Origin of the sequence: Synechococcus sp. CBW1006, assembly GCF_015840525.1 — a bacterium.
Classification (GTDB): Bacteria; Cyanobacteriota; Cyanobacteriia; order PCC-6307; family Cyanobiaceae; genus CBW1002.
The window spans coordinates 219,878-449,658 of the sequence record NZ_CP060396.1 but is presented as its reverse complement, the minus strand read 5'-3'; the positions used below and the strand labels follow the sequence as shown (position 1 = coordinate 449,658).

Below are 229,781 nucleotides of genomic sequence, written 5' to 3'. Positions count from 1 at the left end.
CTTCCAGCTGGTGCAACGGCGATCCTGCTCAACCAGGCCCATACCTGCTCTGATCTGATCCTCCCGATCGACAGCGACCAGGCCAGTTTGTTGGGCGCAATCGATGGGGAGCGAACCCTGGGCGAGATTGTGCAGACGGCGAAGATGGCTAGCGGTGAGAAGCGGGCCCTTCGTTTCTTCAGGCGCCTTTGGCAGTATGACCAGATTGTGTTCGATGGATCACCCAGCAAAGACGCCCCCAACTGAAGTGTCTGCCCCCCTTGGGGATGACTCAGCTCAGCGGGCTGTTTGTTCGGCGCGCCAACAGATTCAGGAGAATAGTGGAGAACACCAGGCTGATCAATGTGTACGACAGCACGGCAGGAATCAGCCCTTGAATGGTTGACCCATAAACCACGGAAGCTGAGCTGCCAGTCCCAGGTTCCTTGTGCTCGTCACCAAAGCGACAACTGGTCGTTCGTTCGGTCCAGGCCCGGCCAAGCCATAGCCGATGCCGAAGCTGATCACGACCATGGCGATCATGAAGACAAGGCCGAGACTATTCTTCGTCAGGAATGGAATCAGGTCGCCGCTTGTCATCACAAGTAACACCACGATCATCAGCACCAGCAGCGCCGTGGCCACTTTGTTGATGGTGCTGCTCCATCGCTCTGCCCATGCGGGTCTCCAGGTTTTCACCAGCAGCCCCGCTGCCAGCGGTATCAGTTGAACCCGGGTGACCTGCAGGGCGACTTCAACCGGGCTGATGTTCCACCCCGTCACCGGTTTGATCGCGGTGAACAGTTGCGCCAGCAAGGGAATTGTGATAATCGCCACTATGGCTGCCGATACCTGAATCCGGGCCGCCAGCTCGGCAGATCTGCTCTGCGCACTCGCCCGACGCAGTGCCAGAGGGGCGCTCGGGCAGATCACCATCAGAGCAATGGCGAACTTGGCCGCGGTGGAAAGATCTTCCGCCACAGGAAGCTCCAGCAGCAGAAGCCCTGTGAGGGGAACCAGCAGGCAGGTGCCGATCAGGATCCGGCTGAGCACACCGGGGTGATGCCGCGTCAAGGCGAATGAGGATCCGTGCAGCCCCAGCCCAAGGGCAAACATGACCGTAAAGATGGTGGCACTCACCAACCAGGTGATGATGGGAGGCATGGTGAATGATGCAGCAGAACTGAAGTGTTACGAGGCGGCCTGAGGTTTCAGCTCATCATCGGGAGACAGAGGCTCCGGAAATCAACAGGGCCAGGGCAACGATGCCGATCAGAGTCAGTGCGACAGCCGTGAAGATGGCGATCGATGTCTGATTGACATAAACGAAGTCGTCACGCATCAATCGTTTAAGCACGCGCAGGTGCTGGCGAGTTGCCGCTGCCATCGCCAGAATGCCTGTGAGTACGAATCCGATTGCCACCAATCGCACACTCATGCTGGCATGGGAGCTGCCTTCAAAGCGCGAGCGCTCGATGGCGCCGATGATCTTGTCGAGGCCGAACCCGAAACTGATCAGCGACAGGCAGGTGCGGATCCAGGCCATCATGGTGCGCTCGGCGGCTGCCCGGCTGCGCTCCTTGGCTAGTTCGTTGTTGAGATTGGCGGTCATTTTGATTCCTGGCCGAGAACCGTTGCCAGCTTTCTGGTGTTGTCTTCAAAAGTTTGCTCTGCTTCAAGTTCCCTCGCCAGAAAGATATTCAGGAAGGTTCTGATCACGGCAATGGTGGCTAATTGGATCAGGTTTTGCTTTGATGGTGTCGTGGTTGTAGCCACGATGTCGGCCCCCAGCTGAAATTCCAATGCTAAAGACAGCCAGCTGCCGAAGGTTAGACGAGCTCGATTTAATGATCTCTGGTCTTGGCGGCGCTTGACGCGATGGCGAAATCCCTGCGGCCAGAATCCCTGCAGCAACGTGATCACCAAGCCAGTGGCCACGCACAACACCGACAGAAACTCCAGGCATAGCCGCAGCGTTTCTGCGATCTGATTCATCCCCATCTTCATCAGGGTTGTCAGCGCCACTGATCAGCTCCGCACGATGCAGCGAAAGCCCATATGACACGTCGAGGTATCGATGCCCTGGGCCATGCGCGCCGCCGGTCGATAGCGGCGGCAATAACTGGGGGCGCAAAGGAACGAGCCCCCTTTGACCACCTTGCGGGGAATGCCCAGGTGCTGGGAGGTGGGGTCAATGCTGGCCTCGCGGGAGCCGCCCCTGGGGTTGGGGATGGTGCAGCAGCCCTCTTTCGGCTGTCGCTGATGGCGTTGGATCTCGGCATCGGCACCGTGGTGCTGATACCAATCCACGGTCCATTCCCAGACGTTGCCGATGCAGTCAGACAGGCCGTAGCCATTGGCGGGGAATGCCCCCACCGGGGAGGTGCGCTCGTAGCCGTCTTCGCGGGTGTTTTGGTGAGGAAACTCCCCTTGCCAGGTGTTGGCGAGCATGCGGCCGCCCGGATGGAGCTCGCTCCCCCAGGCGAACTCGACCTGATCCAACCCGCCGCGGGCGGCCCGCTCCCACTCGGCCTCGGTGGGAAGTTGTTTACCGATCCAGGTGGCGTAGGCCTGCGCGTCTTCATAGGCCACGTGCACCACAGGATGGTGTTCACGCCCCTTGATCGAGCTGCCCGGTCCTTCGGGATGGCGCCAGTTGGCGCCGGGCTGGTAGGTCCACCAGCGGTAGGGATCTCCTGTCCCCACAGGCCGATCTGGCGGTGCGAACACAATCGAGGACGGTTGCAGCATCGCCGGGTCGGCGCCGGGATAGTCGGCCGGATCGGCCGGCCGTTCGGCCAGGGTGATGTGGCCGGTGGCCTTCACGAACTTCTGGAACTGGGTGTTGGTGACCAGGGTTCGGTCGATCCAGAACCCCTCCACGGTCACCCGGTGGGCCGGAGCCTCCTCGGGGTAGTGATCATCGGAGCCCATCCAGAAGGCGCCCCCCGGAATCCACACCATGTCACGGGCCGGGGGGCGACCGGGTTGGTTTTTCCCGGGCTGCATGGTGCTGGTCTGGCGGGTGGTTCTGGCCAAGTGGAGCAATAAGAGAGGGGCGATGTGTCAGGGCCGTTGAAGCCGGAGTCGCTGATGACATGGCCGCTGAAGACAGGCCTGCTGTGAAGACAGTGGCCCAGGTGGAAACGGGCCCTGACGGCAATGGCCGGCCTCAGGAACTTCCGAGGGTGGAGGTGATCTTGTCCATTGCATCGCTCACCGTGAAGCTGGCCGCCTTCTGGCGGGGTGGGAAGGCCTTGAGGGTTTCCAGGGCCTCAGCCACCCTCGCCTGGGCGGGAATCAGCAGGAAGACATGGTCGAGCAGCCAGTCAAAATAGGTGTTGGAGGTGATGTCGGCCCGCTCATAGGGATCGGTGAGCAGATTGAAGATCTTGGGGATGCGCAACACGGTGAAAGGCTCCATCCAGATCTGCAGAGTGCCGGTGGCACGCTGCTCCATGAACACGATCTTCCAGTTGTCGTAGCGCATGGCCGTGAGATCACCGTCGTCGGAGAAGTAGAAGTATTCAATCCGAGGGCTGGTGTCCGTTTTTCCGGTCCAGTAGTCGAGCATGTTGTAGCCATCCAGGTGCACCTTGAAGGTCTTGTTGCCAACCTGGTAGCCCTCGAGGCACTTCTGCTTGATCTCCGGTTCGCCGGCGGCCGCCAGGATCGTGGGCAGCCAGTCGAGATGGCTGACGATGCCGGTCAGCAGGGTGCCGGCTTCAATGTGGCCGGGCCATCGCACCAGGCACGGCACCCGGTAGGCCCCTTCCCAGTTGGAATTCTTCTCGTTGCGGAAGGGGGTCATGCCGGCATCGGGCCAGCTGTTCATGTGGGGACCGTTGTCGGTGCTGTACATCACGATCGTGTCGTCGCTGATGCCCAGCTCATCGAGCAGATCGAGCATCTCGCCGATGCACTGATCGTGGTAGATCATCACGTCGTGATACTCCGACTGCCAGCGTCCTGAACGGCCGATGTCCTGAGGACGGGCATGGGTGCGGAAGTGCATGTGGGTGGTGTTGAACCACACGAAGAAGGGCTCGCCGGAGGCCACTGCATCCCTGATGAAGCGCTTGGCCTCCTTCATGAACTCTTCGTCGGCTGTCTCCATCCGCTTCCTGGTGAGCGGACCGGTGTTCGTATGCGTTCAGGGGTCGGGACGCCCCACCGCACGAATGCAAGCCTGATCGCTCACCGCTGAGCGATCAGAGACTCTTCCTTGTCCTTTCTTCTGCCTTCAGGGATCGCTCAGCAGTGACGGCATCACCCCATCGCGGTGATGGGCGATCCAGGCCTGCTCCAGGAACTCCCAGACATCCCGCCCCTGTTGCCTGAGGGTAGTGGTGACCGTGAGCAGGCGGCTCCGGCAGATCGCACCTTGGCGGGATTGGACTCCTTGACTGATCTTGCGCTGAATCACCGATTGGCGCAGGGCACGTTCTGCGGCGTTGTTGGTGGGCTCTATTCCCTCGTTCTCCAGGAAGGTCCACAACCCACCTGTCACCTTCTGGAGCTGCTGGCACGTGCGCACTGTGCTGGCCCAAGGCGTTCGCTCGCCGCGCTGGTAGCCGAGCTCTACTACCCGCTGCAGCGTGGTCTCAAAGGTCTGGCGGATCGGCCGGCAGCTTTGCTGCAAGGCGGGCCAGTCAATCTTTCCCTCCTTGTAGCGGTGCCAGTGGCCAAACAGCTGCTGCTGCAGGCCCAGCAGCTGGGCTCCGAATTCAGCGCTGGCGCCCGGGCGTTCGGCGATGGCCGTCAGGTCGCGGATCAGGTGCGCCCAGCACAGCTGGCGCTGCTTGGTGGGCAGGTGGTTGTAGGCCGAGAAGCGATCGCTCACCACAATCCCGCCAAAGGCGTTCCCCAGCAGCTCGATGGCAGCGGTCGTCGATCGACTCAGCCCTTGCACAAATACCGTCACCACGGCGGTGACCATGACCCACTGCCAGCCCCGCTTTCCAGTGGGATTGTTGCCGTCGGCATTGCCGGTGGGGGCGCCAGTTTCATCTACGTAGGCCACCGGCTGCACGCGGGCAAAAGCAAGGGCCTCCTGCATGGGCTGCTCCAGTGCTGCACTCAAGCGCTGGCGGACCCGTGCAATCGCGCCGCGGCTCATCTCCACTCCTACCAGCTGCTGGAGCAGGGCCTGGGTCTTGCTGAAACTCAACGGAAAGGCACTGCCCAGCAGGCCCACCAGTGCACTGAGCCTTGGGCCGTAGTGACTGGCCTCCACATCCGCCGGCAACGAGGCGCAGGTGCTGGTGGAACAGCAGGGGCAGACCAGGCGATGCAGCCGGTGCTCGATCACCAGCGGGGTAATCGGCGGGATCTCGATCACCTGATGGCGCAGGGGATCGAGATCCTCTCCCTGGAGCAAGGTGCCACAGCGGCGGCAGGCATCAGGGTGGTGATCCACCACCTGATCCACCCGCTCGATCGACAGCAGCTCTGGTCCGGATCCGGGATGGCCCTGCTGGCCGCCCCGCTTGCGGCCACTGCCCTTGCGCCGTTCTGGCGGCTTAAAACCCAGACCATCACTGGAGGGAGGTTTGGATGAGTTGCGAGAGCTGCGTCCGATCCGCTCACGCAGGTTTGCCAACTCGGTGGCCAAGGAGGTGAGTTGGCCGCGCAACAGCTCGATCTCCTGCTGCTGGGCGTTGATCAGCGCTCTGACGCTGGCGGGAGTTTCCAGCCAGTCGGCTTCTGGAATTCCAGCCGGATGTGCGGTCATCACAGGCGGGTCTCTACCTGAGATGCAACCGGAAATCAAGCTGTCGTCAAGGGTTCAGCAGGGCCGATGTTCGCCGCGAGCTGTCACGCCCCCTGAACGGATACCCGGTGTTCTCGATGCGCTGGGTGCCGTCGCCATTCGCCCAGCAGTGCAACACGCCGCGGGGGCCGAAGTTCTTGCGAAAGTTGGGATAATCCGATTCAGGGGGATAGTCGCGCAGCTCCGGCTCTTCTTCGGCATTGAGGTGATAGAGGTTGCCGAAGAATTCGTCGAAGCCGTGCATCGTGGGCAGGTATTCATCCCGATCCCCGAAGTGGTTCTTGCCGAACTGACCGGTGCGGTAGCCCTGGGGCTTGAGCAGCTCGGCGATGGTGGGATCTTCGTCCTGGTAGCCCACCTTGGCGCCGGGCAGACCCACCTTGCTGAGGCCGGTGCGGAGCACGCTCTGGCCGGAGATGAAGGCTGCCCGGCCGGCGGTGCAGCTCTGCTCGGCGTAGTAGTGGATGAAGCGGGCTCCCTCTTTGGCCACCCGGTCGATGTTGGGGGTCTGGTACCCCATCAGCCCATCGCTGTAGCAGCTGAGGTTGCTCTGGCGATGTCGTCGCCCCAGAGGATCAGGACGTTGGGCTTTCCGTTGGGCATGGCTGTCGCTCAGGGGCGCGGGAGAGGGCGTCTAAAACACCACTGACCCATGGTGCAGAGGGTGGCAAGCTTGGGGCACTCAAAAAGTGCAAGCCTTCATGGATCGGCCGCGTTCGTTCGACGGGGTTGAACAGCTGGCCGTTCATCTCTCAGAGGCCGGCCTGGATCTGCAGATCTGCCAGCTGTCTGATGGCCCCATGCGCGGACAGTTGGCCCTGAGGCGGCTCGGACCTCTGCGGCTGATGCGGTTACAGCTCAACCGCAGGCTCCATGTCGCTGGACCGAAGCCCGCTGATCAGCAGGTGCTGGCCCTCGATCTCACCCAGAGCCCTGGCCCCAGCCTTACTCCGCTGCGGGCGCATGGTGTGGCCGTGGGTCCCGACATGCTGTTCGGTCTCGATGTTCGCTCGGACGTTCACCTCTCCACGCCGGAAGTTCTGGATCTTGGTGTGATCCTGTTGCAGCCCAGTCGTTTGAAACGCTCCAGCACCGACCTCGGCTGGGCTGATATCGAAGCCACCGGTCTTGCGTCGAATTGCCTCGCGATCAGCCCCGAACGCCATCGTCGTCTGCGAGGGTTCCTGCTGGCCCTGCTGACCAGCCCCGTGCCGCCGCCCGAAGGGCTCAGCCGCGACCTGCTGCCCCTGGTGCTGGAGGCGATGGTTCAGGGCTCCAGCTGCCAGGCCAGCCTCCTCCCAGCTCCCACCAGGCTTGAGCTGGTCAAGCAGGCCCAGCAGTGGGTGCGGGAGCATCCCCAGGAGCCGATCACGCTCGATGCCCTCTGCCGCCAGCTTCATGCTGGCCGCCGCAGCCTGCTCCAGGGTTTCCAGGAGCATCTCGGCATGGGACCGATGGCTTACATCAAGTTGCATCGCCTGCATGGCATCCGGCGCGAGCTGCTGGAGGCCCATCCAGGGGCGGTGTCCATCGGTGGGCTGGCTGTGCGCTGGGGCTTTCTCAACGCGGGGCATTTCGCCCGCGACTACCGCCGCCTGTTCGGCGAGCTTCCCAGCCAGACCCTGGCTGGGGGCGGTTAGCGGCCATCAACTGTTCGCCTTCGCCTGGACTGGCTGACGGTTCAGCGTCTGCAGCAAGGGAATCGACAGCACCACGGTGACCAGCACGTAAACGAGGATGGCAATCTTGATGGCTGGCATCTCAGGGGCATAGGTGCCGGCAAACAGCAGGGCCAGACCCGGGTTGCGCATCGAGGTCACCAGCGAGACTGTGATCCGCTCGTGACGTGCGGCTCCCGCGAGGCCATAGCCCAGCCCCAGGCAAAGCGCCACCAGGGTTGCCATCAATCCCAGGGCGATCCAGTTGGCGGTCACGAAGGGAAGGAGCAGGGGGCCCGTGGTGACGAGTACCACGGCCAGCAGCAGAACCAGGAGGGCGTTGGCGAGCTTGTCGAGCGGCCCTTGCCACTGCTGCGCCAATTGCGGCCAGCGCTGGCGCAGCACCAACCCCAGCAGCAGAGGCAGCACCTGGGACAGGCCCACCTGCTGGGCCACTTCCTGGGGGCCCAGATCCCAGCTTTGAACCGCGAAGGCGGCCCGATACACATCCGCCAGAACGGGGATCGAGACGATCGCGGTCACGGCGGCGCCGACCTGCAGCACCGCAGCCAGTTCCCGGTCGCCCCCCTTCTTGCCAGCCTTGCGCAGGGTCAGAGGTGCGCTCGGGCAGATCGCCATCAAGGCGATGGCCAGGCGAGCCGGTGTGGAGAGGGCGGCGCTGATCGGCAGCAGCAGCAGCCCGAGGGCGATCAGGGGCACCACCACGCAGGAGCCCACCAGCACACGGGCGAACAGGACCGGTCGTTCAAGGATTGCCCCGAAGGCCTGGGGCTGCAGGCCCATTCCCAGTGCGAACATGATCGTGAACAGGGTGATGGTGGCGATCATTCAGCTTCAGCTGGGAAGGGCCGAGGGTGATCGGCATCGGCATCAACCTAAATTCCCCACCCTTTCCTGCAGAGTAGAGAGCATCGCGTCAGACTCCGGCCAGCGGTGATCCGTCGATGGCTTCGCTCCCCCGTTGGTCCGCCGAGTGCGTTCTGGACGCCCGCGCGCTGCTGGGTGAGGGGCCGACCTGGTGGGCCGAGGCCCATCGTCTGCTCTGGGTGGATATCGAGGCAGGTCGGGTTGGTCTGTTTGACGTGGAGACCCGGGACAATCGCTGGCTCGATCTCGGCACCATGGTCGGTTGTGTGGTCCCCACGGAGCGGGGAGATCTGCTGGTGGCCTGCGCCAACGGCTTCCACCGACTCGATCCCAGCTCCGGCCAGCTCACGGTGCTGCACGATCCGGAACTCCAGCAACCCCTGAACCGATTCAACGACGGCAAGTGCGACCCCTGGGGCCGCTTCTGGGCTGGCTCGATGGCCCTGGATTTCACCCCGGGGGCTGGCGCCTTGTGGTGCCTGGAGCCGTCGCTGCAGAGTCGGTGCCTGGTGCCCAACCTCAGCATTTCCAATGGTCTGTCCTGGGACCTGGAGGCGTCTTGTCTCTATCTGATCGATTCCCCCACCCTGCAGGTGGTGGCCTATCCCCTCACTCCAGATGGTGAGCTTGCCGGCCCTGCTCGAATCTGCCTGCAGATTCCCGCCGACTGGAACGCCCTGCCCGATGGCATGACCATCGATCAGGAGGGCATGCTCTGGGTCGCCCTGTACGGCGGTTCGGCCGTGACCCGCTGGAACCCCCGCAGCGGCGATTGCATCGGGATCGTCGATCTGCCCTGCAGCCAGGTCACCTCCTGCTGCTTTGGAGGCCCGTCCCTCGATCGTCTGTTCATCACCTCGGCGCGCCGTGGCCTCGGGGCCGGGGCCTGTGCCCAGCAGCCCTTGGCTGGAGGCCTGTTCTGCGTGGATGTGGGGGTGTGCGGCTCCGCGGCGGATCGCTTCGCCGGCTGATCGCTTTGCCGGCTGATGGATCGAATTGATCCAAGACCAAGACACAAAAAAGCCCTTCTCCTGAGGAGAAGGGCCCGAAAGGCGATCGATGATTCGAACGCCTGTTGAGTAGAGGCTTAGCCTCAGCCGATCGAAGGAGCCATCAGAGCCACGGGGGTGGCTTCGGCGGCGGCCAGATCGAGGGGGAAGTTGTGAGCGTTGCGCTCGTGCATCACTTCCATGCCCAGACCAGCGCGGTTCAGCACATCGGCCCAGGTGTTCACCACGCGGCCCTGGCCGTCGAGGATCGACTGGTTGAAGTTGAAACCGTTCAGGTTGAAGGCCATCGTGCTCACGCCCAGGGCAGTGAACCAGATGCCCACCACAGGCCAGGCAGCCAGGAAGAAGTGGAGGCTGCGGCTGTTGTTGAAGGAGGCGTATTGGAAGATCAGGCGACCGAAGTAACCGTGTGCAGCCACGATGTTGTAGGTCTCTTCTTCCTGGCCGAACTTGTAGCCGTAGTTCTGGCTCTCGCTCTCGGTGGTTTCACGCACCAGCGACGAGGTCACCAGGGAGCCGTGCATGGCGGAGAACAGGCTGCCGCCGAACACACCGGCCACACCCAGCATGTGGAAGGGGTGCATCAGGATGTTGTGCTCAGCCTGGAACACCAGCATGTAGTTGAAGGTGCCCGAGATGCCGAGGGGCATGCCGTCAGAGAAGGAACCCTGACCGAAGGGGTAGATCAGGAACACGGCGCTGGCAGCGGCCACGGGGGCGCTGTAGGCGACGCAGATCCAGGGGCGCATGCCGAGGCGGTAGGAGAGTTCCCACTCGCGGCCCATGTAGGCGAAGACGCCGATCAGGAAGTGGAACACCACCAGCTGGTAAGGACCGCCGTTGTACAGCCACTCGTCGAGGCTGGCGGCTTCCCAGATGGGGTAGAAGTGCAGGCCGATGGCGTTGCTGGAGGGAACGACAGCACCGGAGATGATGTTGTTGCCGTAGATCAGGCTGCCGGCAACGGGCTCACGGATGCCGTCGATGTCGACGGGGGGAGCGGCGATGAAGGCAACGATGAAACAGATGGTGGCGCTCAGCAGCGTCGGGATCATCAGCACACCGAACCAGCCCACATAGAGGCGGTTGTTGGTGGAGGTGACCCACTCGCAGAACTGATTCCACGCAGAAGCGCCTTGGCGCTGCTGGAGAGTGGTGGTCATGAGAACAGGGGTTGGTAATCCAGGGCCCGCAGGCTCCGGAAGAGGTATGGACGGATTTCCGTTGAGGGGAAACCCTCCACAGAGGCGATCCGCCTGTTCATGACCGTAAAGGAATGTTGCGGTTCTGTAAAGGGGGTTCATGAAGTTTCTGGGATGGGCGGCTTCCCCTCCCTCTGCCCCTGGGCTGGCCCCCTCGCCCTCCGGTCGTGCTTGTTAGCGTCCACCCCGGTCAACCATTGACCCCGCCGGAGCCGGATCGGAGTGAGCACCCTGCCTGATCGGAGCGCCCCGAGCCAGCACCGGGTGTTGCTGGTGCGACTGCCCTGCAACCCCATCTTCCCGATCGGGCCCATCTACCTGGCCGATCACCTGCACAAGGTTTTCCCGGGGCTGCCGCAGCGCATTCTTGATCTGGCGGCCTTGCCGGTGCTGGATGTGGAGCGGGTGCTGCTCCACACGATCGAGGCCTTCCGCCCCACCCTGCTGGTGTTCTCCTGGCGAGACATTCAGATCTATGCGCCGGTGGACGGCCGGGGCGGCAATCCGCTGCAGAATTCCTTTGAGGTGTTCTACGCCCGCAATCCCATGCGGAGGCTGCGCGGTGCCATGGGCGGCCTGCGGCTGATGGGTGCCTTCTACGGCGAGCTGTGGCGCAACCTGCGGCTGGTGCGTCGCGGGTTGCGGCGGGCGCGGCGCTTTGCGCCCGAGGCCCGTGCCGTGATCGGTGGCGGCGCTGTGAGTGTGTTTTACGAGCAGCTGGGCCGCAGCCTCCCCCGGGGCACGGTGGTGTCCGTGGGGGAGGGCGAGCCCCTGCTGGAGAAGCTGCTGCGGGGGGACTCCCTCAGCGGCGAGCGCTGTTATGTGGTGGGTGAGGCGCCAAGGCCTGGTCTGATTCACGAGCAGCCGCGGAGCTTGAGCAAGACCGCCTGCGACTACGCCTACATCGAAACGATCTGGCCCCAGCTGAACTGGTATCTGGAAGGGGGCGATTTCTACGTGGGGGTGCAGACCAAGCGCGGCTGTCCCCACAACTGCTGCTACTGCGTTTACACCGTGGTGGAAGGCAAGGCGGTGCGGGTGAACCCGGTGGAGGAGGTGGTGCGGGAGATGCGGCAGCTCTACGACCGCGGCGTGCGCGGTTTCTGGTTCACCGACGCCCAGTTCATCCCCGCCCGCCGCTACATCGAAGACGCCAAGCAGCTGCTGCGGGCGATCCAGGCCAATGGCATGACCGACATCCGCTGGGCCGCCTACATCCGTGCCGACAACATCGATGCCGAGCTGGCGGAGCTGATGGTGGCCACCGGCATGGACTACTTCGAGATCGGTATCACCTCCGGATCCCAGGAGTTGGTGCGCAAGATGCGCATGGGCTACAACCTGCGCACTGTTTTAGAGAACTGCCGTCTGCTGGCCCGGGCCGGCTTCCGCGAGCATGTATCGGTGAATTATTCGTTCAACGTGATCGATGAGCGGCCCGAGACGATCCGCCAGACCGTGGCTTACCACCGCGAACTGGAGCGGATCTTCGGCGCCGACAAGGTGGAGCCAGCCATCTTCTTCATCGGCCTGCAGCCCCACACCCATCTCGAGCAGTATGGCTTCGAGCAGGGCCTGATTCAGCCGGGCTACGACCCGATGAGCATGCTCCCCTGGACGGCCCGCAAGCTGCTCTGGAACCCCGAGCCGATGGGCAGCACGTTCGGCCGGATCTGTCTGGAGGCCTTTGAACGCAACCCCGCTGATTTCGGTCGCACCGTGATGGCCCTGCTGGAGCGCGACTACGGCACCGCTCCCCTGGAGGAGGCACTGCATGCGCCGGTGGAAGGGCGTCGGGCCATGGCCACCGCCACCCATTGATGCTGCCGTCGCCACAGCCTCAGGGCCTGGTTGACACCGTCTGTCTTTAGGCCACCTCGAATAATCAGCTATTCGCAAGGTCTCTGTGGACACGAAAAAGCCGCCGAAGAGGCGGCAGAGCATGAGAGCCTTATATCGTCTATTGACGAGATCTCCTGAACTATGGGAGCTTCTCTGGGAGATTCATGCAACAGTTGCTATATGGGAAGAGCGCTGGAGATAACGAAGGAAGTTGAAGGTCAGGTTCTTGAGGCCCCACCAAGCATCATTCCTTTCTAGCCCAATTTTTCTTGTCAGTTTTCCACCCATGGACATAGTCATGCAGCCGAAGACATGCTCCACACAAGCTCTGATTGACGACTTGACACGATTCAGTTCCTTGGCTTTGTCGCCGAGAGGATGATTGCGAGCACCTTTTTCATGGATCAGGCTTTCGAAGCCACCTAGACTCAGAAGATCCTCAAAGCATTCACCTGAATACGCTGAGTCTGCCCAAACAAAGTCATGTTCGTTTTCTGGATCCAGCAAGCGTGGGAGCAACTGGCTGTCGTGAATGTTGGCAGGAGTGACAGCATATCGGCGGATGAATCCATGGTCAACATCGATACAGATGCTGTTCTTGTAACCGTAGTAACTGATGCCGTTCTTTTTTGTCCAGCGAGCATCTAAATCCTTCTGCTGCAAGCGATCTGGGTTTTCATCCCAGCCCTCCGGCAGCCTCCCGGCTTTGATTTCTTTGTTCTCCTCGCGGGTATTGCGTTGCTTGGGAACCGGAACAAGAGTTGCATCGATGATCTGGCCACCGCGGGCTTGGAGGCCCTGGGAGCGGAGGTATGCCTCAAACATCTCGAAGAGCTCCTCGATAACTTCCGCCTTGCGCAGTCGCTCTCTGAAGAAGGCGACTGTGGTGGCATCAGGAATGCTGTTCATCACACCAAGCCCGACAAACTCCTCAAAGGAGCGCCTGTCATTCACCTGAAATTCAAGCTCTTCATCGCTGAGGTTGAAAAGCTGCTGGAGAACGAGCATCTTGAAAAGGATCAGCGGATCAATCCTCTTGCGCCCTGCATTAGTCTTGCGCTCATGGACATAGCCCTTGTCAAGCAGTGGGCGGAATGAATCCCAAGGGATCGATTCAGAAAGTCGCTGAAGAACCGGCTTCTTCTCCTTGAGCTTTGCGACTCTTTGCTGTTCGTCCCAGAAGCCTCTCTGACCCACTGCAGAATTAGAATGTCATCAATCTAATATTAGCTCAGATTAGGCATATTGCATTGGCTTGTTGATTTATCGAGGTGCCCTTTAGCTTGTTGCGCAGAGATGTCCTGCATCGTGCGCTACGACTGGGTTGAGCAGCATTCTGAGGAGGATTGCGGCGCTGCTTGCCTGGTAGCAGTAGCACGCCATCATGGCCGGCGGCTGGCCCTTTCGCGGGTCCGCGAACTTGTCGGTACGGGTGCCCGGGGGACCACTCTGCTGGGCCTGCGACGGGGGGCGGATGCCATCGGTTTTCATGCCCGTGCGGTGCGGGCCGATGCTGCTTTTCTCGAGCAGCTCGATGTCATTCCGCTGCCCGCGATCTGCCATTGGCATGGAGACCACTGGGTAGTTCTTTATGGGCAGCAGGGAAGAAAGCTGGTCATCGCCGATCCGGCTGCCGGCATCCGCAAGTTGTCACGAGAGGAGTTTCGAGAGGGTTGGGGGAACGGAGTACTGCTGCTGCTGGAGCCAGACCTCAACAGGCTGCTGCAACAGCCGGAGGAGAAGCGCGTGCCGTTCCTGCGCTTTCTGCGCTTGACCTGGCCCTATCGGATTTTGCTACTACAGGCCCTGAGCATCAATGTGGTCATCGGCCTGCTGGCCCTGGCTATGCCGCTGTTGATGCAGTTGCTCACAGATGACGTTTTGGTCCGTCGTGATAGTCAGCTGCTCACCAGCCTTGGCCTGGCGATGCTGTTTCTGTTTGTTTTTCGCAGTGTCATCAGCATGATCCAGGGCCACATGGTGGGTCATTTTGCCCAGCGACTTCAATTGGGGATGGTGCTGGAGTATGGCCACCGGCTACTGCAATTGCCGATGACTTACTTCGACAGCCATCGAAGTGGTGAGGTGGTGAGCCGGATTGGAGACATCAGTCGTATCAATGCACTGATCAGCGATCTTGTTCTTGGACTGCCGAGCGACCTCTTCATTGCCTCCATCTCTCTCGTGGTGATGCTGGTTTACAGCCCCGCTCTGACTGCTGTTTCCTTGTTGTCCTTTGGCATTCTGATTGGTTCAGGCCTGCTGTATTTACCTGCACAGTACGAGAAGAACCGCCGGCTAATTGTGGAATCCGCGGAGAACCAGGGTTTTCTGGTAGAGATCTTTCGTGGCGCCCAAGTGCTGAAAACCACCGAGGCTTCACCCCAGGCCTGGGAAGAGTACCAGCGGAACTTCGGCAGCGTGGCCCACCTCCGCTGGAATGCACTGCAGCTGAGTCTGTTCAGTGGCACCACAACAGGGCTGTTGTCTCGGGTGACCACCCTGGCTCTGCTCTGGTATGGAAGTGGTTTTGTCATTTCTGGTCAACTGTCCATTGGTCCAGGGCCGCCTGAAAGTCCGTCCAGCTTGCCCTTGGCGCCCCTGCCGCGGCCTGGTTTGCTCGCGGGACCAGCCCCTCAGCAATGCCCCAGACCGCTGCTCCCGCTGTTGATTTCAACGCCGATGCCGACCTGATCAGCTTCCTCAAGGCCATCCCCGATGGCCGTTACCGCCGCGGGGTGCGCTACCCGCAGTGGTACCTGCTGCTGGTGGCGGTGCTTGGGATCCTCAGCGACTGCCGCAGCTCCCGCGATCTGGAGGCGTTCGCCAGGCGGCACCGGGAGGTGTTGAACCAGGCCCTGGGGCTGAATTTCAAGCGCTGGCCTTCGGACGCCACCTTCCTCTACCTGTTCAACAAGGCGCACCTGCAGCAGTTCGGCGAGGTGCTCCAGGCCTGGATGATCAGCCATATCCCAGGCGGTACAACGGCTGTGGAGCAGTTGGTGTGCGATGGCAAGACCCTGAAGGGTTCAGCCATCGAGACCGATGACGGCAACCACCGCTTTGTCGCCCAGGTGACGGTCTACGCCCGAGCCCTCGGTGTCGCCTTGGCTCAGAAGGCCTACGACACCCATGAATCGAGCGAGCGAGCAGCGCTCAAAGAGCTGCTGAGCACGATGGATTTAGAGGGCAAGCTGATCCAGGCGGATGCCCTGCACACGACGCAGGCGTTTTTCGCTGGTGCCTCGAGCAGGGAGCCGACGTCGCCCTGACCGTCAAAACGAATCAGCCCAGGCTCCATCGGCAGATCAGCCGCCAGTTCGAGGGAAAACGTCGGATCCCTTTCACTGCAACGGATCAGGAGAAACGCCATGGGCGTGACACGCGCTGGGAGCTCAGGGCCAAGGAAGCCCCCGATCACATCAAGGAAGCCTGGCCGGGCAGCGCCTGGATCGTGGAGCTGATCACCACGACCACCAAGCGCAACGGCAAGCACAGTGTCACCAGGCACTTGTTCATCACGACCGTTCGCACAGCTCCAGAAGGCCTGCTGCGCCTGATCCGGCAACGCTGGAGCATTGAAAACGAATGGCACTGGGCCCGCGACACCCAGCTCGGTGAGGACGCCCACCGCTATACCCATCGCATCGGTGCACCGGTGTTTGCGTTCCTGCGGACCGTGGTCATGAACCTGCTGCGGCGCGGCGGCTACCGCTCGATCCGACGGGGGCTCCGGGAACTGGCTTACGACATCAGAGGGATGCTGGCGTTGGGCGGGGTTCAGCTCGCGGGAGCGAGGTTGGAGTGACTTTCAGGCAACCCTGTCCATTGGTCAACTCCTCGCTTTCAGCGGCATGAGCGGCAATGTGCTCGGCTTTCTGGAATCCTTGGTCGACTTCGCCGACGACTACCTCACAGCCAATGTAGTGATCAGGCGATTGTCAGAGGTGCTGGAGGGCAGCCTGGAGGATCCTCAGGCGATGGCAAAGCCATGGGTGACCCTGCCACAGTCGTGCGAGATCAACTGCCGGAATCTGGCGTTTCACCATGCTGGCAGGCTGGATCTGCTCAGTCAGTTCACAGTTACCTTTCCGGCTGGGTGCTGCACCGCGTTGATCGGTGAATCCGGCTGTGGCAAGAGCACGCTGGTCAAGTTGTTGGCCGGTCTTTATCCACCCCAGAGCGGCTCGATTCACTACGGTCCCTATGGACTTCATGACATCTCCCTGGAATGTCTGCGGCGGCAAGTGGTGCTGGTTCCCCAGGAGGCCCAGTTCTTCAATCGCACGATTCTCGAAAACTTTCGTTTTGCCTACCCAGATGTCTCGTTTGATCAGGTGGTGGCAGCCTGTGAACAAGCGCTTGCTGACGAGTTCATTCGCGAACTGCCTGATGGCTATCAGACAGTCCTGGGTGAATTCGGGGCCAATCTTTCTGGTGGACAACGCCAGCGACTGGCGATTGCCCGAGCACTGGTCACCTCCCCGCCTGTGCTGATTCTGGATGAGTCCACAGCGGCGTTGGATCCGGTGCTGGAGCGCCGGCTGATTGAGAATCTGTTGCAGGAGCGTCGGGGGGTGACCACGGTGATGATCAGTCACCGCCCCAGTGTCATTCATCGCTGTGATTGGCTGGTGTACCTGGAGCAGGGGAGGGTTGTATCCCAGGGACGACCGCAGGATCTGGGCAACAGTGAATCTCTGGCTCCCTACCTGCTGAAGGGATGACAGAACCACGCGTCATGGCTTTCCAGTGTTCCACGGGGTGCTTGGCCCCATCCCCCCCTGCACGAAGATAGCCCCCCTTCGAGTGGTGTAACTCAGGAGGTCCTGTGACCCTTTCAGGAGGGTGATCAGGAGCAGTCAGGGGATGACTGCTTGGGAGCTGATTGCGCAGCTCCATCGTTCCACTATGAACCCTGATCGCTGAATGTGCAACTCAGCGATCGAGGGGATTCGTGTAGATCGAGGAAGGAGTTGGTGCGTTTCAGCTCATGGCTACTGCCGCCCGCTTGGCCGGATCACCATCGGTGGGCTCCAACATTTCCTCGAGCTCGGGGATTTTTGCCATGGTGGCCTCGGAGAAGAAGCGGCGGCGCTCCAGCTGCCATTCCTCCTGCTGCTCCAGCAGCTGACTGCCCACCAACCGCACGATCGCGGCGTCATTGGGGAAGATGCCGACCACGTTGGTGCGGCGTTTGATCTCCTTGTTGAGGCGCTCGAGCGGGTTGGTGCTCCAGATCTTGCGCCAGTGCTCCTGGGGGAAGTGCAGGAAGGCCAGCACGTCGTCCCGGGCGGCTTCCATCACGGGCACGGCGCCGGGGAACTGCTTGCGCAGCATCTCGGTGACCTGCTGCCAGTGGGCTCTGACCTGCTCAGGCTTCTGGATCACGAACACCGCTTTCATCGCCGCCGCCACCATGTCCTGGCCAACCTTTGGGACATGACTCAGGAGGTTGCGCAGGAAGTGCACTCGGCACCGCTGCCAGCTGCTGCCCTGGAACATGCGCTTGATCGCGGCTGTCAGCCCCAGGTGGGCATCCGAAATCACCAGCCGCGTGCCAGTCAGGCCACGCTCTTTGAGTGAGCCCAGGAACTGGCGCCAGAAGCCCTCGGCCTCGCTGTCGCCCACGGCGATTCCCAGTACCTCGCGGTAGCCGAGGGCATTGATCCCGATCGCCACCACCACCGCCCGGGAGACCACCTGCAGGTTGCGGCCCAGACGGCCGTGAAGGTAGGTCGCGTCGAGGTAGACGTAGGGGAAGCTGGCATGCTCCAGTGGCCGGCCCAGAAAGGCTTTGACCTGCTCATCAAGGCCCTGGCAGATGCGACTCACCTCCGATTTGGAGATGCCGCTGTCGCCGCCCAGAGCCTCCACCAGGGCGTCGACTTTGCGGGTGGAGATGCCGCCGGTGTAGGCCTCCATCACCACGGCGTAGAGGGCCTTGTCGATCCGCCGTCGGGGCTCCAGCCAGTCGGGCAAGAAGCTGCCCTGCCTCAGCTTTGGGATGGCCAGGGTCAGGTCGCCCACCTGGGTGGTGAGCAGTCGCCTGCGGTAGCCGTTGCGGTGCGTAGAGCGCTGATCGGGGCAACGCTCGTGGAGTTGGGCTCCGGTGAGCGCGGAAACCTCGGCCTCCAGCAGGTCCTGAAAGCCCCGACGCACGATCTCCGGGATCAACGCGCCAGCGGTGGTGCCCTCCATGAGCTGTCTCAGCTCGGAGGCGCCACTATGGGAAAGGGTCATGGTCTGTGTTCGGTTTGGTGGTAGTGCTCCGAACAGGGTCACAGACCGGCCCACCCATTGCCATAACAGAGAACTGAGGGAGGCGAGCCGTCAGCCCCGGCTACGCCGGGGCTGCTCCTCCTGAGTTACACCACTCCACGGGACGCTGCTTGCACGAAATCGCAACGCTGGTTGTGAGACCGCTCCTTGACCGACTGCTGTTGAGTAGATGGCTTCCTTGCCGGTCATCCTGCGCAATCTCTTCAATGAACTGGCTACCGTCCGAGAACTGGCGCGCATGGCCCTCCGCGGTACGGAGTGGCTAGTTTTAGTTGCTGATCAAGGTCGTGGTCTTGTCCGCAGTGTTCGTCATTACGTCACTGCGACCTACGGTTGGGCCTGGATCTCGTGGCAGATATCACCACTGGTGTTGAGATCGTGCTGAAGTTCCTGTTGCGTGTTGCGCAAGACTGAGTTGCTGATGTGGCTGTGAATCTGAGTCGGTCTTCAGGAATTGACAGCCGCTGTTGTTGTTTCCTTCCCGCTGAGTCCGCTGAGTCCGCTGAGGTCGATGGCATGGTCGTGGTCGGACGACCAGTCCAAATCGGTCAGCGTGAGTCCCCTACCAAGGGAAACGATCCTGTCAGAGCCCGGCTAGAGATCTTGTGCTCACCCATCGATTGGTCTCAGCCACCCGTCGACCACTCATAGCAGTGCATCCCAGCCTGCCAACTGGAATGGTAAGAGTTTTCTTGCCGGTTTCCCGCCATTTTCTTGCCGTTCGCATTCTACTTTTGCTTCAGTCCAGTCAAACCGGCTGGACTGTCGGATGAGATGGTCATTGTAGCCGTCTTTCAAATGCCGATTTGGCAGCAACGCATCTTAACCACCACTCACACTGAATCTGGCGATACGCCAGAAGGAGGAACATCGCATGGACATTAAAGCCACAGAACATGTTGACTTGTTGGGGCTTGATCTGCTTTCTGGGGCCGATAGCCTCATTCACAATCTCAACCCCGAAGATGAGGCCTCTATCTCAGGAGGAAGAGGGGGCCGCAGCCGCAGCCGTATCAGCCGCAGCCGTATCAGCCGCAACAACAATCGCCGCAGCCGTCTCCGCAGTCGTCGTAGTCGCCTTCGTAGTCGTCGTCGTAGTCGTCGTCGCAATCGCCGCTAAGGGTATGCTCTACTTGGCAGATCAACACAGAGAAAGAAATCTTTTCTCTGTCAACCCGGTTACCCTGTAAGTGATGATTGAAGGCCTATGAGTTTCCCCAAGCATCAAGGATGTGCCCGGGCATTCTTGATGCTTTGCCGGCATGAGTTAATCCCGGCCCGTCGCCGATGGAATTTCAAGTGGTGGCTACCAACCCATGGTTTATCGATTGAATTCAGCAAGCATTCTTGATTATTTGGCTCGTCATAAGCTGTGTCATTCAGCCGATCGCCTTTTTAGGGTTGAAAAACGGCCTGGAAAGAATCTAAACTTGCATGTTCAGCTGTCGAGGAGTGGGAGGCGTAATGCAGCCATCAATCATCTGTTGGTCAAGCAAGGACCAATAAATTGCCAAGAGGTTCCGAAGGGTGACTTTGAAGACGAATGGCGAATCTACCAATTGCTGGCATCCCATGAGGAGCTGCATGATTTGCAGTCATTAATGCCTGAGGGCGTCCATTATGATCCAGTCAACGCAATTCAGGTTTTTCGATATTTGCAATCGTATTGTGATCTTGGCGAGTTCTATGCAGACACACAGCAGTTTTCCGCCACGATCGCAACCGCTCTAGGAGCCTCCCTCGCGACGCTTCATCCGGCAACCTTTCGCCGGCAGGATTACCGTCTTGAATTAGGGCCTCCTGAGAAAGGGCAAAGCGGCTGCGCCGCAGTGGATCCGAGCAGATTTCAACTGTAGAATGTGCTCAATTCGGCTCGATATCGCCGAAAAGCAGTCCAGAGTTTTCCACATGTATCGGCGCGAGCATCGTCATCAGCTCTCGTTTGAGGATTTCTTCTTGCCGTTTGGCGGCAAACTCTCTGGTGACAATCGCTGGATCAAGCTTGCTGAGCTCATTCCCTGGGATGAGCTGGAGGACGACTACGCGTCGCAGTTCTGCAAAGGCTTTGGGGCACCTGCCAAGCCATTTCGAATGGCATTGGGTGCCCTGATCATCAAAGCTCGCATGGCGATCACAGACGAGGAGCTGGTTGAGCAACTCAAGGAAAATCCGTACCTGCAATTCTTCATTGGATTAGAAGCGTTCCAGTTCTCAGCACCGTTCGATCCATCGATGATGGTCTATTTCCGGAAGCGCCTGCCGGAGTCAGTGATCAACGACTGCAACGAACGGATCGTGCGCCATGGGCTGAATGTGATCCAGGCCGCAGATGCCGACGATGATCAAGGTGCAGACAAAGGTGGCGGTTCTTCCACGGGGCATGGCAGCAATGATCACACGTCTATGCCATCGGCCAACCAAGGCACACTCTTGATTGACGCCACATGCGCACCGGTTGACATCCGCTATCCGACTGATTTATCTCTGCTCAATGAAGCCAGAGAAGTTACAGAAAAACTGATTGATGCGATGCATCCGCCGATCAGAGAGGCGTTTGGCCAGAAGCCACGTACGCATCGAAAGAAAGCCCGTCAGCAGTTTTTGGCAGTGGCAAAGAAGAAGCGCCCTCGCATCAGCAAGATTCGAAGAGCGATTAAGCAGCAGCTCGGCCATCTTCAACGGAATCTTGGCAGTATTGATGCCCTGATCGCTTGCGGTGCCTGCCTTTTGGCTGCAGGAAGACACTGGTATCACAAACTCTTGGTGGTCAGCGAGCTGGTTCGCCAGCAGAAGATTCTCTACCACTCAGACAGCAGAAGCATCCCCAATCGGATCGTGAGCCTCTTCCAAGCTCACATCAGGCCCATAGTTCGTGGCAAAGCCAGATGTAATGTCGAATTCGGAGCCAAGATCTCAATTTCAGTTACGGGTGATGGATTCACCTACCTAGACCGCCTGAGCTACGACCCCTACAACGAAGGAGAAGATCTAAAGGCTCAGGCAAGAGCCTATCGCCGTCGTCATGGTCATTATCCAGAAGTGATCTGTGCCGATCAGATCTATCGGACTCGAGCGAACCGCGCTTTCTGTCAGCGTCATGGGATTCGCCTGAGTGGACCTCGCCTTGGTCGGCCCAAGAGCGATCCTGAGCTTGTGGCAGAAGAGAAGAGACAGTTTCTTGATGATCAACGGCAACGTAACGCGGTAGAAGGCAAAATCGGACAGGGGAAGCGGCGATTTGGATTGGGTCTGATTCGTGAGAAGCTCGCTGCCACCCAAGGATCAGCCATTGCATTGGCTGTACTGGTGATGAACCTCGAGAAGCTGCTGGAGCTTCTTTTTGTCCTTTTTGCCTTCTTGTTTCAGCTCCTGATCGGCACTGAATCCATCCGAAGAGGCGAGGAGCGACTCCTGAGCAATCAACCGGCTGCAGCCTGAGCAACACTCAGAGGTCAGCCGGCCCTCCCCATATTGTTGCCCTGGGGGTGGTTCTTACCTTCTCAGGAGGCCCGAATTAGATCCGGAAAGCAGTTGGCGGCCTCCTGAAGGAGCTGGCGTCCCAAGGCTTGGTGTAAATCCCCCGGCACCCCCACCCCGGCGTAGCCGGGGTGGGCCGCGCACCTCAGGTGGCTGGCCCAGCGGCTGGCGTTGCAAGGGGTGGGCAGGCCCGTTTCCCTGGTTCGAGAACCACCTCAACCAGACGAACCATGTCGAGTCACCCCGGGGAACTTCCCCCCGAGGTGCTCACAGAACCGTACGTGACACTCTCGCGTCATACGGCTCCCATCATCCACATGCCACTTCACTGACTCGACGCCAGTGCGCGAACAGATCACGATGTCCAGACCTGATCCTGGCAAGTACTCGCCAGCTTTGGAGCCGACGACCCCGCAGCCTTTTGTACTTCTGCCGTAACCAGGCTGCAATTCTGTCATCCAGGTAGCGATACAACTTCCTGATCAGTTCTGTCCTATAGAAACGACCGTAGTACTGAATCCAGCCACGAATCACTGGATTCAGCACTTTAGCGATCTCCTCAAGCGACAGATACACGAGCGATGGAAGCCCTATCGACCTAATCCTCTCCCGCATACGCTGGAGAGCCTGCGGACTCACTGCCGGCAAAAAGCCTGTGTAGATGACTCCGCGAGAATTGCGAGACACACGTGGCCGAAACGCGAAACCAAGAAACGTGAACGTGACATCAGCAAACGGTGCCCGGCGGTTGCTATCCCTGCAGTAGACCACCTGGGTCTTCTGGGGATGAAGCTGGAGGCCACAGGACGCAAAGCGATCCTGCAATGCCTCCAGCAACCGCCGAGCTTCCTTCTCGCTGTGGCAATGACAGATCACATCATCTGCATAGCGCTCAAAGGCAATGGCCGGGTGGCTCCGGCGCATCCACACATCAAACGCATAGTGCAGGAACAGATTGGCCAGCAGTGGACTGATGACACCACCTTGCGGTGTGCCCCGGTCCCTGGGATGGAGCGTGCCATCCGGCAACAGAACCGGTGCCTGCAGCCATCGTTGCAGGTAGAGCACCACCCAGCGCTCGGAGGTATGGGCCTTGATCGCGCGCATCAACAGGTCGTGATCGATAGCATCGAAAAACCCCTTGATGTCGAGATCGAGAACCCAGTTGGACCTCCAGCAGCGCTGACGGCAGACCTCTACTGCCTGATGCGCTGACTTGCCCGGTCTGTAGCCGTAGGAATCCTGATCAAAGATCAGCTCCAGCTCTGGCTCCAGCACCTGCTTGACCACCATCTGTGCGATGCGATCAGCAACCGTCGGGATACCCAGCGGCCTGACGCCTCCACCGGATTTGGGAATCTCCACACGCCGAACTGGTGGCGGAAGATAACTTCCTGATGCCATCCGATTCCAGAGTTTGTAGAGATTATTCTCCAGATCCTTGTTGAAGTCGTCCAGGCTTTGGCCATCCACACCGGCCGCCTGTCCGTTCCGTTTCACCTGTTGATAGGCCTTCCAGACCATCACCTTGGTAATCGGTAGCGGCTTGTCTGTTGTCATCCCATTCCTCCTGCCGTAGGCAGTTGATGGGAGACTCCAAACGGGATGATGCAACCCCTTGGCTCCGAGTCCGTTACAGACCCATCATCGCTACTACGGGTTGCTCCGCCCCTGCCACAGACATCGGTATTGACCCTCATGGTGGTGACCACTTGGGATGTTCCCTTGGCATTCCATGGCAGGTTCTCACGTTCCGCATCAGGGCCTGCGATGAGCTCGTGCCGTCTATACGCCGGCTGCCGTGTGGTCCATAGACAGGCTCTGTCCACACTGATCCAGGAGATTTGGGCCGCCTCCCGTTTTGGCAGCGTCTGAAATAGATATCGGCGCGTCATCAACGGTTCGCTTGCGCTCACCTTCTCGTCGCACACCTGACGGATCCAGTCCGCCGTTTCCCCGTCGCTCACCACCACGTCTTTTGAACGCAGCAGCACGGGGTGGTTTGGTACCAGCCCCTGCAGGCCGATCCCGGGAGGCCACACTCCCATCCCCGATGCAGTTTCATCAGCCTTGGCTTTCACCTGCTGACTCGTGACACACGCCCAAGACTTACTGTGCCGCACCCGACCTCGCGCCGCTACTGGATGGCAGCACTGCCGGTGAGTTGATCCCCGAGCTGGCCCGTTACGGCCTGCAGCAGCTGATCGAGCTGGAGGTCGCTGCCGTGCTGGGTGCCGACCGCCACGAGCGCACCGAGGAGCGGCTCGGCTATCGCAACGGTTACCGGCCCCGCAGTCTGACCACCCAGGTAGGCGACATCGACCTGCTGATCCCCAAACTGCGGGCTGGCAGCTTCCTGCCCTCGATCCTCGAGCCCCGTCGCCGGGTGGAGCAGGCCCTCTACGGCGTGATCATGGAGGCCTACATCTGTGGGGTCTCCACCCGCAAGGTGGATGCCCTGGTCGCCGCCCTGGGATCCCAGAGCGGTATCTCCAAATCCCAGGTCAGTCGCATCTGCCAGGACATCGACGAGCAGGTTCAGGCGTTTCTGAACCGGCCCCTGCAGGAGTCCGGCTACGCCTACGTCTACCTGGATGCCACCTACCTCCACGGCCGGCTGGGCAAGGCCCTGCAGGTCTGCTCAAGGGCCGTCGTCGTCGCCATGGGGGTCAACGCCGATGGTCGCCGTGAGCTGCTGGGCCTCAAGGTGGGCGACAGCGAGAGCGAGGGCTTCTGGAGTGAGTTCCTCGCCTCGCTCAAAGAGCGCGGCCTGACTGGCGTCAAGCTGGTGATCTCCGACGCCCACGTGGGCCTCACCAAGGCCATCAGGCGCCAGCTGCAGGGCTGTGTGTGGCAGCGCTGCCGCGTCCACTTCGCCCGCAACCTTCTCCAGCGCGTCCCCAAAGCCCACCAGGGCATGGTCACCGCCGCCCTGCGCTCGGTGTTCGCTCAGGAGGATGCCGGAGAGATCCTCAGCCGCTGGGATGACCTGGCCGCCTCGCTGGCGGAGCGCTTCCCCAAGGCCACCGAGCTCATGAACGAGGCCAGAGAGGACGTGCTGGCCTTCCGTCACTTCCCGCAGCCTCACTGGAAGAAGGTCTGGAGCACCAACCTGCTGGAGCGGGTCAACGAGGAGATCAAGCGCCGCACCCGCGTCGTCGGCATCTTCCCCAACGACGCGTCGATCACCCGCCTGGTGGGCGCGGTGCTGCTGGAGCAGCACGAGCATTGGCAGCTGGAAGGCCGCCGCATGTTCTCCGCCGAAAGCATGGCTGCCATCCCGGAGCTGGAGGATCTGCCGGCCCTGCTCAGCGCCGCCGCCGCAGAGGTGCAAGACGCAGGCCCCAGGTGATTGAGGTGGCAGCGCCCCCACAGGGCGCAGCGGCCTCGATCGCCGCCCGGGGGCCGGCGCTGTAACCCCTGGGCTGCATAGAAGACTCCTGCCGCTCACAACACAGCCGCGATCAGACGAGAGACTTGACAAGTCAATCGTCTCGTTTCATCGTGGAAGAACGAGGTGCATCTGCACCTCAGGAATGACAGCCCGTCATTCCACCCTGTTCACCCTCTGAGTCAGGGCATTCGGGCCTCGGGTTTTACACCACGCAAAGGGACGCGGCCCTGAAGGAGGTGACGATATGCCCGACTTCCTTGGTGACCTCGAGGATCTGTCACCAGATATATTTACACGGGTATCTGCGGATGGCTTGGATTTCTATAAACTTTATAATCGCTCGCAAGGTCTGTCCAAGGCCATTGCCCAGCTTGAAGAGGATTATCAGGCATGCTGCTTGATCCATAACGATCTGAGGTTTAACAATGTCTTGCTTCACCATGATTGGCCCCTCTGGCAATCTCAACGCTTGCCCACGTCTGCGGCTGCGTTGAATCTGAATGAAGCTCAGGGAGTCATCCGACTGATTGATTGGGAGCAATGGGCATGGGGTGATCCTGCCCTGGATGTGGGAGCAATTGTGGCTGAATACCTACGGGTATGGTTGAAGAGTCTCATGCTCAGCCGAGATATTGATCTGGAGGTGGCACTGCGGTTGGCTGCGGTGCCCTTGGAGAGGCTGCAGCCATCATTGGTCGCCTTCTTGCAGGCCTATCTGGCACAGTTTCCCAAGATCTTTGACGTCTTTTCTGACTTTCCAGAACGGGTCCTACGGTTTTCTGGCTTAGGTTTGATTGGGTCGATCCAGGATCGGCTGCATTATCGAGAACCCTTTGGTAATTTGGAAATCTCGATGCTGCAGGTGGCCAAGTCGTTATTGTGCCAGCCTAGAGCCGCGATGGTGACAATCTTTGGATGTACCGAGTTTTCTCCATCTGACTTTGCTTCCCACACTGTTGTGGATACTGGTGAGACGGCTTTAATCCAATCCATTCAGGATAAGGATGACTTTCTATCTGATGCGCCACTACCCTATTGGGTTCAGCATTACTCTCTCGACGATGCGCTCGCCGACTTGATCGCGAATATTCGCATTGAACCCCCGCTGATTCAACACCCGGCCTATGCTCCCCTCGACTTGACACACCCCGGAGATGATAAGGCCTCTGATCAAAATCGCAAACGCTATAGTGCTCTACCCGATCAGCTGAAGCAGGCTTATAAACTGCGTCAGGTCAGGAATTATTTGTTTGACATTTATTTCAGTGGTGAGCAAGAGAGTCGCAGTCTGACTCGCCCCCGCGAGAAATCTTTTCAAAACAATACAGCTGCCGGTCTTGATATCGATTTTCTTAGGCAGATTCAGTCAGCCAATCGTGGCAGGGGGTTCTCTGATCCGAGCTGGATCGTGATCCGATTGGAAGCGGATCGTATCCAGGTTGAGAAGGATGGCCTACGTCTTTGGGTTGATCCATCTTCTGATCTTGCGATTGATCGAGTCTCCATGCCACAGCTCTCCAAGTCAGAGATGCTGTCATTCCTGTCTGTCGGCATGGCCGTGTCCTTGCTCCTGCCCAATGCTTGTCTTGATGGAGACTTTTATGTGGCAATTGGAAACGAGGGTGAACCTTCTGTCGATCAGGCTCGCATCAATATCTACTTTCATGTCACTTCGGATGGAGCAATTGTATTACTGGATGTCTTCACCACCGCTTTCAATCGTATGGCCTGCCCGTACAGCTTGAGCGTTCTCAATGATCCTTCATTGTATGGAAGATATAATGCTGCGGTTTTGGAGCTGAAGGCTGATGATTATATCCATTTGCGTTCTGCGTTGCAGGAAAACTATGCTGGGCTTCGATCCCATCTGAAAGATCCGATCCCGCTATTTACCCAATCCATTGCCCCTGGGATTGGATTGGCTGAATCCCTGCAAGATAAAGAAGACGTATGCGTTCAGGGGTCGGGACGCCCCACCGCACGAATGCAAGCCTGATCGCTCACCGCTGAGCGATCAGAGACTCTTCCTTGTCCTTTCTTCTGCCTTCAGGGATCGCTCAGCAGTGACGGCATCACCCCATCGCGGTGATGGGCGATCCAGGCCTGCTCCAGGAACTCCCAGACATCCCGCCCCTGTTGCCTGAGGGTAGTGGTGACCGTGAGCAGGCGGCTCCGGCAGATCGCACCTTGGCGGGATTGGACTCCTTGACTGATCTTGCGCTGAATCACCGATTGGCGCAGGGCACGTTCTGCGGCGTTGTTGGTGGGCTCTATTCCCTCGTTCTCCAGGAAGGTCCACAACCCACCTGTCACCTTCTGGAGCTGCTGGCACGTGCGCACTGTGCTGGCCCAAGGCGTTCGCTCGCCGCGCTGGTAGCCGAGCTCTACTACCCGCTGCAGCGTGGTCTCAAAGGTCTGGCGGATCGGCCGGCAGCTTTGCTGCAAGGCGGGCCAGTCAATCTTTCCCTCCTTGTAGGGTCTCCTGAAAAATCCAGATCCATTGCGCCGCAGCTGGTCTCAAGCATGAGAAACCGCTAAAGTAGCCGTGAATCAGGCAATCCGTGATTGCCTTTACTCCTGATCGCTCAATATGTACCGGAGGCACAATAACGGTCAGATCTCAATCAAGGAGTTCCACCTGCCATTTGGCGGCACACTTGATCCCGAGAATCGCTGGGTTCAACTGGAGGGGCTGATCCCATGGGATGAGCTGGAAGAAACCTATGCCCCTCAATTCAGCGCCACAATTGGCGCTCCAGCCAAATCAGTGAGAATGGCCTTTGGTGCTCTCTACATCAAACAGAAGTTAGGGCTCACCGACGAAGAGACAGTCCATCAGATCAGAGAGAACGCCTATATTCAGTTCTTTCTCGGCTTTGCGGGCTACACAGCCAAGGCACCGTTTGATGCCTCGATGATGGTGCACTTTCGCAAGCGTTTCTCTGACGAGGATCTGCGCCTTATCAACGAGCTGGTGGTGCAGCGCGGCAAAGAGATCCTTCTGGAAGCACTTGCTCAGGCAGCAGACGATGACGACCATGATGATCGTGATTCCAGTGGAGGAGGCGCTCAGCTAGAACTTGATGCGTTGATCAAGCCTGCTGACTGGCCAGAAGGAAAGAATTGGGGCACTCTCACGATTGATGCCAGTTGCACTCCAGCCGACATCACCTATCCCAGAGACCTCAAGCTCCTCAACGAGGCTCGCACAACGACCGAGCGAGTCATTGATGATCTGTGCAGTCAGTCATCGGGATTCAGGAGACATCGACCTCGCTACGACCGTGGCCTTGCTCGTGCTCATTTCCTGAGAGTGGCGAAGCAAAAACGACCACGTCGCCGCAAAGTGAAGGCTGCCATTAAACATCAGCTTGGCTATGTGCGGCAGAATCTCAAGGCCATTGATGCTCTGATCGGCTGCGGGGCAAGGCTTTCCGAGCTTAAGAGGCATTGGTGGCAGAAGTTGTTGGCCTGCAGCGAGTTGGAGCGGCAACAGGGCCTTCTGCTCGCCTCTCAGACCAACAGCATTCCAGACCGCCTGGTGAATCTTGTGCAGACCCATATCCGCCCAATGGTGCGAGGCAAAGCACGTGCTGCGGTGGAGTTTGGAGCCAAAATCAGTGTTTCGGTTCAAAATGGCTTTCCGTTCTTGCACCGCATAAGCTGGAACCCCTACAACGAAGGAGAAGACCTTATCGCTCAGGCGGAAAAATACAAGCTGGATACAGGATCTTACCCAGAGCGAATCTGCGCCGACCGGATTTATATCACGGCCAAGAATAGGCATTTCTGCACGAGGAACGGTATTCGCCTCTCCGGCAAGCGATTGGGTCGCCCGCCCAAGGATCCTGATGTCACCACTGCACACAAGCACCAGCTCCGATCTGATCAAGCTCGACGCAATGAAGTGGAAGGCGTCTTTGGCTCTGGAAAGCGCAAGTATTCCCTGGATCTGATCATGGCTCGTCTACCAGCTGGTGCCGAATCCTCCATCTCGATGGCCTTTGTCGTGATGTGCGCGGAAAAGGTCTTGAGGCTGCTGCGCCTCTTTTTTGTCCTTCTTTTTGGGTGGATCTACAGCTTTTTTATGGCCTGGTCAGCGATCAGAGCGCCTGAGGGCATCTGCAAGCCATGCTTTTGAGATCTGGCCGACTTGATGTCACCGCGCTTGCCAGCCTGATTAACGCGAAGCAAACGGACGAATCCGGCGCCGATGGGCCGAGAATCTTTTTCAGGAGTCCCCTTGTAGCGGTGCCAGTGGCCAAACAGCTGCTGCTGCAGGCCCAGCAGCTGGGCTCCGAATTCAGCGCTGGCGCCCGGGCGTTCGGCGATGGCCGTCAGGTCGCGGATCAGGTGCGCCCAGCACAGCTGGCGCTGCTTGGTGGGCAGGTGGTTGTAGGCCGAGAAGCGATCGCTCACCACAATCCCGCCAAAGGCGTTCCCCAGCAGCTCGATGGCAGCGGTCGTCGATCGACTCAGCCCTTGCACAAATACCGTCACCACGGCGGTGACCATGACCCACTGCCAGCCCCGCTTTCCAGTGGGATTGTTGCCGTCGGCATTGCCGGTGGGGGCGCCAGTTTCATCTACGTAGGCCACCGGCTGCACGCGGGCAAAAGCAAGGGCCTCCTGCATGGGCTGCTCCAGTGCTGCACTCAAGCGCTGGCGGACCCGTGCAATCGCGCCGCGGCTCATCTCCACTCCTACCAGCTGCTGGAGCAGGGCCTGGGTCTTGCTGAAACTCAACGGAAAGGCACTGCCCAGCAGGCCCACCAGTGCACTGAGCCTTGGGCCGTAGTGACTGGCCTCCACATCCGCCGGCAACGAGGCGCAGGTGCTGGTGGAACAGCAGGGGCAGACCAGGCGATGCAGCCGGTGCTCGATCACCAGCGGGGTAATCGGCGGGATCTCGATCACCTGATGGCGCAGGGGATCGAGATCCTCTCCCTGGAGCAAGGTGCCACAGCGGCGGCAGGCATCAGGGTGGTGATCCACCACCTGATCCACCCGCTCGATCGACAGCAGCTCTGGTCCGGATCCGGGATGGCCCTGCTGGCCGCCCCGCTTGCGGCCACTGCCCTTGCGCCGTTCTGGCGGCTTAAAACCCAGACCATCACTGGAGGGAGGTTTGGATGAGTTGCGAGAGCTGCGTCCGATCCGCTCACGCAGGTTTGCCAACTCGGTGGCCAAGGAGGTGAGTTGGCCGCGCAACAGCTCGATCTCCTGCTGCTGGGCGTTGATCAGCGCTCTGACGCTGGCGGGAGTTTCCAGCCAGTCGGCTTCTGGAATTCCAGCCGGATGTGCGGTCATCACAGGCGGGTCTCTACCTGAGATGCAACCGGAAATCAAGCTGTCGTCAAGGGTTCAGCAGGGCCGATGTTCGCCGCGAGCTGTCACGCCCCCTGAACGGATACAAGAAGACTTTGGCTTGTCCCGATGCCAGATACTTGCTCAGTAACTGATGGAATCCGTACCTAGGGTCTCCTGAAAAATCCAGATCCATTGCGCCGCAACTGGTCTCAAGCATGAGAAACCGCTAAAGTAGCCGTGAATCAGGCAATCCGTGATTGCCTTTACTCCTGATCGCTCAATATGTACCGGAGGCACAATAACGGTCAGATCTCAATCAAGGAGTTCCACCTGCCATTTGGCGGCACACTTGATCCCGAGAATCGCTGGGTTCAACTGGAGGGGCTGATCCCATGGGATGAGCTGGAAGAAACCTATGCCCCTCAATTCAGCGCCACAATTGGCGCTCCAGCCAAATCAGTGAGAATGGCCTTTGGTGCTCTCTACATCAAACAGAAGTTAGGGCTCACCGACGAAGAGACAGTCCATCAGATCAGAGAGAACGCCTATATTCAGTTCTTTCTCGGCTTTGCGGGCTACACAGCCAAGGCACCGTTTGATGCCTCGATGATGGTGCACTTTCGCAAGCGTTTCTCTGACGAGGATCTGCGCCTTATCAACGAGCTGGTGGTGCAGCGCGGCAAAGAGATCCTTCTGGAAGCACTTGCTCAGGCAGCAGACGATGACGACCATGATGATCGTGATTCCAGTGGAGGAGGCGCTCAGCTAGAACTTGATGCGTTGATCAAGCCTGCTGACTGGCCAGAAGGAAAGAATTGGGGCACTCTCACGATTGATGCCAGTTGCACTCCAGCCGACATCACCTATCCCAGAGACCTCAAGCTCCTCAACGAGGCTCGCACAACGACCGAGCGAGTCATTGATGATCTGTGCAGTCAGTCATCGGGATTCAGGAGACATCGACCTCGCTACGACCGTGGCCTTGCTCGTGCTCATTTCCTGAGAGTGGCGAAGCAAAAACGACCACGTCGCCGCAAAGTGAAGGCTGCCATTAAACATCAGCTTGGCTATGTGCGGCAGAATCTCAAGGCCATTGATGCTCTGATCGGCTGCGGGGCAAGGCTTTCCGAGCTTAAGAGGCATTGGTGGCAGAAGTTGTTGGCCTGCAGCGAGTTGGAGCGGCAACAGGGCCTTCTGCTCGCCTCTCAGACCACCAGCATTCCAGACCGCCTAGTGAATCTTGTGCAGACCCATATCCGCCCAATGGTGCGAGGCAAAGCACGTGCTGCGGTGGAGTTTGGAGCCAAAGTCAGTGTTTCGGTTCAAAACGGCTTTCCGTTCCTGCACCGCATAAGCTGGAACCCCTACAACGAAGGAGAAGACCTGATCGCTCAGGCGGAAAAATACAAGCTGGATACAGGATCTTACCCAGAGCGCATCTGCGCCGACCGGATTTATATCACGGCCAAGAATAGGCATTTCTGCACGAGGAACGGTATTCGCCTCTCCGGCAAGCGATTGGGTCGCCCGCCCAAGGATCCTGATGTCACCACTGCACACAAGCACCAGCTCCGATCTGATCAAGCTCGACGCAATGAAGTGGAAGGCGTCTTTGGCTCTGGAAAGCGCAAGTATTCCCTGGATCTGATCATGGCTCGTCTACCAGCTGGTGCCGAATCCTCCATCTCGATGGCCTTTGTCGTGATGTGCGCGGAAAAGGTCTTGAGGCTGCTGCGCCGCCTTTTTGTCCTTCTTTTTGGGTGGATCTACAGCTTTTTTATGGCCTGGTCAGCGATCAGAGCGCCTGAGGGCATCTGCAGGCCAGGCTTTTGAGATCTGGCCGACTTGATGTCACCGCGCTTGCCAGCCTGATTAACGCGAAGCAAACGGACGAATCCGGCGCCGATGGGCCGAGAATCTTTTTCAGGAGTCCCTAGGTAGGGACTCCTGAAAAATCCAGATCCATTGCGCCGCAGCTTGTCTCAAGCATGAGAAACCGCTAAAGTGGCCGTGAATCAGGCAATCCGTGATTGCCTTTACTCCTGATCGTTCCAAATGTACCGGAGGCACAATAACGGTCAGATCTCAATCAAGGAGTTCCACCTGCCATTTGGCGGCACACTTGATCCCGAGAACCGCTGGGTTCAACTGGAGGGGCTGATCCCATGGGATGAGCTGGAAGAAACCTATGCCACTCAATTCAGCTCCACAATTGGCGCTCCAGCCAATTCAGTGAGGATGGCCTTTGGTGCTCTCTACATCAAGCAGAAGTTAGGGCTCACCGACGAGGAGACTGTCCATCAGATCAGAGAGAACGCCTATGTGCGTGTGCCACGAGGCATAGATTCTTCATGAACTATGTCGTAACTGTATCGAGGATGGGAGTGTGGCCTCCCGATGTCTGCCTGCAGGGGCTGGCTTCAAACCACCCCATGCTGCTGCGGTCAAAAGCCGTGGTGGTGAGCGATGGGGAAAAGGCGGAGTTGATCCGTCAGGTGAGTGATGAGAAGGTGAGCGCAAGCGAACCGTCGATGACACATCGAAATGCGTTCCAGTTGCTGTCAAAACGAGCTGAGGCATGTACAGCTCGGATCAGTGTGGGCGACACCTGTATACGGACCACATGGCAGCCGGTGTATAGACGGCACGAGCTCATCACAGGCCTCGATACGGAACGTGGGAACCTGACATGGGATGCCAAGGGAAAAGATCAAGTGGCTACAATCATGAGTCTGAATACCAATGACCTTGTCAGGGGCGGAGCAGTTCGTAGTAGCGATGAAGAGGCTGTAATCGCCTTGGACCGAAGGAACTGCGTCATCCAGTCTGATAAATCAGATCAACCAGGTTGCCTGGGAGGAATCAGATGAACACAGACAAGCCTTTGCCAATTACCAAGAAGATGGTGTGGCAAGCCTATCAGGCTATCTCCAGGAACGGAAAGGCTGCTGGCGTGGATGGTCAGAGCCTCGATGATTTCTCCAAGGACTTAAAGAACAACCTCTACAGGATCTGGAATCGTTTGGCATCAGGGAGTTACTTCCCGCCTCCGGTCCGCCGTGTAGAGATTCCTAAGTCCAAAGGGGGAGGCATGAGGCCACTGAGCATTCCAACAGTTTCCGATCGCATCGCACAGATGGTGGTCAGACAGATCATCGAACCCAGATTGGAGCCAATCTTTGATTCGGATTCATTTGGATATCGACCCGGTCGATCTGCTCATCAAGCCGTGGAATTGTGTCGCAAGCGTTGCTGGCAACGAGACTGGGTATTGGACCTTGATATCAAGGGATTTTTCGACTCGATCGATCATGATCTCTTGTTCAAGGCTCTCCAGGCTCACATCCAAGAGCGCTGGGTGCTGCTTTATCTGCGGCGTTGGCTTGAAGCACCTGTTCAACTGCCCAATGGAGAACTACAGGCCAAGGCCTGCGGGACACCCCAAGGCGGTGTGATTAGTCCACTTCTTGCCAACTTGTTTCTGCATTACGCCTTTGATATCTGGATGCGTAGGAATCATCCTGGCATCCAGTTTGAGCGCTACGCAGACGATGTGATTTGCCATTGCTCTAGCCAGCGTGAAGCACAGGCCCTGAAGGAGAGCCTTGAGGCTCGATGCATAGCCTGCCATCTAACGCTGCACCCTGAGAAGACCCAAATGGTCTACTGCAGGGACTCTAATAGACAGGGCTCGTTTGCGAAGATTCAGTTTGAGTTCTTAGGCTTTGCTTTCCGTCCTCGCTGTGCGAAGAACCGCTTGGGCAAGTTGTTCACAACCTTTGCGCCAGCAGTAAGCCCCTTATCCTTGAGAAAGATGAGGGATCGTATTCGAGGATGGAGACTTCGCCATCATTCTCATCTGCCATTGGACGATGTTGCCAGAATGCTGAATCCGGTCCTGCGGGGCTGGTGGCAGTATTTTGGGCGCTTTTATCCGACGGAGATGTGGAACAAGTTGTTCCGTTATTTCGACGAACGGCTTGGCTCCTGGCTGCGTCAGAAGCATAAGCCTCTGCGCGGTCACCGTGGACGAAGCCTGCGGCTGCTGAACAAAACTGCTCAGCAGAATCCACAGTTGTTTGTTCATTGGCAGATTCTTGGTCACGCAACGGTTGGGTGACAAGAGCCGGATGACGCGAGAGTGTCACGTCCGGTTCTGTGAGCGCCTGCGGGGGAAGTTCCTGTGGGCGACTCGACAGTTCTTTCTCGGCTTTGCGGGCTACACAGCCAAAGCACCGTTTGATGCCTCGATGATGGTGCACTTTCGCAAACGCTTTTCTGATGAGGATCTGCGCCGTATCAATGAGCTGGTAGTGCAGCGCGGCAAAGAGATCCTTCTGGAAGCACTTGCTCAGGCAGCAGACGATGACGACCATGATGATCGTGATTCGAGTGGAGGAGGCGCTCAGCTAGAACTTGATGCGTTGATCAAGCCTGCTGACTGGCCAGAAGGAAAGAATTGGGGCACTCTCACGATTGATGCCAGTTGCACTCCTGCCGACATCACCTATCCCAGAGACCTCAAGCTCCTCAACGAGGCTCGCACAACGACCGAGCGAGTCATTGATAATCTGTGCAGTCAGTCATCGGGATTCAGGAGACATCGACCGCGCTACGACCGTGGCCTTGCTCGTGCTCATTTCCTCAGAGTCGCGAAGCAGAAACGGCCACGCCGACGCAAGGTGAAGGCTTCCATTAAACATCAGCTTGGCTATGTGCGCCAGAATCTCAAGGCTATTGACGCTCTGATCGACTGTGGGGCAAGGCTTTCCGAGCTCAAGAGGCATTGGTGGCTGAAGTTACTGGCCTGCAGCGAGCTGGAGCGGCAGCAGAGCCTTCTGCTCGACTCTCGGACCAACAGCATTCCAGATCGCCTGGTGAATCTTGTGCAGACCCATATCCGCCCAATGGTGCGAGGCAAGGCACGTGCTGCGGTGGAGTTTGGTGCCAAGATCAGTGTTTCGGTTCAAAACGGCTTTCCGTTCTTGCACCGCATCAGCTGGAACCCCTACAACGATGGAGAAGACCTGATCGCTCAGGCGGAAAAATACAAGCTGGATACAGGATCATACCCAGAGCGCATCTGCGCCGACCGGATTTACATCACGGCCAAGAATAGGCATTTCTGCACGAGGAACGGCATTCGCCTCTCCGGCAAGCGATTGGGCCGCCCGCCCAAGGATCCTGATGTCACTACTACACACAAGCAGCAGCTCCGATCTGATCAAGCACGACGCAATGAAGTGGAAGGCGTCTTTGGCTCTGGAAAGCGCAAGTATTCGCTGGATCTGATCAAGGCTCGTCTACCAGCTGGTGCCGAATCCTCCATCTCGATGGCCTTTGTCGTGATGTGCGCGGAGAAGGTCTTGAGGCTGCTGCGCCTCTTTTTTGTCGTTCTTTTTGGGTGGATCTACAGCTTTCTTATGGCCTGGTCAGCGATCAGAGCGCCTGAGGGCATCTGCAAGCCAGCCTTTTGAGATCTGGCCCACTTGATGTCACCGCGCTTGCCGGCCTGATTAACGCGAAGCAAACGGACGAATCCGGCGCCGATGGGCCGAGAATCTTTTTCAGGAGTCCCCGTGTAGAGATTCCTAAGTCCAAAGGGGGAGGCATGAGGCCACTGAGCATTCCAACAGTTTCCGATCGCATCGCACAGATGGTGGTCAGACAGATCATCGAACCCAGATTGGAGCCAATCTTTGATTCGGATTCATTTGGATATCGACCCGGTCGATCTGCTCATCAAGCCGTGGAATTGTGTCGCAAGCGTTGCTGGCAACGAGACTGGGTATTGGACCTTGATATCAAGGGATTTTTCGACTCGATCGATCATGATCTCTTGTTCAAGGCTCTCCAGGCTCACATCCAAGAGCGCTGGGTGCTGCTTTATCTGCGGCGTTGGCTTGAAGCACCTGTTCAACTGCCCAATGGAGAACTACAGGCCAAGGCCTGCGGGACACCCCAAGGCGGTGTGATTAGTCCACTTCTTGCCAACTTGTTTCTGCATTACGCCTTTGATATCTGGATGCGTAGGAATCATCCTGGCATCCAGTTTGAGCGCTACGCAGACGATGTGATTTGCCATTGCTCTAGCCAGCGTGAAGCACAGGCCCTGAAGGAGAGCCTTGAGGCTCGATGCATAGCCTGCCATCTAACGCTGCACCCTGAGAAGACCCAAATGGTCTACTGCAGGGACTCTAATAGACAGGGCTCGTTTGCGAAGATTCAGTTTGAGTTCTTAGGCTTTGCTTTCCGTCCTCGCTGTGCGAAGAACCGCTGGGGCAAGTTGTTCACAACCTTTGCGCCAGCAGTAAGCCCCTTATCCTTGAGAAAGATGAGGGATCGTATTCGAGGATGGAGACTTCGCCATCATTCTCATCTGCCATTGGACGATGTTGCCAGAATGCTGAATCCGGTCCTGCGGGGCTGGTGGCAGTATTTTGGGCGCTTTTATCCGACGGAGATGTGGAACAAGTTGTTCCGTTATTTCGACGAACGGCTTGGCTCCTGGCTGCGTCAGAAGCATAAGCCTCTGCGCGGTCACCGTGGACGAAGCCTGCGGCTGCTGAACAAAACTGCTCAGCAGAATCCACAGTTGTTTGTTCATTGGCAGATTCTTGGTCACGCAACGGTTGGGTGACAAGAGCCGGATGACGCGAGAGTGTCACGTCCGGTTCTGTGAGCGCCTGCGGGGGAAGTTCCTGTGGGCGACTCGACAGTTCTTTCTCGGCTTTGCGGGCTACACAGCCAAAGCACCGTTTGATGCCTCGATGATGGTGCACTTTCGCAAACGCTTTTCTGATGAGGATCTGCGCCGTATCAATGAGCTGGTAGTGCAGCGCGGCAAAGAGATCCTTCTGGAAGCACTTGCTCAGGCAGCAGACGATGACGACCATGATGATCGTGATTCGAGTGGAGGAGGCGCTCAGCTAGAACTTGATGCGTTGATCAAGCCTGCTGACTGGCCAGAAGGAAAGAATTGGGGCACTCTCACGATTGATGCCAGTTGCACTCCTGCCGACATCACCTATCCCAGAGACCTCAAGCTCCTCAACGAGGCTCGCACAACGACCGAGCGAGTCATTGATAATCTGTGCAGTCAGTCATCGGGATTCAGGAGACATCGACCGCGCTACGACCGTGGCCTTGCTCGTGCTCATTTCCTCAGAGTCGCGAAGCAGAAACGGCCACGCCGACGCAAGGTGAAGGCTTCCATTAAACATCAGCTTGGCTATGTGCGCCAGAATCTCAAGGCTATTGACGCTCTGATCGACTGTGGGGCAAGGCTTTCCGAGCTCAAGAGGCATTGGTGGCAGAAGTTACTGGCCTGCAGCGAGCTGGAGCGGCAGCAGAGCCTTCTGCTCGACTCTCGGACCAACAGCATTCCAGATCGCCTGGTGAATCTTGTGCAGACCCATATCCGCCCAATGGTGCGAGGCAAGGCACGTGCTGCGGTGGAGTTTGGTGCCAAGATCAGCGTTTCGGTTCAAAACGGCTTTCCGTTCTTGCACCGCATCAGCTGGAACCCCTACAACGAAGGAGAAGACCTGATCGCTCAGGCGGAAAAATACAAGCTGGATACAGGATCATACCCAGAGCGCATCTGCGCCGACCGGATTTACATCACGGCCAAGAATAGGCATTTCTGCACGAGGAACGGCATTCGCCTCTCCGGCAAGCGATTGGGCCGCCCGCCCAAGGATCCTGATGTCACTACTACACACAAGCAGCAGCTCCGATCCGATCAAGCACGACGCAATGAAGTGGAAGGCGTCTTTGGCTCTGGAAAGCGCAAGTATTCGCTGGATCTGATCAAGGCTCGTCTACCAGCTGGTGCCGAATCCTCCATCTCGATGGCCTTTGTCGTGATGTGCGCGGAGAAGGTCTTGAGGCTGCTGCGCCTCTTTTTTGTCGTTCTTTTTGGGTGGATCTACAGCTTTCTTATGGCCTGGTCAGCGATCAGAGCGCCTGAGGGCATCTGCAAGCCAGCCTTTTGAGATCTGGCCCACTTGATGTCACCGCGCTTGCCGGCCTGATTAACGCGAAGCAAACGGACGAATCCGGCGCCGATGGGCCGAGAATCTTTTTCAGGAGTCCCTACGAAGGAGGTTGTGGCAGCGGATGGCCAAAGATCTGGATGGTTGATGGTTGCTCAGTCTCTCCAGTCGGCTGATGCTACCTTGCACGCACTGTTTAAGCGAAATCTCCTAAAGCTTCCCGTCCTTCTTGGTATGGTTGGAATGGGCGGCTTATTCTTGGCCAACCGCGCACTCAAGCCAGTTGGTGAAATCACTCGAATGACAGAAAAGGTCAGGATCAGTGGTGACCTCACTCAGCGGATCCGCTATCACGGCACTACCGACGATGAGCTGGCGCGGCTGGCCACGTTGTTCGATGAGATGCTGGATTCTCTCGAAGCGACGTTTGAGCATGAACGACGGTTTACGGCCGATGCATCGCATGAACTCAGAACTCCCCTGACGGCCTTGAAAGGGCGCTTGCAGGTGACGTTGAGTCAATCCCGTGTCGCAGAGACGTATGTGGAAACTCTCCAGGCGATTGAACAGGAAGTCGATCGCCTGATTCGTCTCAGCAATGACCTGTTGCTCCTCTCACGCCTCGATCAGAATCACGACAAAGGTGGTTTTGAACTGATTGATCTGAAGGATCTGTTGGCAGCGACTGCTGCTCAGATTCAGCCGTTGGCAGATCTTCGTCGAATTCAATTGATCACTGATCTGGCCCCTGATCTCCAGATTCAGGGAAGTCCAGATCATCTGATTCGATTGTTTTTGAATCTGCTGGATAATGCTGTGAAACACACCCCCGCTTCGGGAACTGTCACCGTGACAGCTGTTGCTCAGCGGGGCTCCGTTCAGGTCAGCGTGAGTGATACCGGGCCTGGCATCTCTTCAGAGCATCTGCCCCATTTATTTCAACGCTTTTACCGCGTTGAAAAGTCGCGTTCCCGCGCGATGGGAGGCACAGGTCTGGGTTTGGCGATTGCCCAGGAAATCGTCCATCGTCATCATGGAACCATTGCAGCCCAGAGCCAGCCCGGGGAGGGCACAACCTTGAGGGTCAGCTTTCCCAGGTAAGTCCATCAGTCAGGGGCGCGCCTGATGGGCCCACCAGCGCCGCCGCACCCAGAGCAGTGCCCCCAGGCCGAGCCATCCCACCAGCCCACCGATCGGGTTGGGTGCCACCTCCCCCGGACCCACCAGCCAGGCCGGGGCCTGGCTGGATAGTTGCAGCAGGCTGCCCTGCAGCAGAAACCAGCCCCCCACCAGGCCGCCGTGCAGCCCGATGGCGCCCCAGAGCAGGCCCCCATCGGCGCGGCGCTGCAGGCCCAGCACCAGACCCAGCAGCCCCAGTCCCCCCAGCAGGGCCAGCAGCGCCGCCGGCCCCAGGTTGAAACGGGTGTGCACCAGGCTGAACAGAACCGCCTGGGCCAGCAGGGCCCTCTGGCCTGCCCAGCGGCTGCCCCCCAGCAGCTGGGTGAGTTCCCCCCAGAGCCAGCCGCGGAACACCAGTTCCTCGGCGAAGCCCACCCCAAGCATCAGCAGCAGGGCGTTGATCCATTCACTCAGTGCCACGCCTCCCTGCCAGTGGGCCCAGCCGCCCAGCACCAGGGCCAGGCTGAGGACCAGCAGCAGCAGCAGGGCCTTCAACAGGCCGCGCAGCAACGCCCGCAGTACAGCTGGTGCGGGGCCGAGCACCCCCAGCGTCGTCCAGGGGGCCGGCTGCCGCCACATCCGACCCACCCAGAGGGGCAGGCTGAGCAGGAACAGGGCCAGGGTGAAGGCGGTGCCGACCAAGGGGCGATCCGCCGGCGCCAGAGGCAGGGGCAGAGCCAGGAGCCATCCCGCTCCGTAGAGCAGGGGCACGTAGAGCAGCCCCGCCAGCCAGCGCCAGGGGCCGGCGGCACCGGCCAGGCTCATGTCTCCGGTTCGATCGTGCTGGTGAGCCCCTTGCCTTTGAGGGTTTCGCAGTAGAACTCCGCAGGCTCCAGATCGCAGACGATCACAAGACCCACGCCGGTGTTGTGGGCCTCCAGCATCACGGCAATCGCGTCTTGCTCGCTGAGCGAGGGCACCACCTGGCGCAGGGTCGTCACCACGTATTCCATGGAATTGACCGGATCGTTGTGCAGCAGCACCTTGTACCGGGGAGAGGGCTTGCGCACTCGCTCCGTCGTCTTTTCCATCACAGCCGCTCCGCCGGGGGAACGGCTGGGTGTGGCGGTGGCGTGCCAGTGGGCGCCGGCGGCAGCATCCAACGCGTGGATCCTGGAGGCATCGGCCATAGGCAGCACCAGGGAAGGAGGCGTCATGAGGGACTCCAGCATGACCTGGGCCAACTGTATCGATTCGCCCTGGCCTTGCGGTCGCAGGACCGAATTGGAGATCAGCTGACTCACAGGGCCCGCACCCGGCGCATCGCTTCCTCCACGTTGGCGCGGCTGTTGAAGGCCGAGAGGCGGAAGTAGCCCTCGCCGGCGGCACCGAAGCCGCTGCCGGGGGTGCCCACCACATGGGCCTGGCTCAACAGTCGATCGAAGAAGCCCCAGGAATCCACGCCCTCGGGGGTCTTCAGCCAGACGTAGGGGGCCTGCTCGCCGCCGTAAACCTGCAGTCCCGCGGCGCTGAGTTCGCGGCGGATGATCGCGGCGTTCTCCATGTAGAAGTCGATCAGGTCCTTCACCTGGGTCTGCCCTTCGGGTGAATACACGGCCTCGGCACCCCGTTGCACGATGTAGCTCACCCCGTTGAACTTGGTGCACTGGCGCCGGTTCCACAGGCCCCACAGCTCCACCTTCTCACCATTGGCGGCGGTGCCCATCAGACCGCGGGGCACCACGGTGAGGGCGCAGCGGGTGCCGGTGAAGCCGGCGCTCTTGGAGAAGGAGCGGAACTCGATCGCACACTCCCGTGCCCCCTCGATCTCGTAGATCGAGTGGGGCAGAGAGGGGTCCTGGATGAAGGCCTCGTAGGCGGCATCAAACAGGATCAGGGCGTCATTGGCGCGGGCGTAGTCGACCCAGTCCTTGAGCTGCTTCCTGGTGGCCACCGCGCCGGTGGGGTTGTTGGGAAAGCAGAGGTAGATCAGATCCACCGTTTCGCTGGGGATCTGAGCAGTGAAGCCGTTCTCGGCATTGATCGGCAGGTAGGTGAGCCCGCCGTACTGACCCGCGGCATCGGCGTCGCCGGTGCGGCCGGCCATCACGTTGCTGTCCACGTACACCGGATACACCGGATCGGTCACGGCGATGCGGTTGCCCTCGCCGAGGATGTCGAGGATGTTGCTGCTGTCGCACTTGGAGCCGTCGGAGACGAAGATCTCCTCGGCCGTGATCGCGCAGCCGCGGGCCTGGAAGTCGGTGGCGGCGATCTTCTCCCGTAGCCAGAGGTAGCCCTGCTCCGGGCCATAGCCGTGGAAGCCCTCGCGGGTGCCCATCGCGTCGATCGCGGCCTTCATGGCAATGCGGCAGGCCTCGGGCAGCGGTTCGGTCACATCGCCGATGCCCAGGCGGATGATGGCGGCTTCGGGGTTGGCCTCGCTGAAGGCCTTGACCCGTCGGGCGATCTCGGGGAACAGATAGCCCGCCTTGAGCTTGAGGTAGTTGCCGTTGACCTGAACCATGGCAAAAGAGGGCTGCGCCGCAGCTGGAGTCGCTGGCGGGATTGTCCTACGGCAGTGGCCGATCGCAGCAGGGCAGCTCTCCTCAGGCTTGCGCCAGGGGGCGTTGGCAGAGCACCGGCTCTGGTGCCGTCTGCGGCGCTGCATAGCATCAAGCTCTGCCAAGCCGTGCCCGCCGTGCCTTCCACCGCTTCCTCCGCCACGGCTGTTGCTGACGACGCAGTGCCTGCCCGAGCTGTCTCTGTCGACCCTGGCTCTGCCCCGATCGATTTCGATGCCCTGGTCGATCTGGGTATCAGCAAGCCTGCCCGTTACCTGGGCAACGAGCTGGGGGTGATGCCGCGCGACTGGGAGCGCGACTGGCGAGCGGCTGGGGTGCGCTGGGCCCTCACCTATCCCGAGGTCTACGAGGTGGGGGCGAGCAACACCGGCCACATCATTCTCTATTCGATTCTCAATTCCCTTCCCGCTCAGCTCTGTGACCGGGCCTACCTGCCTGCCCCCGATCTGGCCGACCGGCTGCGGCAGCGGCGGCAGCCCCTGTTCGCGGTGGAGAGCCGCCGCCCCCTGGCGGCCTTTGACATCCTTGGCTTCAGCCTCAGCTACGAACTGGGCGGCACCAACATCCTCACGATGCTGGAGCTGGCCGGCATCCCGATCCGCGCCGTCGATCGGGGAGATCTGCCTCTGGATGATCCCGCTGCGCCGCCCCTGATCTTCGCCGGTGGTCCCACGGCCACCAGCAACCCCGAGCCCTATGCCGCCTTCTTCGATTTCGTCGCCCTCGGCGATGGCGAGGAGCTGCTGCCGGAGATCGGCTTGGTGGTGGCGGAGGCCCGTGCCGCCGGCCTCAGCCGCCGCGCCCTGCTGCGCGATCTGGCCCAGGTGCCGGGTGTCTACGTGCCGGCTCTCTACGGCCCAGCTGCCGATGGGGTGAGCCTGCAGCCCCTGGAGCCAGGGCTGCCGCGACGGATCCAGCGCCGCACCGCCACGCCGATGCCCCACTACGCCATGGGGCTGGTGCCCCACATCGAAACGGTGCACGACCGCCTCACGGTGGAGATCCGGCGCGGCTGCACCCGTGGTTGCCGCTTCTGCCAGCCGGGCATGCTTACCCGTCCGGCCCGCGATGTCGAACCCGAGGCGGTGATCGAGGCGGTGGAGGAGGGGATGCGCCGCACCGGCTACAGCGATTTCTCGTTGCTCTCGCTCAGTTGCAGCGATTACCTGGCCCTGCCCGCGGTGGGTGTGGAACTGCGCAACCGGCTGGCCGAGCGCAATGTGAGCCTCACCCTGCCCAGCCAGCGGGTGGATCGCTTTGACGAGAACATCGCCCATATCCTCGGCGGCACCCGCAAGGGGGGGCTCACCTTTGCGCCGGAGGCCGGGACCCAGCGCCTGCGCGACATCGTCAACAAGGGCCTCACCGACGCGGAGCTGCTGCGGGGCATTCGCACGGCGATGCAGAGCGGTTACCGCAAGGTGAAGCTCTATTTCATGATCGGTCTGCCGGGTGAAACCGATGCCGATGTGCTCGGCATCGCCGATACCTGCCGCGCCCTGCAACGCGACTGCGCCGATCTGGGCCGGCTGGAGCTGAACCTCACGATCAGCAACTTCACGCCCAAGCCCCACACGCCCTTCCAGTGGCACAGCGTCTCCACCGCGGAGTTCGTGCGGCGTCAGCAGCTGTTGCGCTCCGCCCTGCGCCAGCTGCGCGGCATCAAGACCAATTTCACCGATGTGCGCCTCTCGGCGATCGAGGATTTCGTTGGCCGCGGCGATCGACGCCTGGCGCCTGTGCTCGAGGCGGCCTGGCGGGCCGGCGCCGGCCTCGATGCCTGGTTCGAGTCGGCCGATCGCACCCATGCCGCCTGGACCGCCGCCATCGAGGCGGCCGGCCTGGAGGGCCGCTACAGGGCCCTGGAGATGGGGGCCTGGAGCAGCGCCGAGGCCCTCTCGGTCGAGGACCTGGAGGCGTTCTGCGCCCAGCCCCTGCCCTGGGATCACATCGATGCGGGGCTGGAGAAGCGCTGGCTGGCCGAGGATCTGCAACGGGCCCTGGCGGCCCTGGTGGTGCCGGATTGTTCCTTCGCCGGTTGCAGCAGCTGCGGTGTCTGCGGGCCGGAACTGGGTCATAACGTGGTGATCGCGCCGCCGCCGATTCCCCCCCTGGAGGCACAGCGCGCCCCGGCCAGCGAGCGGGTGTTCCGGCTGCGCTTCGGGTTCGCCAAGATCGGCTCCCTGGCCCTGATCAGCCATCTCGACACGGTGCGGCTGCTGGAGAGGGCCCTGCGGCGCAGCGGTCTGCCGGTGAGTTTCACCGGTGGGTTTCACCCCCTGCCCCGGCTGCAGTTCGCGCTCTCGTTGCCGCTGGGGGTGGAAGGACTGGGGGAATGGATGGATCTGGAGTTCACCGAGGCTTGCGATCCGGCGGCGGTGCGCCAGGCGCTGCAGGTTGAGCTGCCTGCGGAGTTCCTCCTGCTCTCGGTAGGGGAGGTGCCGGTGTTCGGCCCCAGCCTGTCCCAGGAGGTCGAAGCGGCCCTGTGGCGGTTCACGGCCAGCCCCGTGGAGCCGGAGCCGGTGCCATGGCAGCGCTGGCAGGAGGCTGTGGCGGCGCTGCTGGAGGCCGATGCGCTCCTCTGGGAGGACACCGATAAAAAAGGCCGACCACGGCAGCGGGACTGCCGGCCCTATCTGTTCGACCTCGCCGTGGACACCAGCGCTGACGCCGGCCTGAATGCCGCTGAAGCGGTCGTGACTGTCCGGGCCTGGGTGGATTCCCAGGGGCGCAGTCTGCGGCCGGAGCAGGTGATCCACTGGCTTGGCGAGGCTTTGGGCTGTCGACTGCGGGCCTCCAGAACCCAGCGGCAGGGGCTGATCTTGCGAGCGTGCTAATTTGCCTGCAGGACGGCAGAAAAGTTCGCCGGTCTCCCCAACGACGGTCGGATCGAGCATCCCCTTCCAGAACGTTTCTTCGAACAAGTCGCTCCCTTGCGACCCACTTCCCCGGACGTTCCTCCGCGGCTCGCCTGACGCAGCGCGTCTGCGTCTTCAATTTCTTCCGGATGGGCTGTCGCTGGCTTGCCGTTCCGCTGACAGTCCCACCGGCGTGCTGACGCACGCGCCATCGCCTCGCAGGGTCCTCTGAGGGGCGGGTCGATTCACCCTTGGCGGCGCTCTTTCGAGCCCAGAATTTTTCCATGCCCCAGCAGATCGTCATTGCCGAGCACCTGCGGATCGCCGCGGTTCTCAACGACGAGCGTGTTGATGAACTGGTCGTGGCCCAGGGCCGCTACCAGATTGGTGACGTCTATCTCGGCACCGTCGAAAACGTGTTGCCCGGGATCGACGCTGCTTTCGTCAACATCGGCGAGAGCGAAAAGAACGGTTTCATTCACGTCACCGATCTCGGTCCACTCCGGCTCCGCAAGGGGGCTGCCGGCATCACCGAGCTGCTGGCGCCGCGCCAGACCGTGCTGGTGCAGGTGATGAAGGAACCCACCGGCACCAAGGGCCCACGCCTGACCGGCAACCTCACGCTGCCGGGGCGTTTTCTGGTGCTCCAGCCCCACGGCCAGGGGGTGAACATCTCCCGCCGGATCAATGGCGAAAACGAGCGCAACCGCCTGCGGGCACTCGGCGTCCTGATCAAGCCCCCCGGCGCTGGCCTGCTGATCCGCACCGAAGCCGAGGGCGTCAGCGAAGATCTGCTGATCGACGACCTCGAATCCCTGCTGCGCCAGTGGGAAGGCATCCAGCAGGCCGCCGAGACCGCCAGTCCGCCCACCCTGCTCAACCGGGATGAGGATTTCGTCCATCGGGTGCTGCGCGATCTCTACACGCCTGAGGTGGTGCGGGTGGTGGTCGACACCCACGAAGCGGTGGAGCGGGTCAATGCCTTCCTGGGCGCGGATCAGGCCAATCTCCTGGTCGAATTTCACCAGGAGCCCGGCGAGATCCTGGAGCACTTCCGCGTCAATGCGGCGATCCGCGATGCGCTCAAGCCCCGGGTCGATCTGCCCTCGGGCGGCTACGTGATCATCGAGCCCACCGAGGCGCTCACTGTGATCGATGTGAACTCCGGTTCCTTCACCCGTTCCGCCAACGCCCGGGAAACGGTGCTGTGGACCAATTGTGAGGCGGCGGTTGAAATTGCCCGCCAGCTGAAGCTGCGCAACATCGGTGGGGTCGTGATCATCGACTTCATCGACATGGACTCGCGCCGCGATCAACTGCAGTTGCTCGAGTACTTCACCGATGCGGTGCGCCACGATGCGGCCCGTCCCCAGATTGCCCAACTCACCGAGCTGGGCCTGGTGGAGCTCACCCGCAAACGGCAGGGCCAGAATCTTTACGAGCTGTTCGGCCGCGCCTGCCCCAGCTGTGGCGGTCTTGGCCACGTGGCGGTGCTGCCCGGCCAGGACACGCTCCAGCCCCTGGCCACGATGACCGGTCTGGTGCGTTCGGCGGCATCGGCCCGGGCAGAGGTGGCCAGTCCCGGAGCCGCGGAGGCCGGTGGCAGTGGCCGGAGGCGGCGTGGAGGCCGGGGCGGTCGTGCGGCTTCCGGCAGTGAGCTGCCTGAGTTGACCACCTTTCCCAGCGCCATCGAGGACAGCTCCGAGGGCGCGGCTCCGGTCGAGGTTCCGGCTGCCATCCCGTCTTCGGCGACAGAGTCCGGCCCGCGGCGCCAGGAGCCCCAGGTGGTGGTGGTGCCGATGGAGCCGGATCAGGAGCTGGTGTACGGCTGGATGGGCCTCAATCCCTCCCTGCTGCTGGATTCGCCCCCTGCTTCCGACAACGTTGTGGTGCGGATCGCCCGTCCAGGTGTTGATCCCGAACTGGTGTTGGAGGAGGCCCGCCAGCAGATGGCGGCCTCCGGCCCGCGCCGTCGCCGCCGTGGTCGAGGCGGTGACGCCAGCGGCAACGGCCGCAGCCATGGGGATGCCGCTCCGCTGGCGACCCAGGTCGGTGCCGGTTCGATCGTCAGCGAGTCCTCCCCGATCGGACCGGCCTCGGTGGCGATTACGCCCCTGCCCGTTGATCAGGGTCCCGAAGACGTGGTCACGGTGACCGTGCCCAGCCATTCCGTCTCCAGCCATCCAGCCCCTCGCCGCAGTCGCAGCCGTTCGTCAGCGGCCGTTGCTGAGCCCGTGGCCGTGGCGATTCCCGTGGCGGTTGCCGCCGAAGCCGCTGCGGAACCCGAGGACAATGGCGAGCCCCGCCGCCGCCGCCGCCGCTCCTCTGCCAGCGGTTGAGTTCGGTGCCATTGTGCCGCAGCGGCCGGAGTCCTGGCAGGATCGCGATCCGCTCGTCTGTGCTGGCGTGGACGAGGTGGGACGCGGCTGCCTGTTCGGCCCGGTGTTCGCCTCGGCGGTGATCCTGCCGGCCCAGGCATTCCAGACTCTGGTCTCTGCGGGGCTCACCGACAGCAAGAAGCTCACGGCCCGCCGCCGCGCTGCCTTGGTGCCGCTGATCGAGGCCGAGGCGTTCGCCTGGGCACTCGGTCAGGCCAGTGCTGCCGAGATCGATCGGTATGGCATCCGGCCGGCCACGGAGCGGGCGATGCACCGCGCTCTGCAACGCCTGCCCAGGCGGCCCCAGCTCGTGCTCGTGGATGGCAACCTGCCCCTGCGGGGCTGGTCCGGTGAGCAGCGCGCTTTGGTGGGCGGCGATGCCAGCTGCCCGGCCATTTCGGCGGCGAGCGTGCTCGCCAAGCAGTGCCGCGATGCCCTGCTCGAACGGCTGGCCCTGCAGTTCCCCGGCTATGGCCTCGAACGGCACCGGGGCTATGGCACTGCGCAGCATCGCGCGGCCCTGCAGCGGCTGGGCCCCACCGCGCTGCACCGCCGCAGTTTTCTCAAGCCTGCGTGCACCAGTCGCGGAAGTCCCCCAGCAGCTGCTGCCCCACCCGGGTTCTGATGCCCAGCAGGATGCGGCTGAGCACCGAGTGACCAGTGGCTTCCAGCACCTTGGTGGGAATCAGCTTCAGCAGCGGCGGCTGGCTCACGGTCACCGCCAGGGTGGCCTCCCCCTCCAGACCGGTGTCCGCAGCCTCCAGCCACGACTGCAGGGTGAGCTGGAAGTCGTCGATCAGGCCCAGCCCCTCCAGCTCACAGTCGATAGCGTTGAGTTCGATCCTGCCAGGCTGGCGCCGCACCTGCAGGACCACCACCGGCTGAATCTGCAGTTGGAACACCTGCAGCCGAGTGACGGCGTAGCGGTAGCGACCCGCCTCCAATCGTTCCAGTTGACTGGGATCGAGCAAGGCGCCGATGACGCGCTCCTCATCGTCGAGATAGGGGGGCAGCAGCCCGACCCGATCGCAGTCCTCGGCGGGCAGGGACAGTTTCAGCGACTGGCTGGCGCTGAAGGCCACGGACATGGCCGGCAGGCCGACGCGGCATGATCTTATCGGTCCACCGTGAGCAGTCCCGAGCCCATGCGCCTTGCCTTCCTTGGTCCGACGGGCACCTACGGCGAACAGGCGGCCGGGCATCTGGCGCGCCTGGAGGGCATCGCCGATCCTGAGCTGGTGCCGCAGCGGGAGATCCGTGCTGTGATCCGGGCCCTGGCCGATGGGGACTGTGAGGCGGCGGTGGTGCCGGTGGAAAACTCGGTGGAAGGTGGTGTCACCACCTGCCTGGATGCGCTGTGGGAACATCCCGATCTCACCATTGCCCGGGCGCTGGTGCTGCCCATCCGCCACGCGCTGATGGGCAGCGGCAGCCTGGCCGACATCAGCGAAGTGCTCTCCCACCCCCAGGCCCTGGCCCAGTGCGGCCAGTGGCTCGCGGCCCAGCTGCCGGCAGCTGTGCAGTTGCCGACCAGCTCAACCGCCGAGGCGGCCCGGCTGGTGGCCGGCAGTCGCTTCCGCGGAGCCATTGCGTCGCGCGAAGCCGCCGCCGAGCACGGTCTGGAGGTGCTGGCCTATCCGATCAACGATGTGCCGGGCAACTGCACCCGCTTTCTGCTGTTGCGCCGCGGTCCCCGCGCCCGGACTGGTGCGCTGGCCAGCCTCGCCTTCTCGTTGCAGGCCAATCGCCCCGGCGCGCTGTTGGAGGCCCTGCAGTGCTTCGCCGCCGAGGGTCTCAACATGAGCCGGATCGAATCGCGCCCATCCAAACGGGAGATGGGGGAATACATCTTCTTTGTCGATCTGGAGTTCATCGCGTCGGATCCCACCGACGCCACTGCCCGGCTGGAGCGTGCTCTGGACCGCCTGCGGCCCCTGTGTGAGCACGTCATGCTGTTCGGGGCCTATCCGATCACCAGCCTCGCCGAAGCGGACTCAGCGGATACTGCTGCAGCGGCGACTCCCGCCAACGCAGAGGCCGCCTAGCTGCCTTTCCGGCCGCGGAACACTCCGAACTGCATCATTCCGGTGCGGAAGGCCCAGTCCATCAGCAGCAGGGTCGGCGTTTCCCTCAGGCCCTGCAGGGCGGCGCCTGGGCCAAGGCCCAGCACTGCCCCCGGCCGGCGCACACCCTCGAGGATCGATTCGATCCAGGAGGGTTGCGTCTGGCGGCTCCAGTCGCCGGTGGTGATCTGGATGCCGCCGCCCCAGGGGCTGGTTTCCAGGTTGTGCTGCAGCGACCGGATGCTGGCGAACTCCGGGTGGGCCCATTGCTCGAGCAGCTGGCGCATCACCCACCGCTCCACGCGGTTCAGGTGTCCATCGGTCGGGTCGCGCCGGTTCCAGTCGGCCACCGCCAGCAGGCCCGCCGGTTTCAGCACCCGCAACAGTTCATCGGCATAGCGCTGCTTGTCCGGCATGTGGGGACCGGCCTCCACGCTCCACACGGCATCGAAGCTGGCGGGCTCCAGATCGAGGGCCAGGGCGTCCATCACCGCAAAGCGGCAGGTGAGTTCTGCTGGCGTGAGGGCCTGGGCACGAGCGATCTGGGCGGGGCTGATGCTGATGCCCAGCACGTTGAAGCCATAGTCGCGGGCCAGGATGCGGGCGCTGCCTCCGATGCCGCAGCCCACGTCGAGCACCCGACTGCCCGGCGGCAGCTGGTCGAGTCCGCTCCAGCGCACCAGCTCATGTACGAAGCTGGCCTTGGCGGCGCGGAAGTCGCACCGGCGCGGCGGATTGCCGTAGTGGCCCAGGTGCACGTGCTCGCCCCAGAGCCGCTCCAGCAGTTGGTCTTCGGTCCAGCGGTCGTAGGCCGCCGCCACGCTGGCGGTGCTGGAGAAGCTGCGCCGTTGGCGCTGCCAGAGCCAGAACGCTCCGACCAGCCCCCCGGCCAGCAGGGCTGTCCCCACGAGGGGCAGGGTCAGATTCGCCATGTTCAGCCCTGGCCGCCAGGCTCGGAGTCTCCTGCTGGATCACCATCGGAGTCCGCGTCGGGCTCACTGTCCCCAAGATCGCGGAAGGTGTCCATCAGAACGGTGCGGGCGGCGAGCTGGCGGCGTGTCTGGTCGAGAAGCTCGTATTCCTGCCGCAGGCGGTCGCCGGTGTCGGTGAGTTCCAGCAGGGCCTGCTGCTCATCGGCCACGGGGCCACCCAGATGGGAACCGATCCAGAACGACAGTTCCCGGGGCAGATCCGGCAGGTCGTTGGGCAGGTGAGCGGGCTTGCCCACCAGCTTGCCGGTCAGTTCGACCACATCCTGCAGGGCCTGGGTCACAGCGGCGGTGAGCGTCTGCAGGTCGTCGTGGCTGCTTGAGACTTCATCCTCGATCCAGCTGACCAGGCCCACCCGGAACGGGGCTTCGCGCACGATTTCCAGCACCCGGAAGCGTTGCTGGCCCATGGTCACGATGTTGCTGCGATCGTCCGGCTGGGTCTGGCAGTGCAGGATTTCGGCGCAGCACCCCACGGACGCCATGCGCTGCTCCTGAGGATCCCAGCGCACCACCCCGAAGCGTCGATCCTCAGCCATCACCGTGCTGAGCAGCATCCGGTAACGCGGCTCGAAGATGTGCAGCGGCAGCACTTCCTGCGGGAACAGCACCACATCGGGCAGCGGGAACAAGGGCAGTTCCCGGATGGTCGGGGTGCTGGTCATGCCGTGATTCCTGCCCAGGTGAAGGGTCGCCCCGCTCCAGCTGGACGGCTGCTGGATGCGCTGGTGCAGCAGGGGCTCGGGACAGGCGGAAAGGCGTGCAACGGGGTGGTCAAGAATGGTTGATCCTAGAAAGAACACCCCCGCCACCGGACGGACCGGCAACGGGGGTGGGTCATCCAGCGGCTGAGAACGCGACAGATTCAGAGCTTGACTTCAATGTCGACGCCACTGGGGAGATCCAGTTTCATCAAGGCGTCGATGGTTTTGGAGGTGGGGCTGTAGATATCGATGATGCGGCGGTGGGTGCGGGTTTCGAAGTGCTCGCGGGAATCCTTGTCCACGTGGGGGGAGCGCAGCACGCAGTAGATCTTGCGCTTGGTTGGCAGGGGAATCGGGCCGATGGCCGTGGCAGCGGTGTGATCGGCTGTTTCGATGATTTTTTCGCAGGAGAGATCCAGCATGCGGCGGTCAAAGGCCTTCAGACGGATGCGGATCTTCTGCTGGGCGATGGCAGTGGACATGGAGGGGCGCGCAGGAAACCCGACCTGACAGGGTCGGCGGGAGGGGTGAGTTGTCGAGGTGCACAAAAAGGGGCGGGGTTTTGGGCCCCGACCCCTTCAACCTAGATCAGAAGCGGCGGCAAGCCGGTTCAGGCGACGATCTTGGAGACCACGCCGGCACCGATGGTGCGACCACCTTCGCGGATGGCGAAGCGCATGCCCTGCTCAATGGCAACCGGGCAGATCAGCTCGGCACTCATCTTGATGCGGTCGCCGGGCATGACCATTTCCACGTTCTCACCTTCATCGGAGGTGAAGGCGGTGATCTGACCGGTCACATCCGTGGTGCGGATGTAGAACTGCGGGCGATAACCGGCGAAGAAGGGGGTGTGACGGCCGCCTTCTTCCTTCTTCAGCACATACACCTCGCCCTCGAACTTGGTGTGGGGCTTGATCGAGTTGGGCTTGACGAGCACCATGCCGCGCTCGATGTCTTCCTTCTGGATGCCACGCAGCAACAGGCCGACGTTGTCGCCTGCCATGCCCTCGTCGAGCAGCTTGCGGAACATTTCGACCCCGGTCACGGTGGTCTCGCGGGTGTCGCGGATGCCCACGATCTGGACTGTCTCACCCACTTTGACCTTGCCGCGCTCAATCCGGCCGGTGGCGACGGTGCCGCGACCGGTGATCGAGAACACGTCTTCGATCGCCATCAGGAACGGCTTGTCGATCTCGCGCTCGGGCTCGGGGATGGCCTCGTCAACGGCATCCATCAGGTCGAGGATCTTGTCGACCCACTCGTCTTCACCACGCACGGCCTTCTTGCCGCCCTGGATGTACTCCAGGGCTTTGAGGGCGGAGCCAGCAACAATCGGGATGTCATCGCCGGGGAAGTCGTAGCTGCTCAGCAGCTCACGCATCTCCAGTTCGACGAGTTCGAGGATTTCCTCGTCGTCGACCATGTCCTTCTTGTTGAGGAAGACCACCAGGGCGGGCACACCCACCTGCTTGGCCAGCAGGATGTGCTCCTTGGTCTGGGCCATCGGGCCGTCGGTGGCGGCCACCACCAGGATGGCGCCGTCCATCTGGGCGGCACCGGTGATCATGTTCTTCACATAATCGGCGTGGCCCGGGCAGTCGACGTGGGCATAGTGCCGCTTGTCGGTTTCGTACTCGACGTGGGCGGTATTGATCGTGATGCCCCGCTCTTTCTCTTCGGGAGCGCCGTCGATTTCGTCGTAGGCCTGGGCCTTGGCCATGCCCTGGGACGCCAGCACGTTGGTGATGGCAGCCGTCAGGGTGGTTTTGCCGTGGTCAACATGGCCGATGGTGCCGATGTTGACGTGAGGCTTGTTCCTTTCGAACTTCTCGCGAGCCATGGAAGGGAAGAATCGGGGGGGTTAGTGAGTAGAGAAAAGATCAGGAATTGCCCTGATTCTTGGAGATGATGGCCTCGGCCACGTTGCGAGGAACTTCCTCGTAATGGCTGAATTCCATCGAGAAGATACCCCGACCCTGGGTCATGGATCGGAGCTGGGTGGCGTAGCCGAACATCTCGGCCAACGGTACCTTGGCCTGCACCTTGGACTGTCCGTCATCGACGGACTGCCCCTCCACCTGGCCGCGGCGGGAGGAGAGGTCACCGATGATCGAACCGAGGAAATCCTCGGGAACTTCGACCTCGACCTTCATCATCGGTTCAAGCAGTACAGGATTGCACTTCTTGACGCCGTCTTTGAAGGCCAGCGACCCGGCGATCTTGAAGGCCATTTCCGACGAGTCCACATCATGGTAGGACCCGTCGACCATGGTGACCCGCACATCGATCATCGGGAAGCCCGCGATCACGCCTGACTGGCAGGTCTCCTTCATGCCCTGTTCGGCAGGGCCGATGTACTCCTTCGGCACGATGCCGCCAACAATCTTGTTGACGAACTCGAAGCCGGAACCCGGCTCTCCAGGCTCCATTTCGATTACCACGTGGCCATACTGGCCCTTGCCTCCGGTCTGGCGGGCAAATTTGCCCTCACCTTTGGAGCTGGCGCGAATGGTTTCCCGATAGGAGACCTGAGGGGCGCCGATGTTGGCCTCCACCTTGAATTCGCGCAGCATCCGGTCCACAAGGATTTCCAGATGGAGTTCGCCCATGCCGGCGATCACGGTCTGGTTGGTTTCCGGATCGGTGCGGACCCGGAAGGTGGGATCTTCTTCTGAAAGCGACTGCAAGGCTTTGGAGAGCTTCTCCATATCGCCCTTGGTCTTGGGCTCCACAGCCACCGAGATCACAGGCTCGGGAATGTAGAGAGATTCCAGGATGATCGGATCGTTTTCCACACAGAGTGTATCTCCGGTGGTGGTGTCCTTCAGGCCAAGAACGGCGCCAAGATCGCCGGCACGAAGTTCGTCAACTTCCTCACGATCATCGGCCTTGAGAATGATCAGGCGGGAGATGCGCTCTTTTTTGTCCTTGGTGGAATTGAGTACGTAACTGCCTTTCTGTAGAACACCCGAATACATGCGGATGAACGTCAGTTTGCCGAAGGGATCGGCCATCACCTTGAAGGCAAGGGCGCTGAAGGGAGCGCTGTCGTCCGAGGGCCGCAGGGCCTCGGTGCCATCGGGCAGCAGGCCTTGAATGGGGGGAACGTCAATCGGCGCGGGCAGGTAATCCACCACGGCGTCGAGCAGCAGCTGAACCCCTTTATTCTTGAACGCTGAACCACAGAGCATCGGCACGAGGCCGTGCTTGAGAACGCCTTCGCGAATCCCTTTGTGCAGCTGGGCTTCAGTCAGCTCGCCTGTCTCGAGGAAGACTTCAAGAAGCTCCTCATCGTTTTCGGCGACTGATTCCATCAGCTTTTCACGCCAAGTCGCGACTTCATCGGCCATGGAGGCGGGGATATCAGCCTCCTCAATATCCTTGCCGAGGTCATCTTTATAGATATAAGCCTTGTTCTTCACCAGGTCGACGATGCCGCTCAGTTCGCCTTCAGCGCCGATCGGCAGCTGGATCGGGGCGGCATTGGCCTTGAGGCGATCCTTGATCTGGCCATAGACCTTGAGGAAATCAGCGCCGGTGCGGTCCATCTTGTTGACGAACACCATGCGGGGAACTTTGTAGCGGTCCGCCTGACGCCACACTGTTTCCGACTGGGGCTGAACGCCACCGACCGCGCAGAAGACCGCAATCACGCCATCCAGCACTCGCATGGAGCGCTCCACCTCAATGGTGAAGTCCACGTGACCGGGGGTGTCAATGATGTTGATGCGGTGGTCTTTCCAGCTGGTGGAAATGGCCGCCGCGGTGATCGTGATGCCCCGCTCCCGCTCCTGGGCCATCCAGTCGGTGACAGCAGCGCCGTCGTGCACCTCGCCCATCTTGTGGACGACGCCCGAATAAAACAGGATCCGTTCGGTCGTTGTGGTCTTGCCCGCGTCGATATGGGCAGCGATACCAATATTTCTGACGCGTTCCAGGGGGTAGGCGCGGGCCACGGGGACTGTCTCCGAAGGGGGGCGTGAAAAATGCGGGACTTACTTTACAAAGCGGCCGAACGGTCAGGCGCAGGCCGATCCGATGGGGCACACGTGTCATCCCAGAGATCCGGCCGCAACAGGATCTCTGCGTGGGGTCGCCTCAGTAGCGGTAGTGGGCGAAAGCCTTGTTGGCCTCGGCCATCTTGTGGGTTTCTTCGCGCTTGCGTACGGCGCTGCCGGCCTCATTGGCGGCATCCATCAGTTCACCGGCCAGTTTCTGAGCCATGCTGCGGCCGTTGCGGGCCCTGGAATAATTGACCAGCCAGCGCAGGGCCATGGCGGTGCCCCGCTCCTGACGCACTTCCATGGGGACCTGATAGGTGGCACCACCGACCCGGCGGGCCCGCACCTCCACCAGGGGAGTGGCATTGCGCACGGCGGTTTCGAACAGTTCCAGCGGATCAGTGCCGGTGCGCTCGTTGATCAGCGTGAAGGCGTCGGAAAGAATCCGCTGAGCGGTCGACTTCTTGCCGTGCTTCATCAGGCGCGCCACGATCATCGAGGCGAGGCGGCTGTTGAACTGGGGATCGGGAAGAACCGGGCGCTTCTCGGCGGCGTTACGGCGGGACATGGACCTGGGTTAGGGGCGGGGGGCAGGAGATGAGGAGGGTCTGAGAACGATCAGCCCTTCGGGGTCTTGGCGCCGTATTTCGAACGGCTCTGGCGACGATCCTTCACGCCTGCGGTATCGAGGGTGCCGCGGATGATGTGGTAACGAACGCCTGGCAGATCTTTGACACGGCCGCCGCGGATCAGCACGACGGAGTGCTCCTGCAGGTTGTGGCCGATGCCGGGGATGTAAGCGGTCACCTCAAAGCCCGAGGTGAGCCGCACGCGAGCCACCTTGCGCAGAGCTGAGTTGGGCTTCTTGGGGGTGGAGGTGTACACGCGGGTGCACACACCACGCCGCTCGGGGCAGGCGCGCAGGGCCGGAGACTTGGTCTTGCGGGTCAAGCGCTGCCGTTCGGTGCGGATCAGCTGCTGAATGGTGGGCATCGAGGGCCTTAGTGCTTCTCGGGGAGGACTGGTCGGACGTCCGACCGATTTCGACAATCCGCCACATTACTGGGTCGTCGGACGCTCCTCTGACGAACGGCTGAAGGCGGCCCCACAGGCGCAGGCACGGATGCTGCCAACGGGTCGGATCAGAAAGCCTCCGCCACTGAGGTCGCCGCGGTAATCCAGGCTGAGGCCTGTCAGCAGCCCTTGCTGGTCGGCGGGTGCGAACAGGGTGATGCCATCGGCCCGGGCGATCGGCGTGCCCGCCAGATGGCCCGGGCGCAGGCGGATCGCCCAGCGCTCGCAGCTGCCGTCGATCAGATCCAGATGCATCATCCCGGGGGTGCCGGCGACGGCGGCCTGGCGTCCCAGTTCTGCCGCCGCCGCCGCCGTCAGGCGCAGGCTGTGACCCTTGGGCATGGGCGGAGATGCGACAGGCTAAGCGTGGATCCAGTGTGCCAGTTGCCCACGCCCGAGTTCAGGGTGCTGCGGTCTCGATCCGGGCCATGGGGCGACCTCCGGGCACCAGGCCGAGGCCGTTGTGCACCGAGCCCGCCACGCCCCGGCCCTTGACCGTGTGCTGCCCGCCCATGACCAGCCCGGTGGAGCTGCCTCCATCGAGATTGAGCGCATCGCGCAGGCCCATCTGCTGGAGCACCCAGGCGGTTTCGCTGAGGGTGGGCCCGGCCTGATCCACCCCCTCCAGGGTGACCAGCCAGAGTCGTCGACCGTCGCTGCCGACCACGGTGCGGGGGGCTCCCTGGCGCAGGAAGGCATCGCCGAAGCCCTCGGCGGTTCCGTTCAGCACCACCCGGCCGTTCTGCAGCAGCAACGGCCCGCCTCCCATGACAGAGCCGGCCTGCCCAAGGGTGGAACTGGGCCGGCTGTCGATCTGCAGACGCTCCCCCGGACTCCAGGGAAGGGGCGCTCCGGCGCGGGCCACCAGCAGGGAACTGCCCTCGGGCAGGGGGATGCTGCGTGCCAGAGCCGTGCCGTCGAAGAGTTGGGTCACGACACCGTTCTGAATCAGGGCCCCTGACTCAGAGCCGCTCAGAGCCTGGTAAGCGGCTCCCCAGTCGGCGGTGTAGCGGCTCAGGCCGCGCTGCACATAGCCGCTGTTGAGCACCGTCAGGGGTGTGCGCCTGCCGTTGGCGTCGATCACCCATTCCTGCAGTTGCAGCCGGCCGAACTGGGGCAGCTGCTGGCCGCTCCAGGCCATCACACCGCGGTTGAGAATCGGCCCCGACAGCCAGCGGCCACCCTCCTTGAGGGCCCCGAGCGGCAGGCGGCGCACCCGATTGAAGTAGCCACCGTTGATCGCCACCAGGGCGTCCTGCTGGCGTGCCAGATCCGACAGGGAGCTGAGTCCCTGCATGCCGTCACTGCGGGTGAGGGTCCGCAGCTGCAGTGAGCTGGCCGCCGGATCCATCACGACACTGTTGATCCGCAGATTGCGGCCGGCCACCGTGCGGGTCTGGCGATCCCAGCGGAGGTCGCGGCCCAGCAGCGCCTGAAGCCGTGGATCGATCGGTGCAGGCTTGGCGGCAGGGGCACCCGAGGAGCTGGCAGCGGCGCCATCGCCGGCCAGATCGACCACCAGGCGGTGTGGGGTGCCGAGGGTGAAGAGTTTGCTCAGGCGGGTGCCTGCGCTGACGCCCAGCTCGACGCCGCCTCTGCGAGCACGGGGTTGAAGGCCCAGGGCGGCGAGCTGGCGGAGCTGGTCGGGGGACCCTTCGAGCGCCACAAAGAGCCGGCTTCCCTCCTGCCGGACCAGGGCAGGCGCGTTGAGATCGAGAACGACCCGGCGTGTGCCGTCTGGGGTGGAGCTGCGCAGACCGAGGAGGGCCGCCGGCGGTAATTCCAGGTGGAGAGCGTCTCCCACGACGCGCGTCTGAACCCCAACCGCGTTCAGCAGGGGCAGCACGTTCACGGCGACCTCGTCGTCGAGGCTGCGCTGGTCCACCGCCGGCACCACCAAGGGGCGGCCGTACCACTCCAGATCGAGGGTGCCGCCGTCGATGGTGCGGCTGCTCACACCGAGTTGCCCCTGGAGAACCTCCAGCGGCAGCCACAGTTCCGAGCTGCCGGCAGGCGATTGCCGCGATTCCCATCGGGCCTGCTGACGCTGGCCGTTGATCACCACGGCCGTACCTGTGCTGGCGCGCTGGGCTACGGATCGGATCTGCCCCAACCACGGCTGAGCCGAGCGGCTGGGGGTGGGCGGAGCGTCCGGAAGTCGCGTGGATTCAGCAGTCAGGACCGGTGGCGCCGGTAGCGAGGCCAGCGGCTGGGGCAAGGCCGCCACGGAATCGGCGGCGAGCAGGAGCAGCAACGGGGCCAGGACCATGGCGGGCTGCGGCAGAGGGCGGAAACCTAACCCTGATGGATGGGGTGTGCCGCACTGCAAGGATCCGTGAGCGTGCAGGACGTCCCTGGTGGAACCAGCCGCGACAACGGGTGCCTCGGCGGAACCGGTGGGTCGCGATTGGAACGGCGTCAGGGGTGCAACTTCGGTAGTGTCAGTCCCTACGATGGATCGTTCTGCGTATCGCCGGGGCCATACCGCCATCGGTCTTAGCAGTCGCACGTCGTGTCCGCAGGTCCCGTCCAGCGTTATGCCCCGTTACACCCAGCCCGTTTGGCCCCATTGCGACAGCCCGGCGCCGGCGGCCGTGGCCGGGGAGAAGGATGCCTGCGGTGTCGGTTTTCTGGCGCACCTCAATGGTGAGCCGAGCCACTGGGTCCTGCAGCAGGCCCTGCGAGGGCTCGAATGCATGGAACACCGCGGTGGCTGTGGCGGTGACAGTGATTCCGGCGACGGCGCCGGGCTGCTGTGTGGCATTCCCTGGGGTTATCTCGAGGCCGTCTGGCCCGAGGCGGCAGCGGCGGAGGGGAGTGTGCGCGGACTGGGCATGGTGTTCATGCCGGCAGATGCAGGCCTGCGGGATCAGGCCCGTCACTTCTGCGAGCAGGAGGCTGAGCGGCTGGATCTGCGCTCGCTTGGCTGGCGCAAGGTGCCTGTTGCTCCTGAGGTGCTGGGGGTTCTGGCGCGCCAGACTGCACCGGCCATCGAGCAGTGGCTGCTCGCGTCCGAGCAGGATGGTGACGCCCTTGAGGCCCTGCTGTTTCGCCTGCGCCGCCGCATCGGCGACCGGGCTCGCGAAGCCTGGGGCCCCGGCCCGAACGACCTTTATTTCGCCTCCCTCAGTGGTCGCACCGTTGTTTACAAAGGTATGGTGCGTTCCGCCGTGCTGGCCGCCTTCTACGGCGACCTGCGGGATCCGCGCTTCGCGGTGAGCTTCGCGGTCTATCACCGCCGCTTCAGCACCAACACCTTGCCCCGCTGGCCCCTGGCGCAGCCGATGCGGCTGCTGGGCCATAACGGCGAGATCAACACTCTGCTGGGAAATCTCAACTGGGCCCGGGCTGCTGAAGCCCACCTCGAGGACGCATGGGGTGACAGCGCCGCGGACATCCGGCCGGTGGTCAACGCCGCCTTCAGCGATTCGGCCAACCTCGATGCCACCCTTGAGCTGATGGTGCGCAGCGGTCGGCCGATCACCGACAGCCTGCTGACCCTGGTGCCGGAAGCCTTCCTCAACCAGCCCGAGCTGGAGAGCCGCCCGGCCATCCAGGCGATGTATGAATTCAACTCCTGTCTGCAGGAGCCCTGGGACGGTCCTGCCCTGCTTGTCTTCACCGATGGTCGCAGTGTCGGCGCCACTCTCGACCGCAACGGCCTGCGGCCGGCCCGCTACTGCATCACCACCGATGGCTATGTGGTGATGGGCTCGGAGACCGGTGTGGTGGATCTGGAGGAGAGCCGCATCCTGGAGAAAGGGCGGCTCGGCCCCGGCCAGATGCTGGCGGTGGATCTCGAGAACGGCCGCCTCCTCCACAACTGGGAGGTGAAGGAGGAAGCGGCGGCCCGTCACCCCTATGGCGCCTGGCTGGCTGAGCACCGTCGCAGCCTGTTGCCGCAGCCCTGGGAGCAGGAGCAGCGTCTCGGGGATCTGGACCTGCTGCAGCACCAGACCGCCTTCGGTTTCAGCGCCGAAGACCTGGACCTGGTGATCGAGGACATGGCCGGAGCGGCGAAGGAGCCCACCTACTGCATGGGTGACGACATCCCGCTGGCCGTGCTCTCCAGTAAGCCCCACCTGTTGTTCGACTATTTCAAGCAACGTTTCGCCCAGGTCACCAACCCGCCGATCGACCCGCTGCGGGAAAAGCTGGTGATGAGCCTCGAGATGTTTCTGGGGCGGCGGGGGTCCGCCCTGAAGCCCGAGCCGCAGGCGGCCTCCGGGCTCCATCTCGAGACCCCCGTCCTCAATGAGGCCGAACTCGCTGACCTGGGTGCTCATCACATCCCTCTGGGCACCCTCTCCACCCTCTATGCCGTGACCGCTGGCCCCGCTGGCCTTGAGGTGGCCGTGCGGCGCCTGAGGGATGCCGCTGCCGAAGCGGTGCGGAACGGCTGCCAGATCCTGGTGCTCTCCGATCGGCAGGGTCCTGAGGGTGGATCCGCGGGGATTGGGTCGACGATCACCTACATCCCCCCTCTGCTGGCGGTGGGCGCGGTACACCATCACTTGCTCAACCTCGGGCTGCGGCTGCGCTGTTCCCTGGTGGTCGACACGGCCCAGTGCTGGACGACTCACCACCTCGCCTGCCTGATCGGCTATGGCGCCAGTGCTGTCTGCCCCTGGCTTGCGTTTGAAACCACCCGCCACTGGCTGGCCCACCCCAAGACCCAGTCGCTGATCGAGCGCGGCAAGCTGCCCGCCCTCAGCGTGGACCAGGCCCAGGCGAACGTGCGCAAGGCTCTCGAAGATGGCCTGCGCAAGATCCTCTCCAAGATCGGCATCTCCCTGCTGGCCAGCTATCACGGCGCCCAGATCTTCGAGGCGATCGGCATCGGCGCCGATCTGATCGAGCTGGCCTTCAAGGGCACCACCAGCCGCGTCGCCGGTCTGAGCCTCACCGATCTGGCCTGCGAGACCCTGGCCTTCCACGCCAAGGCCTATCCCGAACTCAACCGCACCAAGCTGGAGTTCATGGGCTTTGTGCAGTACCGCACTGGCGGCGAGTTCCATCTCAACAGCCCGGAGATGGCCAAGGCCTTGCACGCCGCTGTGAAGCAAGGTCCTGGGTACGACCATTTCTCCACCTACAAGACCCTGCTGGAGAATCGTCCGGTCACAGCCCTGAGGGATCTGCTCCAGTTGCGACCGGCTCCTGAACCCCTGCCCCTGGATCAGGTGGAGAGCGTCGAGAGCATCTGCAGCCGCTTCTGCACCGGTGGCATGAGCCTGGGGGCCCTCTCGCGGGAGGCCCACGAGGTGCTGGCGATCGCGATGAACCGCATCGGCGGCAAGAGCAACAGTGGCGAGGGCGGTGAGGATCCTGCCCGCTTCCGGCCCCTCGCCGATGTGGACGATCAGGGCCACTCGGCCACTCTCTCCACCATCCGCGGCCTTCGCCGCGGAGACTCGGCCAATTCGGCGATCAAGCAGATCGCTTCGGGGCGCTTCGGTGTGACTCCCGAGTATCTCCGCAGCGGCAGCCAGCTGGAAATCAAGGTGGCCCAGGGCGCGAAGCCCGGCGAGGGTGGTCAGTTGCCGGGGCCCAAGGTGGACCCCTACATCGCCTGGCTTCGCAACAGCAAGCCCGGCGTGGCCTTGATCTCGCCGCCGCCTCACCACGACATCTATTCGATCGAGGATCTGGCCCAGCTGATTCACGACCTTCACCAGGTACATCCCGCCGCCAAGGTGAGCGTCAAGCTGGTGTCTGAGATTGGAATCGGCACCATTGCTGCCGGCGTGGCCAAGGCCAACGCCGACGTGATTCAGATCTCCGGCCACGATGGCGGCACCGGAGCCTCACCGCTGAGCTCGATCAAACATGCCGGCAGCCCCTGGGAGCTGGGGCTCACTGAAGTGCACCGCAGCCTGCTGGAGAACGGCCTGCGCGATCGGGTTCTGCTGCGCGCCGATGGAGGCCTCAAGACCGGCTGGGATGTGCTGATCGCCGCCCTGCTTGGCGCCGAGGAATACGGATTCGGCTCGGTGGCGATGATCGCCGAGGGCTGCATCATGGCCCGCGTCTGCCACACCAACAACTGTCCGGTGGGGGTGGCAACCCAGAAGGAGGCCCTGCGTCAACGCTTCACCGGTCTGCCCGAGCATGTGGTGAGCTTCTTCCTGTTTATCGCTGAAGAAGTGCGCCAGTTGCTCAGCGTGCTCGGAGTGGCTCGCCTGGAGCACCTGATCGGCCGGACCGATCTGCTCGAGATGCGCGACGTGGCACTGGCCAAGACCGGATCGCTGGATCTCTCCTGTCTGCTGGCTCCGATTGAGGCTGCTGCTGACCGCATCTGGCTTCGCCATGACGGCCAGGCCCACGCCAACGGTCCGGTGCTGGAAGACCAGCTGCTGGCTGACCCCGCCGTGATGGCGGCCATCGACGGCCATGGTGCGGTGGTTCGCACCCTGCCGATCGTGAACACTGATCGCAGTGTGGGTGCCCGCCTCTCCGGCGAGATTGCCGCCCGCTACGGCAACACGAGCTTTGGTGGTCGTGTTGATCTCAGTTTCGACGGTGCCGCCGGCCAGAGCTTCGGCGCTTTCCTGCTGAAGGGCATGACACTGCGGCTGGTGGGCGAGGCCAACGATTACGTCGGCAAGGGCATCAACGGCGGTCGCATCACCGTGGTGCCCCCAGCTGGGGTGCATGACCCTGGCAGCCAGGTGATCCTCGGCAACACCTGCCTCTATGGGGCCACCGGTGGCGAGCTGTTCGCCCTGGGCCGCGCCGGTGAGCGCTTCGCCGTGCGCAACAGCGGTGCCGCCACCGTGGTGGAGGGTGCCGGTGACCACTGCTGCGAATACATGACCGGTGGCGTGGTGGTGGTGCTGGGCAGCACTGGCCGCAATGTGGCTGCCGGCATGACCGGCGGTGTGGCGTTCCTGCTGGACGAAGACGACGCCTTGCGCGATCGTCTCAATCCGGAGATCGTCGCCCTCTGCGACCTCACCACCCCTGAGCAGGAGGCCCTGCTGCGGCCCTTGCTGGAGGCCCATCTGGAGGCAACCGGCAGCAGCCGGGCGGCCCAGATCCTGGCCGATTGGCCCAGCTGGAAGCCCCGCTTCAAGGTGCTGGTGCCCCCCAGCGAGAAGGCCAACCTTGGCCTGACCGAACGGGAGGCAGTGGCCGCCTGAGTGGCTGTGTCCACTGCGGTCACGACATGGATTCACTCTCCCCGGATGGATTCACTCTCCCGGGAGGGACAGTTGCTTCCTGTCCACTGACCATCCTGCTGCCACTCCGGTGATGGACCAGCGCGGGCTCCCTGGTGCTCAGCGGGGGAATTCCCGCATCAACCGCTGCACCTCCCCGGCGTGGTAGCTACTTCGGGTCAGAGGGGAGCTCACCACCTGCAGGAAGCCCAGATGGTCCTCTCCATGGAGGCGGAAGCCCTCGAACTGAGCGGGTGTCACGAAGCGCTGCACAGGCAGATGCTTGGGGCCGGGGGAGAGGTACTGGCCGATGGTCACGATGTCTACCGCGTGGGCGCGCAGATCGCGGAGCACGCCGTCCACCTCGGCGTCGTGTTCGCCCAGTCCCACCATCAGGCCTGATTTGGTGTAGGTGCGGGGCCAGCTTTCGTGCACCCTCTGCAGCAGCTCCAGGGAGCGTTCGTAGATCCCCTGGGGCCGCACCTGGCGATAAAGACGCGGCACGGTCTCGATGTTGTGGTTCAGCACCTCGGGCGCGGCCGCCATCACCGCAGCCAGGGCCTCCCAGTTGCCGCAGAAGTCGGGGATCAGCAACTCGATCGTGGTGAGGGGCGAGCGGCGGCGCACCGCTTCGATGCAGGCCACGAACTGGCTGGCACCGCCGTCGGAAAGGTCGTCGCGGTTCACCGAGGTGATCACCACGTGGCTGAGCCCCATCCGGCTCACCGCTTCCCCCAGCCGCTCCGGTTCGCTGGGATCGAGGCTGCGCACGCTCTTGTCGAAGTCGATGTCGCAGTAGGGGCAGGCCCGTGTGCAGCCGGGCCCCATGATCAGAAAGGTGGCCGTGCCTCCGGCGAAACACTCGCCGATGTTGGGGCAGCTGGCCTCCTGGCAGACCGTGTTGAGCTTCAGGTCTACCAGCAGATCGGCCACGGCTCCGATCCGCTCCCGCTGGGGCGCCTTCACCCGGAGCCACTCGGGTTTGGTGGGGGTGGGCTGGCTGGTCACCATGGCCGGGCGCAATGCACGACTCTAGAAACCGGTCTCGGCCAGCCGGCTGGGGCGATCCCTTACACTCCGGAAATCGGGATGTGGCGCAGCTTGGTAGCGCACTTCGTTCGGGACGAAGGGGCCGCAGGTTCGAATCCTGTCATCCCGACTCTTCTCCTCGCTTCCCCGCCAGGAGTTTGCTAGCTGGAAGAGCAGCTCCCTGTCAGGACAGGTCTCGCGGACCTCTGCTCCATGCAGATCAACCGGGTGGGCATGACCGGTGGCGTTCAGGCCGGGATCGCCACCACCTGGTTACGGCCTCGCTCCTTCGCGGCGTACATCGCGCCATCGGCCCAGGCGATCAGGTCATCCATCGATTCGCCGGGGCGCGCCAGAGCCACCCCCACACTCACCGTGATCTGCGCCTCCCCCTCGGGGATCGGCACCGGTTCACTCGCCAGGCGCCGCAGCTTCTCCCCGATGGCGATCGCATCCTCCAGGCCCTGCACTCCGGGGAGCACCACCATCAGCTCATCACCGCCGATCCGGGCGGCCAGGTCCGAGGCGCGCAGGCAGGAGCGGAGCCGCTCGGCCATGGCCTGCAGCACCGCATCGCCGGCTTGGTGGCCGTAGGTGTCGTTCACCTCCTTGAAGCGGTCAAGGTCGCAGAACAGCACCGCCAGCTCCCCTCCCCGGCGCTGGTCGCGGCCCATGAGCCGCTCGATCTGCGTGAAGACCTCCTCCCGGTTCAGCAAGGTGGTGAGGCTGTCAGTGGCGGCCCGCAGTTCCAGCGCCTTCTTGATGGCGATCCGCTCCGTCACATCGCGCCAGATGACGCTGAGTTCGTCTCCCACCTTCACCACACGGATGTCGAATTGCCGTATGCCGCCATGCACCTCATGCTGGTGGTACTCGAACTCATCAAGCACCAGCGGTTCTCCGGTGGCCAGCACCTGCAGATAACGATCGAACAGTCCGTTCTCAACATGACCCGGCCAGAACTGCCGCAGGGTGCTCCCCACGAACTCGTCGAGGGGCATGTGGTTGTAAGCAGCGGCGGCGGGGTTGGCCCGCAGGATGCGCAGATCCGTGATCCGCCCCTCCTCGTCCCGCACCGGCCCGAGCAGTAGATGGGGATCGAGCAGGGAATCGAGGGTGATGCTCAGCCGCTGCTGCTCGGCCTTGAGCTGCTGCTGGGCCTGCACCAGCTCCGTGACGTCGTAATTCACGCCCATGATCCGCACCACCTTGCCCGCGTCATCGAAGAACCGGCGCGACGCGGCCTGGATGTAACGCACCCCTCCATCGGGCCAGACCACCCGAAAACGGAGGGCGTACTCGCGCTCGCCGCGCACGGCCGCCGCCAGTTCGCTCAGAGCGAACTGGCGGTCCTCGGGATGGACCGTCTGCGACCACGCCTCCACCGCACCGGAGAACTTCTCCGGATCCACACCGTAGATCTGGTACATGACCGAATCCCAGGTGAGCACGTCGTTCACCGGATCCCAGTCCCAGATCCCCACCACGCCGGCGGCGGCAGCTGTCAGGAGGTATTCCGCCTGGGCCACGATCTCGGTGATCTCGTCGAGCTCCAGCAGCACATGCTCCACCGCACCATGGGCATCGCGGAGGTTGCTGAGCTGCAGATTCCCCCAGCCCCTCAGCCCGTCCGCCCGCCGGAACCTCACCCGCACGCCGTAGCCGTCGATTTCACCGCGCAGCACGCTCGCTAGCGCGGCAGGGTCCATCGGTGTTCCGGCCTGTGGATCCTCCACGGACACAAGCTCCAGGGCGGCAAACACCTGCTTCAGGCTTCCCCGGGCCAGCACGGCCGGGCCCAGCCCCAGCAGGGAGCTGAGCTGCCCATTGGCCTGCAGGATGGTCCCCGTATCCGGGGCGCACAGCGCCAGGCCCACACTGCATTGTTCCAGGGTGCGGTGCAGCAGCTGCTCGGTCCTGTTCAGGGCCCCCTCGGCCTCAACCTGGAGCGTGATGTCGATGAACTGGCCGATCAGAAACTCCACATCTCCGCTCGGGTTCCGGGAGCAGGACACGCAGAGATCGATCCAGACGGGTCGTTCCCTGTCCGAACCAGTGCGCACCTTGATTCGATAGCTGGAGCGCCGGTTGGCCAGGATCTCCTCCACGAGAACCTGCTCGCGCTTGACGTCGTCCGGATGGGTGATGTCTTGCCAGTGCAGGGAGTGGGTGGATTGGGGGTCGCAGCCAAGGATCTCGCAGAAGGCCGGGTTCGTCAGGAAAAAGCGACCGCTGGCATCGGTCAGGCCCACGCCGGCGGCGGAATTGTCGATCGTGGTCCTGAAGAGCTCCTCACTGCGGCGTCGCTGTGCTGACTCCCGTGAACGCTGGGCCGCGAGATGCACGGCCACAGCCACCACACCGGAGAGTGCCAGCAGGCGCGTGAGGTAGTCGGTCGAGGGAAAGAAGCCCCAGTAGAGCCCCGACGCGATCGCCAGTGCATAGGCCTGCACAATCAGGGGGATCATCCGGCGTGGCGTCACGACGCTCGCCGAGAGCACCACCACCAGGAAGTAATAGGGCAGCAGCGGGACGTTGCGCGGCAGGGCCAGATCGAGAAGGAACAGCCCGACCATCGCCAGATGTAAAATGAGCAATTGGCGGCGGATGTCGGCAGGCTCCGTGGGTGTCTGGAAAGAGCCCTGATGACTCATGGATTGATTGGCCCTCGGTCTGTTCTACTAAGTGGAATCAGTCTGAGGGGTCCCCGATCCCGGCAGCAGGACGGACACAAGCGATGACACAGGGTTGGGCCTGGTCACCCTGGCGGAGGGATCCACGCAACCCGTCGGGGGAATGGTCACGACCAGGTCACGACCCTGTGCTGCCTGTCCCCGTCGATGGCTTCATCCGCCCGCGCCATCAGGTCGTCGATCGATGCCCCTTTTCTCGACCAGGGACTCGGGTTCGCTCGCCACTCGCCGCCAGTGAGGGCCACCAGAAGCGCATCGCCGCCGATTCGGGCCACCAGATCTGAAGCCCGCAGGCAGGACGCACCAGATCCGCCCTGCCCCGGAGCACAGCGTCCCCGGTCTGGTGACCGAAGGTGTCATGACCCGTCCTGAAGCGGTCCAGGGCGCAGGCCGAGAGCACCACCACCAGGTCGAAGCTCAACAGTGGGGTTCCTTCCTTGCGGGAGAACCGGATTCGCCCAGACGATCAAGGCCAGAACCAGGCCCAGGATCCAGAGCAGGCGGCGATGACCTGCGGAACCCGCTGATCACAAGGCGGCCCAATCCTGTTATCCCGATTCTTCTTTTTAAGCTCTGGTGGGGTCAGCTGAGCTCAGCGCCTGGATACCCCCGCGGAGTCACCATCCGCCCATCGCAGACGTAGCTGCTGCTGTTACCCACCAGCACCAGGGTGAGCATGTCGACCTGCTCCACCGGCAGATCCCCCAGGGTGTGCAGGGTCACGGCCTCTTCCGCCCGGCCCAGCTGACGGGCCAGGGCCACAGGTGTTGTCTTGGGGCGCCCTTGCAGCAGCAGCTCCCGGGTCCGATCCAGCTGCCAGTCCCGGCCCCGCGAGCGGGGGTTGTAGAGCGCCACCACGAAATCACCGGCGGCGGCCGCTTCCAGCCGGCGTTCGATCACTGCCCAGGGGGTGAGCCGGTCGCTGAGGCTGATGGTGCAGAAGTCGTGCATCAGGGGGGCGCCGCAGCGGGCCGCCGCCAGTTGCAGCGCCGAGATGCCGGGATGCACCGCGAACGCCGGTCGCTGATCGCTGGGCAGTTGGCCCCAGAGCTCCAGGGCCAGGCCAGCCATGCCGTAGATGCCGCTGTCTCCGGAGGAGATCAGGGCGACGGGCAGGCCGGCCCCGGCCAGCTCCAGGGCGGTGGCGCAGCGCTGACGCTCCTCGGTGAGTTTCCCGTAAATGCGCTGTTGATCCGGCCGGCGCAGGGGTTCCAGCAGATCGAGATAGAGCCCATAGCCCACCCAGATGGTGGCCTCCGCCAGGGCACGGCGGGCATCGGGGGTGAGCAGATCGAGGCTGCCCGGTCCGCTGCCGACCAGATCCAGCCGGCCCCGGGCCGGCGCCGATTGCCGCGGACTGAAGGCGATCGCCAGGGTGGCGGCTCCGGATTCCCCGGGGCCGGCCTTCTCGATCGTCTTGGTCAGCAGCAGACGGGGGCTGGGGACGGTCCCATGGGCAGAGGAGGTGATGCCCCAGGGCGTGATCGCCTCGGCGGCGAGCAAGGCCGACGCTTCCGCCACGCTGGCGGTGCCCATCTCACCGGCCACCACCTGTGACGGGTTGGGCACGGCCATGGCATCCAGAGCGTTGGCCTCGAAGAGCCGCAGCGGCCAGCCATGGCGCTCCGCCAGCTCCAGTAGCGCCGGCTCGTCGCCCTTGCGGTCGATGCTGCCCAGGCCGGCGACGGCTTCACGGGCCAGTCCGGTGCTGCTGAGGCCGCGTGCCACCAGGCGTTCCAGCAGGCTGGAACTGGTGTTCCGCTCGCAGCCGATGCCGAGCCAGAGGGTTGGGGGATGCCAGCGGCAGCCACGGCCTTGGTAAGCGGTGATCCAGAGATCGCCCGATGGTTCAGCCGTGGTCTGCTGGCGAGGAGTCTGGCTTCCCTGTACCTGAAGCCCCAGAGCCTGGCTGGCTTCCAGGGCGGTCCACCCCGTTTCGCCACAGTCCTGCCGCACAAGCAGGGGAGAGCCTGGAGAAGGGAGGAGGTCGCCGGCCGTCGGGGAGGCTCGCTGCATCAGCCGGGTCCAGTCGCCGCTGCCCCGGCGCCAGCCCCAGGCTGTGCCGAAGCTGTCGAGCGCCAGTCGGCCCTGGCCTGAGCTGGCGCCGGTGACGACAGCCTGCCCGCCCAGCAGGGCCGCCAGTCGATGGCTGAGTGCTTCGCCGCCGCCAGCATGGCCGCCAAGCAGTGGAATGACGAAGCGTCCCTGCGGGTCGAGCACCACCACGGCTGGGTCGCTGGACTTGTCTTGCAGCAGTGGCGCCACCAGGCGGATCACCAGACCGCAGGCTCCCACCGCCACCACGGCGCTGGCCCCGTCCCAGTGGTGCCGCAGCCAGCTGGCCGGGTCGGATGCGTCATCCGCCGCGCTGACCCCGGCGCCTGGCTCAAGCCCTGGCCTCGACGCCGTGCCAGGCAGTCGCACGCGATCCACTAGGCCGGCCTGCTGCAGCTGGGCCAGCAGGGCCCGCGCGGCTTCGCTGAAGCCCAGGCCCAGCACCGGCCCTTTGCGTTCCAGGCTCATGCTTCCTCCTGGATGACGAGCGGCGTGGTCACATCGGCTGGTGGGGAGGGCATCGTGTCGGTCTTCAGAGTCGGTGCGGCCTCGATCGGCTCGGGTCCTGATTCCTTGTCCTCGTTGCTGCTGCCAGCGTTGGTGTCTGCGCCCTGTGGCTTGAGCTCCTGTTGCACAGATTCCTGCGGCTCAGGCGCCTGAGCGGCGCCATCCGGAAGCTCGGTATCCACAGGTTCGCGACTGACCGGACTCTGCTCCAGCTGTTTTGCCTGGTCCTGATCGTTGCCTAGGTCTGCCTGGGGCGACCGGGGGGAGTCCTCTTCAAGGGCCGGTGAGGCTTCAGGTGATGGCTCCAGCGCCGGCGGGATCGTCGGAACGAATGCCTCGACGGCCTCGACGGTCTCAGCGACCTCGGGTTGCGGTGGCGGAGCTTCCCCTAGCAGCTGGGCCACGGTCAGGGCATCGAGGCGGCCTCCCTGCCAGATCGGCCTGGGCCCGGGTTCAAGCCGCACCTCCTGCACCAGGCTGTTGAACGGCGCATTCAGGGGTTCGCCCTGGCCATCGACCAGCTCCAGCACAAGGGCGTTGGAGCCCGGACGCCAGCCCTGCAGCCAGAGGGGGTCGTTGCGATCCACCAGGAAGCTGTCGCCGTTCAGGGTGACGCGCAGGCGCCAGCTGTCGTCGTTCGGCCGCAGATGTTGCAGCGGCGCATCCAGAAGCAGCCAGTCGAGCAGCACCGGTTGGGCGGAAACGGTGAGGGCTGGACTGGCCACGATCAGCTGGGGGGATCCGACCGCCGGCACTCCGAGGGGGTTGGCGGCCACACGGTGCACCACGATCTGGGCCTGGGCGCCAGGGCTCTTGACGGCCTCACCCCAGGGCCTGGCGGCATAGGCGGTGATCCGGTGGCTGCCGGGCGACAGGGGCGGCAAGTTCAGCGCCAGCTGATCGGCGTCGTGCAGGCGGATCGGGGGATCCCCATCGATTTGCACCACCAGATGGGGGCCCAGTCCCAGGGGACCGGCGTCCACCAGGGGCCAGTCCCGCACGGCCAGCTGCAGGATCCAGTCACCCTCAGCCTGGGTGGATCCGTTGCGGGGGCTAAGGATTTCCACCCTGGGCTGATGCTCCCCCAGGGCGCCCATCAGTTGCTGGACTCCTGGGGGTGGCGCCACCTCCCGCAGGGCGGAAGGGGTCGGCCGGCTCAGGATGCCGGCCCCGCCCTCCTGACGTTGCTTGGGTCCGAAGCCCACTCGGGCCGCCACCGCGCTACAACCTGAGGCCCCAACCACCAGGCCCACCAGCACGATCCAGCTGAACAGCCGTGTCATCAGCCGTCCGGCGGGCCTCGCCAAGGCCGGTCTCTGGTCCCCGGCCGTGCCGCTGATCCAGCTCAGAACCGGTCGGGGGATCCACCTCCATCCCATGCGCCCCCATCCAGATTCCCAGACTCGCCCGAATGCCCGCTGGCTCTGACGTTGCGACCCTTTCGTGCCCTGCAGGTCTGATCGCACGTCCGATTCATCGTCGTCTGCGGGCATTCTGCTCACCGATCGCCAAGGCAGGCAGCTGTCTATAGCTCTGGTAGCAAGTCTTTCGCGTCTGGTGCTAGTGCAGACTCTGGATTTTGGGGTCTCTCGATGTGACTCGCTCCCTGTCAAACCCCTTGCCAGGCCTGGAAAGCGCGGGGATTGAACCTTTGTAACTGGCGGGGGGATCCGATTGAAACTGACCCCTATACTTTCGCCAGCGGTCCCCTTTCAGGGGCCCCTCGCACCAGTCGTAGCAAGCGTTTTCGCCCTTTTGGGCAGAGCCTTGTTCGCCTGGCGCCCATGGGCAGGACGCTCGTCTTTCTGTTCATAGGGCCCGTCACTCGCCGTGGCGGCGCCGGCGTTCCGCGCCGAATTCGCCACAGCGGGTGTAAGGGGTGGACCTCCACCTCGACCCCGTCCCTCGAGGAACGTCTCGATGACCATCAGCCCACCAGAGCGTGGGAAAACGGCGAAAGCCCAGGTCGATCGGAACCCGGTTCCGGCGACCTTCGAACTGTTCGGCAAACCCGGGCATTTCGATCGCTCCCTCGCCAAGGGTCCCAAAACCACCACCTGGGTTTGGAACCTCCACGCCAACGCTCACGACTTCGACAGCCACACGAGTGATCTTGAAGAGGTTTCTCGCAAGATCTTCTCGGCTCATTTCGGCCATCTGGCCGTCATCTTCATCTGGTTGAGCGGTGCCTTCTTCCATGGTGCCCGCTTCTCCAACTACACCGGCTGGCTGGCCGACCCCCTGCACGTCAAGCCTTCGGCTCAGGTGGTTTGGCCGATCTTTGGCCAGGAAATTCTCAACGGTGATGTGGGTGCCGGATTCCACGGCATTCAGATCACTTCAGGCCTGTTCCACGTCTGGCGGGCCTGGGGTTTCACTTCTGAAACCCAACTGATGGCCACCGCCATCGGTGCCTTGGTGATGGCCGGCCTGATGCTCAATGCCGGCGTCTTCCATTACCACAAGGCGGCTCCCAAGCTCGAGTGGTTCCAGAACGTTGAGTCCATGCTCAACCACCATCTGGCTGGCCTGCTCGGCCTGGGTTCCCTGTCCTGGACGGGGCACCTGCTGCATGTGTCCCTGCCCACCACCCAGTTGATGGATGCCATCGACGCCGGCTCACCGCTGGTGCTGAACGGCAAGACCATCGCTTCGGTGGCGGACATCCCCCTTCCCCATGAATTCCTCAACCAGGAGCTGCTGACTCAGTTGTTCCCCGGTTTTGGTGCCGGCATCTCGGCGTTCTTCAGCGGGAACTGGGCTGCCTACAGTGATTTCCTCACCTTCAAGGGTGGTCTGAATCCTGTCACCGGCAGTCTGTGGATGACAGACATCGCCCATCACCACCTGGCGATTGCGGTCCTGTTCATTGTTGCCGGTCACATGTACCGGACCAACTGGGGCATTGGCCACAGCATCAAGGAAATCCTTGAGGGCCAGAAGGGCGATCCTCTGCTCTTCCCAGCTCCCAAAGGTCATGACGGACTTTTCGAGTTCATGACCACTTCGTGGCACGCCCAGCTTGGCGTGAACCTTGCATTGATGGGTTCGCTGAGCATCATTGTGGCGCACCACATGTACTCGATGCCTCCATATCCCTATATCGGCATCGACTACCCCACCCAGCTTTCGATCTTCACCCACCACATGTGGATCGGTGGCTTCCTGATCGTCGGTGCCGGTGCCCACGCCGCCATCGCGATGGTGCGTGACTATGACCCCGCCAAGCACATCGACAACGTGCTCGACCGGGTGCTCAAGGCACGTGACGCCCTGATCAGTCACCTCAATTGGGTGTGCATCTGGCTGGGCTTCCACAGCTTCGGTCTGTATATCCACAACGACACCATGCGTGCCCTGGGACGTCCCCAGGACATGTTCAGTGACTCCGCCATCGCGCTGAAGCCGATCTTCGCGCAGTGGATTCAGGGTCTTCACGCCGCAGCAGCCGGCACCACCGCTCCCAACGCCCTGGCGGGTGTGAGCGAGGTGTTCAACGGCGCTGTCGTGGCCGTGGGTGGCAAGGTTGCTGCCGCGCCGATTCCCCTGGGAACGGCAGATTTCATGGTGCACCACATTCACGCCTTCACCATCCACGTGACGGTGTTGATCCTGCTGAAAGGTGTGCTGTACAGCCGCAGTTCCCGTCTTGTCCCTGACAAGGCCAACCTCGGCTTCCGCTTCCCCTGCGACGGCCCCGGCCGTGGCGGTACCTGCCAGGTTTCGGCTTGGGACCATGTGTTCCTGGGTCTGTTCTGGATGTACAACTCCCTCTCGATCGTCATCTTCCACTTCAGTTGGAAAATGCAGAGCGATGTCTGGGGAACCGTGAATGCAGACGGCAGCGTCTCGCATATCACCAACGGGAACTTCGCTGAGAGTGCCATCACCATCAATGGCTGGCTCCGCGATTTCCTCTGGGCTCAGGCCGCACAGGTGATCAACAGCTACGGCTCGTCCTCCAGTGCATACGGTCTGATGTTCCTGGGTGCCCACTTCATCTGGGCGTTCAGCCTGATGTTCCTGTTCAGTGGCCGCGGCTACTGGCAAGAGCTGATTGAGTCCATCGTCTGGGCTCATAACAAGCTGAAAGTTGCCCCCGCCATTCAGCCGCGGGCGCTCTCGATCACCCAAGGCCGTGCCGTTGGTGTCGCCCATTACCTGCTGGGCGGTATCGCGACCACCTGGTCCTTCTTCCTGGCCCGCATCATTGCGGTCGGCTGACCTTTCCTGACCTTTCCCAATGGCAACGAAATTTCCTTCGTTCAGCCAGGGTCTGGCACAGGACCCGACAACCCGCCGTATTTGGTACGGCATTGCCACGGCTCACGACTTCGAGAGTCACGACGGCATGACCGAGGAGCGGCTTTACCAAAAGCTGTTCTCCACCCACTTCGGTCACCTGGCCATCATTGGCCTCTGGGTTTCGGGCAACCTGTTCCATATCGCCTGGCAGGGCAACTTTGAGCAGTGGGTCGCCGATCCTCTGCACGTCCGTCCCATCGCGCATGCGATCTGGGATCCCCACTTCGGTCAAGGCGCGATTGCCGCCTTCACCCAGGCGGGCGCTTCCTCTCCGGTGAACATCGCGTATTCAGGTCTGTACCACTGGTGGTACACGATCGGTATGCGCACCAACGCCGAGCTGTATCAGGGCTCCATCTTCATGATGATCCTGTCGGCTTGGGCTCTGTTCGCCGGCTGGCTCCACCTTCAGCCCAAGTTCCGGCCTTCCCTGGCCTGGTTCAAGAATGCTGAGTCCCGTCTGAACCACCACCTGGCTGTTCTGTTCGGCTTCAGCTCCATCGCCTGGACCGGTCACCTCGTTCACGTCGCCATCCCTGAGGCCCGCGGTCAGCACGTCGGTTGGGACAACTTCCTTTCGGTGCTGCCCCACCCCGCTGGTCTGGCTCCGTTCTTCACCGGTAACTGGGGCGTCTATGCCCAGAATCCCGATGGTCTGAATCAGGTCTTCGGCACCGCCGAAGGCTCGGGTACCGCGATCCTGACCTTCCTGGGCGGCTTCCACCCCCAGACCGAAGCCCTCTGGCTCACGGATATCGCCCATCACCATCTGGCGATTGGTGTGATCTTCGTGATCGCGGGTCACATGTACCGCACCAACTTCGGTATCGGTCACTCCATCCGCGAGATCCTCGAAGCCCACAACCCGCCCAAGGGCACCCCTGGTGACCTCGGAGCTGGCCACAAGGGTCTCTACGACACCATCAACAACTCGCTCCACTTCCAGCTGGGTCTGGCGCTGGCCAGCCTCGGTGTGGTGACGAGCCTGGTGGCTCAGCACATGTATGCGATGCCGTCTTACGCGTTCATCGCGAAGGACTACACAACGCAGGCTGCGCTGTACACGCACCACCAGTACATCGCCATCTTCCTGATGTGCGGTGCTTTCGCCCATGGTGCGATCTTCTTCATCCGCGACTACGACCCGGAAGCCAACAAGAACAACGTTCTTGCCCGGATGCTCGACCACAAGGAAGCCATCATCAGCCACCTCAGCTGGGTTTCCCTGTTCCTCGGCTTCCACACTCTGGGTCTCTACGTCCACAACGACGTGGTCGTGGCTTTCGGAACTCCCGAGAAGCAGATCCTCGTCGAGCCCGTCTTCGCCCAGTTCGTCCAGGCCGCTTCCGGCAAGGCGATGTACGGCATGGACGTGCTGCTCTCCAATCCTGGTAGTGCCGCCTCCCTGGCTTCGGCCAACATCCCTGGCGATCACTACTGGCTGGATGCCATCAATGGCAATACCGATCTGTTCCTGCCGATCGGGCCTGGTGATTTCCTTGTGCACCACGCCATTGCGCTGGGTCTGCACACCACGACCTTGATCCTGGTGAAGGGCGCCCTGGATGCCCGGGGTTCCAAGCTGATGCCCGATAAAAAGGACTTCGGCTACTCTTTCCCCTGCGATGGCCCTGGCCGTGGCGGTACCTGCGACATCTCTGCCTGGGACGCCTTCTATCTGGCAGTCTTCTGGGCTCTGAACACCGTGGGTTGGGTCACCTTCTACTGGCATTGGAAGCACCTCGCCATCTGGCAGGGCAACGTGGCTCAGTTCAACGAATCCAGTACCTATCTGATGGGCTGGTTCCGTGATTACCTCTGGCTGAACAGCTCCCAGCTGATCAACGGTTACAACCCGTTTGGCTCGAACAACCTGGCCGTCTGGTCCTGGATGTTCCTGTTCGGTCACCTGGTATGGGCCACTGGCTTCATGTTCCTGATCTCCTGGAGGGGTTACTGGCAGGAACTGATCGAGACGATTGTCTGGGCGCATCAGCGCACTCCGCTTGCCAACCTGGTGGGCTGGCGCGATAAGCCTGTAGCTCTCTCGATCGTTCAGGCCCGTGTGGTTGGTCTGGCTCACTTCACAGTGGGTTACATCCTGACCTACGCTGCCTTCCTGATCGCTTCCACCTCGGGCAAGTTCGGCTGAGGTTTTGCGGGGCCACGCGTTGGCTCGGCTCGATAACCTTCACTCGACCTGCCTTCACTCGAGGGACGATGACACCCCTGGCCTTGTGCCGGGGGTTTTTCGTTGGTGTGCTGGTGAAGAGTGTTTGATGTTTCGACCAAGAAGACGTTTGCCGATTGGCTATACCGTGGGGTTCTTGGGTCCTTGGTCATCGCGTTCAGGGAGGCTAGGTGCCAGTGAAGATGTCTATAGCAACGGGTTCTTGCTCATCTGATCGGTTGCGACTCGTTGATGATGAAGCAACGGTTCTGCATTGTTTCTGCTTAATCTTTGCCCTTTTGCTTTTGCCATTCCGGTCTCGCGTTTACAGCTTCTGAACCCGCTGCAGCAGGTATGTGAGCCATGCCACTTGAGGCGCATGGTGTGAGCCTCGATCAATCGCCAATCGCCAATTGTCAATTTGCAAGCGCCTGTGGCCTTTTTCTTGGTGACTCCGAGAGCTCGGGGAAGATAGAGGGCTAGGGGCTGCAAGCTGGGACATCGCAGTTCAGGACGATGGCGTAGGTTGCTTCCGATTGCAGGGACTCTCTATGTCTGGTTGCGGCGTGATTGTCGGCCTCTGCCTTTGGTTGGCGTTGTGGTGATCCTCGCCCTTGCCCGTCTTCAGCTTTAGGGCGATCGAGTCTGGGCCGTAACGCTTCTGTTTGCTGGTCAGGAATAGGAATCAGGCAAGTCTTCAGTAGCAGTAGATGTTGCTGAGCTTCGTCAAGCCCATTGGCGGCCGCTGGCTAATCTTATTGCCTGCAGATCGTCGGTGGATCTGTCGCCACCTGTTTCCAGGCTTGTCTCTTGCGGCGTGGCAGTGTCGTCTCAAGGCCTAGTCTCTTTAGGCCGATTTCTATGGTCTTCTTTCATCAGCCTGCTATCTTTCTCTGCCTCTGCCTCTGCCTCTGCCTCTGCCTCTGCCTCTGCCTCTGCCTCTGCCTCTGCCTCTGCCTCTGCCTCTGCCTCCCTCTCAGCAGTGTCGCCTGATTCCAGGCTCGCTGATGTCCATGAAGTGAGTGTAATCCTTCGGCCAATCGCGCTGAAAGAATGATTCAATATGAATGATTCAATCCCAGTAGCTTCCAGCTAGATTCTTTCGCAGAAAAAGCCCCGCCAAGGCGGGGCTTTTTGGTTCGCTCTTGGGCGGGGGATTGCTTGGAAAGAAGTACGAAGACTGTCCAGGCAGGTTGTGTTGATGCTGAAGCCGAGTCAGAGGCTCAGCTCACACTCCAGACGCCACCGGCGATGTTCACCAGCGGAGCCACAACGGCAGTGCCTGTGAGGAACCAGGCGAAGGCGGCGCCGCCGCAGCCACCCAGCCAGAAGCCGCTGGCGAATTCGGCCCAGCCTGCCTTGGTGAACAGGTCGGCGGGCGGATTGTCGATGGTGGCGTCAGGGGGTTGGACGTTCGGGCCGGAGCCGGCAGTGCCATAGATCGACAGGCACACCGTGAGAATCGACACCAGACCAATGGTGGCCAGAAGACCGGCGGTGCTGGCGTAGTCGGTGAGGCGCAGCGGTCCGCAGATCGCAAAGGGGCCGTAGAGGAAGAAGCCATGGGCCATGCCCACTTCCAGGCCGCGACGGTTGGGAGACAGGGCAGGGCGATAGGCGGGCAGCGCGTTCAGGAAGGCCTTGGTGAAGTAGCTGCTGTTGACGGGAGTGGCCAGATTGCCGACGGTCGGGTCGGCCACGGGGGTCACGGTCATGGTGGCGGAATGAGGGGAACGGGATCGGGTAGACCCGGAGGCGATCGCGACGGCTCAGTCGGTCGCTTCGATCACGTTGAACAACAGGGCCATGGCCACGGCTGGGCCCAGGATTCCCACAAGGGGAACGAACACCGAGGGCAACCAGGCCGCTGCAAATTCTCCAGTCATGGCATAGGCCAATAGGAATCGTCGATACTGTACGGAGAGGTCTGAAAGGGACCCCTGGCGCTGTTGAGGGGCGACATAAAAGTTCAATCCCCGCCTGCGGCCTCTCACTCCTTCCAGTGCCGCTGTTGCCATCTCCTCGAGACCTCCCTCCAGTGGCCGTTCGCAAGATGCCGTCCCAGTGGCCTTGCCCACCGCCATCTGCTGGCGGCGCCCATGAAGGCTTGGTGCCGAGGCTGAAATCCGGGATCACCCGCTGGCACTGCCGCGCAAGGTGGCGCGCACGCGGTAGATCGGTCGTCCCTGGCTCTCGTGATACGTCCGCATTTGCAGTTCCGACAGCAGGCCGAAGCAGAACAGCTGAACCCCGGTGAGAAAGCAGAGCAGGGCCATCAGCAGCAGGGGGCGGTCGCCGATGTTGGCGCCCTGCAGCTTCTCCACCAGCAGCCAGGCGCCGATCAGCAGTCCCAGGCCCATCCCCACCAGGCCTCCCAGGCCGAAAACATGCATCGGCCTGGTGAGGAAGCGCTTCATGAACCACACCGTGAGCAGATCCATCAGCACCCGGAATGTACGGTCGATCCCGTATTTGCTGGTGCCGAACCGGCGAGGGTGATGGCTCACCTTCACTTCGGTGATCCTGGCCCCTTCGATGAAGGCCAGCGCCGGCAGGAAGCGGTGCAGCTCTCCGTAGAGGTTCATGTCCTCGACCACCTCGCGCCGGTAGGCCTTGAGTGAGCAGCCGTAGTCGTGCAGCTTCACGCCGGTGACCCGGGCGATCAGGCGGTTCGCCAGCAGGGAGGGCAGCAGGCGGCTCACGGCCGCATCCTGCCGCTGGTAGCGCCAGCCGCTCACCAGGTCATAGCCCTGGTCCAGGGTGTCCAGCAGCAGGGGGATGTCGGCCGGATCGTTCTGCAGATCGCCGTCGAGGGTCACGATCACGGGGCCGCGGCTGGCATCGAAGCCCGCCGCCATGGCCGGGGTCTGGCCGTAGTTGCGTCGCAGCAGCACCGCTACCAGTTCCGGGATCGTGCCCGCCAGCTCCTGCAGCAGAATCGGGGTGCGATCGCGCGAGCCGTCGTCCACCAGCACCAGCTCGAAGGGGATCCCCAGGGGCCGCAGCTGAGCCAGCAGCTGCTCCACCAAGGGTCTGAGACTGTCCTCTTCGTTGTAGAGCGGCACCACCACCGAAAGAGTGGGCAGGGTGGGGGCCGGCATGGCGGCGGATCCGGAGGCGAGCCGAACCCTAAACGGAGACTGGCATCAGTCTCCGCAGGCGCTGCCGTCGTGGCAATGCATCACCCGGCCGGCGCCGCGCAGTTCCAACCGGTAGTGGCGTGCCACGGGATCCGGATTGTGGGGCGAGAGGTCGTCGATGCCGATGCCATTGCGGCCGTGTGCGACCCCCGAGCTGTGCAGGTAGCGGCCGCCTGTGAGGTGCAGGCCCACATGGGTGCAGCGCCGCGGTGTGCCGAAGAAGATCAGATCGCCTGGTCGCAGCAGCGCCGTCGCTCCCGGGCGGACGGCCACCGGCTGGCAGAAACGTTCCTGCAGGTAGGCATCGCGTGGCAGCCAGATGCCCTGGCTGGCAAACAGGGTCTGAACCAGGCCGGAGCAGTCGAAATCAGGCCCGAGCGATCCGCCCCACAGGTAGGTGTTGGGCTGGAGCATGGCGGCTTTTGCCGCCGCCAGCACCGCCGGCAGGCGGGCTTCGATCTGGGGGCGTTGCAGGCGTTGGCTGCGGGGTCGACTGCCGCTCACGGCGTGGCCCAGCAGGTGGTTCGGCTCGATCCAGCCGGGGTAGCCGTCCTCCAGCAGTCGGACCCTCAGACGCGCCGCTTCCCCTGGTGCGCCCGCTCTGGTGCCATCGCGCAACTGCAGCACCCGCCCCGCCGCCGCCTGGGTGGCCAGGCCGGCTCCGTGGGCCCGGCTGTAGAGGTTGAGTGGCGCGGTGAGCTGCCAGAGGCTGCCCGCTTCCAGCAGCTCGCGGGCCGCCGGGCTGCCGGTCGGCAGAGTGCTTAATGTCGCCATCACGCTGCTCGGCGGAGATGGTGTTCTACAACCCGGATCCGGGCATGGCCGAGCGCCTCGCCGATCTGGTGGCGGCTCTGGAGCTGGAGGGGCGGGAAGGGCTGGGTCAGCGGCTGTCGATCACCTGGTTGCGTTACCCCGAGTCCCTGCGACATCAGGCCCATGACCTGGATCCGACCAGCTTCTGGCAGCGACCGCTGACCGGTGCTGCCTGGGCCGGTGATCGCCTCCGCTATCCCGCCAGTGTGGTGAAGTTGATCTATCTGGTTGCCGCCGAGGCCTGGCTGCAGCGCCAGCTGATTGGCGATGGTCCGGAGCTGCGCCGGGCCCTGGCCGACATGATCCGCGACTCCAGCAATGACGCCACGGCACTGGTGATGGATCTGCTCAGCGGCACCACCAGTGGCCCTGAGCTGCCGCCGCATCGTTACAGCTCCTGGTGCCACCAGCGCGGCATCGTCAACCGCTGGCTGACCGAGCTCGCCTGGCCTGAGCTGGAGGGCTGCAATGCCTGCCAGAAGACCTGGGGCGATGGCCCCTACGGCCGTGAACGTCAGTTCTACGGGCCTGATCTGCAGAATCGCAACCGCCTCAGCACCGATGCCGTGGCCCGGGTTCTGCATGGGGTGATGGCAGGCGCGATGGTGTCGCCGCCGGCGTGCCGGCGCATGCAGGACCTGCTGGCCCGCTCGCTCGATCCCCTGGAACGGCAGGCCGATCCGGAGAATCAGGTGGATGGCTTCATCGGCGAAGCCCTGCCGCTGCAGACACCCTTCTGGAGCAAGGCCGGCTGGATGAGCCAGGCGCGCCATGACGCCGCCTATGCGGAACCCGAGAACGGTCTGCCGTTCCTGCTGGTGATCTTCAGCGAAGGGCAGGCGTGTGCTGATGATCCGGCCCTGTTGCCGGCGATCACCACCGAATTGCTGCGCTACAGCGGCCCGGTCTGAGCCACTCCGGGCCGGGTGCCGCAGGCCCGATCGACAACCCCGACATTCCGTCTGAGCGGAAGTCGGGGAGTCTGTGCTTTGGAAACGGAGAGGGAGGGATTCGAACCCTCGACAGAAGTTGCCTCCTGTAACTCCTTAGCAGGGAGCCGCTTTCAACCACTCAGCCACCTCTCCAGTGGCTCCGTGAGCTTATCAGTGGGCCGGCAGCCTCAGCCCTCGCCGCCGCCGCTCACGGCCAGCCGCGGCAGCCGGTGCTTGAAGCCGCAGAGGATCTCCCAGGGGATGGTGTGGCAGCGCTCACTCCAGTCGGTCGGGCCGATGCTGCGGTCGCTCTGCTGCCCGAGCAAGGTCACCACCGATCCCACCTCCAGCTCGGAGGTGTCGGTGGCATCGAGCACCAGCTGATCCATGGTGATCGCGCCCACCTGCGGCAGGCTCTGCCCTCGGAACAGCACCTCCAGCTGGTTCGAGAGCTGGCGGGGGACGCCATCGGCGTAGCCGATGCCCACCACCGCCAGTCGGCTGGGGCGGCTGGTACGGAAGCGATGGCCATAGCTCACCCCCACCCCCGCCGGCACCTCCCGGATCAGGGAGACGCGGGCGTGTAGCTGCATCGCTGGTTGCAGCGGCACCCGGCCGGCCAGATGCGGGGCTGGCTCCTGGCCATAGAGGGCCAGCCCGACCCGCACCAGGTCGTAGTGGATGGCGTGATCCCGCAGGGTGCCGGCCGAGTTGGCCAGGTGGCGGTGCCCGCAGCTCAGCCTCTGCTGGCGGAGGCTGTCCAGCACACTCTCGTAGCGGCGTTGCTGCTCGCGCGTCAGGCCGTCGTCCTCGTCGGGGCAGGCATCGGCGTGGGCGAGGTGGGAATAGAGCCCCACCAGCTCCACAGCATCGAGGTCCTGCAGGGCCGCCACCAGGCGGGGGCCGTCCTGCCAGTCGGCGCCGAGCCGGGCCATGCCGGTGTCGAGCTTGAGCTGCAGCGGCATCGAACGACCGCTGCCGCTGGCCAGGTTCTGGCAGAGCAGGGCTTCCCGCATGCTGCTGATCGTTGGCATCAGCTGCCAGCGCAGACAGCTGCGCAGTTCCTCCACCTGGGTGAGGTTGCCCAGCACCAGAATCGGCGCCCGGATCCCGGCGGTGCGCAGTTCCACTCCCTCGGCAAGGGTGGCCACCCCGAAGCAGCTGGCGCCGCCGGCGAGGGCGGCCTCGGCGACCAGCACCGCACCGTGGCCGTAGCCATCCGCCTTGACCACGGCCATCAGCTCGGTGAGCGGACCGATGAAGCGGCGCAGGGCGCGGGCGTTGGCGCGGATGGCGCCGGCATTCACTTCCACCCAGGCCCGTTGCCTGGACTGGCCGGTCTCATGGGGTGCCAGGGGTGTGCTGAGCGGCGAGGAGGACATCAGCGCCTCTCCACGGCAGCCAGGAGCCGCCGCGCGTCGCTGCCGGTGCCGTCGAAGGAGGCGTGGAACACAGTCGCGCGCGGAGAACGCCTCTAGCATGGCCTGCAATCAGAGGGGCTGGCATGGGCCACGTTCTCGTTCTGAATGCGTCCTACGAGCCGCTCAATATCACCCACTGGCGTCGCGCCATGGTGATGCTGCTCAAGGGAAAGGCCGAAGGCCTGGAGCACGACTCCAGCCGCGTCATCCGGCCGGATCTGCTGCTGCCCACCGTGATCCGTCTGCGTCAGTTCGTGCGGGTGCCCTACAAGCCCCTGCCCCTGACCCGCCGCAATCTGTTTCAGCGCGACAACCACCGCTGCCAGTACTGCGCCAGCACCACCCAACCGCTCTCGATCGATCACATCGTGCCCCGCAGCCGTGGCGGCGCCGATGCCTGGGAGAACGTCACCACCGCCTGCCTGGGCTGCAATGTGCGCAAGGGCAATCGCACGCCTCGCGAAGCCGGCATGCCGCTGCTGCAGGAGCCCCATCGTCCCCACAGCGGGCTCAATTTCGAGGCCAGCCGTCAGATCCGGGCCGGTCGCCACGCGGAGTGGGCCAAATATCTGATCGGTGCCGCCTGATCCGGTTGATGCTCACGGCCTTGAAAACCGCTGGTTCTGAAGCTCCAGCCTGGGTTCAGACCCCGCTCGCCTGGCGGGCCAGCTCTTCCAGTTGCCGGCTCTGCTCGGCGGCGATCGAGGCCCCGATCAGCTCGCCCAGCTGGCCCGCCAGCACGGGTTCGAGCGCGAAATTGCGTCCCAGGCGGTGGTCGGTGGTGCGGTTGTCTTTGTAGTTGTAGGTGCGGATCTTTTCGCTGCGATCGCCGCTGCCCACCTGAGCCCGACGGGTTGAACTCTCCGCGGCGGCGGCGGCGGCGAGTTCCCGCTCCAACAGCTTGGCCCGCAGGATCTCCATGGCCCGTTCCCGGTTCTGCAGCTGGGAGCGTTCCTGGGTGCAGAACACGCGGATACCGGTGGGCTTGTGCAGCAGATCCACTGCCGTTTCCACCTTGTTCACGTTCTGGCCGCCGGCGCCGCCGGAGCGGGCTGTGCTGATCTCCAGCTCGCCTGGATCGATCTGCACCTCCACCGGATCTGCTTCCGGCATCACCGCCACCGTGGCCGTGGAGGTATGCACCCGCCCCTGGGATTCGGTGGCAGGCACCCGCTGGACGCGGTGCACCCCCGCCTCGAACTTGAGCTGGCTGTAGACCCCGTCGCCGCGGATCGCCAGGATGAGTTCCTTGTAGCCGCCCAGTTCCGCTTCCGAGGCACTCACCGGCTGGACCTGCCAGCCCTGGCCCTGGGCGTAGCGGTCGTACATGCGGGCCAGATCTCCCGCCCAGAGCCCGGCTTCGTCGCCACCAGCACCGGCACGGATCTCGAGCATGACGCTGCGCTCGTCGCGGGGGTCGTGGGGCAGCAGCGCCAGGGTCAGCCGTTGCTGCAGCTGATCGATCGTGGCCCCCAGCCGCTCCAGCTCCTCAGCGGCCAGCTCCTCCATGGCCGGGTCACCGCGATGCTCCTTGAGCAGTTGCACCGCTTCCTGCCGTTCGCGCTCGCATTTCTGCAGGTCGGCATAGTCGCGCACAAGCGGCTCGAGCCGGGCGCGTTCCCGTGCGATCGTCTGCAGCTGGGCCGGATCGGCCGTGACCGCCGGATCGGCCAGCTGACGCTCCAGGGCCGCGAAGGTGGTGCAGGCGGTGGCCAGGCGTTCGTGCAGCAGAGCTTGATCGATCACAGCGATGCAGGAACTGAGGGGACGGGAGGGAGGCGCGGGATGGGGCGCAGCCATCAAAAAGCCGGATGCCCAGGGGCATCCGGCTGAGTGGAGCAGATTGAAGGAAAGCCTCAGGCCTGGGCTGCATCCTTCTTGGAGACATCGGCCTTAGCCGTGTCGGTGGAGCCCATGCCGTATTTGCGCATGAAGCGATCAACGCGGCCCTCGGTGTCGAGGATCTTCTGGGTACCGGTGTAGAAGGGGTGGTTGCCACTCCACACGTCGACGTGCAGTTCGGGCTGGGTGGAGCCAGTGGTCATCACCACCTCTCCATTGCAGATCACCTTGGCATCGGGATACCAGGTGGGGTGGATGTCGGCCTTGGGCATGGCTGCGAACAGAGCAGTGCGAACAGAAAAGATCAGCGCTTGGAGAACTGGGGAGCCTTGCGGGCTTTCTTGAGGCCGTACTTGCGGCGCTCCTTGGCGCGGGGGTCGCGGCTGAGGTGGCCTTCCGTCTTGAGGGGCTTGCGGTTGTCCGGCGACAGGTCGCAGAGGGCACGGGCGGCACCCTGCTTGATGGCGTCGGCCTGGCCGGTGAGGCCACCACCGCGCACGTTCACAAGGACGTCGTAATCGGATTCAAGACCCAGCGTCTGCAGGGGAGCCTTGACGGCCGCCAGGTAGACGGGGTTGTAGTTGAGGTAGTTATCGCCGGGGCGGCCATTGATCGTGACGCTGCCGGTGCCGGGAACAATGCGCACCCGTGCAACGGCGGTCTTGCGGCGACCAGTGCCCCAGTAGACGACGGAATTGCTGCTCATTGGGCGGAAGTGGCGGGGTCGAGGGCGAGAGCCTGGGGCTGCTGGGCGGCGTGGGGATGATCGATGCCCTTGTAGACCTTCAGCTTGCGGAACAGCTGGCGGCCCAGGGCGTTGTGGGGCAGCATGCCCTTGATCGCCTTCTCCACGATCCGCTCGGGGATCCGGCCCTGCAGGTGGGCGAAGGTTTCGGTCTTCATGCCACCGGGGCGACCGGAGTGGCGGCGATACAGCTTCTGGGTGGGCTTGTTGCCGCTCACCTTCACCTTCTCGGCATTGATGACGATCACGAAATCGCCGGTGTCGAGGTGGGGGGTGTAGCAGGGCTTGTTCTTGCCCCGCAGCACCTGAGCCACTTCGCTGGCGAGACGGCCAAGAGTCTGATTCTCAGCGTCGACGACGTACCACTGGCGATCCAGGGAATCGATGGAAGGAAGGGATGTCTTGTTCATCGCACCGGCAGGCCGGATGGGTTGGGCCCATCGCGGCGGATGGGGCAGGACAGTTCAACAGTCAACCTACCGCGTCACCGATATTGACCCTGATGGGGTCAGGCACGGCTGCGCGCAGCGGCGGCTGCAGAGAAGGCGGGGCTGGATGATCGCCTGCTGATCCCCCCAATCCCAGTCGATCAGGCTGATCGACTGGGGTCAGGGCGAATCGGGGATCGCCAAGGCAAACCGCGGTTGACCATCGTACCAGGCACTCTTTACAAAGACCTCCTCCGGATATCCCACCCGCAGCAGGCAGAGCCCCTGGGGCGGCGCTGCTTCCTTCACCTGTTCGCGCGCCTGCTGGCGCCAGCGCCGCGAGAAGCCATCCACGCTCAGCTGACCCTCGCCCACGGCCACCAGCTGCCCCATCACCAGGCGCACCATGCCGTAGAGGAAGCCAGTGGCCTGCATCTCCACCACCACCAGGTCTCCCTGCCGATCCACCATCACCTCCTGCAGGGTTGTGCGGGCATGGGGGCGGCTGCTGCCGGCCCGCTGGAAGGCGGAGAAGTCGTGGTCGCCGAGCATGCCCGCCAGGGCGTCGGCCATGGCCTGCTCGTCGAGCCGCTGCTGGTAGCGGTGCCAGGTCCAGGGGGCCAGGAAGAGGTTGGGGGTGCGCCCGTTATGGATCGTGTACCGGTAGCGCCGGTAGGTGGCGCTGAAGCAGGCATGCCAGGTCAGCGGCACCTCGGCGGCGGCCACCACCCGAATGGAGGCCGGCAGGCGGCCATTCAGGGCCTTGGGCCAGCGCTGAGCCGGGATGGGGCCGCTGGTTTCGAAGTGCGCCACCTGGCCGGCGGCATGGACGCCACTGTCGGTTCGGCCCGCTGCCATGGTTCGCACCGGTCGCTGTGCATCCAGGCTGGGTGGATCCAGGCTGGCGATGGCCTCCTCCAGGGTCTGCTGAACGCTGGGGTGTCGCGGCTGGAGTTGCCAGCCGCAGAAGGCCGCTCCGTCGTATTGCAGGCAGAGGGCGATCCGGCGGCGGTGTTCGCCGCTGGTGGCTTCGCTGTTGGTCGCTTCGCGGTTGGCGGATCCGGTGTCAGTCTGATCGGCCGTGCTGGCGGAAGCACTGGGTGGTGCGCTCGACTTCAAGCCGGTCATCAGCGGCTCCGCTGGACAGAATCAGGCCATCAAAAAACCGCGGAGGCCTTCAGGCGTCCGCGGCCAAGGGGCAACGCAGCATTGGGCTGGGGGCGCGTCGGCACCACCGCCAGGCTCAGACCAGTTCGATGATCGCCATCTCGGCGTTGTCACCGCGGCGGGGAACCGTCCGGATGATGCGGGTGTAGCCGCCGTTGCGGTCGCCGTAGCGATCCTGGGCCTTGTCGAACAGGGCGTGGACCAGCTGCTTGTCGTAGATGTAGCCGATCGCCCGACGGCGGGCCGCCAGGGTGCCGTCCTTGGCCAGGGTGATCATGCGCTCGGCTTCGTCACGCAGGGCCTTGGCACGGGCCTTGGTGGTGGTGACGCGACCTTCGCGGATCAGCTGGGTGGTGAGGCCGCGGAGCAGCGCCTTGCGCTGGTCTGCGGGACGGCCCAGCATGGGCACTCGGCACTGGTGTCTCATGACGGAAAAGCTCGGACAGGGACGGAACGGGGTGGGATGCCGCGGCTCAGGCGGTGGTGCGGCTCTGGGGCAGGGAGATGCCGATGCGCTCCAGGGCTTCGATCACTTCATCGGCAGACTTGGAGCCGAAGTTCTTGATCTCCAGCAGATCTTCGTAGCTGAAGCCCATCAGGTCGGACACGGAGTTGACCTGGGCCCGCTTGAGGCAGTTGTAGGCCCGCACGGAGAGATTGAGTTCCTCGAGCGGAATCTGGGCTTCGGCTGAAGGCTCGATCTCCGGACCGGGTTCCTCCGCCATGGTGAGGCTGGCCAGAGGCTGGAACAGGGCGATCAGCTGGTTGGCAGCCTGGGCCATGGCGTCATCCGGCGTGATGCTGCCATTGGTCTCGATTTCGATGCGGAGCCGCTCCCGGGCGGAACCGCCTTCGCCCACGGCGGTCTCATCGACCGTGTAGTTGACACGCTTGACCGGCATGAAGACGGCATCGATCTGGAGCAGATCGATGGCGCTGGTGTCTTCGCTGTGGCGATCGACGGGCCGATAGCCGACGCCGCGCTCGACATGCACTTCCATCTCAAGGCTGTGGCCTTCGGCCACGGTGGCGATCGGCCGCTGGCCGTCGATCACCTGCACCTGGGAGGAGAACTGCAGGTCGGAGGCGGTCACGGTGGCGGGGCCGTTCATGACAAGACGGCCGATCTCAAGCTCGCGGCTGCGGCTGCTGATCGGGATCTCCTTGCAATTGAGCAGGATGTCGAGAACGTCTTCACGGACGCCTGGAACCGTGGCGTATTCGTGGTTGACGGAGGCGATCCGCACGGCAGTGATGGCACTGCCCTCAAGGCTGCCGATCAGGACGCGGCGCAGGGCGTTCCCGAGGGTGGTGGCCTGACCCCGATCCAACGGGCCGATCAGGAACACCCCCGTCTGGGAACGGTCGTCAGCGATCTGATGCTCGATCCGATCGATCTGGTAGTGGAGCACGGTCTGAAGGGTCGGGAGTGGGAACGGACGCCGCGAGCGGCTGGGCTAACGACGGGTCAGACGCGGCGGCGCTTGGAACGACGGCAACCGTTGTGGGGCAGGGGGGTCACGTCACGGATCAGGGTGATTTCCAGACCGGCCACCTGCAGGGCGCGGATCGCGGTTTCACGGCCGGAGCCTGGGCCACGCACCAGCACTTCGATCTGGCGCATGCCCTGCTCGAGGGCCCGGCGTGCGGCGGCTTCAGCGGCGGTCTGGGCAGCGAACGGCGTGCCTTTACGGGCGCCCTTGAAGCCACTGGCCCCGGCGGACGACCAGGAGATCACCTCACCGGCCGTGTCGGTGATCGATACGATCGTGTTGTTGAAGGTGCTTTGAATGTGCGCGACGCCGTTGGGGACGTTGCGCTTCGTTTTCTTGGCGCCGGATTTCTTGGCTGGCTTGGCCATGGCAGAGGCCCTGCGGTTTCAGGGAGGTGATCGGGGGACTGAACGGAACACCCTGGTGACGCCCGAAGAAACGATCCGGTAGCCAGGCGACCTGGCTGGAGCGATTCGGGTTGCCGTTGCGGCCGAAGCAGCAGCAGCGATGGGCGGCAGGGTGGGGAGATGGAAGAGAAGCGAGCGGAGCCGCAGATGCGGCGTCGCGTCTTACTTCTTCTTGCCGGCCACGGTTTTACGGGCACCGCGGCGGGTGCGGGCGTTGGTGCGGGTGCGCTGGCCGCGCACCGGCAGACCGGCGCGATGGCGGCGGCCCCGCAGGCAGCCGATGTCCTGCAGACGCTTGAGGGCCATGCCCTCCTGGCGGCGCAGGTCACCCTCAAGGGTGTAACCCTCGGCGGCGCCCCGAAGCTTCTGAACATCGGCGTCGCTGAGGTCCTTGACACGGGTGTCAGGGTCAACGCCGGTCTTGGCGAGGATCTGCTGGGCCCGCGTCAGCCCGACCCCATAGACGTAGGTGAGAGCAATCTCGACCCTCTTGTCGCGAGGGATATCGACACCGGCAATCCGAGCCACAGATGAAACGTTCGAATGGGCAAAGGACCCGATGGGGTGCAGTGAGCACGGCCATGGTCGGGTCGGGGAGGAAAGGATGGATCAGCGCAGGGGCGGATCCGCAGAGCTCGTGAATGAGGGAGGAGCCGGATGGCTCAACCCTGGCGCTGCTTGTGCTTGGGATTGGTGCAGATCACCATCACCCGGCCGTGGCGGCGGATCACCCGGCACTTCTCGCACATTTTCTTGACTGAGGCACGCACCTTCATGGGCGGTGGGCTCTCCGAATTTGCAAACGAGCACCCTACCACAAGGGTCAACCCACCAAGGCTTCGATCCGCTCTGCGATCTCCTCCACCGTTCCCGAGGCTTCCACGGATTCCAGCAGTCCCAGGTTGCGGTAATGGTCGATCAGCGGGGCCGTCTGGGCCTGATACACCTCGAGGCGATGGCGGATCACCGTCTCGTTGTCGTCCACGCGGCCACGGGAGAGCAGCCGCTGCAGCAGCAGGTCGTCATCGAGCTCCATCAGCACCACCAGTTCGATCTGCTGCTGCAGTTCCTCGAGCAGCTCACCGAGCGCCGCTGCCTGCGCCGTGTTGCGGGGAAAGCCATCCAGCAGCCACCCGGCCGTGTGCTCCTGAAGACGGTTGCGCACGATCGCCAGCACCAGGGCATCGCTCACCAGCTCGCCCCGGGCCATCACTGCCTCCGCTTCGCGGCCGAGTTCACTGCCCGCCGCCACTTCGCTGCGCAGCAGGTCGCCGGTGGAGAGATGCAGCAGCTCGCGGCGTGCTGCCAGCTGCTGCGCCTGGGTGCCTTTGCCCACACCCGGAGGACCGAGGAAGAGGAGACGTTGCTTCATGGCGGATCGTCAGATGGCGAACCCCGTCGCTGGAGCGGCGGGCGGAACGGAACACACAAGGGGGGCAGGTCGGCCTGGCCTGCTGCAGCTACTGCCGCACCAGACCTTCGTAGCGCTGGGAGATCACGTAGGTCTGCACCTGTTTGGCGGTGTCGATCGCCACACCCACCAGGATCAGCAGTGAGGTGGCACCCAGCCCCTGGAAGGTCCGCACCTGGGTGGCGCCTTCCACGGCGGAGGGAATGATCGCCACGGCCCCCAGAAAGAGGCCGCCCAGCAGGGTGAGTCGATTCTGGACACCACTGAGATACAGCGCCGTGGCAGACCCGGGGCGTACGCCGGGAATCGCCACGCCGCTGCGCTTGAGGTTGCTGGCGATGTCGACGGGATTGACCGTGAGAGAGGCGTAGAAGAAGGAAAAGCCGCAGATCAGGGCGAAAAACAGCAGGGCATACAGCCAGGGGGTGCTGCTGTTGGGGTTGAGATAGCCGGCGATGCGGATCAGCCAGGCATTGCGGGTCACGTTGGCGATCGTGAGCGGCAGGAAGACCACGGCCGAGGCGAAGATGATCGGCATCACGCCACCGGCATTGAGTTTGAGCGGCAGATAGCTCTGGCGGGCGGCCAGCAGATTGGCTCCTCCCACCTGGCGTTTGGCGCTCACGATCGGGATGCGGCGGCTGCCCTCCTGCACGAAGATGATGCCCACGATCGTGACGAGAAACACCAGCACCAGCACCACGATGCCGCCCACGGTGGAACGGTCGCCGCTCTGAGCCAGTTCGATCGTCGATCCGAGCGCCCGGGGCAGGGTGGCGACGATGTTCACGAAGATCACCAGGGAGGCCCCCTGGCCGATGCCGCGCTCGGTGATCACCTCGCTGATCCACATCACCACCATCGAGCCCGTCACCAGCGCCAGGGAGGTCTGGATCACGAACACCGGCTCGCTGATCCCAGGCAGGGCGTATTGCCGCAGGATCAGGGCAAAGACCGTGCTCTGGAGAATGCCCCAGCCCAGCGCCACGTAACGGGTGATCTGGGCGATCTTGCGGCGCCCGGCCTCACCTTCGTTCTTCTGAAGATCCTCCAGCTGCGGCAGGGCTGCGGTCAGCAACTGCAGGATGATCGAAGCGTTGATGAAGGGCAGGATCCCGAGGGCAAAGACCCCGAGGGTGGAAAGACCGCCGCCGGTGAAGATGTCCAGAAAGCCGATCAGCTGTCCGCCCCGCTGCAGGAACTCCTGGAAAGCGACCCGGTCGATGCCCGGTACGGGGATGTAGATCCCGAGACGCACGAGCAACAGCAGGCCCAGGGTGATCAGCACCCGGTCCCGCAGACCTTTGGCCTGCACCAACTGGCTGAGGATTTCTCCGGCACTGGGGTTGCGGCCCCGGCTGACGAGCATGGCGAGGAAGGGGAAAGGGGGGGGGAAGGTCCAGGGTGTCAGGGAAACCCTGGCGTTGGCCGGACAAAGCAAAAGCCGTCTGTCGGGCCGTAAGGCACTGACAGACGGCTCTGACCCTAAGGGTTGCGGATGCGGCTGGTCAGTCGACCAGCTCGCAGCTGCCGCCGGCGGCTTCGATCTTCTGGCGGGCACTGGCGGTGAAGCCGGCGGCCTGGACGGTGAGCTTCACGGTGAGCTCGCCGTTGCCCAGGATCTTGAGGGGATGCTTGGGGCTGGTCACGATGCCCGCTTCCGTAAGGGAGTCGAGCGTCACGACGCTGCCGGCGGCGAGATCGGCGAGGCGGGACACATTCACCACGGTGAAGAACTTGGGGTTCACCAGCGGGAAGTGCTTCAGCTTCGGCACCCGGCGGTACAGGGGCATCTGACCGCCCTCGAAGCCAGGGCGGGTGGGACGACCCGAGCGTGACTTCTGACCACGCATGCCGAAGCCGCAGCTGGCGCCCTGGCCGGCGGCGATGCCGCGGCCCTTGCGGAGCTTGCGACGGCGGGAGCCGGCCTGGGGCTTGAGAGATTGGAGATTGAGCGACATGGATGGCCTCAGGAGTAGATCTGCTCGAGGGAGATGCCACGCTCCTTGGCGGTCTCCTTGTGGGTGCGCAGCTCTTGCAGGGCCACCATGGCGGCACGGGCGTTGTTGAGCGGCGTCTTGGAGCCCAGGCGCTTGGCCAGCACATTCTTGATGCCGGCGAGTTCCAGCACCGTGCGGATCGAGCCGCCTGCGATCACCCCGGTACCGGGAGCGGCGGGGCGGATCAGCACGCTGGCAGCGCCGTCGCGGCCGTTGCTGAGGGTGGGGATCGAGCTGTGGCGGGTGAGGGGCACCTTGACCAGGTGCTTCTTGCCATCGGCAACGCCCTTGCGCACGGCACCGATCACGTCGCCGGCCTTGCCGACACCCACGCCCACCTGGCCGCGCTCGTTGCCGACCACGACGATGGCCCGGAAGCTCATCTTCTTGCCGCCCTTGACGGTCTTGGAGACCCGGCGGATCTGAACGACGCGCTCCTGCCACTCGGAGTCGCGCTCCTGGCCACGACGGTTGTCGCGACCCCGGCCCCCTTTGCGGTCGCCCCGGTTGTCACTGCGGCCGCCGCGGCGCTGTTCCTGCTGCTGGCCTTCGGCCGCAGCGGGAACATCAGCTGCGCCCGGGATGGCGTTGGATTGAACTTGATCGTTGGTTTCGGTCATGGTGAGAGCAGGGATCAGAACTGAAGGCCCGCTTCCCGGGCGGCGTCAGCCAGGGCCTTGACCCGGCCGTGGTACAGGTTGCCGCCGCGATCGAAGACCACCTGCTGGATGCCCTTGGCGAGGGCACGCTTGGCGACCAGCTGACCGACGACGACGGAAGCTTCGCAGGTGCCGGCGGCCGTGATGCTGGTACGAAGGTCTTTATCGAGGGTTGAAGCCGCACAGAGGGTGTTCTGGGCGGAGTCGTCGATGACCTGGGCGTAGATGTGATTGTTGGAGCGGAACACGGCCAGGCGCGGACGCTCGGCGGTGCCAGTGAGATTGCGACGCAGACGGCGATGGCGCTTCTGGGTCTGCTGTTTGCGGGAGACGGTGGACATGGAAGTACGGGGTAACGACGCTCAGGCAGACCTCATTTCTTGCCGGTCTTACCGGCTTTGCGCAGGATGCGCTCGCCCTCGTATTTGATGCCCTTGCCCTTGTAGGGCTCCGGCGGACGAATGGCGCGCACCTTGGCGGCTTCGTTGCCCACCACTTCCTTGTCAGCACCGGAGACCAGCACCGTGGTGTTGTTCTCCACGGTGAAGCTGATGCCGTCGGGGGGCACCATCTCGACCTGGTGGCTGTAGCCGGCGCTCACCACCAGCTTCTTGCCCTGAAGGGCGGCGCGGTAGCCCACGCCGACGATCTCGAGCTTGCGGGTGAAGCCCTGGCTGACCCCTTCCACCATGTTGGCGACGAGGGTGCGGCTGAGGCCATGGCGCTCACGGGAGCGGCGGCTCTCGTTGACGGGACTCACCAGAAGAGTGTTGCCGTCCTGGGCGATGCTGACGCCCTCCGGCAGGGTGCGGCTCAGTTCTCCCTTGGGACCCTTCACGGTCACGGTGAGCCCCTCAAGGCTCACGGCGACTTTGTCGGGAACGGGGATGGGCGCTTTACCAATACGTGACATGAATCGAACTCCCGGATCAGTAGACGTAGCAGAGCACTTCGCCGCCGACGCCCTGCTTGCGGGCGTCACGGTCGCTCATCACACCCTTGGAGGTGGAGATGATCGCCACACCCAGGCCGCCCAGCACCTTGGGAAGCTGGCGGGTGTTCTTGTAGATGCGCAGGCCGGGCTTGCTCACCCGCTGCACGGAGCGGATCGTGGGCTGGCGGTGCTTACCGCTGTACTTGAGTTCGAGCACGAGATGGCTCTCAACGCCTTCACCCGCTTCGGAGATCTCGGCGATGAAACCTTCCTGCTGCAGCACCTTGGCGATGCTGCGCGCCATGCGGGAGGCGGGAATCTTGGTGCTTTGGTGACGCTTCTCACTCGCATTGCGAATGCGGGTGAGCATGTCGGAAATCGGGTCGTGATTGGCCATGGTCGTGTCCGGAAGAGGGCTCAGTTGCTACGGAACGGCATCCCCATCTCGCGGAGGAGGGCCCGGCCCTCTTCGTCGTTACGGGCGGTAGTCACGATCGTGACGTCCATGCCCCGGATGGCGTCGATCTTGTCGTAGGAAATTTCGGGGAAGATGATCTGTTCCCGGATCCCCAGGGTGTAATTCCCCCGGCCGTCGAAACTCTTGGGGCTGACGCCGCGGAAGTCGCGAATCCGGGGAAGGGCCAGGTTCAACAGACGCTCAAGGAAGGCGTACATGCGCTCACCCCGGAGGGTGACGGCCACGCCGATCGGCATGCCCTGACGGATCTTGAAGCCGGCGATGGCCTTCTTGGCGCGAGTCACCACCACCTTCTGACCGGTGATCGTGGCCAGCTCGGCGATCGAGGCCTCCAGGGCCTTGGCGTTCTGGGCGGCTTCACCGAGGCCCCGGTTGACGGTGACTTTCACCACCTTGGGAACTTCGTGAATGTTGGACAGGTTCAGATCCTTGAGCAGCTTGGGCTGGATCGTCTCCCGGTAGCGCTGTTTGAGTGACATGACGGGGGGAGGGGAATGCACTTCTGGTCGGGGTCAGAAGGCGGAAGGGATCGGGAAGATGGAGTGGAGTGTGAAGCGTTAGCTGTAAAGGCTTCCAGCCAGAGGTGTGGCCTTGGCTGCAGGCGGCGCAGGTCAGTCGAGAACTTCGCCGGTCTTCTTGAGGCGGCGCTTTTTGGTGCCGTCGGGCTCCACCACGATTTCAACGCGGCTAGCCACCTTTTTGTCGGTGGAATAGAGCATCACGTTGGAGGCATGCAGCGAAGCTTCCTCGGTGATGATGCGGCCGGTTTCGCCCTCCTGGGTGGGCTTGACGTGGCGGGTGCGCAGGTTGATGCCTTGCACGATGACGCGGTTCTCGATCGGCAGGGTGCGCAGCACCTCGCCGGTCTTGCCCTTGTCCTTGCCGGAGATCACCTGCACGGTGTCGCCCTTCTTGATGCGCATCTTGATGCGCGTCTGGGGCTTGACTTTGGGGGTGGCAGTGGCCATCTCAGATCACCTCCGGAGCGAGGGACACGATCTTGGTGAAGTTCCGCTCCCGCAGTTCGCGGGCCACGGGGCCAAACACGCGGGTTCCCTTGGGATTGTTGTCAGTCCCCAGGATCACGGCGGCGTTGTCGTCGAAGCGGATGGCGTTGCCGGTTTCGCGGCGCAGGGTGGCGCGGGTGCGAACCACCACGGCCTTGACGACATCCGACTTCTTGACGCCCATGTTGGGCATGGCGTCCTTGACGGCGGCAACGATCACATCACCCACGTGGGCGTAGCGACGGTTGGTGCCCAGCACACGGATGCACTGGATGCGCTTGGCGCCGCTGTTATCAGCGACGTTGAGGAAAGTTTCCTGTTGAATCATCGGGATGTCCTGCTCAGTTGCTGCCGGGGGCCGGGGCGGCACCGGTGGTGGACAGGACCTCGGCCACCATCCAGCGCTTGGTGCGGCTGAGAGGGCGGGTTTCGGTGATGCGGACCCGATCGCCGACGCGGCAGGCGTTGCCTTCGTCGTGAGCTTTGTAGCGGGTGGTGCGGCTGACCGTCTTTTGATAGATGGGATGGGGGAAGCGGTTTTCCACCGCGACCACCACCGTTTTATCCATCTTGTCGCTGACGACGGTGCCGACCCGTTCCTTGAGTGCCATGGGAATGGGGGAGGAAATCAGGAGGCGCTGGAGCGCTGACGCTCGCTCTGCACCGTGAGCAGGTGAGCCAACTTGATGCGGGCTTCCTTGAAGCGATGCGGATGTTCCAAGCGGCGGGTGGCCTGCTGGAAACGCAGATCAAACAGGGAACGCCGGGTGGCGTCGATCTGTTCGGTGATCTCGCCCTCGGTGAGCTTGCGCACCTCGGCGATGTCGGGAAGGGCCATGATCAGGACTCCACTGCGATGGCGGCCTGGTCTTGGTCTGCAGGTTCCTGATCGGCCAGGCTCAGAAACTTGGTTTTGACGGGCAGTTTGTACTGCGCCAGCCGCATGGCCTCCCGGGCAATGGTTTCGGTGATCTCAGGACCACCCATCTCAAAGAGGATGCGGCCGGGTTTGATCACCGCCACCCAGAATTCCGGGTTGCCTTTACCGGAACCCATCCGGGTTTCAGCGGGGCGCATGGTGACCGGTTTGTCGGGGAAGATCCGGATCCAGATCTTGCCGCCCCGCTTGACGTAGCGGGTCATCGCTCGGCGGCTGGCTTCGATCTGGCGGGAGGTGATCCAGCCACATTCCTGGGCCTGCAGGGCGAATTGCCCGAAAGCGATGGTGTTGCCGCGGGTGGCGGTGCCGCGCATGCGGCCCCGCTGCTGTTTGCGGAATTTGACGCGTCGTGGACTCAGCATGGTTCAGGCCTCCTGATCACTCTTGGTTCGAACGGTCTTCGAACTGTTGGGGCCGACGGCTGGCCCGGCGCTTCGGGGCTGCCCCCACGGGGAGCTTCTCCTGCTGGCCCGGAAGCACTTCGCCCTTGAACACCCACACCTTGATGCCAAGCACGCCGTAGGTGGTGGTGGCCACCTTTGTGGCGTAGTCGATGTCGGCACGCAGGGTGTGCAGGGGCACACGACCTTCACGGGTCCATTCCGTCCGGGCGATCTCGGCGCCGTTGAGGCGTCCGCTCACCTGGATCTTCAGGCCCAGCACGCCGGCGCGCTGGGCGCGCTGGACAGCCATGCGCATCACGCGGCGGAACGCGACACGCTTCTCCAGCTGCTGGGCGATGTATTCAGCCAGCAGAAAGGCGTCGGCATCGACCCGCTCGACTTCGACCACGTTGATGCGGACCTGACGGCTCGTATCTCCGAGGGTCTTCTGGATGCCGCTGCGCAGATCCTCGATACCGCTTCCCTGGCGGCCAACCAGCACGCCGGGGCGTGCGGTCTTGAGTTCCACTTCGAGCTGGTCGGCCTTGCGCGAGATCAGCACATCGCTGATGCCGGCAGAGCCGTATTTCTTGTGGATGAACTTGCGGATGCGGTCGTCCTCCTGCAGGAGGGTGGGATAGGTACGACTGGGGGCGTACCAGCGGGACCGGTGCTCCTGGGTGATCCCCAGGCGCAGTCCGGTTGGATGGATCTTGTGTCCCATCGTTCGGTGTCCTCGGGGGTCAGGTGGTGGGAGCAGCCACAGCAATGCTGATGTGGCAGGTCTGTTTCTTGATCGCGTAGGCGCGACCCTGGGCGCGGGGCCGGAAGCGCTTCATGGAGGGACCCATGTCGGCGCTGGCCTGGCAGACCACCAGGGTGGCCGGATCGAGACCGAGATTGTGCTCGGCATTCGCCACCGCGGAGCGCAGCACCTTGGTGATCGGGCCGGTGGAGCGGTAAGGCATGAACTCGAGCATGATCAGCGCCTCGCGGTAGGTGCGGCCGCGGATCTGATCGAGCACCCGACGGACCTTGGAGACGGAACCGCGGATGTAGCGGCCGTGAGCCAGGGCTGGGCTGTTGGGGGTGATGTTGGCCATGGCGTCAGCGACCTCCTTTCTTGTCCTTGATGTGGCCCCGGAAGGTGCGGGTGGGGGCGAATTCCCCCAGCTTGTGACCGACCATCTGCTCGGTCACGTAGACCGGCACATGGCTCTTGCCGTTGTGAACGGCAATGGTGTGGCCGATCATCATCGGCAGGATGGTGGAAGCGCGTGACCAGGTCTTGATCACGGACTTGTCGTCGGCGGCGTTCTGCTTTTCGACCTTCCGCAGAAGGCTGTCGGCAATGAACGGACCTTTCTTGAGTGAACGTCCCATAGCGGTTTAAGCGGAGAGCAAAGCGGTGGGTTACATCAGGAATCGCGTCCGCCACGGCTCCGCTTGGAGGTGCGGCGACGTTTCCGGAGCACAAACCGATTGCTGGGTTTGTTCCGCTTACGGGTTTTGAGGCCCAGGGCCGGTTTGCCCCAGGGGGTGACAGGGCCGGAGCGGCCGATCGGGGCACGGCCCTCACCACCACCATGGGGGTGGTCGCAGGGGTTCATGACCGAGCCACGCACCTCAGGACGACGACCGAGCCAGCGCTTGCGGCCGGCCTTGCCGAGGCTGGTGTTGCGCATCTCGGAGTTGCCGACCTCGCCGAGGGTGGCGTAGCACTCACGCCGCACCAGGCGCACTTCAGTGGACGGCAGCTTCAGGGCGACATAGTCGCCTTCCTTGGCCACCACCTGGGCGCTGGCACCGGCGGTGCGCACCATCTGGCCGCCACGACCGGCGTACAACTCGACGTTGTGGACGTTGGAGCCCAGCGGGATCGACGACAGGGGCAGGGCGTTGCCGGTCTCGATCGGGGACTCGGGTCCGGAGACCACCTGCTGACCGATCTGGATGCCGGCCGGCGCCAGGATGTAGCGCTTCTCACCATCGGTGTAGAAGAGCAGCGCCAGACGGGCGTTGCGGTGGGGGTCGTAGTGGATCGCCGCCACTTTCGCCACCACGCCGTGCTTGTCGCGACGGAAGTCGACGAGGCGATAGAGACGTTTGTGACCGCCGCCGCGGTGGCGGCAGGTGATCACACCGCGGTTGTTGCGGCCCTTGCGGCGGTGCTTGGCCACCACCAGACCCCGTTCACGGCCGCGACCGGTGACTTCAGCGAAGTCGGTCGCGACGCGGGTACGGGTGCCGGGAGAGGTGGGACGGTAATTACGGATTGCCATGGTGTTTCAGACCCCTCAGGACTCAGGGAACAGCTGGATGGCATTGCCTTCGGCCAGGCGCACCACCGCTTTCTTCACCTGGGCGCGCTTGCCGGCGAATCGGCCCACCCGCCGGGTGCGGCGTGGTGGATTCATCGTGCTCACACCCACCACCTTGACGTCGAACAGGGATTCGACCGCCGCCTTGATGTCGGGCTTGGCGGCCCGGTGATCCACCTCAAAGGTGTACTGATTCAGCTCGAGGGCCCGGGTGGCCTTCTCGGTGATCAGCGGCCGGCGGATCACATCCGCGAGCCGGCCTGCAAATCGTTCAGCCATCGCCGTAGACCTCCTGAATCTTCTCGAGTGCTTCCTCGCCAACCACCAATTTCTTGGCATTGAGCAGATCGAACACGTTGAGCTGATCAGCGGCGATCAGCTTCACTTTTTCGAGGTTGCGCACCGACAGGCGCACCGCCTCGTTGGCTCCATCCAGCACCAGCAGCACCTTCTGGCCAGCCTCGATGCCGAGACGGCCCAGGGCGGCGGTGACCTCACGGGTCTTGGGGGCCTCAAGCTCGGCACCGAAGCCCTTCACCACGATGAGGTCATCGAGACGGCTCATCAGGGCGGTACGCAGGGCCAGGCGACGTTCCTTGCGGTTCATCGCCAGGTTGTAGCTGCGCGGCTTGGGGCCGAAAATCACACCACCGCCGGGGCGGAGGGGTGTACGGATCGAACCCTGACGGGCGCGGCCAGTGCCCTTCTGCTTGTAGGGCTTGCGGCCACCACCGGCCACTTCGGCCCGGGTCAGGGTGCTGGCCGTGCCCTGCCGGGCATGGGCCAGTTGCCGCACGACGGCGCGATGCACCAGATCGGCGGCAGACGTTTCCTTGGCGACTTTGAGCTCAAGTGAAGCCTTGCCGGCTTCCTTGCCCTGCCAATCGCGAACAACACATTCAGCCATGGTTCTCCTCCTCAGGTCGCGGCCTTGGCGCCCACCCGTTTGGCCGGGCGGATGTTGAGCAGGGCGCCGGGCTTGCCGGGCACCGAACCCTTGACCACCAGCAGGTTGCGCTCGGCATCCACCTTGAGGATGGTGAGGCCACGGGTGGTGATCTGTTTGCCGCCGTAGCGGCCTGCCATGCGCTTGCCGGGGTAGACACGGCCCGGCGTGGTGCCGGCACCGGTGGAGCCGGGTTCGCGGTGGTTCTTGGAACCGTGGGTCATGGGGCCGCGGCTGAAGCCGTGGCGCTTCTGATAGCCGGAGAAGCCACGACCCATGGTGTCGCCACTCACATCGACCTTCTGGCCCGCCTCGAAATCGGAGACGGTGATGGGGTTGCCCAACTCAAGTCCGTCGAGGTTGTCGACGCGGTATTCGCGCAGGTGGCGAACGGGTTGGTCACCGGATTTGATCTGGTGGCCCTTGGCGGGCTTGTTGACGAGCTTCTCGCGAATCTCGCCGAAACCGACCTGCACGGCGGTGTAACCGTCGGTGCCGTCGCTTTTGAGTTGGGTGATGCGGCAGGGACCAGCCTCGATCACGGTGACCGGGATGGATCTGCCCTCTTCGTCGAAGAACTGGGACATGCCCAGTTTCTTCCCAAGAATGCCGATGGACATAGGAAGGGGAACGACGCCAGCAGGACCACCGCAGCCCCCGTGCCGCAAGGCACCGGTGAAGCGGTGAAGCTGAATTCGGGATGTCGCAGAAACGGCCGGAGGCCGGGGCTAGCGAAGCGAATCAGCGGGCTGGGACTTGCGGCGGGAGTGGTCCGGCTCTGAACAGAGCCGCTCCTGTCAGCAGTTTCCCGGCGGATCGCACAGCGAGAATCGCTGCTGGAGCCGCACTGGCCGGGAAGCTCACCTCCACGGGCGAGCTTTGTGCAGAGCTCTGGAGGCCCGGCTAGCGGACGGGCACAGATCTGCAGCACAAGAAATCAATGTAGCATTTGGTTGAGATGACCCTGTTGAGCTCTGCCTGGATCTGGCGCAGCGGCCTCCCGGATCCTCTGCCGCTTGCCTCCAGGGCTGTCAGACTGGTGTCTGCCACCGTTCCTCCCGCTCCGATGCCCCTGCTGCTCACCGGCCGCGGTTTCCGACAGGACCTGGAGAACGCCGGCGCCCTGGCCTTGTTCGTGCCCCTGGAAGGTGGTTCCGAAACCCGCTTGCTGCGGCGTCTGCGGGCGGCCGGCTACCGGGCTCAGCTCACCACGGCCCGCGGCCTCGGAGATCCCGAGGCCTACCTCTTCCAACTGCATGGTGTGCGCCCGCCCCATCTCGGTCACCAGAGCGTTGGCCGCGGCGCGGCGGTTGGCGAGGTGCAGCGGGTGATGCCCCAGCTGGGAAGCCTGCTGGAAGGCGAGGCACCCATCCTGCTCTGGTTGCTGGAGGGGGCCGTGCTCTCCAAGGCCGAACTGGCCTCCCTGGTGGCGCTCAGCCGGCGCGAGCCGCGCTTCAAGGTCGTGGTGGAGATGGGCGGTGCCAGGTCGTTGCGCTGGCAGCCCCTGGCCGAGCTGGCGGATGGCTGAGCTCCAGCCATCTTCCCTGCGGGGCTGAGGGTGCGGCTGGACCCCCTGGCCCTTCCTGATCGTGCCCTGGCCGGCGGGTACTGGGTCAAGTGGATCGGCGGTGCCAGCAATCAGGATCTTGGCGCCCTTGAGGATCTGGCCGGCATCTACACCCTCGCCGGGGTGCATTGCCTGGATCTGGCGGCGGATGCCGCCGTGGTGTCGGCCGCACGGCGTGGGATCGCCTGGGCCCGTGAGCGCGGTGCCGCGCAGCCCTGGCTGATGGTGAGCCTCAGTGATGGGAACGATCCCCATTTCCGCAAGGCCTGGTTCGATCCGGTGCGCTGTCCTGCGGACTGCCCGCGGCCCTGCGAACGCGTCTGTCCCGCCCTTGCCATCGGGTCCTCCGGCGGCGTCATCGCCTGCCGCTGTTACGGCTGCGGCCGCTGCCTGCCGGCCTGTCCGCTTGGGTTGATCGAGGAGAGGGCGCAAACGGTGGAGGGTGCCCTGGTGCCCGCCTTGCTCGCCCAGCTGCAACCCGATGCCGTGGAGATTCACACCCAGGCCGGCCGCGGCGAGGCGTTTCGGCAGCGTCTGGCCGAGGTGCAGCGCAGTGGTGTGCCCCTGCGGCGCCTGGCGGTGAGCTGTGGCCTGGAGCGGGGTGCAGGCGTGCTCAGCGGGGCAGGGGGCGCGGGGGACTGTCCACCTCCTGCGCCGCCTGGGGCCGAGCCATTGGCGGCTGAGCTCTGGCAGCGCCATGCGGCACTGCGGTCCTGTGGTTTTCGGCCTCTCTGGCAGCTGGATGGCCGTCCGATGAGCGGGGATGTGGGCGCTGGCACCGCCCATGTCGCCGTGCGCCTGCTCGAAGACCTGACCCCCCTCGCTCCTCCCGGGCCGTTGCAGCTGGCCGGCGGCACGAATGGCGGCACCCTGCCGCGACTGGAGGCCCTGGGTCGGCGCCTGGGCCGCCGCCGCGCTGGCGCCGCCGGTGTGGCCTTCGGCAGTGTGGCCCGCCGTCTGCTGCAACCGCTGCTGCAGGAGGCGGCCAGCCGGCAGCGACCGCTGCTGGGGGAGGGCGATCTCTGGCCACAGGCCCTGACACTTGCCGACGCGCTGGTGCGTCCCTGGTTGTTGCCAGCCCTCTGATCCGCAGATCCGCCGGCGGACGCCGGACCGGAACCGCTGGCTAGAACGGGCATCGAGGTCTGCCGTCCGTCCCTACCAGCCGGCCTCCCTGCCCAAGTGGCCGATCCGACCCTGCTCCGGCGCACCACCGACGATCTTGACCGGTTGCTGGAGGTGCTGCCGCCGGTGGTCCAGGAATCCCTGCTGGCGATCGAGGGCCATGAGCAGCTCCTGGAAGTGGTGCTCGATCTGGGTCGGGTGCCTGAGGCCCGCTATCCCGGCCGGGCGCTGGACCTGGGCAGCCGGGCGATCAGCCGCGGCGATCTGGCGGCCGTGCTGGACAAGCTCGGCCCCTTCGGTGGCGACAACCGGGCCGGCATCGAGCGCACCCTGCACCGCATCAGCGCTATCCGCAACCGCAGTGGCGATGTGGTGGGGCTCACCTGCCGGGTGGGCCGCGCCGTCTTCGGCACCGTGGCGATGGTGCGGGATCTGCTCGATTCTGGAGAGTCGTTGCTGTTGATGGGCCGGCCCGGCGTGGGCAAGACCACCGCCCTGCGGGAGATTGCCCGGGTGCTGGCCGATGAGCTGGCCAAGCGGGTGGTGGTGATCGACACCAGTAACGAGATCGCCGGTGACGGCGACATCCCCCATCCCGCCATCGGTCGGGCGCGGCGCATGCAGGTGGCCCGGCCGGAACTGCAGCACCAGGTGATGATCGAGGCGGTGGAAAACCACATGCCGGAGGTCATCGTGATCGATGAGATCGGCACCGAACTCGAGGCCCAGGCCGCCCGCACCATCGCCGAGCGGGGTGTGATGCTCGTGGCCACCGCCCACGGCAACGCCCTGGCCAACCTGATCAAGAACCCCACCCTTTCCGACCTGGTGGGGGGAATCCAGTCGGTGACGCTCGGCGACGAGGAGGCCCGCCGCCGCCGCAGCCAGAAGACGGTGCTGGAGCGGGCGGCGGAGCCCACCTTCCCCCTGGCGGTGGAGATGCACAGCCGCAGCCGCTGGCTGATCCACCGGGATGTGGCCGGCACGGTGGATCTGATGCTGCGGGGCCAGAGCGCCCGCCCCCAGATCCGTGAGCTGGGCAGTGATGGACAGGTGCACTGGCAGGAGTCAGCCCCCGCGCCAGCCCGGGGACCCGTGGCGCCCCATCGTCCGAAGGCAGCGGCTCTTGCTCCGGTGCCGCTGCCCGATCCCCGCCAACCGGTTCTGCATCGTCGCTCTGCGGCCGTCTCGCCGAACCCCGACGAGTTTGCTGACCCGGAATCGGAGCTCGACCCGCAGTCGGTGGCGCGGGTACAGGCGCCGTTGCGGCTGCTGCCGATCGGCATCAGCCGCCACCTGCTGGAGCAATTGCAGCGCAGCCGCCGCTGGACGCTGCAGCTGGTGGAGGGCCCCGAGCAGGCCGATGTGGTGCTGAGCGTGCGTCAGCAGCTCGGCCGCGATCCGGAGGGACGCCGTGAGGCCCAGCGACTGGGGCTGCCGATCCTGGTGATCAAGTCCGACACCCTCGCCCAGGTGCAGCGTGGTGTCGAGCGCCTGCTGGAGCGCCACCGGCGCGGCCCGCTTCACGCGCCGGTCGGTGAGGTGCAAGGGCCACGATCGAGGCTGGGGCACGGCAGCGCCGCTCACGACGATGCCCTGGCGGCCCTGGAGGAATGCCGCCTGGCGGTGGAGCAGGTGGTGCTTCCCCATGGCCGCCCCGTGGAGCTGTTGCCCCGCAGCGAGACGGTGCGGCAGATGCAGGTCGAGCTGGTGGGTCGCTATCGCCTGCGCAGCGCTGTGTTCGGCCGCGGCCTGGAGCAGCGGTTGCGGGTGTTCCCGGCTTGATCGGAGTGCGGCCTGGCCGGGTGCTGCTGCCGGGAGATTGACGAAGGACCGGGCGCTGTGGGTAACTATCTGAGCACCGGCTCAAGGCCGGAGCCGACCGACGATTGCCGCTCCGGAGCCCCTGCTCCCGAACTGCCTCGCTCGAGCGCTTTGGGCCGTCGCCAAGTGGTAAGGCAGCGGGTTTTGGTCCCGCCATTCCTAGGTTCGAATCCTAGCGGCCCAGTTTTTTCAGCCTGTTGTGGCGATTTCGCCTTCCCCGACCCCGTTACTCGTCTTCGATTTCGACGGCGTGCTGGTGGATGGCATGGCCGAGTACTGGTGGTCATCCCGCCGGGCCGCCCTGCGGCTGGATCCTTCTCTCTGTCTTCCTGAGCAGGCCCCTGCCGGCTTTCTGCAGCTGCGGCCTCTGATCCACAAGGGCTGGGAGATGGTGCTGGTGGCCGCCGAGCTCGGCCGTCCGGACCTGGATCTGGCAGCCTTGCTTCAGGACTATGCCGCGTCTCTGCCGCCGACCCTTGAGCGGCGGGGCTGGAGGGCGCCGCAACTGCAGCAGGCGCTCGAACAGGTCCGCAGCGAGGCGATTGCCAACGATCGGCAGGCCTGGCTGGCTCTGCATCGTTTTTACCCCGGGGTGCCGGAGCGGTTGCGCCGGCTGGCATTGGAGGGGGCTGACTGGGCCGTGCTCACCACCAAGGGCGGGGCCTTCGCCGCCGAGCTGCTGGCCGCTGCCGCTCTCGAACCCTGCGCCGTCTACGGCCATGAACAGGGCAGCAAGCCGGATGTGCTGCTGCGCCTGAGGGCTGAGGTGGCCTCGATCGGATTTCTGGAGGATCGGCGTCCAACCCTGGAACAGGTGCGAGCCACGCCCGGTCTTGAGGCGGTGGTCTGCCTGTTGGTGAGCTGGGGCTATCTCGGCCCCGACGACGCCTGCGCACTGCCCCAGGGCATCGACCTGCTGACCCCGGAGTCCTTCGCCGCACCGCTGGCGCGCTGGCCCGGATTCGCTACAGTACGCCCGTACTAGGTTGGAGGCTGGGCTTGGGCGTGTTGGCGCAGTGGTTGGAGTTGTGCAGTGGGTGCAGCGATCGCGGTGTCGCTGACGCATCGGCCGTGATACACCGGCCGTTTCAGGTGGCACTGATGGTCTGGAGCCGACTCTGTCGTTCTAGCTCTGCCACTGCCCTTGGCTCTGGCACTGCCCCTGGCGTTGCTTCTGCCACTGCCGTGGCGTCTGCCGCTGTCATCGTCTCTGGATCCGCGACTGTCTGTCTGGGTCACTGTGTGTACCCGCCACGCTCTCTGATGCTCGCCTTGCCCTGGCGCTGACCCTGCTCCTGGCGTTGCCGCCTTCTCTGTCGCACGTTGTGCGGCGCCCCGTCTCCGTTCCGATCGCACCGGCCTGTTCTCGCCGCTTTTTCCATGACCCCTGACTCCAAGGCCGTGTCCGCCGCCTCCCGCAGCCTCGAGGCCCGCTCCGCCAGCGAGCGTGACAAGGCGCTGGGCCTGGTGCTGAACCAGATCGAGCGCAACTTCGGCAAGGGCTCGATCATGCGACTGGGCGACGCCTCCCGCATGCGGGTGGAAACCGTCTCCACCGGCGCCCTGACCCTGGATCTGGCTCTGGGGGGCGGCTATCCCAAGGGCCGGGTGGTGGAGGTCTATGGCCCTGAAAGTTCCGGCAAGACCACCCTCACGCTCCATGCCATCGCCGAGGTGCAACGCCGCGGTGGCGTTGCGGCCTTCGTTGATGCCGAGCACGCGCTCGACCCGGTCTACGCCGCGGCCCTCGGAGTGGATATCGAGAACCTGCTGGTCTCCCAGCCGGATACCGGTGAGATGGCCCTGGAGATCGTCGACCAGCTGGTGCGCTCAGCCGCCGTCGACATCGTCGTGATCGATTCGGTGGCGGCGTTGACGCCCCGGGCCGAAATTGAGGGAGAGATGGGCGATCTGGCGGTGGGCAGCCAGGCCCGCCTGATGAGTCAGGCGATGCGCAAGATCACCGGCAACATCGGCAAGTCCGGCTGCACGGTGATCTTCCTCAACCAGCTGCGGCAAAAGATCGGTGTCACCTATGGCAATCCCGAAACCACCACCGGTGGGAATGCGCTGAAGTTCTACGCCTCGGTGCGGCTCGACATCCGCCGGATCCAGACGCTCAAGCGCGGCACCGAGGAATACGGCATTCGCGCCAAGGTGAAGGTGGCCAAGAACAAGGTGGCTCCACCCTTCCGCATCGCCGAGTTCGACATCCTGTTCGGCCGGGGCATCAGCACCCTCGGTTGCCTGCTGGATCTGGCCGAGGAAATCGGGGTGGTGACGCGTAAGGGATCCTGGTACAGCTACGAGGGCGACAACATCGGCCAGGGCCGTGATAACACCATCATCTGGCTGGAGCAGAACCCCGAGCAGAAGGAGCGGATCGAGGCGATCACCCGCCAGAAACTCACGGAAGGATCGGAGGTGACGGCCAACTCGTTGCGGCCCCTGGCGGCGGCAGCCAAGCTGAGCGCTGACCTGTCCGATGATCCGGCCCGCGCCCTGGTCGAGGATCTTGGCGCTGCACCGCTTGAGTTGAATGCTCCTGCGGCGGCCGGGTCCCCTGCAGGTGCCACGGCTGGAACCCGATCTTCCTCGCGCAGCACAGCTCCTGCGGCCACCGACGGCTGACGCGCCGGGGCGCCAGGGGCCACCTGGCCAGCCTTACCTTCAGCCGTTGCGATTCAGGCGGCCGTTTCGATCGGCTCGCTGGCGGCCCGCGAGCCGCGATGACGAGGACCGCCGGACTTCAGAATGGAGTGAATCGGAGTGGGCTCAGGCTGCTGCAGGATCTGGGTGACACGCTGCAGCTCCTGAATGGCTTCGGCACCTTCCAGCTTCACCAGTTCGTGCCCGTCGCGGGATTCGACCCAGGTGATGCCGAAGTCAGACACGAGAAAACGCACTGTGTGGTTGTCGCCCAGGTCGGCCACGAACGAGGCTCCATGACCATCCCTGCCATCGCCACACACGTAGCAGGTGGCGACACAACCCCGGTCCTGGAGGCTGCGGGCTAGCGCCTGCAGGCTCATCACCAGGTCGCGGACGAGGGTCCGGTATTGCTCAGCCAGACGCGGGAACATGACGGGCCAGCGGGTCGGTGGCGCAATCCTAATGTTTTCTTCAGTTTTTCGCGGGCGCCGTCGGTTTTGATCAGCGTCCGCTGGCAATCGCTGCTGTCGCTCAGGTGGCTCCTGCCTGCTGGGCTCCGCCTCTGCCGCGCAGGAGTCAGCCGTCCGACAGGGTCCACCAGCCTGCGGCGGGGCCGATGAAGCGCACCGTGACCCAGAACAGCACCAGCGCGCCGATACCGAACCAGGCCCCACGGGTGGTGATCGCCACGAAGCGGTTGGCCTGGTCCTTGCTCAAGGGCAGCCACGGCGCGACACGTTCCGGGCTCGTGCCGCTGCCTGCGGATGGCTTGGGCCCCCGCGGTGGCAGGCCCTGGGTGGAACGACGCTTGGCTTCCCCCATCCGCGCAGCAGTGGCAACTGCTGGCAACGCTAGTTGGGCAGCAGGCGGCTCAGGCTCGCCCAGGGTTCCAGGGCCCGCAGCACCGTGGCGCCCCAGCTGCGGCTGCGCAAGCGTCCGTCCAGCACGGCCAGGCGTCCGCCACCGCGGCGCAGGCCTGCCACGGACCGTTGCAGCCGGTTCACGGCCTCGGGCAGCAGCAGCTCCCGGAACCAGTCGAGGCCCTGCTGACGCAGGGCGGCGACCCGGGCGGCGGTGAGGGGATCCTCCAGGCTGGCGATCGGCAAGGTGGCCGCCAGGATCTGACCCGGTAGCGGCAGCCGCTCCTGCTGCTCCAGCCACCAGCTCCAGCGGGCGCAGAGAATCCCATTCGCATCGGGAGTGGTGGATTCGTGTTCCACCCGACGGCCGAATTCCGCCGCCATCGCACTGGCCAGGCTGAGCCGCAGGCCTTCGTCGTCGCAGAGGATCACGCTCAGCCGAGCCTGCCCCAGCACCAGCCGGCGACTCTGCTCCAGCAGGTGCTGGGCGAAGACGGGGCTATTGGGCAGCGGTTGGCGCAGGGGTGCGAACAGCGGCAGCGGATCGGCCAGGGGAGGATCCCCCAGGTCGACCACCACCTCGGGCGTCAGGCCGAGGACGGCCTCGGGGGCTGCGCCATGCGCCTGGGTGCTCCGGCGGACAGCAATCGGGCTGGCCAGCTGGCCCAGCAGCACGGCTCCACGGCCCCTGAGCAGGCCCGCCAGGGCATGCAGGGGCTCCAGGGGCTGGCGGTGCAGGGTCCACTGCAACAGCCGCATGTCCACCTCGGCCCAGCTGCTCCAGCCATCTCCCCCCTGCTCCAGCCACTGGTCCCAGGGGGGCGGCAGGGGGCCGAGCAGGGCGAGCAGCTGGCGCAGCGGTGCTTCCTCTTCCGCAGCGATGGCCACCAGGCCGCTGGGCTGACGCGGCGGTTCCAGAACCCGGCGGCTCAACCGGTCGTGCAGGGCCATCAGGCTGGTTTCGGCCGCCGGCTGGCTGCGCAGCAACCGGTTCCAGTCATCGGCAGTGATCCGCACCGCCAGCGAACGACGCAGCTTCGGCTCGAGGGTTTCGGCTTCCGGGATCACCAGCTGGTGCTCCCCCAGCTGGCCATTCCGCCAGGCCTCCATCAGCTCGGCGTGGTCCAGCAGCCAGATCCGATGGGGTGGGCAAGGGCCAGACCCTTCCCAGAGGGGGAGGGCAAGGTTCACGGCCCGCAGCCTCGGCAACTCCATCTGCAGGAGGCGCTGGCGTAGATCCTGGCTCAGCACCAGAGCCAGGGGGGCGTCGCTGAGGGCCAGCGGCACCAGCAGGCTGATCCACCAGTCGGGGCCGGTGCCGGGGGTGAGCCGGATCAAGGTGTGATCGCTTCGCCGCAGGCTGCGGGCCACGAGCCGGCTGAGGCTGAGGTGATGCGGCCACTCGGCTGCTCCCTCCTGGCGCAGCAGGGCTTTCAGCTGTTGATGGGCCAGGGCTTCCAGCATGGGCGAATCGTAGGAAGCTGGTCCGACCCGGCTGCAGCGACGATGACCAACCCCGCCGAGCCCCGGCCTGCCTGGCGCCATGGCCCGGTGGGTGTGGTGGGTCTCGGGTTGATCGGCGGATCGCTCGGCCTCGACCTGCAGACGGCCGGAGCCGAGGTGCGGGCCCTGGTGCGCCGTGAGGCCACCGCCACCAGGGCCCGAGACCGGGGGTTGGCTTCGGTGGTGAGCACCGATCCCTCGGTCTTGGCAGGCTGCGATCTGGTGGTGCTGGCGCTGCCCCTGGATCAGCTGCTGGCGCCGCCGCCAGACCTGCTGCAGGCTCTGCCCCCCGAGGCGGTGCTGACCGATGTGGGCTCGGTCAAGGGGCCGTTGCTGCCGGTGTGGTCGGCGGCGTTGCGGCGGCTGGGCGGGGAGCGGCAGGCCCGCCGCTTCGTGCCCAGCCATCCCATGGCCGGCACCGCCGAGGCCGGCGTGGAGGCCGGTGTGTGCGACCTGTTCGTTGCCCGTCCCTGGGTGGTCACCCCTGCTGACGACACCGACCCCGAGGCGCTCGCCCTGGTGGCTGACCTGGCTGCGACCCTCGGAGCCCGCTGGGTGTGCTGCGAGGCCAGGGCCCACGACGCTGCGGTGGCCCTGATCTCCCATCTGCCGGTGCTGGTGAGTGCGGCACTCCTCCAGACCGCTGATCGGAGCAGTGCTGGCGAGGGCCAGCCAGCATTGAGCCCGTCATCCCAGAGCCAGTCTTCGTTCATGAGTTCGCTGCCGAGCCTGGTGCGGACCCTGGCTTCCAGCGGCTTCGCCGACACCACCCGGGTGGGGGGCGGCAACCCCGAGCTGGGCACCCTGATGGCCCGTGGCAACCGGGAGGCGGTGCTGCAGGCTCTGGCCGGTTACCGCCACAGCCTTGATCAGCTCGAGCAGCTGGTGCGCCAGGAAGACTGGGCGGAGCTGCAGCAGCTGCTGACCGACTGCCGCGACTTGCGCCCCCAGTTCGTCTGACCCGTTCGGTTCAGATCCGCAGGGGCTCGCCGCGCTCCGCCAGCAGCTGGCGGCAGAGCATCAGCGAGGAGAGGCTCACGCCGGCGGTGCCCTCGCCGGGATGGATGGAATCGCCGCCGAGCCAGAACCCCGGCAGTGGTGTGCGGCTGGCCAGCCCGAAGGGCCCGAAGCGGCTGGGGTGCTGGCCCAGCCCCCCCACATAGCCCCAGGGCCGTCCGGTCCAGCCGGCGAAGCCGCGGGGTGTGGCCAGCTCCCGGTGCAGCCAGTCGGCCGATCCGATCCCGAGCAGCTGCTCCAGGCCGGCCGCCATGGCGGTGCCGGCCTGGGCTTTGCGCGCCTGGTACTCGGTCTCGTCCAGGCCGAACCAGGGGCGGGCCGGCGTGAACACGCTGGCGATCACGGTGGCCTGCCCCTGGGGCGCCCGTCCATCGCCCTCCTGGCTCACCGACACGAACAGTGGGCCCGGAGATGGCCAGTCGAGCTGGAGGTGGCTGGGGGTGTGGGGCGGCAGCACCGAGCGCGGCACGGCCCCATAGAGCACCAGGGCGCCGGAGGGGTCGTGCAGGTGCTGCAGGCGCTGCCGGTAGCCCGCTGGCAGCGCCTCGCCCAGCAGATCGCTCAGGCACTGGGGGGGCAGGGTGCAGACCACCGCCTCACAGGCCAGGGCAAAGGGGGTGTTGCCGCCTTTCTCTCCCCGCACGATCCAGCCGCCATCGCGGCGCTCCAGCTGACGCGCCCGGTGCCGCAGTCGCAGGCGGCCGCCCCAGCGGGCCAGGCTGTCCTCCAGCGCCCGGCTGAGCTCCTGCATCGAACCCTCGAGGTGCCAGAGCCCCTGTGGCTCCTGCGCCACGGCCAGGGCGGTGGCGCCGTAGAGGGCGGCGGTGCGATCGGCTGGTTCCTGGGAGTAGAGCTTCAGTTGCAGGTCGAGGTAGCGCCGCAGGCGCTGGTCGTGGCCGCAGCCGCAGAGGGTCAGCAGATCGGCCACCGTGGTGCCCGTGGCCAGGGCACTGATCAGGGTGGCTGGCCGCAGGGCGCCGCAGAGCTGGCCCAGATCCCAGAGCGATCGCGGTGGCAGCACCGGATCCCGCAGCGCGAAGGCCCAGTTGGTGCGATGCAGCCAGGCGCAGAGTTGCCAGAACCGTTCGCTGCCGGGGAACTGGCTCTGCCGTTCCGCTTGCCAGCGCAGCGGATCGCGCCAGATCTGCACCGGCGGCTGGCTGTCGTGGAGATCCACCACGCAGGCCGGATCCAGCGGTGTGGCCGCCGGCGGGGTCTGGTGCAGATGGGCGAACAGCCGCGCGTGAATGCCACCTGCCTCCAGGCCGGCCACCTGGGTGGCGCCCACATCAAACACGTAGGGGCCGCGCCGGAAGGTGCCGGCGCAGCCGCCGCTCTGGTGGTGGGCCTCGAGCAGATCCACCTTGAGGCCGGCACGGGCCAGCAGGGCCGCCGCCGTGAGGCCGGCGATTCCGGCCCCCAGCACCGCCACTGGGCCGTGGGCCTCGGTGCCCTCAGATCCCGTGCCCTGCGACTGCGTGCCGTGCGCCTCCGTCATCCCGGCATGCTGGCAGCGTTCCCTTGGCCGGTGCGAGCCATGCTCCCGTCCCAGCTGGGTCTCTGGGCCCGGGATCACTGCGGTGAGGCGCCGGCCTCGGTGGAGCCGGTCGGCGGAGGCTGCACGGGCCGCGCCTGGCGCCTGCGGTTTTCCGCACACCACAGCCTGTTCGCCAAGAGCCTGAAGCCAGCCGATCTGCCGCTGCTGCAGGCCGAGGCCGATGGGTTAGGCGCCCTGGCTGCCGCGGCACCCCCTGAGCTGGCGGTGCCCCAGCCTCTGTTTGTGGGGTTGGCGGCAGAAGCTGCCCTGCTGGTGACCGACTGGCTGCCCTTTTGTCCGTCGGGCGGCAGCCAGGCGACCGCCAACAGCTCAGCCAGTCAGCGTGGCGATGCTGCAGCACGGCGCCAGCTGGGTTGGCAGCAGCTGGGCCGTTCCCTGGCTCTGTTGCACCGGCGCAGCCTGGATGGCGTCGATGCCCGCTACGGCTGGCCGCAGGACAACTGGATCGGGGCCGCCCCCCAGGTCAACGGCTGGTGCGACAGCTGGGTGGAGTTCTTCCGAGACCGTCGCCTGCTTCCCCAGCTGGAGTGGGTCGCACGCGGCGGCGCGCCGCTGCGCCAGGCGACCACCCTGCTGGAGCGTCTGCCCCAGTGGCTGGAGGGGCACCAGCCTGAGCCCGTGCTGGTGCACGGCGACCTGTGGGGCGGCAATGCCGCCCTGCTCGACGACGGTCGGGGCGCGATCTTCGATCCTGCCGTGTATCGCGGCGATCGGGAAGTGGATCTGGCGATGGCCCACCTCTTCGGTGGTTTCCCACCGGCCTTCTTTGCCGGCTACGAGGCCGGGTGGCCCCTCTCCCCGGGGCACCGGGTGCGGGTGGAGCTCTACAACCTCTACCACCTGCTCAACCACGCCAATCTTTTCGGGGGCTCCTACCGGCAACAGGCCCAGGCGAGCCTGGATGGCCTGCTGCGGCTGGGCTGAATCCTGATGTCAGGCCGCCCCACGAACCACCCAGCCCATGATGGCCGCTCAGCCCAGATATTCCTTGCGAAGGCCCTGGATCTGGGCGATAACGGCGTTGCGCTTCTCGCTGGTGGTGAGGTTCTGCCAGCTCCACTGGCCCACCACGACAAGGCCAAGGAGCTCCAGAAGCCCGGGAACCACCGGCAGCAGATTGATGGTGTCCAGCACCCCCTTGATCAGGATCTGCGCCACGATCACGGCCAGGAACACACCGGTGCCCTTGGCGATCCGACCCATCAAGGACCAGTCCACCTGGTCGAGAGTGGTGTTCACCTTGGTCAGGATGTCGCCGTAGCGCTCGGCGAAATTCACGGTGGCGTCGCCCACACCGGAGCCGAACGGGCTGCTCGAGGTGCTGGTCTCGCCTGCGTCGCTGCCGGCTTCCTTCAGGTCGGGCTCATTCAAGGTGGTGGTATCGCTCATGAATGGAGCCGCACAATTTGAAACGATCGAGGGCCAAGGTATCGGTGTGAGCTCCATTTGGCCAGCGCGGATCGGCTTCCGTCGGCGGGGGCTGACCTGCCTGGATGCCCTGCTGGCCGCCGCCAGCCCTGCCGAAGGCTGTGCCCTGCTGCTGGGCTGCCGCCGGGAGGCCCATTGGCAGGTGGAGCGGATCTGGCCCTGTCTGAATGGGTGGCAGCCGATGGGGGAGCGGGGCCGCCGCTTCGCGATCGATCCGCGGGAGCAGCTGCTGGCCCAGAAGTGGGGACGGGCCCGTGCCCTGACGGTCCTGGGGGCGGCCCACAGCCATCCCGCCAGTGCGCCCCTGCCCTCGGCCACCGACCGGCGCCTCGCCTTTCCCCCTGCCCTGCTGGTGATCGCGGGCCCGCCTGGCGGCGATGGCGACCCTCGCGGCAGCACCCGTGCAGACCTGCCCCGCACGGGCTGGGCCCTGCGCTGCTGGTGGCTGACCGAGGAGGACACCCAGCCGTTGCCGCTGGCGTGGACAATGGTGGATTGACCGGTCGCGCTTCTCCGATGCTTCCTCCCGACACCACCGGGGTGCAGCTCAGCCCCGACGAGGTGGCCCGCTTCGCCCGCCACCTGATCCTGCCGGAGGTGGGCATGGAGGGCCAGAAGCGTCTCAAGGCCTCCTCGGTGCTGTGTGTGGGCACCGGCGGCCTCGGTTCGCCGCTGCTGCTGTATCTGGCCGCCGCGGGCGTGGGCCGGATCGGCATCGTCGATTTCGACGTGGTGGATCACTCCAACCTCCAGCGGCAGGTGATCCACGGCACCAGCTGGGTGGGCAAGCCCAAGATCGAATCCGCCAAGGCCCGGATCCTCGAGATCAACCCCCACTGCCAGGTGGATCTCTACGAGACCGCCCTGACCAGTGAGAACGCTCTGGCGATCATTGAGCCCTACGACATCGTCTGCGACGGCACCGACAACTTCCCCACCCGCTATCTCGTCAACGACGCCTGCGTGCTGCTGGGCAAGCCCAACGTCTACGGCTCGATCTTCCGCTTCGAAGGCCAGGCCACGGTGTTCAACCTCGATGCCGAAAGCCCCAACTACCGCGATCTGTTTCCCGAGCCGCCGCCGCCGGGCATGGTGCCCTCCTGCGCCGAGGGCGGCGTGGTGGGCGTGCTGCCCGGCATCATCGGCGTGATCCAGGCCACCGAGGCGGTGAAGATCATCACCGGCATCGGCACCACCCTCAGCGGCCGCCTGCTGCTGTTTGATGCATTGGGCATGAAGTTCCGCGAGCTGAAGCTGCGGCCCAACCCGGAGCGGCCGGTGATCAACGAACTGATTGATTACCAGGAGTTCTGCGGCGTGGGTGGCAGCGCCCCCGGCCAGGAGGAGGCGGGCAGTGTGCCCAGCATCACCGTCGCCGAGCTCAAGACGATCATCGACGGCGAGCTGGAGGACATCCTGCTGGTCGATGTGCGCAATCCCCCTGAGGCCGACATTGCCGTGATCCCTGGTGCCCTGCTGGTGCCGCTCGATCGGATTGAGAGTGGCGAGGCGATTGACGATGTGCGCCGGCTGGCTCAGGGCAAGAAGCTCTACGTGCACTGCAAACTCGGCGGCCGCAGTGCCAAGGCCCTGATTGCCCTGGGCCGTCATGGGATTGAGGGCACCAACGTGGCCGGCGGCATCGACGCCTGGAGCCAGGAGGTGGATCCATCGGTGCCCCGTTACTGAGGCGGTGGCTGCGGGTCCGCTTCGCGGGCCCAACCGATGATCATGGGCCCGCCGTGTCTCAGCGCCGGCTGATCGCCCTGGAGGGCCAGTTTCCGGCCTTTCTGGCGGCCTCGATCATGCCGGTGCTGCTGATGCCCCTGGCGAATGAGGTGGGGCCCTTCCCGCAGCCCCTGGTGGCGCCGATCGTCTTCGATCTGCTGATTCTGCAGTCGGTTCGGACACTGCCGGTGCTGCTGCCCACGTTCAGAGGACGTTGCATCGGTGCGCTCTACCAGTGGCTCGGGCTCGTCACCGGGCTGCTCATCTGGGTTCCTTCCCTGTTTCGGGGCTGGCCATCAGGCCACCTGCAGGTGGCCACTCTGCTCCTGGTGGCGATTTTCTTCATCACCACCTCCGTGCGGCTGGTGAGGCTCCTGGCACGGGTGCCGAGGGTGAACCTGTCCGTGCTGGCCGGCGCTGCTGGCGGTTATGTGCATCTTGGCCTCACCGGCGGCATGGTGGCCACCGCCATTGAGGTGGTGCACCCGGGTTCCTTTCTGCTGGGGGCCGTGGGCAGCCATGAGGCCCTCAGGGACAGGCTCCTTTACTACAGCTTCGTGACAGTGGCCGGTCTGGGTTATGGCGATGTGCTTCCCGGTAACCCAGTGGGTGAGCGCTTCGCCATCCTGCTGAGTGTGAGCAGTACCCTCTACATATCCCTGTTGGTGGGCCTGCTGCTCGGGCGCTTCATCGCCCACGAAGCGGCGGAGCTGGAGGAGCATTGGCAGGAGCACAAGACCCTGGCGTCGTCTCCGCCGGATCGGCTGCCGATGGACGATCAGTAATCCACGCCGCGCTTGAGGTCGACACCGCGTTCGGCGTAGTGCTTGTGGCACACCATCTCGGAGTGGACGCTGGCCAGGGCGAAGTAGGCCGGCAGGTTCTTGCAGCGACCCGTGAGGATCACCTCGGTTTCGGCGGGCTTGCGCAGCAGGGTCTGCACGATCGGCTCCACCGGCAGCAACTCCAGATCGACCGTGGGGTTGATCTCGTCGAGAATCACGGTTTTGTAGAGCCCACTGGCGATGGCGGCGCGGGCGATCTCCCAGGCCCGCTCGGCCTCCACGTAGTCGATCGGCTGCTGCTGGCCCCGCCAGACAATTGCGTCACGGCCGGAGCGAAGGTGATCCACCAGGTGGGGATAGCTCTCGCGCAGCGCCGCGATCGCGGCGTCTTCGGTGTAGCCGCTGCCCCCCTTGAGCCACTGCAGGATCAGCACCCGGTGGCTCTTGTCCTGGCTGATGCCCCGGCCGATCGCCTGCAGGGCTTTGCCCAGGGCACTGGTGGATTTGCCCTTGCCCTCCCCGGTGTAGATCTCGATGCCTTCGAGGCCCTGGGCCTGACCCGGCTCCCCATCGGCGTCATCGGGGCGGCGATGGGCGCGCATCTCGGAATGGAGGTCAGCCAGCTGCACCAGGGCGCCGGGTGCTCCCCGCCCGGTGGCGATCACCTCCATGCCAGCCGGTTTGGCCGACAGGGTCCGCACCACCTCGTCGGTGTCGAGCAGGCCCAGGTCCAGGACCGGATTGAGTTCGTCCAGCACCACCACCGAATAGAGGTTGCTGGCGATCGCACCTCTGGCGATGTCCCAGCCCCGCTGGGCTTCCTGGCGATCGAAGCGGGTCGCTTCCTCTGCAGTGAAGAATTCGCCGCGGCCGGTGCGCACCTGGTCGATCAGATGGGGAAAGCCCTGCTGGAGCGCCTCGATGGCGGAATCCTCGTCGTAGGCCCGACCCGGACCCTTGAGAAAACGGAGCAGCAACACCCGGGTGCGCTTCTGCTCACAGATGCCCAGCCCGATCGTGCGCAGCACCACGCCCAGGGCCGCCTGGCTCTTGCCTTTGCCATCGCCGTCGTAGACGTGCAGCTGGCCATGGGCGCGTTCGTCACTGCCGGCCGCCGTACGGATGCCGATGCCGCGGCCGGTGCCCCGTTGCGGCGTCTGGGTGCTGCTGGCGGGGGGAGACATCGCAGGAGCGGCGGCAGATCGATGCTAACGACGGACCGCCCCAGCGCTTGCCAGGATTGCCGCCATGGCCCATCCCCGGATCGAGCATCTGCCGGAGCCTCTGGAGCGAGGCCTGGAACGGCTGCGGCAGCACCTGGCCGGATTCGAGTCGGTGGTGGTGGCGTATTCCGGTGGTGTGGACAGCACCCTGGTGGCGGCGATCGCGGCAGAGCAACTGGGCGAGGGCGCCCTGGCAATCACCGGTGTCTCGCCGGCCCTGGCGCCCCATCTGCGCGAGGAGGCCCGGCTGCAGGCGGCCTGGCTGGGCCTGCGGCACCGGGAGATTCCCACCGCCGAGCTGAACGATCCTGCCTACAGCAGCAATCCGGAACGGCGCTGCTACGCCTGCAAACGCGAGCTGCACAGCCTGCTGGCGCCGTTGGCCGCCGCTGCCGGCGGGGCGCCCGTGCTCGATGGCGTGAACCTCGACGATCTCGGCGACCACCGCCCCGGCATCGACGCGGCCCGTGAGCACGGGGTGGGTTCTCCCCTGGCCGATCTCGGCCTCGACAAGCAGGCGGTGCGTCGCATCTCCCGCGCGCTTGGGTTCCCGTGGTGGGACAAGCCGGCCCAGCCCTGTCTGGCGTCGCGGTTTCCCTATGGCGAGCCGATCACGACCACACGGTTGCAGCGGGTGGCCGCGGCCGAGGACTGGTTACGCCAGCGGGGGCTGCGGGATCTGCGGGTACGCAGCCAGGGCGAAACGGCGCGGATCGAGCTGCCCGCCGCCCAACTGCCGGAGCTGCTGGCGCGGCTGGCCGATGGTGGTAGTTCCGCTGGTTTCCGACAGGAGCTGGTGGAGGCTCTGCTGGGCCTGGGCTTCACGGCGGTGAGCCTGGACCTGGAAGGCTTGGTCAGCGGCAAGCTCAACCGAGGACTCGATCACGACGTCAACAGCTGCCCCTGACGGCCGGGCTGGCGATTGGCGATCACCCCTGAGCATGTGGCGATGGCTGCGTTGGTCCTGAGGGCTCAATGAGCAAGGACTGTTGCGTTTTGGGGAGCATAAAAAAGCACCCAGCAGGGTGCTTCAAGCGCTCGCGGCGCGCTAACTGGGCTGGCGCCTGGAGATCCAAACGCTGATCCAGATCCAACCGCTGAGTCAGCGGTGGTGTGCAGGGGTCAGGCGGCCGCCAGGATCGGATCCCGATCTGCCCCGGCGATGCACTCCGGCGTTTCGCGTCGAAAGCTGGTGAGCTTGTGCGTTCGGGCCTCCAGTTCTTCACAGAGCACCGCACAGGCCAGCTCGGGCATGGTGTGGTCACCGCAGGTGAACACATCCACGGCCGCGTACCCGGATTCGGGCCAGGTGTGAATCGAGATGTGCGATTCGGCCAGCAGGGCAAGCCCGGTGACCCCCTGGGGATCGAAATGATGGGTGATCAGATTGAGCAGGGTGGCGCCAGCACGTTTCGCTGCTGTGGTGATGGCGGTCCTGAGAAAGGCTTCGTCGTTGAGCTTGGCAGACGTGCAGTCGTAGAGCTCAAGGATGCAGTGTTTACCCACCGTATCGGTGGTACTGGTCCCACTCACGCTCTGCAGGGTGGTGGGGGTGGTGGAGTGAGCACCAGTCCATCCCGGGTTGGGGTGGAGGCAGGGCAGGCTCTGGTTCATTGAATCCAGACAAACAGGGACCACCATACGCCCCAAAGTCGTTGGCTGGTGCAGGAAGTGGCGCAATCCAGCCTCTGACGCGCCGATCAGGGCCTGGATTCCGCCCCCAGCGAGTCCGCGTCCCGCTTGTCCGCCGTCAACGCCTTCGGTTCAGGCCCGAGGCTGCCGCCGCGCAGGCGCACCAGCTGGGCGGCCTGCCGCCAGCCCTCGCCAAAGCCGTCGACATGGGTGGCGCTGACGAGGCACTGGTGGCCCTCCCCCACCGCCTCCAGCAGCAGGCGCTGGCGCTGCGGATCGAGCTCGGCCAGCACATCGTCGAGCAGCAGCAGGGGGGGGGCGCCCACCACCTCTTCCACCAGGGCCAGTTCCGCCAGTTTCAGGGCCAGCACCAGGGTGCGTTGCTGGCCGGCTGAGCCGTAGCGCCGCGCCGGTTGCTCCCCCAGCAGCAGGGCGATTTCATCCCGCTGCGGACCCACCAGGCATTGGCCCAGCCGCAGCTCCTCGCTGCGCTGCAGCAGCAGCTGGGCCACCATCGCCTCCCGCCAGGGTGCCTCGGCGTCCTCCCCCTCCAGCAGCGTGCCGCTTCGGTACTCGAGCCGCAGCTGGTCCCGGCCGCCGCTGAGGCGCTCCTGCCAGGCCGCCGCCAGGGGTTCGAGCCGCCGCAGGGCCCGCCAGCGCCGCCGGTGCAGCCGAGTGCCGATCGCCGCCATCTGCAGATCGAAGGCATCCAGCAGGTCCTCCCGCTGGCTTACGGGGCCGCCGCGGCGCAACAGCTGGCTGCGCTGCCGCAGCAGGCGGCCGTAACGGCTGAGCAGGTCGCCGTAGACGGGCTCAAGCTGAAGCACCACCCGATCGAGCCACTGGCGCCGCAGGGCGGGCTCCCCCCGCACCAGGTCGAGGTCGAGGGCGCTGAAGGTGACGCAGCGCAGCCGCCCTGGCAGGTCCAGCTGCCGCTCGAGCACCTTGCCGTTGCGACTGGCGATCCGTCCCCCCCGCTGCCTCAGCTCCAGCTGCAACTGGTCGCCGTCGGAGCACATCGCCTGCAGCTGGCTGAGGCTGTGACCGTGGCGGATCAGGTCGCGGTCGCTGCCGGTGCGGTGGGAGCGAAGGCTGCAGAGCAGCTCCACCGCCTCCAGCAGGTTCGACTTGCCTTCGCCGTTGGGCCCCACCACCAGCAGGCGCGGCTCGTGTAGCTCCAGCCGGAGGTGCTCGATGTTGCGGAACTGGCGCAGCTCCAGGCGATGCAGCCGGATGGCTCAGGTGCGGCGTGCGGTTAAGGTAGCCCTGCCGGCAGCGGGGCTTTGACACCTCGAGGTCTGCCTTGAGCAGCACATCCGCAGGACCCCTTCTCCGGACATCGCTGTTTCAGGGTCGGTTCGGGTCCGGCCGTCAGCTTCGGCTCGACGCAGGCGCCTCACCGCAGGGGCATGTAGCTCAGTTGGATAGAGCATCAGATTCCGGTTCTGAGGGTCGGGGGTTCGAGTCCCTCCATGCTCGTGGTCAGCCTTGACGATCTCAGCCCTGCCGATCTGAACGGCAGGGCTTTTTCATGGCATGCCCGCCCCGTTGGTCCGATTCCGCCCTGCAGCGAATACGGCCTGTCGCGCCTCTGGCCTTCAACTCAGCGGTTTCCCCCGGGAGAGCCCAGCGACAGGCCCATGGCGCGGATCCCGCCGGGATCGACCAGAAACCCCAGCGCTTCCAGCGGCAGGATCGCCTCAGGAGGGGCGGACAGGGACACGCTGCAGCCGCCCAGTTCCCGCCGCAGGCGCGTCAGGGCCCCATGCAGCAGCGCCGCCAGGATCTCGGTCGGGTCGGGGTCCTGGGGATCGGCCAGCAGATCCCAGAGATTGGCATTGAGGGCCTGATCACTGGTGGAGCGCACGAATCCCACCAACCGTCCATCGGGTCCGCGCACAGCCAGGTGCCAGGCGCTGCGTTCGATCGCCTGCAGCCAGCGTTGGCTGGCCCGGGGCTGCTCGCCGCAGGCGCCCATCAACCGATTCAGTTCTTCCGGCGAGGGGATCGGATCCTGCAGCAGGCGGTAGCCCTCCCGAAGCCGGGGTGCGGCGGGTTGACTGCGGAACGGAATCAACAGGGAGTCCAGCACGGTCAACCGGTGTTGCGCATGCCGGCGGCAATGCCGTTGATCGTGAGCAGGGCGCCGCGCAGCAGCTCGCTGCGGCTGTAGGTCCGCCCGTCCTGGCCGGCGGCCGTGGCTTCGCTCATCGGTGGTTGACGATTCTGATCCCGCAGGCGCCGCAGCAGGGCCACCTGCAGGTATCCGAGCGGCACGATCGTGCGATTGCGCAGATCCACCGACAGCTGCAGGGCCGGATCACTGTCGAGCAGGCGCTCCTGCCCGGCGATGCGCAGCACCAGGTCACGGGTGCGCTGAAACTCGGCGGCGATCGTCTGGAAGATGCGCTCGAAGGCGTCGCGGTTTTCCTCCCGCCCCAGGGCCTGCACGTAGTGGTGGGCGAGATCGATGTCCACCTTGGAGAGGGTCATCTCCACCTTGGAGATCAGCATGCGGAAGAACGGCCAGCGCTGGTGCAGCAGCCGCAGCAGTTCCAGTTGGCCGGGATCCCGGTGCAACTCCTCCTCCAGGGCTGCACCCACGCCGAACCAGCTGGGCAGCAGGAAGCGGCTCTGGGTCCAGCCGAACACCCAGGGAATGGCCCGCAGGCTGGAGAGGTCCTTGGCGCCGCTCTTGCGCCGGGCCGGCCGGCTGGAGATCTGCAGCTTGCTGATTTCCTCGATCGGGGTGACCTGCTGGAAGAAGGCCACCAGATCGGGGTTGTCGTGAACCAGGGCGCGGTAGTGATCGCGGGAGCGGGCGGCGAGCCGCGCCATCAGCTCATTCCAGCTGGGGGTGTCATCCACCGGTGCACTGACCAGGCTGTTCTGCAGCACAGCCGTGGTCATGGTTTCGAGGTTGTAGAGGGCCAGCTCCGGCAGCGAGTACTTGGAGGCGAGCACTTCCCCCTGTTCGGTGATCTTGATCCGGCCCTTCAAGGTGCCACTGGGCTGGGCCAGGATCGCCTGATAGGCCGGTCCGCCACCGCGACCCACCGATCCACCGCGGCCGTGGAACAGGCGCAGCGCCACCCCGTGCTGGCTGGCCAGCTCTTCCAGGGCGATCTGGGCCTTGTGGATTTCCCAGTTGCTGGACAGGAAACCGGAATCCTTGTTGCTGTCGGAATAGCCCAGCATCACTTCCTGAAGCGGTGGGCCGCCCTCTTCCCCCGAGGCGATCAGGGCCCGGTAGAAGGGTTCGCAGAACAGGCGCTCCATCACCGCCGGAGCCCGCTGCAGGTCTTCCACCGTTTCGAACAGGGGCACCACCAGCAGCGAAGAGTGGGGCGCCAGCGGATCCACCAGGCCCGCTTCCTTGGCCAGCAGCAGCACCTCCAGCACATCCGACACCGTGTGGCTCATCGAGATCACGTAGGTGCGACAGATGCGGGCGCCGAATTCCTGCTGCAGGCGCTGCAGCATCCGGAAGACCGCCAGAGTCTCGTGGGTGGCATCGCTCCAGCGCACCGCCGGAGACACCAGCGGCCGACGGGTCTTGAGTTCGGTCAGCAGCCAGCTCACCCGCTGCTCCTCATCCATCTCGCCGTAGGGCACGGGCAGCTGCAGATAGCGGCTGACCTCGTCGAGCGCATCGCTGTGACGGGTGCTCTCCTGGCGGATGTCCAGGCTGGCCAGGCAGAAGGCGAAGATGTGCACCTGGCTGAGCAGGCTCTCCAGGGCTTCGCAACCCAGTCCGGTGCTCTCGAGGCTGTCGCGCACCAGTTCAAGGTCAGCCCGGAATTCGTCGACCGAGCCGTAGTGCAGTTCCGGTGGCGGCGGGGAGGCGAGGTTGCCGACCCCGCTGCCATCACCGATAAAGGCCGACGGCAGGCCCGAGTGGCCGTCACAGGGGGATTCCCAGCCGGCATCCACCAGCTGCTGGTTGCGCTGACGGGTGAGCTGGAGACGCTCCAGCGTGTAGCTCAGCTTCAGTCGGTAGGGCTCCAGCCGGTAGCGTGCCGCCCGCTCCTCATAGATCTCCGGGAAACGCAGCCGATCCATTTCCAGGGATTCCAGCAGGGCTGGGCTCACCTGACTCCACTGCATCGAAATGCTCAGCTGATCGCGCAGCTTGCCCACGGAGTGGATATAGCGCTCCAGCATCAGCTGACGCTGATAACAGGCTGTGCGCCAGGTGATCTCCGGTGTCACCGAAGGATTGCCGTCCCGATCGGAGCCCACCCAGGAGCCGAAGCTGCAGAAGGCATCGCGGGGCGAAAGCACGTCGGGGTAGCTGCCGCTCAGGGCCGTCCGCAGGCGCTGGCGCAGCTGGGGCATGGCATCGAACAGCACCTGCTGGAAGTAATGCAGGGCGTAATCCACCTCATCGAGAACCGAGGGTTTGAACTGGTGCAGTTCGTCGGTACGCCACCACAGCCGGATCTCTTCTTCCAGCTGCAGGCGGATGCGCTGGTCATCTTCGATGTTGGCCAGGCTGCTGCGCTGCAGTTGCTGGATCAAGGCCGCGACCTTCCGCTGCTTATGGCGCACGGTGTGGCGCACGATCTCGGTGGGGTGGGCCGTGAACACCAGGCGAATATCCAGCTCCCGCAGCAGGTTCTCGATCTGGGCCGGCGGAACGTTGAGGTTGCGCAGGCGTTGGAACAGCTCCCGGAAGGTGGCCGGTTCGGTCTGGCTGGCCAGAGGCGGCAGAAACGGATCGGTGCTGGGCGGTTCGGGCTGAAGCTTGAGGCTCTCGAGATAACTGTCTTCCTCGATGTGCTGCTCGAGGATGTTCACCAGCTGGAAGTACAGCGAGAAGGCTCTCGCGGCCGCGATCGCCTCGGAGAGATCCATGCTGCGGATCAGCTGCACGATCGCGTCGGTCGAGGTGGCGTTCGGCAGGATTGTGGCGCCGCCTTCGAGAGGATCGGTGGCACTGAGCTGTTTCAGCTGCACCAGCCGATCTGCCTGCTCCGGTGGACATTCGCTGCGGAGCACCGTTTCCCACAGGTCCTCCACCAGCTCCAGTCGTTCGCCGAGCAGCTGGCTCACCAGAGGCTTGGGCTCGGTGCTGGTGGCAAGCGACTCCCGCATCGGGATGAACGGCATGGCGGAACGGGTCATGATCATCCCAAAGGGGGGGGGCTGTCTGTCTCGTTGGGCTCCGCGCCCCGGACCTCCTGCTGTTCCATCACCTGGGCCTCGCAGGCGATGATCTCTGCGATGGTGCTGCCCGATCGCTGCCGCTCCACCCAGCGCATCGCCTGATTGCCCTGGTCGATCACCCGCTGCACCGGGGCCAGCACGCTGGTGAGCCCGAGGTCGTTCGCCAACGGGGCCATCGTCTCCAGGCTCTCGCGGATCCAGTCGGCCGCCATGATCGTGCGGCCCGTGCGCCAGTGGGTCAGGGGGGCCAGCAGGCTGGAGCGGGCTGCGGACTGATCATTGGCATCGGCCAGCTGGGCCAGGGCCTGGGCGTCCAGAGGGCTGGCCCGCAGGGGATCGTGGGCTGCCGGGTCTGCCAGCAGCTGGTGCAGGCGCAGTTCGGCGAAGGCGGTCACCGCTAGCAGCAGCAGCGGATCGGTGATCAGATCGCAGATGCGGATCTCGATCCGGTTGAGCTGGTGGGGCCTGGCGTCCCCGTTGGGCCGCACCGAGGTCCAGAGGTGGCGCACGTTCTGCATCGATCCAGCTGCCAGCTGCTCCGCCATCCACTCCACATAGTGGGCGTGATCGCGAAACAGCGGCACCTGCGCAGGAGTGAGCGGGAATTGCAGCCAGCGTTGCGAGTGGGCGCCCATCACCGCGCCATCGAGAAACGGGGAGCTGGCGCTCAGGGCCAGCAGCAGGGCTGCCTCACAGCGCAGCAGCCGCAGCCCGGCGAACAGGGCCGGCATGTCGCTGAGGCCCAGGTTGATGTGCACGCTGGCGGTGACCACCAAGGTGCCGTACGTGGACTCGATGTACCCGTGATAGGGGTTGTCCGGATCCGACCGCTCGAAATGACGGCTGTCCCCCAGGCTCAGGGTGCTGCCCGGCAGCAGGGTGAGCTGCCGCTCCGTCAGCCAGGGCCGCAGCCGTTGCCGCGGTTCCAGCAACAGCTCCAGCTGGCGCTGGTAACTGGCCTCCGGCGGGGTGGTGTACTCAAGGTTGCGACGATCCGGCTCGGTCACGAAATCGGGGAACCGGCGAGCCACTTCGGCGGAGCAGCCCACCACCGTGCCGTCGGCCCGGCCGGTGAACAGTTCCACTTCAAATCCCTTCGGCAGCAGAGGGCGGCTCATGCCCGGACCCCATCACCGAACGGGTGCCGCGCTGGAGTCTGCACACAGGCCAGGGCCTTGAGCATGCCGCGCGCCTTGTTGAGGGTTTCCTGGTATTCGGCGGTGGGCTGGGAATCGGCGACCAGTCCGGCGCCGGCCTGCACCTGTACCCGCCAGCCGCCGTCGGCGGCGGGAAGCACCACCATCGTTCGGATTGTGATGGCCGTGTTCAGGGCCCCTGCCAGATCCACCGCGCCATACACCCCCGAGTAGGGCCCGCGGGCGTTGGGTTCCAGCGCATGGATCAGCTGCATGGCCCGGATCTTGGGGGCACCGCTGACGGTGCCAGCCGGAAAGGAGGCCATCAGCAGATCCCAGACGTCCCGATCCGCCGTCAGCAGACCCTCCACCTGGCTGACGATGTGCATCACGTGGGAATAGCGCTCGATCACCATCAGATCGGTGACCTTGACCGTGCCTGGCCTGCAGACCCGGCCCAGATCATTGCGGCCCAGGTCCACCAGCATCACGTGCTCGGCCCGCTCCTTCGGATCGGCCAGCAGCTCAGCCTCCAGGGCCCTGTCCTCGGTGTCATTGTCACCGCGGTGACGGGTGCCGGCGATCGGCCGCAGGGAGGCCTTGATGGCGCCACTGCCATCGCTGGCAGGTTCCGCCTTCACCATCACTTCTGGACTGGAACCGATCAGGTACCAGCCGCCGAAGTTGAAGAAGGCCATGTACGGCGAGGGGTTGACCATCCGCAGGCTGCGGTAGAGGTCAAACGGGTCCCGCATGACGTGGCTTTCGAGGCGTTGGCTCAGCACCAGCTGAAAGACGTCGCCGGCGGCGATGTGGGCGCGGGCCTGACGCACGGCATCCTCGAAGTCGGCCTGGCTGCGGTTGCTGCTGGGTGGCTCGGCCAGTTCGGCGCGATCGTTCCAGGCCAGGGTCGTCAGGCCGGAGGGCAGGGGAGCCTGCATGCGGGCCTCCAGGGCTTCGATCCGTGCGAACGCCTCCTGCCAGGCCTGGGCCGGATCGGCGCCACCGCTGAGATCGGCGTAGGACACCGCCGTGATCTGGCGTTTCACCTGGTCGAACACCAGCAGGCTGTCGGCCAGCATCCAGCAGCCATCCGGTGGCCCCAGGGGGTCGGTGGGATGGATCGGGACGGTGGGCTCGATCCAATGGATCAGCTCATAGCCCCAGAAGCCGAACAGTTGCCCCACCGGCGGCAGGCCCGGCACCGGTGCCGGGCAGACCGGCTCCAGGGCCTGGCGCAGCTGCGTGAAGGGATTGCCGTGCAGGCTTTCGCGCCGACCGTCGCGCCAGCAGCGCTCCCCCTCTTCGCCGCGCACCGTCAGCGTCCAGAGCGGATCGCTCACCACAAAGCTCCAGCGCCCCAGGCGTTCGCCCCCTTCGACCGACTCCAGCAGCACCCCATGGTGGCTGGCCTGGCCCACCTTCAGCCAGGTGGTGAGGGGCGTCTCCAGGTCGGCGGGCCAGCGTTTCCACAGCGGCAGGAAGCTGAGGCCTGCCGCCGCCTGGGCGTGGAAGGCCTCATCGAACCACCCTCCGTCCAGGACATCCCCGTCGAGACCGGTGGTGCGCTGGCTGGGGCGCTCGGAAGGGACCATTGCAGCGGCAGGCGGGCAAAAAAAACGGGGCGCCTAGCCCCGCTGTTATAGGTCTTGGCCAGTACGGCTCAGGCGTCGAAGGTGTTCTTACCGCTGAACTTGAGAGCCGAGGGATTGGGGTTGTCGCCGATGCGACGGGGGGTGTGACCCACCATCGAGCGCCCCTCATTCACCTTCTCGGGGAAGACACCATCTTTGGGGTGCAGATATTCGGTGTCACCGCCTGGAAAGATGCGGTAGATCTTGTAATCCTCGATTCTAGGCTTGAACTTGGTGCGCAGTTGGGTGCCCAGGGCCAGGCACTGCTCCTTGCGGGCGAAGTACATCACGTTTTCGCCTTCGTTCATCTCAGCTGCACCACCGGTGGGCAGCTCAAAGGCCTGGGCCTTGCTGCTGGTCCAGGTGATCGCGTATTTCTCTTCGGTCTCGGCGGAGTTCAGGAGGCCGCCGGTGCTGCCGATGTACTTCGGGAGTTGACCGCTCAGCGCCGTTGCTGTCATAGCTGTTCCTGGATGGGGAGTCGGCAGACCGTTTCAGGCGGAAACTAGCACCGTGATTTTCGAGGTTCCGCCACCCTCTCGGCAGTCTTCACACCCGTCAACAAACCGTCCGATCGCCAGGGCGCCCGAGACCCGCCCGTTCAGCAGACGGGGAAGAAGACCGTGATATCGCTGCCGGAGCGCTCCGCCAGCCGTCCGCCCAGCCGATGGAACAGCCGCTGGGTGGCCTGCCGGCTGAGCTGCAGGCTGCCGGTTTCGGGGTCCCAGCTCAGCACGGGTCCCACCCGTCGATGGTCTTCGGGGCGCTGGGGGCGGGTTCCTTCGCTGCAGATCTGCAACTTGAGCCGATTGCCGGCAGGCTGGAGGCTGAGGCGCACGCGGCTGCCGCCGCTGAAGCCGCGGCTGAAGCGGTCCACCAGGCCGCCCAGCATCGTTTCCAGCCGGCTCGGATCGCTCAGCACCGGTGGCAGCTCGTCGGCCACCTGCAGCTCGAACTGCAGGCCGCGCCGTTCCAGCTGGCGCTGCCACAGAGGTTCCAGCTGGCGCAGCAGCGCACTCAGATCGGTGCGGGCCAGCCGTTCCCGTTCGCCATGGCCGCTCTCGTCGCTCTCGGGCTGGCGCTGCAGCTCAGCGGCATGAAAGATCAGGCCGAAGCGATCGATCTGCTCGTTGCATTCGCCGTCGATCTGTTCGAGGCGCTCGCGCACCACGGCGGAGAGATCGCTGCGGCGCAGCAGCGAGCGGATCAGGGTCCGGATCGTGGCCAGGGGGGTCCGCACCTCATGGGTGAGCGCCTCCAGCAGGGCCAGTTCGCTGCTCACCGCCCGTGGGGTCTCGGCCCGGTTGCCGCCATGCACCAGCGGCTGCAGGGTGAGGCTGGGGGCGATCGTTCCAAGCCGCTCCGCCATCCTCGGCCAGAACTGCAGGGCGACATCTTCGGCATTGGCCAGGGGGCCCAGTTCCCGCAGGGCGCGGCGCAGCTCTGCGGCGGCGCTGGGGCGCTGCTGCTGCAGGCGCCGATCCAGCAGCGACAGGGCGGCCGAAAGGCCGGCTGGATCGAAGCGGGCCACCAGTCGCCGCTCCCGGGGTGGACCATCCAGGCAGAGGGCCACCTGCAGGCGTGGCGTGATCAGCAACAGCAGGGGATCGCTGCCGTCGTCGTCGCTGAGCTGCAGCCGCTCGAACCCGGGAAGTTGTCCAGGCGCTGGCGTGCCCCTTGACCCGGCGGCGCCGGGCAGCAGGGGAGCGACGGAGCCCCGCAGCCGCTCGAGGCTGTCCGGTGCCCACACCCAGCCCTTGAGGTGGAGCAGCAGCTCCGGCTCGTAGAGGGCGGGCAGGGGTGCCGCCAGCCAGAGGCCCCGCAACGGGAGCTGCGGCAGCAGGAAATCCTCCTGAAGGGTGGCCAGGGCCGCCCACCACTGGCGGCGCACACCGTCTTCGTCGCTGTGGCCCGCCGGTACGGCGGCGGACAGGCTCTGGCGTAATGCCGACAATGTCGTGGAGCCGTGCTCCATCACCAGCGCCCGCGGCTGGCACGGGACTGGCGGTTCACCGAGGCGCACAGGCCGAGGGCCATGAAGTTCACCAACATGGCGAATCGCCCGTAACTCAGCCACGGCAGGGGAATGCCGGTGATCGGTCCGAGGCCGATGGTCATGTTGATGTTCACCACCACCTGGAACATCAGCATCGCCCCGACTCCCACCACCACAAGGGATTCGAAATCACTGGTGGCTTTGCCGGCGATCTGCAGCAACCGCCACATGAGCAGGGCAAAGCCCGCCACTACAAGCATGGATCCCAGAAATCCGGTCTCCTCGCCCAGGGCGCTGAAGATGAAATCGGTGTGCTGTTCAGGGATGAAGCGCAGCTTGGTGAGGTTGCCCTGCATCAATCCGGTGCCCCAGAGTCCACCGGAGCCAATGCCCACCTTGCTCTGAAGCAGGTGATAGCCGCCGCCGAGAGGATCCTTGGACGGGTCGAGGAACATCACCAACCGATCCTGTTGGTGGGGCTTGAGGCCGTGGCTCCACAGCCATGGGGTGGCAACGGCAAACAGGCCCTGCACGGCCAGCACCACCGTGAGGGCCAGCCGCTTCCAGGGCAGGGAGCGCCAGGCGATCACCCCCATCAGCGGGATCCAGCCGGTCAGGGCCCAGGGCAGGGTGCCCGACAGGATGGCTGTGAACAGAGGGGAGAGCAGCAGCAGCACCCAGGCCAGGGGCATGCCGGCCCAGAACAGCATGGTGAGCAGCACGGCACCGAACACCAGCGAGGTGCCCAGGTCCGGCTGGATGAACACCAGAATCCAGGGCAGGCCGATCACCATCGTCGGGCGCAGCAGATCGACCGGCCGCTCCACCGGGTAGCGCGACAGCACGCCGGCCAGCAGCAGGATCGCCGCCAGCTTGGCGAATTCAGAGGGTTGAACGTAGAAGCCACCGATGTTGATCCAGCTCTGGGCCCCCAGGGCGGAGGTGCCGATCACGCGAACGGCGATCAGGCTGGCCACGGTGAGGCCGTAGATCGGCCACTGCAGGCTTTGCAGGCGCCTCAGCGGAACCCGGGCGAGCAGGAGGGCCAGACCCATTCCCACCGCTGCTGTGATCCAGTGCTGATACCACTCGGCGTAGGCGGCCTGGCGCTGGGTGCTGGCGATCAGAATTCCCGACACCAGGGTCATCGCCAGGGGAATACCCCAGAGGATCAGGTCCACGTCCTGCAGGGGGCGACGGCGCCAGGCCCGCCGCTTCGAGAACAGGCCGCGGCGGCCCGCCGCGCTGGAGCGGGCCAGGGCGCTGACCATGGATCAGGCCGCCGCCGGAGTGAGCGCCATCATCCGATCGGCCAGGGCCATGAAGGCCTGGGCCGTCGCCGATTCAGGGGCGCTGATCACAACAGGCAGGCCGCTGTCACCGCCCTCGCGCACGCTCATTTCCAGGGGCAGTTCCGCCAGCAGGGGCACACCGGCTTCATCGGCGAGGCGCTGGCCGCCACCGCTGCCGAACAGGGCGTAGTGCTTGTCCGGCGCATCGGGGGGGATGAAGGCACTCATGTTCTCCACCACGCCGAGCACGGTCACGCCCATCTGCAGGAACATCGCCAGGCCGCGGCGGGCATCCTGCAGCGACACCTGCTGGGGCGTGGTGACAATCACCACCCCGGCCATCGGCACGGCCTGGGCCAGGCTCAACTGGGCATCTCCGGTGCCGGGGGGCAGGTCCACCACCAGAACGTCGCGTTCGCCCCAGTCGGCCTGATAGAGGAACTGGCGGATGATGCCGTTGAGCATCGGCCCCCGCCAGATCACCGGCTGATTCTCCTGAATCAGCAGGCCCATCGACACCATGCCGATGCCACAGCTCTCGATCGGCACCAGAATCTGGCTGTCGCCGCTGCTGCGCACCTCGGGGGTGCGGTCGGCCACGCCGAGCATGGTGGGGGCGTTGGGGCCGTAGATGTCCGCATCCAGCAGGCCCACCCGCAGGCCTCGGCGGGCCAGGGCGCAGGCCAGGTTCACGGCCACGGTGCTCTTGCCCACGCCCCCCTTGCCGCTGCTGACGGCGATCACCTGGCGCACGCCGGGGATGGACTGCCGCTCAGGCAGCTGGCCCGGCCCATGGCCGGCGCCGCCGATCGGGGCGCCCTGCTGCACCGGCTGGGCCAGTTCGATCTGCACGTCGTCGATCCCGTCGAGGGCCAGCAGGGCGGCACGGGCTTCGGCGACGATCCGCTCCCGCTGACCGTTGGCATACCCCGGCAGCGCCAGCCTGAACACGGCGCGCCGTTCCTGCAGCCGCACCTGCTGGATCCACTCCAGCTCGATCAGGCCGCGGCCGCTGCCGGCATCCTGAAGGGCTTGGAGGGCGGCGTGCGCCTGGTCCGGGGTGGCCATGCCGGCGGGTCACTGGTGGCTGGATCCTAAGGAGGGCGATGGCGGCTGCTGTCCGGCCGGGTCCGTCACCCCTGGTGAACCAGCACACGAACCCGTGACAGACGCTCTCGAAGCCTTGTCTGGGGACCCGGCGGGCTGGAATGGTGAAACCACCTTCCCAGCCCCAGCGGTGCCCACCTTCATGGAGATGCCCCCCGCCGACTCCCGTGCCCGTGCCAAGGCCCTGCTGATGGGGCTGCAGGATTCGATCTGCGCCGGCCTGGAGCAGCTCGATGGCGAGGGCCGCTTTCAGGAAGAGAGCTGGGAGCGGCCCGAAGGCGGCGGTGGCCGCTCGCGGGTGATGAAGAACGGTCGGGTGTTCGAGCAGGGGGGCGTCAACTTCTCCGAGGTGGAGGGTGACCAGCTGCCGCCTTCGATCCTCAGCCAGCGCCCCGAGGCAGCGGGCCAGCGTTGGTTCGCGACCGGCACCTCGATGGTGCTGCATCCGCGCAATCCCTACATCCCCACGGTTCACCTCAACTACCGCTACTTCGAGGCGGGGCCGGTGTGGTGGTTCGGCGGCGGTGCCGACCTCACCCCGTATTACCCCTTCCTGGAGGATGCCCAGCACTTCCATCAGACACTCAAGACCGCCTGCGATTCGGTGAATCCGGCCTACTACACGGTGTTCAAGCCCTGGTGCGACGAGTATTTCTTCCTGCGCCACCGGGCTGAGACCCGCGGCGTCGGCGGCATCTTCTACGACTATCAGGATCCCGGTGGCCTGCTCTATAAGGGCCAGGATCCAGGCGGCCTGGCGGCGGCGGCCGCAACGGCGATTGGTCCGCTCCCCCAGACCTGGGAGCAGCTGTTTTCCCTGGCGAGCGCCTGTGGCAATGCCTTCCTGCCCAGTTACGTGCCGATCGCCGAGAAACGCCACGACACCCCCTACGGCGAGAGGGAGCGCGACTTCCAGCTCTACCGTCGCGGCCGCTACGTGGAATTCAATCTGGTCTTCGACCGGGGCACCATCTTCGGGCTGCAGACCAATGGCCGCACCGAATCGATCCTGATGTCCCTGCCGCCGCTGGTGCGCTGGGAATATGGCTACACGCCTGAGGCGGGCAGCCGCGAGGCGCTGCTCACCGAGGTGTTCACCAGGCCGCAGAACTGGCTCGAGGACTCGACCCTGGTGGAGCGCTGCCAACCCCATCAGGCGGTGGGCTGAACGGGCTCGCCACTCCGGCTCGGAGGGCCTCCACCACCCGGCCGGCGATCGCCTCGATCGTGGCCTGGCGGCGCTGGGGATCCCGCAGGCTGTCCTCCAGCGGACCTTCCAGCTTGCCGATTTCAAGGATGGCGATGCCGCGCCGCGGTGCCCCCAGTCCGCCCCGATAGCCGAGGGGATAGGGGCCGAAGGCCGCGGCCAGGCTTTCATCCACTCGCGAGCGGCTCCAGGGTCTCAGCGGTGGAATCAGCCCGGACCCCACACCATCGGGCCCGTAGGCGTCGTAGTGGATCTCGAGGGCATAGCCGCCCTGGGCCACGTGGTTCCGCCCCACGCTCCAGTTGGTGCGCGGATCATCCGCCTCGGCGATCGTGCGGGCCGGCGGCTCATAGAAGGCGATGTTGAGGCCGCTGCGGCGGCCCAGCTCCACCACCGCCCTGGCGGTGAGCAGGTTCCAGTAGAGCTCGTCCCGCATGCTGGGATCCATTGGTGCGGCACCGCCCAGATCCACGGCAGCGCCGCTGGTGCCGGATCCGTCCATCGCCTGAGAATCGGCATGGCCTGCCAACACCAGGATCGGGATGGAGGGTGTCACGGGGCGGATCCCCTGCCAGTCCTTGGCCAGGCTGGAGCGCGGGCCCGTGAGGGGATCGCTGCCAGGCAGAAGGGGGGTGCGGGCTCCGGCCGCGCTCAGCAGCGGCGCCAGCAGCAGGGCCGTGAGCAGGGACAGGCGCAGAACCCGCATGGGGGGCAAAGGGGGAGAAGGGAAACCGTGATGGTTCGAGGGGGATGGAGTCTTTGAACGCAGGCTTGAGATCGGCGACCAGATCAGATGGGGGACCAGATCAGATCGGTGAACTGAGCAGGGCGCCGTCGCTGGCCAGCTCCAATTGCGCACCCAGCTCCACTTCCAGGGCGATCAGCTCGTCGCGGTGGGCGCGCAGGCGCAAGGTGCTGCCGCTGGCCGATTCCTCATTGATCAGGCGCAACTCGACGCTCTCGGCCCGCTCGGCTCGGCGCCGGTAGACCAACCCCGCCGCCGGGCCAAGCAGGGCCAGCAACAGTGGCCACCAGCCCAGGACGGGCAGCAACTGGCGCAGCACCAGGCCGAGGCAGGCGGCGCCGATGCCGCCCAGCAGCGACAGCAGCAGCGTCAGGGCGGTGCTGGAGCCCACCTGTCCCTGGAAGCGCAGCAGCCGGAGATCCGGATCGCCGCCAGCCGATTGCCAGCCCCGCGCCGTGAGCCAGTCACTCAGGCCTTGCAACACTTCCACCGGAGGCCGCGGCGAATGCACCTCCACCACGGTGGTGCGGTCTTTGCTGGCGGCCCGCAGGAAGAACACCAGCCCGATGGCCAGCAGCAGGGTGAGCAGAAAGGTGGAACCCAGGGTGGGCATGGCGGGGCAAGGGAGCGTGCCGCCTGGCGGACGCGGTGTGAAGGCTCTCCATTGTGGACGGTGTGGCCAGCCCGTGGATTCCGCCGGGCAGGGCCCTCCATCACCATGGGGGAAGTCGTCTGTCGATGCCATGGCCCCAGCCCCCGGTTCCGCCCCCGCCCGTTTCGCCGTGTTCGACGGGGATCTCGATGCCGAGTGGCAGGCGCTCTACGCCGGAGCCCGGGCCCTGGCGGTCGATACGGAGGCGATGGGACTGATTCACGGCCGCGACCGGCTCTGCCTGGTGCAGATCTGCGACGACCACGACAACGTCTGCTGCATTCGCCTGGCCCGAGGCCAGGACGCGGCGCCGCGACTCCAGGCCCTGATGGAGAACCCGGCGATCGAAAAGGTGTTCCACTTCGCCCGCTTCGATGTGGCGGCCCTGGCCGAGAACCTCGCCATCGCGGTGGATCCGATCTTCTGCACCAAGGTGGCCAGCCGCCTGGGCCGCACCTATAGCCCCAAGCACGGTCTCAAGGATGTGGTGCAGGAGCTCGTGGGGGTGGAGCTCGACAAGCAGGCCCAGAGTTCTGACTGGGGCCGGGTCGAAGACCTCAGCGAGGCCCAGCTGGCCTATGCCGCCGGTGATGTGCGCTACCTGCTGCCTGCCCGCGATCAGCTTGAGACCATGCTGAAGCGGGAAGACCGCTGGGATCTGGCGCTGCGTTGCTTTGCTTGCCTGCCGGTGTTCGCCGAGCTGGATCGCAATCGCTTTCCGCTCCTGTTCGAGCACTCCAGCGGCGGCAACCGATGATCCGCCGGTTCTGCAGCCAGCGTCCGCCTGATCTCAGACGGTTGTCCTGGAAGGCCGTCCACTTCCCGGTTCAGTCTTCATCGAGGAAGTACTCCTCACTGCTCACCGCCCCCAGCAGCGAGGAGAGCAGAGCCTCGTTGTCGACTCCACTGGCGATCACCTCCTCCAGCATCCGTTCGGCCAGCGCCACTTTGGAGGCCACGTCCCGCAGGCCTTCCTGACTGGCCCGCACGTCCACCTTGCGCCGGGCTGAAGCGAGGCTCACTCCCAGCCGGCTGGCCAGCCGGCCGCAGGCGGCGTTGTAGGTACGGTCGGGGATGGCAACCATGGGCAGAGTCTGAGGCTCCGCTCATCATCCGCCGCAGCGGCGGGGTGTCAGGGCCGGTGCTCACGCCAGCAGGTGCTGCGTGATCAGCTTCGCCAGTCGCTGGCTGCCGCCGGCGGGTCCCATACGGCGGCGGCCCATGGTTCCCAGCCGCTGCCTCAGCTCCGCGTCGTCCAGCCAGCGCGTCGCTGTGCGGGCCAGTTCGGCGGCGGTATGGCAGGGCAGCACGGCCCCACCCAGCAGGCGGGACTGGCGGCGGGCGAACCCCGGCTTGAACTGTGGCCCGGGGCCCGGCAGGGAGAGGGCCGGCACCCCCAGCCCCACCAGCTGCTCGGTGGCGGTGCCGGCGGTGGCGAGCCCCAGCTCGCACCAGGCTGCCCAGCGGCCGAAGCAGCCCGGACCCACGTGCAGTTCGATGGTGCCGGCCCGCCAGCTGTCCCGCGCTCCGATCGCGCCCTGCTCCGCGCTCAGGCAGGTGCTGCTGAAGCCAGCCCGGCTCAGCAGCGGAGCCAGCTCCGCGCTGGTGGGCTGGTTGCCGCAGGCCAGCAGCAGGTGGAGGGGCCCGTTGACCCGCACCTGCAGCGCGGCCTCGAGCAGACGCTCCAGATTGCCGAGTGCTTCCGGCAGGCGGCTGCCGGGCAGCAGCAAGAGCCGCCGACCGTGGCGCAGGCCGATGGGCACGGCCTCGGTCTGGAATCCGTCCATCATCGGGTTGCCCGGGGCGAGGGCGGCAACGCCGTGGTTCCGCAGGCCGCGGGCTGTGAGTCGGTCGCGCACGGCCACCAGACGGCAGGGATCGGCGCGCATCAGCGCCCATTCCCACGGATCCCATTCACTGCCCTTGCAGCGGTGATAGCGGTCATCAAGGCCGGGCCGACCCCAGCCCGGTGGCGGTGGTGTGGCCCAGGTGGCGTCGCTCTTGGGGGTGCCCACGAAGCCGTAGGGGCCGCCACCGCTCCAGGCCAGCAGCAGGGGCAGCAGATCCCCCACCGCCAGTACCGGATGGCCTGCACGGCCCCAGTGCCGCACCCAGCGCCACTGCCGTAGGGAGAGCAGGGGCAGGCCGGCCCGCAGGTCGCGCAGCAGGCCCCGCAGGCTCTGGTTACTGAAGCCACCGCTGGGCAGGCAGCGGCGGGGGCCCACCACCTGCAGCCAGCCGGCGGCCTCGGCCGCCGCGTAGGTCTGGCCGAGGCCCACCAGGGCCATCACCGTCAGCTGGCAGTCCGGTTGCTGCTCCCGCAGGGCCTCAAGGATGCGCAGGGCGATCAGATCCTCGCCGTGGCCGTTGCTCAGGACCAGCAGACGGGAGGGCATGCCATGGCTGATACGATCCGCTGCAGGGAGTTTGCTCCCCGGCCGGCGGCATGGCCAAGTGGTAAGGCAGAGGATTGCAAATCCTTTACCCCCAGTTCGAATCTGGGTGCCGCCTCTAATTTTCGAGACATTGGGATCGCCACATCTGGTGCCCAATCTGCGGATTCCAGCATCTGCGCACCACTTCTGGTGTTTTCTGCCATTGGAACCTGGGAATCCCCGCCGCCGATAGACGGAAGGTGAGCGGAAGGTGACAAGGGGTGTCCCTGGGGTCTTGGAGGGGATTCCCAGGATTCTCCTTCCCAGTGCCTCTTGCTGGTCGCCATTTGCCCCACCTACCCCGAGATGCTCAGAGGCGCCACGTAGCGTCTCCAAGACGACCACAACCCCTCCTGAACCCCTGCGGTGCCTCCCAGACCACCGCAGCACCTGGCGCCCCTCCCACCATTGCTGCGGCGCCTCAGCACCCCCTGAGCAATCACCTGGATCACGGGACGCCAGGACACCAGTGCTCCCTGAAGGAACGCTGAGAGCACCGAGTCGGCGTTGGAGCAGGACCCCCTGAACCTCTGGTGGGTGAGTAGCAGAAACGACAAGAAGACGCGGCGACGAAGAGTGGCGATATAATTTTGCCCCCCCGAAAAGCAGATGGCGGCAGCATCAGCACCATCCATTACCAATAATACTTCGCCAAGTAAAAGCAAATACAGACCAGAAATTGACGGTCTGCGGGCATTTGCGGTGGTTGCCGTGATAATCAACCACTTCAATAAGGATCTGCTGCCAAGCGGGTATTTGGGTGTTGATATTTTCTTTGTAATTTCTGGTTATGTGATCACTTCGTCGCTGGCGGGCAGGGAGTCCAAGAACTTCCTGGATTTCCTGACGGGGTTTTATGAGCGGCGGATCAAGCGCTTGGTGCCTGCGCTGGTTGTGTTTGTCCTGATCACCAGTGTGCTGATCTCGCTTTTCAATCCAGAACCTGGAGTTGCTCTGGGTCTGGGGTGGAGATCGCTGTTTGGAGTTTCCAACATAAGTCTCTACAGGTCTTCAACTGACTACTTTGCTGATTCCACCGAACTGAATCCCTTCACGCACACCTGGTCACTCGGCGTTGAAGAGCAGTTTTATCTGCTGTTCCCATTCCTGATCTGGTTCTCAGGGTTCGGACAGCAGAAGGTCAGAGGAGCAAGGAACTTATTCTTGTGGGTTGGGGCACTGACGGTTGCGTCACTCATCAGTTTTATCTACTTGTATCAGGTCAATCAACCTGCCGCCTACTTCCTGATGCCGCCTCGGTTTTGGGAGATGGCAGTAGGATGCCTGGTTTTTATTGGTTTTCAGAAACGCGCAAAGATTGAACAATCACTGGAGCGCGTTCCACCCCTTCTGGCGGTGGCGGCGATGGTCGGCGTGATGTTCCTGCCAACTGAAGCAGCAGTGCCTGCGACCATCGCCATTGTGGCGCTGTCAGCAGTTCTGATCGCCTGCCTCAAAAAAGGCACTGCGGCATATGACTTTTTCACTCTTGAGAAGGTCGTTTATGTGGGTCTGATCTCATACTCGCTTTATCTGTGGCATTGGAGTGTGCTGTCTATAAGTCGTTGGACGATTGGAATCCATTGGTGGTCAGTACCTATCCAAGCAGGATTAATGCTTCTGCTGGCGATAGGATCTTACAGATGGATTGAAACTCCTGCTAGGCATTCGTCACGAACAAAAAGCAAACGATGGAGCATCGGCGGGGGCACATTGATCGCGATCGTTACGGCGACAGCAATATTTACGCTTGCCAAGTCAGAAAATCCGTTGTATGCGGGAAATAAGGAAATAAGCGAACCCTTGAAATATCGATTGTCATCAAAGTTGTGCGAAAGTGGCAATCAACGTATCCGTTCAGGGGCCGTGACGCAGCCGCGCAGCATTCACCGCCCTTGATCGCTGATCACCAAGCGACCACAGACACCACGATCGATGACGGCCGGCTCAGGGATTCGGCAACAGCGATGGCATCTCACCGCCGCGATGATGGGCGATCAAGGCCTGCTCCAGGAACTGCCAGATATCACGGCCCTGTTGCCGCAGGCTGGTGGTGACCGTGAGCAACCTGCTGCGGCAGATTGCACCCTGGCGGGATTGGACGCCATGGCTGATCTTGCGCTGAATCACCGAATGGCGCAGGGCACGCTCGGCTGCGTTGTTGGTGGGCTCGATCCCTTCAATCTCCAGGAAGGTCCAGAGGCCATCGCTCACTTGCAGCAACTGATGGCAGGTACGCACCGTCTTGGCCCACGGCGTTCGCTCGCCGCGCTGGCAGCCCAGCTCCACAACCCGCTGCAGCGTGCCCACAAACGCCTGGCGGATCGGCCGACAGCCCTGCTGCAACGTGGACCAGTCGATCGTTCCGTCTTTGTAGCGGTGCCACTGGGCAAACAGCTGCTGCTGCAGGCCCAGCAGCTCCGCTCCAATCTCACCGCTGGCGCCCTGACGGTCAGCGATGGCGGTGAGATCGCGGATCACGTGCGCCCAGCACAGCTGGCGCTGCTCCAGCGGGAGATGGTTGTAGGCGGAGAAGCGATCGCTCACCACAATTCCGCCAAAGGCATTCCCGAGCAGGTCGATCGCGGCGGCAGCCGAGCGGCTCAGGCTCTGCAAGAACACTGTCACCCCCATGGCGGTCACCATGACCCACTCCCAGCCGCGCCGGCCATCGGGGTTGCCCCCATCGGCATTACCGGTGGGGGCACCGGTTTCATCGACATAGACCACCGACTGCTGACGGGCAAACGCAAGGGCCTCCTGCATGGGCTGCTCCAGTGCTGCACTCAAGCGCTGGCGGATAGTGGCCATCGCTCCCCGGCTGATCTGTACCCCCAGCAGCTGATCCAGCAGCGCCTGGGTCTTGCTGAAACTCAACGGGAAGGCACTACCCAGCAGACCCACCAGAGCACTGAGCCGGGGACCGTAATGGCTTACTTCCACCTCCGCCGGTAACGAGGCACAGGTGCTGGTGGAACAGCAGGGGCAGACCAGGCGGTGCAGCCGGTGCTCGATCACCAGAGGCGTGATCGGTGGAATCTCGATCACCTGGTGCCTCAAGGGCTCGGGATCCTGACCCTGTAGCAACGTGCCGCAGCGGCGGCAGGCCTGGGGGTGGTGCTCGACCACCTCATCCACCCGCTCGATCGGCAGCAGCTCCGGCCCAGATCCGGGATGGCCCGGCTGGCCGCCGCGCTTGCGGCCACTGCCCTTGCGTCGTTCGGGCGGCCTAAACCCCTGGCCATCACTGGAGGGAGGCTTGGAAGAATTGCGGGAGCTGCGGCCGATCCGCTCGCGCAGATGGGCCAGTTCGGTCGCCAGGGCGGTGAGCTGGACGCGGAGCTGCACCATCTCCTCCTGTTGAGCCAGGATGAACTCCCTGGCACCAGCTGGCCACGACAACCAGTCCACCTCGGAAATGCCAGCAGGAGGGGCGCCCATCTCAAGCAGTCTCTGCCTGAGATGCAAACGGGAATCAGGACGCCGTCAAGGGTTCAGCAGAGACGATGTTCGCCGCGTGCTGTCCCGACCCCTGAATGCTTACCAATCAACTAACCGATGACCAACTTTTATCAAGGTGCTCATTAGGGTCGAGAAGCGGCGTATCTGTAATTTCAATTGGAGACAGTCAGACTGGGCATTTACTTCCAATGCTCAACCTCCTTAATGAGCGACTCGGATTAGGTGTAATGTATTACTCGACGGATGGGATTAATTTCCCTTCGCTGATCGAGGAGCGATCTACGGGCGATTTCCCGTCTGACTTTATGGAGAAACATCAGAAGATGCTGCAGGTATTTGATTATTACACGAATAGATCTAAACCCAATGACATCTTGCTCCTATCTTCCAGGTATGAGTTAAGGTGGGGGGAGTATCCAATCCCTCAATCGCAAAGGCAACTAAAATTTACATATTACGACGACAAAGGATCGAAGATCGCCACAAAGGATGCTCTTGGCAAATGGGAAAATGCTTTCAATACCTTAATAGAGAGAGCGCTGAGCAAAGGGTTGCGCGTTGTTATTTTTAATCCAATTCCGACTTTTCAATATCCATTGCCTCCTTCTCCTCAGTGGTTCAACAAACTGGCATATGCGAGATCAAGTCAGCAATATTTTACCAGGAGTGAACTGATAAATCATTACCAGAAAGTTTCCGATGTGCTTAAGTCTCTCCAGGAAAGGCACTCCAATGTCTTCGTCTTCGATGCTTTTGGGGTATTGTGCCCGCCTCCAGACTCCAGGCAATGCCTCCCTGACTCCTACAGAGATCAGGTGCACCTGTCCACCACAGGAGCGGAGAAAATGTATCCAGCATTTAGTTCGTTCTTGTTAAATAATTTCCCAGGCATAGACAAACCCTGATCGCTACATTGTAATTGGCACCCATTAAATTGTAGACCACAAATCCTCAGTGATTGAGAGTTGCCACTTCTCAAATGAGAGGTAGAGGGGGGATTGCCACCAAAAGCGTTCCAAAAACCGAAGGGTTGCCAGGACGCTTTGAAATGCCGCACGCCAGTCGGTTTGCCCGTATCAGAAACTATGTACGGTTCCTTTGTTCGCAAACGCCAAGGGTTCTGACTGATGACCCGTTCCATCGGGTACGCACGCTGTTCCACCACGCACCAGGACACCGACGCTCAGGTCACTGAACTGCGGTCTGCTGGATGCCAGGAGGTCTATGCCGAGAAGGTGTCCTCCCGTGCACCCCTGGAGAAACGACCCCAGTTGCGTCGGTGCCTGGAGTCACTGCAGGAGGGGGATGAACTGGTGGTCTCCAAACTCGATCGACTGGGACGGTCACAGGTGGAGGTGATCAACCGTCTCTCTGATCTCCAGACCAAGGGGATCTACGTCCGCACCCTGGATGGTCTGATCAACACCAGGGGACTGGGAAAACTCGCACCACTCGTGATCGGACTGCTGACGGGTCTCGCTGAGGTGGAACGATCCCTGATCCAGGAACGCACCAAGGAGTCGGTTGAACACCGCAGACGCACTGGAGGGAACCTCGGTGGTCGCCCCAAGACATCAGACAAGAAGGAACGACTGGTGATCCGCCTGCGTGATGAGGGTGAGTCCTACAGATCGATCCGAGATCAGACGGGACTATCCCTCGCCACCATCCAACGGATTCTCAAAGACCACACCGACACCACTGCTCCTTGATGCCATGACCAAGATCGACATCCAGTATCAAGACCAGTTCGGGAAATGGAGACACCTCCAGACGAAACACAACGAAGGAGATGCATACCGCACCGCTGCCAACCGTGCTCGGTCTACGGGGAAACGTCATCGACTGGTGGATCAAGACGGACACCTTTTGGACTTGATTGATCCCTGAAATGAAAATCAAATAGTTAATCTATAGAGACTGCATAGGGATCCTATTTGTCGAAATCGCTTTTAAAAACGCGATTGAGTTCGATGCCTCTCGCGATCTGACCGTGCATACTCCCGAAATGCCTTGACTAGAAATTAGAATGCCTATATAATTGCCGATCACAAAGACAAAGATATTTAGGGCCTCCTGAGAAAGGGCAAAGCGGCTGCGCCGCAGTGGATCCGAGCAGATTTCAACTGTAGAATGTGCTCAATTCGGCTCGATATCGCCGAAAAGCAGTCCAGAGTTTTCCACATGTATCGGCGCGAGCATCGTCATCAGCTCTCGTTTGAGGATTTCTTCTTGCCGTTTGGCGGCAAACTCTCTGGTGACAATCGCTGGATCAAGCTTGCTGAGCTCATTCCCTGGGATGAGCTGGAGGACGACTACGCGTCGCAGTTCTGCAAAGGCTTTGGGGCACCTGCCAAGCCATTTCGAATGGCATTGGGTGCCCTGATCATCAAAGCTCGCATGGCGATCACAGACGAGGAGCTGGTTGAGCAACTCAAGGAAAATCCGTACCTGCAATTCTTCATTGGATTAGAAGCGTTCCAGTTCTCAGCACCGTTCGATCCATCGATGATGGTCTATTTCCGGAAGCGCCTGCCGGAGTCAGTGATCAACGACTGCAACGAACGGATCGTGCGCCATGGGCTGAATGTGATCCAGGCCGCAGATGCCGACGATGATCAAGGTGCAGACAAAGGTGGCGGTTCTTCCACGGGGCATGGCAGCAATGATCACACGTCTATGCCATCGGCCAACCAAGGCACACTCTTGATTGACGCCACATGCGCACCGGTTGACATCCGCTATCCGACTGATTTATCTCTGCTCAATGAAGCCAGAGAAGTTACAGAAAAACTGATTGATGCGATGCATCCGCCGATCAGAGAGGCGTTTGGCCAGAAGCCACGTACGCATCGAAAGAAAGCCCGTCAGCAGTTTTTGGCAGTGGCAAAGAAGAAGCGCCCTCGCATCAGCAAGATTCGAAGAGCGATTAAGCAGCAGCTCGGCCATCTTCAACGGAATCTTGGCAGTATTGATGCCCTGATCGCTTGCGGTGCCTGCCTTTTGGCTGCAGGAAGACACTGGTATCACAAACTCTTGGTGGTCAGCGAGCTGGTTCGCCAGCAGAAGATTCTCTACCACTCAGACAGCAGAAGCATCCCCAATCGGATCGTGAGCCTCTTCCAAGCTCACATCAGGCCCATAGTTCGTGGCAAAGCCAGATGTAATGTCGAATTCGGAGCCAAGATCTCAATTTCAGTTACGGGTGATGGATTCACCTACCTAGACCGCCTGAGCTACGACCCCTACAACGAAGGAGAAGATCTAAAGGCTCAGGCAAGAGCCTATCGCCGTCGTCATGGTCATTATCCAGAAGTGATCTGTGCCGATCAGATCTATCGGACTCGAGCGAACCGCGCTTTCTGTCAGCGTCATGGGATTCGCCTGAGTGGACCTCGCCTTGGTCGGCCCAAGAGCGATCCTGAGCTTGTGGCAGAAGAGAAGAGACAGTTTCTTGATGATCAACGGCAACGTAACGCGGTAGAAGGCAAAATCGGACAGGGGAAGCGGCGATTTGGATTGGGTCTGATTCGTGAGAAGCTCGCTGCCACCCAAGGATCAGCCATTGCATTGGCTGTACTGGTGATGAACCTCGAGAAGCTGCTGGAGCTTCTTTTTGTCCTTTTTGCCTTCTTGTTTCAGCTCCTGATCGGCACTGAATCCATCCGAAGAGGCGAGGAGCGACTCCTGAGCAATCAACCGGCTGCAGCCTGAGCAACACTCAGAGGTCAGCCGGCCCTCCCCATATTGTTGCCCTGGGGGTGGTTCTTACCTTCTCAGGAGGCCCTATTTAGACCCTTTACAGAGGTAGAGACCGTCGAACTTTGCTTTCACAGTCCTTGGAATCCAGTGGTTCCCCAAGGGACACGGTGTGCCTCAAAATAACTCAGAAAATACTCAGAACACCAGTGATGCCAATGACTTTAACCAATTCAACCAAAAATCAACACCAGATACGAACCAACCAACGGGAGGTGCATTCACGACCGAAGGGAGTGAATCAGTCAAGATCCACAAGGACGCTACTGAACCACAGACTCCAACGGATCCATCAAGAGACAGGATCTCATCCAAAGGTGCTCCAGGAACTCATCAGAGATCAATGGGTGAATGCCCGATGTCAACTACGTAGGCGGGTCGCGTCAATTACGTAGGCGGGTTACCCCGGGTCCTCCCCCTGCCATGGCAGGGGGAGGCGACAGCGAAAAGTGAGCCACCCTGGCCCGGTCCTCTGCCATGGAGCCGGGATCTTCTGATCGGCCCCAGGCGTCAAGCCCGTTGGCCGGTGCTCTTGCTGCTGTCCCGCCTGAGCGCTGCAGCGGAGCGCACGAGCCGGCGGACCCCACGGTCCGACGGCAGCGCGGAGCTCATCACCGGCACCTGGCGCCAGGGGTTGGCTTGTGGTTGGCGGGTAATTGACGCCTGGTCGCGGCGACGAATCAGCCTGCGCTGGAGCGGTCAATCCGCCGTGCCCGTTTGCGGCGGTAGCTCTCGCCATTGATCTGAATCAGCGTGCTGTGGTCCACCAGCCGGTCCACCGCTGCCACGGTCATGGCGCTGGTGGAGAAGACGTTCTCCCACTCGCTGAACGGCTGGTTACTGGTCACCAACAGGGATCTGCGCTCGTAGCGGTGCATCACCAGCTCGAACAGCACCGAGGTCTCGGCCTCGTCCTTGCGGACGTAGCCGATGTCATCGATCACCAGCAGGGCAAAGCGATCCAGTCGGGTCAGGGCCTTAGCCAGGGCGTAATCGGCTTTGGCGCGCTGCAGCTCCTGCACCAGCGTGGTGGCGGAGAAAAACCGCGCCGTGCGGTCCAGGGCGATCAGGCTGCGGCAGATGCCTGCTGCCAGGTGGGTTTTGCCCACACCGCTGGGACCGAATAGCAGCAGGTTCTCGGCCCGATCCAGCCAGCCGGTGTCGTGGGCGAGCTGCTCGATCTGAGGACGCTCAAGATCCGGGATGGCGTTCCAGTCGTAGTCCGCCAGGGTCTTGGGGACCGGCAGCTGGGCCTCATGCAACAGCCGCCGTTGACGGGCTTGATGCCGCTGCTGGTGTTCCTGCTCTGCCAGCACATAGAGGTAGCTGGCTGGACTCCAGCCAGCGGCTGTGGCCTGCTGCTCGGCCGCCTGCCACTGGCTGCGGAACTGGGGCAGTTTCAACTGTTTCAACACCGATGGCAGAGCCGTTTCCAGTGCCGGCCTGCTCGGGGGTTCCAACCAGGAGTTCGTCATAGCTGCTGAGGGTGTGTTCGGGGATGTCGAGCTGGGGCATGGCCGCCAGGCCCCGGGGGGGCCGCAGGCCGTAGTGATCGCGCAGGGCCGTGAGGTTCAGCTCACCGCGGCGGAGCTGACGCCGCAGATACCGCTCCACACCGGCCAGATCGTCCGTCCGGGCAGCGACATGGAGGGCGTCCACCATGACCTTGGCGGCCTCATCCGGCGGCAGGGCCGCCAAAAGCAAGCGCCACAACTGACGCCAGGTCTCTCCGGGGAGCAGGTCGGACTGCAGCTGGGCACGCAGCAGCGCCCGGGGTTTGCGGCGCAGACTCTCGATCACGTGGCGGAAATCGATCCGCCGCAACGGCCCGCTTTCTCCCGCTCGCCGATGCAACCGTGGCAGGGTCTCCACGAACTTGCTGCGCAGGAACAGATCCAGCCGGTCATGGCGCAAGTGCACCGTCAGCTGCTGGCCGATCAGCCGCGAGGGGACGCTGTAGGTGACCGAGCGCACCTCGATCGTGCTGGTGCTCCGCACCCGCGCCACCACCGGCTCGTAGTCGGCAAAGCGCTCCACCGGCAGGGGCTGGAGATGCAGCTGCTCAATCTCCAGGTTCCCCTGCACCTGGTAGCGGCTGTTGAGCGTGTTGGTGACCTGGGCGACGAGCTGCCGGTAGTCGGCCTCGGTGGCGAAATCACGGCTGCCGCGCTGGATCAGCTGCTGCTCCAGCCGATGTTTCCAGTGCCGGTGCGGGCCCTCGATCGCGCCGTTCTCGTGGGCAACGCCGCGGTTGTTGCGGGTGGCGATCACCCCCAGGTGGGCGCACAGCTCGCGGTAACGGCTCGTGTAATCGCCGGCGTAGCTGCCGTCGCGGTTGCGGAAGCAAGCACTCAGGCTGTCGGTGCGGTGCTCCGCCGGCACCCCACCGCAAAGAGCGAGAGCGTTTTGCAGGGCCTCGGATAGGGCGACAAAGCTTTCGCCGCCGTGGATCACCGCCACATGGCACCAGCCCGAATAGGGCAGGCGGAAGTGGAACAGCCGGTGCTCCAGCACCTCCCCCGCCACGGTGATCGGCTCACCTTTGAGCAACGTGAAATCCGAGATCCCCAGTACACCGGCCCGGTGCTGCTGCAGGAACATCACCTCCTGGGCCGGGCCGTGCAGGGCCCGCCACTGCTCGACGCGGCGCTGCAGGGTCCGCTTGCGCCGGTACCACTCCTCGCCAGGCCTGAGCTGTTCCAGGTGAAGCAGCAGGGTCTGGGGTTCCAGTTGCGGCGCCTTCTCAAGCATCGGCACCAGCACGCTCTCCCAGACCTCGGCCAGGGGATCGGCTCGGGTGCGCCAATGGCGACCCCGCTGCTGCTGTTGCCCCTCGGGCTGCAGCTCACCCCGATCGATCCGTTGCGCGCTGCGCACCGAAATCCCCGCCGCATCAGCCGCCACCTGTTGGCTGAGCCCATTGGCCCGTTTTGCCATGTACCGCTCCTTGATCCGCAACGACAGAGGGGCGGGCATGGCAGGGCTCCAGACCGGAATCGGAACCCTGTTGTCGCGTCCTGAGACCCGCCTATGTAGTTGCGCGGACCCGCCTACCTAATCGTCGCCGGACAGCTGAACAACACTCCGAAGATGAAGCCCAGGGTGGCTCCGCCGATGGCATAGTTCACACGGCTGGGTGCTGCGTCGTCGCGGTCCAGCAGCAGGGCTGCGAGCATCGGCGAAAAGGTGAGGGCGTTGAAGGTGGAAATGGCGATCGCCGCCATGATCGTGACGCCGAACTGTTTGTAGATCGTTCCGGTCGCACCGGGAAAGAACAGCACCGGCACAAACACGGCGATCAGCACCAGCGAGGTGGCGAGGATCGCGCCGAACAGCTCGTTCATGGCGGCCTGCGCGGCTGCAAGGGCATTCAGGCCCGAGCGCTTCTTGCTCACGGTGTCTTCGATCACCACAATGGCGTCATCCACTACCAGTCCGGTCGCCAGTACCAGTCCGAACAGGGTCAGCTGGTTGAGCGACACGCCCACCAACTTGGCCACGGCGAAGGTGCCGATCAGCGACACGGGAATGGCGATCGTGGGCACCAGCGTGGCCTTCCAGTCCTGCAGAAACAGGAACAGGATCAATACCACCAGCACAATCGCGTCCCGCAGGGCTGCCACCACCCCTTCGATCGAGGCGTTGATGAAATCGCTGTTGTCGTAGACCTTCTCCATCGTCACCCCCACCGGCAGGGTGCCTGCAAAGCCATCGAGCACCTTTTTGACGCCGGTGGACACCTCAAGTGCGTTGCTGCCACTCAGCTGATACACCGCCATCCCCACCGACGGAACACCCTGCAGATCCGTGCTGCTCACGTCATAGCTTTCGCCTCCCAGGGAGACCCGGCCCACGTCCTTGAGGCGCACCAGACCGCCATTGGCGGTGCGGCGCACCACCATGGTCTCAAACTCCTCCACGGAGGTGAGCCGACCCTGCAATTCAACGCTGAAGGTGTAGGCCTGATCGGATGCCGCCGGTGCACCGCCGATCTGGCCGGCCGGCACCAGACGGTTCTTGCTCGTCAGGGCATCCACCACATCGGTGGCCGTCAGGCCATTGACGGCCAGACTGACCGGGTTGAGCCAGACGCGGATGGCGAGCTGGCGGTTGCCGAAGTAGGTCACATCGCCGACCCCCGGCACCCGCTTGATCTCATCGGTGAGGCCCTGGTCCAGCAGGCCACTGATCGTCTCAACGCTATAGGGCTTCCTGGCATCGGCGCTGCCGAAGATATAAACGAGCAAAATCGAGGTGGAAGCTTTGTTCACCGTGACGCCAGACTGGCGCACCTCCTCCGGCAGCTGGGGTTCCGCCAGCCCCACCCGGTTCTGGACGTTCACCTGGTTGATGTTCTTGTCGCTGTCGTTGGCGAAGACCACCGTGATGGTGCTGCTGCCATCGGAGGCACTGCTCGAGGTGATGTAGTCCATCCCCTCGACACCGTTGATCTGCTGTTCCAGCACGGCGGTGACGCCCTGCTCGACACTGACCGCATCGGCACCGGTGTAGCTGGCCGACACGCTCACGGTGGGCGGTGCGATGTCCGGCAGGTTCTCGACGGGCAGCAGCGGGATTGAGATCAGTCCAGCGATCACGATCAGCAGGCTGAAGACCGCCGTGAGCACCGGTCGCCGGATGAACTGGTTCGAGAGCGACATGGGGCAGCTGGCGGTTCAGGGCCTGGGCTTGATCGGCAGGCCGTGGCGGAGGTTGATCAGGTTCGAGGTGATCACGGCCTCGCCGGGGCTCAGGCCGCTGAGTACCGGAAAGCGGTCGTTCTGCAGTGGCCCGAGAACCACAGGACGCTGCAGGGCGACGCGCGTGGTGGCCGGCAACTGGGCGAGAGCGGCCAGGTCGGCCCTGTCGGGATTGGCGCGCAGCTGGGCAAGGCTGCCGGGGATGAACACAAAGCTCTGGCCGGCGAGCTGCTGCACGGCCTTGAAAGGTACCGAGAGTTGCTGGCTCTGCTCCAGCACCAATTGGGTGCGGACCTTGACGCCGTTGCGTAATCGGCCTCCCCGATTGTCGAACTCGGCCTTGGCCAGCAGTGTTTGGCTGTCGCCGACGACCGGATCGATCGATTCCACCTGGCCACTGGCCAGGGGCCGGTCGGTGGCCGGATCGGTCAGCAGCACGCTCTGGCCGATCCGCACCCGCTCCGCGTAGACCGATGGCACCTCGATCCTGACCATCAACCGGTCGTTGCTCACGATTTTTGTGAAGGGGTCACCGCTCTCGATCACGTCACCCTGCTTCACCTGCAGGTCGGCGACGATGCCGCTGATCGGGGCGCGGATGTTGCGGTAGCGGCGATCGGCCTCCCTGGCGTTGAGGGCCTCCCTGGAGGCGATCGCCTCCTGGCGAAACTGGTCCCGCTGGATCTGGCTGGCGGCCCCTTGGCGGACGAGCGATTCGTAGCGCTCGTAGTTGAGCTGGTCCGTCGCGGCCTTGGCCCGCAGGTTGACCACATCGGCCTTCTGTTGCTCCTGATCCAGCACCAGCAGCAGGTCACCCTGTTGCACCTGGCTGCCCTGGCTCACCAGGATGTTCACGATCCTGCCGTCCTCCTGGGCGGAAAGCTGGACCAGATCCAGAGCCTCGAGGCTGCTCACCGTCTCAACGCTGGTTCTGAAGGTTGCCAGCTGGGCCGGTTCTGTCTGCACCGGCAGCGGGCCGCCCTGTTGCGCTCGTGGCGGTTCAGAACAGCTGGTGAGCGAGAGCGCCATCAGCCCCATCGCCAGCGGAACACGCAACCGGCGCGGTGCCGGAACGCGCAAGTGACATGCACGCAGCGGCATGGAGAGTGGGCATTGGCTTGCTCCACATCTTGGCGGAAGAGAAGCCCACCCTGTTGTGAGGGATTCGCGGGCCCATGATTCATGGTGGGCTCCAGCAACCGTTGGTGTTGAGCGGATTCGCTCCAGTGGCTCATCTGTGGTGCCACAGCCCGATGCCCCTCAAGTGACTTCCAACCGGGAGCAGCTGGGTCGTGCCTGTCTGCAGTCCCTGGGCATTCTGCCGGGACCCCATGGGAAACCCCACTGAAACCCCGGCCCCAGCTGCCAGCGTCTGCAGCTCCGCCCACAATCCAAGACTCTCAGATCGAACGATCACGGCAGAGCCGACAAACCCCCGGGGGCCAAGCTCCGGGCTTCTGTTGTATTCACCTTGCCCCAGCCTCTCCAGCAGGGGGCGTATCTCCGAGTAGATCCTGCATCACCTCCAACAGCCCATCGGCCAGCGGGCGGCGGCTGCCAAGACGGGCGCTCCAGATCGATCCCGACAGCAGCTCCTCTGCTGTCACCTGCGCCATGTCCTGGCCCTCCTGTAGGTGCAGCTGTTGCAACGGCACTGACAGCTCGGCATGAAAGACATGGGCTGTGCGCCGACGGTTGCGGTGCTCCATGGCGTCATGCAAGACCTGGGGTTGCCAGCTGATCTCCTCCAGCAGCAGGGCGCCACGATGCCGGGGCTCTCGTCGCGCAGCTGCATCAGCCAGCGCTCCTGTTGCTGCAGCATCGCGAGGGCGCCTTCAATGCTCATGGCGATGGATCGTGTCGCCGCCGGCCAGCAGAGCCATGCCACCGTTGACGGCCATGAGCTCCTTCTCTGGATCAGCCAACGGAAGTTGCCCAGCGCCGAGAAGACGGTGATGCGGACCGTCAGTCGTCGCGTTCTTTCTTGAGGATCTGTCCGGTGGTGGCGTCCACATAGATCTCGAAGCGGCCCGTTGAGCTCTCCACCAGGGCCTCCCAGATCACGCGGCCCTTCTCCCGGTCGAGGTCGATCTCGATCACCCGTCCCCCGGGGACGGCCGCAGTGGCTGTGTTGATGGCCTGCTGCATCGTGATGGCAGGTGCGGGGGCCTGGGCTACGACCCGTGCCGGATCCGGGGTGGTGTCCGCACGGGTCGGGGCCGGTAGCCCGAGGGCCGTCGCCAGAGCGATGGTGGCCAGGGAGGAAACGCTTGCCAGAACCCTGATTGGGTGTTTGGTCAGAGGATCCGGGGAGCAAGAGGAGCCCATCGCCAGGAAACCGATAGGGGGATCGTAGGAAGTCTGATCGCTTGGGTGGCGAGGGAGAACGGGCCCGAGGATGGGGGGCCATGGACGAGAACCCCGGTGGATGGGATCTCCCTGCTGCTGCTGCTGGATCTGGTGGTGTTCGGGCTGCTGCTGCCCTCCCTGCTGATCCGCACCGTGCTGGCCCGGCGCCATCCGGAGGTGGTGTTCTGCGGAGCGGCGGATCGCAGGCGATTGGCCCTCACCATCGAGCGGGCCGCTCTGCCGGAACGGCTCACCTGGCGCTGGTGCCGCCCCGGACAGGGATGGTTTCACCGGCCGATGGTGGAGTGGCTGCGCGGCCACCGCTGGGTTTCATGCGCTGGTTCGTGCGGATCAATGCCCATCCCGGCGGAATCCTGGTGCTGCACGACACGCCGGCCTTGAGTGGGCGAACCCTCCGAGCCCTGCGCCGGATCATTCCCGACCTGCAACGGCTCGGCTACACGTTCGTACCGCTGGCCGAGCTGCTCGATGCGGAGTAACCGCGGCGTCAGGAGGGCACAGCCCAGAGCCTGAATCCTGCGCAGATGCTCATCGATGCGCGAGTGCCCGCACGATTGCGTCCGCTCGAGATCTTTGATCCGTCTGGGAAGCAAGACCCCGATCCCATTCTCGATCAGCATGCCGGCGTAGGGAGACGCCAGTGTCCTTCCGAGGCTGTGGCCCCTCACCAACTTGTCAAGGTTCATGATCTGGGCTCTCGCAGCTCTTTATCTCATCATCGAGGGTCGCGAGATCACACAACTGCGCCAGCTCACTACCTTCAGCACATTTGCGGTGCTGTTTGTGGTGGGCAGCTTTCAGGTCAATGTGGCCCGCTTGCTGCTCAGCGTCAACACAGCCTCCCGCATCGGTGCCGCCGCCGCATACCGAGCTTCCATCCTGATGTTTCTGGCCTCAGTCTTTGCCGTTCTCGATGGCTGCCTGGATCTCGCCATCGCCCGGATGTCACCAGACACGCTGCCGATTCTCCCTCTTCTCATCGTGTTCGGCTGGCTGATCAACCTGGCCTCGGTTGGCATGGCTTTGTGGTCGATGGAGATTGTTCTGCGCGTGATCACACCAGCCCTCCTGCTCAAACGTGACGACTGGAACAACGAAGAAGCCCGGAAATGAATCCAGAACAGTATGGCTGTAGCGCTGTTGTCCAGGGGCGGGACTGGTCTTGTATTTGCCCGATCGTCAGGTGAGCCTGCCGACTCGGCGGCTCTGTCGCACGTCTCTATCCGGCGAGCTTGGTGCGTTGCTGAAGCTCGAGGATGGCGTTCTGCAGTTGATGAAGTCGTTGCTCTGCTGGTCCAACCAGCTCGATCAATATTGGAGCCTGTTGGGTCGGCATGACATTGAAGCGCCCCTCGCGATAGATCTGCTTGAAGATGGCATCAACATCATCACGGTAGGCATGATCCACCGGTCGGATGCCATCTTCTTCCATCGCCACAGGCCAGGCGTCAGACTTCGGTACGAATGCAAGAATGTCGAGGTGGTCCAGAGACTCCCTTGCGGGAGGAATCATTGAGGCGACAAATTCATCGTCAATGTCGGTAGTTTGCTGGTTTGCGGTGTATTGTGAGTAGGCTAGGTAGTCGACGGGTGCGCGATCGAATATGACGTTATCCGAAGGGCTTGAGTAGCGGTGGATTCGGGAGATGTTGTAGTACATCTGAATTCCATTTTGCAGTCGTGTTGAGTTCTCGCGAAACAGTATCTCGTAGGGGCCGTGCAGTCCCAGTGCTCGGTATGGTTCTTCTTCCTTGTGAAAGGATGGATGGGTGGCGGCCCAGTCGCTGACCACGGTGGATTTCCCCAGTGAGTGGGAGCCTGAAATGGCGATGCGCATGGTAGAAACGATGCCGGGAGGATGCTGTCAGAAATTATTGTAAGCACAGATTCTAAAGTTGTAGTTCAAGCGTTCAGCTTGCTTGGGTCAGCGTGCAGCTGATTAAAGTGCAACTGGTTAAAGTGAAGCTGATCATGTGGCCTTCTGACTTGGGATGGGATTGTGTCCCTCAAGTCGTCGATCCAATCCGGCAGACCTTGTCTATCCTTCCCTGATCCAGGTTTGGTGCGTGTTCACGCAACCTGTTCAGGCCTCCTGCAGTACTGCGGAGAATGCAGCGGTGGGCTGAGGCGGGGCAGCGTGTGGAGCGAAGGCTCCCGGCAGGCTCGGCAGGGGAGGTGGCAAAGGCAGGGGTCTCGCCGGCAATGCATTGCCTGGGCCTGCTGTTCCGGGAACTGGTGTGACTGGAGGTGGTGTTCCAGGTTGGTTCGGGAGGCTTGCCGGGGCTGCCGGCTGCGAAAGCGGCGACGAGCGGGCCCGTCGCTGTCGCGGAGCTGGGGTGGGGAAGAGCTGCCGCAGGCCCTCCAGCCGTGCCTCCCGCGGTTCGCCGCTTTGCTCCCAGAGGCTTTCGAGGTAAAAGAAGGCAACCCCCAGCTGCCGTTCCCTGGCGGCCAGCACCTGGGACTGGATCAAGTCCATCGGTGCGGGTCTGGTGCGCTGACCGCTCATGATGCCGATGCCGGTGGGGATCTTCTGCAGGGTTTCCTGTACCTCCACCCGGCTGAGATGGGGTAGAAAGCTTTCGACATCGGGGCGATAGATCTGGATCAGGATCTCGTCTGCGATGTCGCGTCTCACCCAGGTGAGCCAGTCCTGCAGCTGCAGCTTGTAGGCAAAGTCGTAGTAATTCGGCGACACAGAGAAGATTGCCCCTGGTCGGCGAGCCTCCACCGCCTTCCGCAGCTGGCCCATGAAAGCCGTGATCTTGTCCGCCCGCCATTTCAGCCAGGCAGGATCCTGTGGAGTGGGAGGTGCTGATGCCGTGGAGGGTGCCTTTGAGTTCGGCTTCCTGGTCTCCTTTTCGTACAGCGCCAGCGTGAAGGGGTCGTAGCCGAAGTCCCTCGGCAGGCTCATGTGGTCGTCGAACTGGATGCCGTCCGCGTCGTACTGGCCCATGATTTCCAGCACCAGATCGGTGATCAGCTCCTGCACCTCGGGGCGGAAGGGATTGAGCCAGGACACTTTTCCGGCGGCGCTGATCGAGGTGAGGCCGCCGTCCTGTGTGCGGGTCAGCCAGCCGGGATGCCGCCGGGCCAGGAGTGAATCGGGTGGTGTCATGAAGCCGAACTCGAACCAGGGCACCACCAGAAGGCCATGGGAGTGGGCGGTCTCGATCAACTCGGCGAGGATGTCCTGGCCCTGCAGCCCGCGGTAGGTGAAGGTCTGCAGGCCGCGATCCTCCGAGACGCGGCTGGGGTAATAGGCGAAGCCGGAGTTCCAGACCACCGGATAGAGGGTGTTGAAGTTCAGCTCCGCCAGCTGGGCCACCGTCTGTCGCATCCGCTCCCGGTCCCGCATCACTCCCATGTCGTTGGCGGTGATCCAGACCCCCCGGATCTCGGTGGGACCGCCTGCGGTGGACGGCTGGGCGGCAAGCCGGGCTGGGAAGTGCAGGAGCAGCACCAGTCCCAAGGTCGCCAGCAACAGCAGCACCCAGAGTTGGCGGCCCATGTCGGAGAGTGGGCTGAGGTCAACGAACCCTAAGGCTTTGCTCTGTTGCTGGACTCAGACGGCCGCCAGCTTTTGGGAGCAAGATCGAATCCGCCATCGGCTGGGCCCCGGAGTCCCCTCCATCGCCCTGCCACCACCGCGCACAGCCCCTTGAGCCGACCGTCCATGCCCCTGATGCCGGGTTGATGGTGTCCTTCTCCCTGCTCGTTGAAATTCTGCCCCTTGCGGTGGGGGCGGCAGTGAGCCCATTGGTGCTGATCCTGCAGGTGATGCTCCTGGGCCGAAGCACGCAAGGCCTGGGCCCCAGCTGGGGTTTCGCTGTTGGCGCCACCCTGGTGGTGGCTGGCTGGACCCTGGCCGGATTATTGCTGGGCCATGCCCTGCCGCCCCGCACGCCCGGGCCTGACCCCGTGGCTGCGGTGGTGCACCTCGTGCTGGCGCTGCTGTTGTTGACCCTGGGCCTCGCCATTCAGCAGGGACGCCTCGTCCATTCCTCTGAGGCTGCTGGGCAGCCGGCCCCCACCAGCTTCAGCCGAGGTCTGCTGATCGGAACCGGCAGCATGGCCACCAACCTCACCTCGCTGGTGTTGTTTCTGCCAGCACTGCAGGATCTGGCCCGCGCCCAGCCGCCACTCCCGACCGAAGTGTTGCTGGTGAGTCTGATGGCCCTGATCACCCTGCTGCCCGCCCTGGCTCCACCGGCTCTGGTGTGGCTCTGGGGCGCCCGTGGCCGCCGAGCCCTCGATCGAATGGCGCCCTGGATGGCGCAGCGTCAGCGCCAGATCCAGGCGGTTCTGTGTTTTGGCTTTGCAGGATTCCTGGGGTTGAAGGGCGTCAGCGGCCTCTGAGGTTCCTCAACGGCCGTAGCCGCTCCACAGCTTCAATTGCTCGATCGTCTGCACGCCCTCAAGCCGCTTGCCAGCCATCTCCCAGGTGGGGAAGGCACGGATCTTGGCGTTGATGCAGCGCTGACGGCCGGCATCGTCTTTGTCGCACTCCACATAGGGCAGGCGATTGCCGGCTTCCTTGCCGAAGAGGCTCTTCTGTTTGAAGCAGGCCGGACACCACCAGGCGCCGTAGAACAGAACGCCCTTGGCACGCAGGTGTTCGGTGAGGGCCTTCTGTTCGGCGGTCGAAGCGTAAAGGGCCTCGCCAAGGCTGGGGGTGGTGCTGGCCTTGCCGGAGGGAGCGCTGCCGGCACTGGCCATGCCCACCAGCACGGTGCTGAGGCCGACCAGCAGTCCGGAGCGCAGGGTGCCGCGAGAAAACATGGACGAAACCTGGGCTTGCACGAGCTTAGGAACGGTGGCCTCCCATGCACAGGACTCGCGTTCGGCCTTCCGCCCACCCAGAGGCCGCACAGCATGGGCTGTGGCTGAGACACTGGGGCCGGCCGTTGTTCCGACTTGCCTGCGCTGCGATGAATGCCAACGGCTACCGCGACTACTTCAAGGTTCTGGGCGTGGAGCGCGGTGCCGATGCCGACACCATCAAGAAGGCCTTTCGGCGGCTGGCACGGCAGTACCACCCGGATGTGAATCCCGGAGACAAGAGCGCAGAGGCTCGCTTCAAGGAGGTGAGTGAGGCCTATGAAGTGCTCTCCGATCCCGACAAGCGGCGGCGCTACGAGCAGTTCGGTCAGTACTGGAGCCAGGTGGGAGGGCCCGCAGGGGGCGGTGGGCCCGGCATGGATGTCGACTTCGGCCGTTACGGCAATTTCGACGACTTCATCAACGATCTGCTCGGTCGCTTTGGCGGTTCCGGCGGGGCGCCGGGAGGTTTCGGGTTCGGCTCCGGTTTCCCCGGAGGCTTCGGGGGTGGCTTTCCTGGCCCCGGTGCTGCCACGGCCCGGGGCGGCGCCGCCAATCTCGATGCTGAAGCCAGCCTCAATCTCACCTACAGCGAGGCCTTTCGCGGCTGCGAACGCACCCTCGCGGTGAACGAGGAGCGGGTCCAGGTGCGTATTCCTGCCGGTGTGAAGGCCGGTAGCCGGCTGCGCCTCAAGGGCAAGGGCAATCTCCAGCCCGGCACGGGGCGCCGCGGCGATCTCTACCTGCAGCTCCAGCTGCAGGAGCATCCCGTCTGGAAACTGGATGGGGATCAGTTGCGGGCCGAGCTGCCCCTCAGCCTCGATGAGTTGGCCCTCGGCGGTGAGGTGCGCGTGGCCACGCCCGATGGCGAGGCTGCCGTCCAGGTGCCACCCGGCATGACCCTGGGCCGCAGCCTCCGCCTCAAGGGCAAGGGCTGGCCGGTGAAGGGGGGGCGCGGTGACCTGCTGCTCACACCCGTACTCAAGCTTCCTGAGGCGCTCAGCCCCGAGGAGCGCAGCTTGCTGGAGCAGTTGCGGCAGGCCCGCAGTGCCGATCCCCGCAGCGGCTGGATCCAGTCGGCGAAGCTCTGAGGGTTCCACCACGGCAGTGGTGCAGATCCCTGATCCGTAGGATCCGGCCAGCCCGTTTCCGTCCATGGAGCTCTCCTACCGCCCCCGCCGGCTGCGCCGCACCCCTGCGCTGCGGGCCCTGGTGCGTGAGCACCATCTGGCAGCGGCTGATTTCATCTATCCCCTGTTCGTGCATGAGGGGGCGACCAACGAGCCGATCGGCGCCATGCCCGGCTGCCAGCGTTGGAGCCTGGAGGGTCTGGTGCAGGAGGTGGGCCGCGCCTGGGATCTGGGCATCCGCTGCGTGGTGCTCTTCCCCAAGGTGGCCGATGGCCTCAAGACCGAGGACGGCGCCGAGTGCTTCAACGAGCACGGCCTGATCCCTCGCGCCATCCGCCGGCTGAAGGAGGTGCACCCCGGCATGACGATCATGACGGACGTGGCCCTCGATCCCTATTCCTGCGACGGCCATGACGGCATCGTCAGCGCCGAGGGGGTGGTGCTCAACGACGAGACCGTCTCGATCCTCTGCCGCCAGGCCGTGGCCCAGGCCCGCGCCGGCGCCGACCTGATCGGCCCCAGCGACATGATGGACGGCCGCGTGGGTGCGATCCGCGAGGCCCTCGATGAGGAGGGCTTCGAGCATGTGGGGATCATCAGCTACACCGCCAAGTACGCCTCCGCCTACTACGGCCCCTTCCGCGAGGCGCTCGATTCGGCGCCCCGCGCCACCAACAGCAAGCCGATTCCCAAGGATAAAAGCACCTATCAGATGGACCCGGCCAATGGCCGTGAATCCCTCACCGAAGCCCTGCTTGATGAGCAGGAAGGCGCCGACATCCTCATGGTGAAGCCCGGCCTGGCCTATTTGGACATCATCCATCGGCTGCGGGGCGAAACCGAACTGCCGATCGCCGCTTACAACGTGAGCGGCGAATACGCCATGGTCAAGGCGGCGGCGGATCGGGGCTGGATCGACGAGCGGGCCGTGGTGCTGGAAACCCTGCTCTGCTTCAAGCGGGCCGGTGCCGATCTGATCCTCACCTATCACGCCTGTGATGCGGCGGCCTGGCTGCGCTGACCCAGCACCCCACGGCACAGTCCACCCTGGCAAGGCCGAGAATGAAGCCAGCAACAGTTCCGGCAGGTTCCATGGCTCAGTCGGCGACCCACCGCCTCGGTCACGTGGCCCTGCGGGTGCAGGACATGGACCGTGCCACGGCGTTCTATGGCTCGCTTGGTTTTCGGCTCACCTGGGAGGCCGACGACTGGGCCTATCTCCAGAACCCCCGCAATGGCGACGGCATTGCCCTGCTGAGCCCCAGCTACAAGGCGGCCGGTCCCCACGTCGCCTTCCACTTCTGTGAGCGCTGCGAGGTGGAGGAGGCCCATGCCCGCCTGGCGGCGGCCGGTCATCCGGTGGGGCCGGTGCATGACCACCGCGACGGCACGGCGTCCTTCTACTTTCAGGATTCCGAGGGCAACTGGCTGGAGATGCTCTACGAGCCAGCCGCCGGCATCCCCTCCAACGTGCCGGGCCAGGCCCCGATTCCCGTGCCGCCGCTGGCGGCTGAGCGCAGTTGATCCAGTCCCCCAGTGCGCCCCAGTCGGCGGTGCAGCACGACACGCTGGAGCTGCTGGAGTGGCCGCGCCTGGCCGGCCATGTCGCCAGCTTCGCCAGCACGGCGGCCGGCCGCAGCCATTGCCTCGATCTGCCCCTGGCGCCGAGCTGCGCCGCCAGTCAGAGTCTGCTGGCAGAAACCACCGAGTTGCTCGGCCTCGATGGTCTTGTGGAGGGTGGGCTCAGTTTTCAGGGGGTTGGTGACATCGCCGCCACCGTGCTGCTCTGCGCCAAGGAGGGCACCGCCGATGGCGAATCCCTGCTGCTGGTGGCCTCCACCCTGGCGGCGGCCAGGCGCCTGCGGCGGCAGATCGAGGATCCGGAGCTGCGGCCCACCAGCTCGGCTCTGGTGGCGGGGCTGCGCACCCTGCCCGAGCTGGAGCAGCGCCTGCATTTCTGCCTGGAGGAGGGTGGCCGGGTGGCGGATCGGGCCAGTCCCCCCCTGACCGGTCTGCGACGCCAGCTGCAGGGAGTGCGTGGCGAGCGGCGCGAGCGACTTCAGGATCTGCTGCGGCGCCATGCCGCTCTCCTGCAGGACACGGTGATCAGCGAGCGCAACGGTCGGCCCGTGCTGGCCGTGAAGGCCGGTGCGGCCAGCCAGTTGCCCGGCCTGGTGCATGACAGCTCCGCCTCGGGTCAGACGGTGTTCCTGGAACCCCAGGCCGTGGTGGCCCTCGGCAACCGCATCCGCGAGCTGGAGGGTCAGGAACGGGACCTGGAGCGGGAGGTGTTGCGGCAGCTCAGCGCAGCGGTGGCCGAGGAAGCTGCGGCGTTGCAGCACCTCCAGGCGGTGCTCGTCCAGCTGGATGCCGCCCTGGCCCGCGCCCGATATGGCGCCTGGCTCGGGGCGGTGCGGCCCCAGCTGCTCGAGGATCCAGAAGCGGCCTTCGAGCTGCGTGAGCTGCGCCACCCCCTGCTGCTCTGGCAGGAGCGGCGCGAGGCTGGCGCGCCGGTGGTGCCGGTGAGCCTCACCGTGGGCAACGACCTGCGCGTCGTGGCGATCACCGGCCCCAACACCGGCGGCAAAACGGTGACGCTCAAAAGCGTGGGGCTGGCGGCCCTGATGGCGCGAGCCGGTCTGTTTCTGCCCTGCTCCGGCACTCCCCGGTTTCCCTGGTGCGCCCAGGTGCTGGCCGACATCGGCGATGAGCAGTCGCTGCAGCAGAGCCTCTCCACCTTCAGTGGCCACATCCGCCGTATCGCCCGCATCCTCGCGGCCCTCGGCCCCGAGGATGCGGGCGCTTCGCTGGTGTTGCTCGATGAGGTGGGGGCCGGCACCGATCCGCAGGAGGGGTCGGCCCTGGCGGCGGCGCTGCTCAAGCATCTGGCGGATCGGGCCCGGCTCACGATCGCCACCACCCACTTCGGTGAGCTCAAGGCCCTCAAATACGGCGATCCGCGCTTCGAGAACGCCTCGGTGGCCTTCGACGTGGAGACCCTCTCGCCCACCTACCGGCTGCAATGGGGCATCCCGGGGCGCAGCAATGCCCTGGCGATCGCCACCCGTCTGGGTCTGGAGCCTGCGGTGGTGCAGGCGGCGGCGGCCCAGCTCGAGCCGGCCGGTGAAGGCGAGGTGAACCGGGTGATCGAAGGTCTCGAGGATGAGCGCCAGCGTCAGCAGCTGGCGGCGGAAGAGGCGGCGGCCCTGCTGGCCCGCACCGAGCTGCTGCATGAGGAGCTGCTGCTGCGCTGGCAGCAGCAGAAGGAGCAGACCGCCGAGCTGCAGGAGCGGCGGCGGCTGGAGCTGGAGCACTCGATTCGCGACGGCCAGAAGGAGGTGCGCCGCATCATTCGCCGGCTGCGGCAGGGGGCGGCCCGCGATGGCGGTGGTTCTGCGGCCAGCCTGGGGGAAACGGCCCGCCAGGCGGGGCAGCGGCTCAAGACCCTGGAGCGGCAGCACCGGCCCCAGCCCGAGCGGCGTGACCATCGCGGCTGGCAGCCCATGGTGGGCGATCGGGTGCGGCTCCTGGCCCTGGGCAAGGCCGCCGAAGTGCTGGCCATCTCAGGCGATGGCCGCGAACTCAACGTGCGCTGCGGTGTGCTGCGGCTCACCGTCGATCTGACGGCGATCGAGGGGTTGCATGGCGAGAAACCCACCCTGCCGGAGCCTGCCGCTGCCGTGGTGCAGATCCGCAGCCGCCGCTCGCCCGCCAGCCGCGGGCCGGATGTGCGCACCGAGGGCAACACCGTGGACGTGCGGGGGATGCGCGTCCATGAAGCCGAGGCGGCGGTGGAGGAACACCTGCGCGGTGCCAATGGCCCGGTGTGGGTGATCCACGGCATCGGAACAGGCCGGCTCAAACGAGGGCTGCGCGAGTGGCTGGCCGGTGTGCCCTACGTGGAGCGGGTGGGCGACGCGGAGCAGGGTGACGGCGGCCAGGGCTGCACGGTGATCTGGCCCCGGTGATCGGGCTTGGGTGATCAGGCTGGAGCCATCAGATCCGTCCGACGTCTGGAAGCTTCGGCTCGTGGTCCATGGGGACCGGCAGGGGCATGGGCAGGGCCTCGCCGGAGGCATCGAAGAACCGCCAGCCGGTCGGCTCCACCTCCAGGTGGATGGTCTGGCCCGGAGCCAGGTGCTGTGAGGGATCGGCCCGCAACAGCACCAGATGGCTGGTCTCCTGCAACCGGCAACTGATCAGTTGCTCGTTGCCGAGCGCCTCGAGATGGGTCACCTCGGCCGGCAGGTTGCGGTTGGTGGCGGGGGCCAGCCGTAGATGTTCCGGCCTCAGTCCAGCGGTCAGGCTGCTGGCTGAGGCGCTCTCGGCATGGGCGGCCAGGGCCTGGGTGACCGGCCCCTCCACCAGAAAGCGGCGTGAGCCCAGTTGCACCTGATCCCCGCCCAGGGCGATCACCGGCAGCAGATTCATCGGCGGGCTGCCGATGAACTGGGCCACAAACAGATTGGAGGGCCACTGGTAGAGCTCCATCGGCGTGCCCAGCTGTTGCAGCCGGCCGGCGTTGAGCACGGCGATGCGGTGGCCCATGGTCATCGCCTCCACCTGATCGTGGGTCACATAGAGGGTGGTGGTGCCAAGGCGTCGCTGCAGCTCGACGATCTGGGCGCGGGTGCCGGTGCGCAGTTTGGCGTCGAGATTGCTGAGCGGTTCATCCATCAGGAACACCGCCGGCGAGCGTGCAATCGCCCGCCCCAGGGCCACCCGCTGCTTCTGGCCGCCCGATAGCTCCTTGGGACGACGCTGCAGCAGCGGCTCCAGCTCCAGGGTCTCGGCCACCTCGGCGATGCGCCGTTCGATCCGCTCCTCGCGCTCGGAGGGCACCCGCAGCAGGGGCGGCAGCTGGCGACTGGCCCGGTGCAGGGCGTCCTGCAGTTGCTGGGGCGCGCTGCGGGGGCGGCTGCGCCGCAGACCGAAGCCGATGTTGTCCGCCACGCTCAGGTGGGGATAGAGGGCGTAGCTCTGGAACACCATGGCCACGTCACGCTGGCCGGGCCGCAGCCGGCTCACCGGATTGCCGCCCACATAGATCTCGCCACCGCTGGGGGTCTCCAGGCCCGCCAGCAGCCGCAACAGGGTGCTTTTGCCGCAGCCGGAGGGGCCCACCAGCACCAGGAATTCACCGTCGGCGATGGCCAGGTCCAGCTGGCGCAGCACAGAGACGGGCTCACTTCCGCGCCGCGGCGGATAGGTCTTGCTGACCTGCTGGAATCGAACCTCGGCCAAACCAGCCCTGCGACCCGGCGATCCTAGGGTTGTCGATCGCGGAGGTCCCGGTTGCGGAGTTCCGGCAGCGTCGTTCGCCTTGCCCGTCCCCCTTGCAATTCATTGATCAGGCCCGCATTGCCGTTCAGGGCGGGCGCGGTGGCGACGGCATCGTGGCCTTCCGCCGTGAAAAGTATGTGCCGGCTGGTGGGCCATCCGGAGGCGACGGTGGCCGTGGCGGCCATGTGCTGCTGGTGGCGGACAGCAACCTCCAGACCCTGCTCGACTTCAAATACAAGCGGCTGTTCGCCGCTGATGACGGCCGCCGTGGTGGGCCCAACCGTTCCACCGGCGCCAGTGGATCGCCGTTGGTGATCAAGGTGCCCTGTGGCACTGAAGTGCGTCACCTGCGCACCGGCATCCTGCTGGGTGATCTCACCGAACCCGGCGACGAGTTGTTGGTGGCGGCCGGCGGCCGCGGTGGCCTCGGCAACGCGCACTACCTCAGCAACCGCAACCGGGCCCCCGAGAAGTTCACCGAAGGCAAGGAGGGGGAGCATTGGCCGCTGCAGCTCGAGCTCAAGCTGCTGGCGGAAGTGGGCATCATCGGCTTGCCCAATGCCGGCAAGAGCACTCTGATTTCGGTGCTGTCCGCAGCCCGGCCCAAAATTGCCGATTACCCCTTCACCACCCTGGTGCCCAATCTGGGTGTGGTGCGCCGCCCCACCGGTGATGGCACAGTCTTTGCTGACATCCCCGGCCTGATTGCCGGCGCAGCCCAGGGGGCGGGCCTGGGTCACGATTTTCTGCGCCACATCGAGCGCACCCGCCTGCTCCTCCATCTGGTCGATGTCGGTGCTCCTGATGTGGAGCGGGATCTGGCCGTGGTGGAGGAAGAGCTCAAGGCCTATGGCCACGGCCTGTCGGAACGGCCGCGGCTGGTGGTGCTCAACAAGCTGGAGCTGCTCGATCCCGAGGAGCTGGAGGCGCTGCGCCTGCGGATCGAAGCTCGCCTCGGCCAGCCCGTGCTGACGATCTCGGCGGCGATGGCCCAGGGACTGGAGCCCCTCAAGCAGGCCGTGTGGCAGGCACTGGGCGTGGGCTGAGCGGCCTCGGATCTGGGTTTGAGCGGCATCTGAGCTGCCTTGCTCGAGGCTGCTGCAGGGGCGCTGACTCTGACGGCGGAGGCTCTGCTCTGACTGGCTCGCTCCCAAAGACAATCCCCACAACGGCAGGCGTTGTGGGGCAGCAAAGCAAATACAGCCCCAGGAAGAGAGATCTCCCAATCAAGAAGCCTGGGATGGGGGAATGCTGCTTGCCGGGATGACGACTGAGCCTGGATGAGCCTCAGCCTGGACAAGCCTCAGTCGTCGTAGACACGGCATTCGGGGGCTTCAGGGTTCAGATCGCAATACACCTCCAGGGAGGTTGGATCCTTGCTCTCTTCGGGGTGGTGCTGCTTGTATTCCTGCAGATCGTGAAGTTCGCCCTCGAGGTGACGCAGCTTGGCGAGGTCGCCGGAGGCACGGGCCGCTTCGAGCTCAGTCTGATCCTTCTGGATGTGCTCGTCGATCGTGTTCATGCAAATGCCGGCCGTGGCGCACCGGAGATCATCGGTTCCACCTTACGGGCCATCACGGCATGGGTGGGCCTCTGTGCGCTGCTGCTGATCTGGTTCGGCGTGGCTATCAGCAAGGGCGTAGCCAGTGGAGGGCACGCGCATGGCACGCATCAGGCAACGGTTGGGCCGCCATTTCATCGATGAAGCTGGTCGCCTGTTCTGGATCAATGGCCAGGACGACCACTGCTACCTCTCCGAGCAGCGCCAGTGGCGCCGCGGCCTCAGCTTCGCCGAGATCCTCGAGTGGAAGCAGTGTGCGCCCAGTGGCCTGGTGAGTCAGCGATTCCCCTCGCCGCAGGCGGCCTGTGAGGCCTACGAGCACCGCCTGATCACCTGGGCGCACGACCTCTATCTGCGCCGTATGGGCGATCAGATGGCCCTCCACCGTGGAGCCGACGACTACAAACCCACGGCCATGAAGCTGGCTGAGGCTGCTGGTGCACCGGTTCGCGCCCAGCCCTGGCGTTTGCCGGAACCCCTCGGCCCGGTTTGCGGCTTGCCGCCCCGCGGCGCCGAAACCGGTTCGGCGGGTTCGATCGGTCTGGAGATGGCCCATCCCCGCCGTCGTCGCCGCTCAGGCTGTCAGCTCGCTCAGCTCTAGCCAGCGCTCCTCCGCCGCTCCGATCCGCTCGATCAGCTCGGCCAGCTCCTGGGTGAGGCTCTCCAGGGCGGTGTAATCCTCGCCGCCCCCGGCGAGGCGTTGCTCCAGGTCGCGGCGGCGTTCCTCGAAGAGGGGCAGATCCCTGTCCAGGTGCTCCAGCTCGCGGCTCTCCTTGAAGCTGCGGCGGCGGGCCCGTTCCGGTGCGGATGCGCGTGTCCCTGAGGTGGTGGCCGCCTGGGTCGCTGGAGTGACAGAACCGGGGTCCGGCGGGGCTTGGCCTGACCCTGCTGACTGGCGGTTGTTCTGATTGCCTCCCCGGTTGCCTCCCTGGTTGGCCCCTGCATCCTGGTCTCTGCGCTCGAGGTAGGCGCTGTAGTTCCCCTCGAAACGCCGCAGCTCGCCGTCTTCGAAGCTGAACAGCCGATCCACGGTGCGATCGAGGAAGTAGCGATCGTGCGACACCACCACCACACAGCCGCGGAAGTCTTCGAGGAAGTCCTCCAGCACGCTGAGGGTGTGCACGTCGAGGTCGTTGGTGGGTTCATCGAGCAGCAGCACGTTCGGCGCTTCGATCAGCAGCCGGCAGAGGTGCAGGCGCCGCCGCTCACCGCCGGAGAGCTTGCTGACCGGCTGATGCTGCTGGGCCGGTGGAAACAGGAACCGTTCCAGCAGCTGCGAGGCGCTGAGCTCCACCCCGTCCACGTCCACGCGGCTGGCGGCATCCTTCACCACATCGATCACCTTGCGCTCCAGGGCCGGTGTGCCGTCGGCGCTGGCCTGCAGCAGCACATCGCTGTGCTGATCGAAGTAGGCCAGCTTCACGGTGCTGCCCAGCTCCAGGCTGCCGCCGCTGGGCTGCCGCCGACCGGCGATCACCTCCAGCAGGCTGGATTTGCCGACACCGTTCGGACCGATGATCCCCACCCGGTCTTCGGGGCTGAAGTCGTAGCTGAACTGGCGCAGCAGGGTGCGGCCCTGCTCCCCTTCGACGCTGCTCACGCACAGATCCTCGGCCGTGATCGCCCGTTTGCCGAGGCGCCGGCTGTTGGTGGTGAGGCTCACCTGGCCGCGACCCTGGCGCGGCGGCGTCTCCCGCAGGGCCTCGATGCGCTGCAGGCGGGCCTTCTGCTTGGTGCTGCGGGCCTTGGGGCCCTGGCGCAGCCAGGCCAGCTCGCGCCGCAGGGTGCCCTTGAATTTCGCGGCCGTGGCGGCTTCGGAGGCCTCCTCCTCGGCCCGGTGCTTGAGATAGGTGGCGTAATTGCCCTCGTAGGGCCGGGCTTCACCCTGTTCCACGGCCACGATCCGCCGGGTCACCCGGTCGAGCACGTAGCGGTCGTGGGTGACGAGCACCAGCGCACCGGGAAAGCGGCCCAGATAGCTCTGCAGCCATTCCACCCCGTGGGCATCGAGGTGGTTGGTGGGTTCATCGAGCAGCAGCACGTCCGGTTCGGCCACCAGGGCGGCCGCCAGGGCCACCCGCCGGCGGAAGCCACCGGACAGATCACCGAGCCGCTGGTGGCCGTCGCCCAGCCCCAGCCGCTGCAGCACCTCGCGGCACTGCTGCTCCAGCTGCCAGCCGTTGCTGCGGTCCAGCTGGGCCTGGAGGTCGCTGAGCTCAGCCAGCCGCGCTCCGTCTTCGGGATTGGCCGCCACCGCATGGCTGAGCTGCTCGTAGCGCAGCAGCAGGTCGGCCTTCTCGCCGCAGTCTGCCCAGACCTGCTCGAGCACGGTGTTCTCGGGATCGAAGACGGGGTCCTGGTCCACCAGCACCACCCGGGTTCGGCTGGCGCAGCGCCGCTCGCCGCTGCCCAGGGGTTCGAGGCCGGCCAGCACCCGTAGCAGGGTGGATTTACCGGCGCCATTGGGGCCGATCAGCCCGAGCCGCTCCCGCTCCCCCACATGCAGGGTCAGGTTCTCGAACAGGGTGCGGATGCCGAAGTCCTTGCCGGCATCCACCAGGCTGATCAGGCTCATGGGTCAGGTGGGCTGCGGGGCGGGCCGGTGTTCAGCCTCGCAAGCCGTCGGCCGCCGGGGCCTGCCGTTGCCGCTCCATCTCCTCGAACACGCTCTTGTCGCCCACATCCGCAGCGGCCGGCATCGGGAATTTGCGCAGACACAACAGCAGCAGCAGGGCGCTTTCGGTTGCCAGCAGCGCCACCGTGGCGCCGGGATCGAGCAGGCCACTGAGACGGCCCAGCAGGGCCAGCGGCAGCAGCAGGGTCACACCGATGGCTTCGGGCCGCCGGAAGCAGAAGAACTCCTTGAAGCCCACCCCGGCCAGGGCCGCGAAGAAGGGGCCGATCGCCAGGATCCAGAGCGGCTGGCGTGCCAGCTCCGGCAGCATGGCGCTGGCACCGGCCTGGGCGGCCAGCGCGATTCCGCCCAGGCAGCCCAGCAGCCAGAACACCTGCAGGGCCCGGTGCAGGGGCCGCAGATAGATGTGAATCCAGCGCAGGGCCAGCCCCAGGCCCGCCGCCATCACCAGCAGCCAGGGCCAGACCAGATCCGGTCCCCACTGGCGCCACTGCAGCAGCAGGCCCAGCTGGCCGATGGCCACGGCCGTGAGGGCGAGCCGATAGCCCAGCACCTCACGGCGGTCGTCGGCCGTGATGGTGTAGGGGCCGTAGTAGCCCTCGTGGACGGCATCAGGACTCTGCATCGATCCTCTGGCAGGAAACGGCTGGGGTGCCGTTCACCAGTGTGGCCAGGGCCGGGCCTGCCGGGACAATGCCGGAGGGGTGCAGCGGAAACAGGCTGCCGAAGTAATCGGCCCGCCAGTGCTCCGGCCAGCAGGTGGCTGCCACACCGGCCAGGCCGTAGAAGCGCTGGCGCCAGCGCCACAGGGCCGGCAACTGCCACAGCGGCAGGCGGCTGCAGCCGAACAGGGGCGCGTAGACGAGCTCCAGGCGGATCAGGGTGGGAAACAGGATCACGTCCGCCAGGGAGGGCTCGCTGCCGCCGCAGAGCCAGGGGCCTGGGTTCCCGGCAGCTGGCGGCAGCTTGGCTTCGGCCGCGGCGAGGACCTCATCCGCGGCGCAGAGGGTGCTGAACAGGGCTGCCTCGGCCCGGTCGTAGGCCGCCTGGTTGCGGGCAAATCCGCAGCGGTACACGCCATCGTTGACGCTGTGCTGCAGCCGCTCTCGCCACTCCTGGATCAGGTTGGAGTGCGACGCCGGAGCCAGATCGCAGGCGCTGGAAGGTGCGGGCCATTGATTGAGCAGCTCGATCAGCACCGCGCTTTCGTTCACCAGGATCCGCCCCTCGGTGCGGCTGTAGAGGCAGGGCACCGTGGCGGGTCCGTGGGCCGGCGCTGCGCTGGCGCCAGGGGCACGGCGCTGGTAAAGCTCCGCCAGGGTGGAGCAGCCCTCGAAGGGTTCTGGAAAGCACCAGCGCCCTCCCCGTCGGTCGGGTTCCACCACCTGCAGCGTGATCGTGGCGTCCAGCTGGCGCAGGGTCCAGACCAGCCAGGCCCGGTGGGCCCAGGGGCAGCTGCGGCCCACGATCAGCACGTGGCTGCCGGCCTCGCCGGCCCGCGGCGGCAGGGGGGGCAGCTGGCCGTAGGCGGCGGCCGGACGCCGGTAGTTGCCCTCGGCATCAGCCGGCCCCAGACCGCCCATCAGCTGACGCCACTGCCATTCCCAGACCTGGCGAACCGCTTGCACCACGGGGGCGGGGGGGCGCATGACAGGGCAGCGGCAAGGTCCAACTCTCGGCCAGCGCTGCGCCAGGCTGGGCAGCGAGCGATCGTGCAGGCAGCCCATGAGCGGTGGTGACAGGGCTCGGGTGTTGGTGGTGGCAGGAACCCACGGCAACGAGCGCAATGCCCCCTGGTTGCTGGACGCCTGGCGGCGACAGCCGGCCCTGCTCGATCGCAGTGGACTGGCCTTGGAGCTGGTGCTGGGCAACCCCGAAGCCCATGCGTCGAACTGCCGCTATCGCGATCGCGACCTCAACCGCTGCTTCGTGCCGGACCTGCTGGACGATCCCGCCGAGGATGCCTACGAGATGCAGCGGGCCCGTGAACTGATCCGCCGCCACGGCCCCGAGGGGACGCAGCCCTGCCTGGTGGCGCTCGATCTGCACAGCACAACGGCAGCCATGGGCAACAGCCTGGTGGTCTACGGCCGGCGCCCGCCGGATCTGGCCTTGGCGGCCGCCCTGCAGGGAACGTTGGGTCTTCCGGTTTATTTGCATGAGGCCGATCCCCACCAGAGCGGTTTTCTGGTGGAGCGCTGGCCCTGCGGCCTGGTGGTGGAGGTGGGGCCGGTGCCGCAGGGGGTGGTGGTGCCGGCGATCTGCGTCCAGACCCAGCTGGCTGTGGAGGCGTCGCTGGCGGCCCTGGCGGCGGCGGGCCGCGGTCAGCTGCGTCTGCCGCGACAGCTGGTGGTGCATCGCCATCTCCTCATCCTCGATCTGCCCCGCCATCCCCATGGTGCTGTGGCGGCCTGCTTTGACCCGCGACGGATGCACCGCGATTGGCAGCCGATGTGGCCCGGTGATCCGCTTTTTCTGGGGGAAGAGGGGCAACCCCTTCCCTACGTGCCGCCACCGGGTCTGGAGTCTGAACCGGTCTGGCCGGTGTTCCTCAACGAGGCGGCCTATGGCGAGAAAGGGATTGCCCTGAGTCTGACCAGGCGTGAGAGTTGGCCGGTGGACAGCGCCTGGTCTGAGGCGCTCGGTGCCGTTGCCTCTCTCCTGGCACTCGAGCAGGAGTGACCTTGCTCTGGTCCCAGGCCTGCCGATCTCAGCTCTGAGGCGGTGCGGGATCAGACTCAACGGGCGCATCCCCGGGTTCCGTCTGAATGGGCGGCCGTGGCTCGCCGTTGTAGATCACGCTCACCACCTCGCGGCCATCCGGAGAGATCAGGATCTCGGTCTCCACCGTGGGCGGCAGATCAAGCTGTTCCCATCCGGGTTGTCCCCCCAGAAAGCGGAACAGGAATCCTTGAGCATCGGCCGAGATCAGGCAGTCATTGTCCTGCGAGGTGGAGCGGAACATGCAGGAGGCCGGCCGATAGACCCCGAGGCCGCCATTGAGCTTCACAGCCGCGTTGCGGGCCAGGTTGAGGGCGCGGATGCCGCTGTAAGGCGACGGCATTCCGTTGTCCAGTTGCGCTAAGCGGGTTTCGGCTGGAGCAGGGGCTTCAGCCAGCGGCGAGGTGGCCAGGGCCGCCGGGACAGCCAGGCTCAGGGGCGCAACTGCGGCCAGGGAACCCGCCAGGACAGCTTGCAGTGCCTGCGGGGACAGGGAGGCGCGCATGGGAGAAGGGAGAGAAGCGGAATGGCCCGCTAGCTCAGCGGCGCTGACTCAGCTTGTCAAGCTGGGGATGGCCGGCATCAACCGCAGACCAGGGTGCCCTGTTCCTTGGTGCAGGGCAGGTCACTGCTGCTGCCATCAGCCCAGTAGATGCGGAGGCGATCGTCGTCGCTGCCGCTGCGAAGGGTGAGCGACTTCACGGGGCCGGCGGGGGGCTTGCCGTCCCGATCGGCCGGATCGCGGGGCGTTGTGGCATTGAGCTTCTGCTCCAGCTGCTGCACTTTCAGCTCCAATTGATTGAGACGCTGCTGCTGGCCTGCATCCACCTTGATCGGTTGCGCCACCTTCGGCTGGCAGGCCGCCAGCAGCCACGCCGAGCTGAGCAGCACCAGGGCACCTCCGTTGCGGAGAAAGGGAAAGCGTTGCGGCGTGATGGTCATGCCCTGGTGATGGAGCGAGACCCGAACTCCTAGCAGTGCGCCACCGCGTTGACCACGCGCCGGAGCCTGGGGCCGTTGCTGGAGCCCAGGCGTGGAGCCCAGCGCAGCCCAGGGGCAGAGGGAGGGGAAGCCGCCCATCCCAGAAACTTCATGAACCCCCTTTACAGAACCGCAACATTCCTTTACGGTCATGAACAGGCGGATCGCCTCTGTGGAGGGTTTCCCCTCAACGGAAATCCGTCCATACCTCTTCCGGAGCCTGCGGGCCCTGGATTACCAACCCCTGTTCTCATGACCACCACTCTCCAGCAGCGCCAAGGCGCTTCTGCGTGGAATCAGTTCTGCGAGTGGGTCACCTCCACCAACAACCGCCTCTATGTGGGCTGGTTCGGTGTGCTGATGATCCCGACGCTGCTGAGCGCCACCATCTGTTTCATCGTTGCCTTCATCGCCGCTCCCCCCGTCGACATCGACGGCATCCGTGAGCCCGTTGCCGGCAGCCTGATCTACGGCAACAACATCATCTCCGGTGCTGTCGTTCCCTCCAGCAACGCCATCGGCCTGCACTTCTACCCCATCTGGGAAGCCGCCAGCCTCGACGAGTGGCTGTACAACGGCGGTCCTTACCAGCTGGTGGTGTTCCACTTCCTGATCGGCGTCTTCGCCTACATGGGCCGCGAGTGGGAACTCTCCTACCGCCTCGGCATGCGCCCCTGGATCTGCGTCGCCTACAGCGCCCCCGTGGCCGCTGCCAGCGCCGTGTTCCTGATCTACCCCTTCGGTCAGGGTTCCTTCTCTGACGGCATGCCCCTCGGCATCTCGGGCACCTTCAACTACATGCTGGTGTTCCAGGCTGAGCACAACATCCTGATGCACCCCTTCCACATGCTGGGTGTGGCCGGTGTGTTCGGCGGCAGCCTGTTCTCCGCCATGCACGGCTCCCTGGTGACCTCGTCGCTGGTGCGTGAAACCACCGAGAGCGAGAGCCAGAACTACGGCTACAAGTTCGGCCAGGAAGAAGAGACCTACAACATCGTGGCTGCACACGGTTACTTCGGTCGCCTGATCTTCCAATACGCCTCCTTCAACAACAGCCGCAGCCTCCACTTCTTCCTGGCTGCCTGGCCTGTGGTGGGCATCTGGTTCACTGCCCTGGGCGTGAGCACGATGGCCTTCAACCTGAACGGTTTCAACTTCAACCAGTCGATCCTCGACGGCCAGGGCCGCGTGGTGAACACCTGGGCCGATGTGCTGAACCGCGCTGGTCTGGGCATGGAAGTGATGCACGAGCGCAACGCTCACAACTTCCCCCTCGATCTGGCCGCCGCCGAAGCCACCCCCGTGGCTCTGATGGCTCCTTCGATCGGCTGAGGCTAAGCCCTAATCCAACAGGCAATCAGCACGTCGATTTCGGAATACCGACTTCGAAAATTAATTGCTGGTCAAGCCCTTCTCCTCAGGAGAAGGGCTTTTTTTAATTCCTGTGAATCGATCCTCTGAATTCTGGATCACGAGCTCAACAGACCGAACGTACGGATCCGTGTCAATGGGGTTGCTTGCTCTGCCAACGGTTGAGCTGAGCCAGGGCTTCGTAAGCCCTCTGCTTTCGCAGCCAGACATCCAATGATCCGCCATGATCCGGATGCCAGGCCATGCTGCGACGACGCCACTGCTGTCGAATCTCGCTCCAGGAGGTGCTCGGATTCAGGTCGAGCTCGAGGCAACAGCGCGTTCGAAAGGTTGACAGCTGATCAAGGGTCAGGGCGATTCGCTTGCCATCCAGATCAAAGACTTCGCCAACCCTGATCCTTGCTCGTCTGGCTCTGGCTCGGTTGGCTTGCTGCGCTGTTGCGGCGGCACGGGCATAGGCTTCAGCATCACGACGGAGTCGCTCTGCTCGGATCTTGACCCTTGCCGCTTCGGTCCAGTGGTCCAGGATCCACCAGGTCATGATCCAGGCGCTATAGGACAGGATCAGTCCGATCAGAACTGCCGCCAGGCCCAGGAAGAGAAGCAAAACCAGCGACATGGACGACAAGATTTATGGAGTCGTCAATACTCTTTTGCCGTCAGGAAAAAAGAAAGTCTTCTCAGCCAAGAACGTTGCCGCCAGGTATGCTGGTGCGCGATAAAGTGGGTTCAGTGCTTAGAGTGAAGAGATATTCTTGATCGCCTTTTTGGCTAACTTCTCGAAGCGACGACGACATTTCTCTGAGCAGAAACGATTGCTGCTGTCGGAGCAGACATACTCTGTCCCGCAGTTGGCGCAGGATGCCTTTATCCATTGACTCGGATGGAATTTATCGCGTATATCTGCAAGCAAGGAAGAGAGAAGCCGAAGGTTAAAGAGCTCATCATGGTCTGTGCAGACGCCTATCTCGCCGAGGATAGTTGCTTCGTATCGCCCCACAAGCTCCTCAAGAATTTTGGCTTCTGTAGGAGTCAGCTCAATGTGTCTGCAGGGATTGGATGACACTTCTGATCTTCTTGGGCAGATCCTGGAGCCGTAAATTAGCATGGCTGTCATCATGCTGCCCGGTGTATCCATGAGCGCGCTGGTCCAGCGGCAGCTCACTGTCAATCTCTGGGGGCATCTCAGTGGTGGCTTCGGGCTTGGGGAAGGGGCGCGCTGTACGATGCGCAGCCTCCAGGCAGCGGGTGTGCGGGTTCAAGTGCATGATTTGCCCTTGGCCACCCATGTGAATGATCAGCCAACTCGGCCAGCTGCTCAAATCCTCCCGGCAGCGGTGGATCTGATTCATACCAATCCCAATGTTCTCCGCCAAACGGACGGTCTGGCGGAGCGTCTGCAGCTCAAGGCTCCATTGCGCATTGGCTTCTGGGCATGGGAGCTCGAAGACTTTCCCAGTGGCTGGGAGTCTGGATTCATCGGTCTGGATCAGCTCTGGTGTCCTTCCAGCTTTTCGGCCACGAGTCTTGGGCTGCGCAGTCCGATCCCTGTGACGCCGTTGCCTCATCTGATTGATTGGGAGCGTGCCGATGCCATCCACAGGCAACGCCAGGTCTTGAAGCGCCAGAGATCGACTGCGGATTTTGTCTGTGTCTATCTGTTTGATTTATGGAGCACGGTTGGGCGTAAAAATCCCTATGGCGTGATTGACGCTTTTCAGCAGGCTTTCCCTTTCAGTCAGGCTGCTGGCCATAGGTTGCCTGATGCGCGGCTTGTGCTCAAAGTAGGCAGTGGCTCGCAGTTCCCTCAAGAGCTTGCATCATTACGGCAGCGAATATCACATGATTCCCGAATTCAATTGATTGATGCGCATCTAACCCGTGAACAGCTGGATCAAATTCTGATCAACAGTGATGTGATGATCCATCTCCACCGTGCCGAAGGCTTTGGTTTGGCAATGGCAGAAGCGATGGCGGCGGGCATTGCCGTTGTGGCAACGGGATATTCGGGAAACCTTGACTTCATGCCGCCCGGTAGTTCGGCCTTGGTTGATGCTGACCTTGTGCCTATTCTTTGCTCAGAGGGTGATTATCGTTGTGGCTCATTCTGGGGAGAGCCGAACATTGACCAAGCAGCTACTTATCTTCGTGCGCTATCGACAGACCCTGATGTCCGGTTCAGGCTGAGTCAATCGGGTCGTCAAGCCGTTCAGCGTCTGCTTGCTCCTGAGCGTTTGGGAAAAATTGTGAAACAACGTCTAGGTTGCTTGCTGGCACAGGCAGGGCGTGCCGAACTGATCAGGAACCTGCCACTGGAGAACCCGTTTCGGGTCTTGGAGGGACAAATTGATGAGCGATTTAGATTGCGTTAGCCAAACGAGAAGTTACTCTCAAATGAGGACGAGCTGGATACGTTGAAGCGAGATAGACTTGCAATCTGAGAGAATCTTGTGAGTCCTGAGTTACGGTTTAGATTGATCATTGAGGCACTGCTCGATTGCAATGGCGAATAATCAATCGCTAATTGACTAAAATCTGAACCATAGGAATCTGCGCCCATCAGCAATGTCTCCAAGGGGGCAATTGGCAGTAGCGTCGCATCGCCAATGCCGCTGGAGTCCGAAGCGGTTAGGATTGTTGAGCCAAACCTTATCCTGTCACTAAGGCCGTACGTACCATTAATGCCCATATTGAATTGAATGTCGGGGAGCTCGAAGATATTGACCGGGCTAGTGTCAAACCCACTGCCAACAATAAACGTGTCTTTGCCGGCTCCACCAAGTACCTCGGAGGAGGGAGTGTCATCTGCTTCCGTCCAGGGAGTCCAACGCAGATAGATCAGGTCTTCGCCTTCGCCTGCGTCAATGTATTGGCCGGGCTTTGAGGAGACCGCGAACTGGTCCGATTGATTGGTGCCGATGACGGCTTCGATATTGGTGAGTGCGCCAGGGGTTGCGTTGCCAATCCCACTTGCAATGCCGGCATCAAGGTCAACGACCACTGATTGACTGCGATTGCTGAAGTCAAGCAGGTCAAAACCATAGCCACCGTCAAGAGATCCATCCAGGCTTCCGGTTGACGACATGACAACGCTGTCATCACCGTTGCCGAGCTTGATCGACTCAATGTTGGTAAGCGTTACTCCAGCAACAACAGCGGCATTGTTACCATTAACCAGCAGCTCAACCCCAGAAGGCGTGTCGATCGTGGCCTGATCAAGCCCGGCTTGGCCATCGATCTCGGCAATGATCGGCAGACTGGAGAGTGTGATGTTGTCCGATTGATTGCCTCCCCGCAGCCTGACTGCACCTTGGCTGTCCAGAGTCAAGGAATTCTCGGCATTGGCAAGATCAATCAGGCTGGTTCCTGCCCCACTCCTGATGGTCGAATCCAGCATGGATCCGCCCGTGACCAACTGATTGAAACCATTGCCAAGGTCAATCAAGGAATCAACAACTGCACCATCGAGAATGGCGGTATCGTTTCCGTCGCCAAGCAGAATCTGGGAATCCAACAGGGCTATGGACTGGAGCTGGCCTCCAATCGCAAGCTTGGATTGATCGCCTTCGGAAACCGAACCATCCAGATGAACATGGGAGGAGACAAAGAGATTGTCGTTTCCTCCAGCGGTGTCAAGAAGACTATTGGAAAGCCCGATTGCACGTGCATTGAGATTGAAGACTCCTTGAGGAGCATCAGCCGAATTGAGGAAGCTGGATGGGGAGAGGAATCCCGAATGCTCCAGGACAATCTCGGTGGAATCTGCATTCCCAATTGTGCTGATGATCTCTACAGTGTCGCCCCAGTCTCCAAGTCTGATTGTGCTGTCCGCCACGGCCTGCGTCAGCAGGTCAAAATTCAGGCTTGTTGTGTGAAGATCGGTCAGTCCAAAAAATTCGAAGCCAGTGGTGGCCTGGGCTCCAACAATCGTGGGCTGCAGGTTGCTGACCAGTTCGCTGGCCTGCATGGCGATGGTCTGGATTGATGCGGTGGCGCTGCTGCCGCCTGTGCCCTCCATGACCAGGTTGAAGAGATCGCTCGCCTGGATCAAGAAGACGTCAGTATCGGCGCCGCCGGTCAGATTGCTGTTCAGAGCAGCGATGTTGGAAGACAGAATCTCCAACTGAACAGGGGTAAACGTGCTCTTCGCAACTGGATTGACCTGTTGGCTGGATACAACCACAAGCTGATCAATATCTGATCCCCGCAGGTCGAGCGTAACGCCGTCAAGAGCGGCCTGATTGATCTGTGAGGTTGACGACGCCCCGTCAAACACAGAGGAGGCAACGGCGTCGGTCCCGGTATTGACCTGAACCAGTAAAACCTTGGGTGGAGGGAGGACTTCTGCGGGAGATTCGAGACCTACATTGATTGGGCGGGATGAATTGAAATCTGAGTTGCCGAATGAGCGATCATTGATCAGGGTCGTTGATGCACTCAGTTCATTGGGTTGAAAATAATTGGGATCCAATCCGCGCGACGTAGGCGCTTGGCCAAAAAGCGGACTGCTTGGCTGGTTAGGCTTGAGCGGATTGGTCGCCGTCGAATCGCTGGAGCGGTTGCGAGAAGAATTACCCAGCAGAAAGTCGTTGAGGGTGTCTAATCCACTGGCGCTGAGGGAGACAGCACCACCACTGCCACCGCCACCTGAGCTGCCACCGATCCGTCCGGACGTGGTTGCACCGAATTCACCAATGGCAGGCAGGCCATCTTCGGTTGAAGACTGAAGATTGGCTTGAGTCAGGGGAGACGGGAAAAAGTTTGCACCGGCAAAGCCTCCCTGAACGCTGATCCCACTCCCCAGATTCAGTGGGGATAAATTGAGCAAATCTGGATTCTGATTTGCAGAATCTCCTGCTGTTTTGAGTTGGTCTGCGGGGGCAACGACGGGCCCGCTAGCTTTCCCGATGGCAATGGGCTCAAATTCACCAGTTCGGAGCCACTCATCACTTGAACCGATATCAATCTGTGCCAGCGGAATCTGCGTGTCCTTGAGGGTGTAGACGAGAAACAGCCCCAGGGCGGACCCGGTTAAGATTCCTTCAAGAGATACTCTGCGGCCATCGCGCTTCAGGGAGAGAGCGTCCTGGAATTCGCTGATGCTGGAGTCCATCGAATTCTTGCGTGCTTCAGGATGGGTTGACCCGTCCGACCAAGTTAACCCCAAACTCCGAGGTCGACCACGATATTTCAGGATGTGTCGGCTTGGCTTCTGGCTCGGGGGGCCATGGGCTAGGAGCTTCCCCAGGGCTGGCCCTGGGGGCCGACCATGCGATCCCCGAGCCACCAGCCTGGAGGGCAGAACTCCCGGGGGCGGCCATCGGCACTGTTTCGCGCCGAGGCGGCAGGCCACCAGGGACTGGTGGCATGGAGGCGAGCTTTCCAGCGCCGCCGCACGCGTTCGAGGGCGGCGGCAGCCGTTGTGCTGCCCTGGGCGTCACGGCTCTGGCTCTCGCGGTGGAGGAGGACAGCCTCTGGAGTCACCACATGGCGGTAGCCAACCGCACCGAGGCGCAGACAGAAGTCCACATCGTTGAATTCCACGGGAAGCCGTTCGTCGAAGCCGCCGTGGCGGAGAAACAGCTCGCGTCGCACCATCAGGCAGGCTCCGGTCACCGCGCCCCAGTTCGTGAGAAAGCGGCTGCGGCCTCGATGGACGGGATGCTCCACCCCAAGACCGCGGTAGGCATGGTCGGCGCCGCCTGCCATCCCCACCACAATGCCCGCATGCTGGAGGCTGCCATCGGGATAGGTGAGCACCGCACCCACACAGCCGATGGCGGGGCGCAGGGCCTGGCCGGCCATGGCCTCGAGCCAGCCGGGTCGGATCGCTTCCACATCGTTGTTCATGAAGAGCAACAGGTCGGCCTGGCTGGGGCGGGCGGCGCGGTTATTGAGGCGACTCCAGTTGAACGGGCCTGGATCGGCCATCACCCGCAAGCCTGGGCCCAGTCGGGCTGTCCAGTCGGCAAGGAGGGTCTGGGTTGCCGGCTCTTGGGAGCCATTGTCGACAATGGTGACCCTGCAGTGGAGGTGGCTTGTGGTGTCCCAGAGGCGTTGCAGGCATGGCTGCAGCAGCTCCGCGCGGTCCCGGGTTGGAATGATCACCTCGCAGCTCACCCTGGGCGGCAGTGCCCACTGCAATCGAAACCCCGCAGCCCCCATGGGTTCCACGGTCTTGATGGCTTCCTGGCCTGCCTCCAGGTGATCCCGCAGCGCAGCGGCCCGATCCCAGCACTCCGCCGCTGGGATCGGGCCTGGTGGTCCATGGACCAGAACCTGAGCAACGTGGGCGATCACAGGCTTCTGGTGCAGTGCGTTCAGAATCCAGCGAAAGCGCTGCTGCGGATCGCTGGGCGGCAGGGGCAGCTGCCGATCCCGCAGCCAGGGGATGCTCCAGGCGCTGAAGGAATCCAGCCAGGGCGTGCCCCAGAAACTGTCGTCGCACCAGCCGGGTTTGAACCAGGGATCCAGGCGGGAACCATCGTCTGAAAGCCTGTCTTCATCGGCATAGATCAGGTGTGGCGTCGCCTTGCCGTCCTGCTCGGCCAGCCACTGCTCCACCGCCTGCAGGGCCCCTGGCCGCAGGCGGCACTGGTCTCCCAGCAGCAGCAGCCAGCCATCCCTCGGCCATTCCTTCAGGGGTTCCGGTTGCCACCACGGATCCAGCAGGGGGACTGCCGGATCCGGCAGGCGCGGTTCCCGATACTGAATCCAGTACTGATAGGCCGCAGGCCCCAGCCCCCGGGACAGGTCCTCGCCGCCGCAGTGGTACTGCAGCCAGGTCTGGCGGGCCAGATCCTCGATCCACGGTTGCTCAGTGGGCAGGGCATCGGCGGCCCGCTGCAGATGATCGGCCGCCTCTCGCCAGCGTTGCTTCCGCTGCAGGAGCTCGGCTGCGGCAAACCAGTTCCAGCCCAGGGCTGGATCACAGCGACAACTGCATCGCTGGTGGTGCAGCGCCTCCTCCGGCCTGCCCATCGCCAGCAGGGTCTTGCCCAGCAGGTGGTGGGCGGCGCCGTGATCGGGCTCGAGTTGCAGGCAACGCTGCAGCAGGGTCTCGGCGTCGTTCAGATCCCCCCTCTCCAGGGCCAGCCTGGCGTTCTCCAGCAGGGAATCGAGCATCACGGGCATGGGTCACAGCCGTGGAGCAGCATCCTGATCCGCTGGTGCAGGGCCTGTTCCTGGGGGTGCGGCGGCTCCTGTAAGGACGGCCCGGCGGCGGCTTGATTGAGCAAGGCCAGGGCTGCATCGAGATTCAGTTGGGCCAGTGCTTCGCCATAGGCCAGGCGACGGATGGCGGACTCTGCACATCCTTGAGCACATAACCATGCGGCCAGGTCCGCCCGGCCGAGGGTCAAGGTGGTGGCGATGGCTCCCCTCTGCCAGGCCGTGGGCTCCTGCCAGGGGAGCGGCCGCGTCATCGAAGCGGCGAACGCCTCGAGCCTGAGGAACACGGATTCACCACCCTTGGCGGCGAGAACATGGAGCAGATTGCGCACGGTGAGGTCGCTGTCGCTTCCCCAGGCGAGGGCTTGTTCATAGGCCGCCGCCGCATCGGTCCATCGCTGCTGGGCGCGCAGTGCATCGCCAAGTTTGTGCGGGGTCCAGAACTGAGAGCCGCCAGCGTCGATGGCCCGTCGCAGCACCTGCTCTGCGGCGGCGGCGGCTCCCTGCATCAACAAGGCATAACCAAGCAGGTCGAGAAACTCAGGGGATTCGGGTGCCTGCAACAGAATCCGGCGCAGGGATCCTTCCGCACAGGCCCACTTGCCGTCGTTCAACGCCTGCTGTGCAAAAACCAGCCAGGCCTGGGTGCTCAACGGATGGTGTTGGGCGCATCCATGAACGACTTGAAGCGGTCGCTGATCAGGGAGATCGCCGGTCGGGTGCCCATCTGGATCAGGCCGGTGACGGCCATGCCAGGTCTGAGATTGTAGGTTTTACCGTCTTTGGTGAGGCTGTCTCCATCGAGTTTGGCCACGGCGATGAAGTGCTCCATCGGAACCTCCTGGGTGGCTTCTTTGGAGTCAGCGCCGATGCTGGCCAGTTTGCCCTCAAGGGCACCGTATTCGGTGAATGGAAAGGAATTCACCCGCACATCCACCGGCATTCCCACATCGAGGTGGCCGATGTCGAGGTTGGAAATCTTCAGTTCGGCTTCCAGGGATCCCTGCGGAACGATTTTCATCAGAGGCTTGTCTCCCCGTGGCACCTCACCGGGCTTGACGGAAATATCGAAGACTTTGCCAGACACAGGCGCCAGTAACTTGCCGAGGCGGAGTCGCTCTTCCGTATCGATCAGGCGGTTCGTGACATCGCTGAGCTGTTGCTGGGCGTTGTCGTACTCGGCATAGAGTTTCTTGAGGTTGGCGACAGGTACCTGCTCTTCCTGAACGGTGCTCTGGACCAGGCGCTGACGATCAGCTTCGATTTCCTTTTCTGTTCGTTTGATCGTGCTGAGCAGCTCGATCTGCCGTTCTTCCTGGCGATCCAGTTCAAGCTTGGCCATGGCCCCCTGGGCAATCAGCCCTCTCATGCGGTCGGCAATGCCTTCGTTGATCGCGTATTTCTGACGCAGGGCAGCGAGGTTGTCTTCCTGTTGACGAATCGTGATACGGGAGCGCTCCCGTTCTGCTGTGGCTCCTCGGCTGCGGAGATTCACCTCATAGGTGTTGATGTCCAGCTCCCGTTGGGCTTCGGCACTGATCTGAGGATCGACAGGAATGCCCAGCTGAACGGCCAGCAAGACTTTTTCCTTGGTCCAGATCTTCTTCTGGCTGATCAGTTGATTGCGTTGCTGCTTCAGCGACCCCTGATCGAAAATCAGCAGGGGATCACCCTCTTTCACCACATCGCCGCCTTTGACGAGCACCTGTTCGACCACCGTGCTGACCGGGGAGCTCACCGCCGTCACCCCGCCCACGGGCCGCAAGGTGCCCGTGGCGTTCACGGTGCGGTCGATCCGGCCGAACATGCCGTAGAGAACGCCGACGCCGGTCACACCGATCAGACTCCAGACAATCGCCCGGCTCCAGCCGCGCGTGCTGCGGGGCAGGGTGGTGCGTCGCTGGCGATGCCGGCGGACATAGGGAGCATCACGCGAAGGGGCGACAACGGCGCTGGAGTCAGGCTGGTTGGTGAGGAGGCTGTCTGCGGTGGACCGCAGCCCTGGAATCACCACCTCGCCATCGCTCTGGTTGGCAAAAACGGTTCCGCTGGGGGCGTGAGCCCCTACCGGTTGGACCTGACTGGCGGAGGATGCGCCGGATTTGGAGGAGGAGGCCATCGCCTGAGCAGGGAAGGAGTGGATGTCTGGGTGAGAGGTTCAGCAGTGGTGGACGTCAGGCCCTAGAAGCACCGAGGGCGTAGGTCCCTTGGGCTGGATCAACGGGACGATAGGACGAAGACGAGGAGGAAGAGGAGCTGCCCCGGGCCCCTTGTTGCATGAAGAGAGCATAGTAAGGACCACGATTGGCCATCAACTGCTCATGTCTGCCAACTTCAAGGATGGAACCGTTGCCCATGCAGACAATCATGTCGGCATTGACAATGGATGTGAGGCGGTGCGTGATGAACAGCACGGTACAGTGACGTAAAGACTGCATCAGGTTTTCGCAGACAACGCGTTCGGTCTGATAGTCGAGCGCTGAGGTTGCTTCGTCCATGATCAGCATCTTCGGCTTCTGCAGGATGGTGCGGGCAATCGCGATGCGCTGACGCTGACCTCCCGAGAGGCTGCTGCCCCGTTCTCCCACCTGGTTGGAATAGCCCGCTGGTAGCGCCATGATGAAGTCATGGGCCGCCGCCACGGTGGCAGCCTGGATGATTTCTTCGCTGGAGGCTTCGGGATTGGTCAGGGTGATGTTCTCTTCGAGGGTGCCATCAAAGAGAACCGTGTCCTGGGGAACGATGCCGAGCTGGCGACGGAGGGAATAGAGCTCAACTTTGTTGATGTCAACGCCATCGATCAGAACGGAGCCTTTCTCTGGTGAATACAGGCGTGCCAGAAGCTTGGTCAGGGTGCTCTTACCGGAACCGCTGGTGCCCACGATCGCCACGAAGGCACCTTTGGGGATGGAGAGATTGACGCCATTCAGCATCAGCGGAGCCGAATTCTGGTAACGGAACTCGACATTCTGGAAATCGACCCGTCCTTCGATTGATGGCATCACGATGCGGCTGGCGTTGTCTTCCGGGGCCTCCTGGGGCGTGTCGATGATGTCGCTCAGACGTTCGAGCGAGAGGGCGGTTTCCTGAACGCTCTGCCATACGGAGGTCATGCGCAGCAGCGGCTGGGTGACGTAGCCGGAGATGATGCGGAAGGCGATCAGTTCCCCCAGGGTGAGATCGCCTTTCAGCACCAGTGCCGCCCCTCCCCAGATCACCAGCAGGCTGGAGAGCTTGTTGAGAAAGGCGCTGAAGGTGCCGGCCGTTGTGCTGAGCAGGGTGTTGTCGAAGCCTTCCGCCACGAAATCGGTATACAGATCCTGCCACTTCCAGCGGCTGCGCAGCTCGATGTTCTGGGCTTTCACCGTCATCATGCTGCCCAGCACTTCCACCAGGTGGCTCTGGGTGCGGGCATTGGCCACGGCGCGGCTCTGCAGCTGGCTGCGCACCATCGGCGAGACCGCCAGGGTGAGCACGACCAGAACGGGAATCACAGACAGGGTGAGCAGGGTGAGCTGCCAGCTGTAGATGAGCATCACCACCACATAGAGAAGCGCGAAGATCGCATCGAGGATGGTCGTGAGCGCTGTGCCCGTCAGAAAGCCCCGCACCTTTTCCAGTTCACCGATCCGGTTGCTGATCTCCCCCACCGGTCGGCGGTCGAAATATTTGAGGGGCAGGCGCAGCAGGTGATCAATGATCCGGGTGCCAAGGGCCAGGTCGATGCGATTGGTGGTGTCGATGAAGAGGAAGGTGCGTAAACAGAGCAGCAACCCTTCGAAAATCGCGAAGACCACCAGCAGAGATCCCAGCAAGCCGAGGGCGGAGGAACTGTTATTGATGATCACCTTGTCGATGATCTGCTGAATCAGCAGCGGGTTGACCAGGCCGAACAGTTGCACAAAGAAGCTGGCCAGCAACACCTCAATCAGCACGGCGCGATGCTGGCGCAGGGCCGGCAGGAACCAGCGGAAGCCGAACTTGCGCTTGGGGGTGAATTCATTCACCGCCAGGGTGATCACTTCCCCCTCCGATCCCCACTGCTCCTTGAAGTCGTCGAGGCTGATCTCGACGTTGCCGCTGGCCGGGATGCCCAGCACGATCTGCTTGGCGCGGATGCGATAGATCACCGCCAGCCCATTGCCCCAGCGCACCATCAGGGGGCAGGTGAGGCGGGCCAGGGAATCCGCCTTGATTTCGAGCAGCTGGGTCTGCAGGCCGATCGATTCGGCAACGGCACCGGTCAGGGCGAGCGACGCTTCACCATGGCGTTTGACCTGATCGCTGAACACGCGCTGCATCAGTTCCTTGCGGAAGGGAAGGCCGAGGAAGTCGCTGAGCATGCGGAAGGCCGCAATCGGCGATTCGAGCGGGCCGACGCCGCGATACCAGGGGAAAGCCTCAGGTGGCTGACGCTCCACATCCAGGGGCTCCTCGGCCTCGAATTCCTCGAGAAAGTCAGCCTCTGGAATCGTGGACGCATCCTGAATGCGCAGGTGCTCCTGCCAGCGGCTCAGCGAGAGGGCGGCGCCATCCTGGGCGGAGGTTGCCGATCCCGAATCCGCGTTGGCCTCCGGTTTCGGTTCCAGGATGGCCTCGAGGGCGGCCTGATCGATGCCTACCGCGCGGACCACACGGGGGCGAGCTGCGGCCGCCGCCGCTTCGGTGGCTGTGCTCCCTGCGGAGGCACTGTCTCCAGAGGCACTGTCTCCAGAGGAACTGTCTCCAGAGGAACTGTCTGCAGAGGCAGGACCTGGAACTGGGGCCTCGACAGCGGCTGGATCGGCGGCAGGCGGGGGATCGGCGATCGGCAGCACCGTGGCCAGAGGCAATGCGCCGCCGGTCACCAGCCAGAGGCGATCCTGGGGCAATTGCTGCACCACGGGATCCTGCGGATCGAGGTAGCGCACATAGCAGGTGGGCGCCAGTTGCAGCGCAGCTGCAACCACCTCCTGTTCCAGGGCGCGTGGATAATCGCGCAGATAGGCATCCAGAACGGCGAACAGCTCAGCCGGGCTGAGGACCCGGTTGATCCGGTCTCCCAGGGGGGCATGGGCCTGCATCACCTGGCGCAGCAGGGCGTGGGGGAGGGCCAGCACCACTGTTTCGGTGGAGGCGATCAGCGTTTCCCAGCCACCGGGACGGCCACTGGTGAGACCACTGAGGCAGAGCACGCTGCCCACGCCCAGGCGTTCGAGGGTGGCCACCCGTTTCGGCAGCCGTGGTGACTGCACCACCGAGCGCACCTGTCCTTCCAACACCACATAGATGTGGTCGCTGACGCAATCAGGCCTCGAGAGCGGCTGGCCCAACTGGAAGCGCAGCACCCGGGCCGCCGAGGCGAGCTGCTGCAGTATCGGCTCCGGCAGGCCGGCGAACAGGATCAGCCGTGCCAGTAACTCCTGCATCGAGATGGTCTCGGACATGGCTCAGCCCTCGGAAGCGGTGGTGGTCAGCAGGCGTGGCAGCAGCTCGTCGAGCGTCTGATCGAGCTGGGCATTGAGGTCGCGTTCAAACAGTTCCTGCAGCAGCTGAAACCGGGTCGCCTCATCGAGGCGGGCTGGCTCGCGATGCTCCAGTTGGAGGATGAAGTACCAGCGGTTCAGCGGCAGGGGTGGATGCACATCCCCCACCGCCAGGGTCTGCAGCACCTGGCGGATGCTGGGATGGGGCTTGTCGACGGTCATCGGCCCCACCAGGCCATGGGTGTAGCGCTCTTCACCCAGGGAAAACTGCAGGGCCAGGGCAGCAAAGCTCTCTTCTCCGCCGATCAGGCGGAGATAGATCTCATCGGCCAGGCCGACCGAGGCGACGCGAATCGCCCCGTAGACAATTTTTTCAAGGGATTCACGCCGGGCCAGGAAGTGGCTTTCCACATCCTCGCCGTAGTTGAGTTCCAGCCATTTCTGTAGTTGCAGTTGTTGCCAGCGTTGTTGCAAGGTGGATTGCAGTTTGGCATCCACCCTGTCGAGCCACTGGCCCTCCAGGTTGAAATCGGGTGGAGGCTGGCCGATCCCATCCCAGAGGCGTTGCACCACTGCCGGAGCTTCTTCGGCGCTGAATCCCACGCTCTGCTGCACCCGTTCCAGCAGGTGCTGCTGGCTCCACTGACGCAGCAACCCCTGGTCATGCAGCAGCTGCGGCAAGGGTTTGGTGTGCATCTGCTGCATCCTTTCGCGGAGCAGCGGTTCGAGATCACTGCAGGCCAGTTGCATCGCGTGAGGCTCAGGATGGGTGTCAACAGTGCAGATCAATTTACCCCTTCTGGCCAAGGGTGACTGGAAGACGACGTTCTGCAAAAAAGCCAGAAAAAAGCCAGGCATGAAGCCTGGCTTGCAAGGATCAACGTGCTGGCTGAGATTGAATCAGCCAGCCATCGGTTCTCAGAGCGTCGCCCTCATGGGTTGGGGGTGACACCGGAGATCGCGATGCTGGTACCACCAGCGCTGGCAAAGACGGAACCATTACCGGCGAAGTTGATCACCGTATCACGGATGCCGAACGCGTCGGTGATGGCCGTAGCTTCCGCGGTGCCTTCGGCGTTGTAGGACTGCACGTTGTTGATCACCTGGCTGATGGCGGTCACGTTGCCGGAGCCGAGATTAATGGTTTGAGGAGATTGAGAATTGATGGCGATGCCCGACACATCCGAAATGGCCTTGGCTTCGCCCTGGTCGGCTTGAGCCGTGACCTGGGTGTTGGAGAAGACCTCACCATATAGGTTGCCGCTCTGCTGACCAGGGCTCAGCAAAGCACCAAATCCGAGTTCAATACCAGAGAGACTAAATTCACCTTCGGCAAGAGCGTCTCCGCCAGCTGCTTCAGCAGAAACCAGGAAGGGATCATCCTCAAGACCAAGAGTGCTGGTGCCGAAAATAGAACCGTTTTGGCCAACGACGGCGTAGTTTCCATCGTCGCCAAGATCAAGACCATCGGCGTTGATGTCGGCAAAGGCTGATGCATCGGAACCAGACCCATTGATCAGACCCGTACCTCCATTTTCGGCAATACTGGATCCAACGATGACCGAGCTACCAACAATGTTGCCGTCTTGCTTGATCTTGATACCGCTAGCCTCACCGGTCGCAGCATTGGCGCCTGAAAGCTCAATACCGTCGGAGAGCAGATCGACGAAGGCCACCGCACCGTCAGTGGCACCGGGATCGGTACCTTGTGTGGTAGCAAAGGCATCCGCTTCGATCTGGGATTTACCTTCAACTCTGGTATTGAGAATGGGACCACCAATAGTGTTTGGTAAGGAACCTTTCTCGATGATGATCGTAGAATCGCTGATACCAGCTGAACGGTAGTTGCCGCTGGCATCGAAAATGCCGCCGATTTCAGCGTATGCATCTGACGTTGCAACTCCAGGAACTCCGCTGGGATCCTGGTCAACAACGCCTTGCTCACTAACCGGGAGCACGAGGCCAGCCGTGGCACTCAGGGTGTTGATCGCTTGGCTGACGATTCTGCCATCACCACCGATCCCGATCGCCGATTCTTCAATACCTACGGTTCTGGTGTTGATGCCACTTTCGGCATCCGAAGCCTGTCCGTTTCCGGAGGTGCCGGCAAAGGTGATAAAGGAGGATTGCGCATCGACGGTAATCGGCCCTCGGACACGGTTGCCTGACGGGTCAAGGAAGACGTTGCTGTTGGCATCGCCAGCGACGGTCAATTCGGACCCTCTGATGCCATAGTTGACGGAGTCCTCACCGGATTGGGATTCGGCTATGTCGCTGATCGAGAATGCGTTGGATTGCGCATTCAACTGCGACACCACGGGCATGTCGGTGAGATCGCCACCGATCTGGATTTGAGTATCCAGAATGCCAACGACGACATCATCAATGGCGGAAGCTGCAAACGGATCAACGTTGCCGCTTGGGTCATTGCCGCTGAAGTTGCTGATAGCCGTAGCAGTTTGCGTGCTGTCGGCGAAAATCCTCAGGTTGCCGTCACCGCCAATGCCAATGCCGGGGGTGATGGAGGTGGGATTGCCGCTTGCGTCGACGGACTCAACAATGCCACCTTGCGACAAGCCGATGACATAGCTGTTGTCGGTCCGGGCATAGGCAATCCCGCCGCTCGGATCGAGCGTGTCTGACGCGGCAAACGCGTTGCTGGCGATCGATGCACCTGCAGCAATGCTGCCAGCTCCCTCGATCAGAACGGCAGAACCTGCACCGAAATTCTGGCTGCCAAACCCTCCAGGCCCAAACTCGGAATTCAGTACATTGTTGTTGTCAACAATACCGAAGACTTCGTCAACCTGGGTAACGGCGAAGGCATTTCCCTGGCCCGTTGTGGCGATCGCTTCGGTATTGCCCTTCGATGTACCTTCAACGGTGCCGTCGCCCGCAATCAAAATCTGCAGGCCGGGAGCAGAGTTGCTGCTGGAGTCTACCAGTACGCCGGATTGGGTGATACCACCAAACTGATCGGCGCTGGAAAATGCACTAGCATTGCCAATTCCGGTTCGGGCCGTGGCGCCAAGGAAGATCGGATCTGTACCAGGGCCAGTCCCGGCCCGACCGATCACGGTGTTGGCGCCTCTCCCGAAGTTGAGGACCATCGGTCCAGTGGGATTGGAGCTCGAGTCAATGAAACCGCCACTGGAAATGGCAGAATATTGATCGTTGTAGAACAGATCCAGGCCTGCGATCGCTACCGCATTGCCCCTGCCGCCTGTGAAGTTGTCACTGGCATCGATTTCACCAACCTTGGCTGTTGCCGATGTGGCGCCCGTGAGGTTGGCATTCACCGTGTTGGTGGAGCCGGTGCCACCGCCAACAAAGATGGAGGTGTTAAAGATGCCGTAAGTGTTCCCAGCTACAGCTGTTGCAAGAGAACCGCCGTCGACGTCGCTGAACGCGCCAAGGGGATTGGAGGGAATAAAGGGATTGGGTGGAATTCCCCAATCGCCGAGGTCTTCGCCGGATGCATCAATTCCGTTGTTGGACAACGCCGAAGCGATGACGTCGTTATCCACCGAGACATTGATCTGGCCCTGGCGACCGATCAGGATGTCGCTGTTGCCATAGGCGCCATAGGCGCCGAGGGCTACCGGGCTAATCGGGCTTGCAGCCTGATTGAAACCGTTGGTGTTGATGATGCCGCCGCCGGCATTCGAGAACAACAGGGCATCATTTCCCTGGTCCAGGTTCTGAACGGCGCCAGCGTAGGCATTGCCCGAACTGGCAGCATTGGTCGTTCGAGCCTCCGTGGAGCCAAGCTGGAAGACGCTGATCGAGCCGTTGGTGCCAATCCCGAAGCTGGAGTTCAGGATGCCGATCCCGCCCAGGTTGACTGACTCAGAAGCTACGGAAAAGCCAGGCTTATTCTGCAGAGACGAGGCAATGGTTTGATTGGCATCTAAATCTATTAAATTTCCACTTGAGTCATAAACCAGTTGCCCAGTGAGGTATTGACCTGAGAACGTTCCGACCGATGTGGTTGGGGAATTATCGAGAGAGATAAATAGCGAATCAGCACTGGCGTTGGCGCCGGGATTGAAAAAGGCCATGGGTTTTGTGGAGGCGTTGTGGTCTTTGATGTTGTGCTGAACTGATGATGCCGTGTGGTTGGAGTTTATCCAGTCAAGGCATCATGTGATCTTGGATTTGGATACAATCAGGCGGGGGGGGGCTGCGTGATTGCATGAGGATTCTCCTGCGGCCTCGTCTCATCCAATAAAGCTGAGGTCGTCGCTGTTGAAGACGGTGCCGTTGTTGCCGCTCACGATCAGAGTTGTGGTGTCTTTGTATTTCACCTCAAGGGTTTTGGTTCCGATGCCACTGATCACGTACTCGTCCATGGTTCCGCGGAACGACAGTTTGTCTTCGGCGGTGTTGAAATCCCGGATCGTGTTGGTTTCGATCACGCCCTTGGGACGGATCAATGCGTCTGGGGTCATAAAGACGTTGTCTTTGCCGGCTCCGAGCTTGATGATATCGTTGCCGGCTCCGGGTCGCACCAAGTCATCGCCGGCGTTGGCATTGATCAGGTCATTGCCGCCATTGCCGCGAATGAAGTCGTTGCACTGGGACCCGGAGATGCTGTCGTTGCCGTTGCCGCCGGCCAGGTAGTAGGCAAATCCTCCTGCGGGGATCTGGCCGTTGTCGATCACGTTGCCCTGCTCGTCGCGCCGGCCACCGGCGGCTTCGAGGATGGTCTGGCCGGGGCCTTCAAAGTCGCCGCTGACGATCGCATCGAGGTTGACGCGGCAGTCGACGTCGTCTGGATTGCAGTAGGCGTTCTGGAAGTCGTAGACCTTGGGCCCGTCGTCGCAGACGAAGGAGGCCTCCACGATCGCGCCCTGGCCACTCTCGGCCAGGCCGATCACGGTTGTGGTGCCGGAGACGTTGATGACGTTATTGCAACCGCCGCTGAGGATCTCCTCGTCGCAGAAGAAGTACGTCTGACCGGTCGTGTCGATCACATAGGACATGGCTGGCTGACAGTAGGGACGCTGCTTGCCTCAAATGCTATCCCCGAATCGAGCGCCTGACACAGTGTTTCAAAGCCTTAATCCAAAGACCATTGTTCCGTCAGGGTCTACACAATCTCAAAGTTTTTCTGAATTGCCTTAGTCGCACCTTAAGACTGCAGGTTCGGCTTGTCGGGGAGGGCCAGGCTGTGGTGTAACGCTTCAGCCACGCGCCCTGGGTCCAGTCTCAGGGGCTCCAGGGCTGGTCCTTCGTAAAGTAAATTCTGATAAAGCTTTGGTGTCAGCATTTCCTGTTCGCATCGGATCAGGTCCAGCTGCAGGTGTTCCGCCAGGCCGTTACTATATGGGGGACTATAGCGCCTGCTGCACAGCTCCAGCACCCGGCAGCCCTTCCTGGCGAAGAGCAGGTTGGCCAGCCCCGCGCCGTGGGGCATCACCACCAGTGCCGCCGATCCGATCCGCTCGGCCTGCTGCCTCAGGCTCATGCCGGCCGGATCCACAACCTCCACCTCCTGTTCGGGCATCAGCTCCTGGAATCGCGCCAGGGCCTCCGCTTCTCCCCACACGGGTCGACGCCAGCCGCCTGGCCCGCGCCACCACCACAGCACCCGCCCATCCTGCGGAGCGACCGGCTGGAGCGTGCGCTGCCACCAGGCCACGCTTGCCGCAGCCGGCACTGCAAAGCGACCGGCGAAATCCGGCACCAGCAGCTCCTCGGCCTGGATGTGGCGGTGGTGGTGGGCATCGATCAGCTGCTCCGGCCGCAGGCCCAGCAGGTCCACCAGGCATTCCCGCACCACCGGTCCGCTGCCGCCGTTGTGCCACACCGTCAGGTCGTGCAGGGATCCCTGGTCTGCCAGTTGTTCCAGGGCCCGCCCCAGCCGGGGCACCGCATCCACCAGCCAGTGGTAGTGATTCTCGGCGGAGAGATCCGCCACCGCCAGCACCCTGCCCCGCAGCTGCAACGGTGGGTCCACCGGCCATGGCTCCAGGCTCTGCGGCGGTTCCGGGCAGGTTGGCCAGGGTTGGGGGTAGCGCCGGCACAACGCAGCCATCCGTTCACCGCTGCCGTTGGCGACCCCCAGCCCATGGGTGAGCTGCCAGGGATTGGCAGGGCTGCGGATCCAGCAGCGTCCGCCGCTGAGGCGATGCACGCCAAAGGGTGGATCGGCCTGCCGTTGGCTCGGTGGATACCAGCGCTGGCTGGTGGGTCCGAGTGGTTCCTGGCGCCAGTCCTGCAGCAGGCGTTCAGCACAGGCCGAACAGTGCGGCCCCAGGCAGCGATCCGGTGGCCCCTGTTCGCGCTCCCAGAACGCCGCTGCGGGCATGGCCGGTGGCGGTGGTTTCTGGGCGTTCGGCCCGGCTGGCGCCGCCAGCTCAGCCGCCGCCGCCAGCTGCTCCAGGGCCCGCGCACCGAGCGGATGGTCGTGTCGCTCCAGCCGGGCCAGGGCCCGCAGGGCCTGCGGCTGCGGTGCGATCGCCAGGCTTTCCTCCAGAATCCGCTGACTGGCGCGGCGGTCCTCCGGCCACACCACCGCCAGCCATTGCCGTAGCAGCCCAGCCAGGTCCTGCGCCAGTTCTGAGTCGCTCGATTCCGGCTCGCCGATCAGCCTGGCGCTCCAGCTCAGCACCTGGGCGCGGAGGTCCCGCAGGGGATCCTCCCCGCTCAGCTGGGTCCGCAGCCGAGGGGGCCACCAGGGGCTGCCGTCCGCCGGTTCGCCCAGCTCCTTCACTAGATCGGCTCGCAGGCGCCTCACCAGCCGCTCCCCCGGTTCCGGTCGGAGCCAACGCAGCAGCAGCTTGCTCTCGAGGCGCCGCCACACCGGGTCGTGCAGCAGCAGCTCCGGTGTGAAGGTCACGCCCTCCCGCCGGCTGCTCCGCCCTGCGTTCTCCGCCAGGTGCAGCCACGTCCGTGCCGGAGACAGGGGGCTCATCCCCAGGCTGGTGCTCCAGAGTTCCTGGGCCAGGGGGCGATCTCCCCCTGTCCAGGCTTTCCATCCCGCCCAGGCGCGGGTGGTGTAGCGCTGCTCCCGCGCCAGAGCCTGGGCTGCCGGCGTGGTCGGCAGCCTGCGCAACTGGCGGTCCACCACCCACAGCAGGCTGTGGGCCTGGCTCTGCACGTGCCGGCTGGCGCTGCCGGCATGCACCCGATAGCCACAGCCGATCCGGCGCAGCCAGGTGCCCCGCTGACCCGCCAGGGCCAGGCGCAGCAGCAGATCCACATCCTCGGCATGGGCCAGGGCTGGATCGAACCCTCCCACGGCTTCGAGGGCCTGCCGTCTCAGCATCCACGCACTGGGCAACACCGCCTTGTGGCGGAAGGCCTCGGCCGGGCTGAAACCCGCCCCCTCCAGCCAGGGCCGCACCTCCACCAGCGGCCGGCCCGCGGCATCCAGCCGCACCCAGCCGCACAGGCAATGGCTCCACTGCTGCTCGGCCATCAGGAGGGCCCGCTGGTCGGCCAGCCGCCCCGGCAGCATCAGGTCGTCGGCATCGAGAAAGGCCACCAGGGGAGCCTGGCTGGCATGCCAACCCTGGTTTCGCGCCCGGGAGACCCCCACACCGTCCAAGCGCAGCAGCCTCAAGGGCCAGGGGTGGTGGCTCCAGAGCCGTTGCACCAGAGCGGCGGACGCGTCGCTCGAGCCATCATCCACCGCGATCAGTTCAGCCTCCACCCCGCTCTGGCTCTGCAGCGAAGCGAGAGTCTGGGGTAACCAGGCGCTGGCATTCCGGAAGGGAATCACCACGGAGACCTCTGGCCTTGTGCCCATGGCGATGGTGTCCGTTGTGGGCGATTATCGATCAATCTGGCGCCTGCCTCTGCGATGACCACCCCTGCACAGCAGCCCGGCCGCCTGCGAAGGGCCCTGGGGCGGTTGTGGCCACGCCCCCAGGCAGAAGCTCCGGCGCTCGCTCAGTCACCCCTGTTCGAGGGCGCGGCAGGCAACCGCTCCCCAGCCGTGCCGGTGAGCGTGCCCCTGCCGGCCCATGCACCAGAGCACCTGGTGGCGCAGGCTTCCCGCTACTTCGACTACGCCGAGGATCTGAGCCTGCGCGGTGCCCCTGAACTGGCGGCCCCCTTTTACCGGCAGGCCTATGTGCTGTTGCGTGCTTCTGCGCAGAGCGGGCCCTACAGCTCGGACGGCCCGGCCGTCGCACCCAGGCCTGTCCAGACGATCGCTGCCCAGCCGCAGCCGGCCAACCCGGCCCAGCAGGCTCCTGCGGTGCCCTGGCGTCAACGCCTTGAGGTGCTGCGCCGGCAGCTCAGCGCCCAGACGGCTGCCGCCGTGACGCGTGAATTGGATCAGCTCCAGGCCCAGGGCGTGAGTGATCCGGATCTTCACAAGCTCAAGGGTCTGGCGGCCCTGCTGCAACGCGATGACGGCAAGGCCGAGGAGGGGTTCCGCGCCGCTTTGGAGCTGGATTCCAGTCACTACAGCAGCCTGGTGAATCTGGCTGGGATCTTCGTACGCAGCGGCAGGGCGGAGCAGGCGGTTCCACTGCTGCGGAGGTCTTTCGGGCAGATTGCCGCCGATGATCCAGAGGCTGTGCCGGCCCTGAATAATCTTGCTCTGGCCCATCAACAGTTGGGCCAGGCGATGGAGGCGGCCCAGCTGGTGCATCGCATTCATCGGCTCAAGCCCGGTTATCTGCGGCCAGCCCGATTGACGGAGGCTGCCGGCACGTTGGAGCAGATGGGTCAGGACCGTGAGGCGATTGAGCTCCTCACCTGGCTGCAGCAGCAGCAGCAGGCGAGCCCTGCCCTGCTCAGAACCCTGGCGCAGCTGCATGAGCGGCGTGGTGAGTTTGAACAGGCTTCGCTGATCTATCGCCAGGCTCTTGCCGATCCAGGCGAAGTGCCAACGGTTGCCAAGACTCCGTTCAAGCCTGACGATCCGCAACAGGGCGATGCACGAAGGGGTGAATCGCTCAAGCCGGAACTTCGAAATCCTCGGCCAAGCGATCAATCTGGCGTTTGAATTGCTCCAACTGGAGCAGGGCATGGTCGCTTTCCGATAAGCCCTTCAACGCCGGAATCCCGTTGATTCGATCTCCCCAGATGGTCTTCGCGATTTCCAGGCGCTCTCCTTCATCCACACTGGTATGCGTCGCCTGGATCTGCTGGATCAGCTCAGACTCGTTGGCGGTGCAACAGTCTATGGCCCTGATCAACCCGTAACGGGCATGATCCCAGTGGTGAAGATGCCGATGGTTTTGTGCCAGCTCATACCATCCCCAGGCAAAGCTGGGGGCCAGATCACAGCATCGTTGATGGGCTTCGATGGCCTTGCTGTGCTGATCGAGCAGTGTATAACACTTTCCAAGTAAATGATAAGCATATGGAAAGCCAGGCTCGATCTGAATCGCCTGCCTGGCCAAGGCCTCGGCTTCTTTGGTTTCACCACAATGGAAGCAGGCCTGCGCCAACTTGTAATCAATAAACCCAATGATCCTGCTGGCTGGATTCGCATCAACCCGGAAGGAAAGAAAGGCCTGCTTCATCAGGGTCCAATCCGCTCTTGCCTCCAGTTCTTCTGCGACGTGATGCAACTGAGTTGATGTCAAGGGGCGTTGACGAATCAATTCGGCCAAGGCGATGATATTCATCGAGAACTCCGTTGGCTCTTGACTGCGTCTGAAGTCATAGAAAAAGCCTTTATCCTATAGAGTAAATCGACGGCACGATGACATTGTCTGCGGTATTCGGAGTTGATCTGCAGAAGCTGATCCCGTTCAATGCGAAACCGTTCGGATTCCAGCTCAAAGCTCCGGCAGCGCAACGCGGCCAGTTCTGCGCTGTCGATGGCACGGTCACAATCCAAGCGTATGTCTGCAAGTTGTTCAAGCAACCCGTGTGATTGTTGTTCTTTGCGGGCAATCACATCCTGCAATTGCTTGACTTCTTCTATTTTATTCTCCACTTCTTTTGCCTTTTGATCTAGAAGTGACTGGACCCTCTCGAGATCCGCAGTCCGAGTGGTCAGCTGTCCTAGTGTGGTGGCAAGTTGTGCCTGAAGATCTTGTAACTGACTTTCTTCGTGTTTGATACGAGCCTCAAGATCTCTGAAGCCAGCATAAAGTTCTTCTTGCTTGCTGATTTTTTCCACGGCTTGGGCCAGTTGTCCCTGTGCCCTGGCAAGACGCTCTTCCAGAATCTCCGAGCTTTCCCGTTTTCTCCAAGGATTCGAGGAGCGGATTCCCCAGAAATAGGTATCTCCGGGTGAGGCATTAACTTCAAAGCCATAATCAGAAAAGTATTGATTGAGCTGAATGGCGTCAAGTAGATGATGCGGAGTTAAATTCTTGTAGTAATGATTGGTGAAGGGTGAGGATGCTGAGTCTGAGTCAATCGTTCCATGAGCTGGCCTGCCAAAACCGGCAAAGGTTAACAACACAAGTCCACCAGATGATGTGATCCGAATGATCGTTGCAAAAATCTCTTGCCAGCCTGAAGCATGCTCCAAGCATTCGGTCGAGATGACGATTGTTGCCCACTCTGAGGGCAGTTCCAGCAATTCCCCCGGAACAACCAGATCCACCGCTTGACCAGCTCCGATATCAATACCTAGGTACGACTGATAGCCCTGAAAGCAATCCCTTACTGTGCCGTTGATATCTTGTGATCCTATTTCTACAATCTTGGCATTTTCGATCAGCCCTTGAAATCGTTCACAGGCGCTCAGAATAAAGCGATGCTGTTTTTCATGCGCCATGGCTTGATTGTAGTTGACGAACTTGGCTTGTTGCGAGAGGCATTGAGGATCGGGTAAATGCGATTCTCGTTAGGTTCATGATGATTAGCCAAAGCCCTCCTCATCTCGATAGGAATGAACCACGTCAAAACCCCACTTGGCACAGAATAATGTCCTGTTCTTGGCAATAAGCTCAGATCGCTTGAGATCATCTTTCCCAAAAGACTTCGAGAGTTCATGATGGATGAATACATCATCGCAGATCACGAGGCGATAGCCAGCTTTGCGAGCTCGTACACAGTAGTCATCATCTTCATAGTAGCCAAGGCCAAAGTCTTCATCCAGCAATCCAATATCACGAACGACAGCACGCTTCAACATGACGCAGAAAAACGCTAATGCATCCACTTCTAGCGTCTTTCTGTGCCGAGCGGTTGTGAACTCCTGGCTACGCCACTGCATTTCTTTCATGGTGCCATAGGCAATCTTGATCTTCTGCTCGTTGCCAATGGCATTGGTCACGGGGCCACACAGGCCAATCGATTGGTCAGCGCGAAGGGCTCGCAAAAGCTTGAATAGCCAGTGTGGCGTTACTTGGGTGTCATTATTGAGAATCACGAGATAGTCTGATCGTGCCTGCCCCATGCCACGGTTGCAAGCATGTGCAAAGCCGGAATTTTCTTCGAGTGTGATGACGCTAATGTGAGAATTCTGCTCCTGCAACCTGTTCAAGTAGTGATGCGTTCCATCTTTAGATGCGTCATCGACGATAATCAGCTTGTAGTTCGGGTAGTGTGTATGAGCTTGCAGGCTCTCGATGCATAGCTGTGTGGAATGAATGTTGTTGTGACATGGAATAATGATGGATACTTCGGGGAAAATGCTGTTAAGTGCCTGGTCGTAAAGTTCTTTGCGGTTATTCCAGGTATTCTCTGCGGCAAAATGTCGCCTAGCCGCAACAACCTCATGGGAGCTGTCCTCCTGTGTTGCGTTGATGATTGCTGCCGAGAACTCATCCGCAGTTGCCGCCAGGCGTACCAAAGACTCATCCAGATTCAACGCCTCGATTTCCGGTAGCCTCGTGGAAACAACAGGCTTGCCAGCGGCTAGATATTCATAGATCTTGACAGGATTTGTGGCTTTAATCAAGTCTATCAGCTTGAAGGGAATTATACAAACGTCCGCCAGGAGTAACAGAGCTGTGAGTTTATTGTACGGAATCTCGCCAAGGAAATGGACGTTATCTGGAATTTCTACGGCATCGAGATCGCATCCTTCGGTTGAACCCGCCAGGAGAAATGTATGGTGATTAAGCTGGTTCGCTACATCGGCGACAAGTTTCAAGTCGAACCAGCCAGAAATCGCCCCGTAGTAGCAGATAATGGGAGATGTTGCAGACTGATAGCGTTCAAACAGACTATCAGGCATGGCGGCAGCGGAAAAATAAGCATACTCGCAGCCGTTCCTGATAAGATAGTGATTATTATGTGTGAACTGATTATGCAGAAACTCAGATGTGGTGACAAGCGCATCGCACTGGCTGGCCAGCAGCTTTTCTTCTTCGATCACTTCAAGAGATGTCTCAGGAAAGCCAGCGATATGATCCATGCAGTCGTAGATGATTGGCAGCTCCTGCAGCCCAGTGCGACAGATCTTGTGCCATGACGGATGCATGATGATTGCAATGGCACTTTCTAGCTTGTAGATCTCAATCAGACTCCTCAGTTGCGCCGAGATCCACAGTGCCATGGCATCACTGGGGTGGTTGTAGATGTTATTGAGATCTTGCTCGTTTCCGCTGCCGGAGAAGTGGGGTGGCTTTTTTAGTGTGACTTCAAGGATGTTTTTTCGAACTCTTTTCAGGGAGGGCAGCAATGCCTTGGAATCGCTACCGCTGCTGTGAGTGGCGATGAAGTTTGCATTCACATAATAGATCTGGTAGCCATCCTCTGCCAGTGATGCACTGATCTGTTGCGGTCTTTGGTATCGGTACCCCCAGTCAATAATGGAGAAGACAATCAGCTTGCCTGGCTCTTCGGCCTTTTGCCTTGGAGTTTCCCTTGGCTGATGCTTCTGATCGTCGGGGAGTTCATTGTCGATATCTAAGGGCAATCCCAGTGCTGCTGCGATGCGTTTGACCTTGATTTCCAGTGCAAGAGTGCGCTGTAAGGCCAAGTTGGCCTGATTGAGAGATGCCAGCACATCAAGGCTGCGGCTGGAAAGGTTGCCGCTGCTTGGTGCAGCGGTGCTGGTGGAAGCCTTGACCAGGGTGACGCCGCCAGCCACGGCTTCAATCTCAGCCAAAGACGATGGGAAACTGTTCAGTTCAATCCTGAATGCATAGTCGCTATCCTGCTGACCCAGGATACCGAGATCTTCTCTGGGCTGATTGGCGAGGCCTTCACCAAGCGTGGCCCCCGTTTGTTTGTCTACAATTGTAATTTTCAGCTTCCTGGACGGATCGGAATCATCCAGTGCCCATCCAAACGCCAAGCGACCGACGACCCCGTCGAGGTGGCCGCGTACGTCGTTCACATTTTCCCCCACCGCTGGGCCCGCTTCAGGAATCTGCTGGCCATCCTAGTGCTTGACCAACAGACCATTGTCTCCTGTTGATTGGCTGTGATTCTCTCCTTCTGTTCTGCCTGTATCGTCTGTGCTTCATTGTTGGTCGTTTCATCGCCATCAACCCTCTGGTTCTTGCATACTTGAACCGGAGTTCTCGTTGGCAGCCTGACTATCGTGTCCAGAAAGCGGCGACAGGGGCGCAAGAATCCTTTCCATGATTTCTCCAAGCCATCGAAGCCACTCGAAGAGATGGCCATGGTCAGTTCAGGCAAGCCGGATCCCAGTTTGAGCTCCTACCCGTTTGTCAGTCTCTGCACGGTGACTTACAATCGGGCTGCATTTCTGCCGCTGCTGGAGAAAAGAATTCTCGATCAAACCTATCCCCGTGAACGCATGGAGTGGGTTCTGATCGATGATTCCCCAGCTGGTGTTCCTGATTTCGTGCCCAGCGAGGCAAGCGGTCTTAAGGTTGTCTATCGCCGGCTTGATGAGAAGCTACCACTGGGACAGAAGCGGAATCTCAGTCATACCTTCTGTGAGGGCGAGATCATCGTCTATCTCGACGATGATGATTATTATCCCCCGACTCGTGTCGAACACGCTGTTCGCCGGCTTCTGGACACTGGTTGTTTGGTCGCCGGGTCAACACTGCTGCCGATTCTTTTCCTGCCCGAAAAAGAGTTGTGGCTGGCAGGGCCCTATGGGCAACATCATGCCACGGCTGGAACATTTGCATTCCGTAGGGAGCTGTTGAAGCAAACTGCTTATTCCAATGATGCTTCTCGAGCTGAGGAGCGATTCTTCCTGAAGAATTACTCATTTCCTCTGGCGCAGCTGGATCCTAAACAGACAATCCTCTGCATTGGGCATGATCGCAACACATTTGAGAAGCGCCTGCTGATTCAGAACAAGGGCAATCCCCGCTTTCGCCAGCTGAATCAAGCAGAGGGACCGACGGCTGAGTTGCTTGAGGAAGTCGCGAGCCAGTATGTGACTGTCATGCTGAGTTCTTCCGCTCCAGTGGGGCTCACGATGCAGTCTCCTGTTGAACGTGGGGATTCTGGTGCGATTGTCCAGGCGCTTCCGTCTATTCCGATATTAGGACATGAGAATGGCTTATGCTTTGACAGCAATCTTGTCCATTTCAAGATTGTCATCACTGCCCGCGTTCCTGCGGTGTCGATTGATGGCTGTATTCAGTCACTGCGTCAGCAGAAGCATCATAACTTCAGGGCCATCGTCATTGTTGATCCATCTACGGAGCTGACGCCTGAGCAGATCTCTATCGCGATCGATGGGGATGAGCGATTCAAGGTGTTCATGAGCCCTGTGTCGATGAATTCATCTCTTGAAGCCTTTCTGAAGGGAGTCGAGCTGCTTCAGCCTGGCTGCGATGATGTGATGATCGAGATCGATGGGGTTGACCGGCTACTCGGTGATGATGCTCTTCAGCTGATCAGTCATACGTATCAGCGTCATCAGTGCCTGTTGACTTATGGCAGCTATGTTCGGGCAAGTGACCATCAGGTTGTTGGCAGCGCCTGCCTGGCACGTACCACCTTGGCCCATTCATTTCGCCAGGTTGGTTGGTGTGCGGCCCCGTTGCGCAGTTTCAAGGCCGGCTTGCTGCCGTTCATCGTTCCCTCTGATCTGGGGGATGAGGCTGGGGCGATTGACAAGCAAGCCGATGCATCAGCTTTGTTCCTTCTCTTTCTCGAGTTAGCAGCCGGGCGCATGATCTGGATTCCAGATCCACTGCTCTGGCTCAACGATCTTGGTCCTCTGGAGGGGCGCTTGTCTTCAGAGATCACCGCATCGGTTTCGTTCAGCCGCCTGCGATCGATCCCGCCGTTTGCCCCTGCTCCCTTTCTGTCCTTGGCGACTCCGCCCAGGAGTGGCGTGGCGACTGGCCCTGACCATCAATCTCTCCTGGGCCAAGCCTGGCTTGGCGATGGCAGGGGTGTTCAGGTTTCCGTGATTGTGCCCACCAGGAACAGACCCGCTCACCTGACCACTGTGATTCGGCATTTTCAGGCCCAGACCTGGCCCAATAAGCAGATGCTGATTCTTGATGACAGTGCCACTGCCTGTGCGGAGGCGATCGCTCTGTCACAGGCTGATGCGCGGGTGACCTACTTACATCGACAGAGTCCCCAATCTCTTGGTGAGAAGCTGCGCCAGCTTTGCGACCTTGCATCGGGTGACATTATTGCGCGCTTCGATGACGATGACTATTACGCGCCTGATTACCTGGCTTTTATGGTCGGAGATCTGTTGCAGCATGGCTGTGACTTTGTCTCGTTAAGGAGCTGGTGCTGTTGGCATGCACGTAGTGGTGTGTATGGCTTTTGTAACTCGTCATTGTCTGGCCTGCGCTATTCTCATCTCACGGCAGATGGGATCACTGTCTTGGCGAGAAACTTGACTCGTGAAGAGCTGGACTCGAATGCCTACGGTCATGGTTTCAGTCATGTGTTCTCTCGATCTGCTTTGCTGAAGCTGAGTGGGCTCGATCACTCTCTCCCTGTCGATTCTTCCTTGCTTCGACGATTTGTTGATGTTGGGTGCAAGATCATGTTCTTGGATGATCTTGTCGGGCGTGTCGTGCATGGGGTTCACCCGCACAGCACGTCATCCTGCTTTGCTCAGCATCTCCTCACGCATGACGTGCTTGCTTCATCGACCACACTGCGCCCCTTGCCTCCCACTGCTTTTCCGCCTGCGGGGTCCATCTGAGTTGCCCCTTGGTTGATTCGGAGCTCGGTGGCCTCAGAGCCTGGTCTGGCCAAAGACCTTGCTCCACCTACACTTGAATGGAGTTCAGGAGCGGAGTGCAGGAACGATCCCCTTCCATCTCAGCACTGCAACAGGACCTCGCTCGGATTGATCGGGCCATTGACGAGCAGCAGCAGCGTTGGCTTCAGCGTCAGCGGGATGCCGAGGCCGTCTTTGCGATCGTGGAGGCGCGGCTGAATTCCCTGTCTGCGTCTTTGCCAACTGGACAGGCTCCTAAGCCTGTCCAATCCTCCTGGCCAGAGCAGGCCAGGCAGGAGCCTGCCCCCTTGGCCCTGCCGGAAGGCCTGGATGAGCCGGAGGCCGAGCTGGTGAATTGGCTGGAGCGGCAGGGCACGTCGTCCGCCCACGAGAATCTTCCTGCTGTGTTGGCCCAGTATCCTGCGTTGCGGGATGCTGTGCGCGTGCGTCTTCGCGCCAGGTTGGCCTCAGAAGTTGTGATTGATGCACAGGACTGGTCGCCCATGGCGGCTGAGCTGTGGCAGGGATTGCCGGGTCAGCCACCCCGGGATCCGAACAGCGGCTGGATCGAGGCAGTGCCTCTGGCCCTCCGCTCGATGTTGGAGGAGCGTTGGCTCCATTTGCGTCTGCAACGCTGGTGCGACCTCCATTACGGCGACAGAATCCTGGCCTACTTTCAGGAGAGCAGCGCTGCCCTTGAGAAGGTGGTGTTCAGCATGATTCGAGTCGAGAGCCACGGCACTGCCCTTGAGCTGTACCTGCGCCTGCTGGATGAGGGTGCCTCCTTTCATGACCTGGCTCGGCAGTTCGCAACGGGTGACGAGCGACTCAGCCTGGGAGTGATTGGTCCACGTCGCCTGGCTGGACTGCATCCGGATCTCCAGGCTGCCCTCAGTCGGCTGGCACTCGGTGAGCTGCACGAACCGTTGCGCATCGATGACTGGTTCGTGTTGCTTCGCTTGGAATCCCGCATTCCAGCCCAGTTTGATCAGGACACCCGCCAGCAGTTGCTTCAGGAGATGCTGGATCACGACCTTGACGCGGTGCTGACTGGCCGTCAGCCTCCCTTCGCAGCTCACTTGAAGGCTGTGCAGCCTCAGCGTCTGTTCCCTGAGTCGTGATGACCCGTTCCTCTTCCTCTGCGAGTTCTGACACGTCCGGTTTGCCAGAGGACCCCAGTCCCCTGGAGTTGAAGCAGTTTCTGGTGGGACTCAGGCAGCAGTTCAGGGAACAGGCACGTCAGGATGCTGACGAACGCCGGCAGTTGGAGGACGGCCTGCAGGCTGCGCAGCGGCAGTTCCAGGAGCTGCAGGACCGGCAGAGCGTGTTGCTCAGTCGCCTCCAGGCGCAGACCCATCGCGTGGGGGAGCTGGAGCAGGCGCTTGCCTCCGCTGAACAGGCGCTTGCCTCGGCTGAGCAGGCGCGCGTTTCGTCTGAACAGGCGCGTGTTTCGGCTGAGCAGGCGCGTGAGGTTGCAGAGGTGGCGTCACGGCCTCAGCGGCCTGCCGCTCCAGAGCGTCCCCGCGAGCTGGTCACGCCTCCCCGGAGACGGCATCGCACGGGCTGGCCGGTGGATGCCGCATGGGCCAAGGTGTTCATGGGAGCCGTTCTGATCGGCTTCATTGCCGGTCTTGGTGGTCCGTGGATCCAGCGGCGCCTGCAGCAGCAGCAGGCTCTTTCAGGCAGTGCGCCCATCACCAGCCAGGAGCAACTGTATCTTCAGGCGATGGAGCCCAGCTGGTTGGAGGTCCGCCGGCTTGATGGCACGATGCTCTTCGCCGGTGAGTTGGAGGGTGAGAAGCAATTCCCCCTTGGCGAGGGTGTGGAGGTCAGTGCGGGACGGCCAGACCTGGTGACAGTGCGTGTGGACAATCAGCCCCCGCGGGTTCTCGGCCGCATTGAAGAGGTCGACTGGCATCGCTTCCAACCCGGTTCCTTAGGAGCAGAGCAGCCTTAGGAGTAGAGCAGCCTTAGGGGTCGTGCAGCCTGAGTCATCCTGCTGGTCTGTGTTTCAGTTCTTGCCATGCAGGCGTGGCCATGGTGTCAGCGATCACGGCCTCTGCAGGATTCCCCGCTCTGTTCGGGCAGCAGAAAGATGTCGTTGCACCAGATCCCCAGAACTCGCAATGACAGTAAAATGCTAATGCTGCCCAATGACACGATCAGCACACCGAGGCTGCGGCGATGGTTCAGCGTCCATTGCAGCCAGTGGAGAGGCCACAGACCGGGTTGAAGGATTGGCCTGGGCTCTGATTCTTGTGGCGTGATTGATGGTTTGCTGCCTGGCAGGCGTTGTGGTTCGGTCTTGCCATGCAGGTGGTCCGGCTGTCGTGTTGGCATCACCAGCGATCCCTGCACAGCAACGGCAACGCTCACGTCGTCCCCTGTGCCTCGGCTACTCAGCCTGTCGAGGCGCTGGGACAGATCCGATCTCATCGGAGCCCCTGCAGAGGGTCGCTGCAGGCTTGTCACCAGCTCGGTGGCCCAGCTGAGGTAGTCCGTGGTGGCGCCACAGGACTTTCTCACCCCGTCGGTACTGATCATGACGGCGAAGGGTTCCGAATCCGGTTCCAGCCCTGTCATCTGGGTACGGGCTGCCATCGCCTGTGCGGCATCGGCCTGGCAAAGGCTGGCCGTGGATTCTCTCTCCGGATTGGGGGATCTCTCCTCACTCAGCAGCCTGGCGACACCATCGCTGGACACGCGTACCAGATCCCAGTCGCCCAGTCCGGTCACCGCCCACCATTGCGGTGTCAGCACCAGGACAGCGAGGGTGCATCCATAGGGAAGCCTCGAGAATGCTTGAGAGTCCATCGCCTCAGGTTCCAGCGGCTGTGACGTGAGCGGCTGTGTTGTCCCTGCTGGAGCCGGCATGGTCCTCTGCTGTTGTCTCCAGTGCTGCTGAATTGCTGAGGTCCAGTGGCGCTGGATGCGCCTTGGCAGTTCACGGGCCAGCTGTTGCCTGCAGTGCTCCAGATCAGTTCGCACTCCTTCTTGAAGCCTCAGGTCGCCCAGCCATTCGCTCACGGTCAGGGTGGCCACGCGGCAGGCCTGCTTGCTGCCCACGTCACTGAGAAAGTGGCGTGGGTGGCCGTGGCCATCCGCCATGGCCACCACCGTCACGGGAGCTCCATCGCGGCTCCTGCTCAGGACCTGGGCCACGTTGTCCTGGCAATGATGGCCGCGTTGGCGATGGGAGGCACCTGTTCGGCTGATGCAGGCCAAGACCTGCCAGCCAGCCAGGGATTCGGAAATCACATCTTGATGCGTCATCGTTGACTTCCTTGCTGGGATGCCGATTGTTGCGCTTTTGATGCAGTTGGCCGCAAGGCACGGATGATCAGTCTGGCTAGTCCCAGGAAAGCCATGATGCCGAGAAGCAGCTGAATCAGTCGACTGCCGTTTGGCATTAGAATACCGATCGCTATTCCTCCCGAAAGGCCAATCACAAGATAGCGAATACGAAGGATTTCAGGACGTTTGGCAAGGGGGGCTCTCGGTGCTGGAGCCCTGGCTTGTGTTGGCCACTTCTTGCTGTGGTGGAGTTCATCTTTGTAGGACAAGGTTTCTGGTCTTGCCGTGACTCGCTGCCATTGGTGCTCTTGTCTGGCGGCTTGTTGCGCGTCATAGGCAGCCCTTTGTTCTGTATTCATCAGCTGGGTATAGGCATTGGCAACCTCTCTGAAACGCTTGACTGATTCGGGGCTGTTGCCGTTTCTGTCTGGATGTGAATTCAGAGCTGCTTGCCGATAGGCTCTCTTAATCTCGATGTCGTTGGCCTGTGCTGAAACCCCCAGGATTTCGTAGGGACAGTTCTGGCTTCTTTCGCAGTCGTTCACCAGAAGTTCGATGGTGTCGTCATCCAAGGGGCTGGCACAACGGACCTGAAAATGCAGCCTGCACTCAGGGCATTTCAGGGGGCGCGGCTCAGTGGCTACCACCACACGTAGTTGGCGGCCGCAGCCCGGGCAGGCCAGAAGCCGTGTTGTTGCCCGATCCTCGTGATTCATGGCCTTCCGATGTGCTCCAGTGCCATGTCGCCATCGCACGCATGGGGCACTGCCGTGCCCATCAGAAGCCGATCGCACAGGGCGGCGCTCAAGTGGCTGACGGCGCATTCTTGCGGAACCGCGGCTCCACCATCATCTGCAGATCGGCAGTGGCGGGCTGGGGCCGACCGAAGAGATAGCCCTGAAAGTGACGACAGCCCAACTGCCGCAACAGATCCCATTGCTGCTCGGTTTCCACGCCTTCGGCGATCATTCGCAGCCCAAGGGTGTCACAGAGGGCGACGATCGTGCGCACGATTGCTGCATCCTGTGGGTCGAAGGAGAAACGTTCCACATAGCTGCGGTCGATTTTCACTTCCCTCACCGGTAAGTGGCGAAGATAGGTGATTGATGAGAAGCCGGTGCCGAAGTCGTCGAGGGAAAACTCCAGATTGTGCGACCGGAGTTGATGCATGCGCTGTGCCGCGAACTCAAGGTCGGTCAGCACAGTTGCCTCGGTGATCTCCAGGTTGAGCAGGCTTCCTGGGATGCCTGTCTGCCGCAGCAGGGCAATGAGATCGTCCGGGAAGTCTGGATGGAGAAACTCGGTCGGACTGATGTTGACGGCTACCCTGATATTGTTGCTGCGGACCAGTCCCCACCGGCTGATCTGATGGCAAACAGTTTCAAGGCTCCAGCGCCTCAAGGCGTGAATGACACCAGACTCCTCGGCGATCGGAATGAACTCTGAGGGCGAAATGAGGCTTGTGCCCTGATGATCCCAGCGCATCAGAGCTTCCATGCCGCATAGTCTCCCCAATGCATCAACCTGCGCCTGGTAGTTCACCCGTAGTTCGTCGTCAACAAACCCTTGGCGTAGCTTCGATTCAAGTCGACTACGGTTCACGATCCGTTGTTGCATGGCTGGTTCAAACATCTGAATCTGGTTTTGACCCAGTTTCTTGGCTTCGAATAGAGCCACTCCAGCCTGCTGCAACAGGGTCTCAACGCTGAGCTCAGGCTCCGTCATCAGGGCGATGCCGATGCTGACGCTGCTGTGCACCACCCCGATATCGATGTGGTGGCCTCGATTCAGGGACTTGAGGATCATCGCGGCGACCTTCTGGGCTTCCAGTCGTGCCTCTTCCGTCGTGGATGCGAGTCTTTCGAGTACCACGACAAATTCGTCTCCTCCCAGGCGGGCCACGGTGTTGTCCTGGGGCACAAGAGCACGCAACTGGCGGCTCACAGCGCAGAGCAGCTGGTCCCCGGCAGCGTGGCCGTAGGTGTCATTGAGGGTCTTGAATCGATCCAGGTCGAGCTTCAGGACCCCGTGACATCGATTCAGGCGAGGATAGGCACTGGCGAGTTGCTGCAATCGGTCTACCAGCAGGCGCCGATTCGGTAGTTGGGTCAGCGTGTCGTAGAAGTCGAGCCGGTGCACGTGCGCCTCGTGACGCTTGCGTTCCGAGAGATCAAGGATGGATCCCGCGAAGTGGCCTGGTTTGCCTTCGCAATCACGCGTGATCTTCCCCCGGGCCAGCACGCTCAGATAGGAACCGTCTTCATGGCGCAGTCTCAACTCTGCCTCGATACTGTCGATCTCGCCCTCCAGGGCTCGTTTCAGCCGTTTCTCGAAGTCATTGCGATCGCCGGGATGGAGGCGGTGGATCCAGAATTCGGAGTTACCGGCAGCCTCCTGTCGGGGATAGCCAAGCATTTCCTGCCAGCGTGCCGATAAGAAGCAGGTGTCGTTGGTCACGTCCCAGTCCCACCAACCGTCATTGGTTCCTTGGAGGACCAGTTCCAGCCGCGTCTCCGAGGCATGCAGCGCCTCCACCTGCGCTTCGATCACCAGGCGGTCGCTTTCCTGATCAAGATGGGCACCGACTTTCTCGGCGATCAGATTCAGCACTTCAAGGGCATCGTCGCTGATGGGCTCGCAGCTGGCGCTGATCATCGCCGGATTCGCTGCCAGGACCACGGCATGGCAGTGACCGTCGCGGCTGATGCATCGGCAGGCCATTGCCTCCCCCTGCTCGAGGCCCGGCAGGACCATGGAGGATGTCGTCATCCTTGACTGTGATCCCGCCAGCCGTCGTGCCTTGCGGGGACTGAGATGCCGAAGCTGGGCCTCGATCTGTGGGCCAAGTTCGCGCCACCTGTCCTGATCCGGGATGCAGCCGCTGCAGGCGAATCTGATGCTCTCCGCCATCTTCTCTTGTGGCAGGATCCACACCGCGCCGATCCCTACATCCAGCACATCGGCCAAGGCCTCGGCCAGGATCGTGATGCTCGGCTGCTGGGGCCCCATGGACAGCAAGGCGTCGGACAACCGGTTGAGCCGGGTGAGCTGTTCCACCTGCCTGTCGAGACGGGAACGTACCGATATCAGCTCCTGCTGTAGCCGTGAGTAGGCCGCAGCCAGATCCAGGGTCATGCGGGAGCGGGTTGATAGAGGGCCGCCAGGGCAGTGGTGTAGTTGTGATAGCTGTTGGCTTGCCCCAAACGGGCATATTCTCCAAATCCGTACATGCCGAACCAGGGAGGGACCTGCCCCTGTTGCAGGAAGGGCATCTGCAGGCGATGGATCAGCTCTTCCTTGATCACGCGCTGAAAGAGGCGGCGACCACGGGCCAGGCAATCGGCATGGAATACGGCCAGCAGGTGTCCGTCAGGTGCGGCACTGGCCATGGCCGCCAGCATCCGGTCCACGTCGTTGAAGATGCGCTCCTCGTCCCGCACGGTGATCCACAGATCGGTGCCTGCGGCACAGTCAGTGGCGTAAAGAAGCCCCCCTTCCGGGGTGTGATGGGTCACCACGCGCAGAATATGGGGATTGCCGTAGTCCCGTGCCAGGTTTTCCGGCAGCAGTTCCGCCAGGGCGCCAATCGGAATCGTGTCAGCTTCGGTCGCGTCGGCAGGCAGGCCAAGGCGTTGCAGGTAGGCCTGCCAGGCTGGCTGACCGTCCAGTTCCAGGATGCGATTGCCCTCCGCCTTGGTGACCCGCAGAGGATTGCCGACTGCCACGAACCCGTGACTGGCCTGGGTGACCACGTGAAGATCGGGATCCCAGAACCCCACAGCGAGGGCCGCATGCTGAAACAGCTCACCATCGACGGCCTGCTGGCTGCTCACCCCCTGCATCTGATCCGAAGACGTGCCGCCGAAGATCACAACCTCCGGGCCGAGCACGGATTCAATTCCGGCGATCAGGCGGTCGTTGGCGATGTCAATGCCGGAGGCCAGCAGATACACCATCCGAACAGGGTGCGGTGCTGCCTGCTGAAGCTCTTGAGCCAGTTCGACTCCCTTGGAGAAGGATGTGGGGCCGAGCAGTCCATCCACGTGGGCGACTCCAAAGCCCTCTCCAGAGATCCCCATCACAGCGATGTCGTGCATCGATTCGCCCGGCCCATCGCGTCCAACAACCCCCGCACAGGATGCTGCCAGGATCCTCGCTTCAGGGCATTGCCGCGCCGCCACCCGACTGAGACTCTCAAGATTGTGCCCTACCACGCCCAGAATCAGGAGCACGGCACAATCGGGTCGATCGGTACCGTAGGCAAGTTCCAGTGCCTCGAGAACGGCCCGCTCGGGATTCACGGCACGAATGTTGCCGGAACGAAACTCGATCATGCGGCTGCCGGCTGGGGCAGAGAACAAGGATCTCAGACTAACGCGGGACCATTGGCAGCCCCACCTGCTGATCACTCCAGGAATCACACGTCCTTCGAGCCAGAGCCGCTGGTATCGACGAAGTGTCAGATTCAGTGATGACATGGGATCCCAACCCGACCCGGGAAGAAGGATCTCTAGAGAATTGCGAAAAGCCGGTGACTGGATTTGAACCTGCGACCTACTGATTACGAATCAGTTGCTCTACCGCTGAGCTACACCGGCAATACCCTCTGAAACTAGCATTCGCCCTAACGTTGTCCCGTTGTGGTGCGTCTCATGGGATCCAGGCAGGACGACTCCCCCTCGCGCGATCTCGATCCCGCCCTGCGCCAACGGTTGCTCACCGAGCTCCGCACTCCGTGGCGCGGGCTGCGACGGGCCTTGTGGTTTGCGCTGCTGGCTTCGGCCAGCCTCGGCCTGGCCACGATGGCTCTCAGGGGCGCCAGTGGTGAGGGGGTGGCCTCAGTCGATCTGTTGATCCAGATCGGGGCCTTCGCGATCTTTGCCACGCTGCTCTGGTTCGATCGCAACCAGGGGGGCTGAAGCGTCGCCCGGAGTGCTGACACCCTGTTCAGCTGTCTCAGGGACAGACTCCTCAGGGACAGCCTGCTCAGAAACAGCTTTCTCGATGGCTTCACCACCAGGTGTTTCCATGGCCGCATCTTCTGTTGCAGCCCCCTCCTCTGGAGACCCTTCCTCTGAAGCTAGTTCCGTGGCTGCTGCCGGTGCCGCTGCCACTGGAGCCGCCCCAGAGACAGGCCGGGAGATGGCCAGATCCGGGAGCAACAGCAGCGGCAGGCCGAGGCACAGGCGCCTGTCCTCAAGCTCCACCTGACTGAAGGGTGCTGCGGCCTCGATCGCCGCTGGGCTGCGGCTGAGCAGCCAGAGGCTCTGAAGCACCTGCTGCCATTGCCACAGCATCAATGCCAGCACCGGCATCGTCAGCAGCAGAGCCTGCAGCCGCTGATCAGCATCCAGCAACGCCAGTGGGCCAGCCACCAGGGCGGCGTGACCATCCAGCCACCAGAGCAGAGGCAGGGCCACAACGGCGCCAGCGATCAGTACCCCCCGCAGCAGCGGATGGTCCTGCAGGCGGCTGATCCGCCCCTGCAGATCCCGACGGGCCCGCAGTGGGGCTTGCGCGAGCAGGAGGGAAAAGGCGTCCGGAGGCCGGCGCCAGAGCAGCACCGCCGGCATCAGCACCCCGATGGCCCAGGTGAGCAGACGCTCCAAGGCCGGCCAAGGGCCTGGATCACTGCCCCCGAGCAGCAACAGCACCACCAGCGCTTCCAGGGGCAGGGCGGGGAGGCCGAGGAGCTGCAGCCACAGCAGCGGTTCGCTGCGGGGATTCACGATGATCAGGTGCTGAGGGTTCGGCGCTGGGTGACGAACTTGTAGGCCTCGACCCGGTCGCCTTCCTGCCAGGCGTTGAAGCGATCGCAGCCGATGCCGCATTCGAAGCCGGTGGCCACCTCCTTGACGTCGTCCTTGTTGCGGCGCAGGGAGTCGAGGTCGCCCTCGTACACCTTGTCCTTGCCGCGGTGGACGCGCACCTTGCAGTTGCGCTGCAGCTTGCCGTTGGTGACATAACAGCCGGCCACGGCGCTCTTGCCGATCGTGAACACGGCGCGCACTTCGGCTTCGCCGAGGGATTCCTCGACCAGCTCCGGCTCCAGAAGGCCTTCCATGGCCATCTGGATGTCTTCGAGGAGTTTGTAGATCACCTCGTAGTCGCGCACATCCACGCCGGTGGCATCGGCGGCGCGCTTGGCGCCGGAGGCCATCGAGGTGTTGAAGCCCACGATCACGGCGCCGGAGGCGGCCGCCAGGTCCACATCCGTTTCGGTGATCTCGCCCGGTGCCGAAAGCAGCACCCGCACCTGGACCTCGTCCTGGGGCAGTTGCTCGAGCGATCCGAGGATCGCCTCCACACTGCCCTGCACGTCGGCCTTGAGGATCAGGTTGAGCTCCTTGAGCTCGCCCTCGCTGACCTGCCCCGATATGGACGCCAGGGAGACCCGGCGGGAGGCCATCTGCTGGGCCAGGCGGGTGGCGCGGGCCTCATTCGCCCGATCGCCCACCACGCTGCGGGCGGTCTTCTCATCGGGATAGACCTCGAACTCGTCGCCGGCGGTGGGGACTTCACTGAAGCCCAGGGCCTCCACCGCACAGGAGGGCCCCGCCTGCTTCACCCGCTTGCCGGTGTCGTCCACCATGGCGCGCACCTTGCCGAGCACAGGGCCGGCTGCCAGCACGTCGCCGGCCCGCAGGGTGCCGTTCTGGATCAGCAGGGTGGCCACCGGTCCCTTGGCCTTGTCGAGGTGGGCCTCGATCACGGTGCCGCGGGCCATCCGATCCGGGTTGGCCTGGAGGTCTTCCACCTCCGTCACCAACAGGATCATCTCCAGCAACTTGTCGATGTTCTCGCCCTTGATGGCGCTCACCGGCACCATCACGGTGTTGCCACCCCAGTCTTCCGCCACCAGATCCTGGCCGGACAGTTCCTGCTTGACCCGCTCGGGTGATGCGCCTTCCTTGTCGATCTTGTTGATCGCCACCACGATCGGCACCTCGGCCGCGCGGGCGTGGCTGATCGCTTCCAGGGTCTGGGGGCGGACCCCGTCATCGGCGGCCACCACCAGCACGGCCACGTCGGTCACCTTGGTTCCCCGGGCACGCATGGCGGTGAAGGCCTCGTGACCTGGGGTGTCGAGGAAGGTGATGCGGCGGTGCTCGCCGGCGTGAGGAATCTCCACCTGGTAGGCACCGATGTGCTGGGTGATGCCACCGGCTTCGCCCGCTGCCACGCGGGTCTTGCGGATGGCATCGAGCAGGCTGGTCTTGCCGTGGTCGACGTGGCCCATCACCGTCACCACGGGAGGGCGGCGGATCAGGTGGGCCAGATCGCTGGCCTCGATCATCTCCACCGTCTTCTTGGCGGCGGCTTCCACGTCGTCTTCCAGCACCGGAACGCCGAATTCCTCGGCCACCGTTTCGATCGTGGAGAGATCCAGCGTCTGGGTGACGGTGGCGCTGATCCCCTTGAAGAAGAGGCTCTTGATGATCTCGGAGCTCTCGACACCGAGCCGGTCGGCCAGTTCCTGCACCGTGAGGTTGCCCTCCGGCACGATCAGCATCTCGGGGCGCTGGGCCTTGGCCTCGCGGGCAGCCCGGAGCTCCATGGCGCGGCGGCGCTGGCGCTGGCGCGTGGTCTCCTTCTTGCGCTTGCGCACGGCCACCGTGGGCTTGGGCGCGGCGGCGACGGCGCTGCGCGGCTTGGCCGGGCGGGCCAGGCTGGCCTGCAGAACCAGCGCTTCCTGTTCGCCGGCGTAGCCGCCGGTTTCGGCGGTGAGTGCATCATCGTTATCGCCGATGATGTGAACCTTCTGCCGCTGTTTCTGCGGCGAGCGGCTGCGCAGGGCCTCAAGTTTGGCGCTGTCGTCCCAGTCGGGGCGGCGGGGCCGGTTGGTGCCGGCCGGCATGCCGGGCCGGAAGGCCGGCCGGCGGGGGGCGTTCGGCGGAGTGGCGGTGGGACGGGCCGGATCAGTGCTGGAGCCGGCCGCCACCTCGCCACGCTCAGGACGGCGTGGGGGGGCTGCGATCGGACGGGCGTTGGGCTTCTGCAACTGCATCAGCTCGCCCGGTGCCATCGGCTTGCGCATGCCGGCCGGCATGCCGGGGCGAGTCACGCCGGTCGCACCGGGGCCAGCTGCATCCCGGCGGATGGGCTTGCCCACCAGCTCGAGGGGGGAGGTGCCGCTGCGATTGCCGGCACCGCGGGTACCGGCCTGGCCGGGCCGAACCGGGGCGGGGGCCGCAGGCCGCTGTGGTGCCCCGGGCCGTGGCCCCGTGGCTGTGGGACGGCTCACCGGTGGCGCCGCCGGACGGCCGCTTCCGGCGGGGGTTGGGGTGGACTGGCCGCTCTGCGGGCGACCCACCAGCTGAGGCTTTCCGGCTGGACGTGCCGGTTGGCCGCCGGGGCTGCGTTGGGGTTGGCCGGGGCGCTGCGGCATCGCAGGCCGCGGTGATGTGGGGCGGACGTTGGCGTCGGGGCGCGCCGGTGCTGGCGCTTCGGGTTTCCGGGGTGGCGGAGCGGCAGCAGGCTTGACCGGTGCCGGGGGCTTGACGACGGCGGCAGGACGAACCGGTGCCGGGGGCTTGACGGGGCCAGCCGAGGGCTTACCCGGACCTGGACGGGATGCAGGTTTGGCAGGCATGGTGGCGGGTTTGGCCGCCACCGGAGCCGGCTTGGCAATCACTGGAGCAGGTTTGGCGGCCGGCTTTTCAGGGGCGGCCGGCTTGGTGGCAATGACGGTTGGAGGCGTTGCCGGCCGACTGGGTTTCACCGGCGCTGGGCGACTGGGCGCTGCCGTCTGCGAGGTTGCGGCCGGTTTCGACGGTGCCGACGGCCGCGAGGGCGCAGCGGGCGGCTGGCTCGGGCTGGGAGGAGCGGCGGCCACCGGGCGGGCGGGCGCGGCGGGCTTGCTGGGAGCCACGGCGGGGGGCTGGGGTTGGGTGTCGGCTGCGGCTTTCTTCACGGAAAGAATGGCCTTGGCGGGCGCTGCCGGGGCAGCTGGGGTCGCTCCGGAGCCGTTGCCCTTGATCAGGGTCCGGATGCGGATGGCCTCGTCGTCGCTGATCGAGCTGCTGTGGCTCTTCACGGCGATGGACAATTTTTCGGCGGCATCGAGCACGTCCTTGTTCTCCAGGCCCAGGTCCCGGGACAGCTCATAAATTCTGACTTTGCCGCTGCTGGTCATTCAGGTCTCCAAGGGTCGGGGCCGTCCGGCCGCCAGTCGGGACAACGGGTGCCACCGGGCCGCATCCATGCTGCGGCCACGGTTCATCTTGCCTCAGAGGTGGTCGCGTCGTCGTCGCGCAGACGCTGGTTGAGCGTGGCGATGATGGAATCTGCAACCTGGGTGCGCAGCGCCCGTTGCAGCCGCTTGCGCCGTTTCGCCTCGTCCAGGCAACTGCGGCTGGGGCAGAGGTAGGCCGAGCGGCCCATGCCCCTGTCCAGTCCGATTCCGCCCTGCGCCAGCCGGATCACCCGCCAGAGCTGTTCGCGGTTGAACAGCTCTCCACAGGCCACGCAGCGGCGCAGAACGGGTCGCGCCATCACCGGGTTCCATCCTCGTCGGCCGCGGCGGGTTCAGGGTCGGCCAGGGATTCCGTGTCGCTGGCAGTCGCCTCAGCCGGGACATCGGCTTCAGCCGGCTCTGGTTCAGCCAACTCAGCTTCGCTGCCGTCATCACCCTCCAGCATCTCCTCGTCCTCGGGCAGGGGATAGAGCTCGCGCAGGCGGGCGTCCTCCTCGGCGCGGGCGGCCTGCTCAGCGGCCAGGCGAGCTTCCGCTTCCGATTGAAGAGCTTCCTCTTCCTGACGCAGGGCGATCAGTTCGGCCACCTTCTCGTCTTCGCTGGCCTGGTCGTATTCGGCGGCGTTCTTGATATCGATCTTCCAGCCGGTCAGTCGGGCGGCCAGGCGCACATTCTGCCCTTCGCGGCCGATGGCCAGGCTGAGCTGGTCCGGGGGAACCAGGACATGGGCGTGGCGTCCATCGGGATCCACCAGCCGCACCATGTCCACCCGTGCCGGGCTGAGGGAGTTGGCGAGGTACTGACCCGGATCGGGAGACCAGCGGATCACGTCGATCTTTTCGCCGCGCAGTTCGTTGACCACCTGCTGGATGCGGGAGCCGCGGGCTCCGATGCAGGCTCCGACCGGATCCACCTCGCGTTCGACGCTGTCCACCGCCACCTTGGTGCGGGGACCGACCGATCGGGAAGGGGGGTTGGCCTCGCGGGCCACGGCCACGATCCGTACCGATCCCTCCTGGATCTCAGGGACTTCGTTCTCGAACAGATACACCACCAGACCGGCGTTGGAGCGGCTGACGAACAGCTGCGGGCCACGGCGGGGCACCTCGCTCACCTCCTTGAGAAACACCTTGAAGGTGGCGTTGGCGCGGTAGTTGTCGTTGGGCAGCTGGTCACGGCGCGGCAGTTCCGCCTCCACTTCGGGCCTGCCCAGGCCGCTGCTCACGGCCATGATCACGCTCTGGCGCTCGAAGCGGATCACCCGCGCGGTGAGCACAGGATCCTCCAGATCGGCGAACTCCTCCTGGATCATGCGGCGCTGCTGATCCCGCAGCTTCTGGGCCAGCACCTGCTTGGTGGTGGCGGCGGCCATGCGGCCGAAGTCGTCCTTCTCAGGAGTCACATCCAGGACCACCGTGTCCCCCACCTGGGCGTCCGGGGCCACCTGGCAGACCTCTTCGTAAGCGATCTGATGGTCGTCGCTCTCGACCTCCTCCACGATGATCTTGCTGGCCAGCACCCGGTAGCCCTCCTCATCGAGGTCGAGCGAGACGTCAAAATTGCTGAAGTAGTCCTCTTCGAACGGATCCTCGCTGATGCCCAGGTAGAGGGTGCGGCGGTAGCGCTCATAGCCCTTCAGCAGGGCCTCCCTCAGAGCGGCCTCCACCACCTGGGGGGCAAGTTTCTTCTCTTCACTGATGTCCTCGATCAGGTTGTTCAGACCGGGGAGCAGGACGAGGGCCATGGACGAATCGGTGGTGGATGGGGAAGGGGGAAGACGAACCGGAAGCGCGGGGGCTCAGGCGCTGCCGTCTGGAGTGATCAGGCGGACGCGAATCACAGCGTCGCGGGGGATGCGCACGGTGCGGCCGCGCTGATTGAGGCGTACATCCGTGGCGTCCCGTTCCAGCAACAACCCCTCCAGGCTGGTGCGCAGCCCTTTGGGGTCATGGAAACTGACCTCCACGGGAAAGCCTCGAAAGCTGCGGAAATCCCGATCGTCGTGAAGGTCTTCGCCGATGCCGGGACTGGTGATCTCCAGAACATAGGCCTCGGTCAGCAGCCCGGAGGCCTCGATCGCCTCGCCCAGCGGCCCGCTCAGGCCGGCGCACTCATCGAGGTTGATGTCGGCGCCATCAGATCGCTGCACCACCACCTGCAGGGTGAGGGGGATCCGATGGGTGTGCAGCCGCACATCCCGCACCTCAAGCGCCAGGGTGGAGGCCACTGGGGCGGCGAGCTGCAGCAGATCAGGAATCAGCGGATGGGGCAAGGCTCAGGGCTGCGGGCGTCGGCATGCATGGCCGCCGAGCCTCGCAGTTCTGGAACTGCCCCGCGGCTGCCCTCGCCTGACGGCGCTCGGCGGCAACGGGTCCTGCCCGGCGGGCAGTGCAGCCATTCACCCTAGGGGATTGCTGAGATCGATCTCCGGCGCTTCGGCGTAGTAGTCGCTGGCGACAACCTCACCGCGCCGCGTCGCGTCCTGGTTGAGGCACTGGGAGCACTGTTCCGGAGTGCGCAGGTACTGGCAGACCCGGGCCCAGAGTTTGGCGCGGCTGCCGGGTGCTCCCTGGCTGAAATGCACCAGGTCGTTGCCTCCGACCATGCCCTGGATCTCCACCTGGCAGAGGGTGCAGCGCTGACGACTGCCGGGAGGAATGGGAGCCATGGCCGGCGAAAACACTCGCGGCAACTTAAGCCGATCGCGCCGTGATGGGGCGCGGCCGTGCCCATTTGCCACCGAGCCCTGCCGGGTCCGGCAGATTCGGCGGCAGAGTGGATTCCCCTTAGCGCTGCGCTGCACGGCTGTGCCCGGGCGCCCCCTCTTGCCTTGCGTGTCCTGCAGCTGAGCGATCCCCACCTGCTGGCCGATCCGGCCGGTTGCTATCGCGCCCGCCAGCCACTGGCACAGTTGCGGCAGGCCCTGGAGCAGACCCTTGGCGCCGGTGGATCGGTCGGCGAGTTCGGCGGGGAGCGTCCTGATGTGCTGCTGATCAGCGGCGATCTCTGCCAGGACGAGAGCTGGGGCGGCTACATCAACCTGCGCGATCAGCTCGGGGCCGTCTGCCCGGGGCCTGGACGACCCCAGCTGGCCCTGTTGCCGGGCAACCACGATCATCCCCAGCTGCTGCGCGCGGCCCTGGGGCGCCAGGCCTGGATCGCCCCGGCGGAGCTGCGGCTTGCCGGTGCTCGCCTGTTGCTCCTCGACAGCCATTGGCCCGGCCAGCTGGCGGGCCGGCTGGGCCCGCGGCAGCTCGCCTGGCTGAGGGACCGGCTGGCGGTCGGCACTGCCGCCGAACCCCTGCTGGTGGCGCTGCATCACCCACCGGTGCCGATCGGTGATCCCGGTATGGATGCGATCGCCCTGGTCGATGGTCCCGAGCTGCTTGATCTCCTGGCGGACGCCGCAGGTCTGCAGGCTGTGGTGTTCGGCCACATCCACCAGCACTGGCTCGGCCACCTGCCGGGTCGTGCGGCGGTGCCGCTGCTGGGCTGTCCGTCCAGCCTCTGCCCCTTCCCGGCGGTGCAGGCCTGCCCTCAGGGCCGGGCTCAGGACCCGGGCGGGAGGCTGCTCACGCTCTCTCCGACCGGCCTGCGGCAGCGCTTGCTGCGCTGGGCGCCGGCGGTGGTGCCTAGCGTCGGCTGATGCTTGCTTCCCACCGTCTGTCCACGCTGGAACGCCCTGTGACGCCCACGTCGCGTGCGCCGGGTCCCTGTTCGCCTCAATGGAGGCAGCCCCTGCTGGCGATGCTGGTGCTGCTGGCGGCTCTGCTGCTGCCGCTTGCACCAGCCTGGTCGCTGGAGCCAGCCCCTCTGGCTTCCGAGACCCTGGCGGTTTCAGCTCCCCAGCCGACTCCCCACAGCTTCGTGGCGGAGGCAGCCCGCCGCGTGGCTCCGGCGGTGGTCCGGATCGATACCGAGCGCACCGTGGCGCGCCAGCCCTTTGATCCGGCCCTGCTCGATCCGTTTCTGCGGGAACTGTTCGGAGACCCTGCCGGCAGCATGCGCGAACGGGGCCAGGGCTCCGGCGTGGTGATCGAGGCCTCCCAGGGCCTCGTGCTCACCAATGCCCATGTGGTGGACCAGGTGGATGCGGTGGAGGTCACCCTGGCCAGCGGTCGCCAGCTGGACGCCACCGTGGTGGGTACCGATCCGGTCACCGATCTGGCCCTGGTGCGGATCGCCCGCGGTGGCGGGCTGCAGGCGGCCCCTCTGGGGGATTCCGAGGCCCTGGAGGTGGGCGACTGGGCCATTGCGCTGGGAAGCCCCTATGGCCTGGAGCGCACCGTGACTCTTGGGATTGTCAGCAGCCTGCACCGCGACATCAACAGCCTCGGCTTTGCCGACAAGCGCCTGGATCTGATCCAGACCGACGCGGCCATCAACCCGGGCAATTCCGGCGGCCCGCTGATCAACGCCGCCGGTGAGGTGATCGGCATCAACACGCTGGTGCGTTCCGGACCGGGCGCCGGCCTGGGCTTCGCCATCCCGATCAACCTGGCCAAGCGGGTGTCGGATCAGCTGGCCGGCGGTGGCCAGGTCGTGCACCCCTATCTGGGTCTGCAGTTGGTGCCGCTCACGGCCCGGAGGGCCCGCGAGAACAATCGCGATCCCGATGCCCTGGTGCAGTTGCCCGAACGGGATGGTGCCCTGGTGCAGCGGGTGCTGCCGGACAGTCCGGCGGAGGCGGCCGGCTTGCATCGCGGCGATCTGGTGGTGGCGGCCGGTGAGCAGGCGATCGCCAGCCCGTCGGTGCTGCTGCAGCTGGTGGAACATGCCGCCGTGGGCGAGCCGCTTCCCCTCAAGGTGCTGCGGGGACAGCGGGAGCTCAAGCTCTCGATCCGTCCGGCCGCCCTGCCGATGGCTGGCTGAGGGGCTTCCTGCAGGCTTCCGTTGGGTCCATTGCTACGGTCACGGCCCTCCGATTGCATAGGGCATGGCCGATCTGCAGGACCGCATGAAGCAGGCCGTGGCTGAGGCTGCGGTCGAGCAGATCCAGGACGGCATGGTGCTGGGCCTGGGCTCCGGGTCCACCGCTGCCCTGATGATCCGAGCCCTTGGAGCCAAGCTCCAGCAGGGTGAGCTGAAGGACATCGTGGGGGTGACCACGTCGTTCCAGGGCGAGGTGCTGGCAGCGGAACTGGGGATTCCGCTCAGAAGCCTCAATGCGATCGAGCGCATCGATCTGGCGATCGACGGCGCCGACGAGGTGGATCCCTCCTTCCAGCTGATCAAGGGCGGCGGTGCCTGCCACGTGCAGGAGAAACTGGTGGCCCGCCGTGCCGATCGGTTCGTGGTGGTGGTGGATGCCACCAAGTTGGTGGAGACCCTCAACCTGGGTTTTCTGCTGCCGGTGGAGGTGCTGCCCGGTGCCTGGCGACAGGTCCAGGCTGAGCTGATCACGCTGGGGGCCACGGCGGAGTTGCGCATGGCCGTCCGCAAGGCCGGGCCGGTGGTGACCGATCAGGGCAATCTCGTGCTCGATGCGGCGTTTGCCGGCGGGATCACCGATCCGCTCGGCCTGGAGAGGGAGATCAACAACCTGCCTGGCGTGCTGGAGAACGGCCTGTTCGTGAACCTCACCGATCAGGTGCTGGTGGGAGAGATCGTCGATGGCGTGCCCGGTGTGCGGGATCTGGTGAAGCGCTGAAGCCTCGGGCCTGCGGCGGCGCCCAGGGGCTCAGCCCAGTCGCCGCCGCACCGACTCGGCATGGCTATGCAGGCCCTCGCTTTCGGCCAGGGTGATCACCGCCGCGCCCGTGGCCTCCAGCGCTGCCCGGTTGAAGTGAATCAGGCTGGTGTGGCGCAGGAAGGTCTCCACGCTCAGGGCACCGGCGAAGCGGGCGGTGCCGGAGGTGGGCAGGGTGTGGTTGGGACCGGCCAGGTAATCGCCAACGGCTTCGGGGCTCCAGGGGCCCAGGAAGATGGCGCCGGCATGGCGAATGCGCTCGGCGAGAGACTGGGGATCGTCCACCAGCAGCTCCAGGTGTTCCGGAGCGAAGCGATCACTCAGGGCCGCCGCCTCCTCCAGATCGGCGCAGAGCACGATCATGCCCCACGCTTCCAGGGCGCTGCGGGTGATGGCGGCCCGCGGGTGGCCAGCCAGCTGGGCCTCCAGGGCCGCCGGCATGGCCGCGGCCAGTTCGGCGCTGGTGGTGAGCAGGATGGCGGCAGCCAGGGGGTCGTGTTCGGCCTGGGCCATCAGATCGGCGGCCACCTGATCAGCTCGGGCGGTGTGATCGGCGATCACCAGCACCTCGCTGGGGCCGGCCAGCGAATCGATCGACACCCGCCCGTAGACCGCCTTCTTGGCCAGGGTCACGTAGAGATTGCCCGGGCCGCTGATCACATCCACCCGGGGGATCGTTTCGGTGCCGTAGGCCAGGGCGGCCACGGCCTGGGCGCCGCCGATCCGATACACCTCCGTGACCCCGGCCAGATGGGCGGCGGCAAGCACGGTGGCGTTCGGTTCACCGCCGGGGCCCGGTGGGGTCACCATCACCAGGCGTTCGACGCCGGCAACCAGAGCCGGCACGGCGTTCATCAGCACGGTGCTGGGGTAGGAGGCTCGCCCGCCGGGGACGTAGAGCCCGGCCCGTTCCACCGGTCGCCAGCGGCGTCCGAGCAGTTCGCCGTGGGGGCCGGTCACGGCCAGATCCTCAGGCTTCTGGCGCTCGTGGAAAGCGAGGATGCGCTGGTGCGCCAGGGTGAGCGCCTCCTGCAGCTGGCTCGGGCATTCCTGCCAGGCCTGCGCCAGGCGTTCCGGCGCAATCCGCAGCGGGTCAGGGCGGATGCCATCGAAGCGTTCGGTCAGCTCCAGCAGCGCCTGGTCGCCCTGGCGGCGCACCTGCTCGAGGATTTCCTCCACCCGCTGCTGTTCCTGCAGCAGGCGGCTGCCGCTGGTGCGTTCGGCGATCGCCTCCAGCCGCTCCCGCGCCGCCGTCGCATCGTGGAGCACCGTCAGTCGCAACGGACCTTGGGCGCGGTCGGGGGCGGCGGCAGGGGCGGAGGCAACCACGGGGCGGAGGCGCGGAGGACCGGCGCTGCAGAGGTTGTAAGCACGCTAGAGCTCGGCTCGTCGGGGGGGGGGGTGATGGGCCGAACGGTAGGATCCTCATTTGCCGAATCCGCGCCAGTACGCCTGTGGCCAATAACAAGTCGTCGAAGAAGCGCATCGAGATCGCGGAGCGCAACCGCCAGCGGAACCGCACCTACAAGTCGGCTCTGCGGACCCTGATGAAGCGCTGCTTCACCGCCTGCAGCAGCTATGCGCAGGAGCCGGGCGATCAGGCCAAGGACGTGGTTCAGACCAGCATGAACGCCGCCTTCAGCAAGATCGACAAGGCCGTGAAGTGTGGTGTGCTGCACCGCAACACCGGTGCCCATCAGAAGTCGCGCATCAGCGCCGCTGTCAAGAAGGCGATCGAGCCTGCCGCTGCTGTCGGCTGATCCGGCCGTTTCCGGTCGATCACCTCAGTCCCTCTGCAAGGCCCCATGCCGGCGACCCTGGTCGATAGCCATTGCCACATCGTTTTTCGAAACTTCGACGACGACATCGATCTCGTGGCCCAGCGCTGGCGTGACGCCGGAGTTCGGCGGCTGGTCCATGCCTGCGTTGAGCCCTCGGAGATCCCGGCGATCCGTGCCTTGGCGGACCGTTTCCCCGAGCTCCGCTATTCCGTGGGTGTCCATCCTCTGGATACGGAGCACTGGCAGTCCGATACCGCCAGGGTGCTGCGTCAGGCCGCCATCGACGATCCCCGGGTTGTGGCCATCGGCGAACTGGGTCTGGATCTGTTCCGGGTCCGGAATCTCGACGAGCAGCTGGCGGTTCTTGTACCCCAGCTGGACCTGGCGGTGGAGCTGGATCTGCCGGTGATCATCCACTGCCGTGATGCGGCCGAGCCCATGCTCGATCTGTTGCGCGATCGCGCCTCCGATCAGCGTTGCCCCCGTGGGGTGATGCACTGCTGGGGCGGAACCCCTGAGGAGATGGCCGGTTTTCTGGAGCTCGGTCTGTTCATCAGCTTCAGCGGCACGGTCACCTTCCCCAAGGCCGAAGCCACCCATGCCTGCGCTCGGGCGGTGCCCGCCGATCGTTTTCTGGTCGAGACCGATTGTCCGTTCCTGGCCCCCGTGCCAAGGCGAGGCAAGCGGAACGAACCCGCCTTCGTGGCGGCCGTGGCCGCCAGGGTTGCCGAGCTCAGGGGCGAGAGCCTTGAGCAGGTGGCCCAGACCAGCAGTGCCAACGCAGCACGCTTGTTTGGCCTTGGGCTTGACAGTGTATGATTTTTTATTGCCTTGGTAGCGGAAGCGCTCCTTTGCCGACGCCTGCAGCCGTGAAGCGAGTCCCGTAAAGAGAGCCGGCAGCGGCGGCCGTTCCTGGACCCAGGAGCGGCTGTTCGCATGTCGGAACTCTCCTGCACTGGCTCACCGGCCTCAGCTGCACCCCAACCCCTCAAGCCCAATCGGTGGCAATCCTCCAACGGCGTCCACAGCCGTTGCCGTTCCACCGAGCCCATCTTCTACCCCACCGTTCCTGCAGGTCCACCGCATGAGCAGCGCGATCCAGGTCGCCAAGACCGCCACTTATCTCCCTGATCTGGTGGAGGTACAGCGGGCGAGCTTCAAATGGTTCCTGGAGAAGGGGCTGATCGAAGAGCTCGAGAGCTTCTCTCCGATCACCGATTACACCGGCAAGCTGGAGCTTCACTTCATCGGTAGCGAGTACCGACTCAAGCGTCCGCGCCACGACGTCGAGGAGGCCAAGCGCCGCGACGCCACCTTCGCGTCACAGATGTATGTGACCTGCCGCCTGGTCAATAAGGAGACCGGCGAGATCAAGGAGCAGGAGGTGTTCATCGGTGAACTGCCTCTGATGACCGAGCGTGGCACGTTCATCATCAATGGCGCTGAGCGCGTGATCGTCAACCAGATCGTGCGGTCGCCCGGGGTCTATTTCAAGGATGAGCAGGACAAGAACGGCCGCAAGACCTTCAACGCCAGCCTGATCCCCAACCGCGGTGCCTGGCTGAAGTTCGAGACCGACAAGAACGACCTGCTGCACGTGCGTGTCGACAAGACCCGCAAGATCAACGCCCACGTGCTGATGCGTGCCATCGGCCTGTCGGACAACGATGTGCTCGACAAGCTGCGGCACCCGGAGTATTACCAGAAGTCGATCGAGGCGGCCAACGACGAGGGCATCGCCTCGGAAGATCAGGCCCTGCTGGAGCTCTACAAGAAGCTGCGGCCCGGTGAGCCCCCCTCCGTCAGCGGCGGTCAGCAGCTGCTGCACAGCCGTTTCTTCGATCCGAAGCGCTACGACCTCGGCCGGGTCGGTCGCTACAAGATCAACAAGAAACTCCGCCTCACGATTCCTGATGCGACTCGCACCCTCACGCCCGAGGATGTGCTCAGCACGATCGATTACCTGATCAACCTGGAACTTGATGTCGGTGGCGCCAGCCTCGACGACATTGATCACCTCGGCAATCGCCGGGTGCGCTCGGTGGGTGAGCTTCTGCAGAACCAGGTGCGTGTGGGCCTCAACCGCCTGGAGCGGATCATCAAGGAACGCATGACGGTCGGTGAGACCGAATCGCTCACCCCGGCCCAGCTGGTGAACCCCAAGCCGCTGGTGGCGGCGATCAAGGAGTTCTTCGGCTCCAGTCAGCTGAGCCAGTTCATGGATCAGACCAATCCCCTGGCGGAGCTCACCCACAAGCGGCGCATCAGCGCCCTCGGTCCAGGGGGCCTCACCCGGGAGCGGGCCGGTTTCGCCGTACGCGACATTCACCCTTCTCACTACGGCCGCATCTGTCCGATCGAAACGCCGGAAGGCCCGAATGCCGGCCTGATCGGCTCGCTCGCCACCCACGCCCGGGTGAATGAGTACGGCTTCATCGAAACGCCTTTCTGGAAGGTGGAAGAGGGCATCGTGCTCAAGCAGGGCGATCCGATCTACCTCTCCGCCGACCTCGAGGATGAGTGCCGCGTTGCCCCTGGCGATGTTCCGACCGACTCCACCGGTCTGATCACCGCCGAACTGGTACCGGTGCGCTACCGCCAGGACTTTGAAAAGGTACCTCCCGAGCAGGTGGACTATGTCCAGCTTTCGCCGGTGCAGGTGATTTCGGTCGCCACCTCGTTGATTCCCTTCCTCGAGCACGACGACGCCAACCGTGCCCTGATGGGTTCGAACATGCAACGGCAGGCCGTGCCGCTGCTGCGTCCGGAGCGCCCCTTGGTGGGCACCGGTCTGGAAACGCAGGTGGCCCGCGACTCCGGCATGGTGCCGATCACCAAGGTGAATGGCACGGTTTCGTTCGTGGATGCCACTGCGATCGTGATCCGCGATGAATTCGGTGTGGATCACACCCACTATCTGCAGAAATACCAGCGTTCCAACCAGGACACCTGCCTCAACCAGCGGCCGATTGTGAAGTTGGGCGATCCGGTGATTGCCGGTCAGGTGCTGGCCGATGGATCCGCCTGCGAAGGCGGTGAAATCGCCCTGGGTCAGAATGTGTTGATCGCTTACATGCCCTGGGAGGGATACAACTACGAGGATGCCATCCTGGTGAGTGATCGCCTCGTGCAGGAAGATCTCTACACCTCGGTGCACATCGAGAAGTACGAGATTGAAGCTCGCCAGACCAAGCTTGGTCCCGAGGAAATCACTCGCGAGATTCCCAATGTTGCCGAGGAGAGCCTCGGCAACCTCGATGAGATGGGTATCATCCGCATCGGTGCCTACGTCGAGAGTGGCGACATTCTGGTGGGCAAGGTGACGCCCAAGGGTGAATCTGATCAGCCCCCCGAGGAGAAACTGCTGCGCGCCATCTTTGGCGAGAAGGCTCGCGATGTGCGCGACAACTCCCTGCGGGTTCCCAGCACCGAGCGCGGCCGCGTCGTTGACGTGCGCATCTACACCCGGGAGCAGGGTGATGAACTGCCACCGGGCGCCAACATGGTGGTGCGGGTCTATGTGGCGCAGCGCCGCAAGATCCAGGTGGGCGACAAGATGGCTGGCCGCCACGGCAACAAGGGGATCATCAGCCGCATCCTGCCGCGGGAAGACATGCCCTACCTGCCCGATGGCACACCGATCGACATCGTGCTCAACCCCCTGGGTGTGCCGAGCCGGATGAACGTCGGTCAGGTGTTCGAGTGCCTGATGGGCTGGGCGGCCTCCCACCTGGAATCACGGGTGAAGGTGGTGCCCTTCGATGAGATGCACGGCCCCGAGATGTCGAAGCAGACCGTGCAGGCTTTCCTGGAATCAGCCAAGGCCCTGCCCGGCAAGGATTGGGTCTACGACCCTGAGAACCCCGGCAAGATCCAGCTGGTCGATGGCCGCACCGGCGAACCGTTCGATCAGCCGGTCACGGTGGGCTTTGCCCATATCCTCAAGCTGGTCCACCTGGTCGACGACAAGATCCACGCCCGTTCGACCGGCCCTTACTCCCTGGTGACCCAGCAGCCCCTGGGCGGCAAGGCGCAGCAGGGTGGCCAGCGCCTTGGCGAGATGGAGGTCTGGGCCCTGGAGGCCTACGGCGCCGCCTACACCCTGCAGGAACTGCTCACCGTCAAGTCCGACGACATGCAGGGCCGCAACGAGGCCCTCAACGCCATCGTCAAGGGCAAGCCGATCCCCCGGCCTGGCACGCCCGAGTCGTTCAAGGTGCTGATGCGCGAACTCCAGTCCCTGGGGCTCGACATCGCCGTCTACACCGATGCCGGTGAGGAGGTGGATCTGATGCAGGACGTCAATCCACGCCGCAGCACCCCCAGCCGTCCCACCTACGAATCCCTCGGCGTCGCGGACTACGACGACGACTGATCGCTGATCCGTTCCGTTCCCTTCGACCTCCGCGCGCTCCAAGCCCATGTCCAACAGCAACCTCCGCACCGAGAATCACTTCGACTACGTCAAGATCACGCTCGCTTCCCCCGAGCGGATCATGCAGTGGGGGCAGCGCACGCTGCCCAACGGTCAGGTGGTGGGTGAGGTGACCAAGCCGGAAACGATCAACTACCGCACGCTCAAGCCGGAGATGGACGGCTTGTTCTGCGAGAAGATCTTCGGCCCGTCGAAGGACTGGGAGTGTCACTGCGGCAAGTACAAGCGCGTGCGGCACCGCGGCATCGTCTGCGAGCGTTGCGGTGTCGAGGTGACCGAGAGCCGCGTGCGGCGTCATCGCATGGGCTTCATCAAGCTGGCGGCCCCCGTCTCGCATGTGTGGTACCTGAAGGGAATCCCCAGCTACGTGGCAATTCTGCTCGACATGCCCCTGCGGGATGTGGAGCAGATCGTCTACTTCAACTGCTACGTGGTGCTCGACAAGGGCGATCACAAGGATCTCACCTACAAGCAGTTACTCACCGAGGATGAGTGGCTTGAAATCGAAGATCAGATTTACGCCGAGGATTCGGAGATCGAGAACGAGCCCCAGGTGGGGATCGGCGCCGAGGCCCTCAAGCAACTGCTCGAAGACCTTGATCTGCCCGTGATCGCTGAGCAGCTGCGCGAGGATATCGCCGCCAGCAAGGGTCAGAAGCGGGCCAAACTGATCAAGCGCCTGCGGGTGATCGACAACTTCATCGCCACCGGTGCCAAGCCCGACTGGATGGTGCTGGATGTGATCCCAGTGATCCCGCCCGATCTGCGTCCGATGGTGCAGCTCGATGGGGGTCGCTTTGCTACCTCCGACCTGAACGATCTCTATCGTCGCGTCATCAACCGCAACAACCGGTTAGGCCGTCTGCAGGAGATCCTGGCTCCTGAGATCATCGTCCGCAATGAAAAGCGGATGCTGCAGGAAGCCGTTGATGCTCTGATCGATAACGGTCGCCGAGGCCGCACCGTGGTGGGGGCCAACAACCGTGCCCTGAAGTCGCTGAGCGACATCATCGAGGGCAAGCAGGGCCGCTTCCGTCAGAACCTGCTCGGCAAGCGGGTCGACTACTCCGGTCGTTCCGTGATTGTGGTGGGCCCCAAGCTCAAGATGCATCAGTGCGGTCTGCCCAAGGAGATGGCGATCGAGCTGTTTCAGCCCTTCGTGATCCATCGCCTGATCCGTCAGAACATCGTCAACAACATCAAGGCCGCCAAGAAGCTGATTGCGCGTGCCGATGATGAGGTGATGCAGGTGCTTCAGGAGGTGATTGAAGGCCATCCGATCCTGCTCAACCGGGCCCCGACGCTGCACCGTCTCGGCATTCAGGCCTTCGAGCCGAAGCTGGTCGATGGGCGTGCGATTCAGTTGCACCCGCTGGTCTGCCCCGCCTTCAACGCCGACTTTGACGGTGACCAGATGGCCGTGCACGTGCCCCTGGCGATTGAGGCCCAGACGGAAGCTCGCATGTTGATGCTGGCCAGCAACAACATCCTCTCGCCGGCCACGGGTGAGCCGATCATCACCCCCTCCCAGGACATGGTGCTCGGCGCCTACTACCTCACGGCCGTCAAGCCCGACTACGACAAGCCTGCGTTTGGCGATCGCCGCCGCAGCTTCGCCAGCCTCGACGATGTGATTGCCGCTTTTGAGGAGAAGCACCTCACCCTGCATGACTGGGTCTGGGTGCGGTTCTCCGGTGAGGTGGAGAGCGACGATGAGGAGAGCGCTCCCTTGCAGGAGGAGACCCTCAGCGACGGGACCCGCATCGAGCAGTGGAAGTATCGCCGCGATCGTTTCGATGAAGACGGCGCCTTGATCAGCCGCTATCTGCTCACCACGGTGGGTCGTGTTGTGATCAATCACACCATCATCGACGCGGTGGCTGCCGCCTGAGTTTCGGCAGAGCAGAACAGTCTTTCTTTCTCTTTTCGTTTTTCTCCAGCGCGCGCTGCCATGACCGCCACCTCGTCCAAATCCAGCAAATCCAAGGCCAAAGCCGCTGCGGTTGTTGAGCCCACCCTCACAGCCGAGGGCCGCAACGCGCCGCTGAGCAAGATGGCGCCGCCGTTCCGCAACCGCGTGATCGACAAGAAGGCCCTCCGCAACCTGGTGGCCTGGGCCTACAAGAACCATGGCACCGCCGCTACGGCGGCTATGGCCGACGAGCTCAAGGACCTTGGTTTCCACTACGCCACCCAGGCCGCCGTGTCGATCTCGGTCGACGACCTGCAGGTTCCGGACGACAAGCCGCAGCTGCTGCGAGAGGCAGAGCAGCAGATCACCGAAACAGAGGAGCGCTATCGCCTGGGTGAGATCACCGAGGTGGAGCGTCACACCAAGGTGATCGACACCTGGACCGAAACCAACGAGCGTCTCGTCAACTCCGTGAAGCGGAACTTCGATGAGAATCATCCGCTCAATTCGGTGTGGATGATGGCCAACTCCGGCGCCCGGGGCAACATGTCCCAGGTGCGTCAGTTGGTCGGCATGCGCGGCCTGATGGCCAACCCCCAGGGGGAGATCATCGACCTGCCGATCCGCACCAACTTCCGTGAGGGGCTCACGGTCACCGAATATGTGATCTCCTCCTACGGGGCCCGCAAGGGTCTGGTGGATACGGCCCTGCGTACCGCAGACTCCGGTTACCTCACCCGCCGTCTGGTGGATGTGGCCCAGGATGTGATTGTCCGGGAGGACGATTGCGGCACCACCCGCGGGATCGTGATTGAGGCCGATGAGAAGGGCCGCTTCGGTTCCAAGCTCACCGGTCGCCTCGCGGGTGAACCGGTGGTGGACGCCAATGGTGAGATTCTGGTGGACCGCGATGGAGAAATCGATCCTCCGACCTCCAAGCGGATTGAGGCCGCTGGGGTGCGCTCCGTGGTGGTGCGTTCGCCGCTCACCTGTGAAGCGTCACGTTCTGTCTGCCGCAAGTGCTATGGCTGGGCCCTGGCGCACAACGAACTTGTCGACCTGGGTGAGGCCGTCGGCATCATCGCGGCCCAGTCGATCGGTGAGCCGGGCACCCAGCTCACGATGCGGACATTCCACACCGGTGGTGTGTCCACCGCTGAAACCGGTGTGGTGCGCTCTTTGGTCGAGGGTGTGGTTGAGTTCGGATCCAAGGCGCGCGTGCGTGGTTTCCGCACGCCCCACGGCGTCGAAGCGCAGATTGCCGAAACCGATTTCACCCTGACGGTGAAACCGACGGGCAAGGGCAAAGTCCAGAAGCTGGACATCAGCAGCGGTTCGCTGCTGTTCGTTGCCGATGGCGCCGTCACCCCCGCCGATACGATGCTGGCCCAGATCTCATCCGGTGCCACCACCAAAAAGAGCGTTGAAAAGGCCACCAAGGATGTGATCTGCGACCTGGCCGGCCAGGTGCGTTACGAGGATGTGATTCAGCCCAAGGAGGTCACTGACCGCCAGGGAAACATCACCCTCAAGGCCACCCGCCTGGGTCGGCTCTGGGTGTTCAGTGGTGATGTCTATAACCTTCCTCCCAATGCCCAGCCGGTGGTTCAGGGTGTCAAGCCGGTGGTGACAGGTGAGGTGCTGGCGGAGAGTCGTCTGGTCAGTGAGTACGGCGGTGCCGTGCGGCTGCGGGAGTCGGCTGGAGATTCCCGTGAAGTGCAGATTGTGACGGCCAGCCTCACCCTGCGCGACTGCAAGCTGGTTGGTGAGTCCAACCACTCGGGTGAAACCTGGTATCTCGATGGCAAGGACAACAGCCGCTATCTGCTCAAGACAGCTCCTGGCAGCAAGATCGGTGCCGGTGAGGTGATTGCCGAGCTGGCGGATGACCGATTCCGCACCCAGACCGGCGGCCTGGTGAAGTATGCCCCCGGCCTGTCGATCAAGAAGGCTCGCAGTGCCAAGAATGGCTATGAGGTGAGCAAGGGTGGCACGCTGCTGTGGATCCCGCAGGAGACGCATGAAATCAACAAAGACATCTCCTTGTTGATGATTGAAGACGGCCAGTGGATCGAAGCTGGAACGGAGGTGGTCAAGGACATCTTCAGCCAGACCGCCGGTATTGTAACGGTGACGCAGAAGAACGACATTCTGCGGGAGATCATTGTTCGCTCCGGCACCCTGCATCTGGTGTCCGACAGCAAAGTGCTCAGCCGTTTCGGCGAGGGCAAACTGGTCAATCCTGGCGAAGAGATTGCACCGTCCCTCAAGGCCGAGGCCATGGTGTTTGTCGAGACGGTCGATACGCCTGAGGGTGGCGCCCTGCTGCTTCGTCCGGTGGAGGAATACACCATCCCTGATGAGGCCCATCTGCCCGATCTTGGCTCGGTCAAGCAGAGTGGTGGTCCCTCCCTGGGGCTCAAGGCCACGCAACGTCTCACCTTCAAGGATGGTGAGTTGATCAAGAGCGTCGAGGGTGTGGAGTTGCTGCGCACCCAGCTGATTCTCGACACCTTCGACACGACACCCCAGATGACGGTGGACGTGGAGGTTGTGCCCGACAAGCGGGCCAAGACGATCGAACGGCTGCAGCTGGTGATCCTCGAATCCCTGCTGGTCCGCCGCGACACCCTGTCAGATGCCAGCCATGGCTCCACCCACACTGAGCTGCAGGTGCAGGACGGCGATTCTGTCAAGAGCGGGGATGTGGTGGCGACCACCCAGATCCTCTGCAAGTACGACGGCGTGGTCCAGCTGCCTGAACTGCAGGCTGACGAGCCGGTGCGTCGCTTGATCGTGGAGCGCGAAGGCGACACCCATTCCATCCCCCTCGGGTCCGCTGCTCCCCAGGTGGCCATTGGACAGCGGGTTGTGGATGGCGATGTTCTGGCTGAGGGCCTCGTTGCTCCCTGCTGCGGCCAGGTGGAGGAGATCGAGGGCGGCGTTGTGACGATCCGTCTGGGGCGTCCCTACATGGTCTCGCCCGATTCGGTGCTGCACGTGCGTGACGGTGAGCTGGTGCAGCGTGGGGACGGCCTTGCCCTGCTGGTGTTCGAACGTCAGAAGACCGGCGACATCGTGCAGGGTCTGCCGCGGATCGAAGAACTGCTGGAGGCGCGCCGTCCGCGGGATTCCGCCGTGCTCTGCCGCAAGAACGGCACGGTTCAGATCAAGCAGGGTGACGACGATGATTCGATCACGGTGTCGGTGATCGAGGCCGATGATGCCATCACCGAGTACCCGATCCTGCTGGGCCGCAACGTGATGGTCAGCGATGGCCAGCAGGTGACGGCCGGTGAGCTGCTCACCGATGGTCCGATCAACCCCCACGAGCTGCTGGAGTGCTTCTTCGAAGATCGCCGCAGCCGCAAACCCACCATGGAGGCGGCTCAGGAGGCGATCTCACAACTGCAATACCGCATGGTGCAGGAAGTGCAGAACGTCTACAAGAGCCAGGGCGTCTCGATCGATGACAAGCACATCGAGGTGATCGTGCGGCAGATGACCAGCAAGGTGCGGATCGAGGACGCTGGCGATACCACCCTGCTGCCCGGCGAACTGATCGAGTTGCGTCAGGTGGAGCAGGTCAATTCGGCCATGGCGATCACCGGGGGTGCTCCTTCCGAGTTCACACCGGTGCTGCTGGGGATCACCAAGGCCTCGCTCAACACCGACAGCTTCATCTCGGCGGCCTCCTTCCAGGAAACCACCCGGGTGCTGACCGAGGCGGCGATCGAGGGCAAGAGCGACTGGCTGCGGGGACTCAAGGAGAACGTGATCATCGGTCGCCTGATCCCTGCG

The 229,781-nt window shown here is 63.6% G+C and carries 196 protein-coding genes, 6 tRNA genes and 3 pseudogenes (2 of these 205 running past the window's edge); 76 read left to right on the top strand and 129 right to left on the bottom strand.

Translation table 11 applies throughout. The annotated features are described in order from the left end of the window. A protein-coding gene (locus tag H8F26_RS02150) for a bifunctional 2-polyprenyl-6-hydroxyphenol methylase/3-demethylubiquinol 3-O-methyltransferase UbiG (RefSeq protein ID WP_197157175.1) crosses the window boundary here: on the top strand, positions 1–246 show its 3' end. It extends 1,002 nt beyond the left edge of the window; 246 of the gene's 1,248 nt are visible here — the last part of the coding sequence; its start codon lies beyond the left edge, outside the window; its stop codon occupies positions 244–246. A gap of 120 nt (positions 247–366) precedes the next feature. Here H8F26_RS02150 and H8F26_RS02145 read toward each other — a convergent pair whose 3' ends face one another. From H8F26_RS02145 to H8F26_RS02115, 7 genes are all read right to left on the bottom strand, one after another. Next, positions 367–1,143, bottom strand: a complete 777-nt coding sequence (locus H8F26_RS02145) for a bile acid:sodium symporter (RefSeq protein ID WP_197157173.1) — start codon at positions 1,141–1,143, stop codon at positions 367–369. 55 nt (positions 1,144–1,198) lie between these two features. Continuing rightward, positions 1,199–1,591 (bottom strand): YidH family protein, encoded by a 393-nt coding sequence (locus H8F26_RS02140; RefSeq protein WP_197157172.1) that lies wholly within the window; start codon positions 1,589–1,591, stop codon positions 1,199–1,201. Further along, on the bottom strand, positions 1,588–2,004 hold the full coding sequence (locus tag H8F26_RS02135; protein WP_370594664.1) for a DUF1622 domain-containing protein: 417 nt from the start codon (positions 2,002–2,004) through the stop codon (positions 1,588–1,590). Before H8F26_RS02135 ends, H8F26_RS02140 begins: the two co-directional genes overlap by 4 nt. A gap of 3 nt (positions 2,005–2,007) precedes the next feature. After that, positions 2,008–3,018, bottom strand: a complete 1,011-nt coding sequence (locus H8F26_RS02130) for a formylglycine-generating enzyme family protein (RefSeq protein ID WP_370594663.1) — start codon at positions 3,016–3,018, stop codon at positions 2,008–2,010. A 133-nt stretch (positions 3,019–3,151) separates the two neighbouring features. Next, entirely contained in the window at positions 3,152–4,096 is a 945-nt protein-coding gene (locus H8F26_RS02125; protein ID WP_231605411.1) for a sulfatase-like hydrolase/transferase, read from the bottom strand. A gap of 126 nt (positions 4,097–4,222) precedes the next feature. Beyond that, entirely contained in the window at positions 4,223–5,713 is a 1,491-nt protein-coding gene (locus H8F26_RS02120) for an IS66 family transposase (protein ID WP_197153750.1), read from the bottom strand. Between the two features lie 46 nt (positions 5,714–5,759). Further along, complete coding sequence (locus tag H8F26_RS02115; RefSeq protein ID WP_231605409.1) at positions 5,760–6,272, bottom strand: sulfatase-like hydrolase/transferase; 513 nt, start codon at positions 6,270–6,272, stop codon at positions 5,760–5,762. A 181-nt stretch (positions 6,273–6,453) separates the two neighbouring features. Between H8F26_RS02115 and H8F26_RS02110 the strand changes: the two genes are divergently transcribed. Next, positions 6,454–7,392 carry a helix-turn-helix domain-containing protein gene (locus H8F26_RS02110; RefSeq protein ID WP_231605408.1) on the top strand — a complete coding sequence of 313 codons (939 nt, stop codon included), beginning with the start codon at positions 6,454–6,456 and terminating at the stop codon, positions 7,390–7,392. A gap of 6 nt (positions 7,393–7,398) precedes the next feature. On the opposite strand, the gene H8F26_RS02105 is transcribed toward H8F26_RS02110, so the two are convergent. Further along, a complete protein-coding gene (locus H8F26_RS02105; protein WP_197157168.1) occupies positions 7,399–8,259 on the bottom strand; it encodes a bile acid:sodium symporter in 861 nt (286 codons plus the stop codon). Positions 8,260–8,375: 116 nt separating this feature from the next. Here H8F26_RS02105 and H8F26_RS02100 point away from each other — a divergent pair, with 116 nt between their 5' ends. Next, positions 8,376–9,269 carry an SMP-30/gluconolactonase/LRE family protein gene (locus H8F26_RS02100; RefSeq protein WP_197157166.1) on the top strand — a complete coding sequence of 298 codons (894 nt, stop codon included), beginning with the start codon at positions 8,376–8,378 and terminating at the stop codon, positions 9,267–9,269. A gap of 122 nt (positions 9,270–9,391) precedes the next feature. Here H8F26_RS02100 and psbA (H8F26_RS02095) read toward each other — a convergent pair whose 3' ends face one another. Next, a complete protein-coding gene (psbA, locus tag H8F26_RS02095; protein ID WP_197156957.1) occupies positions 9,392–10,471 on the bottom strand; it encodes a photosystem II q(b) protein in 1,080 nt (359 codons plus the stop codon). Positions 10,472–10,732: 261 nt separating this feature from the next. Here psbA (H8F26_RS02095) and H8F26_RS02090 point away from each other — a divergent pair, with 261 nt between their 5' ends. Next, positions 10,733–12,331, top strand: coding sequence for a photosystem II high light acclimation radical SAM protein (locus tag H8F26_RS02090; RefSeq protein ID WP_231598185.1), 1,599 nt, complete (start codon positions 10,733–10,735; stop codon positions 12,329–12,331). Between the two features lie 183 nt (positions 12,332–12,514). Here the strand turns inward: H8F26_RS02090 and H8F26_RS02085 are convergent, their stop codons facing one another. Beyond that, positions 12,515–13,549, bottom strand: coding sequence for an IS5 family transposase (locus H8F26_RS02085; protein ID WP_197157164.1), 1,035 nt, complete (start codon positions 13,547–13,549; stop codon positions 12,515–12,517). Positions 13,550–13,648: 99 nt separating this feature from the next. Between H8F26_RS02085 and H8F26_RS02080 the strand changes: the two genes are divergently transcribed. From H8F26_RS02080 to H8F26_RS02065, 4 genes are read left to right on the top strand one after another with little or no spacing between them, the layout of a single operon-like run. Further along, a complete protein-coding gene (locus H8F26_RS02080) occupies positions 13,649–15,046 on the top strand; it encodes a peptidase domain-containing ABC transporter (protein WP_231605407.1) in 1,398 nt (465 codons plus the stop codon). After that, the gene (locus H8F26_RS19795; protein ID WP_197154053.1) at positions 14,995–15,624 is read left to right on the top strand and encodes an ISAs1 family transposase; all 630 of its coding nucleotides are present in this window, start codon (positions 14,995–14,997) and stop codon (positions 15,622–15,624) included. The genes H8F26_RS02080 and H8F26_RS19795 overlap by 52 nt, the downstream gene beginning before the upstream one ends. After that, on the top strand, positions 15,621–16,160 hold the full coding sequence (locus tag H8F26_RS19790; protein WP_197158914.1) for an ISAs1 family transposase: 540 nt from the start codon (positions 15,621–15,623) through the stop codon (positions 16,158–16,160). The genes H8F26_RS19795 and H8F26_RS19790 overlap by 4 nt, the downstream gene beginning before the upstream one ends. 46 nt (positions 16,161–16,206) lie before the next feature. Then, the gene (locus tag H8F26_RS02065) at positions 16,207–17,079 is read left to right on the top strand and encodes an ATP-binding cassette domain-containing protein (RefSeq protein WP_231605406.1); all 873 of its coding nucleotides are present in this window, start codon (positions 16,207–16,209) and stop codon (positions 17,077–17,079) included. 259 nt (positions 17,080–17,338) lie between these two features. On the opposite strand, the gene H8F26_RS02060 is transcribed toward H8F26_RS02065, so the two are convergent. After that, a complete protein-coding gene (locus tag H8F26_RS02060; protein ID WP_197156002.1) occupies positions 17,339–18,595 on the bottom strand; it encodes an IS256 family transposase in 1,257 nt (418 codons plus the stop codon). Between the two features lie 1,355 nt (positions 18,596–19,950). On the opposite strand from H8F26_RS02060, the gene H8F26_RS02055 reads away from it, so the two are divergent. Together H8F26_RS02055 and H8F26_RS02050 are read left to right on the top strand one after the other, a co-directional pair. Further along, positions 19,951–20,490, top strand: a complete 540-nt coding sequence (locus H8F26_RS02055; protein WP_197157162.1) for a hypothetical protein — start codon at positions 19,951–19,953, stop codon at positions 20,488–20,490. 52 nt (positions 20,491–20,542) lie between these two features. Beyond that, positions 20,543–22,072 (top strand): IS5 family transposase, encoded by a 1,530-nt coding sequence (locus tag H8F26_RS02050; RefSeq protein ID WP_231605306.1) that lies wholly within the window; start codon positions 20,543–20,545, stop codon positions 22,070–22,072. 348 nt (positions 22,073–22,420) lie between these two features. On the opposite strand, the gene ltrA (H8F26_RS02045) is transcribed toward H8F26_RS02050, so the two are convergent. Next, positions 22,421–23,671, bottom strand: a complete 1,251-nt coding sequence (ltrA, locus tag H8F26_RS02045) for a group II intron reverse transcriptase/maturase (protein WP_231597922.1) — start codon at positions 23,669–23,671, stop codon at positions 22,421–22,423. 580 nt (positions 23,672–24,251) lie between these two features. On the opposite strand from ltrA (H8F26_RS02045), the gene H8F26_RS02040 reads away from it, so the two are divergent. Further along, entirely contained in the window at positions 24,252–25,463 is a 1,212-nt protein-coding gene (locus tag H8F26_RS02040; protein WP_197158913.1) for an IS256 family transposase, read from the top strand. 286 nt (positions 25,464–25,749) lie between these two features. Beyond that, positions 25,750–27,501, top strand: a complete 1,752-nt coding sequence (locus H8F26_RS02035; protein ID WP_197157160.1) for a T3SS effector HopA1 family protein — start codon at positions 25,750–25,752, stop codon at positions 27,499–27,501. Positions 27,502–27,551: 50 nt separating this feature from the next. On the opposite strand, the gene H8F26_RS02030 is transcribed toward H8F26_RS02035, so the two are convergent. Further along, positions 27,552–27,950: a transposase gene (locus tag H8F26_RS02030; protein ID WP_197157158.1), complete on the bottom strand. Its 399-nt coding sequence runs from the start codon at positions 27,948–27,950 to the stop codon at positions 27,552–27,554. A gap of 145 nt (positions 27,951–28,095) precedes the next feature. On the opposite strand from H8F26_RS02030, the gene H8F26_RS02025 reads away from it, so the two are divergent. Then, positions 28,096–29,646 (top strand): IS5 family transposase, encoded by a 1,551-nt coding sequence (locus H8F26_RS02025; protein ID WP_197157156.1) that lies wholly within the window; start codon positions 28,096–28,098, stop codon positions 29,644–29,646. On the opposite strand, the gene H8F26_RS02020 is transcribed toward H8F26_RS02025, so the two are convergent. Next, the gene (locus H8F26_RS02020; RefSeq protein ID WP_197157154.1) at positions 29,580–30,815 is read right to left on the bottom strand and encodes an IS66 family transposase; all 1,236 of its coding nucleotides are present in this window, start codon (positions 30,813–30,815) and stop codon (positions 29,580–29,582) included. The two genes, H8F26_RS02025 and H8F26_RS02020, sit on opposite strands and share 67 nt — an antisense overlap. 282 nt (positions 30,816–31,097) lie before the next feature. Here H8F26_RS02020 and H8F26_RS02015 point away from each other — a divergent pair, with 282 nt between their 5' ends. The 7 genes from H8F26_RS02015 to H8F26_RS01985 all read left to right on the top strand — a co-directional run bounded on the left by H8F26_RS02015 (position 31,098) and on the right by H8F26_RS01985 (position 39,913). Continuing rightward, on the top strand, positions 31,098–32,648 hold the full coding sequence (locus H8F26_RS02015; RefSeq protein ID WP_197157152.1) for an IS5 family transposase: 1,551 nt from the start codon (positions 31,098–31,100) through the stop codon (positions 32,646–32,648). A gap of 222 nt (positions 32,649–32,870) precedes the next feature. Next, positions 32,871–33,170 carry a transposase gene (locus tag H8F26_RS02010; protein ID WP_197157150.1) on the top strand — a complete coding sequence of 100 codons (300 nt, stop codon included), beginning with the start codon at positions 32,871–32,873 and terminating at the stop codon, positions 33,168–33,170. Between the two features lie 511 nt (positions 33,171–33,681). Further along, positions 33,682–34,935, top strand: a complete 1,254-nt coding sequence (ltrA, locus tag H8F26_RS02005) for a group II intron reverse transcriptase/maturase (protein WP_197157148.1) — start codon at positions 33,682–33,684, stop codon at positions 34,933–34,935. A gap of 10 nt (positions 34,936–34,945) precedes the next feature. Then, positions 34,946–36,292, top strand: coding sequence for a transposase (locus H8F26_RS02000; protein WP_197157146.1), 1,347 nt, complete (start codon positions 34,946–34,948; stop codon positions 36,290–36,292). A 134-nt stretch (positions 36,293–36,426) separates the two neighbouring features. Further along, positions 36,427–37,455, top strand: a complete 1,029-nt coding sequence (ltrA, locus tag H8F26_RS01995; protein ID WP_197157144.1) for a group II intron reverse transcriptase/maturase — start codon at positions 36,427–36,429, stop codon at positions 37,453–37,455. Between the two features lie 10 nt (positions 37,456–37,465). Next, on the top strand, positions 37,466–38,812 hold the full coding sequence (locus H8F26_RS01990) for a transposase (RefSeq protein WP_197157142.1): 1,347 nt from the start codon (positions 37,466–37,468) through the stop codon (positions 38,810–38,812). Between the two features lie 243 nt (positions 38,813–39,055). Next, positions 39,056–39,913 (top strand): cell wall metabolism sensor histidine kinase WalK, encoded by an 858-nt coding sequence (locus H8F26_RS01985; protein ID WP_231605405.1) that lies wholly within the window; start codon positions 39,056–39,058, stop codon positions 39,911–39,913. A 9-nt stretch (positions 39,914–39,922) separates the two neighbouring features. Here H8F26_RS01985 and H8F26_RS01980 read toward each other — a convergent pair whose 3' ends face one another. From H8F26_RS01980 to H8F26_RS01970, 3 genes are all read right to left on the bottom strand, one after another. Then, positions 39,923–40,756, bottom strand: a complete 834-nt coding sequence (locus H8F26_RS01980; RefSeq protein ID WP_197157138.1) for a CPBP family intramembrane glutamic endopeptidase — start codon at positions 40,754–40,756, stop codon at positions 39,923–39,925. After that, positions 40,753–41,022 (bottom strand): ATP-dependent Clp protease adapter ClpS, encoded by a 270-nt coding sequence (gene clpS, locus H8F26_RS01975; RefSeq protein WP_197158912.1) that lies wholly within the window; start codon positions 41,020–41,022, stop codon positions 40,753–40,755. Before clpS ends, H8F26_RS01980 begins: the two co-directional genes overlap by 4 nt. 209 nt (positions 41,023–41,231) lie before the next feature. Further along, complete coding sequence (locus tag H8F26_RS01970) at positions 41,232–42,458, bottom strand: LL-diaminopimelate aminotransferase (protein WP_197157136.1); 1,227 nt, start codon at positions 42,456–42,458, stop codon at positions 41,232–41,234. A 219-nt stretch (positions 42,459–42,677) separates the two neighbouring features. Between H8F26_RS01970 and H8F26_RS01965 the strand changes: the two genes are divergently transcribed. From H8F26_RS01965 to H8F26_RS01955, 3 genes are all read left to right on the top strand, one after another. After that, a complete protein-coding gene (locus H8F26_RS01965; RefSeq protein ID WP_197158911.1) occupies positions 42,678–45,353 on the top strand; it encodes a TIGR03960 family B12-binding radical SAM protein in 2,676 nt (891 codons plus the stop codon). Between the two features lie 305 nt (positions 45,354–45,658). Beyond that, on the top strand, positions 45,659–47,713 hold the full coding sequence (locus H8F26_RS01960; protein WP_197157134.1) for an Rne/Rng family ribonuclease: 2,055 nt from the start codon (positions 45,659–45,661) through the stop codon (positions 47,711–47,713). Next, positions 47,667–48,377: a ribonuclease HII gene (locus H8F26_RS01955; protein ID WP_197157132.1), complete on the top strand. Its 711-nt coding sequence runs from the start codon at positions 47,667–47,669 to the stop codon at positions 48,375–48,377. Before H8F26_RS01960 ends, H8F26_RS01955 begins: the two co-directional genes overlap by 47 nt. Here the strand turns inward: H8F26_RS01955 and H8F26_RS01950 are convergent. Then, the gene (locus tag H8F26_RS01950; RefSeq protein WP_197157130.1) at positions 48,316–48,840 is read right to left on the bottom strand and encodes a DUF1997 domain-containing protein; all 525 of its coding nucleotides are present in this window, start codon (positions 48,838–48,840) and stop codon (positions 48,316–48,318) included. The two genes, H8F26_RS01955 and H8F26_RS01950, sit on opposite strands and share 62 nt — an antisense overlap. Before the next feature lie 57 nt (positions 48,841–48,897). On the opposite strand from H8F26_RS01950, the gene pheA reads away from it, so the two are divergent. After that, positions 48,898–49,797 (top strand): prephenate dehydratase, encoded by a 900-nt coding sequence (gene pheA / locus H8F26_RS01945; protein ID WP_197158910.1) that lies wholly within the window; start codon positions 48,898–48,900, stop codon positions 49,795–49,797. Here pheA and H8F26_RS01940 read toward each other — a convergent pair. The 9 genes from H8F26_RS01940 to H8F26_RS01900 all read right to left on the bottom strand — a co-directional run bounded on the left by H8F26_RS01940 (position 49,794) and on the right by H8F26_RS01900 (position 58,852). Then, a complete protein-coding gene (locus H8F26_RS01940; protein ID WP_197157128.1) occupies positions 49,794–50,747 on the bottom strand; it encodes a methyltransferase domain-containing protein in 954 nt (317 codons plus the stop codon). The genes pheA and H8F26_RS01940 overlap by 4 nt on opposite strands. Before the next feature lie 2 nt (positions 50,748–50,749). Then, complete coding sequence (locus H8F26_RS01935; RefSeq protein WP_197157126.1) at positions 50,750–51,469, bottom strand: LON peptidase substrate-binding domain-containing protein; 720 nt, start codon at positions 51,467–51,469, stop codon at positions 50,750–50,752. A 200-nt stretch (positions 51,470–51,669) separates the two neighbouring features. Then, complete coding sequence (gene rpsJ, locus H8F26_RS01930) at positions 51,670–51,990, bottom strand: 30S ribosomal protein S10 (RefSeq protein WP_197157124.1); 321 nt, start codon at positions 51,988–51,990, stop codon at positions 51,670–51,672. 128 nt (positions 51,991–52,118) lie between these two features. After that, positions 52,119–53,348, bottom strand: coding sequence for an elongation factor Tu (gene tuf / locus H8F26_RS01925; RefSeq protein ID WP_197157122.1), 1,230 nt, complete (start codon positions 53,346–53,348; stop codon positions 52,119–52,121). 40 nt (positions 53,349–53,388) lie between these two features. Beyond that, positions 53,389–55,464, bottom strand: coding sequence for an elongation factor G (gene fusA, locus H8F26_RS01920; protein WP_197157120.1), 2,076 nt, complete (start codon positions 55,462–55,464; stop codon positions 53,389–53,391). A gap of 142 nt (positions 55,465–55,606) precedes the next feature. After that, positions 55,607–56,077, bottom strand: a complete 471-nt coding sequence (gene rpsG / locus H8F26_RS01915; RefSeq protein ID WP_197157118.1) for a 30S ribosomal protein S7 — start codon at positions 56,075–56,077, stop codon at positions 55,607–55,609. 50 nt (positions 56,078–56,127) lie between these two features. Continuing rightward, positions 56,128–56,502, bottom strand: a complete 375-nt coding sequence (gene rpsL, locus H8F26_RS01910) for a 30S ribosomal protein S12 (RefSeq protein ID WP_197157116.1) — start codon at positions 56,500–56,502, stop codon at positions 56,128–56,130. 66 nt (positions 56,503–56,568) lie between these two features. Beyond that, the gene (locus tag H8F26_RS01905) at positions 56,569–56,925 is read right to left on the bottom strand and encodes an AIR synthase (protein WP_197157114.1); all 357 of its coding nucleotides are present in this window, start codon (positions 56,923–56,925) and stop codon (positions 56,569–56,571) included. Between the two features lie 58 nt (positions 56,926–56,983). Beyond that, complete coding sequence (locus H8F26_RS01900; RefSeq protein WP_197157112.1) at positions 56,984–58,852, bottom strand: phosphodiester glycosidase family protein; 1,869 nt, start codon at positions 58,850–58,852, stop codon at positions 56,984–56,986. 268 nt (positions 58,853–59,120) lie between these two features. Between H8F26_RS01900 and gltB the strand changes: the two genes are divergently transcribed. Then, positions 59,121–63,728: a glutamate synthase large subunit gene (gene gltB / locus H8F26_RS01895; RefSeq protein ID WP_197157110.1), complete on the top strand. Its 4,608-nt coding sequence runs from the start codon at positions 59,121–59,123 to the stop codon at positions 63,726–63,728. 138 nt (positions 63,729–63,866) lie between these two features. On the opposite strand, the gene lipA is transcribed toward gltB, so the two are convergent. After that, positions 63,867–64,757, bottom strand: a complete 891-nt coding sequence (gene lipA / locus H8F26_RS01890) for a lipoyl synthase (protein WP_197157108.1) — start codon at positions 64,755–64,757, stop codon at positions 63,867–63,869. 74 nt (positions 64,758–64,831) lie between these two features. Here lipA and H8F26_RS01885 point away from each other — a divergent pair. Further along, a tRNA-Pro gene (locus H8F26_RS01885) sits at positions 64,832–64,905 on the top strand. A gap of 118 nt (positions 64,906–65,023) precedes the next feature. Here H8F26_RS01885 and H8F26_RS01880 read toward each other — a convergent pair. The 4 genes from H8F26_RS01880 to H8F26_RS01865 form a co-directional block, all read right to left on the bottom strand. Then, positions 65,024–67,429, bottom strand: coding sequence for a bifunctional diguanylate cyclase/phosphodiesterase (locus H8F26_RS01880; protein ID WP_231605404.1), 2,406 nt, complete (start codon positions 67,427–67,429; stop codon positions 65,024–65,026). A gap of 208 nt (positions 67,430–67,637) precedes the next feature. Further along, positions 67,638–67,889, bottom strand: coding sequence for a hypothetical protein (locus H8F26_RS01875; protein WP_197157096.1), 252 nt, complete (start codon positions 67,887–67,889; stop codon positions 67,638–67,640). A gap of 161 nt (positions 67,890–68,050) precedes the next feature. Continuing rightward, positions 68,051–69,991, bottom strand: coding sequence for a precorrin-3B C(17)-methyltransferase (cobJ, locus tag H8F26_RS01870; RefSeq protein ID WP_197157094.1), 1,941 nt, complete (start codon positions 69,989–69,991; stop codon positions 68,051–68,053). After that, complete coding sequence (locus H8F26_RS01865) at positions 69,988–71,313, bottom strand: hypothetical protein (protein ID WP_197157092.1); 1,326 nt, start codon at positions 71,311–71,313, stop codon at positions 69,988–69,990. The genes cobJ and H8F26_RS01865 overlap by 4 nt, the downstream gene beginning before the upstream one ends. A gap of 637 nt (positions 71,314–71,950) precedes the next feature. On the opposite strand from H8F26_RS01865, the gene psaA reads away from it, so the two are divergent. Both psaA and psaB read left to right on the top strand, forming a co-directional pair. Then, on the top strand, positions 71,951–74,254 hold the full coding sequence (gene psaA / locus H8F26_RS01860; protein WP_197157090.1) for a photosystem I core protein PsaA: 2,304 nt from the start codon (positions 71,951–71,953) through the stop codon (positions 74,252–74,254). 19 nt (positions 74,255–74,273) lie between these two features. Further along, positions 74,274–76,487 carry a photosystem I core protein PsaB gene (gene psaB, locus H8F26_RS01855; RefSeq protein ID WP_197157088.1) on the top strand — a complete coding sequence of 738 codons (2,214 nt, stop codon included), beginning with the start codon at positions 74,274–74,276 and terminating at the stop codon, positions 76,485–76,487. 1,241 nt (positions 76,488–77,728) lie between these two features. Here psaB and H8F26_RS01850 read toward each other — a convergent pair. From H8F26_RS01850 to H8F26_RS01835, 4 genes are all read right to left on the bottom strand, one after another. Then, entirely contained in the window at positions 77,729–78,220 is a 492-nt protein-coding gene (locus H8F26_RS01850) for a photosystem I reaction center subunit XI (RefSeq protein WP_197157086.1), read from the bottom strand. A 54-nt stretch (positions 78,221–78,274) separates the two neighbouring features. Continuing rightward, positions 78,275–78,391, bottom strand: a complete 117-nt coding sequence (locus H8F26_RS01845; RefSeq protein WP_197157084.1) for a photosystem I reaction center subunit VIII — start codon at positions 78,389–78,391, stop codon at positions 78,275–78,277. 246 nt (positions 78,392–78,637) lie between these two features. Further along, positions 78,638–79,606, bottom strand: coding sequence for a glycosyltransferase family 2 protein (locus H8F26_RS01840; protein ID WP_197157082.1), 969 nt, complete (start codon positions 79,604–79,606; stop codon positions 78,638–78,640). A 45-nt stretch (positions 79,607–79,651) separates the two neighbouring features. Beyond that, positions 79,652–80,419, bottom strand: a complete 768-nt coding sequence (locus H8F26_RS01835; RefSeq protein WP_197157080.1) for a C40 family peptidase — start codon at positions 80,417–80,419, stop codon at positions 79,652–79,654. Positions 80,420–80,436: 17 nt separating this feature from the next. Here H8F26_RS01835 and H8F26_RS01830 point away from each other — a divergent pair, with 17 nt between their 5' ends. Continuing rightward, positions 80,437–81,369, top strand: a complete 933-nt coding sequence (locus tag H8F26_RS01830; protein ID WP_197157079.1) for a serine hydrolase — start codon at positions 80,437–80,439, stop codon at positions 81,367–81,369. 85 nt (positions 81,370–81,454) lie between these two features. Here the strand turns inward: H8F26_RS01830 and H8F26_RS01825 are convergent. After that, a tRNA-Ser gene (locus H8F26_RS01825) sits at positions 81,455–81,543 on the bottom strand. A gap of 35 nt (positions 81,544–81,578) precedes the next feature. Next, a complete protein-coding gene (alr, locus tag H8F26_RS01820) occupies positions 81,579–82,772 on the bottom strand; it encodes an alanine racemase (RefSeq protein WP_197157078.1) in 1,194 nt (397 codons plus the stop codon). Between the two features lie 122 nt (positions 82,773–82,894). On the opposite strand from alr, the gene H8F26_RS01815 reads away from it, so the two are divergent. After that, the gene (locus tag H8F26_RS01815) at positions 82,895–83,398 is read left to right on the top strand and encodes an HNH endonuclease (RefSeq protein ID WP_197157077.1); all 504 of its coding nucleotides are present in this window, start codon (positions 82,895–82,897) and stop codon (positions 83,396–83,398) included. Positions 83,399–83,453: 55 nt separating this feature from the next. Here the strand turns inward: H8F26_RS01815 and prfA are convergent, their stop codons facing one another. The 30 genes from prfA to rplC form a co-directional block, all read right to left on the bottom strand. Then, entirely contained in the window at positions 83,454–84,554 is a 1,101-nt protein-coding gene (gene prfA / locus H8F26_RS01810) for a peptide chain release factor 1 (RefSeq protein WP_197158909.1), read from the bottom strand. Positions 84,555–84,667: 113 nt separating this feature from the next. Further along, positions 84,668–84,925 (bottom strand): 50S ribosomal protein L31, encoded by a 258-nt coding sequence (rpmE, locus tag H8F26_RS01805; protein WP_197157075.1) that lies wholly within the window; start codon positions 84,923–84,925, stop codon positions 84,668–84,670. 32 nt (positions 84,926–84,957) lie between these two features. Continuing rightward, a complete protein-coding gene (gene rpsI / locus H8F26_RS01800) occupies positions 84,958–85,359 on the bottom strand; it encodes a 30S ribosomal protein S9 (RefSeq protein WP_197157073.1) in 402 nt (133 codons plus the stop codon). Further along, a complete protein-coding gene (rplM, locus tag H8F26_RS01795) occupies positions 85,356–85,808 on the bottom strand; it encodes a 50S ribosomal protein L13 (RefSeq protein WP_197157071.1) in 453 nt (150 codons plus the stop codon). Before rplM ends, rpsI begins: the two co-directional genes overlap by 4 nt. Positions 85,809–86,006: 198 nt before the next feature. Then, the gene (gene truA / locus H8F26_RS01790; protein WP_197157069.1) at positions 86,007–86,954 is read right to left on the bottom strand and encodes a tRNA pseudouridine(38-40) synthase TruA; all 948 of its coding nucleotides are present in this window, start codon (positions 86,952–86,954) and stop codon (positions 86,007–86,009) included. Positions 86,955–87,069: 115 nt separating this feature from the next. Further along, positions 87,070–87,420 carry a 50S ribosomal protein L17 gene (gene rplQ, locus H8F26_RS01785; protein WP_197157067.1) on the bottom strand — a complete coding sequence of 117 codons (351 nt, stop codon included), beginning with the start codon at positions 87,418–87,420 and terminating at the stop codon, positions 87,070–87,072. Positions 87,421–87,466: 46 nt separating this feature from the next. Then, positions 87,467–88,405 (bottom strand): DNA-directed RNA polymerase subunit alpha, encoded by a 939-nt coding sequence (locus H8F26_RS01780; protein WP_197157065.1) that lies wholly within the window; start codon positions 88,403–88,405, stop codon positions 87,467–87,469. A gap of 56 nt (positions 88,406–88,461) precedes the next feature. After that, entirely contained in the window at positions 88,462–88,854 is a 393-nt protein-coding gene (gene rpsK, locus H8F26_RS01775) for a 30S ribosomal protein S11 (protein ID WP_010311626.1), read from the bottom strand. Between the two features lie 201 nt (positions 88,855–89,055). Continuing rightward, complete coding sequence (rpsM, locus tag H8F26_RS01770; RefSeq protein WP_197157063.1) at positions 89,056–89,421, bottom strand: 30S ribosomal protein S13; 366 nt, start codon at positions 89,419–89,421, stop codon at positions 89,056–89,058. A 134-nt stretch (positions 89,422–89,555) separates the two neighbouring features. Then, a complete protein-coding gene (rpmJ, locus tag H8F26_RS01765) occupies positions 89,556–89,669 on the bottom strand; it encodes a 50S ribosomal protein L36 (RefSeq protein ID WP_007100636.1) in 114 nt (37 codons plus the stop codon). A 47-nt stretch (positions 89,670–89,716) separates the two neighbouring features. Continuing rightward, positions 89,717–90,265 carry an adenylate kinase gene (locus H8F26_RS01760; protein ID WP_197157061.1) on the bottom strand — a complete coding sequence of 183 codons (549 nt, stop codon included), beginning with the start codon at positions 90,263–90,265 and terminating at the stop codon, positions 89,717–89,719. Between the two features lie 88 nt (positions 90,266–90,353). Beyond that, positions 90,354–91,673: a preprotein translocase subunit SecY gene (gene secY, locus H8F26_RS01755; protein ID WP_197157059.1), complete on the bottom strand. Its 1,320-nt coding sequence runs from the start codon at positions 91,671–91,673 to the stop codon at positions 90,354–90,356. Between the two features lie 139 nt (positions 91,674–91,812). Beyond that, positions 91,813–92,265: a 50S ribosomal protein L15 gene (gene rplO, locus H8F26_RS01750; protein WP_197157058.1), complete on the bottom strand. Its 453-nt coding sequence runs from the start codon at positions 92,263–92,265 to the stop codon at positions 91,813–91,815. Between the two features lie 8 nt (positions 92,266–92,273). Further along, complete coding sequence (gene rpsE / locus H8F26_RS01745) at positions 92,274–92,924, bottom strand: 30S ribosomal protein S5 (RefSeq protein WP_197157056.1); 651 nt, start codon at positions 92,922–92,924, stop codon at positions 92,274–92,276. Between the two features lie 14 nt (positions 92,925–92,938). Then, a complete protein-coding gene (gene rplR / locus H8F26_RS01740; RefSeq protein ID WP_197157054.1) occupies positions 92,939–93,304 on the bottom strand; it encodes a 50S ribosomal protein L18 in 366 nt (121 codons plus the stop codon). A 32-nt stretch (positions 93,305–93,336) separates the two neighbouring features. Continuing rightward, positions 93,337–93,876 (bottom strand): 50S ribosomal protein L6, encoded by a 540-nt coding sequence (gene rplF / locus H8F26_RS01735; RefSeq protein ID WP_197157052.1) that lies wholly within the window; start codon positions 93,874–93,876, stop codon positions 93,337–93,339. A 16-nt stretch (positions 93,877–93,892) separates the two neighbouring features. Further along, positions 93,893–94,294 (bottom strand): 30S ribosomal protein S8, encoded by a 402-nt coding sequence (gene rpsH, locus H8F26_RS01730; RefSeq protein WP_197157050.1) that lies wholly within the window; start codon positions 94,292–94,294, stop codon positions 93,893–93,895. A gap of 20 nt (positions 94,295–94,314) precedes the next feature. Beyond that, positions 94,315–94,854, bottom strand: a complete 540-nt coding sequence (gene rplE, locus H8F26_RS01725) for a 50S ribosomal protein L5 (RefSeq protein WP_197158908.1) — start codon at positions 94,852–94,854, stop codon at positions 94,315–94,317. 132 nt (positions 94,855–94,986) lie between these two features. Then, positions 94,987–95,343: a 50S ribosomal protein L24 gene (rplX, locus tag H8F26_RS01720; RefSeq protein WP_197157049.1), complete on the bottom strand. Its 357-nt coding sequence runs from the start codon at positions 95,341–95,343 to the stop codon at positions 94,987–94,989. Between the two features lies 1 nt (position 95,344). Beyond that, a complete protein-coding gene (gene rplN, locus H8F26_RS01715) occupies positions 95,345–95,710 on the bottom strand; it encodes a 50S ribosomal protein L14 (protein ID WP_197158907.1) in 366 nt (121 codons plus the stop codon). A gap of 13 nt (positions 95,711–95,723) precedes the next feature. Continuing rightward, entirely contained in the window at positions 95,724–95,993 is a 270-nt protein-coding gene (gene rpsQ, locus H8F26_RS01710; RefSeq protein ID WP_197157047.1) for a 30S ribosomal protein S17, read from the bottom strand. Positions 95,994–96,010: 17 nt separating this feature from the next. Further along, on the bottom strand, positions 96,011–96,220 hold the full coding sequence (gene rpmC / locus H8F26_RS01705; RefSeq protein ID WP_197157045.1) for a 50S ribosomal protein L29: 210 nt from the start codon (positions 96,218–96,220) through the stop codon (positions 96,011–96,013). A gap of 2 nt (positions 96,221–96,222) precedes the next feature. Continuing rightward, positions 96,223–96,684, bottom strand: a complete 462-nt coding sequence (gene rplP, locus H8F26_RS01700) for a 50S ribosomal protein L16 (protein WP_197157043.1) — start codon at positions 96,682–96,684, stop codon at positions 96,223–96,225. Between the two features lie 16 nt (positions 96,685–96,700). Further along, positions 96,701–97,429 carry a 30S ribosomal protein S3 gene (gene rpsC / locus H8F26_RS01695; protein ID WP_197157041.1) on the bottom strand — a complete coding sequence of 243 codons (729 nt, stop codon included), beginning with the start codon at positions 97,427–97,429 and terminating at the stop codon, positions 96,701–96,703. 19 nt (positions 97,430–97,448) lie between these two features. After that, positions 97,449–97,808, bottom strand: coding sequence for a 50S ribosomal protein L22 (gene rplV, locus H8F26_RS01690; RefSeq protein ID WP_197157039.1), 360 nt, complete (start codon positions 97,806–97,808; stop codon positions 97,449–97,451). 4 nt (positions 97,809–97,812) lie between these two features. Continuing rightward, a complete protein-coding gene (rpsS, locus tag H8F26_RS01685) occupies positions 97,813–98,088 on the bottom strand; it encodes a 30S ribosomal protein S19 (protein ID WP_197157037.1) in 276 nt (91 codons plus the stop codon). Positions 98,089–98,123: 35 nt separating this feature from the next. Then, positions 98,124–98,987 (bottom strand): 50S ribosomal protein L2, encoded by an 864-nt coding sequence (gene rplB / locus H8F26_RS01680; RefSeq protein WP_197157035.1) that lies wholly within the window; start codon positions 98,985–98,987, stop codon positions 98,124–98,126. A 15-nt stretch (positions 98,988–99,002) separates the two neighbouring features. Then, positions 99,003–99,305 (bottom strand): 50S ribosomal protein L23, encoded by a 303-nt coding sequence (locus tag H8F26_RS01675; RefSeq protein WP_048018109.1) that lies wholly within the window; start codon positions 99,303–99,305, stop codon positions 99,003–99,005. After that, a complete protein-coding gene (gene rplD / locus H8F26_RS01670; protein WP_197157032.1) occupies positions 99,298–99,933 on the bottom strand; it encodes a 50S ribosomal protein L4 in 636 nt (211 codons plus the stop codon). The genes H8F26_RS01675 and rplD overlap by 8 nt, the downstream gene beginning before the upstream one ends. Positions 99,934–99,944: 11 nt before the next feature. Continuing rightward, a complete protein-coding gene (gene rplC, locus H8F26_RS01665) occupies positions 99,945–100,592 on the bottom strand; it encodes a 50S ribosomal protein L3 (RefSeq protein ID WP_197157030.1) in 648 nt (215 codons plus the stop codon). A 446-nt stretch (positions 100,593–101,038) separates the two neighbouring features. On the opposite strand from rplC, the gene H8F26_RS01660 reads away from it, so the two are divergent. From H8F26_RS01660 to recA, 6 genes are all read left to right on the top strand, one after another. Beyond that, a complete protein-coding gene (locus H8F26_RS01660) occupies positions 101,039–101,500 on the top strand; it encodes an NAD(P)H-quinone oxidoreductase subunit N (RefSeq protein ID WP_197158906.1) in 462 nt (153 codons plus the stop codon). 36 nt (positions 101,501–101,536) lie between these two features. After that, a complete protein-coding gene (locus H8F26_RS01655) occupies positions 101,537–102,625 on the top strand; it encodes an LdpA C-terminal domain-containing domain (protein ID WP_370594723.1) in 1,089 nt (362 codons plus the stop codon). 96 nt (positions 102,626–102,721) lie between these two features. Beyond that, on the top strand, positions 102,722–104,449 hold the full coding sequence (locus H8F26_RS01650) for an AAA family ATPase (RefSeq protein WP_231605402.1): 1,728 nt from the start codon (positions 102,722–102,724) through the stop codon (positions 104,447–104,449). Between the two features lie 151 nt (positions 104,450–104,600). Beyond that, positions 104,601–104,672 (top strand) — tRNA-Gln (locus H8F26_RS01645). Positions 104,673–104,753: 81 nt separating this feature from the next. After that, complete coding sequence (locus tag H8F26_RS01640) at positions 104,754–105,473, top strand: HAD family hydrolase (protein WP_197158903.1); 720 nt, start codon at positions 104,754–104,756, stop codon at positions 105,471–105,473. A gap of 395 nt (positions 105,474–105,868) precedes the next feature. Continuing rightward, positions 105,869–107,119, top strand: coding sequence for a recombinase RecA (gene recA / locus H8F26_RS01635; RefSeq protein WP_231605400.1), 1,251 nt, complete (start codon positions 105,869–105,871; stop codon positions 107,117–107,119). Between the two features lie 53 nt (positions 107,120–107,172). On the opposite strand, the gene H8F26_RS01630 is transcribed toward recA, so the two are convergent. The 3 genes from H8F26_RS01630 to H8F26_RS01620 all read right to left on the bottom strand — a co-directional run bounded on the left by H8F26_RS01630 (position 107,173) and on the right by H8F26_RS01620 (position 109,464). Continuing rightward, positions 107,173–107,571, bottom strand: a complete 399-nt coding sequence (locus H8F26_RS01630; RefSeq protein WP_197157028.1) for a DUF1815 family protein — start codon at positions 107,569–107,571, stop codon at positions 107,173–107,175. A gap of 145 nt (positions 107,572–107,716) precedes the next feature. Continuing rightward, the gene (locus H8F26_RS01625; RefSeq protein ID WP_197157026.1) at positions 107,717–107,962 is read right to left on the bottom strand and encodes a DUF2839 domain-containing protein; all 246 of its coding nucleotides are present in this window, start codon (positions 107,960–107,962) and stop codon (positions 107,717–107,719) included. Positions 107,963–107,991: 29 nt separating this feature from the next. After that, positions 107,992–109,464, bottom strand: coding sequence for a helicase (locus H8F26_RS01620; protein WP_197157024.1), 1,473 nt, complete (start codon positions 109,462–109,464; stop codon positions 107,992–107,994). Positions 109,465–109,506: 42 nt separating this feature from the next. Here H8F26_RS01620 and H8F26_RS01615 point away from each other — a divergent pair, with 42 nt between their 5' ends. After that, positions 109,507–110,463: a prephenate/arogenate dehydrogenase gene (locus H8F26_RS01615; protein WP_197157022.1), complete on the top strand. Its 957-nt coding sequence runs from the start codon at positions 109,507–109,509 to the stop codon at positions 110,461–110,463. Between the two features lie 10 nt (positions 110,464–110,473). Here H8F26_RS01615 and crtD read toward each other — a convergent pair whose 3' ends face one another. Continuing rightward, a complete protein-coding gene (gene crtD, locus H8F26_RS01610; protein ID WP_197157020.1) occupies positions 110,474–112,018 on the bottom strand; it encodes a C-3',4' desaturase CrtD in 1,545 nt (514 codons plus the stop codon). 39 nt (positions 112,019–112,057) lie between these two features. On the opposite strand from crtD, the gene H8F26_RS01605 reads away from it, so the two are divergent. Continuing rightward, on the top strand, positions 112,058–113,002 hold the full coding sequence (locus H8F26_RS01605) for a fructosamine kinase family protein (protein ID WP_197157018.1): 945 nt from the start codon (positions 112,058–112,060) through the stop codon (positions 113,000–113,002). Positions 113,003–113,050: 48 nt separating this feature from the next. Here the strand turns inward: H8F26_RS01605 and H8F26_RS01600 are convergent, their stop codons facing one another. Next, positions 113,051–113,467 (bottom strand): CAAD domain-containing protein, encoded by a 417-nt coding sequence (locus H8F26_RS01600; protein ID WP_197157016.1) that lies wholly within the window; start codon positions 113,465–113,467, stop codon positions 113,051–113,053. 46 nt (positions 113,468–113,513) lie between these two features. Between H8F26_RS01600 and H8F26_RS01595 the strand changes: the two genes are divergently transcribed. From H8F26_RS01595 to H8F26_RS01585, 3 genes are read left to right on the top strand one after another with little or no spacing between them, the layout of a single operon-like run. Next, the gene (locus H8F26_RS01595; protein WP_231605399.1) at positions 113,514–114,005 is read left to right on the top strand and encodes a M67 family metallopeptidase; all 492 of its coding nucleotides are present in this window, start codon (positions 113,514–113,516) and stop codon (positions 114,003–114,005) included. A gap of 17 nt (positions 114,006–114,022) precedes the next feature. After that, on the top strand, positions 114,023–115,195 hold the full coding sequence (gene moeB, locus H8F26_RS01590; protein WP_197157013.1) for a molybdopterin-synthase adenylyltransferase MoeB: 1,173 nt from the start codon (positions 114,023–114,025) through the stop codon (positions 115,193–115,195). A 53-nt stretch (positions 115,196–115,248) separates the two neighbouring features. Then, positions 115,249–116,019 carry a potassium channel family protein gene (locus H8F26_RS01585; RefSeq protein ID WP_197157011.1) on the top strand — a complete coding sequence of 257 codons (771 nt, stop codon included), beginning with the start codon at positions 115,249–115,251 and terminating at the stop codon, positions 116,017–116,019. On the opposite strand, the gene H8F26_RS01580 is transcribed toward H8F26_RS01585, so the two are convergent. Continuing rightward, a complete protein-coding gene (locus tag H8F26_RS01580; RefSeq protein WP_197157009.1) occupies positions 116,013–117,203 on the bottom strand; it encodes a cob(I)yrinic acid a,c-diamide adenosyltransferase in 1,191 nt (396 codons plus the stop codon). The two genes, H8F26_RS01585 and H8F26_RS01580, sit on opposite strands and share 7 nt — an antisense overlap. 64 nt (positions 117,204–117,267) lie before the next feature. On the opposite strand from H8F26_RS01580, the gene larE reads away from it, so the two are divergent. Continuing rightward, positions 117,268–118,149: an ATP-dependent sacrificial sulfur transferase LarE gene (gene larE / locus H8F26_RS01575; RefSeq protein ID WP_197157008.1), complete on the top strand. Its 882-nt coding sequence runs from the start codon at positions 117,268–117,270 to the stop codon at positions 118,147–118,149. A 215-nt stretch (positions 118,150–118,364) separates the two neighbouring features. Here larE and speD read toward each other — a convergent pair whose 3' ends face one another. Continuing rightward, positions 118,365–118,856 carry an adenosylmethionine decarboxylase gene (gene speD, locus H8F26_RS01570; protein ID WP_197157006.1) on the bottom strand — a complete coding sequence of 164 codons (492 nt, stop codon included), beginning with the start codon at positions 118,854–118,856 and terminating at the stop codon, positions 118,365–118,367. 86 nt (positions 118,857–118,942) lie between these two features. Continuing rightward, on the bottom strand, positions 118,943–120,088 hold the full coding sequence (recF, locus tag H8F26_RS01565) for a DNA replication/repair protein RecF (protein ID WP_231605683.1): 1,146 nt from the start codon (positions 120,086–120,088) through the stop codon (positions 118,943–118,945). Positions 120,089–120,279: 191 nt separating this feature from the next. Here recF and H8F26_RS01560 point away from each other — a divergent pair. After that, positions 120,280–120,353 (top strand) — tRNA-Arg (locus H8F26_RS01560). Positions 120,354–120,477: 124 nt separating this feature from the next. Here the strand turns inward: H8F26_RS01560 and H8F26_RS01555 are convergent. The 8 genes from H8F26_RS01555 to H8F26_RS01520 form a co-directional block, all read right to left on the bottom strand. Beyond that, positions 120,478–120,966 carry an N-acetyltransferase gene (locus tag H8F26_RS01555; protein ID WP_231598257.1) on the bottom strand — a complete coding sequence of 163 codons (489 nt, stop codon included), beginning with the start codon at positions 120,964–120,966 and terminating at the stop codon, positions 120,478–120,480. A gap of 2 nt (positions 120,967–120,968) precedes the next feature. After that, entirely contained in the window at positions 120,969–124,007 is a 3,039-nt protein-coding gene (ppc, locus tag H8F26_RS01550; protein ID WP_197157004.1) for a phosphoenolpyruvate carboxylase, read from the bottom strand. Further along, the gene (gene gshA, locus H8F26_RS01545; RefSeq protein ID WP_197157002.1) at positions 124,004–125,161 is read right to left on the bottom strand and encodes a glutamate--cysteine ligase; all 1,158 of its coding nucleotides are present in this window, start codon (positions 125,159–125,161) and stop codon (positions 124,004–124,006) included. Before gshA ends, ppc begins: the two co-directional genes overlap by 4 nt. After that, entirely contained in the window at positions 125,158–126,774 is a 1,617-nt protein-coding gene (locus H8F26_RS01540) for an anthranilate synthase component I family protein (RefSeq protein WP_197157000.1), read from the bottom strand. Before H8F26_RS01540 ends, gshA begins: the two co-directional genes overlap by 4 nt. Positions 126,775–126,842: 68 nt before the next feature. Beyond that, a complete protein-coding gene (locus tag H8F26_RS01535; protein WP_197156998.1) occupies positions 126,843–127,274 on the bottom strand; it encodes a photosystem I reaction center subunit II PsaD in 432 nt (143 codons plus the stop codon). A gap of 140 nt (positions 127,275–127,414) precedes the next feature. After that, on the bottom strand, positions 127,415–128,788 hold the full coding sequence (locus H8F26_RS01530; RefSeq protein ID WP_197156996.1) for a HAMP domain-containing sensor histidine kinase: 1,374 nt from the start codon (positions 128,786–128,788) through the stop codon (positions 127,415–127,417). Beyond that, positions 128,788–130,080, bottom strand: coding sequence for a rod shape-determining protein RodA (rodA, locus tag H8F26_RS01525; RefSeq protein ID WP_197156995.1), 1,293 nt, complete (start codon positions 130,078–130,080; stop codon positions 128,788–128,790). The genes H8F26_RS01530 and rodA overlap by 1 nt, the downstream gene beginning before the upstream one ends. A 3-nt stretch (positions 130,081–130,083) precedes the next feature. Then, on the bottom strand, positions 130,084–131,169 hold the full coding sequence (locus H8F26_RS01520; protein WP_197156994.1) for an Mrp/NBP35 family ATP-binding protein: 1,086 nt from the start codon (positions 131,167–131,169) through the stop codon (positions 130,084–130,086). Positions 131,170–131,350: 181 nt separating this feature from the next. On the opposite strand from H8F26_RS01520, the gene hemF reads away from it, so the two are divergent. Further along, positions 131,351–132,376 carry an oxygen-dependent coproporphyrinogen oxidase gene (hemF, locus tag H8F26_RS01515; RefSeq protein WP_197158899.1) on the top strand — a complete coding sequence of 342 codons (1,026 nt, stop codon included), beginning with the start codon at positions 131,351–131,353 and terminating at the stop codon, positions 132,374–132,376. On the opposite strand, the gene H8F26_RS01510 is transcribed toward hemF, so the two are convergent. Both H8F26_RS01510 and H8F26_RS01505 read right to left on the bottom strand, forming a co-directional pair. Continuing rightward, positions 132,303–133,121: a hypothetical protein gene (locus tag H8F26_RS01510; RefSeq protein WP_231605398.1), complete on the bottom strand. Its 819-nt coding sequence runs from the start codon at positions 133,119–133,121 to the stop codon at positions 132,303–132,305. The genes hemF and H8F26_RS01510 overlap by 74 nt on opposite strands. 100 nt (positions 133,122–133,221) lie before the next feature. Then, on the bottom strand, positions 133,222–133,773 hold the full coding sequence (locus H8F26_RS01505; RefSeq protein WP_197156993.1) for a cofactor assembly of complex C subunit B: 552 nt from the start codon (positions 133,771–133,773) through the stop codon (positions 133,222–133,224). Positions 133,774–133,903: 130 nt separating this feature from the next. On the opposite strand from H8F26_RS01505, the gene H8F26_RS01500 reads away from it, so the two are divergent. Then, complete coding sequence (locus H8F26_RS01500) at positions 133,904–134,569, top strand: ribonuclease D (protein WP_197156992.1); 666 nt, start codon at positions 133,904–133,906, stop codon at positions 134,567–134,569. Positions 134,570–134,639: 70 nt separating this feature from the next. Here H8F26_RS01500 and H8F26_RS01495 read toward each other — a convergent pair whose 3' ends face one another. Further along, positions 134,640–134,897 (bottom strand): hypothetical protein, encoded by a 258-nt coding sequence (locus tag H8F26_RS01495; RefSeq protein ID WP_197156991.1) that lies wholly within the window; start codon positions 134,895–134,897, stop codon positions 134,640–134,642. A gap of 60 nt (positions 134,898–134,957) precedes the next feature. After that, a complete protein-coding gene (locus H8F26_RS01490; RefSeq protein WP_197156990.1) occupies positions 134,958–136,208 on the bottom strand; it encodes a lipid-A-disaccharide synthase-related protein in 1,251 nt (416 codons plus the stop codon). 44 nt (positions 136,209–136,252) lie between these two features. On the opposite strand from H8F26_RS01490, the gene H8F26_RS01485 reads away from it, so the two are divergent. Together H8F26_RS01485 and H8F26_RS01480 are read left to right on the top strand one after the other, a co-directional pair. Further along, positions 136,253–136,323: transfer RNA gene (locus H8F26_RS01485), tRNA-Cys, on the top strand. Between the two features lie 533 nt (positions 136,324–136,856). Next, positions 136,857–138,146, top strand: coding sequence for an acyltransferase (locus H8F26_RS01480; RefSeq protein WP_197156989.1), 1,290 nt, complete (start codon positions 136,857–136,859; stop codon positions 138,144–138,146). 48 nt (positions 138,147–138,194) lie between these two features. Here H8F26_RS01480 and H8F26_RS01475 read toward each other — a convergent pair whose 3' ends face one another. Next, the gene (locus H8F26_RS01475) at positions 138,195–139,688 is read right to left on the bottom strand and encodes an IS66 family transposase (RefSeq protein WP_197154297.1); all 1,494 of its coding nucleotides are present in this window, start codon (positions 139,686–139,688) and stop codon (positions 138,195–138,197) included. Between the two features lie 95 nt (positions 139,689–139,783). Here H8F26_RS01475 and H8F26_RS01470 point away from each other — a divergent pair, with 95 nt between their 5' ends. The 3 genes from H8F26_RS01470 (at position 139,784) to H8F26_RS01455 (ending at position 143,423) form a co-directional block, all read left to right on the top strand. Then, on the top strand, positions 139,784–140,614 hold the full coding sequence (locus tag H8F26_RS01470) for an SGNH hydrolase domain-containing protein (protein WP_231605397.1): 831 nt from the start codon (positions 139,784–139,786) through the stop codon (positions 140,612–140,614). A 222-nt stretch (positions 140,615–140,836) separates the two neighbouring features. After that, positions 140,837–141,421 (top strand): recombinase family protein, encoded by a 585-nt coding sequence (locus H8F26_RS01465; RefSeq protein ID WP_197156985.1) that lies wholly within the window; start codon positions 140,837–140,839, stop codon positions 141,419–141,421. Between the two features lie 472 nt (positions 141,422–141,893). Continuing rightward, positions 141,894–143,423, top strand: a complete 1,530-nt coding sequence (locus H8F26_RS01455; RefSeq protein ID WP_231605306.1) for an IS5 family transposase — start codon at positions 141,894–141,896, stop codon at positions 143,421–143,423. A 725-nt stretch (positions 143,424–144,148) separates the two neighbouring features. Here the strand turns inward: H8F26_RS01455 and istB are convergent. The 6 genes and pseudogenes from istB to H8F26_RS01425 form a co-directional block, all read right to left on the bottom strand. Next, on the bottom strand, positions 144,149–144,943 hold the full coding sequence (gene istB, locus H8F26_RS01450) for an IS21-like element helper ATPase IstB (protein ID WP_231597868.1): 795 nt from the start codon (positions 144,941–144,943) through the stop codon (positions 144,149–144,151). Positions 144,944–145,565: 622 nt separating this feature from the next. Further along, positions 145,566–146,405 (bottom strand): annotated as a pseudogene (gene istA, locus H8F26_RS19110) (IS21 family transposase); the annotation flags it as partial. Between the two features lie 140 nt (positions 146,406–146,545). Further along, a pseudogene (locus tag H8F26_RS01440) lies at positions 146,546–148,129 on the bottom strand (efflux RND transporter permease subunit); the annotation flags it as partial. A gap of 15 nt (positions 148,130–148,144) precedes the next feature. Next, entirely contained in the window at positions 148,145–149,269 is a 1,125-nt protein-coding gene (locus H8F26_RS01435; RefSeq protein WP_231598016.1) for an efflux RND transporter periplasmic adaptor subunit, read from the bottom strand. A 365-nt stretch (positions 149,270–149,634) separates the two neighbouring features. Further along, positions 149,635–149,877 (bottom strand): hypothetical protein, encoded by a 243-nt coding sequence (locus H8F26_RS19105; RefSeq protein WP_231605396.1) that lies wholly within the window; start codon positions 149,875–149,877, stop codon positions 149,635–149,637. 256 nt (positions 149,878–150,133) lie between these two features. Then, positions 150,134–150,496 carry a PepSY domain-containing protein gene (locus H8F26_RS01425; protein ID WP_197156981.1) on the bottom strand — a complete coding sequence of 121 codons (363 nt, stop codon included), beginning with the start codon at positions 150,494–150,496 and terminating at the stop codon, positions 150,134–150,136. Between the two features lie 96 nt (positions 150,497–150,592). On the opposite strand from H8F26_RS01425, the gene H8F26_RS01420 reads away from it, so the two are divergent. The 3 genes from H8F26_RS01420 (at position 150,593) to H8F26_RS01415 (ending at position 151,651) form a co-directional block, all read left to right on the top strand. Next, entirely contained in the window at positions 150,593–150,919 is a 327-nt protein-coding gene (locus tag H8F26_RS01420) for a hypothetical protein (protein WP_231605395.1), read from the top strand. Continuing rightward, positions 150,895–151,017, top strand: coding sequence for a hypothetical protein (locus H8F26_RS19785; protein WP_255518579.1), 123 nt, complete (start codon positions 150,895–150,897; stop codon positions 151,015–151,017). Before H8F26_RS01420 ends, H8F26_RS19785 begins: the two co-directional genes overlap by 25 nt. A gap of 205 nt (positions 151,018–151,222) precedes the next feature. After that, positions 151,223–151,651 (top strand): hypothetical protein, encoded by a 429-nt coding sequence (locus H8F26_RS01415; protein WP_197156979.1) that lies wholly within the window; start codon positions 151,223–151,225, stop codon positions 151,649–151,651. Positions 151,652–151,757: 106 nt separating this feature from the next. Here the strand turns inward: H8F26_RS01415 and H8F26_RS01410 are convergent, their stop codons facing one another. Both H8F26_RS01410 and H8F26_RS01405 read right to left on the bottom strand, forming a co-directional pair. Then, positions 151,758–152,375 carry an AAA family ATPase gene (locus tag H8F26_RS01410; RefSeq protein WP_197156977.1) on the bottom strand — a complete coding sequence of 206 codons (618 nt, stop codon included), beginning with the start codon at positions 152,373–152,375 and terminating at the stop codon, positions 151,758–151,760. Between the two features lie 246 nt (positions 152,376–152,621). After that, positions 152,622–154,046 carry a glycoside hydrolase family 10 protein gene (locus tag H8F26_RS01405; RefSeq protein WP_197156975.1) on the bottom strand — a complete coding sequence of 475 codons (1,425 nt, stop codon included), beginning with the start codon at positions 154,044–154,046 and terminating at the stop codon, positions 152,622–152,624. Positions 154,047–154,231: 185 nt separating this feature from the next. On the opposite strand from H8F26_RS01405, the gene H8F26_RS01400 reads away from it, so the two are divergent. Next, positions 154,232–154,894, top strand: a complete 663-nt coding sequence (locus H8F26_RS01400; RefSeq protein WP_197156974.1) for a GAP family protein — start codon at positions 154,232–154,234, stop codon at positions 154,892–154,894. Positions 154,895–154,900: 6 nt separating this feature from the next. On the opposite strand, the gene H8F26_RS01395 is transcribed toward H8F26_RS01400, so the two are convergent. Further along, a complete protein-coding gene (locus tag H8F26_RS01395) occupies positions 154,901–155,317 on the bottom strand; it encodes a hypothetical protein (protein WP_197156973.1) in 417 nt (138 codons plus the stop codon). A gap of 149 nt (positions 155,318–155,466) precedes the next feature. On the opposite strand from H8F26_RS01395, the gene H8F26_RS01390 reads away from it, so the two are divergent. The 4 genes from H8F26_RS01390 (at position 155,467) to H8F26_RS01375 (ending at position 160,454) form a co-directional block, all read left to right on the top strand. Further along, positions 155,467–156,447 (top strand): DnaJ C-terminal domain-containing protein, encoded by a 981-nt coding sequence (locus tag H8F26_RS01390; protein ID WP_197158896.1) that lies wholly within the window; start codon positions 155,467–155,469, stop codon positions 156,445–156,447. A 64-nt stretch (positions 156,448–156,511) separates the two neighbouring features. Then, on the top strand, positions 156,512–157,507 hold the full coding sequence (hemB, locus tag H8F26_RS01385) for a porphobilinogen synthase (protein WP_197156972.1): 996 nt from the start codon (positions 156,512–156,514) through the stop codon (positions 157,505–157,507). A 71-nt stretch (positions 157,508–157,578) separates the two neighbouring features. Continuing rightward, the gene (locus H8F26_RS01380; RefSeq protein WP_197156971.1) at positions 157,579–158,010 is read left to right on the top strand and encodes a VOC family protein; all 432 of its coding nucleotides are present in this window, start codon (positions 157,579–157,581) and stop codon (positions 158,008–158,010) included. Beyond that, positions 158,010–160,454 (top strand): endonuclease MutS2, encoded by a 2,445-nt coding sequence (locus H8F26_RS01375; RefSeq protein ID WP_197158895.1) that lies wholly within the window; start codon positions 158,010–158,012, stop codon positions 160,452–160,454. The genes H8F26_RS01380 and H8F26_RS01375 overlap by 1 nt, the downstream gene beginning before the upstream one ends. Before the next feature lie 28 nt (positions 160,455–160,482). Here H8F26_RS01375 and H8F26_RS01370 read toward each other — a convergent pair whose 3' ends face one another. After that, a complete protein-coding gene (locus H8F26_RS01370; RefSeq protein WP_197156970.1) occupies positions 160,483–161,730 on the bottom strand; it encodes an ABC transporter ATP-binding protein in 1,248 nt (415 codons plus the stop codon). A gap of 92 nt (positions 161,731–161,822) precedes the next feature. Here H8F26_RS01370 and cgtA point away from each other — a divergent pair, with 92 nt between their 5' ends. Next, on the top strand, positions 161,823–162,815 hold the full coding sequence (gene cgtA, locus H8F26_RS01365; RefSeq protein ID WP_197156969.1) for an Obg family GTPase CgtA: 993 nt from the start codon (positions 161,823–161,825) through the stop codon (positions 162,813–162,815). A 257-nt stretch (positions 162,816–163,072) separates the two neighbouring features. Here cgtA and H8F26_RS01360 read toward each other — a convergent pair whose 3' ends face one another. Continuing rightward, positions 163,073–163,291 (bottom strand): CP12 domain-containing protein, encoded by a 219-nt coding sequence (locus H8F26_RS01360; protein ID WP_197156968.1) that lies wholly within the window; start codon positions 163,289–163,291, stop codon positions 163,073–163,075. A 139-nt stretch (positions 163,292–163,430) separates the two neighbouring features. Between H8F26_RS01360 and H8F26_RS01355 the strand changes: the two genes are divergently transcribed. After that, complete coding sequence (locus tag H8F26_RS01355; protein WP_197156967.1) at positions 163,431–163,931, top strand: hypothetical protein; 501 nt, start codon at positions 163,431–163,433, stop codon at positions 163,929–163,931. Here H8F26_RS01355 and H8F26_RS01350 read toward each other — a convergent pair. The 3 genes from H8F26_RS01350 to H8F26_RS01340 are packed head-to-tail and all read right to left on the bottom strand — an operon-like array spanning position 163,905 to position 167,614. After that, entirely contained in the window at positions 163,905–165,905 is a 2,001-nt protein-coding gene (locus tag H8F26_RS01350) for an ABC-F family ATP-binding cassette domain-containing protein (RefSeq protein WP_197156966.1), read from the bottom strand. The genes H8F26_RS01355 and H8F26_RS01350 overlap by 27 nt on opposite strands. A gap of 31 nt (positions 165,906–165,936) precedes the next feature. Next, a complete protein-coding gene (locus H8F26_RS01345) occupies positions 165,937–166,590 on the bottom strand; it encodes a DUF2301 domain-containing membrane protein (protein ID WP_197156964.1) in 654 nt (217 codons plus the stop codon). Continuing rightward, the gene (locus H8F26_RS01340) at positions 166,577–167,614 is read right to left on the bottom strand and encodes a glutathione S-transferase C-terminal domain-containing protein (protein ID WP_197156963.1); all 1,038 of its coding nucleotides are present in this window, start codon (positions 167,612–167,614) and stop codon (positions 166,577–166,579) included. Before H8F26_RS01340 ends, H8F26_RS01345 begins: the two co-directional genes overlap by 14 nt. 76 nt (positions 167,615–167,690) lie before the next feature. On the opposite strand from H8F26_RS01340, the gene H8F26_RS01335 reads away from it, so the two are divergent. After that, a complete protein-coding gene (locus H8F26_RS01335; RefSeq protein WP_197156961.1) occupies positions 167,691–168,647 on the top strand; it encodes an aspartoacylase in 957 nt (318 codons plus the stop codon). A gap of 28 nt (positions 168,648–168,675) precedes the next feature. On the opposite strand, the gene H8F26_RS01330 is transcribed toward H8F26_RS01335, so the two are convergent. Then, positions 168,676–169,191, bottom strand: a complete 516-nt coding sequence (locus H8F26_RS01330) for a hypothetical protein (RefSeq protein ID WP_322758373.1) — start codon at positions 169,189–169,191, stop codon at positions 168,676–168,678. Positions 169,192–169,268: 77 nt separating this feature from the next. Next, positions 169,269–169,628: a hypothetical protein gene (locus H8F26_RS01325; protein WP_197156959.1), complete on the bottom strand. Its 360-nt coding sequence runs from the start codon at positions 169,626–169,628 to the stop codon at positions 169,269–169,271. A gap of 291 nt (positions 169,629–169,919) precedes the next feature. Here H8F26_RS01325 and psbA (H8F26_RS01320) point away from each other — a divergent pair, with 291 nt between their 5' ends. Together psbA (H8F26_RS01320) and H8F26_RS01315 are read left to right on the top strand one after the other, a co-directional pair. Continuing rightward, entirely contained in the window at positions 169,920–170,999 is a 1,080-nt protein-coding gene (gene psbA / locus H8F26_RS01320; protein ID WP_197156957.1) for a photosystem II q(b) protein, read from the top strand. A gap of 1,145 nt (positions 171,000–172,144) precedes the next feature. After that, entirely contained in the window at positions 172,145–173,410 is a 1,266-nt protein-coding gene (locus tag H8F26_RS01315) for a glycosyltransferase family 4 protein (protein ID WP_231605394.1), read from the top strand. On the opposite strand, the gene H8F26_RS01310 is transcribed toward H8F26_RS01315, so the two are convergent. The 9 genes and pseudogenes from H8F26_RS01310 to H8F26_RS01270 form a co-directional block, all read right to left on the bottom strand. After that, positions 173,407–176,151, bottom strand: coding sequence for a hypothetical protein (locus H8F26_RS01310; RefSeq protein WP_197156955.1), 2,745 nt, complete (start codon positions 176,149–176,151; stop codon positions 173,407–173,409). The two genes, H8F26_RS01315 and H8F26_RS01310, sit on opposite strands and share 4 nt — an antisense overlap. A gap of 119 nt (positions 176,152–176,270) precedes the next feature. Then, a complete protein-coding gene (locus tag H8F26_RS01305; protein ID WP_197156953.1) occupies positions 176,271–178,172 on the bottom strand; it encodes a glycosyltransferase family 2 protein in 1,902 nt (633 codons plus the stop codon). After that, positions 178,163–178,861 (bottom strand): M48 family metallopeptidase, encoded by a 699-nt coding sequence (locus H8F26_RS01300; RefSeq protein ID WP_197156951.1) that lies wholly within the window; start codon positions 178,859–178,861, stop codon positions 178,163–178,165. Before H8F26_RS01300 ends, H8F26_RS01305 begins: the two co-directional genes overlap by 10 nt. Continuing rightward, positions 178,858–180,327: an HlyD family efflux transporter periplasmic adaptor subunit gene (locus H8F26_RS01295; protein WP_197156949.1), complete on the bottom strand. Its 1,470-nt coding sequence runs from the start codon at positions 180,325–180,327 to the stop codon at positions 178,858–178,860. Before H8F26_RS01295 ends, H8F26_RS01300 begins: the two co-directional genes overlap by 4 nt. 55 nt (positions 180,328–180,382) lie before the next feature. Then, the gene (locus H8F26_RS01290) at positions 180,383–183,634 is read right to left on the bottom strand and encodes an ABC transporter transmembrane domain-containing protein (RefSeq protein WP_197156947.1); all 3,252 of its coding nucleotides are present in this window, start codon (positions 183,632–183,634) and stop codon (positions 180,383–180,385) included. 3 nt (positions 183,635–183,637) lie between these two features. Next, positions 183,638–184,423, bottom strand: coding sequence for a peptidylprolyl isomerase (locus tag H8F26_RS01285; protein ID WP_197156945.1), 786 nt, complete (start codon positions 184,421–184,423; stop codon positions 183,638–183,640). Positions 184,424–184,605: 182 nt separating this feature from the next. Beyond that, positions 184,606–187,734 carry a hypothetical protein gene (locus H8F26_RS01280; RefSeq protein ID WP_197156943.1) on the bottom strand — a complete coding sequence of 1,043 codons (3,129 nt, stop codon included), beginning with the start codon at positions 187,732–187,734 and terminating at the stop codon, positions 184,606–184,608. Between the two features lie 159 nt (positions 187,735–187,893). Then, positions 187,894–188,658, bottom strand: coding sequence for a hypothetical protein (locus H8F26_RS01275; protein ID WP_197156941.1), 765 nt, complete (start codon positions 188,656–188,658; stop codon positions 187,894–187,896). A gap of 434 nt (positions 188,659–189,092) precedes the next feature. Beyond that, positions 189,093–191,429 (bottom strand): annotated as a pseudogene (locus H8F26_RS01270) (glycosyltransferase); the annotation flags it as partial. A 54-nt stretch (positions 191,430–191,483) separates the two neighbouring features. Between H8F26_RS01270 and H8F26_RS01265 the strand changes: the two are divergent. Next, positions 191,484–192,638, top strand: coding sequence for a tetratricopeptide repeat protein (locus H8F26_RS01265; protein WP_197156938.1), 1,155 nt, complete (start codon positions 191,484–191,486; stop codon positions 192,636–192,638). On the opposite strand, the gene H8F26_RS01260 is transcribed toward H8F26_RS01265, so the two are convergent. The 3 genes from H8F26_RS01260 to H8F26_RS01250 form a co-directional block, all read right to left on the bottom strand. After that, positions 192,589–193,266, bottom strand: a complete 678-nt coding sequence (locus H8F26_RS01260; RefSeq protein WP_197156936.1) for a tetratricopeptide repeat protein — start codon at positions 193,264–193,266, stop codon at positions 192,589–192,591. The genes H8F26_RS01265 and H8F26_RS01260 overlap by 50 nt on opposite strands. Beyond that, on the bottom strand, positions 193,263–194,372 hold the full coding sequence (locus H8F26_RS01255) for a hypothetical protein (RefSeq protein WP_197156934.1): 1,110 nt from the start codon (positions 194,370–194,372) through the stop codon (positions 193,263–193,265). Before H8F26_RS01255 ends, H8F26_RS01260 begins: the two co-directional genes overlap by 4 nt. Positions 194,373–194,456: 84 nt before the next feature. After that, positions 194,457–196,886 carry a glycosyltransferase gene (locus H8F26_RS01250; protein WP_197156932.1) on the bottom strand — a complete coding sequence of 810 codons (2,430 nt, stop codon included), beginning with the start codon at positions 196,884–196,886 and terminating at the stop codon, positions 194,457–194,459. Between the two features lie 207 nt (positions 196,887–197,093). Between H8F26_RS01250 and H8F26_RS01245 the strand changes: the two genes are divergently transcribed. The 3 genes from H8F26_RS01245 (at position 197,094) to H8F26_RS01235 (ending at position 201,630) form a co-directional block, all read left to right on the top strand. Beyond that, positions 197,094–199,655: a glycosyltransferase gene (locus tag H8F26_RS01245; protein WP_197156930.1), complete on the top strand. Its 2,562-nt coding sequence runs from the start codon at positions 197,094–197,096 to the stop codon at positions 199,653–199,655. A 77-nt stretch (positions 199,656–199,732) separates the two neighbouring features. Beyond that, complete coding sequence (locus H8F26_RS01240; RefSeq protein WP_197156928.1) at positions 199,733–200,794, top strand: peptidylprolyl isomerase; 1,062 nt, start codon at positions 199,733–199,735, stop codon at positions 200,792–200,794. A 68-nt stretch (positions 200,795–200,862) separates the two neighbouring features. Next, a complete protein-coding gene (locus tag H8F26_RS01235) occupies positions 200,863–201,630 on the top strand; it encodes a RodZ domain-containing protein (protein WP_197156926.1) in 768 nt (255 codons plus the stop codon). An 86-nt stretch (positions 201,631–201,716) separates the two neighbouring features. On the opposite strand, the gene H8F26_RS01230 is transcribed toward H8F26_RS01235, so the two are convergent. The 5 genes from H8F26_RS01230 to H8F26_RS01210 all read right to left on the bottom strand — a co-directional run bounded on the left by H8F26_RS01230 (position 201,717) and on the right by H8F26_RS01210 (position 207,565). Further along, a complete protein-coding gene (locus tag H8F26_RS01230; protein WP_197156924.1) occupies positions 201,717–202,946 on the bottom strand; it encodes a protein phosphatase 2C domain-containing protein in 1,230 nt (409 codons plus the stop codon). Continuing rightward, positions 202,943–203,539: a J domain-containing protein gene (locus tag H8F26_RS01225; RefSeq protein WP_197156922.1), complete on the bottom strand. Its 597-nt coding sequence runs from the start codon at positions 203,537–203,539 to the stop codon at positions 202,943–202,945. The genes H8F26_RS01230 and H8F26_RS01225 overlap by 4 nt, the downstream gene beginning before the upstream one ends. Positions 203,540–203,771: 232 nt before the next feature. Continuing rightward, on the bottom strand, positions 203,772–206,102 hold the full coding sequence (locus H8F26_RS01220; protein ID WP_197156920.1) for a bifunctional diguanylate cyclase/phosphodiesterase: 2,331 nt from the start codon (positions 206,100–206,102) through the stop codon (positions 203,772–203,774). Then, positions 206,099–207,328 carry an FIST signal transduction protein gene (locus tag H8F26_RS01215; protein ID WP_197156918.1) on the bottom strand — a complete coding sequence of 410 codons (1,230 nt, stop codon included), beginning with the start codon at positions 207,326–207,328 and terminating at the stop codon, positions 206,099–206,101. Before H8F26_RS01215 ends, H8F26_RS01220 begins: the two co-directional genes overlap by 4 nt. 165 nt (positions 207,329–207,493) lie before the next feature. Further along, positions 207,494–207,565, bottom strand: a tRNA-Thr gene (locus H8F26_RS01210). Positions 207,566–207,619: 54 nt separating this feature from the next. Here H8F26_RS01210 and H8F26_RS01205 point away from each other — a divergent pair. Continuing rightward, positions 207,620–207,886 carry a DUF3493 domain-containing protein gene (locus H8F26_RS01205; protein WP_197156916.1) on the top strand — a complete coding sequence of 89 codons (267 nt, stop codon included), beginning with the start codon at positions 207,620–207,622 and terminating at the stop codon, positions 207,884–207,886. Here the strand turns inward: H8F26_RS01205 and H8F26_RS01200 are convergent. The 6 genes from H8F26_RS01200 to H8F26_RS01175 form a co-directional block, all read right to left on the bottom strand. Next, complete coding sequence (locus H8F26_RS01200) at positions 207,806–208,696, bottom strand: low-complexity tail membrane protein (RefSeq protein ID WP_197156914.1); 891 nt, start codon at positions 208,694–208,696, stop codon at positions 207,806–207,808. The genes H8F26_RS01205 and H8F26_RS01200 overlap by 81 nt on opposite strands. 5 nt (positions 208,697–208,701) lie before the next feature. Beyond that, complete coding sequence (gene infB / locus H8F26_RS01195; protein WP_197156912.1) at positions 208,702–212,103, bottom strand: translation initiation factor IF-2; 3,402 nt, start codon at positions 212,101–212,103, stop codon at positions 208,702–208,704. 83 nt (positions 212,104–212,186) lie between these two features. Then, entirely contained in the window at positions 212,187–212,462 is a 276-nt protein-coding gene (locus H8F26_RS01190; RefSeq protein ID WP_370594662.1) for a YlxR family protein, read from the bottom strand. Continuing rightward, complete coding sequence (gene nusA / locus H8F26_RS01185; RefSeq protein ID WP_197156909.1) at positions 212,462–213,907, bottom strand: transcription termination factor NusA; 1,446 nt, start codon at positions 213,905–213,907, stop codon at positions 212,462–212,464. Before nusA ends, H8F26_RS01190 begins: the two co-directional genes overlap by 1 nt. A gap of 54 nt (positions 213,908–213,961) precedes the next feature. Then, on the bottom strand, positions 213,962–214,435 hold the full coding sequence (locus H8F26_RS01180; RefSeq protein ID WP_197156907.1) for a ribosome assembly cofactor RimP: 474 nt from the start codon (positions 214,433–214,435) through the stop codon (positions 213,962–213,964). Between the two features lie 126 nt (positions 214,436–214,561). Then, positions 214,562–214,831 carry a hypothetical protein gene (locus tag H8F26_RS01175; RefSeq protein ID WP_197156905.1) on the bottom strand — a complete coding sequence of 90 codons (270 nt, stop codon included), beginning with the start codon at positions 214,829–214,831 and terminating at the stop codon, positions 214,562–214,564. A 162-nt stretch (positions 214,832–214,993) separates the two neighbouring features. Here H8F26_RS01175 and H8F26_RS01170 point away from each other — a divergent pair, with 162 nt between their 5' ends. From H8F26_RS01170 to rpiA, 3 genes are all read left to right on the top strand, one after another. After that, positions 214,994–215,809 (top strand): metallophosphoesterase, encoded by an 816-nt coding sequence (locus H8F26_RS01170; RefSeq protein ID WP_197156904.1) that lies wholly within the window; start codon positions 214,994–214,996, stop codon positions 215,807–215,809. Between the two features lie 101 nt (positions 215,810–215,910). Continuing rightward, entirely contained in the window at positions 215,911–217,035 is a 1,125-nt protein-coding gene (locus H8F26_RS01165) for a trypsin-like peptidase domain-containing protein (RefSeq protein ID WP_197158892.1), read from the top strand. A gap of 64 nt (positions 217,036–217,099) precedes the next feature. Then, positions 217,100–217,813, top strand: coding sequence for a ribose-5-phosphate isomerase RpiA (gene rpiA, locus H8F26_RS01160; RefSeq protein ID WP_197156902.1), 714 nt, complete (start codon positions 217,100–217,102; stop codon positions 217,811–217,813). A 30-nt stretch (positions 217,814–217,843) separates the two neighbouring features. On the opposite strand, the gene hisD is transcribed toward rpiA, so the two are convergent. Continuing rightward, positions 217,844–219,181, bottom strand: coding sequence for a histidinol dehydrogenase (gene hisD / locus H8F26_RS01155; RefSeq protein WP_197156900.1), 1,338 nt, complete (start codon positions 219,179–219,181; stop codon positions 217,844–217,846). Between the two features lie 125 nt (positions 219,182–219,306). On the opposite strand from hisD, the gene rpsT reads away from it, so the two are divergent. The 5 genes from rpsT to H8F26_RS01130 form a co-directional block, all read left to right on the top strand. Then, a complete protein-coding gene (rpsT, locus tag H8F26_RS01150) occupies positions 219,307–219,612 on the top strand; it encodes a 30S ribosomal protein S20 (protein ID WP_197156899.1) in 306 nt (101 codons plus the stop codon). A gap of 45 nt (positions 219,613–219,657) precedes the next feature. Then, positions 219,658–220,452: a TatD family hydrolase gene (locus tag H8F26_RS01145; protein WP_197156897.1), complete on the top strand. Its 795-nt coding sequence runs from the start codon at positions 219,658–219,660 to the stop codon at positions 220,450–220,452. A 265-nt stretch (positions 220,453–220,717) separates the two neighbouring features. Continuing rightward, positions 220,718–224,008 (top strand): DNA-directed RNA polymerase subunit beta, encoded by a 3,291-nt coding sequence (rpoB, locus tag H8F26_RS01140; RefSeq protein ID WP_197156896.1) that lies wholly within the window; start codon positions 220,718–220,720, stop codon positions 224,006–224,008. 46 nt (positions 224,009–224,054) lie between these two features. Then, positions 224,055–225,959, top strand: coding sequence for a DNA-directed RNA polymerase subunit gamma (locus tag H8F26_RS01135; RefSeq protein WP_197156894.1), 1,905 nt, complete (start codon positions 224,055–224,057; stop codon positions 225,957–225,959). A gap of 60 nt (positions 225,960–226,019) precedes the next feature. Continuing rightward, positions 226,020–229,781: the 5' portion of a DNA-directed RNA polymerase subunit beta' gene (locus H8F26_RS01130; protein WP_197156892.1), read on the top strand. 333 nt of this gene lie beyond the right edge of the window; only the first 3,762 of its 4,095 coding nucleotides appear in the window; the start codon lies at positions 226,020–226,022; its stop codon lies beyond the right edge, outside the window.

What these genes read in the sequence shown, in the direction of transcription:
- H8F26_RS01505 (WP_197156993.1), bottom strand. Translation starts at nt 133,773, where the DNA reads ATGCCCACCCTGGGTTCCACCTTTCTGCTCACCCTGCTGCTGGCCATC.
- H8F26_RS01955 (WP_197157132.1), top strand. Translation starts at nt 47,667, where the DNA reads ATGGCGAGCCCCGCCGCCGCCGCCGCCGCTCCTCTGCCAGCGGTTGAG.
- H8F26_RS01175 (WP_197156905.1), bottom strand. Translation starts at nt 214,831, where the DNA reads ATGGCTCCCATTCCTCCCGGCAGTCGTCAGCGCTGCACCCTCTGCCAG.
- moeB (WP_197157013.1), top strand. Translation starts at nt 114,023, where the DNA reads ATGCTTCCTCCCGACACCACCGGGGTGCAGCTCAGCCCCGACGAGGTG.
- H8F26_RS01295 (WP_197156949.1), bottom strand. Translation starts at nt 180,327, where the DNA reads ATGGCCTCCTCCTCCAAATCCGGCGCATCCTCCGCCAGTCAGGTCCAA.
- H8F26_RS01510 (WP_231605398.1), bottom strand. Translation starts at nt 133,121, where the DNA reads ATGCGGGTTCTGCGCCTGTCCCTGCTCACGGCCCTGCTGCTGGCGCCG.
- rpsE (WP_197157056.1), bottom strand. Translation starts at nt 92,924, where the DNA reads ATGACCGAAACCAACGATCAAGTTCAATCCAACGCCATCCCGGGCGCA.
- rplR (WP_197157054.1), bottom strand. Translation starts at nt 93,304, where the DNA reads ATGTCCACCGTCTCCCGCAAACAGCAGACCCAGAAGCGCCATCGCCGT.
- psaB (WP_197157088.1), top strand. Translation starts at nt 74,274, where the DNA reads ATGGCAACGAAATTTCCTTCGTTCAGCCAGGGTCTGGCACAGGACCCG.
- H8F26_RS01605 (WP_197157018.1), top strand. Translation starts at nt 112,058, where the DNA reads ATGCTCCCGTCCCAGCTGGGTCTCTGGGCCCGGGATCACTGCGGTGAG.
- rpmE (WP_197157075.1), bottom strand. Translation starts at nt 84,925, where the DNA reads ATGCCCAAGGCCGACATCCACCCCACCTGGTATCCCGATGCCAAGGTG.
- H8F26_RS01470 (WP_231605397.1), top strand. Translation starts at nt 139,784, where the DNA reads ATGCTTACCAATCAACTAACCGATGACCAACTTTTATCAAGGTGCTCA.
- rplO (WP_197157058.1), bottom strand. Translation starts at nt 92,265, where the DNA reads ATGTCGCTCAATCTCCAATCTCTCAAGCCCCAGGCCGGCTCCCGCCGT.
- H8F26_RS01900 (WP_197157112.1), bottom strand. Translation starts at nt 58,852, where the DNA reads ATGGTCCTGGCCCCGTTGCTGCTCCTGCTCGCCGCCGATTCCGTGGCG.
- H8F26_RS01845 (WP_197157084.1), bottom strand. Translation starts at nt 78,391, where the DNA reads ATGACTGGAGAATTTGCAGCGGCCTGGTTGCCCTCGGTGTTCGTTCCC.
- ltrA (WP_197157144.1), top strand. Translation starts at nt 36,427, where the DNA reads ATGAGGCCACTGAGCATTCCAACAGTTTCCGATCGCATCGCACAGATG.
- H8F26_RS01275 (WP_197156941.1), bottom strand. Translation starts at nt 188,658, where the DNA reads ATGTCCTATGTGATCGACACGACCGGTCAGACGTACTTCTTCTGCGAC.
- H8F26_RS01815 (WP_197157077.1), top strand. Translation starts at nt 82,895, where the DNA reads ATGGGCCACGTTCTCGTTCTGAATGCGTCCTACGAGCCGCTCAATATC.
- H8F26_RS01500 (WP_197156992.1), top strand. Translation starts at nt 133,904, where the DNA reads ATGGCCCCAGCCCCCGGTTCCGCCCCCGCCCGTTTCGCCGTGTTCGAC.
- H8F26_RS01465 (WP_197156985.1), top strand. Translation starts at nt 140,837, where the DNA reads ATGACCCGTTCCATCGGGTACGCACGCTGTTCCACCACGCACCAGGAC.
- H8F26_RS01490 (WP_197156990.1), bottom strand. Translation starts at nt 136,208, where the DNA reads ATGCCCTCCCGTCTGCTGGTCCTGAGCAACGGCCACGGCGAGGATCTG.
- H8F26_RS02110 (WP_231605408.1), top strand. Translation starts at nt 6,454, where the DNA reads ATGGATCGGCCGCGTTCGTTCGACGGGGTTGAACAGCTGGCCGTTCAT.
- psbA (WP_197156957.1), bottom strand. Translation starts at nt 10,471, where the DNA reads ATGACCACCACTCTCCAGCAGCGCCAAGGCGCTTCTGCGTGGAATCAG.
- speD (WP_197157006.1), bottom strand. Translation starts at nt 118,856, where the DNA reads ATGAACCAGAGCCTGCCCTGCCTCCACCCCAACCCGGGATGGACTGGT.
- rplV (WP_197157039.1), bottom strand. Translation starts at nt 97,808, where the DNA reads ATGGCCAACATCACCCCCAACAGCCCAGCCCTGGCTCACGGCCGCTAC.
- H8F26_RS02020 (WP_197157154.1), bottom strand. Translation starts at nt 30,815, where the DNA reads ATGACCGCACATCCGGCTGGAATTCCAGAAGCCGACTGGCTGGAAACT.
- tuf (WP_197157122.1), bottom strand. Translation starts at nt 53,348, where the DNA reads ATGGCTCGCGAGAAGTTCGAAAGGAACAAGCCTCACGTCAACATCGGC.
- H8F26_RS01935 (WP_197157126.1), bottom strand. Translation starts at nt 51,469, where the DNA reads ATGACCAGCACCCCGACCATCCGGGAACTGCCCTTGTTCCCGCTGCCC.
- H8F26_RS02140 (WP_197157172.1), bottom strand. Translation starts at nt 1,591, where the DNA reads ATGACCGCCAATCTCAACAACGAACTAGCCAAGGAGCGCAGCCGGGCA.
- H8F26_RS01760 (WP_197157061.1), bottom strand. Translation starts at nt 90,265, where the DNA reads ATGAAGCAACGTCTCCTCTTCCTCGGTCCTCCGGGTGTGGGCAAAGGC.
- H8F26_RS19795 (WP_197154053.1), top strand. Translation starts at nt 14,995, where the DNA reads ATGCCCCAGACCGCTGCTCCCGCTGTTGATTTCAACGCCGATGCCGAC.
- H8F26_RS01980 (WP_197157138.1), bottom strand. Translation starts at nt 40,756, where the DNA reads ATGAGCCTGGCCGGTGCCGCCGGCCCCTGGCGCTGGCTGGCGGGGCTG.
- H8F26_RS01455 (WP_231605306.1), top strand. Translation starts at nt 141,894, where the DNA reads ATGTATCGGCGCGAGCATCGTCATCAGCTCTCGTTTGAGGATTTCTTC.
- H8F26_RS01960 (WP_197157134.1), top strand. Translation starts at nt 45,659, where the DNA reads ATGCCCCAGCAGATCGTCATTGCCGAGCACCTGCGGATCGCCGCGGTT.
- H8F26_RS01520 (WP_197156994.1), bottom strand. Translation starts at nt 131,169, where the DNA reads ATGGCCACCCCGGACCAGGCGCACGCCGCCCTCCAAGCCCTTCAGGAT.
- ppc (WP_197157004.1), bottom strand. Translation starts at nt 124,007, where the DNA reads ATGATCATGACCCGTTCCGCCATGCCGTTCATCCCGATGCGGGAGTCG.
- larE (WP_197157008.1), top strand. Translation starts at nt 117,268, where the DNA reads ATGGCCCATCCCCGGATCGAGCATCTGCCGGAGCCTCTGGAGCGAGGC.
- H8F26_RS02055 (WP_197157162.1), top strand. Translation starts at nt 19,951, where the DNA reads ATGGTTTATCGATTGAATTCAGCAAGCATTCTTGATTATTTGGCTCGT.
- H8F26_RS01640 (WP_197158903.1), top strand. Translation starts at nt 104,754, where the DNA reads ATGGCCGAGTACTGGTGGTCATCCCGCCGGGCCGCCCTGCGGCTGGAT.
- rpsQ (WP_197157047.1), bottom strand. Translation starts at nt 95,993, where the DNA reads ATGGCACTCAAGGAACGGGTCGGCACCGTCGTCAGCGACAAGATGGAT.
- H8F26_RS02100 (WP_197157166.1), top strand. Translation starts at nt 8,376, where the DNA reads ATGGCTTCGCTCCCCCGTTGGTCCGCCGAGTGCGTTCTGGACGCCCGC.
- rplX (WP_197157049.1), bottom strand. Translation starts at nt 95,343, where the DNA reads ATGGCCACTGCCACCCCCAAAGTCAAGCCCCAGACGCGCATCAAGATG.
- H8F26_RS01405 (WP_197156975.1), bottom strand. Translation starts at nt 154,046, where the DNA reads ATGGGCCGCCAACTCTGGGTGCTGCTGTTGCTGGCGACCTTGGGACTG.
- H8F26_RS01840 (WP_197157082.1), bottom strand. Translation starts at nt 79,606, where the DNA reads ATGCCGGCCCCCACCCTGCCCACTCTTTCGGTGGTGGTGCCGCTCTAC.
- H8F26_RS01190 (WP_370594662.1), bottom strand. Translation starts at nt 212,462, where the DNA reads ATGGCGCGACCCGTTCTGCGCCGCTGCGTGGCCTGTGGAGAGCTGTTC.
- H8F26_RS01435 (WP_231598016.1), bottom strand. Translation starts at nt 149,269, where the DNA reads ATGCCGCTGCGTGCATGTCACTTGCGCGTTCCGGCACCGCGCCGGTTG.
- H8F26_RS01615 (WP_197157022.1), top strand. Translation starts at nt 109,507, where the DNA reads ATGACCAACCCCGCCGAGCCCCGGCCTGCCTGGCGCCATGGCCCGGTG.
- H8F26_RS01285 (WP_197156945.1), bottom strand. Translation starts at nt 184,423, where the DNA reads ATGCAACTGGCCTGCAGTGATCTCGAACCGCTGCTCCGCGAAAGGATG.
- rpsS (WP_197157037.1), bottom strand. Translation starts at nt 98,088, where the DNA reads ATGGGACGTTCACTCAAGAAAGGTCCGTTCATTGCCGACAGCCTTCTG.
- rplP (WP_197157043.1), bottom strand. Translation starts at nt 96,684, where the DNA reads ATGCTGAGTCCACGACGCGTCAAATTCCGCAAACAGCAGCGGGGCCGC.
- rplM (WP_197157071.1), bottom strand. Translation starts at nt 85,808, where the DNA reads ATGAACAAGACATCCCTTCCTTCCATCGATTCCCTGGATCGCCAGTGG.
- rplN (WP_197158907.1), bottom strand. Translation starts at nt 95,710, where the DNA reads ATGATTCAACAGGAAACTTTCCTCAACGTCGCTGATAACAGCGGCGCC.
- H8F26_RS01240 (WP_197156928.1), top strand. Translation starts at nt 199,733, where the DNA reads ATGGAGTTCAGGAGCGGAGTGCAGGAACGATCCCCTTCCATCTCAGCA.
- H8F26_RS01305 (WP_197156953.1), bottom strand. Translation starts at nt 178,172, where the DNA reads ATGCCCGTGATGCTCGATTCCCTGCTGGAGAACGCCAGGCTGGCCCTG.
- rpsC (WP_197157041.1), bottom strand. Translation starts at nt 97,429, where the DNA reads ATGGGACACAAGATCCATCCAACCGGACTGCGCCTGGGGATCACCCAG.
- H8F26_RS01660 (WP_197158906.1), top strand. Translation starts at nt 101,039, where the DNA reads ATGCCCCTGCTGCTCACCGGCCGCGGTTTCCGACAGGACCTGGAGAAC.
- rplD (WP_197157032.1), bottom strand. Translation starts at nt 99,933, where the DNA reads ATGGCTGAATGTGTTGTTCGCGATTGGCAGGGCAAGGAAGCCGGCAAG.
- H8F26_RS01425 (WP_197156981.1), bottom strand. Translation starts at nt 150,496, where the DNA reads ATGGGCTCCTCTTGCTCCCCGGATCCTCTGACCAAACACCCAATCAGG.
- H8F26_RS01400 (WP_197156974.1), top strand. Translation starts at nt 154,232, where the DNA reads ATGGTGTCCTTCTCCCTGCTCGTTGAAATTCTGCCCCTTGCGGTGGGG.
- H8F26_RS02060 (WP_197156002.1), bottom strand. Translation starts at nt 18,595, where the DNA reads ATGACCCTTTCCCATAGTGGCGCCTCCGAGCTGAGACAGCTCATGGAG.
- H8F26_RS02010 (WP_197157150.1), top strand. Translation starts at nt 32,871, where the DNA reads ATGTACCGGAGGCACAATAACGGTCAGATCTCAATCAAGGAGTTCCAC.
- H8F26_RS01380 (WP_197156971.1), top strand. Translation starts at nt 157,579, where the DNA reads ATGGCTCAGTCGGCGACCCACCGCCTCGGTCACGTGGCCCTGCGGGTG.
- rplC (WP_197157030.1), bottom strand. Translation starts at nt 100,592, where the DNA reads ATGTCCATCGGCATTCTTGGGAAGAAACTGGGCATGTCCCAGTTCTTC.
- H8F26_RS01625 (WP_197157026.1), bottom strand. Translation starts at nt 107,962, where the DNA reads ATGGGGGAAGCCAAGCGTCGTTCCACCCAGGGCCTGCCACCGCGGGGG.
- rpiA (WP_197156902.1), top strand. Translation starts at nt 217,100, where the DNA reads ATGGCCGATCTGCAGGACCGCATGAAGCAGGCCGTGGCTGAGGCTGCG.
- H8F26_RS01350 (WP_197156966.1), bottom strand. Translation starts at nt 165,905, where the DNA reads ATGAGCCTGATCAGCCTGGTGGATGCCGGCAAGGACTTCGGCATCCGC.
- rplF (WP_197157052.1), bottom strand. Translation starts at nt 93,876, where the DNA reads ATGTCACGTATTGGTAAAGCGCCCATCCCCGTTCCCGACAAAGTCGCC.
- H8F26_RS01290 (WP_197156947.1), bottom strand. Translation starts at nt 183,634, where the DNA reads ATGTCCGAGACCATCTCGATGCAGGAGTTACTGGCACGGCTGATCCTG.
- H8F26_RS01985 (WP_231605405.1), top strand. Translation starts at nt 39,056, where the DNA reads ATGGGCGGCTTATTCTTGGCCAACCGCGCACTCAAGCCAGTTGGTGAA.
- recA (WP_231605400.1), top strand. Translation starts at nt 105,869, where the DNA reads ATGACCCCTGACTCCAAGGCCGTGTCCGCCGCCTCCCGCAGCCTCGAG.
- H8F26_RS01220 (WP_197156920.1), bottom strand. Translation starts at nt 206,102, where the DNA reads ATGACCCTGGATCTGGCTGCGGCCTACTCACGGCTACAGCAGGAGCTG.
- rpsI (WP_197157073.1), bottom strand. Translation starts at nt 85,359, where the DNA reads ATGAGCAGCAATTCCGTCGTCTACTGGGGCACTGGTCGCCGCAAGACC.
- gshA (WP_197157002.1), bottom strand. Translation starts at nt 125,161, where the DNA reads ATGAGCCGCCCTCTGCTGCCGAAGGGATTTGAAGTGGAACTGTTCACC.
- H8F26_RS01530 (WP_197156996.1), bottom strand. Translation starts at nt 128,788, where the DNA reads ATGGAGCACGGCTCCACGACATTGTCGGCATTACGCCAGAGCCTGTCC.
- H8F26_RS02125 (WP_231605411.1), bottom strand. Translation starts at nt 4,096, where the DNA reads ATGGAGACAGCCGACGAAGAGTTCATGAAGGAGGCCAAGCGCTTCATC.
- H8F26_RS01135 (WP_197156894.1), top strand. Translation starts at nt 224,055, where the DNA reads ATGTCCAACAGCAACCTCCGCACCGAGAATCACTTCGACTACGTCAAG.
- hemF (WP_197158899.1), top strand. Translation starts at nt 131,351, where the DNA reads ATGGAGATGCCCCCCGCCGACTCCCGTGCCCGTGCCAAGGCCCTGCTG.
- H8F26_RS01495 (WP_197156991.1), bottom strand. Translation starts at nt 134,897, where the DNA reads ATGGTTGCCATCCCCGACCGTACCTACAACGCCGCCTGCGGCCGGCTG.
- H8F26_RS02015 (WP_197157152.1), top strand. Translation starts at nt 31,098, where the DNA reads ATGTACCGGAGGCACAATAACGGTCAGATCTCAATCAAGGAGTTCCAC.
- secY (WP_197157059.1), bottom strand. Translation starts at nt 91,673, where the DNA reads ATGCTCGTCAGCCGGGGCCGCAACCCCAGTGCCGGAGAAATCCTCAGC.
- rpsG (WP_197157118.1), bottom strand. Translation starts at nt 56,077, where the DNA reads ATGTCCCGCCGTAACGCCGCCGAGAAGCGCCCGGTTCTTCCCGATCCC.
- H8F26_RS01480 (WP_197156989.1), top strand. Translation starts at nt 136,857, where the DNA reads ATGGCGGCAGCATCAGCACCATCCATTACCAATAATACTTCGCCAAGT.
- H8F26_RS01950 (WP_197157130.1), bottom strand. Translation starts at nt 48,840, where the DNA reads ATGTCCGTGGCCTTCAGCGCCAGCCAGTCGCTGAAACTGTCCCTGCCC.
- psbA (WP_197156957.1), top strand. Translation starts at nt 169,920, where the DNA reads ATGACCACCACTCTCCAGCAGCGCCAAGGCGCTTCTGCGTGGAATCAG.
- rplQ (WP_197157067.1), bottom strand. Translation starts at nt 87,420, where the DNA reads ATGAGACACCAGTGCCGAGTGCCCATGCTGGGCCGTCCCGCAGACCAG.
- H8F26_RS01850 (WP_197157086.1), bottom strand. Translation starts at nt 78,220, where the DNA reads ATGACCGTGACCCCCGTGGCCGACCCGACCGTCGGCAATCTGGCCACT.
- H8F26_RS02120 (WP_197153750.1), bottom strand. Translation starts at nt 5,713, where the DNA reads ATGACCGCACATCCGGCTGGAATTCCAGAAGCCGACTGGCTGGAAACT.
- H8F26_RS01675 (WP_048018109.1), bottom strand. Translation starts at nt 99,305, where the DNA reads ATGGCTGAACGATTTGCAGGCCGGCTCGCGGATGTGATCCGCCGGCCG.
- H8F26_RS02035 (WP_197157160.1), top strand. Translation starts at nt 25,750, where the DNA reads ATGCCCGACTTCCTTGGTGACCTCGAGGATCTGTCACCAGATATATTT.
- H8F26_RS01315 (WP_231605394.1), top strand. Translation starts at nt 172,145, where the DNA reads ATGGCTGTCATCATGCTGCCCGGTGTATCCATGAGCGCGCTGGTCCAG.
- H8F26_RS01255 (WP_197156934.1), bottom strand. Translation starts at nt 194,372, where the DNA reads ATGGCGCATGAAAAACAGCATCGCTTTATTCTGAGCGCCTGTGAACGA.
- gltB (WP_197157110.1), top strand. Translation starts at nt 59,121, where the DNA reads ATGCCCCGTTACACCCAGCCCGTTTGGCCCCATTGCGACAGCCCGGCG.
- istB (WP_231597868.1), bottom strand. Translation starts at nt 144,943, where the DNA reads ATGACGAACTCCTGGTTGGAACCCCCGAGCAGGCCGGCACTGGAAACG.
- H8F26_RS01330 (WP_322758373.1), bottom strand. Translation starts at nt 169,191, where the DNA reads ATGCGCGCCTCCCTGTCCCCGCAGGCACTGCAAGCTGTCCTGGCGGGT.
- H8F26_RS01535 (WP_197156998.1), bottom strand. Translation starts at nt 127,274, where the DNA reads ATGACAGCAACGGCGCTGAGCGGTCAACTCCCGAAGTACATCGGCAGC.
- truA (WP_197157069.1), bottom strand. Translation starts at nt 86,954, where the DNA reads ATGACCGGCTTGAAGTCGAGCGCACCACCCAGTGCTTCCGCCAGCACG.
- H8F26_RS02025 (WP_197157156.1), top strand. Translation starts at nt 28,096, where the DNA reads ATGTACCGGAGGCACAATAACGGTCAGATCTCAATCAAGGAGTTCCAC.
- alr (WP_197157078.1), bottom strand. Translation starts at nt 82,772, where the DNA reads ATGTCCTCCTCGCCGCTCAGCACACCCCTGGCACCCCATGAGACCGGC.
- H8F26_RS02145 (WP_197157173.1), bottom strand. Translation starts at nt 1,143, where the DNA reads ATGCCTCCCATCATCACCTGGTTGGTGAGTGCCACCATCTTTACGGTC.
- H8F26_RS02115 (WP_231605409.1), bottom strand. Translation starts at nt 6,272, where the DNA reads ATGGGGTACCAGACCCCCAACATCGACCGGGTGGCCAAAGAGGGAGCC.
- H8F26_RS02065 (WP_231605406.1), top strand. Translation starts at nt 16,207, where the DNA reads ATGAGCGGCAATGTGCTCGGCTTTCTGGAATCCTTGGTCGACTTCGCC.
- nusA (WP_197156909.1), bottom strand. Translation starts at nt 213,907, where the DNA reads ATGGCCCTCGTCCTGCTCCCCGGTCTGAACAACCTGATCGAGGACATC.
- rpsK (WP_010311626.1), bottom strand. Translation starts at nt 88,854, where the DNA reads ATGGCCAAGCCAGCCAAGAAATCCGGCGCCAAGAAAACGAAGCGCAAC.
- H8F26_RS01940 (WP_197157128.1), bottom strand. Translation starts at nt 50,747, where the DNA reads ATGGCGAATCTGACCCTGCCCCTCGTGGGGACAGCCCTGCTGGCCGGG.
- pheA (WP_197158910.1), top strand. Translation starts at nt 48,898, where the DNA reads ATGCGCCTTGCCTTCCTTGGTCCGACGGGCACCTACGGCGAACAGGCG.
- H8F26_RS01340 (WP_197156963.1), bottom strand. Translation starts at nt 167,614, where the DNA reads ATGCGCCCCCCCGCCCCCGTGGTGCAAGCGGTTCGCCAGGTCTGGGAA.
- rpmJ (WP_007100636.1), bottom strand. Translation starts at nt 89,669, where the DNA reads ATGAAGGTGCGTGCCTCAGTCAAGAAAATGTGCGAGAAGTGCCGGGTG.
- H8F26_RS01145 (WP_197156897.1), top strand. Translation starts at nt 219,658, where the DNA reads ATGCCGGCGACCCTGGTCGATAGCCATTGCCACATCGTTTTTCGAAAC.
- H8F26_RS01580 (WP_197157009.1), bottom strand. Translation starts at nt 117,203, where the DNA reads ATGTCTCCCCCCGCCAGCAGCACCCAGACGCCGCAACGGGGCACCGGC.
- rodA (WP_197156995.1), bottom strand. Translation starts at nt 130,080, where the DNA reads ATGGTCAGCGCCCTGGCCCGCTCCAGCGCGGCGGGCCGCCGCGGCCTG.
- H8F26_RS01265 (WP_197156938.1), top strand. Translation starts at nt 191,484, where the DNA reads ATGACCACCCCTGCACAGCAGCCCGGCCGCCTGCGAAGGGCCCTGGGG.
- H8F26_RS01165 (WP_197158892.1), top strand. Translation starts at nt 215,911, where the DNA reads ATGCTGGTGCTGCTGGCGGCTCTGCTGCTGCCGCTTGCACCAGCCTGG.
- cobJ (WP_197157094.1), bottom strand. Translation starts at nt 69,991, where the DNA reads ATGAGCCTGGAACGCAAAGGGCCGGTGCTGGGCCTGGGCTTCAGCGAA.
- H8F26_RS01355 (WP_197156967.1), top strand. Translation starts at nt 163,431, where the DNA reads ATGGCACGCATCAGGCAACGGTTGGGCCGCCATTTCATCGATGAAGCT.
- H8F26_RS01600 (WP_197157016.1), bottom strand. Translation starts at nt 113,467, where the DNA reads ATGAGCGATACCACCACCTTGAATGAGCCCGACCTGAAGGAAGCCGGC.
- hemB (WP_197156972.1), top strand. Translation starts at nt 156,512, where the DNA reads ATGGAGCTCTCCTACCGCCCCCGCCGGCTGCGCCGCACCCCTGCGCTG.
- ltrA (WP_197157148.1), top strand. Translation starts at nt 33,682, where the DNA reads ATGAACACAGACAAGCCTTTGCCAATTACCAAGAAGATGGTGTGGCAA.
- H8F26_RS01620 (WP_197157024.1), bottom strand. Translation starts at nt 109,464, where the DNA reads ATGCTGGAAGCCCTGGCCCATCAACAGCTGAAAGCCCTGCTGCGCCAG.
- rpsH (WP_197157050.1), bottom strand. Translation starts at nt 94,294, where the DNA reads ATGGCCAATCACGACCCGATTTCCGACATGCTCACCCGCATTCGCAAT.
- rpmC (WP_197157045.1), bottom strand. Translation starts at nt 96,220, where the DNA reads ATGGCCCTTCCCGACATCGCCGAGGTGCGCAAGCTCACCGAGGGCGAG.
- H8F26_RS01230 (WP_197156924.1), bottom strand. Translation starts at nt 202,946, where the DNA reads ATGACGCATCAAGATGTGATTTCCGAATCCCTGGCTGGCTGGCAGGTC.
- rpsJ (WP_197157124.1), bottom strand. Translation starts at nt 51,990, where the DNA reads ATGTCCACTGCCATCGCCCAGCAGAAGATCCGCATCCGTCTGAAGGCC.
- H8F26_RS01475 (WP_197154297.1), bottom strand. Translation starts at nt 139,688, where the DNA reads ATGGGCGCCCCTCCTGCTGGCATTTCCGAGGTGGACTGGTTGTCGTGG.
- H8F26_RS01970 (WP_197157136.1), bottom strand. Translation starts at nt 42,458, where the DNA reads ATGGTTCAGGTCAACGGCAACTACCTCAAGCTCAAGGCGGGCTATCTG.
- clpS (WP_197158912.1), bottom strand. Translation starts at nt 41,022, where the DNA reads ATGGAAAAGACGACGGAGCGAGTGCGCAAGCCCTCTCCCCGGTACAAG.
- H8F26_RS01360 (WP_197156968.1), bottom strand. Translation starts at nt 163,291, where the DNA reads ATGAACACGATCGACGAGCACATCCAGAAGGATCAGACTGAGCTCGAA.
- H8F26_RS01345 (WP_197156964.1), bottom strand. Translation starts at nt 166,590, where the DNA reads ATGCAGAGTCCTGATGCCGTCCACGAGGGCTACTACGGCCCCTACACC.
- H8F26_RS01865 (WP_197157092.1), bottom strand. Translation starts at nt 71,313, where the DNA reads ATGACACGGCTGTTCAGCTGGATCGTGCTGGTGGGCCTGGTGGTTGGG.
- H8F26_RS01395 (WP_197156973.1), bottom strand. Translation starts at nt 155,317, where the DNA reads ATGTTTTCTCGCGGCACCCTGCGCTCCGGACTGCTGGTCGGCCTCAGC.
- H8F26_RS02105 (WP_197157168.1), bottom strand. Translation starts at nt 8,259, where the DNA reads ATGATCGCCACCATCACCCTGTTCACGATCATGTTCGCACTGGGAATG.
- H8F26_RS02050 (WP_231605306.1), top strand. Translation starts at nt 20,543, where the DNA reads ATGTATCGGCGCGAGCATCGTCATCAGCTCTCGTTTGAGGATTTCTTC.
- psaA (WP_197157090.1), top strand. Translation starts at nt 71,951, where the DNA reads ATGACCATCAGCCCACCAGAGCGTGGGAAAACGGCGAAAGCCCAGGTC.
- H8F26_RS01990 (WP_197157142.1), top strand. Translation starts at nt 37,466, where the DNA reads ATGACGCGAGAGTGTCACGTCCGGTTCTGTGAGCGCCTGCGGGGGAAG.
- H8F26_RS01830 (WP_197157079.1), top strand. Translation starts at nt 80,437, where the DNA reads ATGGTGTTCTACAACCCGGATCCGGGCATGGCCGAGCGCCTCGCCGAT.
- H8F26_RS01630 (WP_197157028.1), bottom strand. Translation starts at nt 107,571, where the DNA reads ATGTTCCCGCGTCTGGCTGAGCAATACCGGACCCTCGTCCGCGACCTG.
- H8F26_RS02080 (WP_231605407.1), top strand. Translation starts at nt 13,649, where the DNA reads ATGTCCTGCATCGTGCGCTACGACTGGGTTGAGCAGCATTCTGAGGAG.
- H8F26_RS01325 (WP_197156959.1), bottom strand. Translation starts at nt 169,628, where the DNA reads ATGACCATCACGCCGCAACGCTTTCCCTTTCTCCGCAACGGAGGTGCC.
- rplB (WP_197157035.1), bottom strand. Translation starts at nt 98,987, where the DNA reads ATGGCAATCCGTAATTACCGTCCCACCTCTCCCGGCACCCGTACCCGC.
- H8F26_RS01310 (WP_197156955.1), bottom strand. Translation starts at nt 176,151, where the DNA reads ATGGACTCCAGCATCAGCGAATTCCAGGACGCTCTCTCCCTGAAGCGC.
- H8F26_RS01205 (WP_197156916.1), top strand. Translation starts at nt 207,620, where the DNA reads ATGGGATCCAGGCAGGACGACTCCCCCTCGCGCGATCTCGATCCCGCC.
- H8F26_RS19105 (WP_231605396.1), bottom strand. Translation starts at nt 149,877, where the DNA reads ATGGAGCACCGCAACCGTCGGCGCACAGCCCATGTCTTTCATGCCGAG.
- H8F26_RS01835 (WP_197157080.1), bottom strand. Translation starts at nt 80,419, where the DNA reads ATGGCGACATTAAGCACTCTGCCGACCGGCAGCCCGGCGGCCCGCGAG.
- H8F26_RS01415 (WP_197156979.1), top strand. Translation starts at nt 151,223, where the DNA reads ATGATCTGGGCTCTCGCAGCTCTTTATCTCATCATCGAGGGTCGCGAG.
- rplE (WP_197158908.1), bottom strand. Translation starts at nt 94,854, where the DNA reads ATGTCACTCAAACAGCGCTACCGGGAGACGATCCAGCCCAAGCTGCTC.
- H8F26_RS01390 (WP_197158896.1), top strand. Translation starts at nt 155,467, where the DNA reads ATGAATGCCAACGGCTACCGCGACTACTTCAAGGTTCTGGGCGTGGAG.
- H8F26_RS01540 (WP_197157000.1), bottom strand. Translation starts at nt 126,774, where the DNA reads ATGGTCCCTTCCGAGCGCCCCAGCCAGCGCACCACCGGTCTCGACGGG.
- rpoB (WP_197156896.1), top strand. Translation starts at nt 220,718, where the DNA reads ATGAGCAGCGCGATCCAGGTCGCCAAGACCGCCACTTATCTCCCTGAT.
- H8F26_RS01410 (WP_197156977.1), bottom strand. Translation starts at nt 152,375, where the DNA reads ATGCGCATCGCCATTTCAGGCTCCCACTCACTGGGGAAATCCACCGTG.
- H8F26_RS01280 (WP_197156943.1), bottom strand. Translation starts at nt 187,734, where the DNA reads ATGGCCTTTTTCAATCCCGGCGCCAACGCCAGTGCTGATTCGCTATTT.
- rpsL (WP_197157116.1), bottom strand. Translation starts at nt 56,502, where the DNA reads ATGCCCACCATTCAGCAGCTGATCCGCACCGAACGGCAGCGCTTGACC.
- H8F26_RS02000 (WP_197157146.1), top strand. Translation starts at nt 34,946, where the DNA reads ATGACGCGAGAGTGTCACGTCCGGTTCTGTGAGCGCCTGCGGGGGAAG.
- lipA (WP_197157108.1), bottom strand. Translation starts at nt 64,757, where the DNA reads ATGGTGACCAGCCAGCCCACCCCCACCAAACCCGAGTGGCTCCGGGTG.
- ltrA (WP_231597922.1), bottom strand. Translation starts at nt 23,671, where the DNA reads ATGACAACAGACAAGCCGCTACCGATTACCAAGGTGATGGTCTGGAAG.
- infB (WP_197156912.1), bottom strand. Translation starts at nt 212,103, where the DNA reads ATGACCAGCAGCGGCAAAGTCAGAATTTATGAGCTGTCCCGGGACCTG.
- H8F26_RS01335 (WP_197156961.1), top strand. Translation starts at nt 167,691, where the DNA reads ATGAGCGGTGGTGACAGGGCTCGGGTGTTGGTGGTGGCAGGAACCCAC.
- H8F26_RS01260 (WP_197156936.1), bottom strand. Translation starts at nt 193,266, where the DNA reads ATGAATATCATCGCCTTGGCCGAATTGATTCGTCAACGCCCCTTGACA.
- H8F26_RS01905 (WP_197157114.1), bottom strand. Translation starts at nt 56,925, where the DNA reads ATGCCCAAGGGTCACAGCCTGCGCCTGACGGCGGCGGCGGCGGCAGAA.
- H8F26_RS01880 (WP_231605404.1), bottom strand. Translation starts at nt 67,429, where the DNA reads ATGAGTCATCAGGGCTCTTTCCAGACACCCACGGAGCCTGCCGACATC.
- crtD (WP_197157020.1), bottom strand. Translation starts at nt 112,018, where the DNA reads ATGACGGAGGCGCACGGCACGCAGTCGCAGGGCACGGGATCTGAGGGC.